Raw genomic sequence first — 230686 nt, 5'->3', positions numbered from 1 at the left:
CCTTGCCGACCTCCGGGCAGGGAGCCTGTCAGGCGCTGGAAGATGCATGGCACCTGACTTGTTTACTGAAGGAGACAGATGATTTGGAAATGGCTCTGCAAGGCTTTTACCAACAGAGACATATCAAAACCTCAGCAGCGCAGTGGGTTGGAAGACAATTCGCTAAAAAAATTTTTTCTGAGCAGCCTGAACCACTGCTACCTGCATCCACTATTTCCGCAGCAGAACTCAGTCGGTTCTGGATGCAGGGTTTAAAGCATGTAGCCTTCTGAAACCAGGTGATAAGAATGCGGTATGACTGTCTGTCAGATGAATACTGACTGGTGCGATGTTATTACCTGATAACGTCCGCTTCTGACACACCGCTGAAGTTAATGTCAGGTATTAATGAGAATAACATTTGTACCTGACTGGATGCCGCAGCAAGGCTGAAGAGGGACAAGCTTCTCATCAGATAAGAAAGTTAAACACTCTCAACCACTAATCGGGGTGCCTATTGTCCCTGAAAACGTTATAATTACTGAGTTTGTTCTCTCCGTATTATCGCGGCTGCTAACCCCGATCATTCTTTGAGAGAGAAATTATGCAAACGATCCGTACCCGAGGCTGGCGCAAGTCGCAAAAGCAACGCAATAAGTCTCGAGATATTCACAATGCTTTATTAACTTTTCGTGGCGAAAAAAACTGGAAGATGCTTTATACGCGGTCAGATAAATTGCTGCGTGCCGCACAACTGGGGCTTGAGTATCCACGTATTACTAACCAACAGCTTGCCTCACGAGGTCTGGAAGAGTACCAGGTTTCTGATGAATATACTTTTTATATGCAGTCGTAATCAATGGCGCAGCCCCACGGCGGAACAGGTGTTCCGCCGTCATCCAACCCTTTCCGTGCGTTCTGCGGGCACAAGCCGGAATGCTAAAAAAAAGGTGTCTGCTGATCTGCTTCAGTGGGCCGATATTATCTGCGTTATGGAAGAGAAGCATAAAAATCGTCTGGTGGCAGAATATGGCCGAATCATTGCTTTTAAGCCACTGCACATCCTGGATATCCCCGACGATTACCTCTTTATGGATCCCAGGCTGGTAGCCATACTGAAAGAGACCGTGCCGGCAATGCTGAAACTCACCGTTCAGGGAACGGATAGCCATTAACCCTTTGTTCAGCCTACCATTAACGTCCCCTGATGGTCTGTTTTCGCGCCAGCCATAGGGTGATCAATCTCCCTACTGGCACTCGGGAGCTACTCGGAAACAGCATAGCGAAGAAAGACCGGGTGTCTATCAGGACGCTCCGCCAGTTCTGACAGATTTCATGTTTCCAGGGCGAAATGTCACTATTATTTTAAAAAAAATCAACAGGATAGCGACGATGAGAACAGTCGAGTTTTTGCTGTATACCCTAAAACCCGGCACCGGGAAAGACTTCCACAGGATAATGACGGAGCAGAGCGCTCCGCTTCACCGTTTAGCGGGTATGGATATTATTTCTTTTGGTATATCAGCCCACGACGACGACGCTTACTATCTGATCAGGGCTTATGACAGCCTCTCCCAGCTGAAATCATCTCAGGAATCTTTCTATAATAGTGAAGAGTGGCGTCTTGGCCCCCGGCAGGCCATTATCGATAGAATAAGGGTCAGCGTTAAATCAGTGCTCATGCTTAGCAATAATGCGATTGATAATTTACGATCCAGCTGAATCACTTTTAAGAATAAGTGATGTCTGAGGAAGCAGGCGGCGTACGCATGCCAGCCTTGCTTCATTAAGTTCCATTATGGCACAGGGTAGCCAGGGGAATACGATTGTGGGGGACCATCAGGTAAGGTTACCTGCTCAATATCAGCATCAATCGTGTTCAAAGATTTTTACCGAGGATATGAACCTTTACATCAGATGTGGAGGTTTTATGGAAAAAATCCTGAATGAACACCATCCCCTGTTTTTCATAGAATTGACGCGCACGTTTGTTATGTTCGTGAACTTCTAACCAGAGATAATCATTGCCGCGCTCTCTCGCTTTTTCAGCGATGTCATCAAGGATCTGCCTGCCATAGTTTTTCCCCGTTTCATCCGGCGAGAGGTAAAGTTTGTTCAGCAGCGTTCCCTCCTGACGGGTTCCGGGGATATGACATCGCCATGTGACTTTTAAGAAGCCGACCGGTTTTGAAGACTCCACAATATACCAACTGACGGCGGGATCGTTGAGGCTATGCTGAATCGTATGTAACGAATACTCCTGCTGAAGGTATTCATTCATTTCTTCTTTTGAATCCCAGTAATGTTGCAAATGGTGCGTATATAAACGGATGCCTAACTGATTGAGAAGGGCGGCTTCGGATTGTTTCGCATCTCGCAGAATAAACGTCATAGCGTGTTTGCCATTGTCAGTCGATATCAGAGGGGGAAAGTAATCTGCCACAGTAAACGAAAAAATTCAGGGTGCAAACAAATCCGCTCCCCATGCGGTCAGTCAGGAGATCTAAACGCTAACCCGGTCGGCACAAAGCAGGGAACAGTGCGCACCGACCGGAACCGCTGGCAGGATCAGACGTGCATCTGTTTTTTCCCCGTTCCGGTTAAATCCGCCTCCGTGGCGCGTCCGGCAAAATCCACCTCAAAATCATCGGCGGCGAAGTCCGGGGGTGAACGGCCGTCGACAAATGCCGGCCACTGGCGCTGCAGATAGGCGGCGTTCTTCTCACACCAGGGCGCTGCCGCAATGTACATCACATTGCTGTCAAATTCGCCGTGATGCTCATTTTCCACGGCATGGACCACGTCGCAGTGCCAGAACACCGTGTCGCCAGGCTCCATATCCGGAATAGAGGAAAAACCTTCAAGTAAAAGAGGATGGAATTTTTCACTGACCGACAGCGCCCGGCCCGGAGCCGCGCCGCACAGGTCATCTTCTGCTACGTCATCCTGCAGGGCACGCAGTAATATCCACGCCATGGCGTTAGCCACCGGTAGCAGTTTCAGGGTGCCGCCGTGCCGGCGCTGCGGCGTCAGGGCGGTCCAGCCCTGAAACGTGCGGAACATTGAGCAGACGGCGGGTGAGGCGAACTCGCGCACTTCCGTCCGGCCTTCGGCATCGAACGGATTATAATGCTGCCAGTCGCCGCTGAAGACGTGGCGGTATACGTGGCGGAAGTTTTCATCCAGCCAGCGTTCCAGCGATCCGCCGTCAACGTGCGGCGACAGGCCCAGTGAACCGGAATGTGGCGGGCGGCGGCGAATGCGGTCGGCATAGCTGACGATGCGGGTGGGATCAAAGTGCTGTCTGCCCTGGCTTTCGGTCTGCCAGAGCGAATTCAGAAAGACCTGAACCGCCTGCATGCGTGCATCCTGCCGCGCCTGAACCTGGGGCTGTGACCAGTACACGCCGTAGATCTGCGGTTTTCCCTGCTTCAGGTCACCGAAATAGTTATCTTCGGCGGCATTTTTGAGTTTCTCAACGAACTGATTATCGTCAAGATAGTGGCTCATCTCTTCGTTCCACGCGCGGGCCTGCGGAACGGGGAAAACCCCGCGAACCGTGCAGCAGCCGCGCTGGCGGATCTGGTTTTTTTGGCTCTCGGTGATGCGGTGGTGAAAAATATCGTCGGCATCCAGCTGCGGCACCGGATGCTCCCCGCGTTGCTGCTCCGCGTGAAGCACATCAATCTGGCGGCGCATCTCCTTGTCGAGTTCGGCAAATACCTGGCGGTAGTGCGGAAGCTGTTGGCGGAGCTGCATTTTAACGTGGCGAATGGCGTCAGGAATATTGTCAATTTTGAGGTCAGTCATGTCGTTCTCCTGTGACAAATTCATTATCATGGTGTGAAGCTGCGGATCATTACACGGCGAAAAAGCGGCAGAGAAAAGAGATGTGTTTTTTGTGGTTTTTCCCCTTTTAGCGAGACGATGTATGCAACTCACGACTGAGCGACTGATTCTGACCCGATTACAGCCTGAAGACTGGCAGCTTTTCCTCAAGATCCACAGCGATGAAACCTGCATGAAATTTATCAGCGCGGTGCCGCAGCTTGCCGATATTCGTCAGCGTTTTCAGGACCGTCTGGCCCCCTGGCAGGTCACCAGCTTTCACATGCTGTGCCTGGTGGTGCGGCTGAAAGAGAGTGGGCGCGTGGTCGGGCTGATGGGTGCCAATCCCGAGTGGGCCCCGCACCGGCAGGCTGAAGTAGGGTATTCGCTGTTCAGCGACTGTTTCGGTCAGGGCTATGGCAGCGAGGCGTTGGGTGCGCTGTGTGATTTTTTATTCCACGAGTGTGAGTTCCATAAACTCAAAGCTCAGGTCGTGGAGGGTAATCATGCCTCGCGACGGGTGCTGGAAAAAAACGGCTTTTTGCTGGAAGGGACGCTGCGGGATAATTACCTGTTACGCGGCCAGTGGGTGAATGACTGGCTGTTTGGCCGCCTCAATCCCGCCGGATAAAAAATTTTATCCTGCCTCTCGACAGGTTACAGAATTGTAAGATATGTTGATTCAACGACCACCACAGTGGTCAGCGTCGCTCGGATGGTCCGGGCGCTTACGTGAATCCAAGGATGCTATGCTATGGCTGACAACAGTTCCCCTCGCCGTTTTTCCCGTATTGAACGTCTTCCTCCGTATGTATTTAACATCACTTCCGAACTGAAGATGGCTGCCCGCCGTCGCGGTGAAGATATTATCGACTTCAGTATGGGAAACCCCGACGGCCCGACGCCGCCGCATATCGTTGAAAAACTCTGTACCGTGGCCCGGCGTGAAGACACGCACGGTTACTCCACCTCGCGCGGGATCCCCCGCCTGCGCCGTGCCATTTCACGCTGGTATGCCGACCGCTACCAGGTGGATATTGACCCGGAATCAGAAGCCATTGTCACCATCGGCTCGAAAGAGGGGCTGGCCCATCTGATGCTGGCAACGCTCGATCATGGTGATACCGTACTGGTGCCCAATCCCAGCTATCCCATTCATATCTATGGGGCGGTGATCGCCGGCGCACAGGTGCGCTCCGTGCCGCTGGTGGCCGGCGTGGACTTCTTTAATGAACTGGAACGCGCCATTCGTGAAAGCTACCCCAAGCCGAAAATGATGATCCTCGGCTTTCCGTCGAACCCGACCGCGCAGTGCGTGGAGCTGGACTTTTTTGAGCGGGTGATTGCCCTGGCGAAACAGTACAACGTGCTGGTGATCCACGACCTGGCCTATGCCGACATTGTCTACGACGGCTGGAAGGCCCCGTCGATTATGGAGGTACCAGGCGCACGTGACGTGGCGGTAGAGTTCTTTACGCTGTCAAAAAGTTACAATATGGCGGGCTGGCGCATCGGCTTTATGGTGGGTAACAAAGAGCTGGTTTCAGCGCTGGCGCGTATTAAAAGCTATCACGATTACGGCACCTTTACGCCGCTGCAGGTAGCGGCGATTGCCGCGCTGGAAGGGGATCAGCAGTGCGTACGGGATATTGCCGAACAGTATAAACGCCGTCGTGATGTGCTGGTAAAAGGCCTGCACGAGGCGGGCTGGATGGTGGATAACCCGAAAGCCTCGATGTACGTCTGGGCGAAAATTCCCGATCACTATGCGCACCTCGGGTCGCTGGAGTTTGCCAAACTGCTGCTGCAGGAAGCAAAAGTCTGTGTCTCACCGGGTATCGGCTTTGGTGACTATGGTGATACGCACGTGCGCTTTGCGCTGATAGAAAACAGCGATCGCATCCGCCAGGCGGTAAGAGGGATTAAAGCGATGTTCCGTGCAGAGGGTATCCTGGCGAGCGCCAGCAAAAACAGCGAAGACGACGTTTAAAACAGTCAGGGTCAGGTTGTCCTGACCCTTCACTTTTATCCTTACAGCATCAGATAGAAGGTGCCAAGCCAGAGCAACAGGATAAAAGAGATCCCCATCAAAGCATATTTCACGAAAAAGTCCTCTGAGCACCCAATATGGGCCGGATCCGGGCTAATTTACCCGTATTACTCAGCAAAATAAAGACCATTGTTATGAGACCTTTCTCACATTATTGCCTTTCCAGTTCCGGCACGACGGACATGCCCACGCGCAGCCGATCCAGAGCCGACTGACCCGGTTCCAGCACAATTTTCACCGGCAGGCGCTGCACGACTTTGGTGTAGTTCCCGGTCGCGTTGTCCGCGGTAATGGCGGCAAAGGTGGAACCCGTTGCCGGGGCAATACTGTCAACGTGACCGCGCAGCGTCACGCCGGGAAGTGCATCAACCGTCAAAGAAACCGGTTGCCCTGCGGTGACATTGGCCAGTTGGGTTTCCAGAAAATTAGCCACCACATAGCTCTGTTTAAGCGGCACGACAGCAAGCAGACGCGTTCCCGCTGAAACCCATGCTCCCTGCCGCACCGCACGCTGGCCGACACTGCCGGAAATAGGGGCGGTGATGCGTGTATAGGAGAGGTTGAGCAGTGCCTGATCGACACTGGCCTGCATGGCGCTGCTGTCTGCCTGTGCCTGTTTCAGGCTGGCCTGCAGTACCGCGACCTCTTTATGCGCGGCCAGTACAGCGGCCTGACTCTGCTTCACTTCAGCAGCGGCGCTCAACATGGTGGCGCTGGATTTTTGCTGTTCATCGGCGGTCGCCGTACCGCTTTTCAGCAGGCGGCGGTAACGATCCGCATTCTGCCCGGCGTAATTCAGCGTGGCCTGGCTGGCGCTGACGGCGGCGTCAGCCTGAGCGATAGTCGCTTTCTGCTGCTCCAGCTGGGCCTGAATGCTGGCCTGTTTCGCCTCGCTGACCTGCAGATTAGCTCTGGCGGTTTCCAGCGCAACGCGGTAGTCACGATCGTCGATGGTCGCCAGTACCTCCCCGGCGGTGACCTGCTGGTTATCAGCGACGTTAACCGTGCGGATATAGCCGGAGACTTTGGGTGCCACCAGCGTGTAGTCAGCGGTGACCACCGCATCATCGGTGCGCAACTGATGGCGGTTGATGGCGGACCAGATAAAGAAAGCAATGGTCAGCAGTATCAGCAACAGGGCTGCCAGCAAAGCGGTACGTTTAGCAGGTGTGAAGCTCATGATCGTTATCTCGATGTTGGCGGAACGGACGTGAATAAGGTTTGTGGCGGCCATACCCGTTTGGGCAGCCAGGCGGTCAGCAGGATCAGGATCAGCGCAAAGCCCGTAATCAGCAGGTAGGCGTCACTGATGCTGAGGATCACCGCCTGGTGCCTGAGCAGCGTGCTGAAATGGCTGAGGTTTTCAACAGAACTGACTGAACCGTCCGGCAGCAGCGGCGTCAGGCTGCTGGCAGTGTCACTCTGCGCGGCAGTCATCAGCCATGGCCGGTTACCCAACTGATCGACCAGAGTATGGGAGTGGAACTTCTCGCGGTGGGTGAGGAAATTCTCTACCAGCACGCCGGCGGCCACGCTGGAAAAGCCGCGCACGGTATTGAACATCGCCGAGGCAAAGGGCCCCTCGGGCGGCATCACCACGCTGGTGGCACTCATCAGTACCGGCAGGATCATCATCGGCTGGCCAAACGCCTGTAAAACCTGAATAGCCCAGAAATTCTGCCGCGCCCACTCGCTGGTGATCTGCATTCCCATCAGGCAGGAAAGGATCAGCATGCCGGCACCGGCGGTCAGCATCCAGCGGCAGTCAATCCAGCGCAGATTAAGCAACGCAGCCAGCAGCGGCGCAATCAGCAGCTGAGGCAGACCAATGGTCAGCGCCATGGGGGCAAACTGTGCGGTGCGAAAGCCGTCAATCTGAGCAAAATAGGCCGAGGGCAGGGCCGAACCCGACAGCCCCACCATCAGTACGCCCGCCAGAACCAGCAGACCGTGGGTCAGATTTCTGCGCTGCAGCATTTGCAGCCGGAACAGCGGCAGCGGGTGATACCACTCGTTGATCAGGAACACCAGCAGCAACGCTGCGGCGCTCAGTAACATGCCGCTAATCAGCGGGGACTGGAACCAGTCAAGTCGTTCTCCCTGGGTCAGCGCCAGTATCAGCAGGGCGATGCCGCTACAGCCGGTGAGCATTCCCGGCGCATCAATCTGGCGAAACCGCTCCAGCCGTAGCGGATCCTGCGGCAGCCCCCAGCCAATCAGCAGGGCGGCGATCAGACAGGGTGGGATCACCTGCCAGAAGGTAAACTGCCAGCCAACAGAATCGGTCCAGAAGGCGGCAAGCGAGGCCGCCATATTGGGGCCGAAGGTCGCCGTCATGGCATACGCCGCCAGGCCGTAAAGTTTAATGCCGGGCGGCAGGAAGCGCAGGGCAACCGTCATCAGCATGGGGGGGAGGGCGCCGCCAAAGATCCCCTGGATCACCCGGAGCGCGATAAAGCCTGACGTATTTATCACCAGCGGCTGGATCGCCGCCATCAGGCAGAAACCCAGCGTGGCAGCCAGCGTAAAACGACGCAGGGAAAAAGTGACCGCAAACCAGGGGGCCACCATCATGGCAGCCACTTCCGCTGCCTGATAGGCGGAGGTGATCCAACTGCCCGTATCAAAATCGATGCCCAGCGCGGCACGGATATCGGCCAGGGCGAGGTCCGTCACCCGATCGTTGAGGCCGGAGCTGAGTGCGGCAATCAACACACCCACCAGACCCAGCGCCAGGCGCAGGGTGAAAGGGTGCGGAGGCGGCATTGCCGCAGGCTGGCCATTCATTGCAGGGACTCCAACGCTATTTTTATTATCGATGCACTGTATTGCATCGTGATACATTGTGCGGAATATTACAGGGTGATGCGATGTATTGCAATGCGGTACACTGTATCCAGTGAGACATTCAGTGCTACAGTAATGGCCGGTAACAAGGAAAAGAATCCCTATGTTTGAGTCTTCAGGCTGCCGCGATGACGAGCGTTCCGGCGGTATTCAGGTGATCACCCGCGCGGCGAAAATTCTTGACGCGCTGGGGGCGAAACCGGACGGGATGAGCCTGGGCGAAATTGCCCAGGCGGTCGATCTGCCGCGTTCCACCGTACAGCGAATTGTCGCTGCGCTTGACTCGGTTCAACTGGTACGCAGCCACGGTGCGGCGGCAGGCGTGCGCCTCGGGCCGGCTCTGCTGCGACTGATCGCCAATGTTCATACTGACGTGGTGGCGATCGCCCAGCCCTGGCTTCAGGCACTGTGCGACCAGACGGGAGAAACAGTTTCCCTAGCGCGCGCCAGCGGCCTGCAGCTGGCCATTGTTCACTATGTGGTGGCAGACCGGGAACTGCGGGTTGTGCCGCGCATCGGCATGAACCTGCCGCTTTACAGCACGTCCGGTGGCCGCGCGCTGCTGGCGCTGGACAGCGATGAGACAGCCAGAGAGCGGGTCGGGGAGGCATTTCAGGCCATCACTGAACTGACCGTGCGCGACTTCCCTGCGCTGCTGGCGCACCTGACTGAAATTCGCCGTACCGGTCTGGCTTATGACCGGGGAGAAACACTGGAAGGGATCTCCACCATGGCGGTGGCGATCGACACTATTCTGGGACGCTTTTCCATCAGTCTGTTAATTCCTGGCGCCCGCTTTCAGCGGCATGAGGCGCGTAACCGGGAGGCGATCCTCCGGTGTAAAGAGGCATTAATCGATGAAATTGGTAAAGCTGCCTTACGGGACTGACAGGAGAAGACGATGAAAACACTTTTAGTGGCTGTAGATAATTCAGTCATCGCCCGCAAAGTTGTTTCACTGGCGAGCGAACAGGCGCTGGCCTTACAGGCTGAAGTCGTGGTGGTGTGCTGTGTGGATGCCAGCTACGCAGACTCGGGCCCGTTTGATATTGAGGCGGGTGAAGACCCTGGTGATTTTGGCCTGGCGCTGGACGAGCAAAACACTGCCGAAGCGGTGGTACGCCAGGCGCTGGCGGAACTGCACCGGGCCGGCGTGGTGGCGCGGGGCAGAGTGGTCGCCGGGGAATCGGCAGAAACCATCGTGGCCGAATCAAACCGCCTTCAGGCGGCGATGATTATCATGGGGCGTCGCCATCTCTCCTCTTTTAACCGCCTGCTGAAAGGTTCGTGCAGTGCGGCAGTGATTGAACGTGCCAGCTGTCCGGTGTTAGTGGACGTGCGCGCTGACTAACATCTTTTCACAGGCCGGTGACCTGGCCTGATCATCTCAGGATCCTGCTTTGACTTCTCACGCTATTCTTGCCTCGCTGTTCTCCGCTCTGGTCTGGCTGGTTATTATCGGTGGCCTGCGCCAGCGTCAAAAACTCAGACCCGTGGCGGCGATACTGCTGTTTGTACTTCCGCTGCTGGCGGGCAATGTTTACTATTTCGGCTGGGTGAACCCGGAACAACAGAAACAGGCCGCGATTGATGCCTCGGCGGCCCGCCTGGCCACACTGCCGGTCTGGCGCACGGTAAAAGTCCAGCAGCCTGCACTCTACCAGCAGGCCTATGATGAACTGATAACGCATCTCCGTGCCGGAATGCCACCGCAGCAGGCGATTGACAGCCTGCGCCCTCTGGTGGCTGACCTGCTTAATCAACGCATTAATGCGGCCCGTGATGAAGATCTGGTCGACTATATGCAGGCCTCGCTTGAGCAAATGAAGCAGATCCGCCAGCACAGTACCGGACAGTGCTTCCGCTTCCTGTTTCCCCAGGTGAAAGGGGGCGTTAACGTTAGTGAGCTGTTGCCTAAAGCCGTCACCGACAGAGAACTGCAGTCGATGGACGTCCTGCTGCAACACAGCCGGGGGGCAGAACAGTCTGTGGATTTAAAACAGGGGCGGGTGCATCTACAAAGTGTGGTGCGCGGGCTCTATGACCGCTGGGGCAGTGACCTGCAAACGCTGAATACACCGGCTGAACCTGGGGTAGATGAAGGCAAACTCTGTGATATGACGATAGATCTTTATCAATCCGTTCTGGCACTTCCGGGTAAAGATTCAGCTAACGTTTTACGTATAATTATTAGTGGAACAGGTAATTAGTTCCAAAAAAAAGCCCGCTCGCCGCGGGCATAAAAAACGTTCTAATTATAGTTAATAAGTACCTGGTGTTGCGCAGACATCTTCTAATGTCTGGGGCCATATTGGCACCGATATCGCCTGAAGGCCATTCACTCTCCTGAATCGATTCAATCGGCAAAACATTGCATAACCTAAGTAAAATTTTGCAAATGCGCCTGAGTCTGATAGCCGCAGGGGGGGAGATTGCTATGATGCGGCACTCGTAGAGGGGAGTCATAATGAAAAAGAAACTATCCGGCGTCTTTGCGCTGTTACTGCTGGCAGGCTGTACTTCCGGCAAACCTGGGGCCTTTGAAAAGGTGGATGAAGATCCGGCAGTGAATACCGTTCAGTATCGTTTTAACCCCGTTAACGTCGACAAAACGGCGATGGAAAAAGATGTTGAACGATATTGTACTGAGCGTGGCTTTGATAAAGTGGAAGCGTTAAGCCCACAGGAAAGTCATGTTCCCGGCCTGATGAAAGCCTGGTATCAGTGTAACTACAGTATTAAAAGTTAAATAAAAAGAAGGGCGGGGAAATCCCCGCCCAATTTTTTTACTACTTAATGGTTCTTTTTATATTGCTGTGTGCAGGCTTTGCCCGCCCAGCCCCGAATCCTGTTGCGTGATGACGCCAGTAAAGAGGTGTCAACCCGACGACAGGATTCCAGGCCTATCGGTGAATATTCACCGAATACGTTACCAGCCGCGCCGTGGCCCACCGCCATGATGATAGCCGCCATAATAACCGTCACGGCCGCCGTGATATCCGCCGTCACCGCCATGATGATGGGGAGGCGCAATAATACAACCGCTCAACATAACAATCAGTGCCATGACAGAGATCGCTTTCATTATTGTTTTCATCTTTCTCTCCTGCCCTTTTCTATGACTACAACGTTACGCAAGAAAAGTGGAGGAATGATGCCGTGAATGTAGAGTTATTAGAAAAAATATTTCAAAATAATTCCGTTTGCAAATATTCAAACCCTGCAGATTTTAATTAAATAAGATAATGATGAAAAACTAACATCGTTGATGAGAATCATCTTAAATCAGAAGTGGGGGCTCATAAAGTGGTTTTCAAGGCCAGAGAATATCTTGCAGATGCGGTGGCCATTTAAGGTGTGAAGTGACTCTGTGGGGGATGAGGTGTGAGCCAATCCCCCGCAGGATCCGCGTCCTGCGGGGGGATGCGTTGTGCCGTATTATCAGGCGTGCTGCAACGCTTTTTTCACTTCTTCGGCTCTGTGCGGCATACGGATGGTGGCTGACATCAGCAGAGAGATAACCAGCAGGGCCATAATCAGGCTAAAGGTCACGGTGAAGCCGCCGAACAGGGAAGCAATCAGCGACCCCATCACGCTGCCGATACCGAATCCAAGATAAATCACTCCGTAGTTTTTCGTCAGGTTATTGAGGCCAAAGAAGTCACTGACCAGCGACGGATAAACGGTGATGGTGCCGCCGAAGCTGAAGGCCACGCAGGCGATGGCAATAAAGAAGCTGCCTTCATTCATATAGCTGAACAGCAGAATGCTCATTCCGGCCAGGGAGACAATCTGCGCCAGGGTAATCACCCGGATACGGGCGACTTTGTCAGACAGCACGCCCAGAATCAGACGACCGCTCAGGTTAGCAATGGCAATAATGGTCACCGCATTGGCTGCGGTCTGTGCGCTCAGGTGAACCATATTCTCACCGATGTCTTTTGCTACGCCAATCACGTAGAGACCGCTCATACACGCCGTCAGGAACATCAGCGCCAGCATCCAGTACTGCGGCAGGCGCATAGATTCCGCCAGCGAGTAATCGCCACTCTTCTGGCTGCTTTGACTGCTGGTTCCCTGCTGCGCCGGCGCATCTTTCATCAGCAGTGCGCCGAAGATAATCATGCTCATCGCCAGTCCCCCCCAGATCATAAAGGTGGTTTCCAGGCTGTAGACGCTTAACAGGTAGCTACAGATAAACTTAAAGCCCAGGCTGCCAAGGCCATAGGCACCAATCGCACAGGCGGAAATCATCCCTTTGCGCTCGGGGAACCATTTTACACAGTTGGATAAGGTCATCAGGTAACCCGCCCCATCAGCCAGCCCGACCAGTACGCCAGCGCTCAGATAAAGCATAAACAGGTTATCCGCCTGGGAGGTCATCATCAGGCCCACCGCCATCAACAGTCCGGCGGCGATGGTGACGTTGCGTACACCAAAACGTTCCTGCAGTTTCCCAGCCACGGATGAAGCAACCGCCAGGCCAAGACTCAGCAATCCGAATGAAAAAGCGACCTGGCTGATGGTGGTATCCAGCTTGTCAGAAAGCTGCCCGTTAAACAGGCTCCAGGTATAGACCGAACCCAGCGCAAACTGCGTGATGATTGTACCGATCAGGGTTAACCAGCGGGTGCGGTTAACGCTGTGACCTGCGGTTGATGCGTTCATGGAAATCTCCCGGTGGAAATACTAAGGATCTTGAATTAGGCCAATAGTAGAGCCGGGCTTCATTACTGCGGGGAAAAAGGGCATGAACTGCCCTGACCAGGGAATGAAATGCCTCTGGGGCGACATGAATGACCGCTGGCAGACGCGAAGAGGATCGTAGAGTGTGAGTTTATTTATTGATATATATCAATTTATTAAGCGGGGTTGACGTTTTGAACGACCCTTGCGGCGGCGGTATAAGGCGGCGGATGTCTGCGGGAAGGCGCGGTTAAAAACCAGCTGAAAGTGGAGGCGGGAGCAGGGCGATGGCTGAACTAACGCTGGCCGTTTCACAGATGGAGCGTAGCATTCAGCAAAACCTGGCGCTGGTACATCAGACGGCGGAAATACCCACGCCCTGCATGCTGAAGCGTCACAGCTGGCGAAAGCTATCTCGGTCTTCAACGTCGTGTAACCGCTGGTGCCACCCGGAAATCTCAGGCGGGTGGCATCATTCTGGGGCTAGCGAATATAACCGCGGATCACATCTGCAATGGCTTTGTTTGCTTCGCGCCCGTCGCGATGCTCCACCTCTTCCGCAATTTTCTCCAGGTACTTATTCAGTTTGCCGCCCGTCGGCACATTGCCGTAAGCGATCAGCATCTGCACAATATTTCTCAGGGCAAGAACCTCAAGGGAGAGGCGTTCAACAACGGCGTCTTTATCTGGCATGGGATGCTCCGGTACAGCAGTCAACAATAATACTGCCAGATTACCCGCCTGCGCGCGGAATCAATCCGTTGAATATCGCTGTTTTTCGCGGCGATTAGGCGCCTGGACATATCGCCTTCGGGACACATCGGCAAGAGACTGTTACCAGTAAGGCTTGAACCTGCCTTCGCCACAGGGCATGATCGCGCCTCGCTTTAAAAAGGAGGCTTTATGCCGCAGTTGACCGCGATTCTGAAGCAATATGGAATAAATCCTGATCACACCACCTCGCTGATTATCATTTTTGGCATTATCTTTCTCACAGCATTAATCGTTCACTTTATTCTGCACCGCATCGTCCTGCGCGCTTTTGAACGGCGGGCCAACAGCAGCAGCCATCTGTGGCTGCACATCATTACCGGCAACAAGCTTTTCCACCGCCTCGCCTTCACCGTGCAGGGGATGATCGTTAATATTCAGGCGCTGCTGTGGCTGCAAAAAGACAGTGATGCACTACTGATCGTCACCACCTGCGCGCAGCTGTGGGTCATGCTCTATGCCCTGATGTCATTCTTCTCGCTGCTGGATGTGATTTCTGGCCTGTCCCACCGCTTTGCCTTTGCCGCACAGTTCCCGCTGAAAGGGATCTTCCAGGGCGTGAAGCTGCTGAGTGCCATCGTGATTGGCATCATGATGATCTCCCTGCTGATTGGTAAATCACCGGCGATCCTGATTAGCGGGCTGGGGGCCATGGCTGCCGTGCTGATGCTGGTGTTTAAAGACCCGATCTTAGGGCTGGTGGCCGGCATCCAGCTCTCAGCCAACAGTATGCTGAAGCTCGGGGACTGGCTGGAGATGCCTAAATACGGTGCCGACGGCGCGGTGACCGATATCGGCCTGACCACGGTTAAGGTGCGCAACTGGGATAACACCATTACCACCATTCCGACCTACGCCCTGGTGTCGGATGCGTTTAAAAACTGGAGCGGCATGTCGGCCTCCGGTGGGCGTCGCATTAAGCGCTGCATTAACATCGACAGCACCAGCATTCGTTTTCTCTCGACGGATGAGGTGAATAACCTGATGCAGGCGCGGCTGCTGAAGCCCTATATGGCGTCACGTCAGGAAGAGATTGCCAGCTGGAACGGGAAAGAGGGGGCGGAGGCGTCAGTGCTCAATCAGCGCAGAATGACCAACGTCGGCACTTTCCGCGCCTATCTGACCGAGTATCTGCGCCAGCATCCGTCGATTCGCCAGGATATGACGCTGATGGTGCGTCAGCTTGCGCCGGGCCCCGAAGGCTTACCGGTAGAGATCTATTGTTTTACCAATACGGTGGTCTGGCTGGAATATGAGAGCATTCAGGCGGATATTTTTGACCACATCTTTGCGGTAATCGGCGAGTTCGGTCTGCGTATTCATCAGGCACCGACCGGCAGTGACGTGCGGGCGATTGCCGGAACGGTGAGCTCTGAATAAAAAAACCGGTGCGCCCTGCGGCGACACCGGATGGTTTATTCACGGTCAGTCGGTTTAATGGGTGGCCTGCGCGGTGCGGAATACGGCAACCAGCTCCCGCAGCTGAATGGCTCGCGCGGCCAGTTCATCCGCTGACGAGGCGGACTGCTCTACCAGCACTGCATTCTGCTGGGTCACCTGGTCCATCTGGTTGACCGCAATGTTGATTTGCGAAATACCCGCGCTCTGTTCCTGAGACGAGGCGGAGATTTCGTTCACCAGCTGCGCGGTCTGCTCAATGGCCCCTACGCTTTGCTTCACTTTATCCCCTGCATCCTGCGCCATGGCGATCCCCTGACGGGCATTATCCACCGACACCCCGATTAACTGCTTAATCTCTTTAGCCGCGGTTGCGGAACGCTGGGCCAGCGCTCTGACCTCGGCGGCTACAACGGCGAATCCTTTGCCGTGTTCTCCGGCTCTGGCCGCCTCAACGGCAGCATTCAGCGCCAGGATATTGGTCTGGAAGGCGATGCTGTCAATAACGCTGATGATCTCTTCAATCTGCCCGGCGCTGGCGCTGATTTTCTGCATCGACTGCAGGACAGACTCCATCGCTTCCCCCCCCAGCAGAGCGGCATCTGTAGCGGAGCTTGCCATACCGGCGGCATAGCGTGTGTTATCCGCATTTTGCAGAATGATGGAAGAGAGTTCCTCCATGCTGGCGGCGGTCTGTGCCAGCGAAGCCGCCTGCTCTTCCGTCCGCGCAGACAGGTCGCCATTACCCTGGGCAATCTCTTCCGAAGAAGTGGCAATCGTCGTGGCGTTGTCTTTAATGTCTGCCACCAGCAGTGAAAGGCGCTCACGCATCTGCATCAGCGATCCAATCAGTCCGGCCATTTCGTTGTTGCCCGTGACGGCCAGGCGGGAGGTTAAATCGCCGGAGGCCACATCCCGGGCAACCTTCGCGGCATCGCTGACGGGGCCGGTGATGGAGCGGATGATATACACGCCGAGGATCACCACAAACAGAGCCAGCACGGCCAGTACGCCGAGTAACTCGACCTGCGCGAGGCGATGCGTGCGGATTTGCTCTGACAACATCCGGCTGATTTCGTCACTCGCTTCAAGACCAAAGGTGTTGTACTGATTGATTGCCTGGGTGAAGAGGGCGACAAACTCCGCTGGCTTGAGATCGGTTTTGGTCCGGTTTACAAATACATCTTCAGCAATTTTTAAGGCTTCGCTGGCCTGCTTCAGCGCCGCTTCCCCTTTACCACCGAATTTCGCGCGGACCTCTTCATCTGTCTCTAATGACTTCATCAGATTCGCATTATACAACCGCAGGGCATTTCGCCCGTTGCGGATCTGAAACTCCATACGAGCGTAATCGCTGTCCTCGATCCCGTCTTTTTTTGCCAGAAGCGACGTACCACGGGCACGGATCTGACCCAGCGTTTCCGTTAAGTCAGGCAGGCGGCTGAAGGAGCTGATAATGAACTGATAGGTATTTAAATCGGCATCCAGCGACAGGCTGTAAAAATCGAGCACGTCAACATTCAGATCCAGCGCCGAGCGGATCACCTCTGCGTGACGATTCAGGCTGGTAGCCAGCGTCAGATTGCGGCTGTCAATATCGCGCTGCAGCTGCTCCCACTCGGCGGTCAGCGCGTTGAAACGTTGCAGCAGCGCATCATTATGACTGGTGGCACTTAGTGTGGTGAGAAGGGCGGCATTGAGCTGGTCAATCCGGGCTTTCAGTGCCAGACGATTCGGCGTGGCGGGATCATTGGTCGCGATAGCAATGGCCGCTTCTGCCCGGTGGCGCTGCATCAGATTAAGCAGGCTCAGCATCTCCTTTTCAACGGGAATACCCTGTAACTCTAATTCCTTCACGTTGATCTGCTGATTCCCTTCATGAATAAATAGCCAGGAAGGAACAGCAAATAACATCAATGCAAAAAGTGCAAGAAGCAGAAATTTAGCAGGCAAGTTAATGTTGTTAAGGAGTCTTTTCATTTTTAAATTTCACTTATGTTCAATATGATTTTCAGTCAAACCACGGGTGATGGAATTAAAGTTATCTTGGGGTTTTACAACTAAAAAAATCATTGTTTCCATGTGTCAGTTATATAACTCATTTCTGCGAATGAGTTTCACTATCGGCCTATAAGTAAAGCTTCTTGATAGTGCGTTGAATTATAGTTTCAGATGGATGATTGTCTACGATCAAAATAGATGATATTTATTAATAGAAGCACAACATGCTGTTTATTTTAAATTGTTGTTATTTAAGGTTTTTATTTGAGTGTTTCTTCAGGGCTTTCGACAGTTAAAAGTTAAATTATGTATTATTTTTAACATTGAAAAAACAAACTAAAGTTTGAATTAAAGATGCCGATAAAGGGTGTTTTTGAGACATTTGTCTTATTTCTCCCCGAAAGGAACTTCATGAAGTGAACATAACCTTCGACTGCCATCGGCCCTTCTTAAATAAGAAGGATTGCTGATGGGGTAATATATCCTGTTACATTTAACCAGCCTGCCTTTACAAAGCCCGTGTCAAAAACGCCATTATGTTTGCCAGTCGACCAGCGGAATGGACTGACTGGCCGGGGGGTTTTTCGATGACGTATAACTAGCCCATACCCGGTCACTGGCGGGTTAGCCGATGTTATTAGTCATACAGACTGATAGCGGAAGGCTCTGTCGACAGGATGTCGTATCACGGTGTTTACACCATAACGCAATGCGTATAAGGGCTTTTTATGACATATCCAACAAGTAAGCTGAATGGTCTCGTCGGTTTTGCCAAAGCGGCCAATGTGACGGGCGGCTGGAACGGGTCCGTAGTGGAAATTAACTCTCTGGCCCAGCTTATCCAGTATGCGGGCGACAGCACGGCGCGCGTGCTGGTGATTAACAGTAATATCACCGCTGCCACGCTGACAAAAGTCAGCCTGGGGGCGAATAAAACCATCGTGGGTTCCTTCCAGAACCGGACGCTGAACAACATCCATTTCCGGGCCACGACTGCGTCGCAGAACATTATTTTACAGAACCTGATTTTCCAGCACTCGGTGAATATCAAAGACAATGATGATATCCAGCTTTACCTTAATTACGGCAGTAAATACTGGATCGATCACTGCTCGTTTGTCGGCCATAGCTGGTCCGACGGCGACGGCAGCCTGGATAAGCTGGTGTATGTCGGAGATAAAGCCGACTACGTAACCATCAGTCACTGCTACTTTGGCAACCATAAATATGGCCTGATCCTTGGCCATCCTGCAGATGATAACAACGCGGCCTATAACGGCTTCCCACATCTGACCATCTGCCACAGTTACTTCGAAAATATGCAGGTTCGGGCTCCCGGCCTGATGCGCTATGGCTATTTCCACGTTTACAGTAACTACATTAACAAGTTTCAGCTGGGCTTCACCCTGGCGCAAAATGCCAATATCCTCTCGGAGAATAACTATTTCGGTGAGGGGAGTGCGAACAAAGGGATGCTGGATGATAAAGGGACAGGCACCTTTACAGATACGGGCAGCATACCCGCTATTACCAACCAGAAGTCACCCAAAGCGCAGTGGACGGCGTCGTCCAACTACGCTTACAGCGCGAAGTCTGCCAGTGAGGCGAAAACCTTCGCGGCGGCTAATGCCGGAGCGAAGTCAACAACGCTGGTGTTTGGCGGCTGAATACCTTTACCCGGGCCCGCGCAAGCGGGCTTTTCTGTCTGTTAATGCGAGAGTCAGTGACGTGAGAGCGGGAGAGGATGTCTCAATTATCAGGGCTACTGGCTCGGTGAAGGGCGGCGGACGACTTTTGAGAATACCGCGATCTCCCTCTTCAGAGCATCAGGGCAGGCAACATCAGTGTGTGAAAATCAATTCGCCGCTGAAGGCCTCATGGTTTGCTCATGGAACCGGGGCAGTCATCGCCTGGGCGCTGCTGATGCTAGGATTTCGCACTCTCCGTCCTTTGAAAGCGGTGCCTGGAGCCGGAACACCGCCAAAATGGAGTTATCTGGGAGGATCCCCGGCGCGCTTACGATTCTGCTGGCCGCGATCGCCGTAAACAGTCCGCTGGAGTTGGCCGGCACGCTGGGACTGATGCTGACAGGGCAGATCGTTTTCGGTTTGATAGCCGATCTCAGGGGATGGTTGGCGTCATTAAATGCCGCTTTACTCTGCTGGATTTTTGTTCAGTCGCATTAATTCTATGCGGCAGTGCACGACTTATAAAATACAGGTAATCTCATGATAACCTATATTATTAATTCCTTACTGAATGGTGTTTGCATCAGCCTGAGTCGCTCACTGAATGGTCGCCTGAGCATGGAGCGTAATGCCTTTTATGCTTCCTTATGGAATCATATTGTCGGCTTTATTTTTCTGAGTTTAATTTTGTTTGTTCAGCGCGATGATATGACATCATTCCATTTTAATGCACCCTGGTATGCGTATAGTGGTGGTGCCATGGGTGCGCTATTTGTCGCAGTTAATAGCTATATTTTACCGCGACTGGGATCCACTCAGCGGCGATGTTGATCATCAGCGGGCAAATGATCTCGGGGGTGATTACAGACAATCTGAGTCACCCTGATGCTATGTTATGGATTCAGCTCCTCTCCGTCGTGATTATTGTATCAGGCATCTGGCTTTCAAAAGTTCCGCTGCAAGAAAAACACAAGCAACCGCGACTGAAAAAGGCTTTAAAGTAAAAGCACACCGATAACCTTTTTTATTAATTAACAGGACGGCTGCGAAGCCTCAGGCAGGGTAAGCTAAAAACTACCTTATGGATAACTCTGCCTGAAAAAGGCAAGAATATGACCGCGAGCCATTTCGACAATCTGTCACGTTACAGGCTGACCACTTTCCGTTGCTGAAAGAGAGAGGCATCGGCGAACGTCTTAATGCTTTGACACACGCAATAGCCGCCGCGAGCTGATTTACAGGGCCCCTGACGTTGAGGGGCCTTTCTCCTTAAGCGTCGGCATCGACGCCTGCATCCCTTCTCATATTACCGTTCACCCTACAGCCATAACTTCGACATAAAAGTGTTTCTTTTAGTGGCCAAATATTGATTTTCATCAATTCAAAATCGATTTATTAACATGTTCCCGTGTTCTTTAACTATCCCGATATAAATGTTTGTTTGTTGTATTGCCAATAGTTTAATTCGCTGGTGTGTTAGGGGGTGATGATTAACGTTTAGTGTAAAATTCTTAAGAATTTTCTTGTTTCTGGTGAGAGCTCGGTAAATTTGATTTTATGTCGATCATTATTCTATTATCGCATGTGAACACCCTGAGTCTAAAAAGTATCCATAGCGATACATTGAGGCGGGTGAGATGGCTGATAGTTTCCAGAATGAAGTGCCAATGGCCGGTGTTAATCTAAAACGCGATGTGCATACGGGGGGCAAGCAAGAAGACTGAACTCACCCTGAAATTACTGGTGGCGGGAGATTTCAGTCATGGCCAGGGAACTGCACCATTATCTGAGTGCAAAAGGTGAATAGGAATAAAAATAACTTTGATCCTGTGCTTTCCGAATATTCCCAAAAGAAAATCTGACCGTTAAAAACACGCTTACCGGTAACGGTAGTGAAGAAAACATCAGTTTGATATTCCAGAACAAGAAAGATTTTTCTCCAGAGCAAGTCTCCCGGCGACTCCCCAGCGGAAGGCCATGCTCGTAACATAAGGCAGGAAGCCGATGAAAACGGAACAACCGTTATGGGGCAGGGGCGTGATGATCGCTCCCCAGCATTTCCAGCAGCAGGTCGCGTATGGAGCCTGGTCTGCTGAAGGTATCGCCCGGATGGGGTTATTACAGCCCTGGGGCGTGATCAATGTCGCTTTCGAACCGGAAACACTAAAGCTGGGCCGTCTGCAGGCCCGTCATCTGCACATCCGTTTTCAGGACGGGACGCTGATTGATACAGACAATACAGATACTCTGCCACCGGTGCTGTCACTTGAAAGCATTACGCATGAGGTGGTGGTCCTTCTGGCGCTTCCACTGCTGCGGGCGAATGGTGGCAACTGCCTGAAACCCGATGAGGTGGCCGAGCGGCCTGTTCGCTATCGCCAGCGCTGGCGTGATGTCCGCAATACTTTCGGCGACGATACCCGCCAGATCGCGGTGATGCAGCCAGAGCTGACGCTGCGGTTTGCTCATCAGAGCAACAGTGATTACCTGTGCTGTCCGGTCGCCCGACTACAGCAGGATTCGCAGGGTTCCTGGCAATGTGATGAGACGTTTCTCCCCCCGCTCCTGACCCTCCAGGGCAGCCGCTGGCTGACGACCCAACTGGAGCAACTGATGACCCAGTTGCGCGCTCGGCTGAGCCGTCTGATGGCGATGCGCCGTGAAAGCAATGAGCGTATGGCCGATTTTGCCGTGGCTGACGTCTCCCTGTTCTGGCTGCTCAATGCCCTGAACAGCGCAGAGCCTGTACTGGGGCAGTTTCAGCGCCATCCGCAAAGCCCGCCTGAGCGTCTTTACCCTGAACTGGCAAGACTCGCAGGCAGCCTGCTGACCTTCTCGCTGGCGCATCAGGTGAGCGCGATACCGGTCTGGCAGCACGAGCAGCTGAATGACGTCTTCCCGCCGTTGTTCGATTTACTGGGCGACCTGCTGGAAGCCAGCCTGCCGTCGCGGGTGGTGGCGATTGAGCTTGAGCATGATGCCCGGCTTCACTTCTGGCAGGCTCGTCTGCATGACCCACGCCTGCGCGAAGGCGCTGATTACTATCTCTCCGTGCGTTCACCAATGCCGGTGGCACAACTGCAGGAACAGTTCCCGCGCCAGTGCAAGGCGGGTAGCCCCGATCATGTCAGGAGTATCGTTAATTCATCGCGGGTGGGGGTGCCTCTGGTGCCGCTGCGTCATGTGCCGGCTGCCATTCCACTGCGTCTGGAAAACCAGTATTTCAGCCTTGATGTCTCTCATCCACTGGCCATTGAAATGCTCCAGGGCGGGACCTGTATGTTTTATGTTCCGGGAATGCTGGGCGAGCCTGAACTTGAACTCTTTGCGGTATTAAGAACATGAGTGAGCGTAAATGCGGCGCTGCCGCATCCATTGATATTGATTCCCTGCTTCAGGACACCTGGCTTCAGGTTATCAGCCTGCGCCACGGCCCGCAGTTTCAGGACGGTGAAGGCCGGATGCTGTGGGAGCGCTGCATCGCTGATGTGGAGCGCGTGCAGCGTGAGCTGAAAGCGAGCGAACTCGATGAAGCCAGCTGTCAGCATATTCTCACCGCGCAGTGTGCGCTGCTTGATGAGGCGGTCAAAGGTCGGGGCGTAGAGGATGACGCCTGTGTGCAGTGGTATGACATTCCCCTGCAGGGACACTTCCTCGGCACCATGGACGCCGGTGACACGCTGTGCGATCGGATGCGCGATGTGCTGCGCGAACCGGTGCCTGACCACGCCGTCGTGACCTGCTTCCAGCGGGTTATGATGCTGGGGTTCCTCGGCAACTTCCGCTCTCTGAACGACCCGGAGCGCCAGAAACTCGTCAACGCCCTCAGTGAACAGGTTACGCCGTTCAGCTATCCACACACTCATCCGGTACTGGCGGAAAGTCCTGCCGGCCGGGGAATGGGCGTCTGGCTGGCGTCATTGCCCGTGCGTATTGGCCTGAGCGTATTGGTGGTGGCTGCACTCTGGTGGGGGCTGGATCGCTGGCTGGATCAGACACTGCTGACCCTGTTGCCGGGAGCCATGAAATGAGTCCTGCACAACAGCGCGGGCTTGCGCTGTGGGCTGCCCTGCTGAGTGCAGTGGTCTGCCTGGGTTTCCTGCCGGTCACCCGACTGGTTTCTGTGCTCCTTCTGCTGGCAATGCTGGGGCTTATCATGGCGTTCTGGGCTGTCGCCCGTCGTCGTGCGGATCACGATGTCAGCCTGCGTCTGGATGACCTTCCGGACGCCACTTACCGGCAGCCCGTGGTGCTGGTCTGCGGCGATCTGCCGCTGGCATGTATGCAGCAGTCACCGGTGCTCACTGTCACGCAGGGGTGCTGGATCCGCGTGGAAGATCATCAGGATCCGGAGCAGGTCGCCCGCCAGGTACTGTGGCTGCGCCCAGACTGGGGACGCCAGCTGTCGGTGATGGTCAGTGTCTGCCCGCAGAAACACGCTGACAGCGATCGCCTTACCAGTCGCCTGCTGGCCCTGCGCTGGCAAATCAGCCAGCTGCGTAAAGAAACCGGTCATTCTGTGCCGCTGATTCTGAATGGTCAGATCGGCAGTGCGATGACAAATGACATGCTGTGGCAGGCCGCTATTCCGGAGGAAGGGGTAAGGGTCTGGCGGGCGTGTTCAGCGCCGGGCTCAATTGCTGCATGGGTCACTACCGGCGGGACGCCTGCGATGCAGCAGCAGGTGCTGATGAACAGCCTGATGAGCTGGTTCCATCAGCACGTCAAGGCCGTCTTTATGGATGAGAACCCCGATGTTCCGATCATCGCCCCTGCTGCCGTGCTGTGGGGAATGGGACCGATCCTTGCCGGAAGTCTGGCCACATCAGCCTGGACGGCGTGGCTTTCCCGGCACACCGCGATGCAGCAGGTGACGGGCTGGCAGCCGGTAGGAACTGACAGCACGGTGATTTCCCCCTTCCCGGATTTTATCCTGCCGCTACTGCCGAAAGGGCAAGGCCTGACGCCGCGCGGACGAACCTGCCGTTGTGCGCTCGGGATCTTCACGCTGGCGGCCATTGCCGCGCTGCTCTGCAGTGGCTGGAACAATCGCCAGCTGCTGCAACGGGTGGGTTTTGATATTGCCCGCTACAACAGTATCCCCATGCATGATTTCGCACCAAAAGCCGACGCCGTTTCCGTCCTGCGTGACGATGCGGCACAGCTTAATGACCTGGCGCGTAATGGCGTACCGGCCCGGATGAGCCTGGGTCTGTATCGGGGGGAGCGCCTGCGAATGCCGGTGCTGGAGGCGATCCGCTCGTATGTGCCTCCTCCGGCGCCGTCTGAACTGCCGTCTGAACCGCAGCCGAAAGCCAAACCGGCCCCGACAATTGTGCGGCTCGACAGCATGTCGCTGTTCGATTCCGGCAAGTTCGTGCTGAAAGCGGGATCCACCAAAATGCTGGTGAATTCACTGGTCGGTATCAAAGCGAAGCCGGGCTGGCTGATTGTGGTGAGTGGTCATACCGATAACACCGGCAATGCGGGACTGAACCAGGCGCTGTCCCTGAAACGTGCCGAAGCGGTGCGTAACTGGATGCGGGATACCGGCGATGTGCCGGAAAGCTGTTTTGCGGTGCAGGGTTACGGTGCAAGCCGTCCTGTCGCAACCAATGATACCCCGGAAGGCCGGGCGCGGAACCGTCGTGTCGAAATCAGCCTGCTACCCCAGGCCGATGCCTGCCAGCTCCCGGGCAAACCTTCAGCATCAGTGCAGGATGATGACGTTTCACAACACTTTCGAGAGTAGTCCAGGGACAGCGTCCTGACGGGCAGTCTCTTCTGCCCGTTCTTTGCTCAACGCCTGCCCGCGCGGGTTGAGTAAGGAAGCCCTCAAACAGCCAGCCCGACCGTATGCGCTTTGGTCCCCTTAAGAGGAAACAGCGATGGGCGGTAGCGTGTCCGGGAACCGACAAAGAAAAGGATTTATGGGACATCCAGCCATTCTGTTGCGACGTCTGACCCCTACTGTGCCCGTGCGGTGGAAGGCGCGGCTTCGCTCTGCCAGACCCGTGCCCATGCGGAAATTCACGCCGGGCTGACGCGAGGAAAAGGGTATCGGGCTGACGTTTGATCTTACACAAGGAGTGTACATATGAGCAGTAATCCCACCATCATATTCAGCCACAGCCACCACCTGCTGGCGGTAAAAGGGTGTGAGTCAGCCCTCGACGTACTGGCCTTTGAGGGCGATGAAGCCCTGAGCACGCCGTTCAGCTACCGGATTGAATTTACCAGCGGTGACCATGCCATCAGCAAAGAGATGATGCTGATGAAAGCGGCCTCCCTGACGCTGCAGGCCCCGGTTGACCAGGGTTTCGGCATCAAAATGCAGCAGGTGGTGCGCACCCTTCAGGGCGTGGTGAGCGGTTTTGAACGCCTCAGCACCTCCAGGGATGAGACCCGTTACGCCCTGACGCTCCGGCCCCGCCTGGCGCTGCTCGACCGTTCGCACCAGAACGCCATTTATCAGGACATGTCGGTCCCGCAAATCGTCGAGAAAATCCTGCGCGAGCGCCACAGCATGCGCGGTCAGGATTTTCTGTTTTCGCTTGCAAAAGAGTACCCGCGCCGCGAGCAGGTGATGCAGTACGGTGAGGACGACCTGCACTTTATCACCCGCCTGCTGGGTGAGGCCGGCATCTGGTTCCGCTTTACCACCGACATGCGTCTGAACATCGACGTGGTGGAGTTTTACGACGGCCAGCAGGGTTATGAAAAAGGCCTGACCCTGCCGTCGGTGCCGCCGTCAGGACAACATTCAGAAGGTGTGGACTCGGTGTGGGGGATGGAGAGCCATCATAACGTGGTGCAGAAGCAGGTCAGCACCCGTGATTACAACTACCGCCAGGCCACGGACGACATGAACACCCGGGTGGATGCCACCGGCGGAGATGCGACCACTTACGGCGATGCGTATCACTATGCCGACAACTACCTGACGCCGGGAAGCCACTATGACCGCAACCCGGCCCCGGAGTCGGGGGCGTTCTTTGCCCGCATCCGCCATGAGCGCTACCTGAACGGACAGACGCAGACGCGGGCCGTCACCAGCTGCCCGACGCTGGCCCCCGGCCAGGTGCTGAGGGTCACCGGCGGCATTGAGGTGGCGGAGGTCTTTGCTCATGGGGTGGTCGTTACGGCGATGCACAGTCATGCGCGTCGTGACGAGGACTTCGGCGTCAGGTTTGACGGCATCCCGGACAGCACTGATTTTAGTTTCCGTCCTGAACCTGGGTCACGCCCCGTGATGGCTGGCACCCTGCCTGCCCGTGTCACGAGTACCACCGAGAACGATACCTACGGCCACATCGATAAAGACGGCCGCTACCGCGTCAGCATGCTGTTTGACCGGGATAAGTGGGATGCGGGGTTCGAGAGCCTGTGGGTGCGCCAGTCCCGCCCGTACGCCGGGGATACCTACGGCCTGCACCTGCCGCTGCTGGCGGGCACCGAGGTGGCGATAGGCTTTGAGGACGGCAACCCGGACCGGCCGTACATCGCCGGCGTGCTGCACGACTCTGCGCACGGCGACCACGTCACCATCCGCAACTACAAACGTAACGTGCTGCGCACGCCCGCCAACAACAAAATCCGCCTCGACGACGAGCGCGGTAAAGAGCACATCAAGGTCAGCACCGAGTACGGCGGCAAAAGCCAGCTGAATCTCGGCCATCTGGTCGACGGCGAAAAACAGCAGCGCGGCGAGGGCTTTGAGCTCAGAACCGACAGTTGGGGAGCCATCCGCGCGCAGAAAGGGATATTTATCAGCGCGGACGGGCAGGCTAAGGCGCAGGGCCAGGTGCTGGCGATGGAGCCAGCACTTGCGCGGCTGTCAGCGGCATTAGTGGAGATGGAATCACTGGCAGCAAGTGCACAACAAGCCCAAGCACTGGCTGCCGATGTCAGCCGTCAGCAAAAACTCCTCAAGCAGAAAATCGAACAGCTGCATGAAGAGGTCATCTTGGGCAGTGCGCCGAAAGGGATGGTGCTGGTGAGTGGTGAAGATATGCAGCTATCGGCCAGTGAGAATCTGATGCTGACAGCGGGTAAGCAACTGGATATCGGGGCCCAGAAGGATTTCACTCTGGCTGCTGGTAAACAACTCAGTCTATACAGCCGTGAGGGTGCAAAACTATTCAGCTCGAACAACGATATTGATATTCAGGCACAGGGCGGGAATATCACCACCTGGTCCACGCATGACACGCATATTTCGAGTGGCAAGAAACTGGTTGTTACGGCACAGGATGAGCTGACGATGATATGCGGTGGTGGTTATATCAAAATAACAGGTGGAAACGTTGAGATTGGCGGACCAGGCAAATTATTCATTAAGAACTCGGGTATTAAGAAAGCGGGTTCAGGGAGTCTGCAGGGGGTGATGAAGTCGTTTGAGCCCTCTACGTTTGATGAAAAGTTTGTTATCAGAAATGCGCTAACAAAAGAACCTGTACCAGGTAAAGCGTACAAAATAACTATGCCAGATGGTTCTGTTGTTTCAGGTGTGACGGATGCTTCGGGAGCAACGTCACTGAATTCATCTGATGTTATTGACAATATGCTCATTACTCTGATTAAGGCGCAATAATATGAAATGGAATCAGTCAGACAGAAAAGTTATTACCATTATAGTAATTACAGGTATTGTGCTTTACGCCATTTACAAAGGCTTGCAGTTCCTGGCAGGCGTCAGTATGGGGGCCAGTTTTGGTGTTGGGCTGGGTGGGATGAGTGGAACTCAAAAGGTAGAAGAGTCACGAAAATTTGAAACCGATGCCCCATCTCAAATTATTTATCGTATAGATAAAAATCGATACCTGACACTGGAGAACTACATCGCTTGTGATAAGGGTGGGCAGGTTTATTACAATGACTCTCAGCGGGGAATAAAAACCCAGTTGGGATGGGATACGGATTTTTATGATTTCTCATATCGGCGGGGTAATAATATTTCGGCTTATCAGGGGACCATTATTAATGGCGCAGACAATGGTTACCTGGCATTTCCAGGCGCTTCTACCAGACAATATTGTGGCAGTGGTCGTTCAGAAACAGGTTGCCCTGTGTTTTTCTTCTTTTCAGCGGATTATGGGAAAACCTTTATATATAAAATTGTGGCTAAGGAATACAGCACCCCTGCACGTTTTAGTCAGCTTAAAGTTGTAGTGGCGAATGATGGGGTTTATTTAAGGGATGAGTCAAAGGATGAGCCTTTATATGATAACTACAGACGATCTTACGATGATATTTCAAGGGTTGTTCACTATAGCTATGATTCCGGAGCGTTAATTAATGATTATGATGTTTGGAATAAGAAGATTAGTGATTTAGTGAAAAAAGAGCTTTTGAGAAAAAAAGTTCCTTATGCTGAGTTGTATAGCTCACGGTTTGACATTTATTCATATGCTCGTGCACTTAAACCGGCCCTATCGGATGACGATGTTAATAATATGGTCGATGAACTTAGCGATATCATATCTGATGTGGAGAAAAGCTTTTATAAGAACAAGATCACATTTCCTTCATTGTTGGATTTTAGTGTTAATGATCAGTATCAATGTAATGTAAGTAATAAAGCAACATATGCTACCTATGTTTCTAATAATGGCAAGAAAGAGGTGATTAAAGTTGACTAGTAAGATTGAGCCTGTTCGGGAGCTTGAGTGTCAGTTTGATGACAATGGACATCCTTCATGGTCTTCTTTTCCCTCACATAAAAACTGCCAGATTAGAGGCGGGTGTGATCTACCACCACACTTGCCCGGGATTATTATTTTAGTGCATGGTGTAAACTCTACGGGAGAATGGTTCAAAAATTCTGAAGATAATTTATGTTCCGGATTAAATAAACGTTTAGGACTTAGTGACTCATGTTATGCCATTAAACCAAAGAGTTACGATAGTGATGAAAAAATAGCGTATGAACCGCTAGTCGAACGGACCATTCCACTGACACGAAAAGAAGAGAGAGACTCTCCTGTTATTCGATTTTATTGGGGATACTCATCAGTTAAAGGTGAAGAGGATAAGTATATTATTCCTTTGGCGAATAGACAGGGTGTTGATTATCACCAACTAAAAAGAGATGGGATGCCTCACGACATTATTTTGAAGCAAGGGCCATTTTTTTGGGGCGGTGGACCATTCCAAAACGGTACAAATAATCTGCACTCTTTATGGAGTGAAAAAGGGTTTAAAGAGAGAGTCGCAGGTTTCAAAGTTCAGTGGTTTAATGAAGACAAAGATCGCCTTTTAACCAATGCCCCACCGCGAAAATATTACTCGCATGCGGCAAAACGTCTTGCGGATCTTGTCGACAGTATTCGTGACAAATATCCCAAAGATACGGTTACCATTATTTCTCACAGTCAGGGAACGATGGTAGCAATGGCTGCGGTCGCGATTGCTGGGCAAGCACCTGATGCACTGTTTGTGCTTAATTCCCCTTATGCACTGGATCACAACGATCTCAATGGCGCCTCGCTTCCTGCTGAAGAATGTATTTCTCCTGAAGGGCGGCAGAGCACATTATCTGCGATCGTTGACAAGGTTGCTTCCAGAAAAAATCACCTGTCATCACTCGGCTATGAGGGGCTTTGCGTAGGTCAGACAGCAGATAAAAAAAACTGGCGACCTGATGTTTCTATTACTGGTGAAAATAGCGCCAGTCTTGCCGAACGAGATAACCATGGGCGCACATATATCTACTTTTGTCCTCATGACCGTGTTATGGGGTCACGCCCGCTACGTTCAATCGGCTGGCAAGGATTACCCAATGATTCTCAGGGGCAACCCCATCCTTTACTGAAAAAACATCAGGGAAATTTATTTCAGCGCATGCTTGCACGCAGTACACCCTGTGGCGATGCACCTAATCCCGAAACACCATTCACAAAATTGCCGGATGGAAAACCGTTCTGGGATGATAAAGGTGACAAGTATCAAAGCAGCAGTTTCACCTATCCGGACCCTCCTGAATGGCAAACGGTTTTTATTAATGCTGAAAAAGTCCCTGAACCTATATATGCGGAAAAATTAGCTGATTTTGATGTATCACGAGTGGGAATGGAACATGACGCCAGGCAAATAGATGGCTGGGGAGAGGTCAACCCGGATAAAAAAATTAAAAACGACAATACCTATGACAATTACATCAATTTATACCCCAATCAGGATATTGTGATTGGCTTTAAAAACGTGGGTACGGAAGCGGAACCCCGAATGGTTCCCATAACCCGTAAAGAAACTTTTGAAGAAAAAGATCTTCGCCTGCGAACGTATGTTTCTCAGCCAACGGATCATAGCACTCTGCCAATGCATGCAGAGTTCATGTCGCAGGTGGTTGCATATGATTTACCTATTGGGTATTGCGATGCTACCTGGGATAAGGCATTTATGGCCGATTTACGACGAAAAGCGGACTGGGTGCAGGGTGAGGATCCTTATCTCTTCAGTGGAATGCCCGACAAAGTGCCTGAACCTGACTTAATTAGCCGAGATACGGTCACTGATGAATTTAATAAAGCGCAAAGTAATCTTCCTGCTTACAGAGCTGTAAATAAGGCATAAATATATTTTACTGATTTGGCGTGCTTTATAAAGTTAAATGAAATATTTAATTATAAAGAAGGGAATGGAAAGTGGGGAAAAACGTTGTTGTTTTAGGAGATGCCACTACACATGGCGGTAAAGTCACATCAGCCTCATCCAGTTTCGATATTTCAGGGAAGAATGCTGCTCTTTTAAACGATACAGTATCTTGCCCTGAGCACGGCACAAATAAAATTATTGAGTGCGATATTTCTGCGTATGAAGAAAATGGCCGAGGGATCGTTTTGCATAACTGTAAAACACAGTGCGGGGCGAGCCTTATCGCAAGCATGCAGGATATGGAGGTTGGCTGATGGGATGGTCTCTGCCGGAGGTGACTGAAAAAGAACAGGCACCGGTCTGGTCGCCGTGGGTTTGTCTGCTGATTATTATCCTGGGTCTTTTCATTGGGTTGCTTGTAGCAGTGTTGAAATCACCATCAACAGGGTTACCTTCGTTGAGCAGCGGGTACTGGTTACCACTGACGGCTAGGACATTTGCAGGCATTTTTGCAGCTATTGCTATCTACAGCTTCTGGTGGGAAACGCTGGCAATTGGTGTCTGGAACTGGAATGAATGGTGCCGTAACACACGTCTGAAGTGGCGCTTACGTGCGCACCAACATCACGTCATTCTTAGCCATGTTTTTATCGCTGCCGATACGGGCTTGTTGTCTCGCCTTGCACATACACAGGGAGGAGATAGCGCGGACACGCCGCCTTTAACGTTGTTGCCGGATGCCGCCATCACGCCCGGCATTTCACGTTTTGAGCAGCTACTTCGTCATCTTATTGCTCAGATAACACCTTCGATTCGGCGGCGATATCCTTCTGGCCTGCTCCAGATTATTGTTCTGACCAATGGCAGCGACAAAGATCGTGAATCTCAGTCTTTCCATCGTATCTGGACAGCAGGATCCCACCCCTGGAAAGTCGAGATTCATTTTCAGGACGCAGACTCATCCTTTGATGAATGGAATAAATTTGTCGGGTCCTCAAAGAGAGCAATACTAGTTCTAGCGATGCACTACCGCCAGCCCGACGATGTTCTGCAGGAATTTGCCACTGCGTTATTTTTGATTCCCCCGTCAATGCTGAATCCTGGTGAACAAAAAAGTACCTTACGGTTATTCCGGGCAATGCCGCTGAATACCAGTGCGCTCACAGCTGAACTCTGTGAGTTGCGCGATATGGCTGACCTTCCTGCAGGTAAAAAACATCTTGTCTGGTACAGCGGGTTGTCAGATGCACCGCGGCAGTCAATGAACAGAGTACTAAACGACCTTTCGATCTCACTTTATGACGGTATTGGCACTGGTGGCGTCATTGATTATGACACTGCATGCGCCCGCTATGGCTGTCTTGCCAGTTGGGCCATGGTGGGGGCTGCCGCTGAAATGGCCGAATATGGACCCGCCTGCCAGTGGTTGTTGCTGGAAGACGAACATGATGCATGGGCTGTTACGCTTGGAAATGCCGCTCCCGTGGTTGGGCAAGATCATTTCGTTATCCCGCCCCCCTTTCCCGGGGGCTCTATTCTGATGGCATTGCTGCTTAATATCGGACTGTACAGCCAGATAAGTCGCTATTTCCCTTCAATGGCATTTTCTTGGTCGGGGATCACTCTCTTGTTGTTGTCACTGGTTGTAACATTACCCGGGATCGCCTTTTTGCTGCGACGTGTTACAGCCCGTCTCCAGCGCCCCTTATTTATTAGGGCTGCACGACAGTCCGGAAAGGAATAACCGGCATGAAAAAGTCCTCAAATCTCCTAGGGGTGGGACTCCTGATCCTGCTCGTTCTGCTTCTGGTGCTCTTTGCTCTGGCACAGACAACGCAGTCACCATCCGGAGGCGATGAAAATATGTTCTGGTACGTGGTGGCATTCTTTGTAGCCCTGACTGCGCTGTTGTGCACCCTTATCTTCTTTACGTTGTCCCGACAAAAAAATCCGTCTCCTATCACGCATGACGACGAGATCAACAAAAATGAAGAGCAAACGACGGATCCATATGATTTTTCAGCGCTTAATAAATATCTCAGAAGACGTTACTCTCTGTTCTGGCGCCGCAAGGTCCGTCTGCTGCTGATCACCGGCGACGAAGCCGCCATCGAACAGCTGATCCCTGGCCTGCAGGAAAGTCAGTGGCTTGAAGGCAACCGTACCGTGCTGATTTACGGCGGCAGCCTGGCAGCAGAGCCCGATCGCGAAAAATATACTGCGCTGCGCAAACTGCGCCGGGGTCGTCCACTGGACGGAATTGTCCGCGTATTACCGGAGTCGCTTAACCTGACACCACAAATCAGCGACAACGATTTACGCGGTCTGGAAAAAATCAGCGAGCTGCTGCGTTATTCCGCCCCTGTCTGGCTGTGGCAGCTGTGCGGCAGCGCCTGGTCACAGGCGACGCGCCCGGAGCAGGGTGTGGGGGCAGGCTTTCCGCTACGGGCCACAGCCGGTGATATTACCCGCCAGCTTGAGCTGATGCTGCCGGCCCTGCGGGCGCAGGGGGTGAGTCAGGTCGCAGAGAACAACCGCCACGACTTCCTGCTGCGTCTGGGTCAGCACCTCAAAGATGGCGGGATCGCCCGCTGGACGCAGCAACTGGTACCATGGCTGTCTGTCTCACAGCAACGCGTTCCGCTGCGAGGCCTGATGTTCAGCCTGCCGGAGAATCAACCCGCCGCTATCGCAGGAGAAACAGCCGGTGCTGCACCTGCCGACGCTGAGAAATATATCCCCGAACCACACCGCCATGCGCTGCCCCTGCCCGCCACCTGGCAGGGTATCGTTGACGACTGCACCCGGCTACGAGGCCGCCGTGTCGGTATGGCGTGGGAGCAGACGCTGGCCTGGGCTCTGATGGCCATTATCGGGGTCTGGGGGGCGGGAACGCTGCTGTCGTTTGCGCTGAACTACGGACAGATTTCTTCTGTGGCTGCAAAAGCACGAAACCTGGTGGAGCATCCCGCTGTTTCCGATAGTCAGCTCACGGCCCTGCACATCCTGCGTAATGATGCCGGTCGGCTGCAGCACCGTATTCAGGATGGGGCCCCCTGGTATCAGCGCTTCGGTCTGGATCATAACCGGCAGCTGCTCGCTGCGGTGCTGCCCTGGTATGGCGTGGTGAATAACCGCCTGATCCGCGACCCGGCCAGTGCGGCCCTGACGCAGAAGCTCAGCGCGCTGGCAGGCTCTGCACCCAACAGTGACCGGCGGGCACAGCTGGCGAAGCCGGGCTATAACCAGCTGAAAGCCTGGCTGATGATGGCCCGTCCGGATAAGGCCGACGGCGCGTTTTACGCGCAGACCATGAAAAGCGTGCAGCCAGCGCGCACGGGTATCTCAACCGGCCTGTGGCAAAGTCTTGCGCCGGATTTATGGGCGTTTTATATCTCACAGCTGCCGCACCAGCCGCAGTGGAAAATTACACCGGATGTCTCGCTGGTCAGCCAGAGCCGCCAGGTGCTGCTGCAGCAGATTGGCCGCCGTAACGCGGAAAGCACCCTGTATGAAAATATGCTCAAATCCGTGCGTCGTAACTTTGCCGACGTGTCTCTGGAAGACATGACCGGCGGCACCGATGCCCGCCGTCTTTTTACCTCCGGGGCTGTGGTACCGGGCATGTTCACCCGCCAGGCCTGGGAAGGCGGCATTCAGCAGGCGATCGAAAAAGCGGCGAACTCCCGCCGGGACGAAATTGACTGGGTGCTGAGCAACAGCCGAAAAGCCGTCTCCTCAGACCTGTCGTCGGAAGCGCTGAAAGCACGTCTGACGCAGCGTTACTTCACCGACTTTGCCGGCAGCTGGCTGAGCTTCCTCAACAGTCTGCGGCTTAACCCGGCAAAGAATATTGCAGACGTCACCGACCAGCTGACGCTGATGAGTGATGTCCGCCAGTCGCCGCTGATTGCCCTGCTGAATACTCTCGCCTGGCAGGGGCAGACCGGCCAGCAGAGCGAAGGCCTTTCGGACTCCATCATCAAATCGGCTAAAGACCTGGTCGGTGGAAAAGACAGACCGGCGATTGACCCGTCCGCGTCAGGCCCGCAGGGGCCACTGGATGAAACCTTTGGCCCCCTGCTGCAGCTTCTGGGCAAAAATAAGGGGCGTAACGTCATGTCGGCGGATAACTCTCTGAGCCTGCAGACCTATCTGACCCGCATCACCCGCGTGCGCCTGCGCCTGCAGCAGGTGGCGGGCGGCTCCGATCCGCAGGCGATGATGCAGACCCTGGCCCAGACGGTATTCCAGGGCAAAAGCGTGGATCTGACCGATACCCAGCAGTACGGCAGCCTGATGTCGGCAAGCCTTGGCGAAGAGTGGAGTGGCTTTGGCAACACGATGTTTGTGCAGCCGCTGACTCAGGCCTGGGAGACCGTGCTTCAGCCATCGGCAGCCAGTCTGAATGACAAATGGAGCCGCTCGGTCACGACGAACTGGCACACGGCCTTTGACGGACGCTTCCCGTTTGCTGCGGGTAAGAGCGATGCGTCCCTGCCGATGCTGGCCGAGTTTATCCGTAAGGACAGCGGGCGTATTGAACGCTTCCTGACCACGGAACTCAGCGGGGTGCTGCACAAGGAGGGCAGCCAGTGGGTGCCGGATAAGGTCAACAGCCAGGGGCTGAGCTTTAACCCGGCGTTTCTGCGGGCCATCAATCAGCTGAGCCAGCTGTCGGACATTCTGTTTACCGACGGCAGCCAGGGCATCAGCTTTGAACTGCAGGCGCGTCCGGTAGCGCAGGTGGTCGAGACTCAGCTGACCATTGACGGACAAAAGCTGCACTACTTTAACCAGATGGCCGACTGGCAGTCCTTCCGCTGGCCGGGAGACACGTTTAAGCCGGGGACGCTGCTCACCTGGACGTCAACCAGCGCAGGCGCACGCCTGTTCGGGGACTACAGCGGCACCTGGGGCTTTATACGCTGGCTGGATCAGGGCAGGCGCCAGCAGCTTGACCGCAGCCAGTGGATGATGAGCTTTAGCGCCCCGGATGGTCGCACCCTGCAGTGGGTGCTGCGCTCACAGCTGGGAAAAGGCCCGCTGGCGCTGCTGGATCTGCGCGGATTCACGCTGCCGGATCAGATATTCAGCGTCGACAGCGAGGCGGCGGCGCAGGCGCTGATGGCCAACGCCGCAAACCGTGATACAGACGGGATGGAATAACGGGGAGTTTGCATCACCCACCCTCATCACTGTCAGGCTGCTGTGCATGAAAGCCGTACGCAGCGAAACCGATACCTCACGGCTTCAGCCTGAGATGGATTTGCTGCTGTCCGGTCTGATTGCGCCCGACCCGGCAAGCCGTTCGGTGCTTCGCGGGAAGTGACACGTGGCATACCTTTAAAACACAATTACTCAGGTTCTTATGGATGATTTAACCTTACGTTATTATGACGCTGAAATGCGCTACCTGCTGGAAGCCGGCGAAGAGTTTGCCCGCGCTCATCCCGAGCAGGCGGCAATGCTCAATCTCGATAAAGCGGGCGCGCGCGACCCGTTCGTGGAGCGCCTGTTCGAAGGCTTTGCCTTCATGATGGGGCGGCTGCGCGAGAAGCTTGACGATGATTTGCCGGAGCTCACCGAAGGGCTGGTCAGCCTGTTGTTGCCGCATTACCTGCGCACCATTCCATCGATGTCGGTGGTGGAGTTCACCCCTGACTGGCGCGAAATGAAAGAGCATATGCGTATTGTTAAAGGTTTTGAGGTGCTCTCGCGGCCGATCGGTGAGAAGGGGACGCGCTGCCGCTACACCACCACCAAAGAGATAACCCTTCAGCCGCTGTCGCTGGAGTACGCCCGCCTGTCGACCGATCCTGACGGACGTTCGGTCATTAGCCTGCGCATCAGCTGCAGCCCTCTTGCCGACTGGAGCCGTGTCGATCTCAGTCAGATTCCGTTCTATTTCAACGCCGATGCCCCACTGGCCTGCGCCATGCACGAAGCCTTCACCATGAACACGGCCCGCCTCTGGCTGCGGATGCCGGGTGACGTGGACAGAAGACCGCTGGACGGGTATTTCACCGCACTGGGATTGGGCGATGACGACGGCCTGTGGCCGAAAGGGGACAGCAGCTTCAGCGGTTATCAGCTGCTGCTGGAGTACTTCACCTTCCGCGAGAAATTTATGTTTACGGGCCTGCGCGGGCTGGAAACGGTGATGTTTCCGGCTGAGCTCCCCTGGTTCGACATCGACGTGGTGCTGGCAGAGCGCTGGGAGCATGACTTCAGCTTTACTGAAAAGCATCTGCGCCTGAACTGCGTGCCGGTGATTAACCTGTTCCCGCTGGAATCTGACCCGCTGACGCTCAATTCTCTGCAGACCGAATACATGCTGCGCCCGATGCGCGTGCAGGATGGCCATACCGAGATTTACGCGGTGGATTCGGTGCAGTCATCGAGCCAGCATACCTACGTGCCATTCTCAAGCTTCCGCCACAAGGGGGGGATGATGCGCCATGAAGCACCGGAATATTACTACCACACCCGCGTGCGTCGCGGCCCGTCCGGGCTGCATAACACCTGGCTTATCCTCGGTGGTGAAGCGTTTGACAACCACACGGTGCCGCAGGACGAAAGCCTGTCCCTGACGCTCACGGGTACCAACGGCCAGCTGCCACGCCGTGCGCTGCAGAGCACCGTACTCGATACGGTAATGAAAACGACCTCGGCCAGTATCGCCGTGCGTAACCTGTGTGCGCCAACGCTGCCCTGTTATCCTCCGGCGCAGGACCGTTTCCACTGGCGCGTGCTGAGCCACCTCGGCAGCGGATTCCTGTCCATGATGGACAACGCTGACGTGCTGCGCGGAACCCTGGCGCTGTACGAGTGGACCGACAGTGAGATGAACCGCCGACGCCTGGAAGCCATTATCGACGTGAAGCACGGTGAAACCGAGCGCTTTGAGCAGGGCTACCTGGTGCGCGGCGTGCAGATTGAAGTGACGCTGGACAGTCACGGTTTTGCCGGGCGCGGGGACATCTGTCTGTTTGGCGAGATGCTGAGTCGCTTCTTCGCGCTGTACACCGACATCTATCTGTTTAACCGCCTGATTATCATCCTGCAACCGACCGGAGAGCGCCTGGAATGGGAAGAGAAGCACAACCGCCGCATCCCCGGCTGACCCCGCGGCTGGAAGCCGATCTGCACCGCATTAACTTTTACCGTTTATGCCAGCTGCTGGAGAAGCGGGATCCGGGCAGGCCACTGATGGGGTCGACCAGTCATCCCGCCGACGACCCGGTGCGGTTTGCCCCGCATCCGGGGATGGGGTTTCCGGCCAGTGAACTGAAGGCCGTCGAGTACGATGAGGACGATGACAGTAAACCACCGGTCATCCGCGCCACGTTTATGGGGATGTACGGCGTGGATTCGCCGCTGCCGACCGCCTATCTTGATGACATCACCCGGCGCCGGGAGGGGCACGAAGCCCTGCAGGACTTTCTGGATATCTTCAGCCACCGCATCCTGACGCAGTTCTATCGCATCTGGCGGAAATACTCGTATCCGGCCACGTTTGAGCCGGGCGGTAGCGATACTATCTCGCAGTCACTGCTGGGCCTGGTGGGGCTGGGCATTCCCGGTACGGCAGAACATATCGCCACGCCGGTGTCGCGCTTTCTGGCGCTGCTTGGCGTACTGCGCCAGCCGGGCAAAACCCAGGAGGGGATGCAGGCACTGGTGAGCCTGCTGGCACCCGATACCAGAGTACAGGTGAGTCCTTACTGCCTGCGGCCTGTAGAGATTGCTCAGCCCCTGGGCTTCTGCGGCGATGATGACTTTCTGCTGGACGGCAATACGCCGCTGGGCGACGAGGCGATGGATGCCAACAGCCAGCTGCTGGTTGCGCTGTCCAGCGATAACGAACAGGAGTCGCAGGGCTGGAAACCTGACGGCCTGCTGTATCAGGACTTTCTGGTGATGCTGCGGGTCTGGCTCGGCTGGCGCTTTAAGGCAAAAATCACCCTGACCACCCGGACCCGCCTGCTGGCCGCTCCGCCGCTCGGCGAGGGCCCATTCTGGCTTGGGATGAACGGCGTGCTGGGCGCGGAAGACGAAGACCTCCCGGACGATTTCCCGCAGACCTTTACAACGGAACTGGGCTATTACACCGGCCTGCAGCCCGCAACACCACAACAAGGAAACCGACGTGTTACGTACAAGCTTGACTAAATCCACGCGCTGGCTGTTACCCGTGCTGGCCATCGCACTTACCGGTTGCGGACTGACGCAAAGCGTCAGCGATGGCACCCAGTCGGCCTTTCGCGCGGTGTTTTATAAAAAGATTAAGGTGCTTCATCTGGATTTCACCGCACGCGAGGCCCTCAATACCGACGCGCGCGAGAACCACTCCTTGTCTGAGTCGGTGGTGGTACGAATTTATCAGCTCAAAGACATTAAAACCTTTAACAGAAGCGTCTATCAGCAATTGTTGCATGAGGGAGAAACGACGCCTGGCGCGGATTTACTGGCCACTCGCGATGTCGTGGTGAAGCCGGGGGGCGATGTGTCGCTGGATATGCCCATGGAAAGCGATGCGAAATATGTGGCGGTTGTGGGGCTGTTCCGTCATCCGGATACGCTGAAAAACAGCTGGAAGCTGACGATTGACCGTGAAGCGCTCGATGCTGACAAGGCGCGGGTGATTGAAGCCAGGGATAACCAGCTGCTGTTGTTACCGCTTAAGGATCAATAAAGCCTCATCCCCCTAACGCACCCCCGCGGTATGAAATGCTTTACGGCAACTACAGCGGCGGACTGGGTTTGCATCACGTCCGCGCCTCAACAGGCCATGACAGACTCTCGCCATTGTTAAGCTGATGAGGGTTTTCATGTGTTTTAGCGTCTTTAACGGGAATGTCAGATGTGAGTGATTTATCTGGTTATCAGGGATTTTTAGACTTTCTGGAACGTGCCGGGAAGGGTAAATGGTGTCCCCTGCAGGAATCGAACCTGCAACTAGCCCTTAGGAGGGGCTCGTTATATCCATTTAACTAAGGGGACAGCGGCGCGCAGTATAGCGCAATTCATGCCGCAGATTAACCACTTACCGCGCTGACTGCGCGATTAACCATCAATTGTCCTGTTCTGCGGCCTCTTTTTTCTGCTGGCGCTTCGCTTCGGCTTCCGCTTTGGCTTTGTTGCTCATATCGTTGCGAATCTGCGCATGGCTGATCAGCGCGAAGATAAAGGTACCGCCAATAATATTGCCTGCCAGCGTCGGCAGGGCAAACGGCCAGATAAACTCCTGCCACGGAATATCGCCGTTAAACACCAGATAGAAGATCTCGACCGAGCCCACCACGATATGCGCCAGGTCGCCCAGCGCCACCAGCCAGGTCATCAGGATAATGATCCAGATTTTTGCCGCACCCGCTGAGGGGAACATCCACACCATGGTGGCAATGATCCAGCCGGACACCACCGCGTTGGCAAACATTTCGCCGGGAGTATTCTCCATCACTTTCTGACTGATGGTGACAAAGGCACCGCGAACGGCGTCGTCGAAAATCGGCATATGGTTAAAGGCCAGCGCGGCCAGCGCCGTGCCGATCAGGTTACCGAGCAGCACCAGGCCCCACAGGCGCATCAGCAGCAGCACGTTACTGCCGCTGGGTTTGTGCATCACCGGCAGAACGGCGGTCACGGTGTTTTCGGTAAACAGCTGCTGGCGCGCCATAATGACGATGATAAAGCCAAAGGTGTAGCCCAGGTTCTCCAGCAAAAAGCCGCCGGGGACATCATGCAGATTCACCTGGAAGATCCCTTTCGCCATCAGCGAGGCTCCCATCGACAGCCCGGCGGCGATGGCGGAAAACAGCAGCGCCAGTCCGTCACGCTCCAGCTCCTTCTCCCCCTCCTGACGTATCTGCTCGTGAACGGCGGCAGCGCGGGAGGGAAGGGCATCTTCATCCACCTCAATCTCCTCACCCTGTTCGCTTTCCTCACTTTCTACCTGGTTTTCATTATCGTTTTGTGTGGTTTTCATCATCGTTCCCGAAAAAATAGTTATCCCCTAAGCGTAGCGGGTATTTGCTGATGTGATGTCAGGTCACCCTGTTTAAGATTAAGAGTAACAAAGCTTTAACCACAGGCTACAATCGTTTAAAAAGCCGCCATTTCAGGGGGTTTTAAGGGGGTAGACGGCCACAGACCGGGCCTGGTCAGCTTAGGCAGACACACTCTTTGTGGTACTATCCCGCCATTAAATTTAACACTATGCGATTTTCCTCTCATGCTGGCAGCCCAAAATCTGACATGTGTTCGCGATGAGCGAACGCTCTTTAGCGATCTCAGTTTTACCGTTAAAGCCGGCGATATGGTGCAGGTGGAAGGGGAAAACGGCGCGGGCAAAAGCTCCCTGTTACGCATTCTGACCGGTCTCAGCCAGCCCGAGCAGGGGGCCGTGCTCTGGCAACAGCGCAACATCCGCCAGCAGCGCGACGCGTTTTACGCCAGCCTGCTCTACATTGGCCATCTGCCGGGGGTAAAAGCCGTACTGACCCCGCTTGAAAACCTCCGTTTCTGGTATCCGCACGCGTCGCAGGACGAACTCTGGCAGGCGCTGGAGCAGGTCGACCTCACCGGCTATGAAGACGTAGCCGTTGCCCGGCTGTCGGCCGGTCAGCAGCGGCGCGTGGCGCTGGCCCGGCTGTGGCTGTCCCGTGCTCCCCTGTGGATCCTCGACGAGCCGTTAACCGCTATCGATCAATCCGGTGTGGAAACGCTGATGTCACTGTTTATACAGCATGCCGGGCAGGGCGGGGCGGTGATCCTGACCACGCATCAGGCGCTTCCTGCGGCGGCGGTCAGCCTCAGCCGCATTCGCCTGACGTCAGGCGGGGCCGTCTGATGCTGTGGCCGGTCATGAAGCGGGAGCTGCGCATCGCGTTTCGCAGCGGGGCGGAAATCGTTAACCCTCTGTGGTTCTTTCTGATTGTCATCACCCTGTTTCCTTTAGGGATCGGGCCGGAGCCTGAGCTGCTGGCGCGGATTGCGCCCGGCATTATCTGGGTGGCGGCGCTGCTTTCGTCCCTGCTGGCGCTGGAGCGTCTGTTCCGTGACGATTTTCTCGACGGATCGCTGGAACAGCTGCTGCTGCTGCCCACGCCGCTGCCGCTGACGGTGCTCGGTAAGGTTGCCGCCCACTGGATGGTCACCGGCCTGCCGTTGCTGATCCTCTCGCCGCTGGTGGCGCTGCTGCTGTCGCTGGATTTTACCACCTGGCGTGCGGTGGCGCTGACGCTGCTGCTGGGGACGCCCACGCTCAGTCTGCTGGGGGCGATTGGCGTCGGGTTGACCGTCGGGCTGCGTCGGGGCGGAGTATTACTGAGTTTACTGGTGCTGCCGCTGGCCGTGCCGGTTGTCATTTTTGCCAGTGGGGCGATTGAAGCGGCCAGCCAGGGGCTGCCGGTTGATGGTTATCTGGCCCTGCTGGGCGCCCTGCTGGCCGGCAGTGCGACGCTGGCACCTTTTGCCACGGCGGCGGCACTACGAGTAAGCGTACACTAACCGGCTGATAAGACAGAATAACAGGCTGACGTACGTACGATTGACGAACAACACCAGAACGATGACTTTTTGACTGTGAGCAAAATAATAATGTGGAAATGGATACATCAGCTGGGCAAGCCGGAGCGGCTGTACCAGTTATGCGGTCGCTTTGTACCGTGGTTTGCGATCCCGGGCGTGGCCGTGCTGTTGCTGGGCTGGGTGTGGGGCTTTGGCTTCGCCCCGCCAGCCTCTGAGCAGGGTGACGGTTTTCGTATCATCTATATCCACGTGCCGATGGCCATGTGGTCGATGGGGATCTATGGCTCCATGGCCGTCGCCGCTTTTATCGGGCTGGTCTGGCAGTGGAAAACCGCCGATCTTGCCGCGATGGCCATGGCACCCATTGGCGCGGTGTATACCTTTATTGCGCTGGTGACCGGGGCCGCCTGGGGCAAACCGATGTGGGGGGCGTGGTGGAAGTGGGACGCGCGTCTGACCTCTGAGCTGGTGCTGCTGTTCCTCTATATCGGTGCTATCGCGCTGTATCACGCCTTTGAGGATCGCCGGGCGGCCGGACGTGCCTCGGGCATTATGATCCTCGTGGGGGTCATTAACCTGCCGATTATTCACTACTCCGTTAACTGGTGGAACACCCTGCATCAGGGCTCCTCCGGGGTGCTGTTACAGGCCGTCGATCCGAGTATGCGTCCGCCGCTGCTGTGGGCGGTGCTTGGCGTCTGGCTGGTGTTTATCACCCTGACGCTGCTGCGCCTGCGCAATCTGCTGCTCCACAGCGAGCGCCACCGTCCTTGGGTGGCGGCGATCGCGGCAAAAGGAGGGCGCAGCGTATGACCCCTGCCTTTGCATCCTGGCATGATTTTTTTGCCATGGGCCACTATGCCTTCTACGTCTGGCTGGCCGTTGCCAGCACGCTGATCCCGCTGGCTCTGCTGGTGCTGCACACGCTGTGGCAGCGTCGTCGCCTGCTGGCCGGGATCCGCCAGCGCCAGGCACGTGAACAACGCATTCGTGCGGTAAAAATGAAAAAGGCCGCCCCCGCCGCGGCAGGAGAAAAATCGTGAATCCCCGTCGTAAAAACCGCCTGATTCTGGTGACGCTGGTGCTGGTCGGGTTGGGGCTCGCTACCGCGCTGGTGATGTACGCGCTGCGATCGAACATCGACCTGTTCTATACGCCGGGTGAAGTGATCAACGGCAAGGGGGACCAGCAGGTGAAACCGGAGCCGGGCCAGCGTCTGCGCGTGGGCGGGATGGTGCTGCCGGGCAGCGTGAAGCGCGATCCGCATACGCTGAAAGTGTCGTTCAAGCTCTATGACGCGGTGGGAGTGATCAGCGTCAGCTACGAAGGGATCCTGCCGGATCTGTTCCGTGAAGGGCAGGGCGTAGTGGCGCAGGGCGTCCTGCAGGACGGCACTCACGTGACGGCCTCCGAGGTGCTGGCAAAGCATGATGAAAAATACACCCCGCCGGAAATTGAAGACGCAATGAAGAAAAATCACCGTTCCCCGGCGGCCACCGCCGCCAGCGCCGCAGCGGGAGGCCAGCCATGATGCCGGAAGTGGGCAGTTTCCTGCTGTGCCTGGCGCTGGCACTCTCCCTGCTGCTGAGTGTTTATCCCCTGTGGGGGGCCGCACGCCAGGACCGGCGTCTGATGGGGCTGGCGCGTCCGCTGACCTACGGGCTGTTTGCGTGCATCGCCGGGGCCTTTGCCATCCTCGTCCATGCGTTTGTGGTGAATGATTTCAGCGTTGCCTATGTGGCCACCAACTCAAATACCCTGCTGCCGGTCTATTACCGTATTGCCGCTACCTGGGGCGCGCATGAGGGATCGCTGCTGCTGTGGGTGCTGCTGCTCAGCGTCTGGACGCTGGCGGTGGCGCTGCTCAGTCGTTCCATGCCGGAGGATGCCATCGCGCGCGTACTGGCGGTAATGGGGATGATCAACCTCGGCTTCCTGCTGTTTATCACCCTGACGTCCAATCCGTTCACCCGCACGCTGCCAGACTTCCCGATCGACGGCAGCGACCTGAACCCGATGCTGCAGGATATCGGCCTGATCTTCCATCCGCCGCTGCTGTATATGGGTTACGTCGGTTTCTCCGTGGCCTTTGCTTTTGCCATTGCTTCACTGATGGCCGGGCGGCTGGATACGGCCTGGGCGCGCTGGTCGCGACCCTGGACCACGGCAGCCTGGGTGTTTCTCACCATCGGCATTGTGCTGGGGTCGGCCTGGGCCTATTACGAGCTCGGCTGGGGTGGTTGGTGGTTCTGGGATCCGGTAGAAAATGCTTCCTTTATGCCGTGGCTGGCCGGCACCGCACTGATTCACTCGCTGGCGGTGACGGAAAAACGCGGCACCTTCAAAGCCTGGACGGTGCTGCTGGCGATCACTGCTTTCTCCCTCAGCCTGCTGGGCACCTTCCTGGTGCGCTCCGGGGTGCTGGTATCGGTTCACTCCTTTGCCTCTGATCCGGCGCGCGGCATGTTTATCCTTGCCTTCCTGATTATTGTGATTGGCGGTTCGCTGCTTCTCTACGCCATTAAAGGCGGCAAGGTGCGCAGCCGGGTGCAGAATGAGGCCTGGTCGCGCGAATCGTTCCTGCTGGGCAACAACGTGCTGCTGATCGCCGCGATGCTGGTGGTCCTGCTCGGCACGCTGCTGCCGCTGGTGCATAAGCAGCTGGGGCTGGGCACCATCTCTATCGGCGAACCCTTCTTCAATACCTTATTTACCTGGCTGATGGCACCGATGGCGCTGCTGATGGGCATCGGCCCGCTGGTGCGCTGGCGGCGGGATCAGCCACAGAAACTGTGGAAACGGCTCGGGCTGGCGCTGCTGGTCACGCTGCTACTGTCCGTCCTGCTGCCGTGGCTGATGCAGGATCGTATTGAGGCGATGACGGTGGTGGGCCTGCTGATGGCGGTCTGGGTGATTATCCTGACCTTGATGGAACTGCACGAGCGCGCTACTCACCGGCACGGCTTCTTCAGCGGACTGCGGCACCTGTCGCGCAGCCACTGGGGGATGGTGCTCGGCCACCTGGGTGTTGCGGTGACGGTGATCGGTATTGCCTTCAGTCAGAATTACAGCGTGGAACGCGATGTGCGTATGAAAGAGGGCGACGGCGTGGACGTGGCCGGTTACCACTTCACGCTGCGCGGCGTGGATCGCCTGGTGGGCCCGAACTATTCCGGTACGTCGGGGGTAATAGACGTCACCCGCGATGGAAAGCATGAGGCGACGCTGTCGGCGGAAAAACGCTTCTACAGCGCGGCGCGAACCATGATGACGGAAGCGGCCATCGACGGTGGATTCACCCGCGACCTTTACGCGGCGCTGGGCGAAGAGCTGGACGACAAATCCTGGGCGGTGCGTCTGTACTATAAACCCTTCGTGCGCTGGATCTGGTTTGGTGGCGTGTTTATGGCGATCGGTGGGGTGCTGTGCCTGCTGGATCCCCGCTACCGGTCGCGTAAAAAAGCCCTTAAGGAGGCGGTATGAATAAGAAAGTGCTGTATATCCCGCTGATCCTGTTTTTACTGCTGGCCGCGGCGCTGCTCTGGCAGCTCAGTCGCAATGCCAATGGGGACGACCCCACCCGGCTGGAGTCCGCGCTGGTCGGTAAGCCGGTGCCGGTTTTTAAGCTGGAGTCGCTGGAGCAGCCGGGCAAAACCTATGACCAGTCGGTGCTTAACGACGGCAAACCGATCCTGCTGAACGTCTGGGCCACCTGGTGCCCGACCTGCCGGGCCGAGCATCAGTATCTGAATACCCTGGCCGCGCAGGGCGTGCGCGTGGTGGGGCTGAACTATAAAGACAACCGGCAGAAAGCGGTCGACTGGCTGAACAGCCTGGGTAATCCGTATGCCCTGAGTCTGTATGACGGGGACGGAATGCTCGGGCTGGATCTGGGCGTGTACGGCGCACCGGAAACGTTTTTGATCGACGGTCACGGCATTATCCGCTATCGCCACGCCGGGGATATGAACGAACGGGTCTGGCATGATGAGGTGAAACCACTGTGGCAGAAATACAGCCAGGGGGTCGGATCGTGAGAGCGTACGGGATCCTGCTGGCGCTGGTGCTGTTCAGCGCGGGCGTACAGGCTGACAACATTGATACTTATTCCTTCGCGACAGTGGCCCAGGAGCAGCAGTACCGCCAGCTCACGGCGTCACTGCGCTGTCCGAAGTGTCAGAACAACAGTATTGCTGACTCAAACGCCATGATAGCGGGCGATATGCGCCTGAAGGTGTATCAGCTGTTACAGGCCGGACAGACGCCTGAACAGGTGAAGGCTTATATGGTGGCGCGCTACGGTAATTTTGTTTCTTACCAGCCGCCGGTCACCCCGTCGACGCTGATCCTCTGGGCCGGGCCGGCTCTGTTTGTCATTATCGGCGCGCTGGTGATCATCCTGCGCAGCCGTAAACGGGCCGTACGCGTCGAGCTGGATGCCGAACAGCAGCAGCGGCTGGATGCACTGTTAAAGAATGACGGGAAGCAATCATGAGTGCGCTTTGGTTAACGATCCTGATCCTGCTGGTGGCCGCCTGTGGGCTGCTTTTATTCGGCGCCGGGCGTCGCAGAAGCGATAGCACAACCGATCGCGACCAGTTGAATCAGGTCTTTTATCATCAGCGTCTGCAGGAGCTGGAAGAGGATGAGGGGCAGGGCGTCGTAGCCGATCGCCCCGAGATGGTGCGGGAGCTGCAGGAAACGCTGCTGCTGGATATTCCGCAGCAGACCTCGCCGCCGCAGGCACGTCAGATCAGCCGCTGGGTGCTGCTGCCCGGGGCGGTGATCCTCATACTGATCAGCCTTGGCGTCTATTTTAAGACGGGAGGCCTGCAGCAGGTGATGGTCTGGCAGCAGGTGAAAAATGAGCTGCCTGCACTGCGGGCGCAGGTGATGGACCCTCAGGCGCGACCGCTCAGTATGGAACAACTGGCGCGTCTGGCGCTGGGCATCCGTTCCGGGCTGCAAACCGATCCCGGTAATCTTGATGACTGGAAAATGCTGGGCCGCCTTGGCATGGTGCTGAATAACGCCGCGATGGCCACCCAGGCCTTCCGTCATGCGCTACAGCTGGCCCCTGGCGACCTGGATGTCCGGCTCAGCTATGCCGATGTGCTGACGCGGTCTGCCGATCCGCAGGATAACCGCGAAGCCCTGATGATGCTGGAGCCGATGGCGGTGCAGTATCCCGACAGTGTGCAGGTGCAGGGGCTGTTAGCATTCAATGCCTACAGCCAGCAAGATTATGCGCAGGCGATTGCATCATGGAATAAGATGTTGTCACTGCTGCCTGAGGGTGACGGACGTGCGGTCATGATCCAGCGCAGCATTCAGCAGGCGAAAAGTGCGTCAGGTAAAGAGAACAGCCGCCTGGCATTAACGATCAGTCTGTCCCCGGCGGCAGAAAAAATGTTACCGAAGGACGGAGTGTTGTATATTTCTGTGTCTGACGGTATTTCGCAGGTTCCCGTAGCCGTGAAAAAAGTGCCGTTGAGTCATTTTCCTTTATCGATCACGCTGGATGACAGTAATGCCATGATGCCCGATCGGTTACTATCCGCGCAGCATCAGGTGCAGGTTCGCGTACGCATCTCACGCGACGGCAGCGTAAATCGTTCACCCGGCGACTGGTTCGGGTTGAGCGAGATACTGCCATTTTCAGGTCAACAGCAGCTTGCCGTTGAAATTAACCGGCAATAGCGGGCGATAATCTAAAAAGTACAGGGAGAAAACTATGAGCTATCGCCTGACGGGTTTAGCGCTGGCGAGCGTACTGATGGTCGGCTGTGCCAGTTCTAAGACAGGGGATCAACCTCAGGGACATGCCGATCCTCTGGAAGGTTTCAACCGGTCCATGTTCAACTTTAACTACAACGTGCTGGATCCGTATGTCCTGCGCCCGGTTGCCGTGGCGTGGCGTGATTATGTGCCGCAGCCTGCGCGTAACGGGCTGGGTAACTTCTTCACCAACCTTAACGAACCGTCGACGATGGTGAACTACTTTATCGAAGGCAATCCGTATAAGGCGATGGTGCACTTTAACCGTTTCTTCCTGAACACGCTGCTGGGCATGGGGGGGCTGATTGACGTTGCGTCGATGGCGAACCCGAAGCTGGCAAAAGAAGAGCCGCGCGCCTTTGGCAGTACGCTGGGTCACTACGGTGTGGGCTACGGTACCTACGTGGAAGTGCCGGCATACGGGGGGTTTACCCCGCGTGAAGATATCGGTGGCCTGGTGGATGATGTCTATCCGCCGCTGCTGTGGCTGACCTGGTGGATGTCGGCAGGGAAATGGGCGCTGGAAGGGATTGAAACCCGCGCGCAGCTGCTGGATTCCGACGCGATTCTGAAGAATTCAAACGATCCTTACGCCTTTATGCGTGCGGCTTATTTCCAGCATCATGATTTCCTGGCGAGTGACGGTAAGCTGATCCCGCAGGAGAACCCGAATGCGGCAGCGATTAAGAATGACCTGGGCGATATTGATGCCGAATAACGCCTGCGTTCAGGCTGAATGCTTAAGTCCGGGCATCAGTTTGTTCCGCTAATAAAAAACCCCACTGGCGTGGGGTTTTTTTTTGCTTTAACTCTGAAGGGGCGTCTCAGAATTTATAGTTGAAACTGGCGCCATACAGCCAGGCTTTACCGCTGGAGCTGAAGGTATAAGGCGTCGCCTGTCCATTCTGGGCGGTGGCAATCGGATCATTGCCTTCTTTAACGGTGACTTTTTTACCGTGCATATAGGAAACGCCTAAATCCACGGATGCGTCTTTATTAAAGGCATATGACGTACCGGCACTCAGCCATAAACGATCCTGATCGGGAATGGAAATAGAACGTTTATCTGACGGCACCGGGCTGTCATCAAAGGCAATACCGGTACGGAAGGTCCAGTTATCGTCGTAATAATAGCTGGTACCCAATGCGATACGATAAGCATCGTGGAAGCTTTCGTCTTTATAGAACAGATCCTGGCCGTTGCTGCCGGTCGCTTTCAATTCCTGGAACTGGCTCCAACTGGTGTATGCCATGCTGTAGTGAACGGCCCACTGCGGTGCGACTTTATGATAGCCGGAGATTTCCCACATTTCAGGCAGGTTCAGCGACAGCGAGCCCGGAATGGTGCTGCCGCTGGTGCCGGTAGGCAACCCGAACTGGCTGCCGATAGGGTTAAAGGCGACCGGAATATCACTGCGGTAGTCACCGTCAAAGTCAATTTTCACTTCCGAGCGGTAGGTCAGACCGAAGCGGTTATTATCATCTACTTCATACAGCACACCGGCGTTCCAGCCGTAGCCCCATTCATCGCCTTTCAGGTGGGCAATCTGGGTATCGGCGGGCGCTGCAGGTAAACCGGCTGCGGGCAGGAAGGAACCCAGTTCGCCAATGGTTCGTTCGATTTTTGCCCGGGCGTAGACTGCATCAAAACCCACACCAAAGCTGAAATGCTGGTTAAGGCGGTAGGCCGTGCTGAGGTTCAGGTTCATCGTCAGCAGGTCGGTTTTACCGGCAAACGGACCGCCGGCATAGCCGTCATTAAACTCTGTTGCCAGACCGTAATTGCTGGTGGCTGAGGCACCGATCCACCACTGGTCATTCAGCGGTTGTACATAATGAATATTCGGCACCCACTGAGTCGGTGCAATATTATCGGCATTCAGACTGTTGCCTGCGCCAGACTGCCCCTGAATATTCACATCAGGATCAATAAATACCGCGCCAATAGAAAACATCGGACGGTCCATTAATGCCATGGTTGCCGGGTTACGGCTGGCCGATGCGGCAGAATCGCCCATCGCCCCTTCGCCTGCATAAGCACGACCCAGACCAATGGTAGAGAATTCGTTCAGTTGAAAGCCAGCTGAGAAAGCATTAGAAGAAACAAGCGCCACTGCTGCTGCGAGTGCAGACTTAGCAAACAGGTTTTTATGGTTCATAACCACAACCTCATTATCTGATTTTATAATTAAGCTCTGTTACTACACGTAACAAGGGATCGCGGATTCTAGTGACTGACAGACAACGAACAAATCAGACCAGTGGCGCAAGTATAGGTCTGACCTGTGTATGTGTTGCAATAATGTTTTTCAAATATTTCTAAATTGTTCACGGAAAAGAGATCTGGCTAACAAAAACCTTACATTCCTTTTTTGCCTCATTCCGTGTGAGTTGTTTCGGATCAATTAATAGTGTGATTTTCATCACTCAACGCGCTGTTTTCAGGGGATGACTGGAGCTGAAATAGTGTCGGGCGTAAACTGACGACAGTCTCAATTAATCTGCCGCCAGACAGACAGCGGCAAGCCGGAGGATGTATGACTGACGCGATTAACCGCTGTAATGCCAGCGAAACCGCAGCCTGTTGCTGTGTTGACGTGGGCACCGTGCTGGACAATACCGACTGTACTGCCAGCTACAGCCACACCTTTAACAGCCGTGATGAGGCGGAAGCGGTGCTGCGCTCACTCAGTGAAAAAGCCGCTGCCGTGGCCTCAGAGCCCTGTCAGATCGACAGCCGCTTCAGTGAGACCCCGCAGGGGGTTCAGCTTGACTGTGACTTCCTCTTCAGCTGCCAGGCAGAAACCATGATTTTCCAGCTCGGCCTGCGCTAATCTCCGGGTGGAGGGTGTGCCCCTCCACCAGAATCGTGTTTCCTCTCGCATTTTTATCTTCCTGCCGTAGCGCCCACCGTTATTCTGGTTAACACTGATCAGGTCAGACCTCTTGGCAGTGATGCCGTCGATCTAAAGACAGGCCTTCATTCACCCCATTGCCGCCAGTGCAGCTGTGATGTGATGTGATGCGGGCAGAAAGGTGAGAATAATGAGTAAAGCATTCCCATTGCTGACACGTCAGGGGGATCGCATCGCGATCACCCACGGACTGCGTACGCCCTTTGCCCGCCAGGCCACCGCCTTTCACGGCATCCCCGCTCTGGAGCTGGGCCGGATGGTGGTCAGCGAACTGCTGGCCCGCAGCGAGCTCCCCGCAGAGGTGATTGAACAGCTGGTGTTTGGTCAGGTAGTACAGATGCCGGAAGCGCCTAATATCGCGCGGGAAATTGTGCTGGCCAGCGGCCTGAGTGTGCATACCGATGCCTACAGCGTCAGCCGCGCCTGTGCCACCAGCTTTCAGGCAGTGGCTAACGTCACCGAAAGCCTGCTGGCGGGGACGATTAGCGCCGGGATGGCCGGCGGGGCTGACTCCTCTTCCGTGCTGCCGATTGGCGTCAGCAAAACGCTGGCGCGGATGCTGGTCGACCTGAACAAGGCCAGGACCCTGTCGCAGAAACTCAAACTCTTCAGCCAGCTGCGGCCACGTGACCTGCTGCCGGTGCCTCCGGCCGTGGCGGAGTATTCCACCGGGCTGCGTATGGGCGATACCGCCGAACAGATGGCGAAAGATCATGGTATCACCCGTGAGCAGCAGGATGCACTGGCACACCGCTCCCACCAGCGTGCGGCCAGTGCCTGGCAGCAGGGCCTGCTGCAGGACGAGGTGATGACGGCGTATGTCCCGCCGTGGAAGCAGCCTTTCCTGCAGGATAACAGCGTGCGGACCGAATCACAGCCTGATGACTATGCCCGCCTGCGCCCGGCGTTTGACCGGCAGCACGGCAGCGTCACCGCCGCCAACAGCACCCCGCTGACCGATGGCGCTGCGGCAGTGGTGCTGATGACGGAATCCCGCGCGCGTGAACTGGGCCTGGTGCCGCTGGGTTATCTGCGCAGTTACGCCTTTAGCGCTATCGATGTTCACCGGGATATGCTGCTGGGCCCGGCTTATGCCTCGCCGCTGGCGCTCGAGCGCGCCGGTGTCACGCTGGCTGACCTTTCCCTGATCGACATGCATGAGGCCTTTGCGGCACAAACGCTGGCGAACCTGAAGATGTTTGCCGACGAGCGCTTTGCCCGTGAGGTGCTCAACCGGCCCCACGCGCTGGGTGAGGTCAATCAGGAGATCTTTAACGTATTGGGCGGCTCTATCGCCTACGGACACCCGTTTGCCGCCACCGGAGCGCGGATGATCACGCAGACGCTGAATGAGCTGCGGCGTCGCGGTGGTGGACTGGGGCTGGTCACGGCCTGTGCGGCCGGTGGCCTGGGTGCGGCAATGGTTCTGGAGGCAGAATAATGGATTTACCCACTGCATTTACACTGACGATGCGTCTGGATAACGTCGGGGTGATCACCATTGACGTTCCGGATGAAAAGATGAATACGCTGAAAGCGGCGTTCGCCGGGCAACTCCGGGCCGTGCTTCAGCAGGCGCGGGCCAACCCGCACCTCGCCGGGCTGGTGATTATCTCGGGCAAGCCGGATTCCTTCATTGCCGGAGCCGATATCAGCATGATAGCGGCCTGTACCTCGGCTCAGCAGGCTGGCGAGCTGGCGGAAGCCGGTCAGGCGGTGATGGCCGAGATCGCCGCACTGCCGGTCACGGTGGTGGCGGCGATACACGGGGCCTGTCTGGGCGGCGGACTGGAGCTGGCGCTTGCCTGTCATCGCCGGGTCTGTACCCTGGATGATAAAACCCGTCTGGGGCTGCCCGAGGTCCAGCTGGGGCTGCTACCCGGCTCCGGGGGCACGCAGCGTCTGCCGCGCCTGATCGGGGCATCCACCGCGCTGGATATGATCCTGACCGGAAAAACCCTGCGCGCGCGCGCGGCGCGGCGTTGCGGGCTGGTGGACGACGCCGTTCCGCACAGTATTCTGCTGGAAACCGCTGCCCGCCTGGCGCTGAAGCCGCGCAGCGCGACAAAAGCCCTCCCGCTGCGGGAACGTCTGTTAAACGGTCCGGCGGGCAGGGCGATCCTGTTTGCGCTCGCCAGACGCCAGATGCAGGCCAAAACGCACGGTAACTATCCGGCGACGGAAAAAATCCTCAGCGTGGTGCGCTGCGGGCTGGAGCAGGGCAGCGGCAGCGGTTATGCCGCTGAAGCAAAGGCCTTTGGTGAACTGGCTATGACGCCGCAGTCAGCGGCCCTGCGCAGCCTGTTTTTTGCTACCACGGCGCTGAAAAAAGATCCTGGTGCCAGCGCGACGCCGCGCGTGCTGAAACGGGTCGGCGTGCTGGGCGGCGGGCTGATGGGGGGCGGTATTGCCTGCGTCACTGCCACCCGTGCCGGGCTGCCGGTCAGAATCAAGGATATCAGCCCGGACGGCATTAACGCTGCGCTGAAAGCCAGCTGGCAGGTATTGACCCGGCAGGTGAAGCGGCGGCGTCTGAGCGCCGCAGAGCGTCAGCAGCAGATGGCGCTGATCAGCGGCGGCACGGATTATCAGGGTTTCCGCCAGCGCGATATGGTGATTGAAGCGGTATTTGAAGATCTGGCACTGAAGCAGAAGATGGTGGCAGAAATCGAAGCGCACTGCTCGCCGGACACGCTGTTTGCGTCAAACACCTCCTCACTGCCGATTGCCGCGATTGCGGCTGAGGCGCAGCGGCCGGAGAATATTATCGGCCTGCACTACTTCAGCCCGCCGGAGAAAATGCCGCTGGTGGAGGTCATCCCCCATGCCGGCACCGCGCCTGAGACGATCGCTACTGCCGTTTCTCTGGCGAAAAAACAGGGAAAAACGCCGATTGTGGTGGCTGATCGGGCAGGTTTTTATGTCAACCGCATCCTGGCCCCGTATATGATTGAAGCCATGCACTGTCTGCTGGAAGGGGAGCCCATCGACTCCATCGATCGGGCGCTGGTGGAGTTTGGTTTCCCGGTGGGGCCGGTACAGTTGCTGGATGAGGTCGGCATTGATGTGGGGTCTCATATTATGCCGGTGTTGCAACAGGCCTGGGGCGAACGCTTTGCCCTGCCTGCCGCGCTGGATGCTGTCCTGAAAGATGACCGCAAGGGACGTAAAAACGGCCGGGGTTTTTACCTCTATCCGCAGAAAGGACGCAGAAAGCAGGTGGATAATTCGGTGTACCGACTGCTAAAACTCAGTGAGAAACACCACCTCAGCGCACAGAATATTGCTCAGCGCTGTGTGATGATGCTGCTGAATGAGGCGGCGCGTACGCTGGATGAACAGGTGATTTCCTGCGCACGTGACGGGGATGTCGGGGCGGTATTTGGCATCGGCTTTCCCCCCTTCCTGGGGGGGCCGTTCCGCTATATGGATCAACTGGGCCTTCGCGAGGTGGTGAAAAATCTGGAGCTACTGACGCAGCGTCACGGGCCACGTTTTACACCCTGTGAGCGGTTGATAAAAATGGCGGAAGCGGATGAAACCTTCTATAAACCGGAGGTCAAGCTGAATAGTCACACTGTTTCAGAGGGTTAGTCGGGTGGGGGAGTGAATGCTGTTTTGCGGGTCATTCTGCGGGGCGCTCACTAAGTAAACAATCGGTTGACTATACTCAAGGCATTGGGGTACAACACACCGTTCATTCTCTGGATGAAGAGTCGGATGGCGTTGTCCCCCGGCGTTTTTGTTTAACAACAGCGGTGCTATATGCAAGTTTTCATTATGCGTCACGGCGATGCAGCATTAGATGCAGCCAGTGATTCTGTCAGACCTCTGACCCACTGCGGCTGTGATGAGACTCGCCAGATGGCGAACTGGCTTAACGGCCAGTCTGTGGATATTGAGCGGGTTCTGGTCAGTCCCTATCTGCGTGCGCGGCAAACGCTAAACACGGTACGTGAAGTGTTGCCCCTGCCCGAAGGCGAAGATGTCCTGCCGGAGCTGACGCCGGGAGGCGATCCAGGTCTGGTGGCCTGCTATCTGCAGGTTCTGGCTAACGAAGGGGCCACGTCGGCGCTGGTGATCTCTCACCTGCCGCTGGTGGGCTATCTGGTGGCCGAACTCTGCCCGCAGGAAGCGCCGCCGATGTTTGCGACCTCCGCGATTGCGTGCATTGAGTTCGATGCGGAGAATGCCACCGGCAAGCTGGCGTGGCAGGTCTCTCCTGCCAAACTCGCCAAAGCGATCTGACTGACTCCGGCGGGCCGAATCAACAGGCCCGCCCCTACGGCAACATCAGTTCTGGCGGAAGCCACTCTTCGATTTCAATCAGCACCAGCAGTGCTGCATCCCCACCGAATAATTTTGGCGCCTGATGAAAGGCCATCACCATGGGGTGCTGGGCCAGCCACAGTGGCGTCTGCTGTTTGAGCACATGCTTGCCGTGGCCATGCATGACGCTGGCGCAGAAGATGTGCTCACGGCGACAGGCAGCAATCAGCGCGCCCAGCTCCTCTTTGGCCTGTTTCTGTGTCAGTCCATGCAGGTCGAGAAAAATCTCCGGGCTGTAATCTCCACGACGCAGCTTTTTCAACTCGTAGTGGTCAACATCCGCACGCACATAACGTACGGCACCCTCACTGGCCAGCAGCGGCTGAAATTCATCTGAAAAATAGTGGCTGTTGTCCATCTGCTCTGACAGCAGGCGTTTCTGTGGCACCTGGCCGATCTTTTTACGTTGTGGCTTGTGGACGATGGTGTCCTGAGCCAGCTTACGCGTGCCGGCCATCAGCCCGCGAAACAGCGCCTGGTCTTCTGCGTTCAGGTTCTCTTTTTTACTCATTCTCTGCGATCGCTTTGCGTTAGGTGAGGGCGAGGGCGCCGGTTAAAGCGCCATAACGTCCATTATCTGCGGTCAGTCTACCTTTTCCATGCCTGTGGCTGAAACAAATCTCAGCTTTTTCACCCCCTCGCGCTGAATTATCTCAAGCTTCGTGGCAAACTAGCGCCCGGGTTTAACAGAACGGCCTGCGGAGGGCACTTTGGACAAAATTTTCGTCGATGAAGCAGTCAATGAGCTGCACACTATTCAGGATATGTTGCGCTGGTCGGTCAGCCGCTTTTCTGCCGCTGATATCTGGTATGGCCACGGCACCGACAATCCCTGGGACGAAGCCGTTCAACTGGTGCTCCCCACGCTCTATCTCCCGCTCGATATCCCGGAGGATATGCGTAACGCGCGCCTGACCTCCAGCGAGCGTCACCGCATTGTTGAGCGCGTGATCCGCCGTATTAACGAACGCATTCCGGTGGCCTACCTGACCAATAAAGCCTGGTTCTGCGGGCACGAATTTTATGTGGATGAGCGGGTGCTGGTGCCGCGTTCACCGATTGGTGAGCTGATTAACAGCCACTTTGACGGCATCATCAGTCAGGATCCACAGCACATCCTCGATATGTGTACCGGCAGCGGCTGTATCGCCATTGCCTGTGCGTATGCCTTCCCGGATGCGGAAGTGGATGCCGTTGACATCTCTACCGATGCGCTGGCGGTGACCGAGCAGAACATTGGCGCACACGGTCTTGACCATCACGTGACGCCGATCCGCGCTGACCTGTTCCGCGAGCTGCCAAAGACGCAGTACGACCTGATCGTGACGAATCCACCGTATGTCGATGCGGATGATATGGACGACCTGCCTAATGAATATCGCCACGAGCCGGAACTGGGCCTGGCCGCTGGCCGTGATGGCCTGAAGCTGGTACGCCGTATTCTGGCCTGTGCGCCGGACTATCTCAGCGATCGGGGCGTGCTGATTTGTGAAGTGGGTAACAGCATGGTGCATATGATCGACCAGTACCCGGATGTGCCTTTCACCTGGCTGGAGTTTGATAACGGCGGGGATGGCGTATTTATGCTAACTAAACAACAGATTATCGACGCACAGCATCATTTTAAAATGTATAAAGACTGATGATCACTTTTAGCGAGGAAGTAAGTCATGGCGGGTAATACCATTGGACAAGTATTTCGGGTCACAACGTTCGGCGAATCGCATGGCATCGCTCTGGGCTGCATCGTCGATGGCGTGCCGCCGGGCATCCCGCTGACCGAAGCTGATTTGCAGCACGATCTCGATCGCCGCCGTCCTGGCACTTCACGCTATACCACCCAGCGCCGCGAGCCGGACCAGGTGAAAATTCTGTCCGGGGTCTTCGAAGGGAAAACCACCGGTACCAGTATCGGCCTGCTGATTGAAAATACCGATCAGCGCTCGCAGGATTACGGCACGATCAAAGATCTCTACCGTCCGGGCCATGCCGATTACACCTACGATCAGAAATACGGCTTCCGCGACTATCGCGGTGGCGGGCGATCTTCTGCGCGTGAAACGGCAATGCGCGTGGCGGCCGGGGCGATTGCCAAAAAGTACCTGGAGATGAAGCACGGCATTATCGTGCGCGGCTATCTGGCCCAGATTGGCGACGTTGCCTGCGAACTGAAAGACTGGGATCAGGTTGAACTGAACCCGTTCTTCTGCCCGGACCCGGACAAAATTGAAGCGCTGGACGAACTGATGCGCGCCCTGAAAAAAGAGGGGGATTCCATCGGGGCCAAAGTGACCGTGATGGCGGAAAATGTCCCGGCGGGCCTCGGAGAGCCCGTCTTTGATCGTCTGGATGCCGATCTCGCGCACGCGCTGATGAGTATCAATGCGGTCAAAGGCATTGAAATTGGCGACGGCTTTGCCGTGGTCGGCCAGCGCGGCAGTGAACACCGGGATGAAATCCGTGCCAGCGGTTTCCAGAGCAACCACGCTGGCGGTATTCTGGGCGGTATCAGCAGCGGTCAGTGCATTATCGCTAACCTGGCGATGAAACCGACTTCCAGCATCACCGTACCGGGGAAAACGCTGACCCGCAGCGGTGAAGAAGTCGAGATGATCACTAAAGGCCGTCACGATCCGTGCGTGGGCATCCGTGCGGTGCCGATTGCCGAAGCGATGATGGCGATTGTGCTGATGGATCACCTGCTGCGCCACCGCGCGCAGAATGCTGATGTAGAAACCTCTTATCCGCGCTGGTAAATGATGAAAAAAACGCTGATGGCGCTGTGTGCGCTGATGATCTCGACGACCGGTCAGGCCGCCACGCCGTGGCAGACCATTCAACAGCCGGTAGCCGGCGTGCCACAGTCCATCGGAGCCTTTTCTAACGGCTGCATTATCGGCGCGCAGCCGCTGCCGCTGGAAGCCTCCGGTTACCAGGTGATGCGTACCGATCAGCGTCGCTACTATGGTCACCCTGATCTGATCGCCTTTATTCAGCGTCTCAGTACCCGCACCCGTCAGCTGGGGCTGGGGGAGGTGCTGGTCGGTGATATGGGCATGGCGGCAGGTGGACGCTTCAGCAGCGGTCACGCCAGCCATCAGTCCGGGCTGGATGTTGATATCTGGCTTCAGCTACCGAAGCAGCGCTGGACACAGCAGATGCTGCTGAAGCCTCAGCCGCTCGATCTGGTGGCCGCCGACGGTAAAAATGTGGTGGCCCGCCACTGGCAGCCGGAAATCGACAGCCTGATCAAGCTGGCGGCGAAAGATGATGATGTGACGCGCATCTTCGTTAACCCGGCGATCAAAAAGCAGCTGTGTGCCGATGCCGGAGCCGACCGTGACTGGTTACGCAAAGTACGGCCGTGGTTCCAGCACCGTGCGCACATGCACGTGCGTCTGCGCTGCCCGGCGGGCAGCCTGGAGTGTCAGGATCAGCCCATCCCGCCGCCGGGCGACGGCTGCGGTGCCGAGCTGCAAAGCTGGTTCGCCCCGCCTAAACCGGGCAGTACACCGCCGGTGAAGCGCGAGCCACCGCCGTTACCGCCATCCTGCCAGGCTCTGCTGGATAACCATCGACTGTAAGGCGCTGAGAAAAAATGGAATGGGTCAACGTAGCTCCGTGGTTGCTCGGCGTACTGTTTCTGGTGGCCTTACTGGCGGGATTTATTGATGCCATCGCAGGTGGTGGCGGGTTACTGACCGTGCCTGCGCTGCTGGCGGCCGGGCTTTCTCCGGCGCAGGCGCTGGCGACCAATAAGCTGCAGTCGGTGGGGGGCTCGTTTTCGGCCAGCCTGTACTTTATCCGCCGTAAGGCGGTGGATTTGCGTGAACAGAAGCTGAACATCGCATTAACGTTTTTAGGTTCGATCAGTGGCGCGCTGCTGGTTCAGCACGTCAAGGGCGATATTCTGCGGCAGCTGCTGCCGCTGCTGGTGATCGCAATTGGCCTCTATTTCCTGCTGATGCCAAAGATTGGTGAAGAGGATCGCCAGCGTCGTCTGCACGGGCTGCCGTTTGCACTGGTAGCCGGGGGCTGCGTCGGCTTCTATGACGGATTCTTCGGTCCCGGTGCCGGCTCATTTTACGCGCTGGCGTTTGTCACCCTGTGCGGCTATAACCTGGCCAAGTCCACCGCCCACGCCAAAGTCCTGAACTTCACCTCCAACCTCGGGGGCCTGCTGCTGTTTATGCTGGGCGGGAAAGTGGTGTGGCTGGTGGGGCTGGTGATGCTGGCCGGGCAGGTATGCGGCGCCCGCCTGGGGGCGCGAATGGTGCTGACCCGCGGGCAGACGCTGATCCGCCCGATGATCGTCATTGTCTCGGCGGTGATGAGCGCCAAACTGCTGTACGACAGCCACGGCGCGGAGATCGCCGCATGGTTGCATCAGCTATCGTAAGGGGCGACTCTTTTCTCCTGTCGCCCCGTGTTGATGGTTTGCACCCGTTGTCATCACCCCCTTGTTTTCCGTGTGGCCGGAACGGGGGGTTAACCTCTTCCCACCGCGATCCAGCGGCGCTGATCCATCGAATCCTCAATCGCCTGCAGGATGCGCTGATTCTCCCAGCCAAAGCTGAAGTTGGGATAACAGTCGTCGTCCCGGCAGATGCCCTGCACCAGGTCATGTATCTCCAGCACTTTGACATCGAAATAACCCAGGCCACCGCCGCCAAAATCAAAGCCGAAAAACGCCGAGTAGGAGGGAACCTGACTGCCGGCATACAGGGTTTTGAAACCGCGATCGCGCTTATCGTCGTTAAAACGAAACACCTGCAGCTCATTAAAGCGCTCGCCGTCCATATACAGCGTGCCTTCCGTACCGGTGACTTCCCAGTAGACGCCAAAAATTCGTCCGGCAGCAATGCGGGATGATTCAATCACCCCGGCGGCACCGCTGGTAAAGTTCACCAGACACTGCATCTGATCGTCGTTTTCCACCTCACGGCGTTCGGCATTGGCATCCACCTTACTGGCGTAGCCGCTGTCCACGCCGGGCACTGGCCGGGTTTTCAGATACGTCTGCCCGCTGGCGCAGACCTCAGACACGCCGCCCATCAGATACTGCGCCACCGACAGGGTATGCGCCCCCAAATCACCCAGCGAGCCGGAACCTGCCAGCGCTTTTGAGCAGCGCCATGACCACGGCAGTTCCGGGTCGTTGTAAAAGCCCTGGTCGAACGTGCCGCGAAAGCGCACCGGCGTGCCGATTTCGCCGCGCTCAATCAACTGTTTTGCCAGTTGGGCGGCCGGGGTTTTGATGTTGTTAAAGGCCACCATGGTTTTGACGCCGGCCCGCTGCGCCGCTTCTGCCATTTCGCGTGCCTGAGGCTCAGTCACCGCCAGCGGTTTCTCGCAGTACACATGTTTCCCGGCGGCGATCGCGGCCAGCGCCATCGGGTGATGAAGATGGTTGGGAGAGGTGATGTCAATCACGTCAATATTCGGGTCCTGTAACATTTCGCGCCAGTCGCCGTAAGCGTGCAGGGCACCGAAGCGCGTTGCCGCCTGGTCTGCCAGTGCCTGATTCTGGTCGGCGATAGCGTAGAGTACCGGCGTTTTCGGCAGGGCCGGGTAGAGCAGGGCGGCACGACGGATGGCGTCAGCATGGGCCTGGCCCATAAAGCCGGAGCCGATCAGGCCAATATTCAGAGTGTCAGACATAGCGTTCCCCTACAGCGAAAAAAGACGGTTAATATGGTGAAAAGCGCGGGTGACGGTGGGCACCGGCGGCGCTTTCAGTGGGTCCTGCTCGGCTTCAACGATCAGCCAGCCGCGATAGCCGCCATGGCTGACAAAGTCCACTACCGGCTGATAGTCGATGCCGCCGTCGCCGGGGACAGTGAACATGCCTCCGCGCACTCCCTGATTAAAACTCTCATCCTGCTCAAACACCTGATCCAGCCGCGCCCGGCGAATATCTTTCAGATGGATATGGCAGATGCGGCTGCCGAACTGGTGTATCAGTGCGCGGAGATCGCAGCCTGCGGCCACGGCGTGGCCGGTATCCAGCAACATACCGACGTCATCTGTCGTGGCGGTAAAGAAGCGCTCAATCTCATCCTGATGCTCAACCAGCATCATCAGATGATGATGGTAGGCCAGCGTCAGGCCATATTCTTCCTGCAGCGCGAAGGCGAACTGACTCATACGCCGCGCGTAGGCGTCGACGTCAATCCCGCTGAGTCTGGGGGAGTGAGAGAGTCCAGTATCGAGCGGCGTTTCACCGGGCATGCCGCCACATTCGCCATAGACCATCACCGAACAGCCCAGCGTCTGCAGCAGGCGGGCGTGGGCGGCAACATTATGCAGTTCCTGTTGGACGCTGATGTCTGCCAGGGTGCCGGAGAACCAGCCGGAGGCCAGCGACAGGCCGGTTTCCTGTAGCAGAGGCGCAAGTTGCGACGCTTCGCGGGGAAATTTACGGCCCAGCTCAATCCCCTGATAACCTGCAGCGGCCGCCTCCTGCATACACTGTAATGCGCTGACATCATCCCCCAGATCGTTCAACACGTCGTTGGTCCAGGCGAGCGGACTGACGCCCAGGCGCACGTTGGCATTGGCCATAATTTTCTCCTGTCTGAAATCAAAGTTTGAAGTGCGTCGCATAATCGCGCTCTGCGAGCAGTCCGGTGTTGCAATGGCCGCTATCCGGCTGAAGAGTGGAGAAAAGATAGCCTGTGTGGGGGCGGGGGGTACATGACCAGAGTGCTGAAAAAAATGTCTGATATCACACTGACGGTGCCCGTCATTGAGGGGTACTTCGGTCTGTCGCGCTATGCTGCGGGGGATATTTACGGACCGCGCATTCAGCGTGGGATTCAGTTTATTGCCCTGCTGAGTGGCAGCGTCACCATTGAGACGGCGCAGCGCTCCCTGATGCTCCTGCCCGGTACCCTGGCGCTGCTGCTACCGGGACAGCGTGAGCTGTTTCGCTTCGATCCGCTTATCCCCAGCGAACATATCTGGTGCCAATTGGATTTTGCCGCACTGCCGGGGGATTTTAATCGTGAACTGGCGCACCTGCCGCCCACTATCGCCTTCGATCATCAGGTCGAGCAGCTGATGGAGCTGGGTATCAGTCTGACCTCACAGCCGGGAGGGGCCCCGCGTGCACTGATCTCGCTGGCCGAAACCCTGCTCTATTACTACGCCTCCCGCGGCATTCCGCCGCGCGATGAGGGGCGGCAGACCATGCCCAAAGGGGTGCGGGAAGCCTGCCGCTATATTGCGATGCGTTACCCGCACCCGCTGGCGCTGGAGGATATTGCCGCGCGCGCCCACTGCTCTGTGAACCATCTGATCGCCCTGTTCCGGCGGCACCTGCGTCAGACGCCCGCGCGTTACCTGCGTGACGTGCGCCTGCGCCATGCGGAACGTCTGCTGACGCGCAGTGCGCTGCCGGTGGCGCTGATCGCCGAGCAGTGCGGGTTTGTCTCGCCGTTTCATTTTTCACGCCTGTTCAAAGAGCATTACGGCCTGGCACCTCTGGCATTTCGCCAGCAGGCGCTGGCGTCAGCCCCGCCAGAATGCTGATTCCTTCAGCCGCTCAATGGCCACCGGCTTGCCAATCAAATAGCCCTGCAGACTGTCACACTGCAGCAGGGTTAACTGCTCCAGCTGAGTCTGCGTTTCCACGCCTTCAGCGGTGACATCCAGCGAATAGGCCTTGCCAAGACCCACCATGTTTTCCACAATCTGACGTGCACCCACGGAGTCTTCCATTGGGAAAATAAAGGATTTATCGAGTTTGATGCCGTCAAAAGGGAACGTTCGCAGATAGCTCAGGGAGGAGAAGCCCGTGCCGAAATCATCGATCAGGAACTTCACCCCCAGCGCTTTAATTTTCAGCATAATCTGCTGGGTTTTAAGCGGATCCTGTAGCGTCACGTTTTCGGTCACTTCGATCTCCAGTCGTGAACTTTCCAGTCCTGTTTTTTCCAGTGCCTCTTTGATTCTGTTGTACAGCCCTTTGTCCTGAAACTCCCCGGCGGACAGGTTGACCGACACGGATAATCCCGGCAGATGGCAGCGGGTTTCAGCGCAGGCCGTTTCCAGTACCCAGTCGCTAAGCGCGTAGATCAGCCCGGTTTCTTCTGCCAGCGGAATAAACTGATCGGGCATCAGCAGGCCGTGATGCGGGTGCTGCCACCTGACCAGCGCCTCCACCCCGGTAATGCGGCAGGATTTGGTGCTGTAACGCGGCTGGTAAACCAGGCGCAGCTGGCCGCTGCGGATACCTTCGCGCAGCTCCTGCTCCATCTCACGACGCTGAACAATCTTTTCGCCCATATCGCGCTGGAAAAAAGCCCACTGATTGCGGCCCTCATTTTTAGCTTTATACAGCGCAATATCGGCATAGCGCAGCAGGTCTCCTGCCGTGCGTGCATCCTGGGGAGCAAGCGCAATGCCCAGACTGGCCCCGATAAAAATTTCACTGCTGCCCACCAGGAAGGGCGCGTTAATGTCCTGAATGATCCGACGGCATAACTGTTCGATATCGTCGTGGTGCGTTACCTCCGGCAGAATAATAATAAATTCATCCCCACCGTGACGGGTCACCATGCCGGACGCTTGCAGACAGCGACGCAGGCGGGCGGAAACCTCATGCAGCACCGTATCGCCTGCGCTGTGCCCGTAGACATCGTTGACGGGTTTAAACCTGTCCAGGTCGACCATGATGATGGCGAGCTGACAGTCGCCGGTGGGTTCAGAATTGAGTTTTCCCTCAAGGAACTCCTTCATCTGCACGCGGTTGGGCAGGCCGGTGAGGTCGTCAAAATGCGACAGATAGCGCACGCGCTCCTGTGCCTTCACTTCCTGAGTGACGTCCGTTGCGGTACCACGGAAACCCGTTTTCCCGTCCGGCAGTAACACGCGCTTGACGATCATATTGCAGTAGCGCTGATGCTGTTGTGCGGAAAGATAGTGGCTGTTTGGCAGACTGATACGTCCACCGGACTGGCAAAGATCGGTCAGTTGCGCCACGGCATTGCTGTCGTTCAGTAAAAACTCGCTTGCCGGGCGACCCAGCCAGTCTGAGATGTGGTAACCGGTAATGGCCGGAAAACGTTCGGAAATCCAGGTGAACCGCAGATTTTCATCGGCCTCCCAAATCCAGTCCGTGGTGGTTTCTGCCACATCTCTGAAACGGCATTCGCTGCTGTGCAGCGCCTGCTGGCTCTGCTCCAGCAGGAAACGCGCTTCATCACTCATCCGTGCTTTGCGCAGTGCATTCTTCATCAGCACAAAGGCAGTGAACAGAGTGGCCAGCATCAGTAACACCAGCGCGGGGAGCAGGCCCGTCAACAGGGCTTCACCAGGATTATCGCTCTGCCACTCAACAATAACCGGGCCGCCTGATGCGGGCAGGATCAGCCGGTTGCTGGCGGCCGGGCCGGGGGGGGCCTGTGGGCTGAGGATATGCGCCCCGTGAATGCCGTACTCAAGGGCCATTTTGTTCAGTTTTTCAGGCGTGAGGCGGTCGGCAAAAATCATTAACGATCGGGGGCCATTATCGGTGATGACGCTGCTGTCCCCGCCGGGGGAAATCCAGGCGGCACTCAACAGAGTGACCTGCCCCTCGGACACCATCAGGGTAGAGACGGCTTTCCCTACGGCGGTGCCAAGCAGTTGTTTAAGACGCGGAACCGGGTCCTTCCCCAGCCAGCTCTCAACCAGCTGCAAATTCAGCTTTCCGTTAATGACGCTGTACCGGGTTTGTCCATCCGGGGAAATAACAAAGATCCCCTCGTAATGAAAGGTCTGATAGAGCGATGCGCCAAGGTTCTGATTGTCCCACGCCCATTCGGTATTGATAGTCAGATGCAGGTTTTCATAGGCCTCGCCCCAGTCCGCGTTATCGATGGTGTGCGAATGCATAATTTCCTGGCGGTTTTCAATGGCCTTGCCCATCAGTAAATGAAAATGCTCATCTTCGTGGGCATTCTGTCTGCCGGCGATATAAAACAGTGCAGTAATGGCGAGGATGAATAATATGCCAAGCAAAAAAAGCATGGCGATCATTGGCTGTTTAACCAGCCCGCTCGCCTCCCGGTGGTGAATTATTCTTTTTATTGTCGATTTATGCTTCATGGACATTCGCCTGAAAAGGGCAATCGGGGATTAACACGGCTTTCGTGTCAGTTGTGGCGTCTGATGAACATATCTAACCCGATCTTACGAAGAAATAATGTACGGTGACGCATGGCGAATGAACTGATTTTTATCACCATTTATCTAGAAAAATGTGAAATCGGGCACCAGGGGTAATAATGAATTATCGGCCGGTAGAGTAAAAACTTGATGCTTTCAGCGATGCCGCTAAAAGGGGGGAATAGCCTGTTACGTGCACAACCTGCCGGTTTACCTCAGATACCTGAGCTGACTGACCTGCGGCTTTCTGGCGCGAAAACAGCAATAGTGCTCGAATCCTGTCTGACAAAATGTCAAAATTGCGCGTTTTTTACTTTGACGACAACCTGCTATGAGCCAGCAACACCACTATCAGGATCTGATCGATATCTTCGATCGCTGTTTTATGAATGATTTTCAGACCCGCCTGATTAAAGGCGATGATGAACCGATCTATCTTCCCGCTGATGATTCATCACCGTGGAACCGGGTCGTGTTTGCTCACGGGTTCTACGCCAGCGGAATGCATGAAATCTCACACTGGTGTATTGCCGGGGCTGAACGACGCAAACTCGTGGATTTTGGCTACTGGTATTGCCCGGACGGGCGCGATGCGGAAACGCAGAGTCAGTTTGAGTCCGTCGAGGTGAAGCCGCAGGCGCTGGAGTGGATGTTCAGCGTGGCGGCGGGCTTTCCGTTCAATGTCAGTTGTGACAATCTGGAAGGCGATTGTGAACCCGATCGCATTGCGTTTCAGCGCAAGGTGCATGCCCAGGTGATGGCGTATCTTGAAAAAGGCATTCCTGACCGTCCGGCACGTCTGATTGCTGAACTGCGCGCGTTTTACTCCACTCCACCGCTGACGTCAGCACAGTTTCCCTGGCCGGAAGACCTGAGCTGAACGGGGAGCGAATAGTTTACAGAGGTTTTTATGATCGATGAATTTGAAGCGCGTATTCTGGGCCTGATTGATGACATGGTCGAACATGCCAGTGACGACGAACTTTTTGCCGGCGGCTACCTGCGCGGTCACCTGACTCTGGCCGTGGCCCAGATCGAACTGTCCGGTGAGCATACGCCAGAAGCCTTGCAGATTCAGGTACAGAAAAGCCTGGAAAAAGCGATTCAGGCGGGGGAACTCTCTCCGCGTGACCAGGTGCTGGTCACCAGCATGTGGGACAAACTCTTTCTGCAGGCGCAGTAAGCGCGGTCTGAGCGAGGGCAGCAGCGTCTCTGCCCGCACTCAAACGCCATTTTTTACCCGCACGATATCCGCCATAATGGCCAGCGCAATCTCTGGCGGGGTTTTGCTGCCGATAGCCATCCCCACCGGGGCGCTGATCCGTGCCAGCTGTTGTTCCGATAATTCGCCCATGTCTGCCAGACGTCCCCGCCGGCGCTCACTGTTACGCTGTGAACCGAGCGCACCGATATAAAAGGCCGGGGTCTGACAGGCTTCCGCCAGCGTCAGATCGTCTATCCGTGCGTCATGCGTCAGACTGAGCACTGCCGTTTGTGCCGTGCAGCCGTTCAGCTCCAGGTGGCGCGCAGGAAAGCGACGAACAAGCGTCACCCCGGAATGCAGGTCAGGACGTCCGGCAAAGTCTGCCAGATAGGATCCGCGGTGCTCGCATACCACCACAGGAAAACCCAGCATACGCGCATAATGGATGCAGTACTCTGCCACTGGCGACAGCCCGGCAATCAGCAGAGAGGTGGCTGCGGCCAGTGTCAGGCTGACACCGGCTGCGGCAGGGAGCGCCGACGTTCCCGCAGGCCTCAGGCGGGCAGGTTGCCCGTTGATCACCTGCTTTTCCAGCGTCAGTTCACCGCGCAGCGCCCGTAGCATCTGTGTCAGGTATTCGGCCGAATCTGGCGAAGGCGGCAGGTATTCTATCAATACCGCCAGGCTACCGCCGCAGGGCAGGGCGACATCCGGCGTCAGGCCATCTGCACCATAGCGTACCTGCTGGCTGGGCTGACTGTATTCACCCGCTGCCACCCGCCGCAAAAAATCCTGCTCAATGCAGCCCCCGGAAAGCGAACCACACACTGTTCCGTCCTCACTGACGGCCAGTAGCGCCCCGGGCGCACGCGGAGCTGACCCCCACGTCTGCAGTACGGTACACAGCCATAAACCCTGCTGTTTACCTGGCCAGAGGCGTGCGTTTTCCAGCACGGTGATATCCAGTGAACCGACCATCATTCTGCCTGCATCCAGTCGCCCGGAACATCGACGTCGCGAACGCAACCGGGATCGTTCACTTTTAACAGCAGGGGGGGCGCACCCCGGAGAATACTGCGTGCGCCATCCTCGCCTTTCAGGGCGAGCAGGGCCTCATAGACATCCGCGCTGAAGCCAACCGGGTGACCCGGCTGCTGCTGCCACTGGGGGCGGACAATATCGGCAAAGGCCAGCGCCTGGCAGATCCGTCTGACTGTACTCAGCTGCAGCCAGGGCATATCGGCCAGCATGACCAGCCACCCGGACCAGTGGGGCTGTGCCGCCACACCGGCGGCAATCGAGTCCCCCAGGCAGCGGCTGTCCACCAGGGTCATTCCGCAGCGGTAGCGTTGCACGATGTCAATCAACGGGCCATCTTCTGGACGCAGCATTACATTTACCCGCTTGCCGCACGCCGCCGTTGCTAACTGCAGACTGTGCGCCAGCAGCGGCAGATTGCTACATGCCGGATGCCTGACCAGCAACTTATGCTGTCCGTTCAGTTCCCGGTAGCGGCGGCTGTGACCCGCCGCCATCACTAACACGCCGATGCCCATTTATCCTTCCTCGTGCTGCTGGCGGATCTCAGCCACCTTACGTTCGAGCTCCTTCCACGGTGCCTGCCCGGCGAGGTCTGTCCGCAGCCAGTTCAGCAGTGTGGCAATCTGCTGGTCACTCAACTGGTGCCGGAAGCCGGGCATGGTACCCAGGCCCGCCGTGGCCGGATGGTCGATGCCGTCCAGCACGATGTGGATCAGATTTTCAGGCGAGTCGGTATACAGGTTGCTGTTCAGCACCAGCTGTGGACGTACGCCGTACAGATGCGGGCCTTTCTGCTGCGCGTGACAGGCCATACAGGAACCAGCGTACTGACGCGCCCCGGCAGAATCCTGCCGCTGTCCCCGCCGCGCGGCGAGCGCAACTAACGTTGCCGCCTGACCGGAGGCGGGCGACTTGAAGCTCATCAGCCAGTGTGCCAGCGCCCGGATATCCTTCTCCGACTGATGCACCAGTCCGGCACTGATTACCGGCCCCATCGGACCCGCAGCGATGCCGTGCTCAGGGGAAAACCCGGTTCGTAAATAGTGTTGAAACTGACTTTCGTCCCAGGCCACCGGCGCGGGTGAACGTGCATTCAGAGCAGGCGCGACCCATCCTTCGGCAACGCCGCCGCTCAGGGCGGCGTCTCCCTGTTTTTCAGCAGCGGCCAGGTTGCGAGGTGAATGGCAGGCGCTGCAGTGACCAAGCCCTTCAGCCAGATAGGCTCCCCGGTTCCATACGGCGCTATGTTCTGGATCGGGTGTGCGTTCACCCGGGTGCAGAAACAGCCAGTTCCATGCCGCCATACCCTGGCGGATATTAAACGGAAAGCTCAGGCGGGTTTCCGGTACCCGGTAGCTGACGGCGGGCTGGCTCATCAGGAAGGCATAGAGATCCTGCAGGTCTTCATTACTGGTATGAGTAAAAGCGGTGTAAGGGAAGGCCGGGTAGAGATAATGACCCCGACGGTCTATACCGTAGCGCATGGCACGCAAAAACGCCGGATAAGACCAGCGGCCAATTCCGTTATCCGCATCCGGGGTAATGTTGCTGGTATAGATAGTACCGAAGGGGGTGTCCATCGCCAGCCCTCCGCTGTTGGGCTCGCCGCCCGCGCGTGTATGGCAGGCGCTGCAATCACCCAGTGCCGCCAGCGTTTTACCCCGGGCAATGCTGGCGGCTGAAAACTGTATAGTTTCCGGCGGGTCGATGGGGGTGATCTCCGGCTGCAGGCTGAACAGGGCAGCGATGACTACGGCAGCCAGCACAACGGTTCCTGAAATTCCCAGCCACTTATTTCTGCGGGTCATGCTTTACCTCCCTGTAAAGCGCGTAGTACGCGATCCGGTGTAAACGGCGGTGCACGAAAGCGGATGCCAGTCGCATCAAACAGTGCATTGGCAATGGCCGCTGCTCCCGGAACGGAGGCCGATTCCCCGGCCCCCATAGCGGGCTCTTCCGGGTAGTCGAGCAGGGCAATGTCGACGTCGGGCAGTTCATCAAAACGCAGCAGTGGATAACTGCCCCACTCAAGTGATGTGGTGCCGCTGGCGTCGAAGGTAACATACTCTTTCAGCACCCGGCTGGCACACTGAATGACGTTACCGTGCACCTGATGGCGAACCCCGGCCGGATTGACCATTTCTCCGCAGTCGTGGCAGACATAAATTTTATCCAGCCGGATCTCTCCGGTCAGGGTGTTAACGCTTAAATCACACACCCAGGCCGCCCAGGCGGCACCGAAGCCGGGAAACGTGCTGTGGATGTAACGAGCCCACGCAAAACCGCGCCCGCGCAGCCAGTCGCCCTCTTTTTGCGTTCGGTGATGTGGGGGGCCATTCTTCCATTCAGCCATTTTTTTCAGATGGTTAATCATGGTTATCGCCCGGGAATCGTCCAGATAATCCAGACGCAGATCAATCGGATCACGTCCGGCGTGCCACGCGACCTCATCCACCCAGCTCTCGTGAGCAAAGACATTGGGCAGCGCAGAGACACCCCGCATCCAGGAGGCGCGCACCAGCGGTGCAGCATCTTCACAAATCATGCGCATGTGAGGGAAACGGTATAGCGGAATGGCGGTACGATCCCCCATGGACTGCACCACAGGCTCATTGGTCACTTTCCCCGTCAGGATCAACGGCAGAGTGGGAGCGTTGTTAGAGGGGTAGCAGGTACGAAGCTCATAACAGGAGATGTTCATCATACGATCCAGCCCCCCGCTGACACGGATTAACTGAGCGGCACCTTTTGGCTCCCAGGCCGCCTCCTGTTCACGCATCAGTTGGACGCGGACGGGCTGGCCCGTGGCTCTGGACAGTAGCGCCGCGTCGGCAGCGACATCATCCGCACAGTTACGTCCGTAGCAACCGGAGGCCTCCATACGCTTTACCTCAACGGCCGGGATATCCATGTCCAGCAGCAGCGCAATATCCTTGCGCAGATCGTGCGGGTTCTGCGTACCTGACCAGATCTTTGCTCTGCCATCGCGAATATCAGCCACGGCGCAGGAAGGGCCGATCGAGGCGTGCAGCTGATAAGGCCAGACATAGTCGGCATCTATTGAGATATGACGGTTTTTTAGCGCGACATCTGTGCCCTGATCGTCACGCAGCACGCGCGGCTGTTTTTCGCAGTCAGCCAGTGTGTCATGCAGCTGATTCAGGCCGAGTCCGGGCAGACCGGCCCAGGGTTTCCAGCTGACTTTCAGGGCGTACATGGCGGCTATGGCCTGCTCTTCACGCCGGGCGACAATACCGACAAAGTCTTTAATCACCACCACACGGACGATACCCTCCAGGTGAGCAATGGAGCTTTCGTCAACGGCAATCAGACTGTGGCCCAGCGGGGCGCTGCTGTCGGCGCCGCCATAGGGCGGGCGCACAACCCGCCCGTGCAGCATACCGGGCACCCGCAGATCGTGAACCCAGGTCAGCTTACCGCTCACCTTGGCAGGAATATCCACGCGGGCGACCGGGGTGCCGACGTAGCGTCGCGCAGAGTACAGCGGAACCGTTGTATCCAGAGGAAGATGAGTGTCTTTTTCGTGGGTCAGCTGGCCATAGGCCAGACGACGAGCGGGCCGCTGACTGTCGATCACCCAGCCTGCCTCGGTGCGCAGTTGTTTAACGGGAACATTCATGACGCTGGCGGCGAGCCGCATCAGCTGCAGACGCAACTGGCTGGCCGCCTGACGCAGGGGCAGTGCTGTCACCTGAAGCGTCGCACTGGCAATGGTTGGGCCCTGATCCGGCGTCAGTGTCGTATCACCAAGTATCATTGTTACGGCGCTGAAGGGGACATCAAGCGCATCGGCAACATACTGCGCCAGTGAGGTTCTTACCCCGGTGCCCAGGTCGACATGCCCGTTAAAGGCGCTCACCTTGCCGTCCGCAGAGAGCGCAATAAAGCTCCCCACCCCGTTGCCAGAGCGGTCGGCAGACGGCGGGGATCCTGCCCTTGCGCTGCCCGGCAGCAGGATACTGACGCCGATAAAGCCTCCGGCCTGCAGCAGGCGTCGGCGGGTGAGCTGAAACATATTCATGACCGCACCTCGCTGGCGATAAGCTCACGGGCTTTCTGTGCCGCACGTAAAATCTCCAGGTGAGTTCCGCAGCGGCACAGATTAAACGCCAGTTCATCCTTTATCTGCTGTTCGGAGGCCAGAGGGACCCGACGGAACAGAGAGACCAGCGTCATGATCATCCCGTTGGTACAGTAGCCGCACTGAGCGGCTTGCTCGTCGATAAACCCCTGCTGCACCGGATGCAGCTTCTCCCCGTCCGCCAGCCCTTCGAGGGTGGTGACGTGTTTTCCTGCCACCGTATGAGCAGGCACGCTGCAGGCGCGGGCAGCGATGCCGTCGATGTGTATGGTGCAGGCGCCGCATTCACCGATGCCGCAGCCATATTTGGGGCCGTTTAACTGAAAGTCATTACGTAAAATATAGAGAATGGGGGTGTCTGAATGCGCATCATCAAGGATGACGCGCTGGCCGTTAAGCGTGAATTCCATAGTAAATCATCCATTGATGGCCCGTCCTTTCCGTGTCGAGTCTGCGGGGCCAGAGACAAAAATGCCCCTGACGTGTTCAGGGGCAAGGATGAAATATTATGCTATTTAGTGCGATTTAGTAACGTTATTTAGTGGTATAAGCATTTTTCAACAAAGATAATTCTTACTTCAGCGATTTCCCCTTCAGCAGCTTACGTATCCAGAACCGGTTGGGACTGGTGGCGGCCAGTGTTGCGTTATCGAGTGGGATCGGTTCGCCACAGAGCTGGGCGGCCAGCACTTCTGCAGCCAGCGGGCCGCTGCATAATCCGCGCGAGCCGAGCGCTCCCAGCACAAACAGCCCGGTATGAACCGGTGCCGGTGCTGCCTGCGCCTGCTGTGCCAGAGTGGCGTACTGTTGCAGGGTGGCCTCGTAATCCGGCAGGGCCCCCATCATGGGCAGATGGTCGCGCGTGGCGGCCCGTACGCCGCAGCGTGCTTCACCGTCACTGACGTTAATATCCTCTGGCCAGGCGGCATCGGGAAGACAGCGGAGCAGCCGCGCCCGGTTTTCCTGTTGATCATCATCACGGTAGTCAGTAGCGGTGTCGCCCCGATGGTAGCTGGCGCCGATGCAGTGCTGTTGGAACTGCGGGCTGACCGGAGTGAGGTAGCCGTCGTAGCACAGAACCTGTTTCAGGGATGACAGGGCCGGGGTGGTCGGTACGTGGCTGACCTGGCCGCTCACCGCATAAACCGGTAGCTTTTCACTTTGTATGAAATCCGTCAGACGGTGACCGGTGGCCAGTACCACATTGCGGTGCGTGACGTCAGGCTGGTGGGTAAAGCTTAACTGCCAGCCCGACGGATGCGGCAGCATCTGTACGATCGCCTGCTGCCAGTGAAGCGTGGCTCCCTGCTGCTCTGCCCGTTGCCACAGTGCAGCGGTGAGCTCCGCCGGAGAGAGCCAGCCGCCCAGTGGATAGGCAATCCCGCCGCAGCCGGTGGTGACACCGCACAGTGCCTCCGCTTCTTCAACGGTCAGCGCGGATGCCAGCGCAGCCGGCAATGCCATCTGTAACATCTTGCTGATTTTATCTGCGCTTTTTTCATCAAAGGCCAGTTGGGTAACGCCGCACCAGTCGTGTTCAAAGGGCAGAGCGAGATGGTCGTAAACGCGGCGTGCGAAGGTGAACGCGGTGGGAAAGAACTGTGTCAGCGCCGGATCATGCGGGTTCAGCAGCGGATACACCGCCCCCTGGCGGTTACCGGACGCGCCCTGCGCCGGGCGGTCATCGGCGCAGTAAAGCGTGACTTTCTTGCCGCGCCGCAACAGGGCCAGCGCCAGCAGTGCGCTGGCAATACCGCCACCCGCGAGGGCAATATCCTCACCCTCCGCCGACGGACGGGCATACCAGGGGGTTCGTGCAGAGGAAGGTACCGCTGCTGGCAGGCGGCCGGTCAGCATTTCACGCTTCTCGCCAAAGCCTTTGCGCTTGCTGACCTCGAACCCGGCCTCAATCAGCCCGCGCCTGACGAATCCGGCAGCGGTAAAGGTCGCCAGCGTTGCCCCGGGACGAGCCAGGCGGGCCATGCACTCAAACAGCGCCGGCGTCCACATATCCGGGTTTTTCGCCGGCGCAAAGCCGTCCAGAAACCAGGCATCCACCTGCTGATTGAGCGTGTCATCAAAAGTATGGATAAGCTGGTTAATATCGCCAAACCACAGATCGAGCGTGATGCGCCCGCCATCCAGCAGCAGACGATGGCAGCCCGGCAGCGCCAGGGGCCACTGCGCCCGCAGCTGGTGCGCGATATCGGCTAACTGTGGCCAGCTGGCGTGTGCGGCCTCAAGATCGCTGACCGTTAACGGGAATTTCTCACAGCTGATAAAATGTAAGCGCTGGAGTCTGGCGTCTGGCTGGCTGGCGCTGAAGGTATCAAAGGCCTGCCACAACGTCAGAAAGTTCAGACCCGTTCCGAAACCGGTTTCGGCTACGATAAACAGATCGCGCGGATGAGTGGCAAAACGTTCCGGCAACTGGTTGCCGTCAAGAAAAACGTAGCCGGTCTCTTTCAGACCATTCTGGTTAGAGAAATAGACATCATCAAATTCTCGGGATACAGGTGTACCCTGATCGTTCCAGCGTAGCTCTGCGTACTCTATTGGTGCGGTTTTCACGGCAAAGGCTCATTGCTCAGGCAGTGGCGGGATTTTAACGAGGTGCTTGACCCTACGCAAATTTACACAAGGAAAATGCTGATCGGACTTGTTCGGCGTACAACTGTACGCTAGAGTGCCTCTCGAATCCTAATTAGAAGTGAAAGAGGTATTGAATGAAACGTGCTGTGATTACTGGCCTAGGGATCGTTTCCAGTATTGGTAATAACCAAGAGGAAGTTCTGGCATCATTACGCGAAGGACGCTCTGGTATTACCTTCTCGCAGGAACTGAAAGATTCCGGTATGCGTAGTCACGTCTGGGGTAACGTTAAGTTAACGAAAGACGATATTTCAGCCCGTATCGACCGCAAAATGCTGCGTTTTATGAGCGATGCGTCCATTTATGCTTTCCTTTCCATGCAGGATGCGGTGAAAGATGCTGGCTTGTCCGATGAGCAGTACCAGAATAATCCTCGCGTGGGTCTGGTTGCCGGTTCAGGCGGTGGTTCACCGTTCTATCAGGCCGCCAGCGTTGACGGCATGCGCGCTAAAGGTCTGCGCGGCGTAGGTCCCTATATGGTGACCAAAGCCATGGCATCCGGCGTTTCTGCCTGCCTCGCTACGCCGTTTAAAATTCATGGCGTCAACTATTCTATCAGTTCTGCCTGCGCCACTTCTGCACACTGCATCGGTAACGCGGTAGAGCAGATCCAGCTGGGCAAACAGGATATTGTGTTTGCTGGCGGCGGCGAAGAGCTGTGCTGGGAAATGTCCTGTGAGTTCGATGCCATGGGCGCGCTGTCGACCAAATATAACGAAACCCCGGAAAAAGCCTCCCGTACCTACGATACCAGCCGTGACGGCTTTGTTATCGCCGGCGGTGGCGGTATGGTCGTGGTGGAAGAGCTGGAACACGCGCTGGCGCGCGGTGCTCACATCTATGCTGAGATCGTGGGTTACGGCGCTACCTCTGATGGTGCTGACATGGTAGCGCCGTCAGGCGAAGGCGCAATGCGCTGCATGCGTATGGCGATGGAAGGTGTGGATACCCCTATCGACTACCTGAACACCCACGGTACCTCTACGCCGGTAGGCGATGTGAAGGAACTGGGCGCTATCCGTGCTGTCTTCCCGGACAAAACGCCGGCAATGTCGGCTACCAAAGCGATGACCGGCCACTCGCTGGGTGCCGCAGGCGTGCAGGAAGCCATCTACTCCCTGCTGATGCTGGAACACGGCTTTATTGCGCCAAGCATCAATATCGACGAGCTGGACCCCGCGGCAGAAGGCCTGGATATCGTGACTCAGCCGACTGAACGTAAGCTGAACACCGTGATGTCTAACAGCTTCGGCTTCGGCGGAACCAACGCCACGCTGGTGATGCGCAAGCTGGCATAATTTGCCATCCTGCCGTGCTGACAAAGGGGCGACTAAGGTCGCCCCTTTGTTTTGTCGGCTACTTTTCCCGCAGCGCCAGCGGGCGCAGCCGTTTTGGCATGCCGGCAACCACCCGATCGTACGACTCCTGCACCAACTGCCTGACTAATCCTTCCGTAATCTTTTCACCGGCATAAATCGAAATCCAGTGGCGTTTGTTCATATGGTAGCCCACATGGATGCTGTCGTAGATGGCCCGGTGCAGTTCACCCTCTTCAGGGCGGCACTTGAGGTTGACTATACGTTCACCCCGTACCTGTGACATCAGGACAAATATCTTGCCGCGTACCTTAAATACCTCATACTCCGGGCCAAACGGATAACAGAGCTCCGCCTCCGGCTGCTCACCCGCGACCTGTCTGGCAATGTTCTGTATCTGCTCTCCATCCATTGTCGCTCTCCTTCGGAATAATGTTCTTCCCGCAGGCTAGCACAAAGGGCGCGCTTACTTCACTGGCGCTGACGATTTCTTTGTCTTAGCGGGAGTTTCCGGGGTGTGGTAGTAGTGCCAGGTATCATAAGGCAGCATCAGCGTGTCCCCGACAATCGACACGGGCAGATCCAGCCAGCACCAGAAGCAGTCGTGCAGCGTGTGGTAGTCGAGCTGCGTACCCGCATAAAACGAATTTTTCGGGTTATTACCGACGGTATGGCTGGTGATGGTGGCACAGCCGCAGAGCAGCAGCATGGCGCAGATGAGGCCGATTTTTCTGAGCATAATTCACGTCCCTGTTTTAATACCGTTAACAGGGTAGGGGAAAGGCCCGGCAGAAGGAGGATCAAACGTGCGGGATGCGGCGTTGATTGCCTGTAAGGCCTTCTGGGTTAGCGAGTAATTTCAGAGGACGTTGCAGGGAAGTTGAATATTCTCTTAAGCCAATCTTCATTTTTAAAGATAATTCCCCGGTACAGAGATACCCATCATATCTTATTGCATCTCCTTCCGGGATTATCCCATCAGGAATAATCCCAGTTAAAGCTCACCAGTCCGCAATGGCGACAGACAAACTTATAAACACCCTGATCGCCACCTGGCTGGTAGCCTGCCATCATCTGTGACCAGCTGTCTTCATCCATTTCGTAATCGCTCATCCACTTCTGGCGAGTTTCTGCACTGGCTTCGGCAACGTCTTTCGCACTGGCATCGCCGTGATAAACGCAGGCATCGTTGCAGTGAGTTACCCAACTCTGATCCTGCCAGGAACTGTAACCCGGCGTGCGTTCGCAAACTTCCGCCGCGATGGCATCATCAAGTGCTTCATCATAAAGATCGTTAAAACTGCAGGCGTACTTAGCGGCTGCGCTGCCATCATGGATGCACCACGGGCACAGGGTGATATCGCTGTCACCGACCCTGTATATGGTGCCGTTATAGTGGTGTTCAGTGTCTTTACCACAGCAGTGGCACGTGGCGGATTGTTGAATAAACACATTGCGAGTGAAGTCATCGCTGAGGTAGGTAAACTGCGGTAACGACCTGTTCATATGAGGGCTTCCATAAAGGTATTAACGGATAATATCGCATCGTTATCCGTGAGAACACCTTATCAATGAACCTGTAGAGTAAATTCATAGGGTCACACCACCGACAGTATGAACTTTGATGATCCTGAGGCAGAAGAGTTGATGAATGATGTCTTTGAGACTTCAATATTGAAACATATTGCCCCGATGCTCCTTGTTTGTGAGCCTGTTGAAACCAGCCCGGGTCGACCGGAAAAAGGTCCACCCCTACAGGAAAACGGAGTGCGGTGTGGGTTTAAAACCTACAGCGAACACGGTCTTGCGGGGATGGGGCCAGTTTGAGGTAAGCCGGACGTCACGCGGCAGGGACGCCGCGTGACGAGGCCCGCATGGATGTGAACGTTGCCGATCCGGCGTGCTCAAACTGGCACCAGACCTGAAGCTGAACGATTAGCGACTAAAAATGTGTGGAGATCCCTCAGGGTCACTCCTCCCGCAACACCTTCCCCACATTCCCCCCGGGATGCACGGTCAGCAGCGTCTCCTTGCTGTAGCCACTCTGCGACATCAGCACTGCGATCATTGCGTCAAACACCGCCAGCACACTGATAATGGACGTGGTAGCCAGCATATTCAGCGGATCGATCTCCTGCGATTTTGGCATCAGCAGCAGCCGGTCGGCGGCCAGAGCGATGGCTGAGTGCGCATTCTCCGTGACGCTAATCAGCGTGCAGCCTTTGGTTTTTACCGTCGGCAGCAACCGGGTGAGTTCATCGGAGTTGCCGCCGCGTGACAGCATAATCACAATATCGTCGTGGCGCAGAAAACCGATATCACCGTGGGCGGCATCGGCGGCGCTTAACCAGATCGCCGGGTGTTCAATGCACGACAGCATGTGGGCGATTTTACGTGCCGCAATGCCGGAGGTACCGATCCCGGTCACAGCAATTTTGCCGCGACAGGTGGCGAGGGCGTCCAGTACCGCCAGCCACTGCTGACGATCCAGCTGGGTTTCCAGGGCATCCAGCGCCTGACGGTAGGTTTTCCAGCCTGCGCAGGCCTGTTGCCAGCTCTGCCCGGGAGTCATCTCTCCTCCTGCATCATTTGCTGATATTTCATATGGTCGTGATACAGCTCGCGGAAAACGCGGTATTTACGGTCGTAATAGCGTTTGATCTCATTGGTCTGCGGCGTCACGGTTTTGCCGATGCGGCTCATGGCGTTCATCGCTTCCGGCAGGGTGTCATAGACGCCTGCCGCTACGGTGCCCATCATTGCGCTGCCCAGCAGCATCGATTCGCTCTCCTCCGCCAGCAGCATGGTACAGCCAGAGGCGTTAGCGTGCTCCTGCACAAAGAGAGGGTTTTTGGTGCCGCCGCCGCTGGCCATAATGGTGTCAATGCTGTAACCGGTCTGGTTCATGGTTTCGATAATATGTCGGGTGCCAAGGGCAATGGCCTGAATGGTTGCCAGGTAGTGCAGGGCCATATCTTCCGGGGTGCGCGACAGCGTCAGCCCGGTCAGGATGCCGGTCAGGTTCGGGTTGGCGCGGGGCGAACGGTTGCCGTGGAAGTAGGGCAGCATATGGATATCCCGGGTCAGAAAAGCGATTTTATCCGCGTCACCGGCCATCTCGCGCAGCAGGGCATTGAGAACCTCATAAATGGTCTTGCCCTGCGTCTGCCCCTGCTCACGTAGCTGGGTATAGCAGGGGTGTGACTGGATCACATGGTCAATCAGCGCCCCGGTGGCGGACTGTCCGCCTTCGTTCAGCCAGAAGTCAGGCAGCACCGCTGAGAGGTAAGGCCCCCACACCCCTTTAATAAAGCGCGGCTCGCGGGAGATGGCCATATGCCCGGTGGATGTCCCGCCAATCAGCGCAATGCGGCGGTCAAAGTCTGCCAGCTCACCAGAGGGCCCGGCAGCGCCCAGCGTTCCCAGGCTCCCGGCATGGGCGTCGATAATAGAGGCACTGACCGGCGTGCCGGGCAGCAGGCCTAACTCGCTGGCCGCTCGCTGCGTCAGGCCACGCCCGAGCGGTTCGCCCATGCTTTTGACATCGCTACCCATTTTCGCGGCATCGTGCTCCAGCAGGTCTTCCAGCCCAATCTGTCTGAAGTAGCTGGCATCCCAACCGTCCTGATGCGCCAGCCACGTCCATTTACAGACCAGCGAACAGACCGAGCGGGTGGTATCACCGGTGGCACGCCAGGTCAGGAAGTCGGGCAGGTCAAACAGGTGGCCGACGTTTTGCCAGCTGGCGGGCATATGCTGCTTCAGCCACAGCAGTTTTGGCGTCTGCATCTCCGGTGAAATCACCCCGCCGACATAATCCAGTACCGGGTGTTTTAATGCATTGATACGTTCCGCCTGAACAATGGCGCGGTGATCCATCCACACGATAATATTCTGCTCGCTGCGCCCGGACGGGCTGACCGTTAGCGGCTGGCCCTCTTTATCCAGCACCACCAGCGAACAGGTGGCATCAAAACCCAGCCCTTTAATCTGCACCGGATTGATATTGGTCTGATTAATCGCGTCGCGCACGGACTGGCAAACCGCCTGCCAGATATTGTCAGAAGACTGTTCAACAAAGTTGGCCTGCGGACGATACAGCGCGATCTCACGGCTCGCCTGGCCCATCATGCGCCCGGTAACATCAAAAATGCCCGCACGGGCGCTGCCGGTTCCCACATCCACACCAATATAATAGCTCGACATTTTTATCCTCAGTCTCAGGTTCTGCGATGTTGCAACGCAATAAACAGGATCAGTACACCACCCCAAAGGGCCATAGTGAGGTAGCTGCTCACCCCCAGTAGGTTCAGTCCGCTTTCCAGCATCTGGAGCACGATCAGCGCCAGGATCAGGCCGGGAATGCGCCCGAACCCGCCGTCAGGATTGATGCCACCCAGCACGGAGGCAAGGATGGTCACCAGCAGCCAGGACTCGCCGTAGCCGGCTTTCGCGGAGTTAAACATCGACATCATCAGCAGCGCCGCTCCCCAGCTCATCAGCGCCGACAGGATATACACCACAATCGTCACGCGGGTGGTGTTGACCCCGCTAAAGCGCGTGGCCTTTTCGTTACTGCCCAGCAGCAAAATGGCGCGTCCCAGCGTGGTGCGTTCCAGCAGCAGCCACATCAGGGCGGCCACGGCGAGGAACAGCAGCAGTGACAGCGGCACGCCGGCAATATCGCCATTGCCGAGCATCTGGATCAGCGGCGGGAAGCCGGAGATCACTGCCCCGTCAGACAGCAGGATATTCAGCCCGGCAATCAGTGTCATGGTGCCCAGCGTCGCCAGAATCGGCGACACACCAATCACCGCAATCAGTACGCCGTTCACCACGCCAATGGCCACCGCGAGTGCCAGTCCGGCCAGCAGCGCCAGGGCTATCCACTGCGGTTGATCAGGGTGGGCGACAATCAGTGCGGCCATCAGCAGCGAACAGGCGTTAGCGCTGGCGATGATCGACAGGTTTATGCCGCCCGTCAGCATGGTGACGCCCATACCCAGTGCCAGCAGCCCCAGCACCGGCAGCTGGCTGGCGATTGACTGGAAGTTACCGACGCTAAAGAAGCGTCCGCCCAGCGTCAGTGAGAACAGCACCAGTACCGCCACCAGCATCAGGACCTGCAGGCGGATAATGCGGTCGCCCGGTAGTTTATTCAGTAACGTTTGCATCTCAGTTCCCCTTTGCGCGCTGGTGTTTTTCATTCCAGGCCGTAGCGCTGACGCTGACCAGAATAATGATGCCGCTAAACACCATATGCCAGTAGGACGACACCGCCAGCAGCGTCAGGCCGTTTTGCAGAAAAGCCAGCAGCAGCACGCCCAGCAGGGTACCGGTCAGCGTACCGCGTCCACCGCTCATGCTGGTCCCGCCGAGCACCACCGCCGCCAGCACCGTCAGCTCGTAGCCCACCAGTGAGTTGGGGGCAACGGACTGCGTGGTCTGCGCCTGAACAACGGCCGCCACCCCGGCCAGCACGCCCATATAGCCATATACCGCCAGATGCAGGCTGCGCAGGTTGATACCAAGACGTGACGCCGACTCGCGGCTGCCGCCTATGGCGTAGATCTGCCGCCCGACGCGGGTAAAGTTCATCAGCACCCCGGTCAGGATGAAAACCGCCAGAAGGCAGAGTAACGGCAGCGTCAGGCCATATTCGTAGCCGTCGGCGGCGGTGAAGGAGAACCAGTTAATGCCGTTCATAAACCAGTCGGGGAAGCCGTAAAGCCAGGTGCCGTTCGTTGTCCAGACCAGCAGTCCGTAAAACAGGTTCAGCGTGGCGATGGTGATAATGATCGCCGGGACCCGCAGCAGAAAGACCAGCAGACCGTTGAGCATTCCCAACAGCAGGCCACAGGCGATGGCCACCGCGAAGGCGCTGAACAGGTTGCCACCGTGCGCCAACATGGTGCTGGCCATCACGTACTGTGCAATGGCGGTCATGGCCGGGAACGAGATATCAATCCCTCCGGCGATCAGCACCACAAACAGACCGCAGGCCAGAATGCCGAGGATGGCGTAGCTGGTGGCAACGTCGGTCAGGTTGCCGAGCGTCAGAAACTCGCTGGTACGCAGGCTGAGGCCCAGCGCCAGCAGCACAATCAGCATCCCCAGCCAGAACTCGTGCTGGCTGGCCAGATGTCGTAATTTGTTATTCATTGACCACCCCGGCAATCTCCTCTTCGCGGCACTGATGCGGGGCGAAGCTGGCGACCAGCTCACCTTTGCGCATCACCAGCACGCGGTGGCTGTTGTAGTAAGCTTCCGGGATCTCATCGCAAATCATCAGCACCGCCATACCGGACTCGGCCAGCTCACGGGCAATGCGATAGATCCCCTCTTTATTCGCGATATCGACGCCGACGGTAGGAGAGTCAAGGATCAGCACCTTCGGCCGGGTGGCGACCCATTTACCGATCGCCACGCGCTGCGCATTACCGCCGGACAGGGTCTGAACCGCGAGCTGACTGTCGGAGACTTTGATATTCAGCTCGCGGATCAGTGTTGATGCCCGCTGGCGAGCCTCATCACGGTCCATCAGCCCCAGGCGGTTGCGCAGGTGCGGGAAGATCGGCACCAGCAGGTTATCGAAGATCGACTGCGTCATGATCAGCCCTTCGGTCTGCCGGTCTTCCGAGACGTAAGCAATGCCGTGGCGGATGGCATCGCGATTGCTGCGCAGTTTCACCGGCTTACCGTCAAGGATGATTTCGCCGCTGTCGGGCCGGGTAATGCCAAACAGTGACAGGCACAGTTCAGTGCGTCCGGCGCCCAGCAGGCCGACGATGGCCGTGATTTCGCCCCTTCTTAACTGTAAATTGATCTGCTGATACTGGTTGCGGCGTGAGAGGTTGCGCACTTCCAGCAGCGGAGTGTCACTGCGGTCGGCGCGCTCCGGCAGGTGGCTGAAGCTGAAGCGCTGTCCGGTCATCAGCCAGGCCAGTTCATCGCTGTCCAGCTTGCTGGCGGCATAGGTGCCGACCAGTTTGCCGTCGCGGATGACGCTGATGCGGTCAGAGACCTCCATCACTTCATCCAGCTTATGGCTGACGAACACCACGCAGATCCCGGCGGCTTTCAGTTCACTGACCACCCGCAGCAGGCCGTTAACCTCATGGCGGGTCAGAGAAGCGGTAGGTTCGTCCATGATCACCAGGCTGGCATCGGCAGCCAGCGCGCGGCAGATAGCCACCAGCTGGCGGTCGGCTATCGACAGTTTTTCAACCTTGCGCGACGGGTCAAGCTGTACGCCAATGCGCGCCATGGTCTCCTGCGCCAGCTGGCGCATTGCCCGGCGGTTGACCCAGAAATTACCGCCCGGCAGATAGCGATGGGCGGCGATATTTTCCATCACCGACAGATTCGGGAACAAAGAGAGATCCTGATAGATCACCTGGATGCCGTAGTAGGCAGAAAGGGCCGGTGTTAAGTGGGTCAGCAGCTTACCGTCAATGCTGATATGCGATCCTTTGTCCGGCTGGTAGACCCCGGAGATCACCTTGATCAGCGTGCTTTTTCCGCAGCCGTTTTGCCCGGCCAGACAGTGTACTTCACCCCGGTTAAGCGTCAGCGTAACCGCATCCAGGGCGCGTACACCCGGGAAGGATTTGCTGATATTTTCCAGTGAGATAAACGGTGTTTGCGTGGACATAATTCAGTACCCTGGTGTGGAACAGGGCCAGCAGAGACTGGCCCGATACGATCAGAAGCCGAGGGATTTCGCGTTATCTTTGGTCACTTCAAGGATGCGGTTAAAGCGGATCACATGGTGCTCCATATCCACATCCGCTTTACCCAGCCCGTCAATGGTCAGATCCGGCGTGACCTGCTTGCCGTCCAGCAGCTGGTCCGCCAGGCTGACCAGCGCAAACCCGGCATCTTTCGGATCCCACAGCAGGGCTTTTTTGATATCGCCGCTGGCCAGGTAGGGGGCCGCCTGGGCTGGCATCGCAATGCCGACGACGGCAATTTTATTTTTCGCCCGTTTGCTCTTCACCGCCTGTCCGGCACCAATCGGGCCGAGTGAACCGAAGCCGATTATGCCTTTCAGATCCGGGTAGGTGCGCATCAGGTCGAGTGTGGTGGCGTAAGATTTATCAATGCTTTCCGCCACTGGCAGGCGCGAGGTGACTTCGTGCATATCAGGGTATTTTTCTTTCTGATATTTGATAGCCGCATCCGCCCAGGCGTTGTGCAGCGGCACGGTCAGGGAACCGACATAGATGGCATAGCCGCCTTTACCGCCCATGCTGCTGGCCAGTTCATCCATGTTCTTTTCAGCATATTTGACGCTGTCGATGGTCTCGACATCCCACTGGCCAATCGGCTGGTCCGGGGATTCATGGGTCAGGACCACGATGCCCTGAGCGCGTGCTTTTTTCAGTACCGGCTCAAGCACTTTGGCATCGTTCGGTACCACGATAATCGCATCGACTTTTTTGGCGATAAGGTCTTCAATCACCTTGACCTGCTGCGCCGGGTCAGCGGTGGATCCGCCGACCTGGTAAGCGTTAACATCCAGTTTTTTCGCGGCTTCATCCACTCCGACAGCCATACGGGTGAACCAGGGAATACCGGTCACCTTGGCTACCACGGCGATATCATGTTTTTCTGCGGCCAGCAGAGGAGTCGCGAACAACATGCAGGCAGAGACGACACAGGCGTTGAGTAACGAGAGGTTAAATTTCATAGCAGTACCTTGTTATCCGGTTCGTTGTTTTTGTCAGGTAAGAGGTGGTATTGACCACCGGAACAAGATAGCAAGAAGATTTTGGTGAAGAGTTGAGCAGAAGGCAGAAGTGTGATCGCTAACTTTTAATGTTAAAAATAGTGTTAAATATGGTTAAATTTTTGTTTAAATGGATGTCATTGTTGTTTTTTTACGACGTTAAAATGTTATTTATTTGTTTCTTTTTATTTTTGTTAACTTTTATTTAACAAGGTGGCTGGTTGGTCGGGGCGTTCTTCTTCGTAGAGCGGCAACCAGGACGAGATTCAGGCTGTGATGTGCGCATAATGCGAGAGTCCTCGCGATTTCCCCCTCATTTTTTACCGAGGTGAACGAAAAAAAAGAAGGGGAGAAACGTAATTTAATTACAGAAGGTCAGTCCAGGTTCGTTATCTTCCTCACGGTGCAATGGACTGCCGGCTATTTCGTCTTTTCTGCCAGGCGATACACGCTATCGAAGCGCACGTTCATCCCACCGCAGTTACTGTTGTCGCGCACGATAAGGTTACCGTTAACCAACAGCATTTCGCCGCCGCACTCATACGTCGTTGAGTCCGGCACGCCAAAGGTCAGACGGTTTCCCTTCACCGTGGCGTCATCGTCAATTTCGCCCACATGCACCACCTGTTCACCGTAGCTGTTGATACCCCCGTGCCAGTCTGCGTTACCGCTGACGTGCAGGCGGCCACCACGGCGGGAGAGGGTAATCACATTATTACCTTCGACGGGCAGCCAGCGTCCCAGCCAGTCCGCTTCCTGCACGGTGCGGGTCGGGATTGGGCTCAGGCTGGCAGAGGGGATCCAGCTGGTAAAATCGCGTTTTTTGGCAAAATACCAGACGCAGCTCCAGCCGGGTTTGGTTTGCGCGACCAGCACCTTGTTGCCCGGCACCAGCCAGGCCTTCCGTGCACAGCTTTTGCCTTTTTCCGGGCAGCCGTTCATATCATCATAGAAATGCACCTGACCGGCCCCGGCGCGAATTTCCGCCTGGTGATACTCGCCCTGGTAGCCGGGGAAAAAGCCGTTACGACAGCTCTCCTCTTCGGCAGAAAAGGCAGAGGTACTGGCCAGCAGTGCGGAAAGCGTGAATGCGATAGCTCCTGTTTTCAATTTCTTATTCCCGAATAACCCATGTTGCCGTGATAATAAACGACACCGGGCTGACTCACGAAGGGCATTTTGCCCTATTGAGGGGGATAAAACCTTTTCGCTGCTGTTTAGCCACGGTGTATTCCTTTGAAAATAAAATTTCATCCAGACCGGATCGGCGGCACAGGCTGTGCCGCAGGTGTTACCAGGAGACGTTCACCATGTCCACCCTTTCAGATGTCAGCCCAAAGCAGGGGACACGTGCGCTGGCGCGTATTGCCTTTGCTGTTTTTCTTACTTACCTCACGGCGGGCCTTGCCCTGCCGGTAATCCCTCTGTATGTGCACCGTGAACTGGGGCTGAGTAATGTGATGGTGGGACTGGCGGTGGGTGTACAGTTCTTTGCCACACTGCTGACGCGTGGCTATGCCGGGCGGCTGGCCGACCAGCGCGGGGCGAAGCGGTCGACCCTGCAGGGGATGCTGGCGCTGGCGCTGGTAGGCGTTGCCTATCTTCTTGCGGCGCTGCTGCCGTTACCGGTGATGGGGAAGTTTGGCCTGCTGGTGGCCGGCCGTCTGCTGCTGGGCTTTGGTGAAAGCCAGTTACTGACCGGAAACCTGACTTGGGGGATGGGCCTGGTGGGGCCTAAGCGCGGGGGACAGGTAATGTCGTGGAACGGCATGGCCATTTATGGTGCGCTGGCCGCCGGTGCTCCGCTGGGGCTGTGGCTGCACAGCCTGTGGGGCTTTGAGGCGCTGGGTGTGGCCACGCTGCTGCTGCCGCTGGTGGCGCTGCTGTTCAATGTCGGTATCCGCGGCGTGCCCGTCCATGGCGGGCAGCGCCCTTCGCTGTGGAAGGTGGTGGGCCTGATTACCCGGCCGGGTCTGGCGCTGGCCTTACAGGGGGTCGGTTTCGCAGTGATCGGTACCTTTACGTCGCTCTATTTTGCTGACCAGCAGTGGGGCAATGCCGGTTTTGCCCTCACCGCTTTTGGGCTGGCCTTTGTGCTGGTTCGCGTGCTGTTTGGCGGACTGCCGGATCGTCTCGGAGGTATTCGCGTTGCGCTGATCTCTCTGGCGGTTGAGGCCTGCGGCCTGCTGCTACTGGCAGGGGCGACCAGTGGCGGTATGGCGCTGGCGGGCGCGGCACTGACCGGCTGCGGCTGTTCACTGGTCTTCCCGGCGCTGGGCGTGGAGGTGCTGAGGCGCGTGGCTCCGCAGGTACGCGGTACCGCGCTGGGCGGATTTTCGGCATTTCAGGATATCGCCTACGGCGTCAGCGGGCCGCTAACGGGCGTGCTGGCCACGACGATGGGCTACGGAGCGGTATTTGCTGCCGGTACGGTCTGTGCGCTGGCGGGCATAGCGATCACCTTCAGTTTCTCGCGCACGACCGTCAGTAGCGCAGACGGCTGAGTTTACCTGCTGCCTGCACGATTTCGGCAGGCTGTAGAGCCGAAAACCCCAGTAGCCAGCCTTCCTGCGCGCGCTGCTGCTGATACAGCGGCGACAGTCGCGGCAGCAGCAGCCCGTTTTGCGCGGCCTCCTGCGTCAGCCGTTTTTCTCCCCCTGTTTTCAGACCGACCGTCAGTTGTAGCCCGCCCTGATGCGGGAACAGGACCAGGCGATCCGCCAGCTTATTATTGAGTTGATCAATCAGCAGATGACGGCGGCTGGCGTACAGTTGGCACATCAGCCGCAGGTGGGCGGCAAAGTGTCCGTGCTGGATAAAGTCAGCCGTCACCGCCTGCATCAGCTGGGCGCTGTGGCCGTCCATCACGCTGCGCAGTCGGCGCAGCGGATCAATCAGTGCGTCGGGCACTACCAGATACGCCAGCCGCAGCGACGGAAACAGTACTTTGGAAAACGTACCCATATAGAGAACCCGAGCCCTCTCTTCCAGCCCCTGAAGAGCGGGCAGCGGACGTCCATCGTAATGAAACTCGCTGTCGTAGTCGTCCTCCACCAGCCAGCGCTGATGCTGATGTGCCCACGCCAGCCATGCCTGACGCCGCTGCATGCTCATCGTCACGCCGGTGGGGTACTGATGTGCCGGGGTCAGATAAACCAGGCGAGGCAAAGGGGCTTCAATGATAACCGCGCCCTCATCATCGGTGGGAATGCCGGTCACCTGCGCGCCTGCGCTGGAAAAAGCATGCCATGCCCCCCGGTAGCCCGGATCTTCCATCCATATCCGATCGCCCGCATCGCACAGCAGCAGGGCAATCATCTGTAGCGCCTGCTGCGAGCTGGTCAGGATCACCACCTGGTCAGCGTTACAGCGCACGCCGCGTGACTGACCCAGATAGTGAGCCACCGCCTGGCGCAGGTCGGGCAACCCCAGTGGATCGCCATAACGCATCAGTGCTTCACCCGACCGCAGACGGTGCTGCGTCAGACGGCGCCATAGCATTTGGGGGAAAGCACGTAAATCGGGTGAACCTGATGCAAAAGCCCGGGGGTAAAGGGGATCTTCGCAGCCACCACTACTGACGATCTGCTTTCCGCGCAGCGACAGGGAGAGCGCCGGAGAAGGAGGCTGCGGCCCACGCACAACCGGGGAAGGCGCGATGGCGACAAACGTGCCCCGTCCGCTATGTCGCGACAGATATCCCTCGCTCTCCAGCTGGCTATAGGCGGCTTCAATCGTGACACGGGACAGGGCGAGATCGCTGGCCAGTACGCGTGACGAGGGCAGGCGCGCGCCAGCGGGCAGCACGGCGCTGGCAATGGCCTGACGCAGCATGGTGCACACTTTTTCTCGAAGCGTGGCGGCCCTCTGCCGGGAAAACAGGGCAGGGAAGGGGACAGAAGTGGCGGTCATCGTGGTCTTATCATCTCAAGGAAATGGGTCTTATGATTAAGACCCATTCACTTTATGATGGCAACCTTAATGATCCCGAGGAGTTTTCCATGAGTCAGCTTTCCGCCGTTTTACAATTTCCCCCGCCGTCTCCCCAGCAGAGTGCGTCATGGCTGCACGATAAGCTGGCGCACTATGCCGATGCCTGGGATGTCGCTCAGGATCTCTCCCGGGGGATCGCCGGAATTGTGGTGATCGATACCCGCTCTGAGCAGCAGTATCATGCCGGGCATATCTGCGGTGCCTTAAGCTTTCCCCATCGGCTGATGAATGCCGACACGCTGGCCGGGTGGGATCGCGAGACAGTTTATATCACTTACTGCGATGGCATTGGTTGTAATGGCTCGACCAAAGGTGCCTGGAAGCTGGCGTCTGCGGGACTGAAAGTGAAGGAACTGATTGGCGGGCTGGATTTCTGGCGTCGCGACAGCCATCCGGTCACCGAAGGCAATGAACCCGGTCACTGGCCGGAAGAGCCGGGCCTGCACGACTGCGGCTGTTAGTTTCCTGATAAATTGGCGAAAACTGTGACGGAGTCTACACTTTTAGCCCGACTCACCGTGTAAGCGATTTCACAAGCCGTGTGAGCGTCACAGGCCTTTCTTTTTATTCAGGGATTATATGAACACAACATCTGCTGACTCATCGGGTGATGAGACTGAGCGCGCAGTCACCGTCAGACAACGCATTTTCTTTGTGGTGCTGGTGGCCACGATGGGCGCGCTGGCCTTTGGCTACGACACCGGCATTATTTCGGGGGCGTTGCCCTATATGTCTGCGCCTGCCGCACAGGGCGGGCTGGGGTTAACTTCCTTTACCGAAGGGCTGGTAGCGTCATCGCTGGTGTTCGGCGCTGCACTGGGGTCTTTCCTTAGCGGCTTTTTTTCGGACAAATTTGGCCGTCGGCTCACCTTGCGCAGCCTGGCCGTGCTGTTTGTTCTGGGTTCCCTTGGCACGGCCCTCGCCCCTTCCGTCCCTGTGATGGTGGCCATGCGTTTCCTGCTGGGGATTGCCGTCGGCGGCGGTTCGGCCACCGTTCCGGTCTTTATTGCTGAAATCGCCGGGCCTAAATTAAGGGCACCGCTGGTCAGCCGCAATGAACTGATGATCGTCACCGGGCAACTGGTGGCTTATGTGGCCAGTACCTTACTCAGCTACCTGCTTCACGATGAACATCTGTGGCGCTATATGCTGGCGATTGCCATGATCCCCGGTCTGCTGCTGTTTATTGGCACCTTTTTTGTTCCTGCCTCGCCTCACTGGCTGGTGGCAGAAGGGCGGCTGAAGGAAGCGAAGAACATCCTGAAATACCTGCGCGAAACGCCGCGTGAGGTACGTAAGGAAATGAATGAAATGAAAAAACAGGCGCGGAAAGCGGAGCGCGGGCCAGACGTGCGCACCCTGATCCGGGAGAAATGGGTATTACGTCTGCTGTTAACCGGCACAGGGCTGGGTTTTGTGATCCAGTTTACCGGCGTTAATGGGTTTATGTATTACACGCCGATCATTCTTAAATCCACCGGCCTCGGTACCAGTGCCGCCATTGCGGCAACCATCGGTAATGGTGTGGTCTCGGTGCTGGCAACCTGTGTCGGGATCTGGGCCGTCAGCCGCTTCCCGCGCCGGAAGATGCTGATGACCGGGCTGTTTTTTGTGATTGCTGCTCAGGTGTTGCTGGGGCTGGTCATGACGCTGGTTCCGGTCGGATTAACTCAAAGCTATCTGGCGCTGGGGCTGATCCTGCTGTTTCTGTTCTTTATGCAGATGTGCATCTCGCCAGTGTACTGGCTGCTGATGTCAGAACTGTTCCCTATGCAGCTTCGCGGCGCACTCACCGGCACTGCGGTGTCCATGCAGTGGATCTTCAATGCAGTGGTGGCCTTCGGCTTCCCGCCGCTGATGGCTTTTGCCGGCAGTAAGGTCTTCTTTATTTTCGCCATTATTAATATCGGCTCGCTGGCCTTCGTGGCCTTTATGCTGCCAGAAACACGCGGGAAAAGTCTGGAGGAGATTGAGCAGCATATGCGTGACAAATTTGGCGAAAACAAGGTCAGCGAAGCGACGGCGTAGAACAGGCCGGCTCAGAGCGGGAACCTCCGGGCCGGCAAAACCGTCTGAATTAAAACAGCATCCAGAGGAACAGCACCAGCAGCAGCAGCACGGCGAACGCGGTAAATACCGGACGGTTGGCCAGCGGCTGCAGAACGGGCGGCAGTGCACCCCACAGCGGGACGGTGACCGGGCGCGGATTCAGTTCGCTGTCGGCCAGCGGCTGTTCCTGCAGGCGTTCTGCGCGGCGGCTGAACAGCTGGTTGAGCAGATCCTGGGTCTGAGTGGGGGTCAACAGGGTCTGCGGCGTGGCGTTAAAGCGCTGCTGGCTGTAGTCTTCCAGCATTCGCTGTTCTCCCGCATCCGGCGGCTGTTTCAGCGTGGTTGTCAGCAGATGGAGCGTCGGTGCGGCGTGCTGGCTCAGGGTCTGGCTGGTCTGTAAATACTGGTTCATCAGCGGAAAAAAGCGCGAGGGGATCGGGTCGCCGCTGTGCAGGTTGACCACTTTTAGCAGCGAGGCCCACAGTTTGACCGGCTGTTCCCCGGTGGCTGCCGCCAGGCGTGAAATTTGCTGGTTCAGCGTCTGATGTTCCGCAGGCAGCAGGGAGCGGTCGGTGACGCGGTTCTGTTGCGGCTGGGGGATGGCCATCTGACCATTCTGCAGCATCGTCAGTACCTGACGCATCTGGTCAGGATTGAGGGAGCTGAGTACAGTGTGGCCAAACTGCTGACGAATAAAATCGCTCACCGCCTGGCGGTTATTGCCGGTCGGCAGCAGGTCGGTCAGCTGTTGCAGCAGTTGACGCGTGGCGTGCGTGTTCTGCACCTGCGACAGGCGGGTATTCAGAAACTGTTCCGCAGGCGGGAAATGACGCGCCTGTAAACCGGCATCATTTTTCACTCCCACTTCATGGCGCAGACCCGCCCACAATTCGGGCGACTTCAGCGAACTGAGCGACATAATTTTGACGATCAGGCGTTCCAGCGTGGTGCGCTGGGCAGGCGTTAAAGGCTGTTCGCCCGCGGCGGTGGTGCCCGCAGGGCTACCCGGGCGTACACTGCCGGGAGGGGCATCGATCGTCGGGCGATCGCCGGGTAACGGCGCGCCGGGGCCGCTTATAGGTTGCATGGCGAAGTCCTTCAGTCAAAGTCAACGTCCGGGGAGCGCCGGAGCAGAGTAGTCATCCACTATGATAACAACCCCGCCCCATGATAGGTAGAGCCGACGGCGCAATCGCGCCCCTTTATACGATATTTATTGCCGTGAGAGGGGAATACGCAGTCGCTGGGCAAGGATCACTCCTGCCAGCGTGATCCCTCCGCCAATAAAGTGGTAGCTGTGCAGCGATTCATGCAGAAAGGTGACGGCAATGATCGCGGTGAAAATGGGTACCAGGTTCATAAAAATACTGGCGGTGCTGGCCCCCATCCTCATGACGCCCTGGATCCACAGGAAGGGAGCGATCACCGACGCCGGGATGGCAGCAAACAGGACTAACGGAATATTCTGCGCATTCAGTGACACGTCCGGTGCCATCAGAAAATTGGGTGTCAGTAACAGCACCCCGAAGAAGATCTGCACCCACAGGCTCTGCCAGTTGGGTAGCGGAATGGCCCAGCGCTTGGTCAGTACGCCGTACAGGGCATAAGAAGCCGAAGCGGCAAACATCATCATCTCCCCTTTGCCCAGACCGTGCGACAATAGCTGCGCAGGTTGACCGGCGCTGACCAGCCAGACCGGGCCGCAGAACGAAAGCAGGCTGCCCAGCAGGATGCCCACCGTCGGGGCCAGCCGCATGACGACCACACTTAACAACACCGTCAGCAACGGGATCAGCGCGTTCAGAATGCCCATAAACAGGGCGCTGACGCTGTGCGCCGCATAGTAGGCCAGGCTCTGGTACAGCACCATGCCGAGCAGGCCCAGCACCAGCAGTTTCCACCACGACCGGGCGATCTGCTGGCGGTGACGCCAGACGCCAGGCAGGGCAAATGGAGTCAGCACCAGCAGCGCCAGCAGCCAGCGGTAAAAGGAGATCGCCGCCGGATCGATCGCGGCAGCCGACATTTTGCTGACAATGGCGTTAACCGACCAGATCAGCACCGCCAGCAGGGGAAACATAAAACTCATCACTCTTCTCTTCATCTGTACGACAGCGGAGCAGTGTAAGCTTGTCGCATTTAATACAGATAACGATAATAAGACAAAAGTACCATGGAACCGGACAAGATGATCCAGCAACTCACTTATAGCGCCCCGGCGGATGCAGAACAGCTCAGGCTTTTCTTTCGCTACGAGCAGGCCAATGCCCGCACGGAGTACCTTCCTCACCAGCACCGCTGGGGGCAGGTGATCTTTGTCAAATGTAATGTGCTGGAGATGCAGGTGGAAGGAGAACGTCTGCTGACCCCACCGAATCTGCCTATCTGGGTGCCGCCGGGCCAGCAGCACGCCAGCTACAACCATAAACAGGCACACTTTCGCACGCTGAATATTGCGGCAGAAGCCTGTGACGGATTACCTGACCGCGCCTGCCTGCTGCGCGTCAGCCCGGTGGTTCATGCGATTATCGAAGAGTGTGCCCGGCGGGAGCTGGGAGTACCGAAGACAGAGCAGGATCAGCGTCTGTGTGAGGTGCTGCTCGACCAGTTACGCACGGCGGAAAGCCAGCAAAGCTATCTGCCCTCCACGCCGGATAAGATGCTGTCGCCGGTGCTGCTGGCGCTGGAACAGAACCCGGGGGATAACACCACGCTGGCGCAGTGGGCAAAACGCGTCTATACCACCGAGCGTACGCTGTCCCGGCGCTGTCAGTCGCAGCTGGGGATGTCGTTCAGCGAGTGGCGGCAGCGTCTGCGGTTTCTGCATGCCATTTCTCTGCTGGAGCAGGGAAAAAGCGTACAGGAGGTGGCGCTGGATCTGGGCTACAGTTCGGCTTCAGCGCTGATTGTGATGTTTCAGCAGCAGTCGGGCACCACGCCGGAGCGCTACCGTCACCGCAGCGCGGGATGACCAGAAAAAAGGGCGGCCCCTGAAGGGCCGCCCTGTGCGGTTTCACCCGGTTATGAAAGATCGCTGCGCGCCTGCAGGCGCTGACGCCGCCAGCGTTTCCAGATGGGTGGCACGACCAGAACGCCGACGGCCAGTACCAGCAGCAGCTTACAGATCAGGCTTTCCCAGAGGATCGGCAGATTGCCATTACTGATGGACAGCGCCCGACGGAGGTTCTGCTCCAGCATCCCCCCGAGCACGAAACCCAGGATCAGCGGCGACATCGGGAAATCCATCTTACGCAGGATATAGCCGAATATCCCCAGTCCCACCATCAGCAGCAGATCAAAGGTGGTGCTGTGGACGGCATACACGCCCACCGCCGAGATCGCGGCAATGGCCGGGACCAGGAACCACAGCGGGATGGTCAGCATGCGGGCAAAGATATTGATCATCGGGATGTTCATAATCAGCAGCATCACGTTGCCGATCAGCAGTGCGGCAATCAGCCCCCAGACGATATCCGGTTGTTCGGTAAACATGGCCGGGCCGGGGGTAATGTTATACAGCGTCAGCGCGCCGACCATAACCGCCGTGGTGCCCGACCCCGGAATACCGAGCGTCAGCATCGGAATAAAGGAGCCGCAGGCCGACGCGTTATTCGCGGCTTCCGGCGCGGCCACGCCGCGAATATCGCCTTTACCGAAGGTCTCCCCGCCAGCGATCTTTTTCTCACTCATATAGGCGATGGCGCTGGCGATGGTTGCACCGGCACCCGGCAGTACACCCACAAAGAAGCCGATCAGCGAAGAGCGCAGGGTGGCGCCTGTACACTGTGCGGCTTCTTTCATATTGAACAGCATCCGGCCGCTGGCACGCACCACTTTCTGCCCACCGCTGGTCGACTCCAGCATCAGCAGGATTTCACTGACCGAGAACAGGCCAATGACCACCACCACGAACTGAATGCCGTCAGAGAGATGTACGCTGTCAAAGGTGAAACGGTACACCCCGGTATTGGCATCAACACCGACCGTGGCCATGCTCAGGCCAATCAGCGCAGAGAGGAAGGATTTCAGAGGGTTCTGGCTCATCATGCTGCCAAGGCAGGCTATGGCGAACACCATCAGCGCAAAGTACTCCGCCGGACCAAAGGCCAGCGACCAGTTGGCGAGGATCGGCGCGAACAGAATGATCCCGACAATGGCAATGGTTGAACCGATAAAAGAGCTGACCGCCGAGATGGACAGGGCCACGCCGGCCCGTCCCTGCTGCGCCATCGGATACCCGTCTAACGCTGTCATGATGGCTCCGGCATCCCCCGGTACGTTGAGCAGGATTGAGGAGATGCGTCCGCCGTACTCGCAGCCAATGTAAACGGTCGCCAGCAGGATCAGCGCAGATTCCGCCGGCAGGTGCAGGGCAAAGGCCAGCGGCATCAGAATGGCCACGCCGTTGATCGGGCCCAGCCCGGGCAGCAGGCCGACGATGGTACCGATAAAGCAGCCGATTAAGGCGATCAGCAGGTTTTCCGGCGTCATGGCGACGGCAAATCCCTGCATCAGAAAGGACCAGGTATCCATATTATTCTCCGTTAGCTCAACCAGATGCCGAGCGGTAAGGTCACTTCAAGCAGGCGATCGAAGGCGTAGAACAGCGTGATACCCATCACCACGCCCGATAACGCGGCTGCCCACCAGCTGGCACCAAACAGCAGCCCGATGGCAAAGGTCAGTAACGTCGTTGACAGCGGGAATCCGAGGCTTTCAAACAGCGCCCCATACAGTCCGAGGCTGACCATCAGCAGCAGCAGGCGCTGCAGGGTTCCCCGGGCAGGCCAGTGGATGGCGTCGGGTTTACGCAGAAGAAGACAAAAAGCACACAGTGCCATCAGCCCGAGAATAATCATCGGGAAAGGGCGCGGCCCCACGGGCTCATAGCTGTATTCGCTCTGGATGCCCCAGGCGATCACCAGGCCGCCAATACACAGCAGCAGCCAGACGCTGGCAAAAATTCGATCGCTCATGGTCGCCTCCTTTATTTCGCCAGGCCGAAGGATTTGGCCTTCTCGCGATAGTCAGCCACCTGCTGCTTCACGTAACTGTCCAGCTCTTTACCGAACAGATTGAATTCAAACAGGCCCCGCAGGTCGCGCTGATGTTTAAATTCGTCGGTCTGGGACATTTTTCTGAAGGCGTCTTCCCACCACTGATATTCGGCATCGGTCACTTTCGGCCCGAGATAGAAGCCGCGAATGATCGGCCAGACCACATCCACTCCCTGCTCTTTGGCGGTGGGCACGTCGGCCAGCACGCCCGGCAGGCGTTTATCGGACATCACCGCCAGCACGCGCAGTTTACCCGCCTGCAAATGGGGCACCATTTCACTGATATCCCCTGAGACCACCTGGATATGGTTGCCTAACAGTGCGGTGACCGGTTCGCCGCCACCTTCAAAGGCGACATAGCGCATCTTACGTGGATCAATACCGGCATCGCGGGCCAGCAGGGCGGTTTTCATCCAGTCCTGGCTACCGATAGACGCTCCGGCACCGATCACCACTTTATTCGGATCGTCCTTCATGGCTTTCAGCAGATCCCCAAGGTTTTTGTACGGTGAATCACTGCGTACCGCCACCATGCCGTAGTCCGTGCCTACTGCCGCGAGCCACTTCACGTCGTCCACGGAATAACGGCCAAATTTCCCCTGGGACAGATTCAGCAGCGAGCCACCGGAGAACGCTACCACCGTGCCGGGTTCGGCCGGACGCTGCGCGACAATGGCGTTATAGGCCACAGCACCGACGCCGCCGGGCATGTAGGTGACGCGCATCGGCGTCTTAATCTGCTGGGTTTCCTGCAGTGTGACCTGCAACAGTTTGCAGGTCAGATCGAAACCGCCGCCGGGTTTGGCCGGGGCAATGCACTCCGTGCGGGAAGGGGCCTCAGCGGCAAAGACGGTCGGGGTGGTCAGCAGCAGCAGGGCGCTGGCTAAAGTGGTGCGGATCATTATTTTCATCACTGCTCCCTTCTTATCATTCAGTTTGTGAGCCTTCCCAAAAAATGGGGTTGTAAAATTGTTAACTTAGTAACCTTTCATTTACCTTTCAGCCAACGGAAAAAGATAACAGGGTGTGATATGCGTCTCTTACTGGTGGAAGATACGGCGGAACTGGCGTGCTGGCTGCAGAAGGCACTGACCCAGGCAGGCTTTGCGGTTGACTGGATGGCGGATGGTGTCGCCGCCGATCATCTGCTGCAAACCGAGCACTATGAACTGGTGCTGTTAGATATTTCGCTGCCACGGCTGAACGGACTGGAGCTGCTGGGCCGCCTGCGCAAGCGTGGGCAGACCATGCCCGTCCTGCTGCTGACGGCGCGCAATGAGCTGACGGATCGGGTACGCGGGCTGAATCAGGGGGCGGATGATTATCTGAGTAAACCGTTTGAACTGGAGGAGCTGGAGGCGCGCATCCGCGCGCTGCTGCGCCGTAGCCAGGGGCAGGTCAGGGAGGCACAGACCTTCGGGGAACTGGTGTTCCACAATGAAGGGTATTTTGAACTGCAGCACCGGCCGCTGGCGCTGACGCCGCGTGAAAGCAGCGTACTGATCACGCTGATGCAGCGACGCGGCAGGCCGGTATCGCGCCAGCAGCTTTACGAGCAGACCTTTACCCTGGCGGATGAGGCCAGCCTGGAGAGTATTGAGCTTTACGTTCACCGCGTGCGGAAAAAGCTGTCGGGCAGTAATGTCTCGATTGTGACGCTGCGCGGGCTGGGATACAGCCTTGAGCATCATCTATGAAACTGGCCTCCCTGCGCGCACATCTGCTGCTCTGGCTGGGCCTGCCTCTGCTCACCCTCTGGGCACTGTCGGTTTATACTCATTACGCCAGCGCATTACAGGCGGCCAATCAGGCTTATGATCGCTCGCTGCTGGCATCGGCCCGCACTGTGGCCGAGCGTATCCGCGTGCATCAGGGGCATCTTGAAGTGGATGTGCCCTGGGTGGTGCTCGACAGTTTTGAGCGCAATATGAACGACCAGCTGTACTATCAGGTGATCTCACCCGAAGGCAAAACCCTGTCCGGCTATGACGATCTGCCCCCCTTGCCAAAAAATACCCCGTTGTCACGTCATTACCCGGCGCTGGTTCATTTTTATTACGCCGATTATAACGGGCTGCCTATCCGGGTCGCTGCCCTGTGGCAGCCGGTGAATGAAGAGAATGTGCAGGGAATGGCGCAGGTGCTGGTGGCGGAAACACTGACGTCGCGTCGGGACTTCGCCGGCGGACTGCTGTATAACGCCATTTTAAGTCAGGGGGCGCTGGTGCTTATCACGCTGCTACTGGCGAGTTGGGTACTGCATAAGGTTCTTCGCCCGCTGCGTCGTCTTTCCGGAGTCATGCTGCTCCGCGATCCGGGCGATCTGACGCCCCTGCCGGCGGTGCTGCCCTGGTCGGAGATCCAGCCGCTGATGGTGGCGGTCAACCGCTATATCGAGCGACTGCGGGCGATGGTGGCGCGACAACAGCGTTTCAGCGCCGACGCCTCGCACCAGTTAAGAACGCCGCTGACGATCCTGAAAACCCAGGTCAGCGTTGCGCTGAACAGCCAGAACCCCGCCCTCTGGCAGGAAAGTTTACAGGGGATGCGCGACACCCTGGACGATACGATTATGCTCACCGACCGGTTACTGCAGCTGTCGCGCATCAAAGCGATGCAGCAGCATCAGCCGATGACAACCCTCGACCTGGCGGAGCTGGTGCGCGAAGCCTGCCTGCTGCGCTATCCGCAGGCGCGCAGCAGGCAGATTGATCTTGGCTACGAAGGCGATGAGCACTGCCTGGTACGCGGGGATGTGCTGTTACTGACGGAGCTCTGCGCTAACCTGCTGGATAACGCCATTAAATATACGCCGGAAGGCGGCATAATCACCGCCAGCGTTATTCAGGGCGTGCTGTATGTTGAGGACAGCGGGCCGGGGATTGCGGAGTCGGAGCGCCAGCAGGTGCTGCAACCCTTTTACCGGCTGGAGCACGGCAGCCAGGTGGCGGGGACCGGGCTGGGGCTGGCCCTGGTGAAAGATATTGCCCGCTGGCACGGCAGCCAGGCCCGGCTGTCACAGAGTCCCACCCTCGGCGGTCTGCAGGTCGGGATTGCCTTCACACCGGTTCCTTCCGTGCGCTAAGGATGCCCCTGTCCGTCGCTTTGTGGCAGAATACTCCCCCTCACCGAACCGACTGGAAACCGACTGTGAAAATCCTCGTTGATGAAAATATGCCCTACGCCCGTGAACTGTTCAGCCGCACCGGCGACGTCGTGGCCGTGCCGGGGCGTCCGATCCCCCAGGCTGCCCTGGACGATGCTGACGGACTGATGGTGCGCTCGGTCACCAAAGTGAATGCGGAGCTGCTTAACGGCAAGCCGGTGAAATTTGTCGGTACCGCCACGGCAGGGACGGATCATATTGACGAGACCTGGCTGAACCAGCAGGGTATCGCCTTTTCGGCGGCCCCCGGCTGTAATGCCATTGCCGTTGTCGAGTATGTGTTCTCCTCGCTGCTGCTGCTGGCCGAACGTGATGGTTTCCAGTTAACCGATCGTACGGTCGGCATTGTCGGCGTCGGCAACGTCGGCAGCCGCCTGCAGGCGCGGCTGGAGGCTCTTGGGATCCGCACGCTGCTCTGCGATCCGCCGCGTGCCGACCGTGGTGATGCGGGGGCTTTCCTGCCGCTGGCGGAGCTGGTCGCAGAAGCGGATATTCTCACTTTCCACACCCCGCTGTTTAAACAGGGGCCTTATCAGACGTGGCATATGGCCGATGAGGCGCTGCTGCGGGGCCTCAAACCGGGCACCATTCTGATCAACGCCTGCCGTGGTGCGGTAGTTGATAATGCCGCACTGCTGGCGGTGCTGGGTCAGCGTAACGATCTCAGCGTGGTGCTGGACGTCTGGGAGCCGGAGCCGGACCTGTCGCTGCCGCTGCTGGAGAAGGTCGATATCGCCACCGCCCACATCGCCGGCTACACCCTGGAAGGAAAAGCACGCGGCACCACGCAGGTGTTTGAAGCCTGGACACAGTTCATCGGTCAGCCACAGCAGGTGGCGCTGGAGACGCTGCTGCCCGCCCCGGAATTCGGCCGTATCACGCTGCGCGGTGAACTGGATCAGGCAACGCTGAAACGTCTGGTGCATCTGGTGTATGATGTGCGCCGCGATGATGCGCCGCTGCGCCATGTGGCGGCAATCCCGGGTGAGTTTGACCGGCTGCGCAAGCATTATCAGGAGCGGCGCGAATGGTCTTCGCTGCGGGTTGAGTGTGATAATGCCGACACCGCCGCGCTGCTGAACAGGCTGGGTTTTAACGCCACCGGCCTTTAAGTATTTTCCTAATTTTCAGGCGGTTATGCGACCGCCTTCTATTTTTGTGTCATTGTCTGGAGTAAACCAACATGTCTGACGGCTGGAATATCGCAATCTTAGGTGCGACAGGCGCAGTAGGGGGAGCTTTACTGGAATTGCTGGCGGAACGCCAGTTCCCGGTTGGTGAGCTGTATGCGCTGTCAAGCGAACGCAGTGCAGGCGAAGTCCTGCGCTATGAAGGTAAGTCGGTTCGCGTGACCGATGCCAGCGAATTTGACTGGTCACAGGTTCAGCTGGCGTTCTTTGTCGCGGGCCGCGAAGCCTCGGCGCGCTATGCGGATGAGGCGGCCAACTCAGGCTGTCTGGTCATTGACAGTAGCGATCTGTTCGCGCTGGAGCCGGATGTGCCGCTGGTGGTACCGGAGGTGAACCCGCAGGTGCTGGCGGATTACCGCAACCGCAACATTATCAGCGTGGCCGATGCCCTGACCAGCCAGCTGCTGTGCGCGATCAAACCGTTGATCGACCAGGCGGGTCTGGGACGTTTGCAGGTCACCAACCTGCTGGCGGCTTCCTCCCATGGGAAAGCGGCGGTGGATTCGCTGGCGGGTGAGAGTGCCCGACTGCTGAACGGCCTGCCCGCTGAAGAAGGCTACTTTGGCCGTCAGCTGGCTTTCAACGTCCTGCCGCTGCTGGCAGATAAAGAGGGCAGCGTGGCGCAGGAGCGCCTGCTGGTAGAGCAGGTCCGTAAAGTACTGCAGGACGAAGGGTTGCCGATTGCGGTCAGCACCATTCAGGCCCCGGTGTTCTACGGTAATGCGCAGATTGTTTATATTGAAAACCTGCGCCCGCTCTCCGCTGAAGAAGCGCGTGATGCGCTGGGTCAGGTGGATGACATCAACCTGACGGCAGAAGATGACTTCCCGACGCAGGTAGGGGATGCCTCCGGCAGTTCGCATCTCAGCATCGGTAGCGTGCGCAACGATTACGGCATTCCTGAGCTGTTACAGTTCTGGTCAGTGGCCGATAACGTTCGCTTTGGTGGCGCACTGATGGCGGTCAAAACCGCTGAGAAGCTGGTGCAGGAGTATTTCTACTGATGTCCGACATCGCCGTGCCACAGCCGACCATGAAACTGGCGCTGGGCATTGAATATGACGGGAGCCGTTATTACGGCTGGCAGCGGCAGCAGGAAGTCCGCAGCGTGCAGGAAAAGCTGGAAAGGGCGCTGACGAAAGTGGCTAACCATCCGGTAGAAGTGCTCTGCGCCGGGCGGACTGATGCCGGCGTTCACGGTACGGGGCAGGTGGTGCATTTTGAAACCACTTCGCAGCGTAAGGACGCCGCCTGGACGATGGGTGTCAATACCAACCTGCCCGGCGACATCGCCGTGCGCTGGGTGAAAGCGGTGCCGGATGATTTCCACGCCCGCTTCAGCGCGACGGCACGCCGCTATCGTTATGTGATTTATAACCAGCGGCTGCGCCCGGCGATCCTGGCCGGTGGCGTCACCCATTTTTATCATCCGCTGGATGTGGACAGAATGCAGCGTGCCGCACAGTGCCTGCTGGGTGAGAACGATTTTACTTCGTTTCGCGCCGTGCAGTGTCAGTCGCGGACGCCGATGCGCAACGTGATGCATGTTAATGTCACCCGCCACGGTGCTTACGTGGTGGTGGACATTAAAGCGAACGCATTTGTTCATCATATGGTGCGCAATATCGTTGGCAGTCTGATGGAAGTGGGCTGTGGGAATCAGCCGGAAGGCTGGATCGCAGAGCTGCTGGCGGCAAAAGACCGCAAGCTGGCGGCGGCAACCGGGCGTGCAGAAGGTCTTTATCTGGTGGCCGTCGACTATCCCGCTCGTTATGAGTTACCTCGTCCACCGATGGGACCGCTGTTCCTCGGGGATTAACCCTGGCCTGGAGTATCATAGGAAGCCCGTATGGAATTGATTCGTTTTGTTGTCGACTTCATTTTGCATATCGACGTCCACCTCGCGGAGCTGGTGGCCCAGTACGGTATCTGGGTCTATGCCATTCTGTTTTTGATCCTGTTCTGCGAAACCGGTCTGGTGGTGACACCGTTCCTGCCGGGGGATTCTCTGCTGTTTGTGGCGGGTGCGCTGGCGGCACTGCCGGGGAACGATCTGAACGTGCACACCATGGTGGCTCTGATGGTGGTGGCGGCCATCCTAGGCGATGCGGTGAACTATACGATCGGGCGGCTGTTTGGTGATAAGCTGTTCAGCAACCCCGATTCGAAAATTTTCCGTCGCAGCTATCTGGATAAAACCCATGCGTTTTACGCGCGGCACGGTGGCAAAACGATTATTCTGGCGCGTTTCGTGCCGATTGTGCGGACGTTCGCGCCGTTTGTGGCGGGAATGGGTAAGATGTCCTATCGTCATTTTGCCTTTTACAATGTCACAGGCGGTGTGCTGTGGGTGCTGCTGTTCACCTATGCCGGCTACCTGTTTGGGAATTTCCCGGTGGTACAGGAAAACCTTAAGCTATTGATTGTCGCGATTATCCTGCTCTCTGTGATGCCAGGGGTGATTGAAGTGGTGCGACATCGCCGTGCGGCGCGCCAGCAGAAACAGTAAATAAATAAATCCTCAGCCCGGCCCCCTCCGACCAGATTTTTATCCACAGTGACGGGCGGTTATGGTTTAATGAGCGATAAATTATGGTTTGCGCTACTGCATCAGGCGGCAGCGTAGAAAAGAAAAACTGGCCCCCCCAGCTGGGGCGCCAGGTTCAAACAGAAAGGTCATCAATGAGCTGGATTGAACGAATTCTCAATAAGAGCACGATTACCCCCTCGCGCAAAGCAAGCATTCCTGAAGGGGTCTGGACGAAATGTGATAGCTGCGGGCAGGTTCTCTACCGCGCCGAGCTGGAACGTAATCTGGAAGTCTGCCCGAAGTGCGACCACCATATGCGTATGCACGGTCGCGACCGTCTGCACAGCGTGCTGGACGAAGGCTCACTGGTTGAGCTGGGCAGCGAACTGGAACCAAAAGATGTGCTCAAGTTCCGGGATTCAAAAAAATATAAAGATCGTCTGGTCGCGGCTCAGAAAGAGACCAACGAAACCGACGCGCTGATCGTGATGAAAGGCACCCTGCACGGGATGCCGGTGGTGGCTGCCGCGTTTGAGTTCTCCTTTATGGGTGGCTCAATGGGTTCCGTGGTAGGCGCGCGCTTTGTGCGTGCGGTAGAACAGGCGCTGGAAGATAACTGTCCGATGATCTGTTTCTCAGCCTCTGGCGGTGCCCGTATGCAGGAAGCGCTGATGTCGCTGATGCAGATGGCAAAAACCAGTGCGGCCCTGGCGAAGATGCAGGCCCGCGGTCTGCCGTACATCTCCGTCCTGACTGATCCGACCATGGGCGGGGTGTCTGCCAGCTTTGCGATGCTGGGCGATCTGAACATTGCTGAACCTAAAGCGCTGATCGGTTTTGCCGGCCCTCGCGTCATTGAGCAGACCGTACGCGAGAAACTGCCGCCGGGCTTCCAGCGCAGTGAGTTCCTGATTGAAAAAGGGGCGATCGATATGATCGTTCGCCGCCCGGTGATGCGCTTCAAGTTGGCCAGCGTGCTGGCGAAAATGATGAATCTGCCTGCCCCGCAGGAAGATGAAGTCAAAGACGTAGCGGATGACGCCGCGCCTCAGAGCCACGAAGCCTGACCGATGATGAGAAAGGGGCCCCGTGCCCCTTTTACCAATGAACCGTAACGCTGTGAACGGGACACATGGATAATCTTCCTCACGCCACGTCGCCTCTTGCCACGTGGCTTTATTATCTTGAGCATTTGCACACTCAGGCTATCGAACTCGGGCTGGATCGCATCCGCCACGTTGCCACATCTCTCGACCTGCTGAAACCCGCCCCCGTGGTGTTCACCGTAGCCGGAACTAACGGTAAAGGCACGACCTGCCGAACCCTTGAAACCGTGCTGATGGCGGCCGGTTATCGCGTGGGCGTTTACAGTTCACCGCATCTGGTTCGCTACACCGAACGGGTGCGTATCCAGGGTGAAGAACTGGCAGAATCAGCGCATACGGCCTCCTTTGCCGCCATTGAAGCCGGGCGCGGTGCGACCTCGCTGACTTACTTCGAATACGGCACGCTGTCAGCGCTGTGGCTGTTCAGGCAGGCGGCGCTTGACGTGGTGATCCTGGAAGTGGGGCTCGGCGGGCGTCTGGATGCCACCAATATAGTGGATGCCGATGTCGCCGTCGTGACCAGTATCGCGCTGGATCACACCGACTGGCTCGGGCCGGATCGCGACAGCATCGGCCGTGAAAAAGCCGGGATTTTCCGTGCGAATAAACCTGCCGTGGTGGGCGAGCCGGATATGCCGCTGACGATTTCAGCAGTTGCTGCAGAGAAAGGCGCACGGCTGCTACAGCGCGATCGCCACTGGTTCTGTAGCATCACCGCTGAAAGCTGGTCTTTCCGCGATGCTCAAGGCTGCATAGAGGGACTGCCGCTGCCGCAGGTGCCGTTACCTAATGCCGCGACGGCACTGGCTGCCCTGCGCGCCTCACCGCTGAACGTAGAGGAGGCGGTGATCCGTCGTTCACTGCATCAGGCGATGCTGCCCGGTCGCTTCCAGACGGTGGCTGAATCACCGCGCGTGATCCTTGATGTGGCGCATAATCCCCATGCGGCAGGCTACCTGGCCGGTCGCCTGGCAGAAGTGCCGCGCAGCGGCAAGGTGCATGCCGTCGTGGGTATGCTGCATGATAAGGATATTGCCGGTACGCTGGCCTGCCTCAGTCCGCAGGTGGATTACTGGTACTGCGCGCCGCTGGACGGCCCGCGCGGCGCGACAGCGGCGCAGCTGATGGCGCATCTGAACGGTGCGCAGGCGTTCGACTCGGTTGAGCACGCCTGGCAACAGGCGCGGCAACAGGCGTCAGAGCAGGATATCGTGCTGGTGTGTGGATCCTTCCACACCGTAGCGCAGGTTATGGAAACGATGGAAACGGAGAACGGCAGTGGCCAGTAAGTTTCAAAACCGTTTAGTCGGAACCATCATCATTGTGGCGCTGGGCGTAATTGTGCTGCCCGGCTTGCTCGATGGTAAGAAGAAACATTATAAAGAGGAGTTCGCTGCCATTCCGCTGGTGCCGAAACCGGAAGACCAGCAGGAAACCGATCTGGTGCCGCCGGTTACGCAGTCGCTGCCGGGGCAGCCACCGGAAGGGGCAGGGGCCGCGATCAGCGCAGGCAGCGGCTCTGCGGAAAACACGTCCCAGGCCGACAGTGGATCCACTGCGCCGCAGTCGCATAATCAGCCTACGGTTGTGACGCCACCGCCGGTGAAAACGGTGCAGCCGCCGCCGAAAGTGGTGGAAAAACCAAAGCCGCAGCCGAAGCCCGTGGAGAAACCGGTCGAGAAACCGAAGCCGGTGGAAAAACCGAAAGCGGTTGAAACGCCTGCGCCAAAAGTGGAAACCCCGGCGCAGACTAAGCCGGCCGCCACGGAGACCGCGCCGACAGGGCAGGCCTGGGTCGTGCAGCTTGGTGCGCTGAAGAACGCCGCGAAAGTGAATGAGATTGTCGCGCAGCTTCGACTGTCAGGCTATCGTGCCTTTACCGTTCCGGCCACGCCGGTTCAGGGGCAGATCACCCGCATCTATGTCGGGCCGGATGCATCAAAAGCGAAGATGCAGGCTGCTGTTGGCACGTTGCAGGGCATTTCGGGACTGGGCGGCGTAGTGAAACCTTACTCCGTTCGTTAACGGGTTTGGGCCCGCCGTTTTCTCAGGCGCCGGGTGCTTATTGAGACAGTCCACCCCCCACGCGCCCGGAGCCGACACTGTGCTGTTCCGGGCGTTGTGCGTGAGGGGACTGGCAAATCAAGGTATTGCGTCAGGGGATTTCGCAGCGGCAATCCGCCCCTGCGTAGGTTTTTTTTAACCTCGTTGTTAATTTAAACCGTACCAGGAAAACCCTACGCAAACGTTTTCTTTTTCTGTTAGAATTCGCCCCGAACTGAGGCAGCATCTCCCTGACACTGTGCAACAGGGGGATACAGGCTGTGACAGGGGCTTGGTCACTGGAAGCGTTCATGATCTGGATAGATTACGTCATTATTGCGGTTATTGGTTTTTCGGCTCTTGTCAGCCTGATCCGAGGATTTGTCCGGGAAGCTCTTTCTCTCGTCACCTGGGGTTGCGCATTTTTTGTCGCCAGTCATTACTACTCTTTCCTTGCCGTCTGGTTCACCGGATTTGAAGATGAACTGGTTCGAAATGGAATAGCCGTTGCGGTGTTATTCATTGCCACCCTGATTGTCGGGGCCATTGTTAACTATGTGATCGGCTCGCTGGTTGAAAAAACCGGTCTGTCGGGAACCGACAGAGTCCTTGGCGTCTGTTTTGGGGCATTACGCGGCGTGCTGATTGTGGCAGCCATGCTGTTTTTCCTCGACACATTCACCGGCTTTTCCAAAAGCCCGGACTGGCAGCAGTCCCAGCTAATCCCTCAGTTCAGTAGCATCATCAGGTGGTTTTTTGATTACCTGAAAAGCACGTCGAGTTTTTTGCCCCGGTAATCGCACCGGGGTCGCGGCTTATGAGGAAATGTCATTATGTGCGGTATTGTCGGGATCGCCGGTTTTGCACCGGTCAACCAGTCGATTTATGACGCGTTAACGGTGCTTCAGCACCGTGGGCAGGATGCCGCAGGCATCGTTACCATTGATGCATTGAATTGCTTCCGTCTGCGTAAAGCAAATGGCCTGGTCAGCGATGTATTTGAAGCCCGCCACATGCAGCGTATGCAGGGCAACATGGGTATCGGCCACGTGCGTTACCCAACGGCAGGAAGCTCCAGCGCTTCTGAAGCCCAGCCTTTCTACGTGAACTCCCCCTACGGTATTACTCTTGCCCATAACGGCAACCTGACCAACGCCCACGAACTGCGCAAAGAGCTGTTCGAAACCGGACGTCGTCATGTTAATACCACTTCGGATTCCGAAATTCTGCTGAATATCTTTGCGCAGGAAATCGATCGCTTCCAGCACGACCCGCTGGAAGCTGAAAACATCTTCTCTGCGGTGGCCGCCGTGCATCAGCGCGTGCGCGGTGCTTACGCCTGCGTCGCGATGATCATCGGCCACGGCCTGGTGGCCTTCCGCGATCCTAACGGTATTCGCCCGCTGGTCATTGGCAAACGTGCCATGGCCGACGGCCGCATCGAGTATATGGTGGCCTCCGAAAGTGTGGCGCTGGATACACTCGGTTTTGAATTCCTGCGCGATGTGGCACCGGGCGAAGCCGTGTACGTGACTGAGAAGGGCCAGCTCTCTACCCGCCAGTGTGCGGAGAATCCAAAATGGAACCCGTGCCTGTTTGAGTATGTGTACTTTGCGCGTCCGGATTCCTTCCTCGACAAGATTTCGGTGTACAGCGCCCGCGTGCGCATGGGCACCAAGCTCGGTGCCAAAATCGCCCGCGAGTGGGAAGATCTGGATATCGATGTGGTGATCCCGATCCCGGAAACGTCCTGTGATATCGCTCTGGAGATGGCGCGCATTCTTGATAAGCCTTACCGTCAGGGCTTTGTGAAGAACCGCTACGTGGGCCGTACCTTTATTATGCCGGGCCAGCACCTGCGCCGCAGCGCGGTCCGCCGTAAGCTTAACGCCAACCGTGCTGAGTTCCGGGGTAAAAACGTCCTGCTGGTGGATGACTCCATCGTGCGCGGCACCACCTCTGAGCAGATTATCGAAATGGCGCGCGAAGCCGGCGCGAAGAAGGTTTACCTTGCCTCTGCGGCACCGGAAATTCGCTTCCCGAACGTTTATGGCATTGATATGCCAAGCGCCACTGAGCTGATCGCTCACGGCCGCGAAGTGGAAGAGATCCGCCAGCTGATTGGTGCCGATGCGCTGATCTTCCAGGATCTGAGCGACCTGATTGAAGCGGTGCGGGAAGAGAACCCGGATATTGCCCAGTTTGAATGCTCGGTGTTCGATGGTATCTACGTAACGAAAGACGTAGACCAGCAGTACCTTGAATATCTGCAGTCACTGCGTAATGACGATGCGAAAGCGATGCAGCGTCAGAACGAGACTGAAAATCTGGAAATGCATAACGAAGGCTAATGCCCGTCATACTTCGAAGGCGCCTGGCGTTGGCTGCGTCTGTTCATCCCCGTCACTGCGTGATTTGTATTGCCGGGGATCCGCAGTTCAGCTGACGTTATCTGACTCGAACTGTTCAGGGTATTTAGGCTAAGATGGGCCGGAAGCGATTCCGGCCCATTTTTTTTAAGGATTATCTATGAAGCGACTCATTATTGGCATCTCTGGCGCCAGCGGGGTGATTTACGGCATCCGCACGCTGCAAATCTTGCAGCAGGTGAGCGGTGTAGAGACGCACCTGATAATGAGCCAGGCCGCGCGTCAGACGCTGGCGCTGGAGAGTGACTATTCCCTGCGTCAGGTGCAGGCGCTGGCCGATGTGGTTCATGATGCGCGCGATATTGCGGCCAGCATCTCGTCGGGTTCCTATAAAACCGACGGCATGGCCATTCTTCCCTGTTCGATGAAGACCCTGTCCGGCATTGTTCACAGCTACAGCGATGGTCTGCTGACGCGCGCCGCCGATGTGGTGCTTAAAGAGCGCCGCCGTCTGGTGCTGTGCGTGCGCGAAACGCCACTCCATCTGGGGCATTTACGCATGATGACCACTGCTGCTGAACTGGGTGCCATCATTATGCCGCCGGTACCGGCTTTTTATCACCGTCCGCAAAACGTAATGGATATTGTTGACCAGACAGTAAATCGCGTACTGGATCAGTTCGATATTGAGCTGGATGAGGATCTTTTCACGCGCTGGCAAGGTGCATAGCACGCTGAAAGGCGCACTACTAAAGTGCAAATGTTGGTGCTGAATCGCTTTTCGTGCAAGTTGTGCACCAACATGAAACATTGTTCCCCCCGCCTGCTAACAAATCTGCTATAAATTTCCCTGCAAACTGCGTCATCACGGTGTCAGGGGCATCCTGCGATATAAACAGCCCTTTGCCACAAAATGTGGCACGGAACCTGCTAATTGTATTGTGCAAGTCACTGTGCAGAAACATCACGAACATAAAAAATAATATTCGAAACTGAGGATAGTTTATGAAAAAGCAGGTCCTGGCTCTCTCCCTGTTAATGTCCATCACAGCTGCAGGCAGCGCATTTGCTGCGGGTCCAAAAACGCTGCGTATTGGTACCGATCCGACCTACGCCCCGTTCGAAATGAAAAATGCACAGGGTCAACTGGTCGGTTTTGATATCGATCTGGCGACCGAAATCTGTAAACGCATGGAGACCAAGTGTACATTTGTGGAAAGCGATTTTGATGCGCTGATCCCATCGCTGAAAGCGAAGAAGATTGATGCCATCATTTCTTCCCTGTCGATCACTGAAAAACGTCAGCAGGAGATCGCCTTTTCTGAAAAACTGTATGCAGCAAACTCCCGTCTGATTGCGCCGAAAGGCTCTAAGATCCAGCCAACCCTCGACTCCCTGAAAGGCAAAACCATTGGTCTGCTGCAGGGCACCACCCAGGAAACCTATGCTAACGAAAACTGGCGTCCAAAAGGCGTAACGGTCACCCCTTATGCCAACCAGGACCTGGTGTATCAGGATCTGACCGCAGGCCGTATTGATGCCGCCTTCCAGGATGAAGTGGCTGCCAGCGAAGGCTTCCTTAAGCAGCCCGCCGGTAAAGAGTATGCTTTCGCCGGCCCGGCAGTAAAAGATGAGAAAATTTTCGGTGTGGGCACCGGTATGGGCATGAGCAAGGATAATCCTGAACTGAAAGCCGCTATCGATAAAGCGTTCGATGAAATGCGTAAAGATGGCACCTACGATAAATTAGCCAAAAAATATTTCGATTTTGACGTGTACGGCGGTTAAGTAAAAACCTGTCTGCTGGCCCCATCGTCAACGGCGGTGGGGCTGCTGTTCGTAAGATTAAGATAGAAAGACAGGATGTGCTTATGCTGTATGGCTACTCTGAAGTCATTTTTAAAGGCGCGATGGTGACCCTGGAGCTGGCCCTCAGCTCGGTGGTGTTCGCCGTGGTGCTCGGATTGATTGGCGCCGGGGCCAAACTCTCCAACAGTCGTGTGCTGGTGATTATTTTTGAAGGCTACACTACGCTGATCCGTGGGGTACCCGATCTGGTTCTGATGCTGCTGATCTTCTACGGTCTGCAAATTGCGCTGAATCAGGTAACGGATTTCTTCGGCCTGTCGCAGTTCGATATCGATCCGATGGTCGCCGGGATTATCACTCTGGGCTTTATCTACGGAGCCTATTTCACCGAAACCTTTCGCGGAGCCTATATGGCGGTGCCGAAAGGGCAAATCGAGGCCGCCACGGCCTTCGGCTTTACCCGTTCCCAGACCTTTCGTCGCGTGCTGTTCCCCGGCATGATGCGCTTTGCGTTACCGGGCATCGGCAACAACTGGCAGGTGATCCTTAAAGCGACGGCGCTGGTATCGCTTCTGGGCCTGGAAGACGTGGTTAAAGCCACGCAGCTGGCCGGCAAGTCGACGTGGGAACCGTTCTATTTCGCGATTGTCGCGGGTGTTATCTACCTGATTTTTACCACGCTTTCCAACGGGGTGCTGTGGTGGCTGGAACGGCGTTATACGGTGGGTGTGAAAAGGGCTGATCTATGATTGAGATTATTCAGGAGTACTGGAAAGCCCTGCTGTGGACCGACGGTTACCGCTTCTCTGGCGTGGCCATCACGCTCTGGCTGTTGGTCGTGTCCGTGGTACTGGGCGGCTGTATGGCGGTGCTGATGTCGATTGCCCGCGTGTCTCCCATCAGAGCCATCCGTTTTCCGGTGTGGCTGTTTACCTATATTTTTCGCGGTACGCCGCTGTATGTTCAACTGCTGGTGTTCTACTCCGGGATGTACACCCTGGAAGTCGTGAAAGGCACTGAGATGCTGAATGCTTTCTTCCGCAGCGGGCTGAACTGTACGCTGCTGGCGCTGACGCTCAACACCTGTGCTTACACCACGGAAATTTTTGCCGGTGCTATTCGTTCCGTCCCGCACGGCGAGATTGAGGCCGCCCGCGCGTATGGTTTTTCTACGTTTAAACTCTATCGCTGCATTATTATGCCTTCGGCGCTGCGCTCCGCACTGCCGGCCTACAGTAATGAAGTTATTCTGATGCTGCACTCCACGGCGCTGGCATTTACTGCCACCGTGCCCGACCTGCTGAAGGTGGCCCGCGACATCAACTCTGCCACCTATCAGCCGTTTATTGCCTTCGGCATCGCGGCCGTGCTGTATCTGATTATTTCTTATGTGTTGATTAGTCTGTTCCGTAAAGCGGAAAAACGCTGGCTGGCGCACGTTAAACCTTCATCTTCGCATTGAGTAAAACACCATGGCTGATAATAAATTAAGCGTCACCGAGCTGCATAAACGTTACGGTGAGCACGAAGTGCTGAAGGGGGTTTCGCTGCAGGCAAACGCCGGAGATGTGATCAGTATTATTGGTTCATCCGGCTCCGGCAAGAGTACCTTCCTGCGCTGTATTAACTTCCTCGAAAAACCGAGCGAAGGCACCATCGCGGTGAACAACCAGAATATCAATCTGGTTCGTGATACCGATGGCCAGCTGAAAGTCTCCAATAAAGAACAGCTGCGTATGCTGCGGACGCGCCTGACCATGGTATTCCAGCATTTCAACCTCTGGAGCCATATGACGGTGCTGGAGAACGTCATGGAGGCTCCGGTGCAGGTGCTGGGCTTAAGTAAGGCCGAAGCCCGCGACCGCGCCATTCGCTATCTCGACAAAGTTGGGATTGATGAGCGTGCGCGCGGTAAGTATCCGGTTCACCTGTCGGGCGGTCAGCAGCAGCGCGTCTCTATCGCCCGTGCGCTGGCGATGGAGCCGGAAGTGCTGCTGTTTGATGAACCGACCTCTGCACTTGACCCGGAGCTGGTGGGGGAGGTGCTGCGCATTATGCAGAAGCTGGCAGAAGAGGGAAAAACCATGGTGGTGGTCACGCATGAGATGGAGTTTGCGCGCCATGTCTCCAGCCATGTCATTTTCCTGCACCAGGGGAAAATTGAAGAGGAGGGGCCGCCTGAAGAGGTATTTAACCAGCCGAAGAGTACGCGACTGCAGCAGTTTCTGTCAGGGGCGTTGAAATAATTAAAGCCGTTCAGGGCGGATCGGCTGTTTCGGTCCGCCCTGAAAACGCGCCCCTCTCTTTTGGGCCGTTCGGAAAAAGGAGGGGCGCGTTCTACGGGATCACATCCGCCAGTGCCTTGTCTAATTCATACCAGCGAAAACGAAACCCCGACGCCTCCAGCCGCTGCGGAACGACATGCTGCCCGCCCAGCACCAGCACAGATGATTCCCCCATCATCAGCCGGATAGCGGCGGCGGGCGTACGTACAAACGCCGGCCGGTGCATCGCTTTACCCAGCGCGGCGGCAAACTGCTCGTTGCGTACCGCATAGGGGGCAACCAGATTAAAGGGGCCATTCAGTTCAGGATGATCCAGCAGCCAGATAATACCGTTGACCGCATCCTCCAGATGCACCCAGGGTAAATACTGCTTGCCGTCACCCAGCGGCCCGCCAATTCCGAGCTTAAAGGGCAGCTTCATCTGCTCCAGAGCGCCTCCTTTCTCAGACAACACTACCCCTGTCCGTAAAAGACAGACGCGGGTATGCTCACTTTGCGCCTGCAGGGCCAGCTGTTCCCAACGGGCACACAGCTCATGGGTAAACTCGGCATGTCCGGGATCGTCCTCTGTCACGACCGGGTCGCCGCTGTTGCCATAGAAGCCTGTGGCGGAGCCCGAAATCAGCACCGCAGGCGGCGTGCTGCTGGCCACAATCAGTTCGGCCAGTCGCTGGGTGATCTGCCAGCGACTGTCGCACAGCCGTCGTTTCTGCGGCTCGCTCCAGCGCTTTGCGGCAATAGGCTCTCCGGCCAGATTGATCACGGCATCAATGCCGTTCAAATCCCGCTGCTGATCCAGCCCCGACCACAGGCTGACCTGGTCGCTCAGGCTGTGGCGTGCGGCAGCGACATCACGCGTCACCACGTTGATCTGGTGGCCGGCCTGGAGCAGTCGGGCGATGAGTGGGCGTCCAATCAGCCCCGTACCGCCGGTAATCAGAATATTCATGCGGTTTATCCTCCAAGGTGGCAGCAAGTTATCCTGCATTCAGCATAGGATAAGATGGCGGGATTGCGCATGGGCCTGCATTGGTATAGGGAAAAATGTCACATGTTCTCAAAGAGAAAACATAACCCGCGTGGAGATTGCCTTCGGCAGAAAAAATCGGTAAACAAGATGTTCCTTTCCGTGAACACCAGAGGACGTCCTGATGAGCTATCCCCCGATTCTGCTGTGGTCTGATTCCCAGTTTTATAGCCCCTATGTGATGTCTGTGTATGTTGCACTGAGGGAAAAAGGCCTGCCCTTTACCCTGAAGCCTGTGGATCTGGGCAGTCAGGAGCAGCAGCAGCAGGCGTACAGTGAGATATCACTAACGCGGCGCGTGCCAACGTTACAGGTAGATAGCTTCGTGCTGTCAGAGTCCTCTGCCATTACGGAGTATCTGGAAGACCGATTTTCGCCGCCAGACTATGAGCGACTCTATCCGCGTGATAGTGAAAAACGGGCGAAAGCGCGTGAAATTCAGGCATGGCTACGCAGTGATTTTCTGCCTGTTCGCCAGCAGCGCCCAACGGAGGTGCTTTTTGCCGGTAAACGTTTTGCGCCACTGGATGCTGCTGCACAGCAGGCGGTGCAAAAGCTGGTTGACGCCATTGAGCGCCTCCTGCCAGAGGGCCAGCACAACCTGTTTGGCGAGTGGTCAATTGCAGATACTGACCTGGCAGTGATGCTGAATCGCCTGGCACTTCACGGCGACCCGCTGCCATCGCGTCTGGCAGATTATGCGCATTTTCAGTGGCAGCGAGCGTCGGTACAGCTGTGGCTGGCAGAGTCAGTGAAGGGGACCCGCAGATGAGCACAAATTGATGATTGCGTCGCAACGCGTTACACATTAATTTAGGGCGGATCGCACAATCGTGCGCGAAAACGTTTGATTCAACTGTGCGCCAGGCGCCAGAACAAAAAGGGTTACGGATGGTGGAGCAAGATCAGGGCACGGAGTGGGTGGATATCGTTAGTGAAGATAACGAGGTCATTGCACAGTCCAGCCGTGTGCAGATGCGTGCGCAGTGTTTGCGCCATCGCGCAACCTACATCGTGGTTCACGATGGTATGGGCAAAATTCTGGTGCAGCGTCGGACCGAGACCAAGGATTTTATGCCGGGAATGCTCGATGCCACCGCCGGGGGCGTGGTGCAGGCGGGCGAAGAGATGCTGGGGTCCGCGCGGCGTGAAGCGGAAGAAGAACTGGGCATCGCCGACGTGCCGTTTGCCGAACACGGGCAGTTCTATTACGAAGATGAACACTGCCGCGTGTGGGGCGGATTATTCAGCTGTGTGTCACATGGCCCGTTTGCCATGCAGGAAGAGGAGGTGGATGAGATCTTCTGGATGACACCAGAGGAGATCACCGCCCGCTGCGACGAGTTCACCAATGACTCGCTGAAGGCGCTGTCGCTATGGCTGACGCGTAATAACGAGTCAGGCCGCCACGACTGATCCCCTCCGTGGCGCAGACCCCCTGCGCCACGTTGATCCCTTTCTCACTGCAGCCCTCCGGTCTGCCTCACCGATATCAGCGCCGCAATAAATCCGAAAGAACGTTGAGGGCGGTTTTAAACTGCGCATCGGGAATGGTCAGTGGATAAAGGAAACGGATCACATTGCCGTAGACGCCGCAGGTCAGCAGGATCAATCTCTGCTCCAGCGCACGTTGCTGAATGTCGCGTGCGATGGCGGGGGAGGGGGCGCCGGTCAGCGGATCGTTAAACTCAGCGGCCACCATTGAACCACGGGCACGGACTTCAGCCAGCGCGGGATGTCCGCTGGCGTTCAGCGTTTCCTCCAGCCAGGCCCCCAGGCGCAGGGCACGGTCGCACAGCTGCTCTTCCTCAATCACTTCCAGCACTGCCAGCGAGGCCGCGATGGCCAGAGGGTTGCCGGCATAGGTACCGCCCAGGCCACCGGGCTCCGGGGCATCCATCAGTTCAGCGCGGCCGGATACCGCCGATATGGGCAGCCCACCTCCCAGGCTTTTTGCCATGGTCATCAGGTCAGGTCTGGCTTCCGGGTAGTAGTCGCTGGCAAACAGTTTGCCGCAGCGGGCAAAGCCGCTCTGGATCTCGTCAGCAATCATCACAATGCCGTGCCGGTCGCACAGCGTACGCAGGGCGCTGACAAACTCCACGGGTGCAATATTGAAGCCGCCTTCCCCCTGAACAGGTTCATAGATAATCGCCGCCACCTGCTGCGGGCTGATGTCACATTTAAACAGGTTCTCCAGGCTGGCCATGGCATCGTCCACGCTGACGCCGTGCAGGGCGTTCGGATAGCGGGCGTGGAACACCGATCCGGGAAAGGGGCCAAAGCCGGTTTTATACGGCGACACCTTGCCGGTCAGTCCCATGGTCATCAGTGTGCGGCCGTGGAAAGCACCGCTGAAAGCAATCACACCCGGACGCCCGGTAGCGGCGCGGGCGATTTTTACCGCGTTTTCCACGGCTTCAGCGCCGCTGGTAAAGAAGGTAGTTTTACACGGGCCGTCGATCGGCACTCGTGCATTCAGCGCTTCCGCCAGGGCGATGTAGTTCTCGTACGGGATCACCTGGAAGGCGGTATGGGTGAAGCTCGCCAGCTGATCTCTGACGGCCGCCATCACCTTCGGATGGCGGTGCCCGGTATTCAGTACGGCAATGCCGGCGGTAAAGTCGATATATTCCCGGCCCTGATGATCCCATAGCGTGGCATTTTCCGCTTTAACCGCATAGAAATCGCACATCACGCCGACGCCGCGCGGCGTGGCGTTCAGACGGCGCTGCTCTGTTTCACTGTTGCTCATGGTGTCACCTCATCCGGTATTTCGCGTTTTCTCAACGTCTCTGTCGCCGCCCTGGGGCGCGTTCCAGACGCATGTTTATTCTGTCCTGCCTGTTTAGCAATACGGCACGCCCGCCCGCGACGTCATCAGGGGGCAGGCATAGCCGACGTAACGGATAGTGTATGTCATAGGCAAAAAAAAGGGCGAACCTGTGAAGGTCCGCCCTGTTGCCTGCGGGTTACCCCGCGCGTTTAGCCTTCAGCCTGTTTCGACTGAATGGCGGTCAGGGCGATGGTGTAAACGATATCGTCTACCAGGGCACCGCGTGACAGGTCATTCACCGGCTTGCGCATCCCCTGCAGCATTGGCCCGATGGAGATCAGGTCAGCAGAGCGCTGTACGGCTTTGTAGGTGGTATTACCGGTGTTCAGGTCCGGGAAGATGAACACCGTGGCACGACCGGCTACCGGTGAGTTGGGAGCCTTAGATTTGGCCACATCGGCCATGATCGCGGCGTCGTACTGCAGCGGCCCGTCGATCACCAGGTCAGGACGTTTTTCCTGAGCAATACGGGTCGCTTCGCGAACCTTCTCAACATCGCTACCGGCACCGGAGGTTCCGGTGGAGTAGGAGATCATGGCCACGCGGGGTTCGATGCCGAACGCCAGTGCAGAGTCGGCAGACTGGATAGCAATTTCTGCCAGCTGCTCCGGGTTCGGATCCGGGTTGATTGCGCAGTCACCGTATACCAGCACCTGTTCCGGTAGCAGCATAAAGAACACGGAAGAAACCAGTGAACTGTTCGGGGCTGTTTTGATCAGCTGTAACGGTGGACGAATGGTGTTGGCCGTGGTGTGAACAGCACCGGAAACCAGGCCGTCAACTTCTCCGCGCTCCAGCATCATGGTGCCGAGCATCACGTTATCTTCCAGCTGCTCCTGCGCGACCACTTCGGTCATGCCCTTGCTCTTACGCAGCTCAACCAGGCGGGCCACGTAGTTTTCACGCGCCACGGCCGGGTCGACAATCTCGATGCCTTTGCCCAGTTCAACGCCCTGTGCGGCGGCAACGCGCTGGATCTCTTCCGGGTTACCCAGCAGGATACAGGTGGCAATACCACGTTCAGCACAGATAGCTGCCGCTTTTACGGTACGCGGTTCGTCGCCTTCCGGCAGCACGATGCGTTTGCCCGCTTTACGTGCCAGCTCGGTCAGCTGGTAGCGGAAGGCCGGCGGTGACAGGCGTCGGCTGCGCTCAGATTCAGCGGTCAGCGATTCAATCCAGTCCGCATTGATGTGGCTGGCGACATATTCCTGTACGCGCTCAATACGCTGGGTATCGTCGCTTGGTACTTCCAGGTTGAAGCTCTGCAGGCTGAGAGAGGTCTGCCAGGTGTTGGTGTCGACCATAAAGACCGGCAGGCCGGTCTGGAAGGCACGTTCGCACAGCTTCTGGATCGGGGCATCAATGGCGTAGCCACCGGTCAGCAGAATGGCACCAATTTCAATGCCGTTCATGGCCGCCAGGCAGGCGGCGACCAGCACGTCCGGGCGGTCAGCCGAGGTGACCAGCAGGGAGCCTGGACGGAAATGTTCCAGCATGTGTGGCAGGCTGCGGGCACAGAAAGTCACGGACTTCACGCGGCGCGTCGCGATATCGCCTTCGTTGATGACGCGTGCATTCAGGTGACGACACATATCGATGGCGCGGGTGGCGATCAGCTCGAAGCTCCACGGCACACAGCCCAGCACGGGCAGCGGGCTGTTAGCGAACAGCTGCTTAGGATCGATATTGGCAACGCTGGCTTTGTTGGAATCGTCGAAGATTTCTGACAGATCCGGGCGGGTGCGCCCCTGATCGTCAACCGGAGCATTCAGTTTGTTAATAATGACGCCGGTAATGCTTTTATTTTTGCTACCGCCAAAGCTGCTCTGCGTCAGTTCAATACGCTCTTTCAGCTGCGCCGCTGAGTCATTGCCCAGTGCCATCACGAAGACGATTTCTGCATTCAGTGTCTTGGCAATTTCATAGTTCAGCGCATTGGCGAACTGATGTTTACGCGTGGGCACCAGGCCTTCTACCAGCACCACTTCGGCATCTTTGGTGTTTTCATGGTAGCGGGCGATAATCTCTTCCATCAGCACGTCCTGCTGGTTGGAACCGAGCAGCGACTCCACGCGGCTCATCGGCAGCGGTTCAGCAGCCGGGATGCTGGAGTTTTTACGAATGATGGTGGTGGTCTGGTCAGGGCTGTCACCGCCGGCACGAGGCTGGGCGATGGGTTTGAAGACGCTGAGACGCACGCCTTTACGTTCCATCGCACGGATAACGCCCAGGCTGACACTGGTCAGGCCGACGCTGGTGCCGGTAGGAATAAGCATGATAGTTCGGGACACGTTGTACCTCCGATAACGCCATATTTCTCGCTACAGGTGCGCTGAACCGCCTTCCTGTACCCCATCAGGCCCCCTGGGGGGACGTGAAATAGTGAGCTATATAAAATGGTGTCTGAAACCACTCCGCCAGCCTGAGCTGACGGAGCGTAACGGTTCTTATGCGGTCAGGCGGCTGGCGTCCTGCGCGATAACCAACTCTTCATTGGTCGGGATAACGATCGCCGGGCGGGTGCCTTCTTTATTGATAAAGCCTGATTTGCCGAAGCGTGCGGCCAGGTTGCGCTCATGGTCAACTTCGAAGCCCAGCAGCGCCAGTTTAGCCAGTGAGAGTTCGCGCACCATCGCGGCGTTTTCACCGATACCACCGGTGAAGATTACGGCGTCAAGGCGGCCATCCATCAGCGCGGTGTAAGAACCGATGTATTTCGCCAGGCGGTGGCAGAACACGTCCATCGCGCGCTTCGCGTCAGCTTTGGTGGCGTAGTTATCTTCAACGTAACGGCAGTCGCTGGTGACTTCGGTCAGGCCCAGCAGGCCGGACTCTTTGGTCAGCAGTTTGTTGATAGCATCCACGCTCATGCCCAGGGTGTCGTGCAGGAAGAAGATGATCGCCGGGTCGATATCGCCGCTGCGCGTGCCCATGACCAGGCCTTCCAGCGGGGTCAGGCCCATAGACGTATCCACGCACTCGCCGTTACGGATTGCAGAGACTGAGCCACCATTGCCGAGATGGCAGGTGATGATATTCAGTTCTGACACCGGTTTGTTCAGGACTTTCGCTGCTTCCTGAGTCACATAGAAATGGCTGGTGCCGTGCGCGCCATAGCGGCGGACGCCATGCTCTTTATACAGTTTGTACGGCAGGGCGTAGAGATAAGATTCTTCCGGCATTGTCTGATGGAAAGCGGTGTCGAAAACAGCGACATTTTTATCTGACAGGTGGGGGAAGTTTTTCAGCGCTTCATCGATACCGATCAGGTGCGCCGGATTATGCAGTGGTGCAAAGGAGGAGGCATCTTTGATGCCCTGGATTACCGATTCGTCAATCACCACTGACTGCGTTAACTTTTCGCCACCGTGTACGATGCGATGACCGATTGCAACGATTTGTGCCGACAGTTCTGGTTTTTGTGCCAGAATAGTTTTAACCATGAAGTTCAGTGCTTCGCTGTGCGCTGCGCCAGCACCCAGAGCCGCTTCTTGTTTAGCGCCGTCCAGTTTCCACTTGATGCGGGCTTCCGGCAGGTGGAAGCATTCAGCTAAACCTGACAGATACTCGTCTCCATTTGCCGGGTCGATAATGGCAAATTTCAGGGAAGAGCTACCGCAGTTCAGAACCAGTACTAACTTACTCGACATGGAAAGTCCTATTTATTAAAAGTGGCGAAATAAAAGTCAAACAGACTATCAGCGTAGCGCATGAAAGCTGGTACATTAATGATGAACGTCAGGCTTCCGATAAGTTTTGTTCGAAAGCAAAAAAATTTGAAATACTACAATGTTTTTTTAAATGTCGTCTGCTTCATCATGACTTGTCTGATTGTTGACCCAGTGTTGCTCGCAGTCCAGGGTGTTTACCCAATATGACGGGTACAAAACGCGCACAGGATAAACCAGTGTCACTCGTAAAGACAAAATATTTTGAATCATGTTAGGTAAAGTTGGTGAGTTACAGGTTTATTTTAAAATTTATCTCTGAAGTTGAGGTCAGACATGGCAAATGACTCCGGCAGTGTCGGTTGGTTTAAGCTGTTCCAGCACGGTCAGCACTATATGAAAACGTGGCCTGTCGATAAACGCCTTGCACCCATGTTTCCTGAAAACAGAGTAACGCGTGCCACGCGTTTTGCTATCCGTATTATGCCACCGGTCGCTATTTTTACCCTCACCTGGCAAATTGCGCTGGGTGGCCAGTTGGGGCCGGCGGTGACCACGGCACTGTTTGCCTGCAGCCTGCCCATGCAGGGGCTGTGGTGGCTGGGCAGGCGTTCAGTGACACCTTTGCCGCCGTCACTGCTTGGCTGGTTCCATGACGTCCGCGGTAAGCTGCAGGAGGCCGGGCAGGCGATAGCGCCGGTCGAAGGCAAACCGACCTATCAGTCGCTGGCTGATGTGCTGAAACGGGCTTTCAAGCAGCTGGATAAAACCTTCCTCGACGATCTTTGATGTTGTCGCGGGTTTCCTCTGCGCAAACCGGAGGAAACCCGCTTTACGTCAAAGAAGCCTTTCCCTGCGCTGTGCGATCCTTTTGTGACTTTCAGACTGCCCCCGTGGCCGAGGAGCCCCAAATGGATATGTCCCATGCCCAACGTTTAATTCTTTCTAATCAGTATCAGCTCATGGCCATGCTTGACCCGGAAAATGCCGCGCGCCATCGTCGCTATCAGACTATTGTTGAGCGCGGTTACGGACTTCAGCTGCGTGAGCTGGATAATGAATTCAGCCAGTTGCCTGAAGCGGAGTGTCGCACGCTGGTGGCCATGATGGAGATGTATCATGCGCTTCATGTGTCCTGGACTAATCTGAAAGAGCCTCAAACCGTGGACGCACGCCGTCTGGTTTTCCTCGGCTTTGATGCGGCGACAGAAGGGCGATACCTTGGCTACGTGCGCTTCCTGGTGAATGTGGAAGGGCGATACGGGCATTTTTCAGCCGGCAGCCACGATTTTAATGCTCAGGTACCGATGTGGGAAAAGTACCAACGTATGCTGACTGTGTGGCACAATTGTCCCCGACAGTACCATCTGAGTGCGAATGAGATCGCGCAAGTTATCAACGCCTGAGAAGGAAAATGCAGTGAAGTGTAAAGGTTTTCTGTTTGATCTGGATGGCACGTTAGTCGACTCTCTTGCAGTGGTCGAACGTGCCTGGAAAAACTGGGGTCAGCGCCACGGGATTGCTCCTGACGAGGTGCTGGGCTTTATCCACGGTAAGCAGGCTATTACCTCACTGCGCCATTTTATGGCAGGTGCCTCCGCCGAGGCGATCCAGCAGGAGTTTACTGCGCTGGAAAAGCTGGAAGCTGAAGACACCGACGGCATCGTTGCTCTGCCAGGGGCGTTAGCCCTGCTGGCCCGACTTGATGAACTGGCGATCCCCTGGGCCATCGTCACCTCCGGTTCTGTGCCGGTCGCCAGCGCCCGTCATGCGGCAGCAGGATTACCCGCACCGGCGGCGTTTGTCACGGCAGAGCGCGTGGAGCGTGGTAAGCCGGAGCCGGATGCTTATTTGCTGGGAGCCCAGTTGCTCGACCTGGAGCCGGAGGAGTGCGTGGTGGTGGAAGACGCCGCAGCGGGTATTCTTTCTGGTCTTGCCGCCGGCTGTCATGTCATTGCCGCAAACGTGCCTGCCGATGCGCCGCGTCTGGAGGATGTCGATATGGTACTCACCTCGCTGGATGAGCTGATTATTCATAAAAATCCCGATGGCAGCGTGGATGTTCACCGCAGACACTGAGTTATTCAGCCCCGCCACCGCGGGGTTTTTTTTGCTGGCCGATTTTTCTCGCCACGGCGAGGGCGTGATCACTGTTGCGCTGACAACCCGGAATACACTTACAGCGAGTCCTGGCTAATCTCATCCAGCGACAGGCTGAAGCTGGGTACAAACACCTCCACGAAATAGTCCATCTCCGGGCTGTGGCGCTGCGCCAGCGTTTTTTCCAGCCGTGCCTTTGCCAGCAGAAACTCGTTGTTCCCCGCTGACAGCTCTTCCAGACATTTCAGGTAGGCACAGAGTGCATCAGCCTGCTTGACGATGGCCGTTTCGGCCTCGCTATGCTGATGTTCATCGATCAGCGGGGCATAAGCCGAACGCAGCTCTTCCGGCAGCATTTCAATCAGCTTTTGCTGCGCAATTTTCTCAATTTTCTTGTACTCGTGGGCGATCTGCGCGTTGTAATACTTCACTGGCGTGGGCAGATCGCCGGTCAGCACTTCGCTGGCATCATGATAAATTGCCATCATCGCGATGCGTTCAGCATTGAGATTGCCGTTAAATTTCTTGTTCTTAATCAATGCCAGTGCATGCGCGACCATGGCGACCTGCAGGCTGTGCTCAGAAACGTTTTCCGTGCGCACGTTGCGCATCAGCGGCCAGCGATTAATCAGTTTCAGACGGGAGAGGTGAGCAAAGAAGTGGCTCTGGTTCATGGTCTTTTTCCCTTACGTCACAATGCAAAGAGCGGCCTGAGCCGCCCTTCGGGGAGAAGATTACAGCTGGCGGTATCCGCCGAGGAAACGGCCAAATTTATTGATAGCCATCTCCAGTTCATCTACGCGGGGCAGGGTGACGATACGTACGTGGTCCGGCCATGGCCAGTTAAAGGCCGTACCCTGCACCAGCAGCACTTTTTCCTGCAGCAGGAAATCGAGGACCATTTTCTGATCGTCATGGATGTTAAATTTTTTCGCGTCGATTTTCGGGAACATATACAGCGCTCCCTGCGGCTTCACGCAACTGACACCCGGGATCTCGTTTATCAGTTCCCATGCACGGTTACGCTGTTCATACAGGCGGCCGCCGGGCTGAATAAACTCACTGATGCTCTGATAACCCCCCAGCGCCGTCTGAATCGCGTGCTGGGCGGGGACGTTTGCGCACAGGCGCATTGAGGCCAGCATCTCCAGCCCTTCAATATAACCTTTAGCGTGCTTCTTCGGCCCGTTAAGCACCATCCAGCCCTGACGGAAACCCGCCACGCGATAGGTTTTAGACAACCCGTTAAAGGTGATGGTCAGCAGGTCGGGCGCCAGGGCCGCAATGGAGTGGTGCTGGGCAACATCGTAAAGGATCTTGTCGTAGATCTCATCGGCAAAAATAATCAGGTTGTGCTGACGGGCCAGTTCAACCACCTCCATCAACAGCTCTTTGCTGTAGACGGCACCCGTCGGGTTATTCGGGTTGATGATCACGATACCGCGCGTACGCGGGGTGATTTTGCTGCGAATATCGTCGAGGTCCGGGAACCAGCCTGCGGACTCATCACACAGGTAGTGCACGGCTTTCCCACCGGACAGTGAAACAGCGGCGGTCCAGAGTGGGTAATCCGGGGCCGGGACCAGCATTTCGTCGCCGCTGTTCAGTAGCGCCTGCATCGACTGTACGATCAGCTCTGAAACACCGTTACCAATATAGATGTCTTCTACCGTGATATCGCGCATACCGCGCGCCTGGTAGTGCTGCATGATCGCTTTACGGGCGGAATAGAGGCCTTTCGAATCACAGTAACCCTGCGCGCCTGGCAGATTGCGGATGACATCGACGAGGATTTCGTCGGGGGCTTCAAAACCGAAGGGGGCAGGGTTGCCGATATTCAGTTTAAGAACTTTATTGCCTTCTTCTTCGAGGCGTTTTGCTTCTTTTAGCACCGGGCCGCGAATGTCGTAACACACGTTATCCAGTTTGCTGGATTTATCAATTGGGGTCATCTCTGTCGCCTTGACTGGCAGAAGCGGTTTCCTGCCGTGGAAAACTAAACATTGCACAATGTACTCCTCTACCGGTTTTTTTTGAAGGGCAGCAGCAGGCTTTGGTGTGTTAAAGGAGGATTTTTTCATTCTGATGGCAGTGGGTCGCGCTAACAGGTTCTGGAGGGATATTTCATGCTACATATTGAGCCTATTCCGATGCTAACGTCTGGAAGGTCGTTTTAACATAACAAGATGACGAGACGGCTTTTACTGTTTCCCGACGTAATGATTAAATTATTTAGTAAAAAAACGTGCACTAATGATGGCAGAAACAGTCAAATAACCCTTACATGACTGTTTATTTTTTAAGCAATGCGTCGTTTGCATCAACATGGGGCAGGGAGGGGATACCCGGTCCGATGCCCGGGGCGTGATTCTCGCAAAAGGTGTATTGAGACAGATAATGCAGTGAAAAAGCCTGTCATGTAGGCCCTTGCCGATAAAATCTTACTTTAGTGATAAGAATATTGGGTTTTAGGCTTAAAAAGTAAACGACAGTATGTCAGGATAACCTTCAGGAGGCTTTGCACCGTGCGTGCAGGTCGCCCGGGAAATAAAAAAAACATTTTTATTACCTTGAACAGTAAGTACTGCTTAACATTTTTCGCTGCTATCACAGCGTGTTGGTAACTTAATTTTCAATGGTTGTTTTAGACTAACGACACCGCAACTCGTCTCTGATTGAGTTTTGTCGGCGTTAATAAACTATAACGACGCGGCTTCCTGCAACTTATGGGTTAGTGCAGCGTGCATTAGCGATGTATCAGACGTGAGAATCTTTATCTTCCTTTCAGCTCTTTTAAGCTGGAAGGAATTAACAGAGTAGAAACGGCGTGATCGTCTGCTAATGAGAGTAATGCATAAGGTAATACTTTATTACTTAACACTGTAGCCATTACGCAATTGTTATCGTTTTATCCCTTTGATAAAGCAGGTAATAACACCAGGGTAGCTGTTTGTAAAAAACTTATAAAGTGAAGAAAAACATGACTAGTGCAAATCGTCCAGTACTCAATCTCGACCTCGATCTGCTGAGAACCTTCGTTGCTGTTGCCGATCTGAACACTTTTGCTGCGGCCGCAGCGGCGGTGTGCAGAACGCAGTCAGCGGTGAGTCAGCAAATGCAGCGTCTGGAACAATTGGTAGGCAAAGAGCTGTTTGCCAGGCATGGACGCAACAAGTTATTGACGGAACATGGTATTCAACTGCTGGGTTACGCCAGGAAGATACTGCGCTTCAACGATGAAGCCTGTACTTCTCTGATGTACAGCAACATTCAGGGGGTTCTGACTATCGGCGCATCCGATGATACCTCTGACACTATTTTGCCGTTCCTGCTTAACCGCGTGACTTCGGTCTACCCAAAACTGGCTATTGATGTCCGGGTGAAGCGCAACCCGTTTATGATGGAAATGCTGAACCAGGGCGAAGTTGATTTGGTGGTAACGACCTCCAGTCCGATGAACTTCACCTGGCAGGTCTTACGTACCTCACCAACGCTCTGGTACTGTGCGGCAGACTATATCTTCCAGCGCGGGGAAGCGATCCCACTGGTCCTGCTGGATGAGCCAAGTCCTTATCGTGATATGGCCATTGACCATCTGAACGAAGCCGGTATTCCGTGGCGCATTTCTTATGTGGCCTCGACGTTGGCTGCTGTTCGCGCAGCCGTTAAAGCAGGGCTGGGAGTGACTGCCCGCCCAGTTGAGATGATGAGCCCTGAACTGCGTGTGATGGGGGCTGCTGAGGGATTGCCAATGTTGCCTGATACGGAATATTTACTTTGCCGTAATCCTGATAGCGACAACGAGCTGGCCCTGGCTATCTTCAATGCGATGGAATCACGTAACGATCCCTACAATCTGACCGTTACGGCTCAGGATGACGCAGCATTTGCAGATGAAGAAGAGTAATGAGTAAACGCTAACGATTATTTTTATCATTAAAAATGATTTTTTTTAGTTTTACTGCATAAAACAGGCCTTTCAGATGAATACATCACTGGAAGGCCTTTTTTTTGCGATTATGTCGAGTGATATCAGGATTTTCTTGCCTTCATTACGTTGTTGAGTGTCAAAAATTGCGCGATGTTGTTTTTACTGAATATTCCGGTGCTTTTTTCTGCCCTGGTCCGATCAGTGAATTGATTCTGCACAAATAAAACTGCCCATTTTTCTGCCAAAAAACACCAAAGTGTGTCCTGGATCAAAAAAATAACCCCATTAAGGGGCAGGAAAACCCGCTCTTTCCTGCCAAAATAGACCTTGTTAAATACAGGATCCAAACAGGTTTTTTACCGCTACACTTTGATCACATGATGCCACTGACACGACTTAGCCCACTTTTTAAGCATCATGTGTTAAAAAAATGTTGTCTGTGTAAATTAATGTGCGGATAGTTTTGTCAAAGTTGACAAAAGGTCAGTTAAAGGAGTAAAAAACCACATAAAATTACTGCCTAATCATGAAAGTCAGTATAATTTATCCGGTTTTTCATTCTTCCCTTGAATCGATGTGGTGTGTTAACTGCCAAATATGAGAGCAGAACGCAAAACGCCACTTTTGGTGAGTAAGCAAGAGTATGTCAACAACCACAGAAGTCGTCGCCCATCATTGGGCATTTGCTGTTTTCCTGATCGTCTCGATTGGTCTCTGCTGCCTGATGTTGGCCGGGGCATGGTTTTTGGGCGGAAAAGCCCGTGGAAGGCATACAAATACCCCTTTCGAATCCGGTATAGCCTCCGTTGGCACGGCAAAACTGCGCCTGTCTGCCAAGTTTTATCTGGTTGCCATGTTCTTCGTCATCTTCGACGTTGAAGCCCTCTATCTTTACGCATGGTCGACGGCGATTCGCGAAAGCGGATGGGTCGGCTTTGTCGAAGCCGCCATTTTCATTTTGGTTCTGCTTGCTGGTCTGTTTTATCTGGTTCGCATAGGCGCACTGGATTGGGCACCTGCCCGTCGTCAGTTTGACGTCAAACCTACCACCATCTCGCACGCCAACCGTCACAAGCAGTAACAGCGAGGCAAAAACACATGGACTATACGCTCACCCGCATAGACCCGAACGGTGAGAATGACCGTTACCCACTGCAAAAGCAGGAGATCGTCACCGATCCCCTGGAAAAGCACGTTCATCAAAACGTCTACATGGGCAAGTTAGAACATGCCCTGCACGATATGGTGAACTGGGGTCGTAAGAATTCCCTCTGGCCGTTCAACTTCGGTCTTTCTTGTTGCTACGTCGAGATGACAACGTCGTTTACTTCGGTACACGACGTGGCGCGATTTGGTTCTGAAGTTATCCGTGCTTCACCACGTCAGGCAGACTTTATGGTGGTAGCAGGAACCTGTTTTACCAAGATGGCCCCGGTTGTGCAGCGCCTCTATGATCAGATGCTGGAACCTAAATGGGTGATTTCGATGGGCGCCTGTGCTAACTCCGGCGGCATGTACGATATCTACTCTGTGGTGCAGGGTGTGGACAAATTCCTGCCGGTTGATGTGTATATTCCTGGCTGTCCGCCTCGTCCGGAAGCCTATATGCAGGCGCTGCTGCTGCTGCAGGAGTCGATCGGCAAAGAACGTCGCCCGCTGTCGTGGGTCGTCAGCGATCAGGGTGTTTATCGCGCGAATATGCAGTCTGAGCGCGACAGGAAAAACGCCGAGCGTATTGCAGTAACCAATCTGCGTACCCCTGACGAAATTTAAGACAGCAGTTTATGGATGTGGTCATTAAAAGCGCAATAAAAACACAACGTCATCTGCGCTGACCCACCTGACGCCAACACTGAGTGCCTGTCAGACAGGCCAGCATGGTGAACAACTTATGACAGATTTAACCACGCAAGATCTCGCCCAGCCGTTATGGCAAACCCGAGATCACCAGGATGACCCGGTGATCGGCGAGCTGCGTAATCGTTTTGGGCCTGATGCCTTTACAGTACAAGCGACCCGTACCGGTGTGCCGGTGGTCTGGGTAAAACGTGAGCAGTTGCTTGAGATTATTGAGTTCCTGCGCAAGCTGCCTAAACCCTATGTGATGCTGTATGACCTGCATGGCATGGATGAGCGCCTGCGTACTCACCGTGCCGGTTTACCGGCGGCGGATTTTTCCGTTTTCTATCACTTCATCTCCATTGAACGTAACCGCGACATCATGCTCAAGGTGGCGTTGTCTGAAAACGATTTGAATGTGCCCACCATCACCAAAATTTTCCCGAATGCCAACTGGTATGAGCGTGAAACCTGGGAGATGTTTGGTATCAATGTTGAAGGCCACCCGCACCTGACGCGCATTATGATGCCGCAGAGCTGGGAAGGGCATCCGCTGCGCAAAGATTACCCTGCGCGTGCGACCGAGTTCGATCCGTTTGAACTGACCAAGCAGAAAGAAGATCTGGAGATGGAATCTCTGACCTTCAAGCCTGAAGACTGGGGTATGAAGCGTTCGACCAACAATGAGGACTTCATGTTCCTCAACCTGGGCCCGAACCACCCTTCTGCGCACGGCGCGTTCCGTATCATCCTGCAACTGGACGGTGAAGAGATCGTCGACTGCGTGCCGGATATCGGATACCACCATCGTGGTGCCGAAAAAATGGGTGAACGCCAGTCCTGGCACAGCTACATTCCGTATACCGACCGTATTGAGTATCTCGGCGGCTGCGTAAACGAAATGCCGTACGTGCTGGCGGTAGAAAAGCTGGCTGGTATCAAAGTCCCTGAGCGCGTGGAAGTCATTCGCGTGATGCTATCAGAGCTGTTCCGTATAAACAGCCACCTGCTGTACATCTCTACGTTTATCCAGGACGTCGGTGCTATGTCCCCGGTGTTCTTTGCCTTTACTGACCGCCAGAAAATTTACGACGTGGTAGAAGCCATTACCGGCTTCCGTATGCATCCGGCCTGGTTCCGCATTGGTGGCGTGGCGCATGATCTGCCTAAAGGCTGGGAGCGCCTGCTGCGTGAGTTCCTGGACTGGATGCCTAAGCGTCTGAAAGCCTATGAGCAGACCGCACTGAAAAACTCCGTGCTTATTGCCCGTTCCAAAGGGGTTTCTGCCTATAACATGGAAGAAGCACTGGCCTGGGGCACGACGGGGGCTGGCCTGCGTGGTACCGGTCTGGACTTTGATGTGCGTAAATGGCGTCCCTATTCCGGTTATGAAAACTTCGATTTCGAAGTGCCAATCGGAGATGGCGTAAGCTGTGCTTACACCCGTGTCATGCTGAAGATGGAAGAGATGCGCCAGAGTATGCGCATCCTGGAACAGTGCCTGAAGAACATGCCAGCAGGCCCGTTCAAGGCTGACCATCCGCTGACCACGCCGCCGCCGAAAGAGCGCACGCTGCAGCATATCGAAACCCTGATCACTCACTTCCTGCAGGTTTCGTGGGGCCCGGTAATGCCGGCAAACGAATCCTTCCAGATGATTGAAGCGACCAAAGGGATCAACAGTTACTACCTGACCAGTGATGGCAGCACGATGAGCTACCGCACCCGCGTGCGTACGCCGAGCTTCCCGCACTTGCAACAGATCCCATCGGTGATCAACGGCAGCCTGGTATCCGATCTGATCGTATACCTCGGTAGTATCGATTTTGTTATGTCAGACGTGGACCGCTAATTATGCACGATCAGAGAATTGCGATCGAAACGATCGACGAAACCGGAGCTTTTGTGCTGAGTGCGGCAGAGCGCGATGCCATCGAGCATGAAAAGCACCACTATGAAGATGCCCGCGCGGCATCTATCGAAGCGCTGAAAATCGTTCAGAAACACCGAGGCTGGGTACCGGACGGTGCCATCCATGCGATCGCTGAAGTGTTGGGCATCCCGGCCAGCGATGTTGAAGGGGTGGCCACGTTTTACAGCCAGATCTTCCGTACGCCGGTGGGGCGTCATGTGATCCGCTATTGCGACAGCGTGGTGTGTCACATCACCGGTTTCCAGGGGATTCAGTCGGCACTGGAAAGCAACCTGAATATTAAACCGGGACAGACCACGGCAGACGGGCGTTTCACGCTGCTGCCAACCTGCTGCCTCGGTAACTGCGACAAAGGGCCGGTGATGATGGTGGATGAAGATACCCATGTTCATCTCACGCCGGAAGGTATCGCCAACTTACTGGAGCAGTATCAATGAGACAGATCGTGCGTACTGCCGAAATGCATCCGCTGACCTGGCGGATGCGTGAAGACAAGCAGCCGGTATTCCTCGAAGAGTACCGCAGTAAGAATGGTTATGCCGGTGCTGAAAAAGCGCTGAAATCCCTGTCGCCGGAAGAGATTGTTAACCAGGTGAAAGACTCCGGTCTGAAAGGGCGCGGTGGTGCAGGCTTCTCTACGGGTCTGAAGTGGAGCCTGATGCCAAAAGACGAATCCATGAACATCCGTTACCTGTTATGTAATGCTGATGAAATGGAACCGGGCACTTATAAAGACCGCCTGCTGATGGAGCAGATGCCCCATCAACTGGTGGAAGGTATGTTGATTGCTGCCTTCGCGCTGAAAACCTATCGCGGCTACATCTTCCTGCGCGGTGAGTATATCGAGGCCGCCGTTAACCTGCGCCGGGCGATTGCTGAAGCGACTGAAGCGGGCTTACTTGGCAAGAACATTCTCGGTACGGGCTTTGACTTTGAGCTGATTGTCCATACCGGTGCGGGACGTTATATCTGCGGTGAAGAAACCGCCCTGATTAACTCGCTGGAAGGGCGTCGTGCAAACCCTCGCTCCAAACCGCCGTTCCCGGCATCTGCGGGTGCCTGGGGCAAGCCAACCTGCGTAAACAACGTAGAGACGCTCTCCAACGTTCCGGCGATCATCGCTAACGGTGTTGACTGGTACAAAGGCATCTCCACCAGCGATGATACCGGTACCAAAATGATGGGCTTTTCCGGTCGCGTGAAGAATCCTGGCGTGTGGGAGTTGCCCTTTGGTACCACCGCTCGTGAAATCCTCGAAGAGTATGCCGGTGGCATGCGTGATGGCCTGAAGTTTAAAGCCTGGCAGCCGGGCGGGGCAGGGACAGACTTCCTGACCGAGGCACACCTTGACCTGCCAATGGAATTTGCCAGTATCGGCAAAGCCGGGAGCCGTCTGGGGACTGCACTGGCAATGGCTGTCGACCACGAGATCAATATGGTGTCGCTGGTGCGTAACCTGGAAGAGTTCTTCGCTCGCGAGTCCTGTGGCTGGTGTACCCCCTGCCGCGATGGTTTGCCGTGGAGCGTAAAAATCCTGCGCGCGCTGGAAAATAAGCAGGGCCAGCCTGGGGATATTGAAACCCTGCTGCAGCTCTGTCGCCAGCTTGGCCCGGGTAAGACCTTCTGTGCGCATGCGCCTGGTGCAGTAGAGCCACTGCAAAGTGCCATTAAATACTTCCGTGAAGAGTTTGAAGCGGGTATGGCACCTCAGGTATTCAGCAACGCACACGCGATTAGCGGCATCCAGCCCAACCTGTTAAAGGCGCGCTGGTAAGCAAAGTTTAACGCCCGTGTTCGCACGGGCCTTACGGAAGCATGTTCACTATGGCTACAATTCATGTAGACGGTAAAGAATATGATGTTGATGGCGCAGACAACCTGTTACAGGCGTGTCTCTCCCTCGGCTTAGATATTCCTTATTTCTGCTGGCACCCGGCGCTCGGTAGCGTCGGTGCCTGCCGCCAGTGCGCGGTGAAGCAATTTCAGAATGCCGAAGATACCCGTGGTCGCCTGGTTATGTCCTGCATGACACCGGCGTCTGACGGTACCTTCATCTCTATTGATGACGGTGAAGCAAAAGAGTTCCGCGAAAGTGTGGTGGAGTGGTTAATGACCAACCATCCGCACGATTGTCCGGTCTGTGAAGAGGGCGGTAACTGTCACCTGCAGGATATGACAGTGATGACCGGCCACAGTTTCCGCCGCTATCGCTTCACTAAACGTACCCACCGTAATCAGGATCTTGGCCCGTTCATTTCGCATGAGATGAACCGCTGTATTGCCTGCTATCGCTGCGTGCGTTACTACAAAGATTACGCAGACGGGACTGACCTCGGTGTTTACGGTGCGCATGACAATGTCTACTTCGGCCGCCCTGAAGATGGTGTGCTGGAAAGCGAGTTCTCCGGCAACCTGGTTGAAATCTGCCCAACCGGCGTATTTACCGATAAAACCCACTCCGAGCGTTACAACCGTAAGTGGGATATGCAGTTTGCGCCCAGCATCTGCCAGCAGTGCAGCATCGGCTGTAACACCAGCCCGGGTGAGCGCTACGGTGAACTGCGCCGTATTGAAAACCGCTATAACGGCACGGTAAACCATTACTTCCTGTGCGATCGCGGCCGCTTCGGTTATGGCTACGTGAATCTGAAAGATCGTCCGCGTCAGCCTATGCAGCGTCGCGGCGATGACTGGATTTCACTGAATGCCGATCAGGCTATGCAGGGCGCGGCAGATGTACTGCGCCAGGCGAAGAAAGTGATTGGTATTGGTTCCCCACGTGCCAGCGTAGAGAGCAACTTTGCCCTGCGTGAGCTGGTGGGTGCTGACAACTTCTCTACCGGTATTCCGGCAGGGGAGCAGGGGCGTCTGGATCTGATGCTGAAAGTGCTGCGTGATGGCGGGATCCATACGCCGGCGCTGCGTGAAATTGAAAGCTATGATGCGGTGCTGGTGCTGGGCGAAGATTTGACCCAGACCGGCGCACGGGTGGCGCTGTCCGTGCGGCAGGCCGTCAAAGGGAAATCCCGTGAGATGGCAGCTGCGCAAAAAGTGGCAGACTGGCAGATCGCGGCGATCCTCAACATCGGACAGAACGCTAAACATCCGCTGTTCGTGACTAACGTCGACCAGACGCGTCTGGATGACATCGCAGCATGGAGCTATCGCGCACCGGTAGAAGACCAGGCGCGACTTGGTTTCGCCATCGCTCACGAACTGGATGCCAGCGCACCAGCCGTTGCTGACCTTGATAAATCACTGGCCGGAAAAATTGACGTTATTGTTCAGGCCTTAGCCGGAGCGAAAAAACCGCTGATTATCTCCGGGACCAACTCCGGTAGCGAAGCGATGATTCAGGCGGCCGCCAACGTGGCGAAAGCGCTGAAAGGGCGCGGTGCCGACGTGGGCATTACGCTATTGGCCACGGCGGCGAACAGTGTCGGGCTGGGTATGATCGGCGGTAAATCCCTCGATTCCGCCTTATCCGAGCTGGAAAGCGGTGCGGCTGATGCCGTGATCATTCTGGAAAATGACCTTTATCGCCATCTGCCAAAAGCGAAAGTAGATGCGGCCCTGGCCAATACGCCGAATGTCATCGTTCTGGATCATCAGCGTACGGCGACCACCGAGAAAGCCGGTCTGATCCTCTCCAGTGCCAGCTTTGCAGAAAGCGATGGCACGGTAGTGAATCAGGAAGGCCGCGCGCAGCGCTTCTTCCAGGTATATGACCCGGCTTATTACGATGAAAAAGTGCAGATGCTGGAAAGCTGGCGCTGGCTGCACTCGCTGCAGAGCACCATCAACAGCCGCGAAGTGGACTGGAGCCAGCTCGATCATGTGATCGATGCCTGTGTCGTTGCATTGCCTCAGCTGGCCGGAATTAAAGATGCGGCCCCGGATGCTAGCTTCCGTATCCGCGGTCAGAAACTGGCGCGTTCACCGCACCGCTCCAGCGGGCGTACCGCGATGCGCGCCAATATCAGTGTGCATGAGCCGCGTCAGCCGCAGGACAAAGACAGTATGTTTGCCTTCTCTATGGAAGGGAATAACCAGCCGGGTGCTGCCCGTTCGCAGATACCCTTTGCCTGGGCACCTGGCTGGAACTCACCGCAGGCATGGAACAAATTCCAGGTTGAAGTGGGTGGTAAACTGCGTAACGGCGACCCAGGTGTGCGTCTGATCGAAGCCGGTGTGGCTCAGTTGGGCTGGTTCGAAAATGTGCCTGCTGCTTTCGCTGGCAGCCATGAAGGCTGGCGTGTAGCACCATACTTCCACCTGTTCGGCAGCGATGAAATGACCCAGCGCGCACCGGTTATCCAGCAGCGTATGCCAGAAGCCTATGTGATGGTGAACCCTGAGGATGCCGCGAAGCTGGGCGTGAATGCCGGTACAGCGGTTGAATTTACCTGTCAGGGTGAAACACTGCGCCTGCCGGTCCGCTTCTCCAGCACGTTGCAGGCGGGGCAGGTCGGTCTGCCGCTCGGTTTACCGGGTATTCCACCGTTCCTGGCGGGTAGCGACATCGACAATCTGCGGGAGGCAGTACAATGAGCTGGCTGACACCGGAAGTTATCGACGTGCTGATTGCCGTCGTTAAAGCACTGATCATTCTGTTTGTGGTGGTGGGCTGCGGCGCCTTTATGAGCTTTGGTGAGCGTCGCCTGCTCGGTCTGTTCCAGAACCGCTACGGGCCTAACCGTGTCGGCTGGGGGGGCTCACTGCAGCTGGTGGCGGACATGATCAAAATGTTCTTTAAAGAGGACTGGATCCCGCCATTTACCGACCGCGTGATCTTCACCCTTGCGCCAATGATTGCCTTTACCTCGCTGCTGCTGGCGATGGCAATTGTGCCTGTGACGCCAACCTGGATGGGCGCAGATCTGAACATTGGTCTGTTGTTCTTCCTGATGATGGCAGGGCTGGCGGTCTATGCCGTGCTGTTTGCGGGCTGGTCGAGTAATAACAAATACTCACTGCTGGGGGCGATGCGTGCATCGGCTCAGACCCTGAGCTACGAAGTGTTCCTCGGCCTGTCGCTGATGGGTGTAGTGGCACAGGCAGGTTCGTTTAACATGGTCGACATCGTGAACAGCCAGCAGCATCTGTGGAACGTTATCCCGCAATTCCTCGGCTTCCTCACTTTCTGTATCGCCGGTGTGGCAGTGTGTCACCGCCATCCATTTGACCAGCCAGAAGCGGAGCAGGAACTGGCCGACGGTTACCACATTGAATATGCCGGGATGAAATTCGGCCTGTTCTTCGTCGGTGAATACGTCGGTATTGTTACCGTTTCATCACTGATCGTTACGCTGTTCTTCGGCGGCTGGAACGGTCCGTGGCTGCCACCGATTTTCTGGTTCGCGATTAAAACGGCATTCTTCATGATGATGTTTATTCTGATTCGTGCTGCGTTACCGCGTCCGCGCTATGACCAGGTGATGTCGTTCGGCTGGAAAGTCTGTCTGCCGTTGACGCTGTTGAATCTGCTGGCAACTGCCGCAGTCATTCTGTACACGGCGCAGTAAGGGGTTAAGAAGATGACATTAAAAGACCTTGTTGTTGGTTTCGGGACAACCGTACGCAGTATCTGGCTGATAGGGATGAACGCCTTCGCCAAACGCGAAACCATGATGTATCCGGAAGAGCCGGTTTATCTGCCACCCCGTTATCGTGGTCGTATTGTACTGACGCGTGACCCCGATGGTCAGGAGCGCTGTGTTGCCTGCAACCTGTGCGCCGTGGCCTGTCCGGTTGGCTGTATCTCGCTGCAGAAAGCAGAGATGGCCGACGGGCGTTGGTATCCGGAGTTTTTCCGTATTAACTTCTCGCGCTGCATCTTCTGTGGCCTGTGTGAAGAGGCCTGCCCGACCACTGCGATTCAGCTTACCCCCGATTTCGAACTGGGTGAGTTCAAGCGTCAGGATCTGGTGTATGAAAAAGAGCACCTGCTGATTTCCGGCCCGGGTAAATACCCGGAATATAATTTTTACCGGATGGCGGGTATGGCGATCGATGGCAAAGACAAAGGCGACGCAGAAAACGAAGCCAAACCCATCGATGTCAAGGGCTTGTTACCTTAAGGAGCCAGGCATGGAATTTGCTTTTTACGTTTGTGGTCTGGTGTCTGTGCTGGCGACGTTACGTGTCATCACGCATACCAACCCGGTACATGCGCTGCTGTACCTGATTATTTCTCTACTGGCGGTTGCCGGGGTGTTTTTCTCGCTCGGTGCTTATTTTGCCGGGGCGCTGGAAATTATCGTTTATGCCGGTGCCATTATGGTGCTGTTCGTTTTCGTGGTGATGATGCTGAATCTTGGCGGCCAGGAAGTCGAGCAAGAGCGTCAGTGGCTGAAGCCCTCCATGTGGATGGGCCCGGCCGTACTCTCTCTGGTATTACTGGTGGTACTGGTTTACGCCATCAGCGGCATCAACGACCAGGGTATTGACGGTAAGATGATCGATGCGAAAGCCGTCGGTATCAGCCTGTTCGGTCCTTACGTTCTGGCCGTTGAGCTGGCATCAATGCTGCTTCTGGCAGGTCTGGTGGTGGCATTCCACATCGGCCGCGAACAGCGTCCGGGTGAGGTTCTGAGCAACCGCCCGTCTGATGCGGCGAAAAGTAACAAGGAGGAGCGGGTATGATCCCTCTGCAGCATGGACTAATTCTGGCGGCCATTCTGTTTGTCCTCGGACTGACAGGCGTGGTGATCCGCCGCAATCTGCTGTTTATGTTGATTGGTCTCGAAATCATGATTAACGCCGCAGCACTGGCGTTTGTGGTGGCGGGAAGCTACTGGGGACAGGCCGACGGTCAGGTAATGTATATCCTGGCAATCAGCCTGGCCGCGGCTGAGGCCAGCATTGGCCTGGCGCTGCTGTTGCAGCTCCATCGCCGCAGCCAGACCCTCAACATTGATAAAGTGAGCGAGATGCGCGGATGAACCTTCTCTATTTAACAATCCTGTTTCCGCTGATTGGCTTCCTGTTACTGGCCTTCTCCCGTGGCCGCTGGTCAGAAAATCTGTCAGCGACCGTGGGCATGGGGTCTGTCGGTCTTGCGGCGCTGGTCACGGCTTATGCGGGCTTCGACTTCTTTAATCACGGCCAGCAGGTGTTTAACCAGGCGCTGTGGACCTGGATGCAGGTCGGAAACTTTAAAATTGACGTTAACCTGACGCTGGATGGCCTCTCGCTGACCATGCTGTCGGTCGTGACCGGCGTTGGCTTCCTGATCCACATGTTTGCCTCCTGGTACATGCGTGGGGAAGAGGGCTACTCGCGGTTCTTCGCCTATACCAACCTGTTTATCGCCAGCATGGTCGTTCTGGTGCTGGCCGATAACCTGATGCTGATGTATCTCGGCTGGGAAGGCGTCGGCCTCTGCTCTTACCTGCTGATTGGCTTCTACTACACCAACCCGAAAAACGGCGCGGCGGCGATGAAAGCCTTCATCATCACTCGTGTGGGGGATGTGTTCCTGGCATTTGCGTTGTTCATTCTTTACAACGAGCTGGGCACGCTGAACTTCCGCGAAATGATGGAGCTGGCACCGGCGCACTTTGCGGCGGACAACCATATGCTGCAGTGGGCAACCCTGATGCTGTTAGGTGGTGCGGTCGGTAAATCGGCACAGCTGCCCCTGCAGACCTGGCTGGCTGATGCGATGGCCGGTCCGACGCCTGTTTCCGCATTGATCCATGCCGCGACGATGGTGACCGCCGGGGTTTACCTGATTGCCCGTACTCACGGCCTGTTCCTGATGACGCCTGAAGTGCTGCATCTGGTTGGGATTATTGGTGCGGTCACGCTGGTGCTGGCCGGTTTTGCCGCGCTGGTGCAGACCGATATCAAGCGCGTGCTGGCTTACTCTACGATGAGTCAGATTGGCTACATGTTCCTGGCGCTGGGTGTTCAGGCCTGGGATGCAGCGATTTTCCATCTGATGACCCATGCGTTCTTTAAAGCGCTGTTGTTCCTCTCTTCCGGTTCGGTGATCCTTGCCTGCCACCACGAGCAGAACATCTTCAAGATGGGCGGCCTGCGTAAAAGTATTCCCCTGGTGTATGTCTGCTTCCTGGTGGGCGGGGCTGCACTGTCTGCGCTGCCGCTGATCACCGCAGGCTTCTTCAGTAAGGATGAGATTCTGGCGGGTGCGCTGGCTAACGGTCATCTTAATCTGATGATTGCGGGTCTGGCCGGGGCGTTTATGACCTCGCTCTACACCTTCCGCATGATCTTTATTGCTTTCCACGGGGAAGAAAAAATTCACGCACATGCGGGCAAAGGTATCACTCACCATCTGCCGCTGGTTGTGTTGTTAATTCTCTCTACCTTTATTGGCGCGATGATCGTTCCGCCGCTGAGAGGCGTTCTGCCAGAAACCAGCGAGCTGGCACACAGCAGCGTCCTGACGCTGGAGATTGCTTCCGGTGTTGTGGCCATTGTGGGCATCCTGCTGGCGGCCGCACTGTGGCTGGGTAAACGCACGCTGGTGACCGCGATAGCGAACAGTGCCGTGGGGCGTTTCTTTACCACCTGGTGGTTTGCCGCCTGGGGCTTCGACTGGCTGTATGACAAAGTCTTTGTTAAGCCTTACCTCGGTGTGGCCTGGCTGCTGTCGCGGGATCCGCTGAACGCCCTGATGAATATTCCGGCTTTACTGGCGCGCGGCGCAAATAAAGGTCTGGTCGTCAGTGAAAACGGCTACCTGCGCTGGTATCTCGCTTCCATGAGCATCGGTGCCGTTGTGGTGCTGGCGCTGCTGCTGGTGATCTAAAGGTTAGTGAGTGGGGTGGGGCTGAGCCACACCCTATAAAGAATAAAAATCGCAATAAAGGGAAAACCGCCATGTTATTACCTTGGCTAATATTCATCCCGTTTGTCGGTGGATTACTGTGCTGGCAGCTGGAGCGCTTCGGGCCTAAGCTGCCACGCTGGATTGCACTGATCGCAATGGGGCTGACCTTTGTACTCTCGCTGCAACTGTGGCTGCAGGGAGATTACTCACTGACTCAGGCTGCGGGTATTCCGCAGTGGCAAGCTGAGTTCTCCGTGCCGTGGATCCCACGTTTCGGCATTGAGTTCCATCTTGCGCTGGATGGACTTTCGCTGTTGATGGTCGTGCTGACCGGCCTGCTGGGCCTGATGGCTATCCTCTGTTCGTGGAACGAAATCGAGAAGTGGCAGGGCTTCTTCCACCTTAACCTGCTGTGGATCCTCGGTGGCGTTATCGGTGTGTTCCTGGCAATGGACATGTTCCTGTTCTTCTTCTTCTGGGAGATGATGCTGGTACCGATGTACTTCCTGATCGCGCTCTGGGGCCATAAAGCCTCCGACGGGAAGACGCGTATTTCAGCGGCGACCAAATTCTTCATCTATACCCAGGCGAGTGGTCTGGTGATGCTGATTGCCATTCTGGCGCTGGTGTTTGTGCATTACAACGCGACGGGAATATGGACGTTTAGCTACGAAGAGCTGCTGAAAACGCCGATGACGCACGGCGTAGAATACCTGCTGATGCTGGGCTTCTTTATCGCTTTCGCCGTGAAAATGCCGGTCGTTCCGCTACACGGCTGGTTGCCGGACGCTCACAGTCAGGCACCGACGGCGGGTTCCGTTGACCTGGCAGGTATCCTGCTGAAAACGGCGGCTTATGGTCTGCTGCGTTTTGCTCTGCCGCTGTTCCCGAATGCGTCTGCCGAATTTGCACCGATTGCCATGTGGTTGGGGATTATCGGTATCTTCTACGGCGCGTGGATGGCGTTCTCGCAGTATGATATTAAGCGTCTGATTGCTTACACCTCGATTTCCCATATGGGCTTCGTGCTGATTGCTATCTACACCGGCAGCCAGCTGGCGTTCCAGGGCGCGGTGATTCAGATGATTGCTCACGGCCTGTCGGCATCTGCACTGTTTATTCTCTGCGGTCAGCTGTATGAGCGCCTGCACACCCGCGACATGCGTCAGATGGGTGGCCTGTGGTCGCGCATCAAATGGCTGCCGGGTCTGTCGCTGTTCTTTGCTGTGGCTAACCTGGGGATGCCGGGTACCGGTAACTTTGTCGGTGAATTTATGATCCTGACGGGCAGCTTCCAGACGGTACCGGTGATTATTGTTATCGCTACCTTTGGCCTGGTGTTCGCCTCGGTATACTCGCTGATTATGATGCAACGCGCTTACTACGGTGCGCCTAAGTCAGAAACACCGCTGCGCGGCATGTCTGCGCGTGAGTTCCTGATGATTATGGTGCTGGTGGTACTGCTGGTGTTGCTGGGTGTTTATCCGCAGCCGATTCTGGATACCTCGCACGCTGCGATGAGCAACATTCAGCAGTGGTTTACTGCTTCAATTTCAACTACAAGGCCGTAATTCGCCATGACAATAACTCCTCAACAATTGATCGCGCTTCTGCCGCTGCTGATCGTCGGATTGACGGTGGTAGTTGTGATGCTGTCCATTGCGTGGCGACGCAACCACTTCGTGAATGCGACGCTGGCCGTGGTCGGTCTGAACCTGGCGCTGTTTTCTCTGTACTTTGTCGGCCAGGCAGGGCCAATGGACGTTACCCCGCTGATGCGGGTGGACGGTTATTCAATGCTGTATACCGGGCTGGTGATCCTGGCCAGCCTGGCCACCTGTACCTTCGCCTATCCGTGGCTGGCAACCTATCCGGATAATCGCGAAGAGTTCTATCTGCTGGTGCTGATTGCTGCCCTGGGTGGTGTGGTTCTGGCCAGTGCGAACCATCTTGCTTCGCTGTTTATTGGCATCGAGCTGATCTCACTGCCGCTGTTTGGCCTGGTGGGGTACGCTTTCCAGCAAAAACGCTCGCTGGAAGCCGCCATTAAATACACCATTCTGTCGGCGGCCGCCTCGTCTTTCCTGCTGTTCGGTATGGCGCTGGTCTATGCCGATTCGGGTAGCCTGAGCTTTGCCTCACTGGGCAAAAGTCTGAACGACGGTGTTATCAATGAACCGCTTTTGCTGGCCGGTCTGGGTATGATGATCGTCGGCTTTGGCTTTAAACTGTCGCTGGTGCCATTCCACCTGTGGACGCCGGATGTTTACCAGGGCGCGCCAGCTCCGGTATCGACCTTCCTGGCGACTGCCAGCAAGATCGCCATCTTTGGCGTGCTGATGCGTCTGTTTATGTATGCGCCAATGGCCGACAACGAGGGGGTGCGCATCGTTCTCAGTCTGATTGCGGTCGCCTCGATGTTGTTCGGTAACCTGATGGCCATCTCGCAGAGTAACATTAAGCGTCTGCTGGGTTACTCCTCGATCGCTCACCTGGGCTACCTGCTGGTGGCACTGATCGCCGTGCAGACTCATCAGCTGTCAATGGAAACGGTGGGCGTTTACCTGGCCGGTTATCTGTTCAGCAGCCTGGGTGCTTTCGGTGTGGTCAGCCTGATGTCCAGCCCGTACCGTGGCCCGGATGCGGATTCCATGTACTCTTACCGTGGTCTGTTCTGGCACCGTCCGATCCTCGCGTCAGTCATGACCGTGATGATGCTGTCGCTGGCGGGTATCCCGATGACGCTGGGCTTTATCGGTAAGTTCTATGTGATTGCCGTGGGCGTCAGTGCGCAGCTGTGGTGGCTGACCGGTGCGGTGGTACTGGGCAGTGCCATTGGTCTGTACTACTACCTGCGTATGACCGTCAGCCTGTATCTGTCTCCGCCTGAGTTATCTCAGCGTGACGCGCCGGCCAACTGGGCATTTACCGCCGGTGGAGTGGTAGTGCTGATCTCTGCGATTCTGGTGTTGATACTGGGTATCTTCCCGCAGCCGCTGATTTCGCTGGTGAAACTGGCGCAACCACTGATGTAATCTGATGCATTACAGGTAATAATCGGGCCCACAGTGGCCCGATTTTTTTTGCTTCAGCGGAGGAGCTAAGTTAATGGATATTATCTGGCAGGACCTGCACCACAGCGAACTTGATGTCGCCCAGCTCTACCGGCTGCTGGCATTGCGTAACGCGGTATTTATCGTTGAGCAGCAGTGCCCTTATCTCGATATTGATGGTGCGGATTTGATGGGTGAAAATCGCCATCTGCTGGGGATGCTGAAGGATAAACTGGTGGCGTATCTGCGCATTCTGGGCCCGGACTGCGTCGGTAAGCCGGTGAAGATTGGTCGGGTGATTGTATCCGGCGATATACGCGGACTGAATCTGGGCAGCCGGCTGATGGCGCAGGCGATAAATAGCTGCGAACAGCACTGGCCCGGGCAGCCAATTTTTCTTTCAGCACAGGCGCATTTGCAGGGGTTTTATGGTCGTCAGGGATTTGTGGCGGTCAGTGAAGTGTATCTGGAAGACGGTATTCCGCATATTGATATGCAGCGTACGCAGGGCATGTAATCCTGCGTACGCCACAGGAGGGCGACTTTTCGGTCGCCCCACATCATTTGCTTTACGCGCTCTTAACCGGCGGTCATGACCCGGTCATCCACGTATTTACGCTTATCCGGCGGCGGTGGGACATACTGATACAGCCAGGTTTCACTCAGCGTCTCATCTTTGGTCCGCAGGAACAGACGCATATTCACCGGATCGGTGGCGTCGCTGTCAGGGTACCAGTCGAAGAGAATACGATAACCGTTGATCGGTTCAACGTAGAGGATTTCAACCTGCTTCAGCGTGCCGGAAGAGATGTTAATCACCGGCTCAATACCTTTCGGCGCAGCGGCTTTCAGATCCCCCCCTACAAAATCGACGGCAAAACGGCGAGCCCAGACGTTCGGGTAGTGTTCACCCGGTGCCCAGCCTTCCGGGAAGCCGCCCATACCGGTGCGGGTGGCATTCACGCGTGCCAGCCCGCTGCGTACCGGCGGCAGACCGCTCCAGTAAAGCTTGTAGGAGAAGCTGTGCTCGCTCCCGGCTTTAATGGCGTCAGCTGGCTGCCAGAAGCAGACGATATTATCCAGTGTCTCCCCGGTGGTCGGGATCTCCATCAGGTTAATCGCCCCTTTGCCCCATTTGCCGACCGGCTCTACCCACAGGCTTGGGCGCTTGTTATACCAGCCAATTACATCCTGATAGCTGTCAAAGTCATGGTTCAACTGCAACATACCAAAACCGCGCGGATTTTCATCCTGATAGGCATTGAACGTCAGACGCTGGGGGTTGTTCAACGGGCGACAGATCCACTCACCTGAACCGGTCCACATCGCCAGGCGATCGGAGTCGTGGATCTGCGGGTGGATAGTGTCGCACATGCGGCGTTCGTTATTGCCGCAGCTGAACATGGTGGTCATCGGCGAGATACCCAGCTGCTGGATATCCTTGCGCGCGTAAATGTGGTTTTCCACTTCCATCACCACGCGTTTGTCTTCACAGTGAATGGTAAATTTAAACGCGCCGGTGCAGCTTGGCCCATCCAGCAGGGTATAGACCACAAAGGTGGTGTCATCGGCTTTTGGCGTTTCAAACCAGAAGGCGGTGAAGTCCGGGAACTCTTCCTTACCGTTGCTGAAGGTATCGATCGCCACGCCGCGGGCGGACAGGCCGTACTGGAAGGTCTCATCGACCGCGCGGAAGTAGCTGGCCCCGAGGAAGGAAACGATATCCCGTTTTGCCAGCTCTGGTTTTTTAAACGCGCGAAAACCGGCGAAGCCGAGATCGGTTTTACCTTCCAGCTGTTTGGTGTCAACGTGTGCATCGTTGTAATTGAACAGCTCAGGGCGGAAGTGGATTTCACGGGCCTCACGACTCGCACCATCAACCGAGAACATGCGGATACGGCGTTTAAAGCCCATCCCCACGTGGAAGAACTGAACATCAAGCTGGCGATTGTCGATGCCGTTCCACAGCGAGTGGTTAGCATCATACTGGATTTCGTTATAGGCCTGCGGAGTCAGCGTTGCCAGCGTTTCGGGCAACGGTGCCGGAGCGCCACCATAGGCCTGTTTTGCCATATCGGCGGCCATTTTTTTAAGCACATCAAAATCAAATCGCTTGGCGGAACCATCGGCAATCCCGTCTTCAGCCCAGGCAGCCTGGGAGAACAACGTGGATAAACCCGACATCCCACTGAGGGTTGCGAATGCCATTGACGCTTTCATAAACATTCTTCGATTCATGCCGGAAATAATTTCCTCAGGTGAACGGAGTTTGTAGTGACTGTCGTGCGTTTGCACGCATTCGCTCGGCCGGATTGTGTCCGGCTACAGGGAGTTACGACAGCCTGCCAGGGTAATGATTCAGTTCACGCAAAATTTATCAGATAAATCTAAATACCGCAGTGCTTTCGCATGTGAATTAACGTAAATATCGGAATTTACAGCACTGTCCGCACACCGCCCGCAACAGGCCGTTCGCTATTCTCAGTTAATTCCTGGTAGTTTTCGTCAAACAAAGCGGTGGAAACTGTCTATAGTTATCTGACGACGTTTACTCGCCCAAGGAGAATGGAAATGACTACTACGACTGAACCACATGAAACTCGCCTCGATGATGATCTGGCGCTGCTCACTGAAACACTGGAAGAAGTGCTGAAGTCGTCGGGCGATCCGGCCGATCAGAAATATGTAGAGCTGAAAGCCAAAGCAGAAAAATCGCTGCATCAGGTGAAATCCCGCATCAGTAACGCGTCGGATACCTACTACGTTCGTGCCCGTCAGGCAGTGACGCGCGCAGACGACTATGTCCATGATAAACCGTGGCAGGGTATTGGCGTCGGTGCGACCGTCGGCCTGGTGATCGGCCTGCTGCTGGCACGTCGCTAATAGATACGTTTGCTAACAGACGCCTCCTGGCGTCTGTTTCATTGACCTCTCCGCTGTTCCCCCTTGTCCGGATCAATATTTCCTGTTTTCTCTGCCGCTACGATAGACCTCCCTTTGTTTTATCGCTGAGGTCAGCATGCAACTTGCCCGGGCTATAGACCAGCTTATTCACCAGCTCCTGCAGGTCAGGGTTTCTGCACCCGGTCAGCAGCAGCTTTGCGTCCCGTTGTCACCTGATACTGATGCCCTGAACTGGCTGGATGCCCAGACCTGCTGGCCACAGTTTTACTGGCAGGATCGTAGCGGTGAGGCATTTATGGCCGCCTGCGGGGCGCTGGAGGAGTTTGACTCCACCCTGTCTGCGACGCGGCGCCTTGCGTCACTCCCGGCGGGCTGGCGACTGCCGGGAGCAAACCGTTTTGACGGTAGCAGCTTCTTCTTCCTGCCCGCGCTGCTCTGGCAGCAGGATGCTACCGGCCAGCGGTTAATGCTCAATCTGGTCAGTGACGGTTCCCTGCAGCAGGAAGCCCAGCGGATGGCATGCTGGCTCAGGGCCCTGCGTCCGGCCAGCCCTGCGCTGCCGTTACCTCATGCCGTAGCAGTACATCAGTGGCCGGATAAACCCGGTTGGCTGCGGCGGGTCAGCCTGGCCCTGGCGGCGATTACGGCAGGAGAGCTGGATAAAGTCGTGCTGGCGCGTGCCAGCGATGTCACCCTCTCCGGCCCGCTGTCAGCTGCTGAGCTGCTGGCCGCCAGCCGGCGAATTAACCCCCGCTGCTACCACTTTATGCTGGCGACCGGCGCAGGGCAGGCGCTGATCGGGTCGAGCCCTGAGCGGTTGTATGCGCGGCAGGGGAGTCAGCTGGAGAGTGAAGCGCTGGCCGGAACCGCCAGACTGGAACAGGCGGGACTGCTGGAGGACAAAAAAAATCAGTGGGAAAACGGCCTGGTGGTCGATGATATTCGCCAGCGCCTGGCGGGCGCTGTCACCGGGCTGGAGGTGATGCCGGCAGAGCTGCTTCCCCTCCGGCACCTGCAGCATTTGCGGCGACGTATCCGCGCCCGGCTGTTGCAGCCTGATGATGCCGACTGTGTGGCGCGTCTGCAGCCGACGGCAGCGGTGGCAGGACTGCCGCGCGCGGAGGCACTGGCCTTTATCCGCCAGCATGAACCTTTCGCACGCGGCTGGTACAGCGGATCGATCGGCTATCTGTCGCAGTCACAGAGCGAGTTCTCCGTCGTTCTGCGCTGTGCCCTGGTGGCGGAAAGTCGGGTGCGTCTCTATGCCGGGGCGGGGATCGTCAGCGGCTCCGATCCGGAGCAGGAATGGCACGAGGTCGAGAGTAAAGCCGCGACCCTCGGCGCGTTACTGGCGGTGGGAAAGCGGGGGTAAAGCTGGCCCAAATCAAAAAGACGACGAAAGCGGCTGATTATAATAGCGCGAGGATTTTTGATCGGGAGTGGCTATGCAGCAAGACCTGTCGCACGCAACGTTCAATCGCCGCTGGGCTACCGTACTGCTGGAAACGCTGACGCGCCACGGTGTGCGTCACATCTGCATTGCCCCGGGCTCCCGATCGGCTCCGCTGGCGCTGGCAGCCGCGGCCTGTGAAAACGTGTTATGTCATACGCATTTTGACGAACGGGGCCTGGGTTTTCTGGCCCTGGGGCTGGCAAAAGCCACCGGACAGCCTGTCGCGATGATCGTCACCTCCGGGACGGCCGTGGCGAATCTGCATCCGGCGCTGGTAGAGGCGCAGCTCACCGGTGAAAAGCTGGTGGCCATCAGTGCCGATCGCCCCCCTGAACTGATCCACTGCGGTGCGAATCAGGCGATTGACCAGATCGGCATCTTTGCACCTCACGTTAGCGCATCCCTCAATCTTCCCCGTCCGACGCCTTCCGTTCCGGCGCGCTGGCTGGTATCGGCGGTGGACACTCTGCTGGCACAGCAGCAACACGGCGGCGTGCATATTAACTGCCCGTTTGCAGAACCCCTGTATGGCCCCGACAGCGACGACTTCCACGCGTGGCAGGATGAACTCGGGAGCTGGTGGCACAGCCGGGAGCCCTGGCTACATTACCCGCAACAGCATGCCACTCCCGTCGAAAATGACTGGCCACAGTGGCGGAATAAACGCGGGGTAGTGATTGCCGGACGCATCAGCGCACAGGAGGGCAGTCTGCTGGCCGCGTGGGCCAGTGAGCTGGGCTGGCCACTGCTGGGTGACGTGGTGTCGCAGACCGGGCAGCCTCTGCCCTGTGCCGCCCTGTGGCTGGCGCATCCGGCGGCACGGCAGGCGCTGGCGGGGGCGGAAATCGTGGTGCAGTTTGGCGGCAGTCTGACCAGCAAAAATCTGCTGGATTACCAGAACAGCTGCCGCCCGGATACCTACTGGCTGGTCGATCCCCTGCCAGGTCAGCGCCACCCTGGCAGCGTGCGTGGCCGGCGAATCCAGGCAGAGATGACTGACTGGCTGCAACGCCATCCTGCCGCCGCGCATCGTCCCTGGTGCCCGGAACTGGCCCGGCTGGCCGGACGTACCGTGCAGTACCTGGCACAGCATCTGCAGTCGTTTGGCGAGGCGCAACTGGCCCACCGTCTGAGCGGGCTGCTGCCCGAAAACGGGGCGCTGTTCATCGGCAACAGCCTTTCGGTTCGTCTGGCCGATGCTTTTGCTCAGCTTCCTGCGGGTTATCCGCTCTACTGTAATCGCGGTGCCAGCGGCATTGACGGTCTGCTGGCGACGGCCGCGGGTGTCCAGCGGGGCACGGCACGGCCGCTGCTGATCCTGCTGGGCGATCTGTCCGCGCTGTACGATCTCAACAGTCTGGCGCTGCTGCAACAGGCTTCTGCCCCGGTCGTGGTGATTGTCATCAATAATCAGGGCGGTCAGATCTTTTCCATGCTGCCCACGCCTTCCGCTGAACGGGAACGTTTCTTCACCTTACCCCCCAGGGTCGACTTCTGCCACGCAGCGGCGCTGTTTGGCTTGCAGTTTGCCCGCCCCACCCGTTGGGAGGCGCTCCGGCAGTCGGTCGCGCAGGGCTTTCAGGGCGGCGTGACGCTGATCGAAGTTGTGACCCACGGGGACGAAGGTGCCCAAACCCTGGCGCGCTGTGCCAGTGAGGTAATCCATTTATGATGCTTCATGCACACTGGCAGGGGCACCACCACAGTACGCGTCCGGTGCTGGTCTGGCTGCACGGCTTTCTCGGCAGCGCGGCGGACTGGCAGCCGGTACAGCGCTATTTCAGCCACTGGCCGCTGCTGAGTGTTGACCTGCCCGGCCACGGTGGATCCCAGGCGCAGACCGTCACGGATTTCGACGATCTGTCACAGCGGCTTAACGCCACGCTGCACTTCCATCAGGTCGATCGCTACTGGCTTATAGGCTACTCGCTGGGCGGCCGGCTGGCGTTGTATCACGCCTGTCGTCATGCCGGAAGCGGCCTGGCGGGGCTGCTGGTGGAGGCGGGGCATTTTGGCCTCAGTAACCCCGTCGAACGCCGCCACCGCCGCGATCACGATCTTAGTTGGGCAGCGCGGTTCCGCCAGCAGCCGCTCGGCCAGGTACTGGATTTGTGGTATCAGCAGCCGGTTTTTGCCGAACTGACGGCTGTCGAGCGACAGCGTCTGGTGGCCCGGCGGCTGAATAATCGTGGCGAAGACCTGGCGGCGATGCTCCAGGCTACCTCACTGTCGGCGCAGCCGGATCTGTTGCCCGAACTGCGGGAGAAAAATTTTCCGTTTCGCTATCTGTGCGGTGAGTGGGATCAGAAATTTTTACAGCTGGCCCGACAGGCGGCGCTTCCCCCAGCGGTCATTCCTGCTGCGGGTCATAACACACACCTGGCGAACCCCCTGGCGTTTGCCCATCAGCTTGCCCGTGTGCTCAACCATAATTAAGGAGCCCTGATGTTGTATCCCGATGAAAAACAGCTTTATGCCCCGGTGCAGTGGCAGGATTGCGGTGCTGACTACGGCGATATTCGCTATCACAAAACTGCCGATGGTATTGCGAAAATCACCCTCAACCGCCCGCAGGTGCGCAATGCTTTTCGCCCGCAGACCATCGTGGAAATCCAGCAGGCACTGGATAACGCCCGGCGGGATCCGGCAGTGGGGGTCATCGTGCTGACCGGAGAAGGCGATCTGGCCTTTTGCTCCGGCGGGGATCAGAAAGTGCGTGGCGATTACGGCGGCTATCAGGATGACGCTGGTGTTCATCATCTGAATGTCCTCGATCTGCAGCGGCAGATCCGCACCTGCCCGAAGCCAGTGGTGGCGATGGTGGCGGGTTACGCCGTGGGCGGCGGGCACGTACTGCATATGATGTGTGACCTGACAATTGCTGCTGATAACGCGCAGTTTGGTCAGACGGGGCCGAAAGTCGGCTCGTTTGACGGCGGCTGGGGGGCGGCCTATATGGCGCGCATCGTCGGTCAGAAAAAGGCGCGCGAGATATGGTTCCTCTGCCGGATGTACGATGCCCGGCAGGCGCTGGATATGGGGCTGGTGAATACGGTGGTTCCGCTGGCTGAACTGGAAAAAGAGACGGTACGCTGGTGCCGCGAGATGCTGCAAAACAGCCCGATGGCGCTGCGCTGTCTGAAGGCGGCCCTCAATGCCGACTGCGACGGGCAGGCCGGGCTGCAGGAGCTGGCCGGTAATGCCACCATGCTGTTCTATATGACCGAAGAGGGGCAGGAAGGGCGCAATGCCTTTAACCAGAAACGGCAGCCTGACTTCAGTCCGTTCCGGCGTAATCCCTGATGCGTCGCGCCGCGCTGTACGGATATCAAATCGCGCTGGAGGCCGGGGTGGTACTGCGCCATCAGCGGTTAAAAGTGCGACAGGGGATGCTGGTGAGGCTGTGGGACGGGCAGGCGGAGGGCTGGGGCGAGATTGCGCCACTGCCGGAGTTCAGCCATGAAACGCCGGAACAGGCACGGGAGCAGGCCACCGGCTGGCTGTCACAGTGGTGTGATGGCGTGGTGCCCGCGGAAAGTCATCTCCCTTCTGTCGCGTTTGGCATCAGCTGTGCGCTGGCCGGGTTGGGCAATACGCTGCCCGTAGAGGGAGAGTACCGTCTGGCGCAGCTGTGCAGCGGTGACCCCGATGCGCTGTTTCAGCGTCTGTGTCAGCAGCCGCAGCCGCTGGCGAAAATGAAGGTGGGCTTGTACGAGGCGGTACGTGACGGGATGCAGGCCAGCCTGCTGCTTGAAGCACTGCCGCAACTGACCCTGCGGCTGGATGCTAACCGCAGCTGGACGCTGGAAAAAGCGCTGAGTTTCGCCCGCCATGTCCCACCCGCGCTGCGTTCACGCATCGCGTTTATCGAGGAGCCGTGCAGGGATCGGCAGCAAAGCCTGGCCTTCGCCGCCGCGACCGGCATTAATATTGCCTGGGACGAAACCCTGCGTGAGGAGCCAGACGCCCTGAGCGCAGCGCCCGGCGTAGTCGCGGTAGTGATCAAACCCACGCTGACCGGCAGCATTGAGCGGGTGCAGCACCAGGTGAGACAGGCGCAGGCGCATGGGCTGACCCCGGTGATCAGCAGTGCGCTGGAGTCCAGCTTTGGACTGACTCTGCTGGCGAGGCTGGCACACTGGCTGACGCCGGGAGTGCTGCCGGGGCTGGACACGCTGCAGCTGATGCAGCAGCAGGTGCTCAGGGCGTGGCCGGGCAGTGCGCTCCCCGTTCAGGGCAGCGAAGCGTTGTCATGTCTCTGGCAGCGATAACCGACTGGCCGTGGCGCGGCTGGCAGCTCCGTTGCCCGGATGCACTGGCCATTGATACCGGCCAGCAGCGTCTGAGCTGGCAGCAGCTGGGGCAGGCCATCAGCGAACAGGCCGCCGGTTTTCGCCAGCAGGGGGTCAATGCGGGAGACCTGGTAACCCTGCGCAGCGGTAACAGTCTTGATGCCCTGCTGGCCTGGCTCGGGCTGCTGACCTGCGGCGCGCGGGTGCTGGGGCTCAACCCCGGGTTGCCTGGCGACCAGCTGGATGCGCTGCTGCCGGGGCTGTCAGCCGATTTTATGCTGAACCTGGCGGAGACTGTGGCAGTGCCGCTTCCGGCGCTGACGCTGCCCCGGGGGAGGGGGGAGAGCAGCCTCCCGTGGCAGCCGGAGCGGATCGCCACACTGACGCTGACATCCGGCTCCACCGGGCTTCCCAAAGCCGCCGCACACACTTTTGCTGCTCATCTTTACAGCGCGGCAGCGGTAGCCAAACTGATGGACGCTAAGAGGCATGACCGCTGGCTGCTGTCCCTGCCCCTGTTTCACGTCTCCGGTCAGGGGATCCTCTGGCGCTGGCTACGGGTGGGGGCGACCCTGGTGATCCCTGATGCCCAGGGTTTTCATGCCGCCCTGGCACGGAGTACGCTGGCCTCCCTGGTTCCAACCCAACTCTGGCGTCTGCTGCAACAGCCTGCACTGCCCGGCAGCCTGCGTGCGGTGCTGCTCGGTGGCGCACAGATCCCGGGGGCGCTGACCCGTAAGGCTGAAGAGGCCGGGCTGCGCTGCTACTGCGGCTATGGTATGACTGAAACTGCCTCGACCGTTTGCGCCCGGCGGGCAGATCACCGTTCCGGCGTCGGGGCGCCTTTACCCGGCTATCAGGTTCGTCTGGTGGAGGGCGAAGTGTGGGTTCGTTCGCCGGCGCTGGCATCGGGGTACTGGTCGGCGGGTGCGCTACGGCCGCTGGCTGACGCTGACGGCTGGTTACACACCGGCGACCGTGGCCGCTGGCTGCAGGATGAGCTGGTGATTGACGGGCGACGCGATAATCTCTTTTTCTCCGGTGGCGAAGGCGTGCAGCCCGAACAGATCGAAAAAATCGTGCAGGCACATCCAGCGGTCACGCAGGTGTTTATCGTGCCGCAGGCGAGTGCCGAGTACGGTCAGCGGCCGGTGGCGCTGGTCGAAGGCGGGATCGCTCTGGACCACCTTGCAGCCTGGGCCGCCCCGCGGCTCGCCGGCTATCAGCGCCCGGTGGCATGGTATCCGCTGCCGGCGGCAGAGGGGGGATCCCTTAAACGTTCCCGCCAGCAGCTGAAGGCGTGGGTCGCGCAGCAGCAGAAATAACCGGGTGTTGTCGAAAAGGACATTGTGTTTCCCCGAAGGGCTTCCTACAGTGTCATGACATAAGTACACCGGAGAACAACATGATAAGAGTGGAAATGCTCGCGACGGGCGACGAAGTCCTGCACGGACAGATCGTCGACACCAATGCGGCCTGGCTGGCTGGCGTACTGTTTGAACACGGCTTGCCGATGACCAGCCGTCAGACGGTGGGTGACAGCCTGCAGGAGCTGGTCACCGTACTGACTGAACGCAGCAAGGTGGCCGATGTGCTGATCGTCAACGGCGGGCTGGGCCCGACCAGTGATGACTTAAGCGCGCTGGCAGCGGCCACTGCCGCCGGGGTCGGGCTGGAGCTCCACCCTGAGTGGCTGGTGAAAATGGAAGCCTTCTTTGCCAGCCGCGGTAAGGCAATGGCCCCCAGCAACCGCAAGCAGGCGGAGATCCCACAGGGTGCTGAGATGATCGATAATCCGGTGGGGACGGCCTGCGGTTTTGCCATGCAGCTCAACCGTTGCTGGATTTTCTTCACGCCCGGCGTGCCCTCCGAATACAAAGTGATGGTGATGGATCAAATCCTGCCGCGCCTCAAGGCGCGCTTCCAACTGCCGGAGCCGCCGTTATGCCTGCGCATGACGACCTTTGGCCGCGGGGAAAGCGATCTGGCGTCCGATATTGAACCCCTGACGCTGCCGGAAGGTGTGGTGATGGGCTATCGTGCCTCCATGCCGATCATTGAACTGAAGCTGAACGGTCCGGCGTCAAAAAGAGCAGAGATGGAGCTGTTCTGGCAGCAGGTACGTGAAATTGCCGGGGACAGCGTGATCTTCGAAGGGTTTGAAACTCTGCCTGAACAACTGGCGCGTCGCCTGAAGGAACACAAACTGTCGCTGAGCATCAGCGAACAGTTCAGCGCCGGGCTGTTGCAGTGGCAGCTGATCTCTGCGGGGGCCTCGCTGGCCGCGGGTAACGTGTTACCTAATCAGAGTGAGTCGCTGGGGGTGCTGGCGGCGCGCAGTCAGCAGCTGGCCAGGCAGAATCACGCCAGGCTGGCGCTGGTGGTGGGCGGGCTGGAGGACGACCGTCTGGGCTTCGCGCTGCATACCCCGGACGGTACCTTTGCCCAAAAGGTGAAATTTAACGTCAGCCGTCACGGCCTGAAAGCCCGGCAGGATATGGTCGCCATGCTGGCAATGAATATGCTGCGCCGCTGGCTGAACGGGCAGAAAGTCACCACCGGCCATGGCTGGATTGACCTCGTGGAAACGTTATAAGCATTAAAAAGGGCTGCCCCTAAAGAAGGTCAGCCCTGGGGGATGAGTTGCCGTGCGTGGAGGGGGCCTTTTTTCCGATCGCTCCGTGCCGGTGACGGGCACCGCCGTCTACAACTCGATCTCTATATCCCCGTCGGCCTTGCAGCAGCAGGGCAGAATTTCACCCTGATTGACAAAGGCCAGCGGCGTCGCGCTGTAGCTGACTTCTCCCTTCAGCAAACGGGTACGGCATGAGCCGCAGTAGCCTTCACGGCACTGATACTCCACACATACCCGGTGCGACTCCAGCGCGGCCAGCAGGGAAGGGTGCTCATCATCACATTCAAGCTGCGTACCGGTGGTACGCAGTGTAATGCTCGCCATCTTACAGCTCGAAGTCGCTGAGGTCGTCAGCGTTCACTTCAGAGTCAATCTGGCCGACCAGGTAAGAGCTGACTTCCACTTCCTGCGGTGCCACCTGAACGTTATCGGACACCAGCCAGGAGTTGATCCACGGAATTGGGTTTGAGCGGGTTTTAAACGGCAGATCCAGGCCGACGGCGTTCATGCGGATGTTGGTGATGTACTCAATGTACTGCCAGAGAATGTCTTTGTTCAGGCCGATCATCGAACCGCCGCTGAACAGATACTCCGCCCACTCTTTCTCCTGCTCGGCTGCCAGCACAAACAGGTCGTAGCACTCCTGACGACACTCTTTAGCAATCTCCGCCATTTCCGGGTCGTCTTCGCCGCTGCGCAGCAGGTTCAGCATATGCTGCGTGCCGGTCAGGTGCAGCGCTTCATCACGGGCAATCAGCTTGATGATTTTAGCGTTGCCTTCCATCAGTTCACGTTCGGCGAACGCGAAGGAACAGGCAAAGCTGACGTAAAAGCGAATAGCTTCCAGCGCGTTAACGCTCATCAGGCAGATATACAGCTGTTTTTTCAGCGCGCGCAGGCTGACGGTAACGGATTTACCGTTGACCTCGTGCGTGCCTTCGCCCAGCAGATGCCAGTAGCTGGTCATCTCGATCAGATCGTCGTAGTAGCCAGAGATGTCTTTAGCACGTGACAGGATCTGCTCGTTGGTAACAATATCGTCGAATACCAGCGCCGGATCGTTGACGATATTACGAATGATATGGGTGTATGAGCGCGAGTGGATTGTCTCTGAGAACGCCCAGGTTTCAATCCAGGTTTCCAGCTCAGGAATCGAGATCAGCGGCAGCAGCGCGACGTTCGGGCTGCGTCCCTGAATGGAGTCCAGCAGGGTCTGATATTTCAGGTTGCTGATAAAAATGTGCTTCTCGTGATCCGGCAGCGCCTGGTAGTCGATGCGATCGCGGGAGACGTCAACTTCCTCCGGACGCCAGAAGAAAGAGAGCTGCTTTTCGATCAGTTTTTCAAAGATATCGTATTTCTGCTGGTCGAAGCGCGCCACGTTCACCGGCTGACCGAAGAACATCGGTTCCAACAGCTGGTTGTTTTTATTCTGCGAAAACGTTGTGTAAGCCATGATTCAATCCAAATGAGTCAGGGCCAGCATGCTGGCCCCGTAGGGAAATCGTAAAAGGGGCGGCGCTGACCGCCCCTGCCGGTTAGATTTTGCAGGCACCGCTTTCGCAGCCGTCATCCTGAATGGAGGGCACCAGGTCTTCCTGCGTATCTTCCGCACCGTCGCGGGTGTTCTGGTAGTACAGCGTTTTCACGCCGAACTTGTAGGCGGTCAGCAGATCTTTCAGCAGCTGCTTCATCGGTACTTTACCGTTGGCGAAGCGCGTCGGGTCGTAGTTGGTGTTCGATGAAATCGCCTGGTCGATAAATTTCTGCATCAGGCCGACCAGCTGCAGATAGCCGTCGTTATTCGGCATATCCCACAGCAGTTCATAGTTATCCTTCAGGCGCTCATACTCTGGCACCACCTGACGCAGGATACCGTCTTTCGACGCTTTAATGCTGATATGGCCGCGCGGCGGTTCAATACCGTTGGTGGCGTTAGAAATCTGCGAAGAGGTTTCTGACGGCATCAGCGCAGACAGGGTGGAGTTACGCAGGCCGTGTTTTTTCACCGACTCGCGCAGCGCATCCCAGTCCAGCAGCAGCGGGGTATTACAGATCGCATCCAGGTCTTTCTTGTAGGTGTCGATCGGCATAATGCCCTGGGAATAGGTGGTTTCGTTAAACCACGGGCAGGCACCCTGCTCAATCGCCAGATCGTTAGAGGCTTTCAGCAGCCAGTACTGAATAGCTTCGAAGGTCTGGTGCGTCAGTTCGTTTGCACTGCCGTCAGAGTAACGAACGCCGTTCTTCGCCAGGTAGTAAGCATAGTTAATGACGCCAATACCCAGCGTACGGCGGCCCATCGCGCCACGTTTTGCGGCCGGGATAGGATAGTCCTGGTAGTCCAGCAGGGCATCCAGCGCACGCACAGCCAGCGTTGCCAGCTCCTGCAGGTCGTCCAGGCTCTCAATCGCCCCCAGGTTAAACGCCGACAGCGTACAAAGGGCAATTTCGCCATTTTCGTCGTTGACGTCCATCATCGGCTTGGTTGGCAGAGCAATTTCCAGGCACAGGTTAGACTGGCGCACCGGAGCAATAGCCGGGTCAAACGGGCTGTGGGTGTTGCAGTGGTCAACGTTCTGAATGTAGATACGGCCGGTAGAGGCGCGCTCCTGCATCATCAGTGAGAACAGATCCACGGCTTTAATACGTTGCTTGCGGATGCTGCTGTCCTGCTCATATTTGGTGTACAGACGCTCAAACTCTTCCTGATTCGCGAAGAAGGCATCGTACAGGCCAGGCACGTCAGACGGGCTGAACAGGGTGATATCTTCGCCTTTCAGCAGGCGCTGATACATCAGCTTGTTGATCTGAACGCCGTAGTCCATGTGGCGCACGCGGTTACCTTCCACGCCACGGTTGTTTTTCAGTACCAGCAGGCTTTCGACTTCCAGGTGCCACATTGGGTAGAACAACGTTGCGGCACCACCGCGCACGCCGCCCTGAGAGCAGGACTTCACTGCGGTCTGGAAATGTTTGTAGAAGGGAATACAGCCGGTATGGAACGCTTCACCGCCGCGGATCGGGCTGCCCAGCGCGCGGATACGTCCGGCATTGATGCCGATACCGGCACGCTGAGACACGTACTTCACGATGGCGCTGGAGGTGGCGTTGATAGAGTCCAGACTGTCACCACACTCGATCAGCACACAGGAGCTGAACTGGCGGGTAGGGGTACGGACGCCCGACATAATCGGCGTCGGCAGCGAGATCTTAAAGGTGGAGATCGCATCATAGAAACGCTTCACGTAGTCCAGACGGGTCTCACGCGGGTAGCCGGAGAACAGGCACGCCGCCACCAGAATGTAGAGGAACTGGGCGCTTTCATAGATATCACCGCTGACGCGGTTCTGCACCAGATACTTGCCTTCCAGCTGCTTGACGGCAGCGTAGGAGAAGTTCATATCGCGCCAGTGGTCGATAAAGCCGTCCATCAGCTCAAACTCTTCCGCGCTGTAGTCTTCCAGCAGGTGATGGTCATATTTACCCATCTCAACCATGCGTTTCACCTGGTCGATCAGTTTCGGTGGCTCAAACTGGCCGTACGCTTTTTTACGCAGGTGGAAGATAGCCAGACGGGCAGCCATGTACTGATAGTCAGGGGCATCGCGGGAGATCAGGTCAGCTGCGGACTTGATGACGGTTTCATGGATATCAGAAGTGCGGATACCTTCGTAGAACTGGATGTGGGATCGCAGCTCAACCTGGGAGACGGAGACGTTTTGCAGTCCTTCGGCAGCCCAGTCGAGAACACGGTGGATTTTATCGAGATCGATACGCTCGGTGCGGCCATCGCGTTTGGTTACAAGCAGACTCTGATTCATGTCGCGTTTTACCTGTCCTTAACAAATAATCCCCACGCTTATACACAGATTTCTCATTGTGAGTAACTCTGTGGATAAACACTATATATAGGGGTTGAGGGAAATCTTGATAACAATATGGTGAGTATTCTAGTAATTTCCGCGTGCTTAACAAGGCTTGATTTTCAGGGAAAACTACGGTTGTGGGGGGCGCATTTTTCCTAAGTCCACGTTTCTCAAGGCCCTGGGTCATTGTCAATGGGTTGAGAAATTTTTTAGAATTTTGATCGAGCGCGGGTTTCTTGTTCAGCCTGAAAATTTCCAGCATTTTGTTGCTGCAAAAGTACACATGATAGCGCGCCTCACAGCCAAACTGGCATGATGGTCACAGCGTACTCTGATCCCAAAGCGAGAGGTAAGACGAAAACGATCTTATCCCTGTCCGGCAATGAAAGGCAAAACCCTGCGGTATGGGCGGAATGTTCTCCGCCCGTAAGTTCGTCTTTACGTGTCGGGCGCGCGATGTGCGTGCACCATATAGTTAACATCGACACCCGGGGCCAGCTTAAAGTGATTGGTCACGGGATTGTAGTGCAGGCCAATGATATGACGTTCACGTAGGGGCGTTTCATCCACCCAGTTCAGCAGTTCCGCCGGGCGAATAAACTTTTTAATATCGTGCGTGCCGCGTGGCACCATACGCAGGACGTATTCCGCACCGATAATCGCCATCAGCCAGGATTTGCTGTTGCGGTTAAGAGTGGAGAAAAAGACTTCCCCCCCCGGCTTCACCAGACGCGCGCAGGCGTGAACCACGGAACGCGGGTCCGGCACGTGCTCCAGCATCTCCATGCAGGTCACCACGTCGTACTGACCGGCGAACTGCTCCGCGTGTTCTTCCACGGTCTGCTGGACGTAATCAATGGTGACACCGCTCTCCAGCGCATGCAGGCGTGCCACTTCCAGCGGTTCCGCCCCCATATCCAGGCCGGTGACGTTTGCGCCTTCGCGTGCCATGCTTTCAGCGAGAATACCGCCGCCGCAGCCGACATCCAGCACCTTTTTGCCAAACAGGCCATCCGCGTGTTGAGCAATCCAGCCAAGGCGCAGCGGATTGATGCGGTGCAGGGGTTTGAACTCCCCTTCCAGGTCCCACCAGCGTGATGCGACGGCTTCGAATTTGGCGATCTCACCGTGGTCAACGTTCTGTGTGCCTGTGTTTTGTTCTGCATTCATTGGGTTAATACTCCAGCCAAAGTTTGACGCAGTATATACCCCTCATCGTTCAAGTTGCATCTTTGTAGGGGGCGCATGTTGACGGGGGGCTGTCAGGGTAGCGGATCCACAAAGAGACAGAATGCAATAAAGCGGCCAAAGCGATGCTTTCCATTCAACACCTGGACGCAATGTGATATACTTTCGCACCTTTGAATCCGGGAATAACAGTAAGGAAAGCGCGTCCATGAGCGACCTCGCCCGCGAAATTACACCGGTCAATATCGAAGAAGAGTTAAAGAACTCCTATCTGGATTACGCAATGTCGGTCATCGTTGGCCGTGCGCTGCCAGATGTCCGTGATGGCTTAAAGCCGGTTCACCGCCGCGTGCTTTACGCTATGAACGTGCTCGGTAATGACTGGAACAAAGCTTATAAAAAATCCGCCCGTGTCGTCGGCGACGTTATCGGTAAATATCACCCTCATGGCGACACCGCCGTGTATGACACCATCGTGCGTATGGCACAGCCGTTCTCGCTGCGTTATATGCTGGTTGATGGCCAGGGTAACTTCGGTTCCGTGGACGGCGACTCCGCTGCGGCAATGCGTTATACCGAAGTCCGTATGTCCAAAATCGCTCACGAATTGTTAGCGGATCTGGAAAAAGACACCGTCGACTTTGTGCCAAACTATGATGGCACTGAGCAGATCCCGGAAGTGATGCCAACGCGGGTACCCAACCTGCTGATTAACGGCTCCTCAGGGATTGCAGTCGGTATGGCGACCAATATTCCACCGCACAACCTGATTGAAGTGATTAACGGCTGTCTGGCGTATATCGAAGACGAGAATATTACCGTTGAAGGCCTGATGGAGCACATCCCTGGCCCGGACTTCCCGACAGCCGCGATCATCAACGGTCGCCGTGGAATCGAAGAAGCCTATCGCACCGGCCGGGGTAAAATTTACATCCGCGCCCGTGGCGAAGTGGAAGTCGACGCAAAAACCGGTCGCGAAACCATTATCGTGCATGAAATCCCTTATCAGGTGAACAAAGCGCGCCTGATTGAGAAGATTGCTGAACTGGTTAAAGAGAAACGTCTTGAAGGCATCAGCGCGCTGCGCGATGAGTCTGATAAAGACGGTATGCGTATCGTGATCGAAGTGAAACGCGATGCGGTAGGCGAAGTGGTGCTGAATAACCTTTATTCGCTGACCCAGCTTCAGACGTCCTTTGGCATCAACATGGTGGCACTGCATCAGGGCCAGCCTAAGATTATGCCGCTGAAGGATATTCTGGAAGCCTTCGTGCGTCACCGTCGTGAAGTGATCACCCGCCGTACCATCTTTGAACTGCGCAAAGCGCGCGATCGTGCCCATATCCTCGAAGCCCTTGCCGTGGCACTGGCCAATATTGACCCGATTATCGAGTTAATCCGCCGTGCAGCATCCCCGTCGGAAGCGAAAGCGGGTCTGATTGCACAGCCATGGGCGCTGGGAAATGTCTCGGCGATGCTGGAACGTGCCGGTGACGATGCTGCCCGCCCTGAGTGGCTGGAAGATGAGTTCGGTATTCGCGATGGCCAGTACTATCTGACCGAGCAGCAGGCTCAGGCGATCCTGGATTTACGCCTGCAGAAACTGACGGGTCTTGAGCATGAAAAACTGCTCGACGAATATAAAGAGCTGCTGGAGCAGATTGCCGAACTGCTGCGTATTCTGGGCAGCTCCGAGCGCCTGATGGAAGTGATCCGCGAAGAGCTGGAGCTGATCCGCGATCAGTTCGGCGACAAGCGTCGCACCGAAATTACCGCCAACAGTGCCGACATCAACATCGAAGACCTGATTAACCAGGAAGATGTTGTTGTGACCCTGTCGCACCAGGGCTACGTCAAGTATCAGCCTCTGACGGATTACGAAGCGCAGCGCCGCGGTGGTAAAGGCAAGTCAGCCGCACGTATCAAAGAAGAAGACTTTATTGACCGCCTGCTGGTGGCCAACACCCATGACACCATTCTCTGCTTCTCAAGCCGGGGCCGTCTGTACTGGATGAAGGTTTATCAGCTGCCGGAAGCCAGCCGTGGTGCGCGTGGACGTCCTATCGTCAACCTGCTGCCGCTGGAAGCCAACGAACGTATTACGGCGATCCTGCCGGTACGCGAGTATGCTGAAGGCTTCAATATCTTTATGGCTACCGCCAGCGGTACCGTGAAGAAAACCGCGCTGAAAGAGTTCAGCCGTCCGCGCAGCGCCGGTATTATTGCCGTCAACCTGCGTGATGATGATGAGCTGATCGGCGTGGCACTGACCAACGGCAGCGATGAAGCGATGCTGTTCTCCGCCGCTGGTAAAGTGGTTCGCTTCGCAGAAAGTGCAGTGCGTGCTATGGGCCGTACGGCTTCCGGCGTGCGCGGTATCAAGCTGGCGGAAGGCGACCGTGTTGTGTCACTGATTGTACCGCGTGATGATGGTGCGATCATGACCGTCACGCAGAACGGCTACGGCAAGCGTACTGCTAACAGCGAGTATCCGACCAAGTCGCGTGCAACCCAGGGCGTCATCTCCATCAAAGTGACTGAGCGTAACGGGCCGGTCATCGGGGCAGTACAGGTTGTTGACAGCGATCAGATCATGATGATCACCGATGCTGGCACGCTGGTACGTACCCGTGTTTCTGAAGTGAGTGTGGTAGGGCGTAACACCCAGGGTGTTATCCTGATCCGTACCGCAGAAGATGAGAACGTGGTTGGCCTGCAGCGCGTGGCTGAACCGGTAGCAGAAGATGAACTGGATGCTATCGATGGCAGCATTGCGGAAGGGGATGATGATATCGCCCCGGAAGTGGAAAACGACGACGATGCCCCGGAGGCTGATGAGGAGTAATCCTTAGCCCCTGGAGAAAGCCGGTTCACTGCGAACCGGCTTTTTTTTGCCTGCGATTCAGGCTAGCGTGGTACGTTGAGAAAGCCGTTATGCTGCATAAACTGGCTGATGGCTGCCAGCGTCTGCTGATGGATCGCCTCCCTCTGTGCGCGAGGCGTTTCGCAGAGGAAAGCCTCGCCTTCCTCCGCCAGAATCGCCGTTGCTGACGGCTGACATACCGGCAGGAAGTCGAAATGCCCCGCGTCCTGCAGCTTCACCTGCGGCAGCGACAGACCATCGACGCCCAGCGTCAGACTGCCGGTGGCGCGAATATAATACCCGGCGGCTATCGCCAGCACCGGCACGTTGATGGTGCGGAGGCTGTCCGGGATCAGGACGTAGCTCATCGCCGGGTCAAGAGCGACGACAAACCGGAAGCGGCGGTCGCGATAGCTGGCCGCCAGTCGGGTATCATCGGTTTTTTCCAGCCGGACACCGTCACGGTAGTAAAACTGGCAGTCTGGCATCTGCGGCATTGTCTGGCAGTAGTGGTTCAGCCGCTGACGGTTTATCCGGCCACCGGCCAGTGCCAGCACGCTGTAACCCCCTTTTGAGTGTCCTACTGCACCGATTTTTTGCCGGTCTATGGCCTGCTGCCAGACCGGACTCGCCAGGTAGTGAGTCAGCAGAGCGGAGAGATCGGCTGTTTGCAGGGTCAGGTCGGTAGCAGGCCGCGAGTCACCCGTGGTGCTGCCGGGATGGCTGGCGGCAATCACCACAATCCCCCGCGCCGCCAGCGGCACGGCCAGCCAGGCGAGGCTGGTATTATTACCGCCGCTACCGTGGCTGAGAATAATCAGTGGAAAACGTCCTGCCGCCAGCGGTGCGTGAGGGATGGCCGTGAAGCCGGAGAAGACGCCGCTTTCTGCCTGCAGCTCCGCCTGCTGCTGAGTGTGGCTGGGGTAGAAGAGACGAACACTGAGGCTGCGCTGAGTGTGGGGATCCACGACGATATCCTGCTGAGTGCCAACGGAAAAGCTCCATACGGGGTAACTGAGAACCAGCAGTATGGCGGAAATAATAGTGCGCATCATATTCACTCCTGAGCTAGAAAAGGCGTATTATCAGAACTTTACAGGCGCGTGGCGTCCTCGATCGCGATAGAGTCCTATGCTGATACCGGTTAATTTTCTGCTCAGTCTGATCTGCATTCTGCTGTTGTTGCAGCGCCGCGATCGCGGGCATCTTTTCCAGCTGCTGCTTGGTCTGTGTCTGGTACACAGCCTGATTGCCGGGCTGGCCGTGCTGCTACCGCAGGAGTTTTTCTGGCGCAGGCTGCAGCCGGTGACCGCTGCGGCTCTGCCTTTGCTGTGTCATCTGGCACTGCTGCAGGCGACAGGGGGGCCGCTGAGGACTGGCTACAGCGCGCTGGTTCTGGCGATGATGGTCGCCTGCGTGCTGTTCTTCCCCCAGGGTATTGACGTTCTGATGACCATAGTCTGGCTGGGCTGTGCCGGCCTGATGTTTTGGCGGCTCCGGCGGGGCAGTGTGGTGCCGGGCAATGACGGTGCGCTGACGTTGCGCGGCTGGCAGGCGCTGGCGCTGCTGCTGATCGCCGTGGCGTGGCTGGATGTCATTATTTCAGGCTCTGTGGTCTTTGCCGCCGGAAAGGGAAGCGATGGCTCAAGGTTGGTAGGCAATCTGTTGATGGTGGGCGTGATGTCGCTGCTGCTGCTGCTCGCCCGGCAAAGCTCCCCGCAGGTCACCCCCCGGATCGCCAGACTGGCCAGTCCTGAGGACGGGGCGGTGATGACGCGGATTGAGGCCCTGATGCAGGACGGACTGTACCGGGAACCCCAGCTGAGCCTGACGCGGCTGGCACGCAAGGCCGGCATCCCGTCGCGGCAGGTGTCGGCGGCGATAAACGCCCTGCATCAGCAGAGCGTGTCACACTACATCAATGGCTGGCGCATTCGTGAAGCGGGCGATCGGCTGAAGGGCAGTGGTGAGACCGTTATTGAGGTAATGGAACACGTCGGTTTTCAGACTAAATCCAACTTTAATCGTGAGTTTCGACGCATCACCGGAAAAACACCGACGCAGTGGCGAAAAGAGGCCTGGGAACAGGCTGAAAATCACTGAAATAGCGTGCGGCGTCGGCGGGGATAACTGGCTTTTTTACCATGCTGACGCTACTGTATCGGCAATCATTTTCTTTTGTCCGTTATGGCTGCCAGTGGGTTACGCTTGAAATATCTTGTCTCTTTCCGAACGACGTTAAAGATCTCCCGCTATCTGTTCCGCGCCCTGGCGCTGATGCTGTGGACGCTGGGCGCACTACTGACGACGTTCTATATTATTAATGTCGTTCACGAAAGAGAATCCCAGGTCCGCCAGGAGTTTAATACCAGCTACGATCAGGCCCAGTGGTACATACGCCATTCCGCAGACGTGGCGCGCGAACTGAAGTTTATTGCTGAAAACCGCCTGAACAACGCCGCTAACGGGGCGGATGCGATGAACGGTTCGTTGTCGATTAAAGCGACGCCGCCTCAGTTCTATCCGCTTTATGCGGATTCAGACTGTAGCGCCATGAGTCATACCTGGAATAACTCCCTGCAACCGCTCAGCTACTTCCTGAATTACTGGAAAGAAAACTTTGCTTCCTCCTATGAGCTGAACCGGGTCTTTTTTATCGGTAATGACAGCACCTGTCTGGCTGATTTTGGCCCCGCCACCGAGCCTGCGGAACGGGAACGCGTGTTGAAGTCTCTGCGCGAGCGCATTCTGAAATATCGCAGTGGGGATGCCGAGGAGCGCAAAAGCAGTCTGTTCTGGGTGTATCCCGGTTCGCAGCCTGGGGTTGGCTATTACTACATGATCACGCCGGTCTATGTGGCAAATAAAGTAGCCGCTTTACTGGGCATAGAGCAGAGCATCCGCATGGATGATCTTATTATGCCGGGCAGTATGCCGGTCACGGCCACGCTGGTGGATGAGAATAACCAGCGGCTGCTCTCTTCGGCCCGCAATGGCCCGGAATTCTCTGCGGATGACCTGCCTGACGAGGCCGGATGGTTCGGCTACGTGTCCGACTATGACCAGTTAATTATGAAGAAGAGTCTGCTGCCGTCATCGCTCAGTATTGTCTACTCTGTGCCGACCAATGTGATGATCGAACGGCTCAAAATTCTGATTATTAATGCCCTGTTGCTGAATCTGGTCAGTGCGATCGTTCTGTTTACCCTGGCCTGGTTGTTTGAACGCAGAATGTTTCTCCCGGCCGAAGATAATGCCCACCGGCTGGAGGAGCACGAGCAGTTTAACCGTAAGATTGTCGCCTCAGCGCCGGTCGGGATCTGCATCCTGCGCACCAGCGACGGAACCAATATTCTCAGTAATGAACTGGCGCACAACTACCTGACGATGCTGACGCAGGAAGATCGGCTGCGCTTAACCGAGATCATCTGCGGGCAGCAGGTTAACTTTGTCGATGTGCTGACCGGCAGTAATACCAACCTGCAAATCAGTTTTGTGCACTCACGCTATCGCAATGAAAATGTAGCGATTTGTGTACTGGTGGACGTCAGCGCGCGCGTGAAAATGGAAGAGTCACTGCAGGAGATGGCTCAGGCCGCCGAGCAGGCCAGTCAGTCCAAGTCGATGTTCCTGGCCACCGTCAGCCACGAGCTGCGCACGCCGTTATACGGGATTATCGGCAATCTTGATCTGCTGCAAACCAAGTCACTGCCGCCAGGCGTTGAGTCGCTGGTAACGGCGATGAACAACTCCTCCAGCCTGCTGCTGAAAATCATCAGTGATATTCTCGACTTCTCCAAAATCGAATCGGAGCAGCTGAAGATTGAACCTGCGGAATTCTCCCCGCGTGAAGTGGTGGCGCATATCACCTCCAACTATCTGGCGATGGTGGTCAAAAAGCGCCTGACGCTGTGGTGCTTTATTGAAAGCGATGTTCCGGCCACCCTTGACGGTGACCCGATGCGCCTGCAGCAGGTTATCTCTAACCTGCTGAATAATGCCATTAAATTTACCCATACCGGCGGCATTAATCTGCATGTCTACGTCAAAGATGGCTACCTGGCCTTCCGCGTGCGGGACACGGGTGTCGGGATCCCGGCGAAGGAGCTGACACGGTTGTTTGATCCGTTCTTCCAGGTCGGCAGCGGCGTGCAGCGTAATTTCCAGGGAACCGGGTTGGGGCTGGCGATTTGCGAAAAGCTGATCAACATGATGGATGGCGACATCGAGGTAGACTCTGAGCCTGGCATGGGCAGCCAGTTTATTATTCGAATTCCGCTCTACAACAGCCGGGTAGTGGTACCCGAGTTGAACAGCAGCCTGAACGAGAAGCAGTGCTGGCTGGCGCTGCGTAACGAACAGCTGGAAAAATTCCTGATGCGGTTACTGGGCAATCACGGCATTCAGGTAAAACATTACGCTGGCCAGGCCGCAGCGGATGATGTGATTATCACCGACTACGATTTACAGCCGGAGCAGGGGGTTCGGGCGACCATCCGGTTTGATAATCGCCATAATGATGCTCCGCAACAAACGGTGTCCGGTCACTGGGTCTGCGCGACCACGACGCCACACGAACTGCCTTCCCTGCTGGCCCGTATCTACCGGGTAGAGACGGGGTTACCGGAAGGTCTGCCTGCGGCTCTCGCAAGAGAGGAACAGCACGCCAGCCACGATGATATTCTTATCCTGGTGGTAGACGATCATCCTATTAACCGTATGCTGCTCTCTGACCAGCTCGGATCGCTGGGCTACCGGGTGAAAACCGCGCGGGATGGCCTTGACGCACTGAATGTTATTGCTCGTAACGAGATTGATATCGTACTGACCGACGTCAATATGCCGAACCTGGATGGCTACGGCCTGACGCGGCGTCTGCGTGAACTGGGGAAAACCTTCCCGGTGGTAGGGGTGACGGCAAATGCGTTAGCGGAAGAAAAGCAGCGCTGTCTTGATGCGGGGATGGACAACTGTCTGTCAAAACCGGTGACTATGGATACGTTACAGCAGGCGTTAACGTTATATGCAGAACAGGCGCGGAAAGGCAGAAAAGAGGGGGGCTGACCGGAGAGTAAAATTAAAGATAAGGGCTGACCAGAGAGAGAAGGCCAGCCCCTACGTTCCGCAGGAACTTAATCTTTAACCGGCGACATGCTCACCGATGACAGATAGTTGAGTAGCGCAATATCGTTATCCACGCCCAGCTTCATCATTGCTGATTTCTTCTGGCTACTGATGGTTTTAATACTACGGTTTAGCTTCTTGGCAATTTCAGTCACCAGGAAGCCTTCTGCGAACAGACGCAGAACTTCGCTTTCCTTCGGTGACAGACGTTTATCGCCGTAACCACCCGCGCTGATTTTCTCCAGCAGTTTTGCCACGCTGTCCGGCGTATATTTCTTGCCTTTCTGCAGGGCAGCCAGTGCTTTTGGCAGGTCGGTTGGTGCGCCCTGTTTCAGCACGATCCCTTCAATATCCAGATCCAGCACGGCGCTGAGGATAGCCGGGTTATTGTTCATGGTCAGAACAATGATCGACAGATCCGGGTAATGACGCTTGATGTATTTAATCAGCGTAATACCATCGCCATATTTTTCGCCAGGCATCGACAGGTCGGTGACCAGTACGTTGGCATCAAGCTTGGACAGGCTGTTAATTAAGGCTGTGGAATCTTCGAACTCACCGACAACATTGACCCACTCAATTTGTTCCAGTGACTTACGAATACCGAACAGAACAATAGGATGATCGTCGGCAATAATGACATTCAGGTTATTCATATTATTGGTTACCTTGCTGCAGCAGTTCGTTGACGTAATTGTCAACTTCACTGGTGGTATTTTTAATGTTTGAATCGTCACACTGTTGAATGTGATGTTCTAACGTTTCACAAAGCTGCTTGCCGGGTAGCAAATTTAACATGGCAAACACGCCTTTCAGCCGATGCGCAGTCTGAGCAAGCGCATTAAAGTCCCTGTTTGCGGCCTCATTATACAGTCTCTTTACATCATCGGGTACTGTATCGACGAAAAGCTGAAAGTAGCCACTGGCGAACAGTTGAGCGGTGTCCGGCTGTTCAGCATTTTCGTCGTCCTGCCCGTCCTGGGCCAGCTGTTGTTCAATCAATGTCAGCAGCGCATCCTGCATCGCGCTACTGATGTTGAAGTTTACCCGGTACTGGTGGGGGGAAATCTGGCAGAAGCCCGGTTCATCATCCGTCAGCAGTAATGCCCACGGGGTTAAGTGTTCGGGGTCATCTGTGATCAGCACATCGTGCTCCTGACCGGAGAAGCGCTCATCAGGAGTGATACAGTTGGCCCCCCAGTCTTCCAACTGGTGAACCACGATTTTCCGCACGTCATCCACGGTAATATCAATCAGGACATTAACGTCCTCCAGCAGTTTTTCTTCCTGAAGCAGCTGCGGTTCCAGTGGAACCTGCAGCTGAATATTGTAGCGCGTACCGATATCCGGACTGGCGCTGATCTCCAGGTGCCCCCCCAGGTGTTTACACAGCTGTTTGCACAGGAAGAAGGCCATGCCGGACGCCTGACCGTAGCGATCCTCATGGGTTTCGCCCAGATAAGGGAAGTCGGTGTTCGACATTTCGTCCGCGGTGAGACCGGCTCCGGTATCCACGATCTCTATAATCAGGCGATCCTGACGCTCCGCCTGCGCGCTGACGGTGACACTGACCCGGCCCCAGGTTGTGGTGGTCACGGCATAGTGCAGCAGCGTGGAGAGAATTTTACGGATAGCCCGGCGATCGCCTAAGCGCGTCTCATCGCTGCTGCGCTGATTGGCGATCATGAGCGTCAGCCCTTTGCGACGCATCACCGGCAGGAGCTCGCTGACCAGGTCATCCAGTAGCGATTGCAGATTGAAACTGCCTGCATCCGGTGCCCAGTCGAGGGTTTCCAACTGATTGAGCAGGACAATATCATCGACCAGACGGCTCAGGGCCTGCGAAGCTTCCAGCGAAACTTCGACCTGTTCTGTTGGCTCGGTGTCGGCCAGTGCCTCTAAGCGCGTAATCACGTCGGTCAGCGGGCGCTGCAGGGCATGGCCAAGATTTTGTAACAGCTGCTGGCGCGACTGATGGTTTTTATCCAGCACCTGCTGGGCTTTTTGCAGTTTCTTGTTCACCAGCAGCTCACGATCCTGATCGCGCATCATGAACATCTGGGTGTGCGGAGAGATCATGCTGCGGGCATGGCGAATCTCATACACCTCGTTGTTCACCGTAGCCTGTAAAACGCCCTGATGCTGATCGGACATATTGATAATTTTTTGCAGGTTAAGATGTGGCAACAGATGCTCGGCAATTTTATTGCTGATGATGGTTCGGTTATTGGCAAAATCGTACACCAGCAGCCCCACTGGAAGCGTACCGACAATCTCTTCATTGAGAAGCCGCAAGGATTCAAGTTCGGCACTCTGATTTTCGCTCGGACGCAGCGACTGCTGGCGCAGCATCAACAGCCCGGCGAGCGACATCAGCAGCAGAGCCAGGTTTGCCAGCAATGGCCAAAGCAGGTTACGCAGCGTGTCAACGATCAGCCCGGTAACGGGCACCCGGTAGACCAGCTGTAACGGTGTGCTGGCCAGTGAACTGGTGATTTCAATATTGGGATTGACCCAATTGATGCGGGTACTGCCGCCGCTGTCCTGGTTATCGTCCCCTTCAGCGACTGGCGTGGTGTCCTGTTTTAACTGGAAATTCTCCAGTGGCATATTCACCGGAATAATGTCGTTGACCGGCAGGTCAAAGGCGACCACTGTCGCCAGGTGCCCCGGCTGATTAAAGGTGGTACGAACGGTGAAGTAGTGGTCATTCTGCCAGGTAAAACGGCGCAACGGGGAGAAGCTTTCCCGTTCATCCAGCGCATTCGCCTGCTGCAACATCTCTGCCCGGCGAGCCTCAACGATATTACTGATGGCACTCTCTTTATAACGCGATGCCATGTCTTTCAACGGCAGGGTAGAGACCAGTATCAGGCTGTTGTCCTGGCCGTTGAGGAAATACATTGACCAGGTGCTGTTTTCTGCGCCCCACAGCGTATCAAGGTAATTAGACATACGCAGTGTCATGTCCAGCGTGCCGCTGTCATGCGAACCAAAAATCAGTGCTTCGGTTTTCCGCCGGGTTTTTTCCAGATAATACACATCCTGACGCAGGCGGGTTTCCTGCAGACTGTTACTGGCGGTGCCGGTGGCGCTGGCGGCCAGATTTTCATAAATTTGCCAGGTGGCGAAACGATAGGTATCGACACGCTTTTGCATGGCGTGCGTAATATCGGCCATGGCGTAGCGTTTTTCCGTCAGCCAGGCGTTAACTGCGTTGTGGATCATAAATCCTGATGCCAGCAGCAAGACCAGGATAAATAACACAAAAAAGCGCGTAACATTGCCGGAAGTGAGTGGGAATTTATATGGCAACATGCAGTGAAACCCCGGTTAGCGAGTAATCTGTCGGGCGCTGGCCGCGACGACCAGCAGTAGCGCAGCGATACCGCTGAACGCCACGGACAGGCTGGACCATTGTGCGATAAACCCGACCAGGGCAGGGCCAGCCAGAATCCCGGCATAGCCAATGGTGGTCATGGCGGCGATGGCCAGATTCGCTGGCATCACCTGTTGTTTTCCCGCTGCGCTGAACATAATAGGCACCGCATTGGATGCGCCGAAACCCACCAGCAAGAACCCCGTCAGCGTCCAGAAGGCATCCGGCACGGCTACCGCCAGTACTAAGCCTGCTGCGGCGCAGAGTGTTCCGCAGAACAGCGTCGCTGTGCGCCCAAAAATCTGCACAACGCGGTCACCGAACAGACGGCCAATGGTCATGGCGACGGAAAAGACGGCATATCCCAACCCGGCCTGTGATGCCGCCAGGTCGCGGGTATGAGTCAGAAACAGCGCGCCCCAGTCAAGAATAGCGCCTTCGGTTAAAAACAGGATAAAGCACAGCACGCCAAGAAATAGCACCCAACCGCGCGGCATGACAAACAGCGGCGTGTCGGGCTGATGCAGACGCTGATTGAAAATATGACGCTGGCAGTAAATCCACAGCAGTATCAGCAGGAGATTGATCATCAGTATCGACATCAGCGGTGAGGCACCCAGCGCCAGCGCCACACTGACCAGACCCGCGCCGATAATCCCGCCCGCGCTGAAGAAACCGTGAAAACCCGACATCATGGCTTTACTGGCGCTTTTCTCGACCTCAACGGCCTGAATGTTCATCGCCACGTCGATGAGGCCGATGGCAGCCCCGAAAACCATTAACGTCAGCGCCAGCGCCAGGGGCGTGGCGAGCGTCGCCAGCAAGGGTAAGACGCACAGCAGCAGCAGGCTACCGGCAGCAATGACCCGTTTGCAGCCCACCCGGCCTACCAGCATCCCGGACAGAGGCATGGCTATCAGCGATCCCAGCCCAAGAAAAAGCAGCAGCGTGCCGAGAGAAGCGTCGCTTAGCAGCGCGCGCTCTTTGGCATAAGGAACCAGAGGAGCCCAGGCCGCCATACCGATGCCGGCGATCAAAAATACCGCACGCGTGGCACGCTGGGTAGCCAGCGCGTTCTTCTGTGTGGCAGGGTCTTCCTGAATCGTCATTTTATCCATTTTGCCTGTCGGGTAATCAACCTCATTTTTTACCATATTTAGTGCCAGTTATGAAGCTAAAACCCGGGCGGTGCGGTGACTTTTCACCTCATGATTCAGTTCACTTATGCGGTAAAGGCAACGTTAATAACCTGAAAAAATACGATGGTTAATCAGAATTATCCCTTAAAGCCAAATTTTAAGACAACTCCTGGCTTTTAGCCTGGAGTCGCGAGCTTAAATCAAATTATTGGTGAAAAAGATAAAAATCCATTTTTAAACCTCATCCTGCGCTGTGCCCCATGATGTTTTTTTAAGCGGGCGAGCTGTGCGGGTCATCACGATTCAACATGAAATTTTCGCGTCATTAACCCTACGTTATTACCAAGTTATTGATGTTTTTTGGCAAGAAATTACAAAACGTAACGTTAAGTAAAATTTTTTTCTGCGAGTTAAATCAAATCATTAATTCAGAATCCCTTTGTTTATGAGCATTTTCTGACAACGCTTCGGATTTTGTACTAAGCGCTCTTATTAATATTTTTTATCTTATCGATAAATTTTAATCAGATAAAACATTCAGTTTATTAATTATATCTGTGTGAGGTAATAAACAAAAAAAATGCAGTTTAAGCCATTTTTAGTTTTTTTTATCGGGGAGAGGCCCTCTCTGACTGTACATCAGGTGAAAAGTAGCGTCGGTCACGGCGTGAACAAAATTTATTCGGCGCCAGGAAAAGTGAAATTTTTTTTCACTTTCATCGCGTTGAATTTTAATCCTGTTATCTGGTGTACATGAGGTTACTAAAATGGCACAGCTCAATGATGGCCGCGTAAGCATTCTCTCACGCGACGACGGAACACTCCTTTCCCAGGCCAGTGCGGGCTCGTCTAAATCCGTTCTTCTCAGCCAACCCAGCATCGTTAAAATTAATGGCACACGTGACATGGTGGCCGAATTCGAACGCCAGGGTAATGACCTCATTCTGCACATGAAAGATGGCACCACCGTGCGCTATCAGCAGTTCTTCTTCGATGATGTCGATGGTGATCACAGTGAGCTGGTTTTTGATGACGGGGTAAACCCGCCTGAACATGCGTTGTTCCCGCTCACCAGTGAGGCGGCCGACGCCCAGACTGCAATGGTTCTTACTCCTCAGTACGAATCACTGGGCAGCATTGAACCCCTGCTGCTGGCGGATACGGGTGCCGGTAACGGCGTCATCACCGCCGCCGGTCTCGGTGCGCTCGGGCTGGTGGGCTTAGGCGCGGCTGCATTAGGGGGTGGCGGAGGTGGTGGTGGCGGTGATGATGGTAACAATGGAGGCGTGACGCCTCCTCCGGCGACCACGCCGACCCTGACCATCGCGACCTTTGCCGGAAATAACGTATTAAGCGCCGGCGAAAAAGACAGCAACCAACTGTTGAGTGGTACCACGACCAACGTGCAGGCCGGGCAGATCGTGACCGTCGTGCTGAACGGCGTCACCTACACCGCCACCGTGCAGGCGAACGGCAGCTGGAGCGTGTCTGTGCCGTCCAGCGCTCTGCTGGCGCTGGCGAATGGCACCACCACTATCACGGCCAGCGTCGCCAACAGTGCCGGACAGACAGCCACGGACAGCCAGGCCATCACCGTTGAACCCACCCAGACCGCGAACGAGCCGCAGATTGTGATTGGCACCTTTGCCGGCGATAACGTTCTGAGCGCCGGCGAAAAAGACAGCAGCCAGCCGCTGAGCGGCACCACCACCAACGTGCAGACCGGGCAGATCGTGACTGTTGTGCTGAACGGCGTCACCTACACCGCCACCGTGCAGGCGAACGGCAGCTGGAGCGTGTCTGTGCCGTCCAGCGCCCTGCTGGCACTGGCGAACGGTGCTACGACCATTACCGCCAGCGTCGCCAACAGCGCCGGGCAGACCGCCACCGACAGCCAGACCATCACCGTTGAACCCACCCAGACTCCGAACGAGCCGCAGATCGCCATTAGCGCCTTTGCCGGCAATGACGTGCTCGATGGCGCGGAAAAACTGGTGACGCAGAGCGTGAGCGGTACCACCCTCAACGTTCAGCAGGGGCAGACGGTCACCGTCACCCTGAACGGGAAAACCTACACCACGGTCGTCGGCGCGGATGGCACATGGAGCGTACCGGTGCCTGCTGCCGATCTCGCAGCACTGGCCACCGGGAATGCCTCGCTTTCAGCCAGCGTCAGTAATACCAGCGGCGTCTCCACCAGCGCCAGCCATGATTTCAGCGTGCAGGCCAGTACCACACCTGCCGTCAGCATCATTTCACCGGTCAGTGGTGATGGCTATCTCAATGCTGGCGAAGCTCAGACCACGCTGACCCTGACCGGGACTGCCAGCGGCGTCGCCCCGGGAACCCTGATATCCGTCACGCTTGGCGGACAAAGCTACACCGCGACCACTCAGGCAAACGGCAGCTGGTCGGTGCAGGTTCCTTCTGCCGATCTGCTGCAGCTCCCTCAGGGATCGAATCTGATTGTCGCCACCCTGACCCTGCCAGATGGCAGCACGCTGACCAACAGCACCACCGTCACCGTTGACGTGATCACCACGCTGCCCAGCCCGGTCATTGATCTGCCATTTGGCGATGGCGTCTTAGGCGGTCAGGAAGCGGCCCAGCCGCAGACGATCACCGGGAATACCGGCGTCATCGGGGCGGGGCAGACCGTTTCTGTGGTGTTCAACGGCAACACGTACACCGGTACGGTCAGTAACAACGGCACCTGGAGCGTGACGCTGCCGGCGGGCGCCGTCGCTGGCCAGCTTGATGCCACGCTGCCAATGGTGGTGAACGTCACCGACCCGGCGGGGAATACCGGCAGCACAACCCTGCAGGTCAGGGTGGACAGCACGCCGCCGCTGGTAAGCAATATTCTCTTTGATACCACGCTGAATGCGGCCGACATCAGTCAGCCACTGACGGTGACGGGGATCAGTGCGGGGGGGCAGTCGGTGACGATTACCCTGGAGGGGAAAACCTATACCACTACGGTGAATCCCGACGGCAGCTGGATCGTCAATATTCCCGCCTCGGCATTACAGCAGTTGGGTGAGGGTGGGCATAACCTGGTGGTCACCTCCACCGATCAGTATGGCAACGTCTCGACCGGCATCGGCAATAATCTGAACGTGGATACGCAGCCTCCGGCCGTCACGCTGGACGCCGTTACCGGGGATAACTATGTCTCGGTCAATGAGTCAGGCACCCTGAGCGTCAGCGGGACAGCCGAATCGGGCAGCATTATCCGCGTCTTTATTGGCGATCGCGAACTGAGTCTGACGGCCACTGCCAATGGCAGTAACGCCTGGAGCATCGTGTTGTCAGATGCGGATAAAGCCGCACTGGCCGACGGCAGCTATCCCATCCGAGTAGTGGCGACAGATGCGGCAGGCAATGAGGGAACGGCATTTGGTAATGTCGTTCTGGCCGTTGAGCCTGGCAGCCAGCCTGCGATCAGCGTCAATCCGTTTGCGGGTGATAATATTCTGCAAGACGGGGAGCTGCTGGTCGCTCAGGAGCTGAGTGGTACGGTGCTGAACATTGCCCCGGGGCAGGTCGTCACTGTCGTCTTTAATGGTAAAACCTACGATAATATCGTGGTTCAGCCCGGTGGGATCTGGCATGTCAGCATTCCGGCCAGTGAGTTTACAAACCTGGTGAACGGGGCAACAATTCCTTACAGCGCTTCGGTGACGGATCCCCGCGGCGGCACCATCACTCAGCCAGGTAACGTCAGCGTGGTTCGCGATCCGCTGGTTCCGGCACTGGGTATTGCTCCGGTCAGCGATGATAACTGGATCAATGCGGCGGAAGCGAAACTGCCGGTCGCCCTCAGCGGCAGCAGCCAGAATCTGGCTGCGGGCACTGAGTTAACCGTCACCTTTAACAACAAAACCTACAGCGCCACGGTGGATGCCAACGGTAACTGGAGCACGACCATCCCGCCGGCCGATCTGCTGGGCGTGGCCAACGGCACCTATGCCATCGTGGTCACCGACCCGGGGAATACCAGCGTGACCGCCACGCTGAATATCGGTGTTCAGGCCAACTTCCCGGATAAAGTTACCGTGAATGCCGCCTTTGGTGGCGACAACGTGCTGAATCTGACCGAGTCGGATACGCCGCAAACCCTCAGCGGCAATACCGGACTGACGCTGCCGGATCAGGTGGTGACCGTCCAGCTTAATGGCAAAACCTATACGGCGACGGTGAATACCGCCACCGGGGCGTGGAGCGTCAGCCTGTCGCCAGAGGATCTGAGCAACCTGCCGCAGGGAGGCAATAATCTGGTGGTGGTGGTGCGCGATGCCGCCGGTAACCAGGTGACCCACACCGCCAGCGTCAGCGTGGACACCGAGAGTCCTGAGCTGTCCGTTGGCCAGGTGGCCGGTGATGGCATCGTCAGCCGCGCGGAGCAGGGCCAGCCGCTGCCTGTTACCGGTACGGCAGAGGCCAACAGCACCATTTCCGTGGTGCTGAACGGCGTGACTTACCAGACCACCGCAAACGGTAACGGCAGCTGGAGCCTGAATATTGCGCCTTCAGCACTGCAAACGCTGGCCGACGGCCAGTACGATATCCGCGTGACCGCCCGCGACAGCAGCGGCAACGAAACCACCACGCTGATACCGGTGACCATCGATACAGCCTCCCCGTCTGTGACGGTCGCACCGATATCTGGCGACGGTTATCTCAATGCGTTGGAACATGGCCAGGCACTGGCGATTGACGGCACCACCGAGCCGGGGGCGGGCGTGATCGTTCGCGTGAATAACGTCAACTACACCGCGACGGTGGATCCTCAGGGTAACTGGACGGTCACGCTGCCTGCCAATGTGGTCTCTGGCCTGGCGGACGGCACTTATACCGTCAGCGTGACGGCCACCGATACCATTGGTAACACCGGCAGCAGCAGCCAGCCGCTAACGGTGATTGCCGGCAGTGGTTCCCTGCCGCAGATCGCCGTCGGCGCGTTTGCCGGTGACGATATTCTCGACGGGGCGGAAAAGGGCCTGTCCCAGCTGATGACCGGGACGACCAGCAATGTGCAGGCCGGGCAGGTGGTCACCGTCACGCTGAACGGCAGTCAGTACACCGGTCTGGTTCAGGGCGATGGCAGCTGGAGCGTTCTGGTTCCGGCGGCGGCACTGGTTAACCTCGCCAACGGCACTGATAATTACACCGTCAGCGTCAACGATGTTGCCGGAAACCCGGCCAGCAGTAACGGCAGCTTTACCGTGGATAACAGCTTCAGCGCCATCGCCATTGGGGTGATCAGCGATGACAATACCCTGAACGCCTCAGAGGCGCTGTTGCCGCTGTCGATCCACGGCTTCAGCCGTTTTGTCACCTTTGGCAGTACGGTGACGGTCTCTTTCCGCGGCAAATCTTACGTGACCACCACCAACAGCGATGGCAGTTGGGCAGTGAATGTCCCGGCAGCCGATTTAGTGGGACTGCTGAACGGCAATCAGCCGGTGACGGCCAGTACTGTGGATGTCAATGGCAACACCATCACCGTGGTACAGGCGCTGAACAGCGAGGTCAACCCAGGCTTCCAGCCAGTGATCGATCCGCTGTTTGGTGATGATTCTCTCAACGCGATCGAAGCAAACAGCACACAGACCATCAGCGGTTCTTCGGGCGTTGACGGTGCAGGCCAGACGGTCAAAGTCGTGGTCGGTGGGATTACGTATACGGGCATCGTGGATGCGCAGGGTAACTGGAGCGTATCCCTGCCATCTTCTGCACTACAAAGCCTGCCTCAGGGGGACAACGACCTGTCGGTGACGCTGGGAGACAATGCGGGCAATAGCGTCAAAATCGATACCACGTTTGTGGTGGATACCGTTGCCCCTGAGGTGTCACTGGACGCCGTCGCCACGGATAACCGTATCAACCTGGCTGAACAGAATGAGGTACAGATTATCGGTGGCTCCGGTGACGTGGGCGACCGCATCACCGTGACGCTCAATGGTCAAACCTATCTAACCATGGTGGACGGTACGGGTAACTGGCAGATTGAACTGCCGGTCAGTGCGCTGAAAGCACTGCCTGCCGGCAGCAGCAATATTCAGGTTACCAGCACCGATAAGGCGGGTAACACCAGCACCGTCATCCGTACCCTCGAGGTGGACATAACGCCGCCGCCGGTCAGCGTTAACCCGGTATCGGGGGGGTATATCAATGCCGCCGAAGCGGGGCAGCCACTGACCATCACCGGTAGCGGTGAAGCGGGTGACCTGGTCCGGGTTGAGCTCGGCAATATCAGCGTCACCGTTGTGGTCGGCAGCAATGGCCAGTGGTCAGCGCTGATCCCGGGCACGGCGCTGTCCGGTGTGGCCGACGGCAGCTACAGCCTGACGGTCACCGCCACCGATCCGGCAGGGAACACCACCACCACCAGCACCCCGCTGGCGATAGATACCGGCGTACCGTCGATTTTCGTCAACAACGTCACGGCAAATAATGTGCTGGATGGGGCTGAACAGCAGGTCGATCAGCTGATCAGCGGCACGGCGTCCAACGTGGAGGCCGGACAGACGCTGACGCTGGTTCTGACCGGTAACGGGAGCAGCTTCAGCACCACCACGACCATCCAGTCTGGCGGTGCCTGGCAGACCAGCCTGCCTGCCAGCGTGCTGGAAGGGCTGGCGAACGGCACCTATACGCTGACCGCCACCGTGACGGATAAAGCGGGGAATACCGGGACGACGGACAAGGTGTTCAGCGTTAATGATGCGGAGGTGGCCATTGCGGTCAGTCCGATCAGTGAAGATGGCTACCTCAACTTTACCGAATCGCAGGCGGCAGGTGGGCTGGATGTTACGCTTACCACCTCGAACGTGCCGGCAGGTAGCCGGGTCACCTTTGAGCTGAACAACAATATCTATAATGGCGTGCAGCAGCCTGACGGTTCCTGGACTGTCAATATTCCGCGCAGCGATGTGATCCAACTGGTTAATGGCACGCTGACCGGCACCGCGACGGTGCTTGATGCCGATGATGCCGTCCTCGCCACCAGCGAGGCTCCGCTGATCGTTCGCGTCTCCGACCTGCCGCAGCCGATCCTGGATACACCGGTCTTTGGTGACGGCACGCTGGACAACGCAGAAGCGGCGGCTTCGCAGATCCTGCAAGGCGTCACCGGGGTGTCCGGTAACGGCCAGATTGTAGAAGTGAACATTGGCGGTACTATTTTTAATGCCACCGTTAACAGCTCCGGCGCGTGGAGCCTGACGTTAACCTCCGCCGATCTTCAGGCGCTGCCTCCGGGCACGCAACCCATCATCGTGACGGCGACGGACGCGGCGGGCAATAGCGCATCGACAGCGCCAGCCCCGGTGAATATCGCCACGGTTCTGCCTGAGCTGACGCTGGAAACCATCGCTGCGGACGGCATCATTAACGCCACCGAACAGACTCAGCCGCTGGATATCAACGGCACCACGACGGCGGGGAATACCGTGGTGGTCACGCTGGACGGTAAAACCTATAACGCTGTGGTTGACGCCAACGGCAACTGGACCGCCACCATCCCGGCAGGGGATCTGGCCCTGCTGGATGACGGAGGCTATGACGTCACCGTTACGGTTACCGACCCTGTGGGCAACAAAACGGTCGATACGGCGCTGGTTCAGGTTAACACTGCGGCACCGGCTTATACCCTGGATCCGCTTGCGGGTGACGGCATTATTGACAGCGCCGAAGTCGCGCAGCCGCTGAAAATCAGCGGGACAGGGACAGTGGGCGATACCGTCAGTGTGATCCTGGGCGGAGAGACGCTGACCACAACGGTAGGCAACGACGGCAAGTGGTCGGTCACCGCGCCAGTCAGCACCCTCAATAATCTCGATGAGGGAACCAATCCGGTCACCGTCGTGGTCACCAGCCCGGCAGGTAACAGCGTGACGCAAAACGCGACGGTTGAGCTGGATACCACGATCGTCAATCCACTGCTGGTGAACCCGGTGACGGGTGACGATGTGGTCAATGCGCTTGAAGCAGGCGCAGGGATCACCGTGACGGGCAGCGTACCTGAAGGAACCACGACGGTTGTGGTCACCTTTAACAATCAGTCTTACACCGCAACGGTCGGCAGCGATGGTCAGTGGAGTGCCGCTATTCCGGCGGGCGCGTTTACCGGCCTGGCTGATAACGGCTATACCCTGACGGTGGTGGCCACGCCTCAGGGGGGAGACAGTGTGACGGTCAACCGGCCTGTCGTGCTGGATACCACGCCGTCACAGCCAACCATTAACACCCCGTTTGGCGATGGTTACCTTAATCTGGCCGAAGCCAGTGCCGCCGGTGGACAGACTCTGAGCGGGACGACCGGGGCAACCGGAGCCGGGCAGATCGTCACCGTCACGGTTGGCGGGCAGGATTACGCTATCACCGCTGACAGCAACGGTAACTGGACGCTGCCGCTCAGCAGCGCGACGCTACTCAATCTGGGTCAGGGCGAACTGCAAATCGAGGTGAAGGTCACGGACGCCAGTGGCAATGTGGGTACGGTGACGTCCACGGCAGAAGTGGATCGCACCCCGCCAGCGCTGGAACTGAACCCGGTGGCCACCGACAACGTCATTAATGCAACAGAAATTCTGCAGACGGTCACGGTGAGTGGCAGCACCACGCCGGATCAGGCGGGTCAGCAGGTCAGTATTACCTTTAACGGCAATCAGCCTGCTTATCTGGCCACGGTGCAGGAAGACGGCACCTGGCGCTTTGACCTGCCGGGTAACGCCACGCAGAACCTGGCGGACGGCAGTTATGTCGTGACCGCCACGCTGACTGACAAGGCAGGAAACACGTCACAGCCGCTGACGGAAACCGTTGAGGTACGGGCCGCTGCTGGCGACCTGCCGACGATTACCATCGCTACCGTATCGGGTGATGATTATCTTAATGCCAGCGAACTGGGCCAGCCGCTCAATCTGAGTGGCACCACCACCAATGTCGCCAATGGCCAGGTTGTGACGATTACCCTAAACGGACAGACCTATGAGGCCGTGGTACAGAACGGGACGTGGAGTTACGCCGTACCGGCTCAGGCGGTGAGTGATATTGCCGATGGCGCGCAGCAGGTCAGCGTGACAGTGAAAGACCGCTATGACAACGTGGCCGACGACAGTCGTGATTTTACCGTTATTGCACGGGGTGCCGATCTGCCCACCATCACCATCAATCCGGTCACCAGTGATGACATGATTGATTACAACGAGTCGCGTAATCCAGACGGGGTGACGATCACCGGCAGCAGTCAGAATATCCCTGCCGGTGGGACGATTACCGTCACGGTTAATAATACGCCTTACACCGCCACCGTTGACGCGAATGGAAACTGGACGGCAACTATTCCACAGAGCGATGCGCAGGCATTGCCGCAGAACAACAATACCGTCACTGCGACCGGCAATGATGTGGCAGGAAACGTAGCGACAGCCAGTGATAACTTCACGGTTCACACGCAGCCACCGCTACTGGTCGTTGATGCCAATCTGGCGACGGACGGTATTCTCAGTCTGGCGGATGCCCTGACCGGCCTGCTGTTGGGGGGAACCACCGGGCCGAATCTTAACGTTGAGATCACTATTGGTAGCAAAGTCTACAGCGTGCTGGCCGATGGCCTGGGTAACTGGAGTACCACCATTCCCAGCGCCGATCTGCTGGCGCTGGCTAACGGTGAGCTGGATATCGGTGTCTCTGTTAAGGATGCCTACGGCAATACCACCAGCGAGGTTATTGAGGCGGCGGTCGATGTTCAGGCTACCGTACTGACGCTGGATACGCCGTTTGCTGACGGCCTGCTGAACGGCGCGGAAGCGACGGTGGCACAGGTGATTAGCGGGACGGTAGCGAACCTTCCGGCTGGCGCCAGCCTGGTGGTCAGCGTCGGTACGCTGACCAATATTCCGGCGGAGCTGGATGGTCAGGGGGGCTGGACGGTGACGCTCCCGGCGGGGGTGCTGGTGGGACAGGACAACGGTACCATCCAGGTCAGCGTCTCCACCGTGGATGCGGTGAACCCGGCCAGCGTCTCGGTCGATGCCGAGCTGGTGCTGACTACGACGCTCAATCCGGTCATTGACCAGCCGTTTGGCGATGGCCTGCTTAACGTGGCCGAAGCTGCGCTGACGCAGACACTGACCGGCACGACAGGCGTGACGGGCGCAGGACAGACGATTGTGCTGACCATTAACGGGACGCCTTATGACGCCACCGTCGATGCTAACGGGGTCTGGACGGCCACATTAACGCCGCAGCAGTTGCTTGACCTTGGCAACAGTGCCAACCACGAAATTGTGATTGTGGTCCGGGATGCGGCGGGTAACGAGGCAGATGCCTCACTGGAGTTTGGTGCAATTGTCACCGGCCTGCCGACGGTGACCCTCGGTGGATTGCCGCTGGCGGGTGACGGCATTCTGACGCTGAATGAAGTGGCTGGTGGCATTACGCTGGGGGGCAGTGTGACTTACAGCGGTGATGTGGCAGGTACCCGGGTGTTTGTTAACGTCAACGGCACACCGATTGAAGCCATCATTACCGGCAATACCTGGAGCCTGGCGTTGCCCGCAGGCACACTGACCACGCTGCCGGATGGAAACTGGCCGGTGTCCGTCACGGTGACCGATGGTGCCGGTAACGTCGGGGTGCCGGCAACGACCTCGCTCACGGTGGCGATTAACGATGTGCCGGCGCCTGTCATTAATACTCCGTTTATTGACGGCTTGCTGAGCCTTGCTGAGGCCACGGCGGGCCAGGTGCTGCGCGGGTCAACCGGTATTAGCGGTGCCGGGCAGAAAGTGACGGTCAGTATTGACGGCGGCACGCCGGTGAATGCGACGGTCAATGCAGACGGAAGCTGGTCACTGAATCTTGACCCGGCGACGCTGACCGGGCTGGCGAATACCACCCATACGATCAGCGTCGTTGCAACGGATAGCTACGGTAACAGTGTACCGGTCAGCGAGAACTTCGATGCCATACTGAACCTGCCGGATCCGACCATTGTGAACCCGTTTGGCCCGGGCCTCGGCATCAGCGAAGCGGCGGGAGCGGTGATCATCACCGGTACCACCGGTATTCCGGTCGTAGCCGGTCAGGATCAGACCGTCACGCTGAAGGTGGATATCAACGGGGTGGTCTATGACGGCGTGGTGGATGCCAGCGGAACATGGACGGTCACGCTGCCGCAGGGCGCGTTAAGTGGTCTGAGCAATGGGGCACACCAGATTACCGTGACGGTGATTGATGCCGCCGGCAACCCGGCGACGGAAACGCTGGACTTCAATGCCTACCTGACGCTGCCGCAGCCCACGCTGGCCGTGCCGTTTGACAATGGCTATCTCAATGAAGACACGCTGGCGGGAGCCGTGCTGACCGGTACAACGGGGGCGGTTGGCGCAGGACAGAGTGTCAGCGTCTCCTTTGGCGGTCTGGCGGGGCTGCCTGCCGTGGTGAATGACGACGGCACCTGGTCGCTAACGTTAACCGCCGGTGAGATGGGTGATATTCGTGGGCTGGGAGAAAGTCAGCAGAATGTGGTGATCACCGTCACCGACCCGGGGGGGAACACCAATACCCTGACGGAAGGCTTCATTATCGATACGCTGCCACCGGCGATCACTGCACTCTCCTTTGCCGGCGACAACATCCTGGATTACGTGGAAAGTCTGAATACGCAGACGCTGATCGGGACATCAGGTGTAAATGACGCGGGTGCCACGGTCACGCTGACCATCGGCACGCGCACCCTGACCGGCGTGGTGGGCGCGGATGGCAAGTGGACAATCAACGTGGGGGCTGAGGCGCTGACCGAGCTGATCGCCGTTAACGGAAACTACAGCGTGGCCATCACCGACGCGGCGGGTAACACCACCACCCTGAACGAAACGGTGACCTTGAATATCAATCCAACCCAGGATGCCTTTATCACCCTGGTGCCGGTTAACGGGGACAATATCGTCAATGCCCTCGACCCGGTCACCACCACGCTGTCCGGTGCACTGAATAACGTGCCTCTGACGGTGTCTGGTGTGATCACCATTACGGTGGGGGGCGTAGAGGTCGCCACCATCCCGGTTGATGCGCTGCGTGCGAACAATAACTTCAGCAGCGAGCCGCTGGCAAACGCGCTGCTTGGAACGGGTTCGCAAACCGTGGTCGTCACCTTTACCCCGGATGGTGGGGCCAGCGTTTCCGCCACCAGCACCCTGCTGATCGATGTCGTGTCGCCGACGGTAGCGATTACGCAGTTTGCCGGGGATAACACCCTGACCGCCGCAGAAGCGGCGGTGTCGCAGACCATCACCGGTACGGCATCGGATATCGGCAGCACGGTTTCCGTTACGCTGGGCAGCAAAACTTACACCGCTGTGGTGCAGGTGGGCGGCACCTGGACGGTGAACGTACCTTCGGCTGACCTGCAGGCGCTGAGCCAGGGGGGAGGCACCATTACGGCCAGCGTGAAAGACGCGGCAGGTAACACAGGCGAGGCAACACGGCTGGTCGTCATTGACACGGTCGCACCGCTGCTGGATGTGGATGCCCTGCTGGGCAATAACGTTCTCAACTCGGTACAGGCGGTACTAACGCAGACGCTGACCGGGAAGGTGGAGGGGGCCGACGGACAGACAATTTCTGTCTATCTGGGCAACAGCGGCACGCCGCTGGCGCAGGGAACCGTCCTGAACGGTGCCTTCAGCCTTGACCTGACGCCGACGGCACTGGCCGATCTGCTGCAGGGTGGTAACCTGCTGACGGTGAGAGTCCAGGACGAAAACGGTAACCAGACCAGCGCCTCGATCACCGTCAACAAGGTGTTCAACAGCCTGCTGGCTCTGAACGTGGATACGGTGTTTGGGGAAACCGGCCTGTCCGGTTATCTGGGTGCTGCCGAAGCGGGGCTCGACCAGCTGATCACCGGGACCGCCGTGTCGGCTATCGGCGGCTTAGTGTCACTGACGCTGGGTAACGGTGAGATCGTCACCGCCACGGTTGGCCAGGGCGGTCGCTGGACGCTGGTGGTACCGACCGATGCGCTGGCGGCATTAGGGGACGGGACGGTACCGCTGGACCTGGTACTGACGGATGTGGTGGGTAACGTGACCACAGCAACGGCGTCGGTCACCAACATCATCAATAACCTTCCGGTTGTCGGTACGCTGACCAATCTGTTCGGCACGGATAACCTGATTAACGTGCTGGAAGCTCAGGCCGGGCAGACCATCGGCGGGACGCTGAATGCAGTGGCAGGATCGACCGTTACCGTGACGCTGGGAGCGAAAGCCTACACCACAACCGTTCAGGCGGGGGGCGCATGGAGCGTGAATCTCTCGCCTCTCGATCTGCTGGCGCTGGGCACCGGTAATCTCTCGCTGGGGGTCAAAGTGGTGGATCCGGCGGGGAATACCGCCAGCAATGCTGTCACTGTCGGTGTGTTTAACAAGCAGCCTGAAATCACCCTGAACACCATCTTCGGTGATGGCGTGCTGAATCTTGCTGATATCACCAATTTTGCCAGCCAGCTGATTACCGGTACGGTGAAAAACGTCGCGGCAGGATCCCTCGTGACGGTGAATCTGGGCGGGCTGGTGGATGTTCAGGCCACGGTCGATGCCAGCGGTAAGTTCAGTACCAGCCTGTCGCTGGGACAGCTGCAGCTGCTGACAGGCAATGCGCTGACCGTTTCTGCACAGGTGACGGATATTGCCGGCAACACGGCGACAGCCACAGGCGGGTTGCAGTTAAGCCTGACGCCGCCATCGCTGACCATTAACCAGACGCAGCTGTTTGGTGATGGACTGCTGAATGCGGCCGATGCGCTGACCACTCAGCTGATCAGCGGGGTGACGAGCGGAGGGGCCCGCGTGGTGGTCACGGTGGGGAACAGTACCACACCGCTGGTCGCGGCCACGGCGGACGCGAACGGCGTCTTCAGCCTGGGGCTGACGCCGTCCATGCTGGCCAGCCTGGGGGACGGTAGTCTGGCACTGAAGGTCACCGTCACTGATACGGCGGGGAATACCACCACCAGCAATCCACTGAGTGCCATTGTCGGCATCCACTCGCTGCCATCAGTGACGATCAATCCGCTGTTTGGTGACGGTATTTTGAGTGTTTCAGAAGCGCTCTCCTCACTGGGGCAACTGCTCAGTGGTCGCGTGAATAACGTGGCGGCGGGTACGCGGGTCGATATCAAGCTTGGCGCACTCTCGCTGGAAGCGGTAACTGATGCCAGCGGTAACTTCAGCGTACCGCTCAGTTCCCTGCAACTGCTGTCACTGGCAACGGGTAACCTGACGGTATCTGCCACGGTCACTGATGTGGTCGGTAATACGGCGAACAGCAGCCTGGGGGTGACCATTGGGGTGACCACGCAGCCAACGCTCACCGTGAACACGCTGTTCGGTGACGGCATACTGAGCGCATCTGAGCTGGCGGTAGCGCAGACCATCAGCGGGACCACCACCAATGCCGTGGCGGGGTCGACGGTCACCTTCAGCATCAACGGTAAATCCTACAGCACCACCGTCGGCAGCAGTGGCAGCTGGAGCGTCAGCGTTCCGAAAGCCGATCTCAGTGCGTTGCCAAACGGTCCGCTGACTGTGAATGCCACGCTGGCGGATCCGTACGGCAACACCGCCACGGGCAGCAGCACCGCGTCGGTCATTGCGCAGACACCGCCATCGATCAGTATCGGTACCCTGTTTGGTGATGGTGGTCTGAATGCGGTAGAAGCCCTGACCGCCCAGACCATTTCCGGCACGGCCACCAATGCGGAAGGGTCGACCATCTCGGTGCACGTGGGGGCAGCCACCTTAACGGCTATCGTGGCGGCCAACGGTACCTGGAGCGTATCGGTACCGTCTTCGGCTCTGCTGGCGCTGGCAGATGCCACGCAGTCCATCACGGCGGAACTGACTAACGGCGCGGGCAAGTCGGCCAGCGGATCGGCATCGGTGATTGTTGGCACGCACAGTACGCCTACCGTCACTCTGGGCAGCACCGCTGGCTTCAGCGATGGCTACCTCAACCTGGCGGAATCGGGTACGGCGCAGACCCTTACCGGTACCGCCACCAATGCCGCTGGCGGTACGGTCAGGGTGGTGATTGAAGGCAATGTCTACAGCGCCACCGTCGCCAGCAACGGGAGCTGGAGTGTGACGGTACCGCCTGCCGGGCTGTCCGGCCTGAGCGACGGCGTTCATTCGGCGGCCATTTCGGTTACCGACCGGGCGGGTAACGTTGCCAATACCAGCGCCAGCTTTACCAGCGTCACGCAGAACCTGCCGGTTATCGGGGTCGACCCGGTTGCCAGCCTGTTGAGTGTGTTGCTGACCGGCCTGACGATTTCTGGCGGTACCCTGCGGCTGGCCACCGGAACAACGGTGAATATCACGCTGTCTCAGAGCGGGCAGTCGCAGTCGATGACGGCGACGGTGGGCGCTAACGGTCGCTACAGTGCCAAGTTCGTCGGTGGGCTGCTGAGTTCGCTGAACCTGAGTTCGGTGGTCACCGTCACGGCGGTGGACACCGCAGGTAACCCGGCCTCGACGGTGACCACGCTGCTGCTGGGCTCCCTGATCCCGCTGGCCAGCACCTCGTCAGTCATGATGGCCGCGGCATCTGACGATTCCCTGGCCGTGGTGTCAAACCATACGTCTTCAACAACGACAGAGGAGAGCAGTACGGCCACGACCGTGCATACGGCGGCGAAAGTGGCGTCAACGCTGGTAACTGACAGTGATACCAGCAGTACCGACAGTGCCACTACCAGCGCAGTCGCCAGTACGGCGGCGGTGGCGGACACGGCGGCGCTGGATGACGGCAGCTACACCATCGGCGGGGTGACCATTCTGCTGGCCGACGGTCAGACAGTGCACGGTGAAGCCGTCACCGGTAGTGAAGGCAGCGACACGATCAGTGCGACCACGCTGGACTTCACGCATATCGACGGCGGGGCCGGTATCGATACGCTGGTATTGAACGGCGAGCATATGTCGCTGGATCTCACCGCGCTCGGACTGAAAATCGAGAACGTGGAGATTATTGACCTGGGCCTCTCGGGCAGTAACAGCATCAAGCTGGATCTGAACGAAGCGCTGAACATCACCGATAAACCGACCGATGATCTGTTCATCAAAGGGACACTGGGTGATCAGGTGACGCTGGCCAATACCGAGGGCGGCGTCTGGGCCACCACCGGACAACGCACGGTCGAAGGGCAGACCTTTGACGTTTACCACAACTCGGCGCTGTCATCGGACAACACCCTTGGTGATGTTCTGATCCAGCAGAATCTGCAGGTCCATGTCGTATAAAGAAAAAATAACGCCCGGGCGGGTCGCATTCCCGCTCAGGGTGTCTAAAGTTAAGAAGAAGTGATAGATTGTTAACGAGACAATCCAGCAGCGGCTTCGGCCGCTGTTGTTCGTTGTGTGATTGAAAAAATAAAAGAAAAGCAGTTTTCCATCCTTTTTCCTTGTTATGGATTACGTTGTGATCCGTTGTTCACCGGGTAAAGCTCGGCGCTATTTTTGTGGCGCTGGCTAATGTTTTGCGTGGAAAAATAGCCCTCAGCGGTTATTCCCCGCAGACGTTGACTGATTGACCGGTGCACAAGGGGATACACCATGACTCAGCGTTATCTGGCCTGTTATTGCGGCCTGAACACCATCGTTGCTGGCGTCTGCCGGCAGCGCTACCGCAGCGCATCTGCGCGTGACGGTGCCTTATCCTTCAGAAAATTTCCGCGTCTCCACCTCCTGGCCCCTGAAAAAAGTCCGCATCGGGACATGCTTGCCCGGCTTCATCTATTGAAACAAAACGCGTAATGGTGGGGCAGAAGCGTCGGATGATTTCCGGCTCTGGCCCGGAATGTCAGGATCACAGGTGTCCAAAATGAAAAATAGGGTGATATTACTTTGCGTTACAACCTGCCTGTTCACCTCCGCCTTGCAGGCGGCGAAACAGGAGCCGGTGGCCGAATTTAACTGGCGCGCGGCACCCACGGAAGAACAGATTGGCAGTCTGACGCTGCGGGATGCCATCCTGCGCGCCTTTGCCCGCAATCCCAAAATTTCTGAAGCCGCGGCCCAGATCCGCGTGGGGGAAGCCGATCTGGATGCCGCAAAAAGTGCGTGGTACCCACAGGTGTCACTGGTGGCGAGTGGCGGGCGTTCTCAGCAGACCGACTCTGCGGGCAGCCTGAATAACAGCGGCTCCGGCGGGATCACCCTCAGCCAGCTGCTGTACGACTTCGGGCGCACCGGGGGGGCTATCGACGAGCAGCATAAACTGTCCGATGCCTATCGCTACGCGCTGTATGACACCATGACCGTTGTGGCACAGGATACGCTACAGGCCTATCTGTCCGTAAAACGCTATCAGGCGCTGGTGGACGCCGCCCGGCTGAACATTGCCTCATTACAGCGGGTCAGGGACATGGCCAGACTGCGGGCCGATGCCGGATTAAGCTCACAGTCTGACGTGTTGCAGGCGCAGACCCGAATCGCCGGCATGAATGCCAGCATGGAGCAGTATCGTGCGCAGGCGCGGTCGGCCCGGGCGCAGTTGACGGTGCTGACGGGGGTGGTGTCCGAAAATCTGCCGGAACTGCCGCAGGCGTTGCTTAACCAGCAGGTCACGCTGGATAAAATTGCGTATGAAAAAAGCGCCGCCGTTCGCAGTGCGCAGGCCAGACAGGAGGCCGCGCTGGAGCGGGTACGCCAGGCCCAGTCGAATCACTGGCCGACCATAAAAGTGCAGGCGGGGCGCACCCGCTATGAGAACGAAAGCCGTTCCTACTGGGACGACGAACTGCAATTACAGGTAGAAGCACCGCTCTATCAGGGCGGGCTGGTCAATGCCAGAACCCGGGCCGCCGAGGGCGACCGCGCCGCCGCAGAAGCCGCCATTCAGCAGTCAAAACTGCAAATTAACCAGAATGCCTCCACCGCCTATGCCGACATGATCGGGGCGCAGCAGCGTAAAGAGGCGGGGGAGGAGCAGCTACGCAGTGCCGACCATACGCGGGATGTGTACGCCGATGAATACAAACTGAATAAGCGCAGCCTTAATGACCTGCTGAGTGTTGAGCAGGACGTCTTTCAGGCTGACAGCAGCCGCCTGACGGCGCTGTACGACGGCTGGGATGCCACGGTTCGCTACGCCGCAGCCGTGGATAATCTGCTGGATATTTTAGGCGTGGACCGGGAAGCAAACAGCGGACAGACGCTGCCCTCCCTGTGATGACGCTGTGCGAATGACAACCCGATAAGGCTGTTTTTATGACGAACAAAACCGCAACGACGGAAAACTGGATCGATGCCATGCTGCGCGTGGCGGCCCGCTTCGGTAAACCGGCGGATGGTAAAACCCTGCGCCAGCAGATGCGCTGGTTCGAACATCTGACGCCGCCGCAGCAGCTGGAGCGTCTGGCAGGGCTGCTCGGTCTGCACCTCACCATGTCCCCGCGTGACAAAATACGCTGGCGGCAGGAGGTAACGCCAGTGGTGCTGATTATGGACAGCGGTAGCGTGGTGGTGATTGAAGCCATCGACGGGGAGGGGAATGCCCGCTACTGGCTCAGCGACGGCGGTGATGTGGTGCGTGAAAGCGAACTGGCGTCGCTGCTGGAGCAGAGCCAGCCGGAGGTCGGCATCATCGGGGTTGCTGCTCGCGGTCGAGATGCGCGCATCGATGAGTTTGTTCAGCCCTATAAGAAACACTGGTTCTGGCAAAACTTTAAAGGCATGGGGCACAAGATTGGTGAAATCTCGCTGGCGTCGATTGTCGGTAACGTGCTGGCGCTGGCGGGCATCCTGTTCTCGATGCAGATTTATGACCGGGTGATCCCGGCGCAGTCAGAGGCCACACTTTGGGTGCTGTTCGGCGGCGTGCTGATCGCCGCGGTGGTGGAATACCTGATCCGCCTGATGCGTACCCAGGTCTCGGATATGATGGGAAAACGCATCGACCTGAAAGTCTCCTCCATGCTGTTTGCGCGGGCGATGAATATCCGCAACGAGGCGCGACCGAAATCAACCGGTTCGTTTATATCCCAGCTGCGTGAAATCGATCAGGTGCGTGAGCTGCTGACCTCCACCACCGTCGGGGCAGCGGCCGATATGCCGTTTGTTATCCTGTTCCTGTTTATTATGGCGTTTATTGGCGGGCCGCTGGTGATCGTGCCGCTGCTGGCGATCCCGCTGATCGTGATCCCCGGCCTGCTGATCCAGATCCCGATGGCGAAGCTCGCGAAAGAGGGGCTGCGCGAAGGGGCGCTGCGTAACGCTATTCTGGTGGAAACCATTGAAGGTATTGAAGATATCAAATCTCTGCAGGCCGAACCCTATTTTCAGCGCCAGTGGGAACAGACCCATGAAGTGAGTGCGGCGATTGGGATGAAGCAGCGCCTGTGGGGCGCGCGTCTGACCGGCTGGGCCTCCAGCGTTCAGCAACTGACCTATGCCAGTATGCTGGTCTTCGGGGTCTATCTGGTGCTTGACGGGCAGATCACCACCGGGACGCTGGTGGCCAGCAGTATGCTCTCTTCGCGCACCATTGCCCCGCTGATGCAGCTGACCATGGTCTTCTCACGCTGGCAGCACGCCAAAAGCGCGATGACCGGGCTGGATGAACTGCTGAAGAAACCACTCGACCAGCCGGAAGAGGGCGAAATGGCCCACTGCCCGACGCTGACCGGGCACTATGACCTGCGTGGCGTGCAGTACAGCTACGATGAGGAAAATGTCAAAAACGTTATTGCTATCAACCAGCTGCAAATTAAACCCGGTGAGCGTATCGCGATACTGGGCCGGGTCGGGGCCGGGAAATCCACGCTGCTGAAACTGCTGGCCGGACAGGCGCTGGCCTCTCAGGGAAAAGTGATTGTCGACGGCGTCGACCTGCGGCGCATTGACCCGGTGGATCTGCGGCGTCAGCTTGGCTGGCTGTCGCAGGACTCCCGTCTGTTCTTTGGCACGCTGCGTCAGAACCTGATGCTGGGGAATCCCCATGCCAGCGAGCAGGATATGCTGAATGCGCTGCGTATCAGCGGGGCGCTGGGCCTGGTTCAGCAGGATGCCGCCAGCCTTGACCGCATCATTAATGAGGGCGGGCGCGGTCTGTCCGGCGGGCAGCGGCAGATGGTGATGCTCAGCCGTATGATCCTGCGCCAGCCGCAGGTGGTGCTGATGGATGAACCGACCGCGTCGATGGATGAGCAGCTGGAGGAGCACGTCATCCGCCAGATGCAGGGCTGGCTGAGTGGCCGTACCCTGGTGCTGGTCACGCACCGCCCGGCGCTGCTGAAAATGGTCGACCGCATTATCGTTATGGATAACGGGCGGGTGATCGCTGATGGCCCGAAAGATGACATTCTGAAACGGGCTGCCTCCCAGACCGCCCAGGCGGCGGCCAGTGCGAAAGGAGATGCAGCATGAGCCTTGTACTGATGGATCGCAGCATGAAACAGAATGAGCGGCGCACCTCTGCCATCATCTGGGTTTGTACTGCGGCGCTGGTGCTGTTCTGCATCTGGGCACATTTCGCCATCCTGGATGAGGTGACCGTCGGAACGGGCAAAGTCACGCCGCTCAGCCGTGCGCAGGTGATAGAGAGCCTGGACGGCGGCATCGTCGATGAACTCAACGTGCATGAAGGTAATATTGTGGAAAAGGGTCAGATACTGGCCAAACTTGATCCGACCCGCTTCCAGTCAAACTTTGGTGAAGCGGCGGCACGGGCACGCACGCTGCGGGCATCGGCGGAGCGACTGCGGGCCGAACTGACCGGCGCGCCGTTAAAATTCAGTGCGGAAACCCTGAAAGAACCTGATCTGGTGGCACGTGAAACGCAGCTGTTCCAGTCCCGCCGGCGTAACCTGCAGGAGACGGTCAGTAACCTGGAGCAGTCGAAGAAACTGGTACAGGATGAGCTGCGGATGACGCAGCCGCTGGTGGCTAAAGGGGCGGCAGGGGAGGTGGAAGTGATCCGCCTGCGCCGTCAGGTGGCCGAGCTGCAGGGGAAAATTGATGAAGCGCGCAACGACTATGCCGTGCGGGCGCGCGAAGAGCAGGTCAAAAACAATGCGGATCTGGACGCGCAGCTTCAGGTGATGACCGGGAAAGAGGATCAGCTGACCCGCGCCACGATTTATTCGCCGGTGCGCGGGATTGTGAAGGATATCCAGGTAACGACCGTCGGCGGCGTGCTGCAACCGGGGGGCAAGCTGATGGAGATTGTCCCTCTTGAGGATCAGCTGCTGATTGAAACGCGCATTAACCCGCGTGATATTGCCTATATCCGTCCGGGGCTGGCGGCCACGGTTAAAGTCACCGCTTATGACTCGTCGATTTATGGCGATCTGCGGGGAGAGGTGGAAACCGTCTCCCCCGATACCCTGCAGGATGAGGTTAAACGGGACCAGTACTATTACCGGGTCTACGTGCGCACCGACAGGGCGGAGCTGACCAATAAGGCCGGGCGCAAATTTCCCATCGTGCCGGGCATGGTGGCCAACGTGGAAATCAAAACCGGTCAGAAATCCGTGATGGACTACCTGATCAAACCGCTGAATAAGGTTAAAGAGTCGATGCGCGAGCGGTAATCCCCTTGCCGGAGAGGGCGTGAAGTCGCACCGTGCTGCGGGGCCGTATCCCCGCAGAGCAGGTTAAAAGGGGCGCAATCACGCGGATAATATTCCAGTCTCACAGAGGTCTATTCTGCCGGGCCCGCGCAGGCGGGTGCACCTGAAATTGTCAGAAAAAAAGCAAAAAAATGCCAGGCACAAGGCCTGGCAACAATAATATTAGATGGTACAGCTCATTCGGGGTGAATGAAGATAATAATTCAATAAATGATGATAGCGGGATAATAATAGCCGTTCGTCACGGGAAGTTTTTATCATTCAGTGCCTAATATTACAGATTGCTGTAATGCGATGAATAACAAGAATTATCTTATTTCTTGTCTTTAGGTGCGCTATTTATTATCTGTTTGTGCTGTTGAAAAGTTCCCCGATATTTACATTTAGAGATATGTTTGAATCTCAATGAAACATTTTCGGAAGTTTAGTATCATTTTCTTGATAGATATTTACCCTACCCGCCTTAAGATGACACGAAGTGCTTAAAATGATTGATCGGCACGCAGTGGCAAAATAAATCTTATAATCGAGAGGGTATTAAAATGAAACTTCGCGTTCTTTCCCTGATGGTTCCAGCACTGCTGGTTGCCGGTACAGCAGGTGCAGCAGAAATCTACAACAAAGACGGTAACAAGCTGGATCTTTTCGGTAAAGTTGACGGTCTGCACTACTTCTCTGACGACGCCGGTTCAGATGGCGACCAGTCTTATGTGCGCTTTGGCTTCAAAGGCGAAACCCAGATTTCCGATCAGCTGACCGGTTACGGTCAGTGGGAATATCAGGCCGCGCTGAACAACGCCGAAAGCCAGGGAACCGCTGATAGCTATACCCGCGTGGGTTTCGCCGGTCTGAAATTCGGTGATGCCGGCTCTCTCGATTACGGTCGTAACTACGGCGTGCTGTATGACATCGGCGCATGGACCGACGTCCTGCCTGAGTTCGGTGGGGATACCTACGGTGCGGATAACTTTATGTTCCAGCGTGCCACGGGCGTCGCGACCTACCGTAACAATAACTTCTTTGGCCTGGTGGACGGTCTTAACTTCGCCATCCAGTATCAGGGTAAAAATGACAGCAATGCTGAAGTGGCGGGTAACCGCAGCGCGACTGCCCAGAACGGCGACGGCTATGGTCTTTCTGCGACCTATGAGTTCGCTCCTGGTTTGAGCGCCGGTGCTGCCATGTTCTCTTCCGACCGGACCGATACCCAGAACAGCAACGCGCTACTGGGTAACGGAGATAAAGCCGAGGCTTACTCCGGTGGTCTGAAATATGACGCCAATAACGTCTACCTGGCCGCGATGTACACCCGTTCGTATAACGCCACTCGCTTCGGCAGCACTGACAACCGTGCGGCTTACGGTTTTGCGGATAAAGCCGATAACTGGGAGCTGGTGGCCCAGTACCAGTTCGACTTCGGCCTGCGTCCGTCTCTGGCTTACGTGACCTCGCGCGCGACCGACATTCAGAACTGGGGCACCCAGAATCTGAAACAGTACATCGACGTGGGCGCGACTTACTTCTTTAACAAGAACATGTCGACCTATGTTGATTACCAGATCAACCTGCTGGACGACAACAACTTCACTCAGGCCGCCGGTATCAACACCGACAACGTGGTGGGGTTAGGCCTCGTTTACCAGTTCTGATCCCGCACGGGTTAACACCCGGAACCGATCGCTAAAGCCGGTCAGTTCTGCGGCAGGGGCCGATCGTCTTAGGCGATCGGCCCTTTTTATTGGCCAGTTTACAGTCTCACGTCCGGCTTCTTTCCGCCCGTCTCTTCATTAGTCTGCAGATAACGGCCTTCCAGCCCGATCCCACCCAGCGTAAACAGTGAAAAGCGCAGCAGGCGTTGCCTGGCCTGGTTCTCTTTGACCGCGTGTTTTTGACGCATTTATTATCCCCCACAGTGAACGTCCTCTTCACGCTGCAGAAAACGTGCCAGTTCACTTCAACGCTGTTGTCTGGCGGTTCAGGGGGAATAAGGCAGGATAAACGGTGCAATCAGGCGCAGGCTGCACCATATCAGTGCCGGTGATCTCACCCCGGTGGAGCCGGGGGAGGTCACCGAAGCCTTAACGATGACGTGGGCGATGAAGCTGTCGGGTATGGGTGTGCTTGTAATGCTTAAAGCCTGCAAAGATAATCAAAGCAATTGAAACCATGAGAAGCGCGTAATAGATCATTATGGCTCTCCTTATCATAGTGAATGAAGGGCGCCGGAGTGCCCTGGACAGCCCCCATCCTGGTGACCTATGACGGTAAGATCAAGGTGTCGAATCTGAGTTTTCTCTGCGGCAATGTCCGGTTCGGGCCAGTTTTTAATTAAGATTACAGGCGGATATGAAGAGTAATTGGCGGTATTTTTTAGGTTTAATGGTGGTTTGCTTGCTGGCAGGCTGTGACAACGCTAAGCCTTCAGCGGGATCTGAAGGAATGGTGCTGGAAGGGCGAACAATGGGAACATTCTGGAGGGTAAGTCTGGCGGGTGTGGCACCTGAACGTCGGGAAGCGCTGCAAAATGCCATCCAGCAGCAGCTTGACCAGGACGATCGCGAACTCTCCACCTGGAAAAGTGACTCGGTGCTGTCACGTTTTAACCAGTATCGGGGCAGTGCGCCGCAGCCGGTGAGTCATGATATGGCCGATATCGTCACGCTGTCGCTGCGCATTGGCCAGCAGACGGCAGGGGCGATGGACATCACCATCGGGCCGCTGGTCAATTTGTGGGGTTTTGGCCCCGATAAACAGCCGGTAAAAACGCCCACGCAGCAGGAGATTGATGCCGCCCGGGCGCAGACCGGGCTGGCACATTTGCAGGTGATTAACGCTGCCGGGCAGTCCTGGCTGAAGAAAGATCTGCCCGAACTCTACGTTGATCTGTCTACCGTCGGAGAAGGGTTTGCCACCGACCATCTTGCCCGCCTGATGGAGCAGGAGGGGATTAACCAGTATCTGGTCTCTGTGGGCGGTGCCGTGCTGACACGCGGTAAAAATGCCCAGGGCAATGCCTGGCAGGTGGCGATCCAGAAACCCACCGACCAGGAAAATGCGGTGCAGGCGATAGTCGATCTGCAGGGGCACGGCATCAGTACCTCCGGCAGCTATCGTAACTATTATGAACTGGACGGAAAGCGTATTTCGCACGTCATTGATCCGGCCACCGGCCGGCCAATCCAGCACCGGCTGGTGTCTGCTACGGTGATCGCCACTACCGCGCTGGAAGCGGATGGCTGGGATACCGGGCTGATGGTGCTCGGCACGGAAAAAGCCAAAGCGCTGGCGCTGCGTGAAAAGCTGGCGGTCTATCTGATTTTTAAACAGGGTGATCATTTCACCAGCTGGATGTCGCCGCAGTTTGCCGCCTTTATTCAGCCGTCACCCGCACACTGACAGCCTGAGGAGTTCTGATGTTCGATCTGTTTGCTGACGATGCCCCGTGGCAGGAACCGCTCACCGAAGGCGCCGTGATCCTGCGCCGTCGCGCTCGGGAGAGCGCCGGGGAACTGATGGCGCAGGTGGAGGCGATCGCCGCGTGCAATCCTTTTGAACACCGTATTACGCCAGGCGGGCACCGGATGTCGGTCGCCATGACCAACTGCGGCGATCTCGGCTGGTCCACCGATTCCCGCGGGTATCAGTACAGCGCGCAGGATGAGGCCAGCGGCCAGCGCTGGCCAGCCATGCCGCCGGCCTTCCGCGAACTGGCCGTCGCCTGCGCCGCCGAAGCCGGTTTTAGCGCTTTCAACCCGGACGCCTGTCTGATTAATCGCTATGAGCCCGGTGCAAAGCTGACGCTGCATCAGGATAAAGATGAACGCGATCTGCGCCAGCCGATTGTCTCGGTGTCGCTGGGGCTTCCGGCGGTGTTTTTATTTGGCGGGTTCGATCGTGCGGATGCCTGCCAGCGGGTATTGCTGGAGCAAGGCGACGTGGTGGTGTGGGGAGGGCCCTCACGCCTGCGCTACCACGGCATCCTGCCGCTAAAACCGGGTATTCATCCGCTGACCGGCCCTTTTCGTTATAACCTGACTTTCCGCCGCGCACGCTAGCGCGCGGCCTGAATACGCCCGAATGAGAATTGTTATTGATCTCGTCTTGCTTCTCATTAAACTGCAAGCTGCTTTTTACCTGCCAGGACGTTTTCATGGAGTTGCTTCACGTTGTTTATAAGCAGTATCGCTGGCCGTTTATTCTGGTTATTGCCCTCAGTCTTCTCAGCGCTGCACTGGGAATTGGTCTGATTGCGTTTATTAACCGCGAACTGATCGTGACGCTAAACTCTTCGGTGATGGTGTTACCGCAGTTTCTCGGATTGCTGCTGCTGCTGATGGCGGTGACCCTGGGCTCACAGCTGGCGCTGACCCTGCTCGGCCATCATTTTGTCTATCGCCTGCGCGGCGAGTTTATCAAACGGATCCTCGACACCCGGGTGGAACGCATTGAGCAGATTGGTAATGCCCAGCTGCTGGCCAGCCTTACCAGCGACGTGCGTAATATCACCATTGCCTTTGTACGCCTGCCGGAACTGATTCAGGGTATCATTCTGACGCTGGGGTCGGCCGCCTATCTGGCCTGGCTGTCGCCGAAAATGCTGGTCGTCACCTCTGTCTGGGTAGCGGTCACCATTATTGGTGGCTGGCTGCTGGTCGCGCGGGTGTATCAGCACATGGCGGTGCTGCGTGAGACGGAAGACCGTCTCTACCACGACTTTCAGATCATTATCGAGGGACGCAAAGAGCTGGCGCTGAACCGCCAGCGAGCACAGCAGATCTTTGAAAACGTCTACGGTGAAGATGCCCGGACCTATCGCCACCATATTGTGCGGGCCGATACTTACCATCTCAGCGCCGTGAACTGGTCGAATATTATGATGCTGGGGGCCATTGGCCTCGCGTTCTGGCTGGCCAACAGCCTGGGCTGGGCAGATACGGCCGTCGCCGCGACCTATTCCCTGACCCTGCTGTTCCTGCGTACGCCCATGCTGTCGGCAGTGGGTGCACTGCCCACGCTGCTGACGGCGCAGGTGGCATTTAACAAGCTGAATACCTTCAATCTGGCACCTTATGAGGCCGACTTTCCGCAGCTTCCGGCGGCACAAAACTGGCAGACGCTGGAGCTGCGCAACCTGGTGTTCCACTATGGCGACAAGGGTTTTCACGTTGGCCCGGTGAATATGACCCTGAAGCGCGGCGAACTGGTATTCCTGATCGGCGGCAACGGCAGCGGTAAATCCACGCTGGCGATGCTGCTGACCGGGCTGTATCAGCCGGTATCCGGTGAAATCCTGCTGGACGGGCAAAGGGTGGCCCCTGAATCAATGGAGAGCTATCGCCGTCTGTTCTCGGCGGTATTTACCGACGTGCATCTGTTTGATCGTCTGATTGACGATCGCGGGCAGGCCGTTGATCCGGCGCTGGTACAAAGCTGGCTGGAACGGCTGAAAATGCAGGATAAGATCAAACTGGAAGGCAATCGGGTACTGAACCTGCAGCTGTCGAAAGGGCAGACCAAGCGCCTGGCGCTGCTGCTGGCAACCGCCGAGCAGCGCGACATTCTGCTGCTCGATGAGTGGGCCGCCGATCAGGATCCGCATTTCCGTCGTATCTTCTACCGCGAGCTGCTGCCGTGGCTGCAGTCACTGGGGAAAACGGTGTTTGCCATCAGTCATGACGATCACTATTTCCTGCACGCTGACCGTCTGCTGGAAATGCGCGACGGCACGCTGACCGAGCTGACGGGCACCGAGCGCGATGCCGCTACCCTCGATGCCGTCAGGCGCACCGAGACGCTGGGCTGATTTCAGATAACGTCCGTGTTGCTGGCCGACCGGGGCAGAGGGGCGGCCACGCCGGCAGTCACTATTGCCCGGCACGGGACGACCCTTTCCCCGGTCATCCCGTGCTGATGTCGGGAATTGTGGCTCAGGCTGGCCTCACAATACCTTCGCCAGAAAACGCCGCGTCCTTGGATGCTGCGGCTGGTTCAGTACCTGCCAGGCGCTGCCCTGTTCGACGATCTTTCCTTCGACCATAAACACCACGTTATCCGCAACTTCACGGGCAAAACCGATCTCATGGGTCACCACGACCAGCGTCCTCCCGGAGCGAGCCAGCTGCTTAATGGTGTCCAGCACCTCTCCGACCAGCTCCGGATCAAGAGCCGATGTCGGTTCATCAAACAGGATGACCTTCGGATTTAACGCCAGCGCCCGGGCAATCGCCACGCGCTGTTGCTGACCGCCGGAAAGATGGCGCGGCCATGCCCCGGCTTTATGCCGCAGGCCAACGGTGTCGAGCAGCTGTAACGCCCGTTCTTCTGCTGCCGCCCGCGTTAATTGCTTATGGGCCAGCGGCGCTTCGATAATATTTTCCAGCACCGTAAGATGAGGGAACAAATTGAAATTCTGAAACACATAGCCTACCCCGATACGCTGCCGGAGGATCGCCTTCTCCTTCAGCTCATACAGCTTATTCCCTTTGCGCTGGTAACCAATGTAGTCACCATCAATACGGATCAGCCCCTCATCCACCCGCTCGAGATGGTTGATGGCGCGCAGCAGCGTGGACTTCCCTGAACCTGACGGGCCGAGGATCACCGTCACTGAACCCGGGAGCAATTCCAGCGATACCTCGTCCAGCGCCTTAAAACGGCCATAGCTTTTACTGACCCCGGCAATGGAAATATGACCCAGCGTGGCGTCGCTGTGCAGATCGATAGCTTCAGACATTATGAGCTCCTGACGGGGGTGATGGCGGCATGCAGCCGGGTTGATGAGAGACGGCTGACCGGCTCACGGGTCGCCCCGCGTGCCAGCCAGCGTTCAACGTAGTATTGCAAAACCGACAGCACGGTAGTGATCAGCAGATACCAGACCGCCGCCACCATCAGCAGCGGGATCACCTGTTGCGTGCGGTTATAAACCATCTGGATGGTGTAAAACAGCTCCGGCATCGCCAGTACGTATACCATCGCGGTCCCTTTGGCGAGGCTGATAATTTCGTTAAAGCCGGTTGGAATAATGGATCGCAGCGCCTGCGGCAGAATAATGCGCAGCGTGCGGCGCGAAGAGGGCAGACCCAGCGCGGCGGCGGCTTCAAACTGCCCCTGATCCACGCCGGTAATGCCGCCACGAATGATTTCGGCAGTATAGGCCGCCTGCACCAGCGTCAGCCCGATCACCGCCGTACTGAACTGCCCCAGGACATCAATGGTTTTGTACTCCACCAGTGTTAACGGGGTAAAGGGAACGCCCAGCGATAAGGTGTCGTAAAGGTAGGAGAAGTTATAGAGAATAATCAGCACCACGATCAGCGGCAGCGAACGGAACAGCCAGATATAGCCGAACGCCAGACCGGAGAGTAACCAGGACGAGGAGAGGCGGGCCAGCGCCAGCCCCACGCCCAGCAGAATACTCAGCAGGCTGGCGATCAGCGTCAGCAGCAGCGTCTGCCCGAGGCCGCTGAGGATGGCGGGTGCAAAGAACCAGTGGGCGAATACCGACCACTCCCAGCGTGGATTAAACGCGATCGACTGGATCACTACGGCCAGAATAAACAGGGCAACGACCGCCCCAACCAGCCGCAGCGGATAGCGGGCAGGCACCACGCGCAGGGTTTCATTCGGTTTCATGGGCGGCTCCTGACTCGGCGTGATGGTGAAGTGCTTTGGTGAAACGCAGGCGGCCATCGTAAGGCGGCAGGCTGTACTCTTCCGGGTCACGCTGCGTGTCGAACTGTGGTTGATAGCCATGTGATAAATAGAGGCGTACCGCTTCCGGCTGACGAAAGCCGGTGGTCAGATAAACCTGTCGGTAACCCGCCAGTCGGGCGCGTCGCTCCAGCTCAACCAGTACTTTCAGCGCCAGTCCCTGACGGCGCAGATCGCTGCGCGTCCAGATGCGCTTTAATTCGGCCGTCTCTACGTCGAAAGCCTTATAAGCCCCCATCGCAATAATGACCCCGTCGCGCTCCAGTACCACAAACATCCCCTGCGGGGGCAGATACCATTCGGTCAGTTCGACTTCGGCATCCCGGGCAAAAAAGTCACCATAGCGGGCGCTGTATTCTCCGAAGAGTCCGTCAATAATTGATGTCAGCTCCGGTGCCTCCGGTGACAGCTGGCGAAATTGTTCATGGCTCATACTGACCTCCGTTAGTCACCCAGCCCCGGCGGGTTGATTTCAGAACGATCGAGGCGCTCAATGCTTTCGCCCCAGCGGTTGAGGACCTTGTCGTACTCGCCGCCTTTGATCACGCCATTCAGCGCAGCGTTAACGGCGGCCACCAGCCCGTTGCCTTTCTTCAGCGTCACCGCGATATGGGCCGCTTTCGGCCAGCCGCCATCCACGGTGCCCACCCGTTTTGTTTTACCGGTCAGTGCGGCTTTCCAGGCACCAATGACGTTCGGCCCGAAATAGGCATCGGCACGACCGGACTGTAATGCCAGCGTCTGGGCCGCATCATCTTTCACGTAGTTAGGCGTAAACGGCTTCAGCCCTTTTTTCTGATTCTCTTCATCCCAGGCCAGCAGGATCGCTTCCTGATTGGTACCGGAACCGACAATAATGCGCAGTCCGGCAATATCTTCGGCTTTGGTCAGTGAAGTAATTTTGCTGTCCGATTTCACGTAGAAACCGAGGGAATCTTTACGGTAGGTCGCGAAATCGAATTTTTCTTTGCGCGCTTTGGTGACGGTGACATTGGTGATGGCGGCATCATATTTGCCGGAGCTGACGCCCAGCGGCCAGTCTTCCCAGGAGGTCGGCACCACGTTCAGCTCCAGCCCGAGGCTGTCGGCGACCAGGCGGGCGATATCCACTTCACTGCCCTGCAGGGTTTTGTTGTCATCAGAAAAGAGCGTCAGCGGTGGGGAATTCAGCGCGGCAACCGCCACGGTAAACTTGCCCGGCACGGCCAGTTTCAGATCCTTTGGCAGCAGAGCAACGGCCTCGGGTTTCACCGGCGCATGCACGGGGGCCGCATTCGCCTCGACGCTGATGCCGGTGCCATTAATGTTGACGGTTTCTGCCTTTGCCGTGGTGCCAAGCCACAGGGAGGCACTGAGCAGGCCCAGTAATACGGATGTTTTTTTCATAGTGACTGACTCTTATTATGATGAAACTGCAGATGAAAAGGGCCGGTTCCTGCCCGTTAAGCGATCTCGTTCAGGGCCGCTTCCGCCAGCTGGCTGAAGTATTCTGCGGCGGGGTACAGCAGGGCTTCATCCGGATTAAAACCTGGATGGTGCAGACCAAATTCACTGTCGCTGCCGATGCTGACGAAGGTGCCCGGCGTGTTATGCAGATAGAAGGCAAAATCTTCGCCCCCCATCTGCAGCTCGGCCTCCTGCACGTCGTAACCCTGGCGGGCAGCCACCTGTTTACTGAACTCAGCCCAGTGCCCGGTATTAATTAATGCAGGCGGGCCAGGATGCCAGTTCAGTTCTGCCCGGCCACCCAACCCCGCGGCAATACCGGCTATCAGCTGACGCAGCCGCTGCGGCAGTTCACTGCGGATGTCATCGTTATGGGTGCGCACCGTGCCTTCCAGCACCACCTGCTGCGGTAAGACGTTCCAGGTGTTGCCGCCTTCAATGCGAGTGACGCTGACCACCACTGATTCCAGCGGGCTGTAACTGCGGCTGACCAGGGTCTGTAAGGCACTGACGATCTGGCTGGCGATCACAATCGCATCCACGCCTTCCTGCGGGCGGGCCGCATGGGCACCTTTGCCGTACACATCGATATCAAAACGGTCGACATTGGCATAAAACGGGCCGCCGCGCGTGGCAAAGGTGCCCACTGGCAGCTCCGGCGCGTTGTGCATACCGAAGATCGCTGCAACATCCTGTAATGCCCCCGCTTTTATCAACGTCCTTGCGCCGCCGAAACGCTCCTCTGCCGGCTGGAACAGCAGGCGTACACGGCCAGGGAGATCTGTTTCGCGCGCTTTCAGCAGTCTGGCCGCCCCCAGTATCACTGAGGTGTGCACATCATGCCCGCAGGCGTGCATCACACCCGCGTGTTGCGAACGGAACGGCACCGGGACGATCTCGTCAATCGGCAGGGCATCAATGTCGGCACGCAGGGCAATCAGGGGGGCGCCCTGGCCGATCTCCGCCACTACGCCGGTGTCCAGTCCGTAGGGCAGTAGCCGGATATCGGCATCTTTCAGCCAGCCGGTGATGCGTTCCGTGGTGGCAAACTCCTCGTTCGACAACTCAGGATACTGATGCAGTTCCCGACGCCAGGCGACGAGCTGTTGTGCAAGAGATGGGCTCATGGTCCGGTTCCTTATGCGGCAACCAGCTGGTGGGTGGCCAGCAGTTGCAGGGATTTCAGGCGTGGAGCACCGGCAGTGATCGGGGTATCAATAATGAATTCTTCCACTCCGAAACGCTGATGCAAAGCGTCCAGCTGGGCGTGAACCTGTGCGGCAGTGCCCTTCAGTACGGCGGATTCACGGGGTTCAATCCGGTGCTGCTTTGCACCTGACTGACGAATAAAGGCTTCGGCCTGGGCAAGATTGCCCACGGTGACGCTTTGGCCGTTATCCACATGCACGCGGAATTGTTGTAAATCAGCTGCCAGCAGATCGGCTTCGGCTTCGTTATCGGCAACAATGGCCTGTACGGCCAGCAGCGGGGATTGTCCTTTGCTGTGCGTGCGGTAAGTGGTCAGGGCGCGGTCCAGTTCCTGCCTGTCGCCATTCAGGTGGGCAGCAAACACAAACTGCCAGTTCAGCTCTGCGGCCAGTTGAGCACTGGCTTCGCTGGCACCCAGCAGAAAGCGGGTCGCCGGGCGGGGTGGCAGCGGCGTCGCCAGCAACGGATCTTCACCTTCAGTGGCAGGGGAAGACGTCAGCCACTGATCCAGCGCGCGCAGCTGGCTGATAAAGTCGCCTTTTGCCTCAGGGTTTATGCCCTGCTGTAAGGCTTTTGTGGAAAGCGGGAGCCCGCCAGGGGCTTTACCGACACCCAGATCGACGCGGCCAGGGGCCAGCGAGGCCAGCAGATTAAAATTCTCCGCGACTTTGTACGGGCTGTAGTGCTGCAACATCACGCCGCCGGAGCCCACACGGATGTGGCGGGTGTGCGCCAGAACCCAGGCGATCAGTATCTCGGGTGACGGGCTGGCCAGCGCCGGCGTATTGTGATGCTCTGCCAGCCAGAATCGGTGGTATCCCAGCGCTTCTGCGCGCTGTGCCAGCGTCAGGGTGCGTGCCAGTGCCGTGGTTGCGGTTTCGCCTTCGGCCAGCGGGCTCTTATCCAGTAAGCTCAGTCGGTAAGCCATAATGCATCCTTGAACGGTATCAGTTGCCGGCAATTATTGAAGCGGTGACCGCCGCTGTAAAACAACAATTCTGGCTAATATCAGTCCTGAAATGGGATAGGGGGCTTATGCCGGGAACTGGCAAAGGCTGTGCAAAATGGGTATTTTGCCAGGCAGAAAGCGTCAGGTTAAATAAAGGTTCACTTGAAAGAGGAACAGACGATGAATGGTATCTGGCTGCACTTCACACGATTTTTTCAGGCACCCTCGGGGATGGCAACACTGGACAGCTGTCGGGTGATCGAAGCAATGATGCCGATGGGCGAACTGTATGGCGTTCATCTGTACGATCTTCCTCCGCTGCAGCAGCGACCGGACGAATCGCGTTAATTTTCCGTCGACGACGAGGCGGTAACCCAGGTCATTACGCGATCGGCGTGCAGCAGGGCTCTGCCTTCGAAGATGCGCCCGACGGTCATTATCGGGGAAAATGTTTGTGTCAGGCGCAGACGGAGTGATTGCAGATCTGCACTGCAGGCGACGATCTCCGCTGCGCTGAAATCCATAAACTGCTTTATCTGCGGATAGAGCGCCTTGTACAGACTCTCTTTGACAGAGAATGCCACCGTCAGCGCGGTGGCGAAGGGCACCTCAGACTGTGCCAGCCGCTGTTTTTCCCCGACACCGATCAGCATTTTCCATGTCTCGCTGGCCATCTCTTCCGACATGATCGTTTCACAATCGACGCCCGGTATCACATCCTGACGCTGCGTCAGCAAAGCACATATTTGCTGATGGGTGTGAGACAGAGAGCCGTTAATACCCTCTGGCCATAGTGGGGCGCGATCCGGCCCGTTACTCAGGACAAAATCCGTAATACCCCAGTTGGCCAGCGCCTGTTGCAGGCAGTAACGGCTGGCGAGGTATTCCGCACGACGCTTTTTAACCGCCCGCTGCAGGTGAACAGGTGTCGGAATATTCAGCCGGTTAAACAGAGATTCACTAAAATGAGCGACGTCATAACGCACGTCCAGCAGGCTGATATCAGGGGCGTCAGGCAGCGGTTGCAGCGAACAGTCAGTAATAAAGGGTGAAGAAGGCGAAATATTCAGTGCAGACATAGCCACTAACCTGTTAAAAAAACGATAGATTATTTAAACAGGTTAGTGGCTGGATATCAAAAAACGTGAGGCATTATTGATTCGGTGGGATCGCAAAGCTTTTCAGCGAAACGACAAAATGGTCATGCCCTTTGGAGATTTTGGCACCGCGATCGCACCACTGGCTGGCAAGCCGGAAAAAATCGTCACTGTCGATATCATAAGCCAGCTCCACCTTACTGATACCTGAGTGAAGCAGCTCTTCCGCATCTTTGAAGCTCTTAGCTTTAATCATTGCCATTTGAGTTATCTCTGTCTACACAATGCCATAAAAGTGTAACGACAGCGTATGATATTATTGTGACAGTATTGTTGCAGAGACGGAGATTGAGAGTTTCGCCACGTTTTACGGCGGGGATTTACTACCCGGTGACGAATAATCGCCTGTAAAAACAGCAGGGAAGCTCTCCGGTGGCGAAACGCTGACGGTAAAACAGTCAGTCAAGGGTGATTAACCGTTGCCCGATCTTTGCTGCGGGCATCATCTGTTGCAGGCCGTCAACCAGTTCATCGCCGGCGCGGTGCAGTGCCTCCAGCGGCATCTCCGGCAGACTTTCCAGAATAAACCACATTTGCCGGGCGCTGGCATCTAACCGCGTGCGAACGCCCTGGCGCCAGTTCCAGCGGCGGCAGGTCACGCCGACGTCATCACACCAGATCACTTCCCCGGCTTCTGCCGTTTCATACACCGGCTCACCGTCTTTTAGGGTGTCAAACTGCTCTGTCCCTTCCGCCACGATCAGTCTGGGCTGGCCGACATAGGCGGCACTGTTTTCCCCGCCCACCGGCAGCGCATATTTAATGCTGATCGCATTATACAGATCCACGACCGGGTCGATGGCGGGTAGGGTGCCGTCTTTCAGAACGCGCTTGCGTAATGCTTCAGCAGAACAGGGCGTCCGTTTCGGTTTAGCACCGAAGGCTTTAAAGACCTCCGACCAGGCGCTGAGGTGAGCCTCAGCCCAGGGGGCATCGACCAGCACGCCCTGACAGGCGGCGGCCAGGGCCTGCTGGCCGATGGCCGCATTCACCAGCGGGGCGGCCTCAACCACAATACTCAGCGCTCTGAAGTGGGGGGCGATGATGGCAATGTCGGGATGGATTGACGGGTGGACGTTATGCATCAGATAATCCTGTAATGACTATTTTATTCCATGGTAATGACTAATGACGGAAAAAGTCAATATATCGACTGATTTGGGTGCTGATGTGAACTCGGTAAGCCACGCGCTGGCCGCCAGAATAAAAGATTTCCGTAAGCAGCAAAAATTCACCCTTGATGAATTATCACGCCGGGCAGGCGTCAGCAAAGGGATGCTGGTTGAAATAGAAAAGGGCACGGCCAATCCCAGTATTGCGATCTTATGCAAAATCTCTGCTGCGATGGGGGTATCGGTGGCGGATATTGTCGATGTCGCGGGTAAACCCGCCGCTCATCTGGTCGGGGAGGCCGACATTCCCGTTCTGTGGCGAGGGGAGCAGGGCGGAACGGCCCGTTTGCTGGCAGGCACCAGTGGGCCAGATATGGTCGAACTCTGGCGCTGGGAGATGGCCCCGGGCGAACGTTTCTCTTCTGCCAGTCATCCGGCGGGTACCTGTGAACTGTTTCATACCGACGAGGGAGTGTTAAGCCTGCAGGTGGATGGCTGCGTGCTGACCGTGCCGAAAGGGTGTTCGGCGGTGGCGAGAACCGATGTGCCACATCATTATGCCAATGAGGGAACAGGCTGGCTGATCTTTACCATGACGGTGGCAGAGCGCCATTAATGCAGTACTAGTGACTTTAATATGGCTTGGCTTTGTTGAGTCAATCGAACTTTTGACTGTCATCAGGATCAGGCCACTCCCTTCCCGATCCTGTAAGAGTGTCACGTGGCAAAACAAACCATGGGCAACGGGGGGTAATATATGACTTGTCACGTCATATCTCAGTGACTCTATAACTTTTGCGTAAAATTTAAAATTTTTTGCAATTTTGATTCCTACCTAAAACAGTTACTTCCCTAAACTCTCCAATATTCGTTGATCTAAATCAATTTCAGTTTGTTTGGTAAGTGTATAAATACGTCAACTTAATTTGCTTTGGAAATTAACAAATGAAAATGAAATTGATTGTAATTCTCATGTCTTCTGCTTGTTCTTTCTCAATTTTTGCTGCCGATATCCATCAGGGAGAACAGGCACTCTCACATGCAAGCCGTATGAGTTCTGCGGCTGAAAGCCGTGTAAATGCCGCCGCTTCTTCATATGGAAGTGGTTCTCCTTCTTCATGGGCTGATGCTTCTGAAAGTGCAGCAAGAGAACAGACTAATGCTAATGCACAAATGAGAGGTGCAATCAGCACACTGGCTAATGCTACAGCAACTCAGCGTGGCCCAATTGCTTCACCGCAGGTACAGCATCCACAGGCCACACCTACAATTAACGCACCTCAAGCAGTACCACATAAAACACCTTCTTACAGCGTGCCTACTAAGGCTGCACAGTTAACACCACAACGAACACCATCCATCCAGCGTACGCCGTCTTATAGTGTACCCACTGTGCAGAGGAAACAGTTAACACCACAAATGACACCATCCATCCAGCGTACGCCATCATATAGTGTACCCACTGTACAGAGGAAACAGTTAACGCCTCAGATTGCACCAACCAAACAGTTAACACCGTCTTACAGCGTGCCTGCTGTTAAGAAGAACCAGCTCACCCCCACTAAGCAGCCTCAAATTACTGGTGCTACTTACCGTTCCTATGTTACTCAATTACAGGTGGCTACAATTAACGTTTCAGCTAGCAGCCTGAAGCCAAACACACCTGTTAATGTCACAGTGAACGGTGTGACTAATACGGTACCTGCTTCTACTCTCGCACCTTCTACCCAGGTATCTGTTCCTCATGTACCGGCTTTCGTTAATGTGACTAACAGTAATACACATGATAAAGCCTCTCAGCATTCTGGAAATAACAATGATAATCGCGGCAGTGATAACGCTCACAGTCATGCTTTTGGTGGGCATGGTTACGGCGCAGATAACAGCCGTTCAGAGGGGTTCGGTGGGCATTCACATTTCCACTGATTAAGGTGCTTTCTACGGATAAAAAGGGTTTGATTCGGACGGGGCGGGTAAACAGACAAGGGTTTGGGATCAGTCGCCGGACGGGATATGACGCTGAATGAACCCTGTCACGGTAGTGGCTTGTGCCACGATGCGAACCCGGGTCGGGGAAGAAGTGAAACAGGGACGTTGCTGTGGGGAAAGTAAAAATTGGTCGGCACGGAGAGATTTGAACTCTCGACCCTCGCCACCCCATGACGATGCGCTACCAGGCTGCGCTACGCGCCGACGTTGAGACTATATTACTGAACTTCTTCCTGAATGCAAGATGCTAACGTCTTGACTGCTTTAGATTTATACAGTTAGTCGGCAATAAAGCGTTTTTCATCCGTCAAAACCTGCAACAGCAAGGCCAGCTGAGGTTTGTGGTTTTTCAGCTTCTGCCCCTGCAGATCCCACGCGGCATAGTTTCCGTTGTTATCCAGCACCAGCGTCTCCTGAGGGGTCGTTATCAGCAGTTGATGGTTGGTGCTGCTGGCCACCCAGTTGTGGCGGCGCTGAGCGGCAAACAAATCTTCGCCCTGTGAATAGTCTTGAGCTGGCGTGCTCACGTGCAGCAGGCGTTGCATCAGGGTGGTCATAATATCCTGATGGTCGGTCAGCTTATTGATGGTCTGCGCCGGCGTCTGTGGCCAGTGAACGACCAGGGGCACCTGCAGCATTTCCCGGTTTCCCTGACCCGATTCACCATTCAGCACAACGCCGTGCTGGGCAGTGATCACCACCACGGTATTGGCCAGTAATCCCTTCTGCTCCAGGGTGGTCAGCACGTTCTGGATCTGCTGGTCGACGTTGGCTGCTGCGCGGTTATAACGTCGTGCACTAAACTTCTCCGTCGCATCGCTGCTGTCAGAAGTCGACAGAGACAGGTAGGAAAACCACGGCATATCTTCGCTTTTATGGCCTTCCAGCCAGCGCTGCCACTGACGGGTTGTTTCTGCATTCGACTGGCTTTGCGTCGCCGGTAATGAGAAGTCAGTGAGCAAAGCCTGACGATAAAGCGGCGAGTTAAAGCCGTCGCTGGCAAACAGGCCGAACTGATAACCCTGCTGCCCCAGCGCATTAATCAGCGTGGAAGGGATACGCGACGACAGTACGCCATCCATATAGCTCGGCGAAATACCGTAAAACAGACCAAACAACCCGGTATCTTCATGGGTGCCCGAGCTGAAATGCTGGCTGAAGCGCACGTTACTTTCGGCAAAACGTGTCAGATTAGGCAGCGACTTCGCCATGGAGGCTTCATTCAGCCCATCAACGGTTATCACCAGCAGGTTATTGCGCGTGCCCCTGTCCCGGAAAGTAATATCATTGAGCGGATAGGCAACGGAAACCGCTTCAGGATTCCCCTGTTGCACCAACCGGCGCTGATACTCCTGTGCATCCAGCAGGCCGTGTTTTTCCAGAAACCGCCGGGCGGTCATCGGATAGGAGAGGGGCAGGTTAGAGCGCTGCATGGTCACAGGGCGATAGAAATTGGCATCAGCCCAGATGTACATCAGATGACTGGCAAAAAAGGCGCTGATAAACAGCCCTGCCAGCGGTTTACCAAAGCTGCGGCGGTTCAGACTGCGCAGCTTTTGCCAGCTCCAGGTGGCAAACAACATCTCCACCAGAAAAATGGCCGGCACGCTAATAAACATCAGCTGCCAGTCGCGCGCCATCTCACTTTGATCAGGATTCACCACCAGTTCCCAGACTACCGGGTTAAGGTGCAGGTGGAAGCGCGCGAACACAGCGCTGTCGACCAGGATCAATGTCATTCCGGCGGTGGCAATAATCGCCGAGAGAAAACGCAGCAACCGCTGGGACATCACCACAAAGGTGAGCGGGAACACAATCAGCAGGTAGGCGGCAAAGACGATAAAACTGAAATGGCCGATCCAACTGCTAAACGCGTAAATACGGCCGGCCAGCGAGGCTGGCCAGTCGGAGACAAGCAGGTAACGGCTGCCAAGAATGAAGGCAAAAATGATGTTAAACAGGGCGAACCAATGCCCCCAGCTAATCATCTGGGAGACTTTTTCACGGTAGCGCTGCCGATTTGTTACCATATTGGGGTCAGGATCGTCTCATTAATGGGCTTTTTCATCGCGTACCGAAGCCTGCAGGGCCTCGGCAAACGAACGTGCCATCGCCTGGCGCTGTGCCGGTGCCACGCTGGTATTCAGTAAGTTGGTCACCATATTTCCCAAAACCATCAGGGAAAGATCGGTTGGGGTCTGGTTAGTTTCCAGTACCTGGACCATTTCTGCGAGGATCTTCTCCACGCGCTCGTTGCTGTAGCGGGATGATTGTGCCATAACGTCTATTTTATTACTGAGGTTTAAAAAGCGCTATCTTACCGTAAGGACGCGCTTTTTTCTGCTTTTTTATCGCAAAGAAACGCGAATGAACTGTGCATGATTCTGGCAGTTGATCGAAAGGGCGCACAGTGATTGAATACGCGCCTGTGTCTAAAGGAGAGTTTACCATGAGTCTGGATATCGCCCAGATTGCCCTTCACCAGATGATCAAGCGTGACGAACAGACGCTGGAACTGGTTCTGCGTGATTCACTGTTACCGTCCACTGCGACGGTGACGGCAATGATGGAAGAGCTGCATCGGGTTTACAGCGCCAAGAGCAAAGCCTATGGCCTGTTCAATGAAGAGAGCGAACTGGCCGATGCGTTGCGCAACTGCCGCAAAGGGGAAAATGATTTTCTTGCTTTCAGCCGTGCCGCCAGTGCGCGCCTGCGCGACGAGTTAAGTAAATATCCGTTTGCAGAAGGGGGCGTGGTGCTGTTTGGCCACTATCGCTATCTGGCGGTGGAGTACCTGCTGATTGCCGTACTGAGCAGCCAGAACAGCATGCGTGTTAACGAAGAGCTGGATATCAGCAGCACCCATTATCTGGATATTAACCATGCCGATATTGTGGCACGCATCGATCTGACCGAGTGGGAAACCAACCCGGAGTCAACGCGCTATCTGACCTTCCTGCGCGGACGGGTAGGACGCAAGGTCGCCGACTTCTTTATGGACTTTCTCGGTGCCAGCGTCGGGCTGGATACGAAAGCGCAAAACCGTGGCCTGCTCCAGGCCGTTGATGACTATTGCGCCGAGGCCAGCCTGGATAAAAACGAGCGGCAGAATTATCGTCAGCAGGTGTCGGCCTACTGCAACGAGCAGCTTAAATCCGGTGAGGAGATCGCGCTGCAAGGGGTGTCTGACGAGCTGCCCCCATGGGGAGAGAAAACCTTCCAGGCCTTTACTCAGGAGCAGGGCTATGAACTGGAAGAGAGCTTTCCGGCCGACCGCAGTACACTGCGTCAGTTGACCAAATTTGCCGGTAGCGGTGGCGGGCTGACGATCAATTTTGATGCGATGCTGCTGGGTGAGCGTATCTTCTGGGATCCGGCGACGGATACCCTGACTATCAAAGGCACGCCGCCAAATCTGCGTGACCAGTTACAGCGCCGTACCAGCGGCAAATAACGCTCTCATTTTCCCGGTGGCGAACCTTCTTTTGCCGTTCGCTACCCATGCGACTGGCCAGACGGGGCATCCGGGAAAAAGGGCATTCCCGACAGCGGTGGATGACAAGTCGGGCTGCCGGATTCAGACGAAAAAAAACGCCGCATTAAGCGGCGTTTTTTCACATCAAACGGACGGGCGATTAAGCGCGAACGAAGTCGATGTGGTGCAGTTTTGGCTTGAACGGGTGACGCTGTACAGCCTGCACTTTTACTTTAGTTTCTTTGCCATCGACAACCAGAGTCAGAACTTCGTCGTAGAAACCAGGCTTTGCCTGCATGTTCAGTACGGAGTCATGGTCCAGTTCGATAGCAACAGCTGCTTCATTTCCGCCATAGATGATGGCCGGGAATTTGTTAGCTAAACGCAGGCGGCGGCTCGCACCCTTGCCCTGCTCTTTACGAGCTTCAACATTAATAGTGAACATTTTTAAGTCTCTTCAAGTTTTATTCCTGCTACAGGCGACCCAGCAACAGGTGGAGTGTTCAGCTTTTACCCGACAGAGCCAGGCAAAAGCGGGCGGAATTATACCCGGCTTTGCCCGTACAGGCAATGTAATAAGTCGTGGGGCAGGGCGCACCGTACCGGAGGCCCGTTTTAGCGCAGTTCGTTCGCCCGGCGAAAACGGCCTTCATAATCGAATATTTTCTCCCGAATCTGCCAGAAATGGCGCTGCTTACGGGCGACGACAAAATCGGGATGGCGCAGCAGCGGCTGCAGGGCAAGAATATCAGCGGCGTTCTTCCAACCCAGCGGGACGCCGGGGGCGCGTTGATGAGGGCGCAGGAACAGCTGCTCGAAGGCGGTTCGCTGGGCCGGGGTTTTCAGCCGGAAACGTTCGCTGACTTCCGTGGCGTCTTCATCAAAGTAGCGCGCTTTTAGCCATTCTCCCTGCTCATCGCTGCCGCTTTCCAGCACCATCGCGGCGCAGCGCAGCACCAGAGCGTCCTTCAGCTTTAGCGCGGCTTTCAGCATATCATCCGGGTCGACCAGAATGGCATCACACTCCCGGCAGCGCCGTGCGGCAATATCATTTTCAGCGTGACAGTGCGGACAGTTTTTAAAGCGAAAACGGTAGTCACACTGTTCACGCTGCCCGTCATCGTCTTCCAGCACTCCCTGACAGCGACGGCCAAAATGTTCGATAATCGTGCCATCTTCCGTCGCCTTTCCCCAGAAGGTGTTGGCAAAGCCACAGCCCGGACAGAAAACCTGTACCGGCTGGTTGTCGCTTTTTCCCTTCGGTGCGCCCACTTCAGGCGTAAAAAGATCGTGAGGGTTACCGGCATAATCGAGGATCAGACAGTCGGTCTTACCCGGGCTCAGGCGCAGCCCCCGCCCGACAATTTGCTGATACAGGCTGACCGATTCGGTCGGACGCAGAATCGCGATCAGATCGACATGCGGGGCATCAAATCCGGTGGTCAGCACGGCAACGTTCACCATGTAGCGCAGTTCGCGGGCTTTAAATGCGGTAATCATGGCATCACGCTCTGCGGCAGGCGTACCGGCGCTGATCAGTGCTTTGCTGCCGGGCAGCAGGCCGAGCACTTCGCGGGCATGTTCGACCGTTGCGGCGAAAATCATTACCCCTTCGCGCTGTTGGGCGAATTCCACAATCTGCTTGATGATATGGGGGGTGATACGCTGTTGCTGCCTGAGCTCTCGATTCAGGTCAGCCTCACTGAACAGGCCATTTTCCTGCGCCTGCAAACGGCTGAAATCGTACTGTACCACCGGCATATCCAGCCGCTCGGGCGGAACCAGGAAGCCGTGCTTAATCATATAGCGCAGCGGCAGCTCATAAATGCAGTCACGGAAGAAAGCGCGTTCGTTGCCTCTGACCATACCGTGGTAATGAAACTGATAAATCCAGCCTTTACCCAGTCGGTAAGGGGTGGCGGTCAGTCCCAGCAGCCGCAGTTGCGGGTTATGCTGACGCAGCTGATTGATGATTTGCTGATACTGGCTGTCCTCCGCATCGCTGATACGATGGCACTCATCGATGATCAGCAGAGAGAACTCTGCGCTAAACTGCGCCAGATTTCGGGCGACGGATTGCACGCTGCCAAAGACCACTTTGGCCTGGCTCTCTTTACGCTGTAAACCAGCGGCAAAGATATCGGCCTCCAGCCCGTAAGCCTGATATTTCGCATGGTTCTGAGCAACCAGCTCTTTGACATGAGCCAGCACCAGGACGCGTCCGCGCGCCACGCGCGCCAGCTCTGCAATTACCAGGCTTTTGCCCGCCCCGGTCGGCAGGACGATCGCCGCAGGCTGAGAGGAGTGACGGAAGTAGCTGATGGTGGCATCAACGGCTTCCTGCTGGTAGGGGCGTAAGGTAAACGACATGAAGACCTGTAAAGCAGCAACAAAGGGACATTATGCCATGAAAGCGCCATAAGAATACGATACCCTCTGTGCCTCAGTGGCTTCTGCCGCTATACTTGTGGCTTATCTGTTGACGTCTCCATTCCCGATGAGCGCCCTGCGCCACATCATAAGACGATTTTCGTCCGTTTCCATTCCAAACCAATTACAGGCAGTGCAGAGTTAATGCGACTTGATAAATTTATATCCCAGCAACTGGAAGTCAGCCGTGCCATCGCCGCGCGTGAGCTGCGTGCAAAGAAAGTCACCGTCGACGGTGAAGTGGTACGCGACGGCTCATTTAAACTGAGCCCTGAAAGCGAGGTTGAATATGATGGCAATCCGCTGCAGCAGCAGCTCGGTCCGCGCTATTTTATGCTGAACAAGCCGGTGGGTTATGTCTGCTCAACGGAAGATCCGGATCATCCTACAGTGCTGTTCTTCCTTGAGGAGCCCTCGGCCTACAAGCTTCATGCCGCCGGACGCCTGGATATCGACACCACCGGCCTGGTCCTGATGACCGATGACGGTCAGTGGTCACACCGCATCACCTCCCCGCGCCACCATTGTGAGAAAACCTATCTGGTGACGCTGGAATCGCCGCTCAGTGATGATACCGCGCAGCAATTTGCTGACGGGGTCCAACTGCATAATGAAAAAACGCTGACTAAACCCGCGACGCTGGAGGTGATCGACCCGCACCAGGTTCGTCTGACGATCAGTGAAGGGCGCTATCACCAGGTCAAACGGATGTTTGCTGCGGTCGGCAATCACGTTGTCGGACTGCATCGTGAGCGTATCGGTGCCATTCAGCTCGATGCTGATATGGCGCCCGGTGACTACCGGCCGCTGACGGAAGAAGAAATTGCCAGCGTCGGACTGACGCGTTAGTTAAATTGGGTCGATCAAAGGGGCAGTGTGTGGCAAAAGATAAAAACTCGTCCATCGGGTTAGTGGTGATCCTCGGCCTGCTGGCCATGCTGATGCCGCTGTCGATCGATATGTATCTTCCTGCCTTACCGCAGATTGCACGTGAGTTCTCGGTATCGGCGGGCAGCGTACAGATGACGCTGAATGCCTATATCCTTGGCTTTGCGCTGGGCCAGTTAATTTACGGGCCGCTGGCGGACAGTTTTGGCCGCAAGCCGGTGATCGCGGCGGGAACGCTGATCTTTGCCATTGCGGCGGCTGCCTGTGCGCTGGCACAAACCATTGACCAACTGATCACGCTGCGTTTCCTGCACGGCCTGTCGGCCGCTGCGGGCAGTGTGGTGATCAGCGCCCTGATGCGTGACAGCTACTCGAGAGAGGAGTTTTCGCGGATGATGTCCTTTGTCATGCTGGTGACGACCATTGCGCCGCTGCTGGCGCCGATCGTTGGCGGCTGGATGCTGCTGATCTGGAGCTGGCACGCCATTTTCTGGACGATCTCAGCCGCCGCAGTGGTCACCACGCTGCTGGTCGTGACCCAGATAAAAGAGACGCTGCCAAAAGAGAAGCGGCAGCCCTTCAGCCTGCGAACCACGCTGCGCAACTTCCTGTCACTTTTCCGCCATAAACGGGTATTCAGCTATATGCTGGCAAGCGGATTTTCATTCGCCGGGCTGTTTTCATTCCTGAATGTCGGGCCATTTGTCTACATTGAGCTGAACCATATCTCGCCGCAGGATTTTGGCTATTATTTTGCGCTGAACGTGGTCTTCCTGTTCCTGATGACGCTGCTGAACAGCCGCTGCGTACGCCGTTTTGGCCCGCTGGTGATGTTCCGTTTTGGCCTGCTGATCCAGTTCTCAATGGGGGTCTGGCTGGTAGTGGTCAGCGCGCTTAACCTTGGCTTTTTACCGCTGGTGTTTGGCGTGGCGATGTTTATCGGCTGCGTGGCGATGGTCTCCTCCAACGCGATGGCGGTGATACTGGAAGAGTTTCCTCATATGGCCGGAACGGCATCCTCGCTGGCAGGGACGTTACGCTTTGGCGTCGGGGCGCTGGCAGGCGCGCTGTTGTCGACCTTTACTTTCACCAGCGCCTGGCCAATGGTGGGGGCGATCTTTATCTGCGCCACGGTTTCTATCCTGCTGTTTATCTACGCCTCACGCCCACGCCATACCCCGACCGCAGGTTGATTTCGTATCGGGACGATAGCGTATTATCGTCCCGCATCCGACAGTACGACTTGTCCTGCACCGCCCTCTCATGTTGCCTTTTTGTAAAAACCTTCCCTGAAAAAAGTAACAACATCGGTTTAAAAACGATTGTTATCAGATGATGAACGCGGTAAAAGTATCGAATAAATGGGATCTTGCTCCCAAAAAAAGGCCGGAGACGTGTTTTATTTCGTCACCCGGTAACTGTGTTCAGGGTAAATAGTGCCAGTTATTAATAGCTTGAACGGCTGGCAAGAAATGATGATTTACCTTGTGAATTATTTGTGAAAATATTGTTTAAAAATCGCTCTGGGGAACCCTGTTGAATACGCTACAACATTCGGTGGTACATCGTTTGCCGCAACGCTATCGCTGGTGCGCCAGTCCACGTGGGCAGGTGATCGAAGCGCAGGCGCTGAACGGACTACATAATGAAGATGATCTGATCGGGCTTCGGCTGCTGAGTCACGATGGTGCCTGTGCCTGGGAGATCATGCAAAAAATTGAAGCTGCGCTGGCTGAAATTCAACTGGCCTGTACCGTCGTGGAATGGGAAGGGGAACCCTGCCTGTTTGTGCATCGCGACGATGAGTCCGCCACCACCTGCCGCCTGAAAAGCTTCGGGGTGGGGATTGCCGAACCTTTTCTCATTGACCGCCGTGCCTGAACCACTGACGATCAGGCCAGGGCCAGCAGCTGCTGTGTATAACTCTGCTGCGGGGCGCTGAAGACGGCTTCACACCCACCCTGTTCCACCACCTCTCCCTGACGCAGCACCACTACCTGATGGCACAGCGAACGTACCACGCGCAGATCGTGGCTGATAAAAATGTAGGCCAGACGGTGCTGCTGCTGAAGTTTTTTCAGCAGGGCGAGGATCTGCTTCTGCACCGATCGGTCAAGGGAAGAGGTCGGCTCATCAAGAATGATCAGCTGCGGCTGCAGGATCAGCGCACGGGCAATCGCGATGCGCTGGCGCTGTCCGCCGGAGAACTCTGACGGATAACGCTGACGCGTATCAGGATCCAGACCCACCTCCTGCATGGCGGTGATCACCCGTGCTTCGCGTTCGGCTGCGTTCAGCTCAGGGTGATGTACCTGCAGGCCTTCGGCGATGATCTGTAATACGTTCAGCCGGGGATTCAGGGACGAGTTGGGATCCTGAAATACGACCTGGATCTGACGGCGCACCGGCAGCATTTCCCGGCGATTCCAACGGTGCAGCGGCTGCTGGTTAAACCAGATTTCCCCCTCCGAGTGCAGCAGGCGCAGCAGGGCCAGCCCGGTCGTACTTTTACCGGAGCCTGACTCGCCCACCAGGCCGAGGCTTTCGCCCGGACGCAGGGTAAAACTGAGGGATTTGAGCGCGTGATGATAGCCTACCGTGCGTCTCATCAACCCCTGTTTAATCGGGAACGCAACGGCCAGGTTTTCCACGCGCAATAGCGGCTCTGCGTGTGCATCGGCCGGGTCAGGCTGGCCTTCGGGTTCGGCATTCAATAACTGCTGTGTATAGGCGTGCTGCGGGGTGCTGAACAGCTGGCGTGTGCTGTTGTGTTCAACCGCCTGACCCTGACGCATTACGGTGACGTTATCCGCCAGGCGCTGGACAATATTCAGGTTGTGCGTAATAAACAGCAGCCCCATATTGAGCTCCTGCTTCAGCTCTTTCAGCAGCGTGAGGATTTGCGCCTGTACGGTGACATCCAGCGCGGTGGTGGGTTCATCTGCGATCAGCAGTTCGGGCTGGGTCAGCAGCGCCATCGCAATCATCACGCGCTGGCGTTCACCGCCGGAAAGCTGATGTGGGAAATCGTTCAGGCGGCTGGCTGGCTGGCGGATGCCGACGCGGTCAAGACAGGTCAGCATTTCGGCCCGCGCCGCCTCACGGCGCATTCCGCGATGCAGCGACAGCACCTCGTACAGCTGTTTTTCAATGTTATGCAGCGGGTTAAGCGATACCATCGGCTCCTGGAAGATCATCGCGATGCGATTCCCCCGCAGTCCGCGCAGCGTGCGCTCATCGGCACGCAGCACGCTTTGTCCGTCAAAGAGAATATCACCCTGCGGATAGACCACCGGCGGGGTGGGCAGCAGGCGCATGACTGACAGCGCGGTGACGCTTTTCCCTGAGCCGGACTCACCCACCAACGCCAGCGTCTCGCCGGCGTCGACGGAGAGTGACAGCCCGTCAACCACCTGCCGTTCTTCACCGCCCTGGCGAAAAGCGATACTGAGATCCTGAATGGTTAGCAGTGCCATATCAATACACCTTGCTCGGGTCAAAGGCGTCGCGTACCGCTTCACCGATAAAGATTAACAGCGACAGCAGGATCGCCAGTGAGAAAAAGGCGGTGAGGCCAAGCCACGGCGCCTGCAGGTTATTTTTGCCCTGTAACAGCAGTTCGCCCAGCGAAGGCGAGCCCAGCGGCAGGCCAAAGCCGAGAAAATCCAGTGAGGTCAGGGTCGTGATCGATCCGCAGAGAATAAAGGGCAGATAAGTGAGAGTCGCCACCATAGCGTTTGGCAGCATATGCCGTGACATGATGCGCCAGTCGCTGACACCCATCGCCTGCGCAGCACGGATATAGTCAAAGTTACGGGTGCGCAGGAACTCTGCACGCACCACGCCCACCAGTCCCATCCAGCCAAAGAGCACGGTAATGCCCAGCAGCCACCAGAACCCCGGCTGTATCACGCTGGAGAGCAGGATAATCAGAAACAGGGTGGGCATCCCGGACCAGACTTCAATAAAACGCTGCCCCCACAGATCGACCCGGCCACCGAAGTAGCCCTGCACGGCACCGGCAAAAATGCCTATCACGCTGGAAGCTACCGTCAGCATCAGCCCAAACAGCAGAGAAATACGCGTGCCATACAGAATGCGTGACAGCACGTCGCCGCCGTTAGCATCCGTTCCTAACCAGTTTTGCGCTGACGGTGGCGAAGGGAAGGGCACCGTGCTGGCAAAATTAATCGTATCATCACCAAAGCGGATCGGGGCCCAGAGTGCCCAGCCACTTTGGGCCAGGCGGGATTTAAGCCACGGGTCCTGGTAGTCGGCCGGGGTCGCCAGCGGGCCACCGAAATCGCTCTCCTGATAATTTACCAGCAGCGGGAAGTAGGTGCGGTCCTGGTAATGCACGATGAGCGGCTTATCATTGGCCAGCAGCTCCGCGCCCAGGCAGAGAATAAACAGCACAGCGAAGATCCACAGTGACCAGTAGCCCCGGCGGTTATGGCGAAAGCGCGCCCAGCGTGCCTGATTAATGGGGTTTAAACGGCTCATGAGCGCCCCTCAAAATCAATGCGCGGATCAACCAGCGTATAGGTAATATCGCTGAGAATATTCAGCAACAGCCCAATCAGCGTAAAAATATACAGCGTGCCGAACATGACCGGGTAGTCACGCTGAATAGTGGCATCGTAGCCCAGTAAGCCCAGGCCGTTGAGGGAGAACATCACTTCGATCAACAGTGAACCGGTGAAGAACATACTGATAAAGGTCGCCGGGAACCCGGCAATGACTAACAGCATGGCATTTCGGAAAACATGGCGGTAGAGGATTTTCTTCTCGTCCAGCCCCTTGGCACGGGCGGTCACTACGTACTGTTTGCGGATCTCATCCATAAAGGAGTTCTTTGTCAGCATGGTGAGGGTGGCGAAGCCGCCGATGACCGTCGCCAGCACCGGCAGGCAGATGTGCCAGAGATAATCGGTCACTTTGCCATACCACGGCAGGGTATCAAACTGTGGGGAAACCAGTCCGCGCAGCGGGAACCAGTCGAAGTAGCTGCCTCCGGCAAAGACCACAATCAATATAATACCGAACAGGAAGGACGGGATGGCATAGCCGATGATGATCAGCGTGCTGCTCCAGATATCAAAGGCGCTGCCGTTGCGTACTGCTTTTTTAATCCCTAGCGGGATCGACACCAGGTAGATAATGAGTGTGCTCCATAACCCGAGCGTCACCGAGACCGGCAGGCTCTCTTTGATCAGCTGGATCACCGAACTGCTGCGGAACAGACTGTCGCCAAAATCAAAGCGCACGTAGTTCCACAGCATGGTGAAATAACGCTCATGCAGCGGTTTGTCAAAGCCGTAACGACGGGTGATTTCTGCGATCACTTCCGGGTCAAGGCCGCGTGAACCACGATACTCTCCCTCCCCCGGGGATGCATTGAGGGCGCTGCGGCCGTGGGCCGATCCTTCCCCGGCAGCACCCGGCATGCCGGTGGTCTGGCCGAATTCAATATTGGCAATCGCCTGATCCACCGGGCCGCCCGGCGCAATCTGCACGATAAAAAAATTGATGGTGATAATCGCCCACAGCGTGGGGACGATCAGCAGTAAACGACGAAGTAAATAAGCACCCACAGTCTGACTCCTTAGCGACGTTGCGCCGGCAACTGTGCGGCTTTGTTAACATCGTACCACCAGTTATCGAAACCCTGCGCATAGGTTGGACGCGTCGTTGGCATCGAAAACTTATTCCAGTAGGCATAACGGTCGTTGGCGGTGTACCACATCGGTATCATGTAATAGTTCCACAGCAGGACGCGATCCAGTACCCGACCCAGCGTCAGCAGCGCCGGGGCATCGCCCTGATGCTGGTTAATGCGGGCGATCAGATCGTCAATCAGCGGGCTGCTGACGCCTGGCGTGTTATAGCTGGAATCCATATAGGCGGTCGCCCAGTAAAACTGCAGGCCGGTATCCGGGGTCGGGAAAGCGGAGTAAACGGTTGGCAGCATATCAAAGTCACGCTTGCGCAGGCGTGCCAGATACTGCGAACTGTCCACCTGGCGTACCTTCATGGTGATCCCGACGCGGGAAAGGTTATGCTGGAAAGGCAGCACCCACTGGTCATTACCGCCGCTGCGCAGCAGCAGTTCAAACGCAAAAGGCCTGCCGGTTTTGACGTTCACCAGTTGCTGGTTTTTCAGCTCCCAGCCCGCCTGCTTCAGCAGTGACAGTGCCTGGAGTAATTTGGGCCGGTCGTAGCCGGAACCGTCAGAGGTTGGTGGCTGATAGATCTGATCGATCACCTCTGGTGGATACTGCCCCTTCAGCGGACCGAGTATCTCCAGTTCTTTGGCATCCGGGTAGTGACGTGCCGCGTAATCTGTATTCTGGAAATAGCTGTCCACGCGCTTGTAGGCATTATAAAACAGCGCTTTGTTCATCCATTCAAAATCAAACAGCAGCGAGAGGGCTTCCCGTACCCGCCGGTCGGCAAACTGAGGTTTCTGCGTATTAAACGCCAGCCACTGGGTATTGGTTGCTACGGTGTTGGGCACCTCTTCTTTGCGGATATAACCCCGATCGAAGTTAGTGCCGTTGTACTGCGTGGCCCACTTTTTCGCCGCCCCTTCGGTGCGGAAATCAAACGCACCGGCTTTGAATGCCTCAAATGCCACATTATCGTCCAGATAATAGTCGTAGCGGATGGTATCGAAGTTATAGCGGCCTTTATTGACCGGCAGATCTGCCGCCCAGTAGTTTTTTACCCGGGAATAGGTGATCGACTGGCCCACTTTATAGGCGCTGATCCGATAGGGGCCGCTGGATAACGGTGGCGCGGGCAGCGGTTCTCCGAGTTTATGATCCTTCCAGTATTTTTCCGGAAATACCGGAGAGGCGAGCAGAGACAGCATCTTATCGCGGTCGCTTTTCGGCAGATCAAAGCGGACAGTAAAGCGTGACAGGGCTTTTGCCGTCACGCCTTTATAAAACACGCGATACTGCGGTACGCCCTGGGTCATAAACAGGTTGAATGTAAAGGCAGCATCCGCAGCGGTAATGGGTGAACCATCCTGAAAACGCGCCCGCGGATTGATGGTCACTTCCACCCAGCGGTAATCATCGGGATAGCGGGCAAACTCCGCAATCAGTGGATACAGGCTGCCCACTTCATCATCGGAAGAGGTAAACAGGCGGTCATAGAGTGATTCTGTTCCCACCCCTGGGCTGCCGCGCATCGCAAAGCGATTAAAATTATCAAAGGTGCCTATTGCCGACAGTGTCACACTGCCGCCTTTCGGTGCGGCAGGATTGGCATAATCAAAATGGGTAAACCCACCGGCATACTTCGCCACACCAAGCTGGGCGAAGCTGTCACTTTGATTGATTTTCTCAGCCTGGACGCAGGCCGTATACAGGCTGAAGATGACTAAGGCAATACCACGCATAATCATGGTTCAACAGACTCCCACCGGAAACACATTGGTTAATTTCGCCAGCCTGGCAGTAAAACCACGATGACACAATGATATTAAAAGGTTTTCCCCCGTTCAAACCCGTATGTTGCTCAGGGCCGGCGCGTGTTGCTGCCGATAGTAGCCGATAAGCTGTGGGACGGTACAGGGGGGGCTGAACAGGTAGCCCTGCAGATGCGTCACGCCACGGTTAATTAACCACAATGCCTGCTCTGCGGTTTCGACGCCCTCTGCCACCGTCTTCAGGTTGAGTTTTTTCGCCAGCGCCAGCACGGCATCCAGTACGGGGGTGTTGACCGTTTCCATGCCGATACTCTGCACAAAGCCGCGGTCAATTTTAAGGTAATCAAACTGGAATTTCTCAAGGTAGATTAACGCGCTGTGGCCGGTGCCAAAGTCATCAATGGCGATGCGGATATTCTGCTGACGGATCCAGTCAAATATTTTATCAGCGTTATTATCATTGACCATCGCACTTTCTGTGATTTCAAAAACATATTCAAAATGCCCGGTTGGCATCTTGGCTATCCAGTCCAGCACATCCTGGCAGAAACTGGGGTGTGCAAGATGATGAGAGGACAAATTGACGCCCATCCGCGTCCCGACGGGGGCGACTTTGCACAAACGATGGGCATCCTGAGCCACCAGTGTAAACAGATGCCGGGTCAGGGGCACAATCAGATTCTGGCCTTCGGCGTAGCGGATAAATGAATCCGGTGGAATACGCCCTTCCGTCGGGTGTGTCCAGCGTAAAAGCGCCTCCAGACCGTAAGGTTTTCCACTGGCTGTTTCGATGACAGGCTGATATTCCACATGAAACTCCCCGCGCTTAATGCCCAGCATAATCTCTTTGCCCGCTCTCAGCCGCAGCGTAAACATCAGGAAACATCCGCAGGTAATCAACATTCCCATCAACAGCCCCGACAAAAGAATGAGATGGATATCACGCTGCGGCAGGGCTTCTCCGTAGAGATTCAGCGTCAGGGGATATCCCGGGATCGCGATGGTACGCAAGGCATGTCCAGGCAGTGCGCTGCGTTTGATCACGCGCTCATTCCAGGTGGTCATCGCACTCTCTCCGGCCACTATCGCTATGCCGCTAATTTGCTGATCGCGGGAGGCCAGTAAAAGATAAGGCGTGAGGTTGATATTGAGGGTAGTGAAAACGCCGCTGCCCGGATAAGCAGGATTTTTCAGCCATAAAACGATGGCGGGTTTGCCACGCATCATTGGCGTCCCGGGGATCAGCCGGATATCTGTAGTGTTGCTGACCTCGGTGAGGGGGGATATCTGTTGGACATCCATTTGCATAGGGCCGGTGGCAGATGAGCAAAAAGCACGGCGGTTATTGACTAACAATATCGCCCGCACGTTGGGCGCAAAGGCTGAACGCTGCGTGAGATCGTTGCGCACCTGTTCACAGGAGGAGTGGATGTTTGCCTGAAGGGGTTGCAGGGTCGTGCGCAGATCTGAGAAGACGCTGGCCACATAACGCTGCGTATAGCTGGCGAGGCGGTCATGCTCTGCAGAGCGGCGGTTCCAGGTCAGCGTCAGCATAATGATGAGAAACAGCAGAAAAAAAATAAAACCGATGGTCGCACTGAGAATTACTATCTTACGCGGCTGAGTCACCTGCCGCCTGACGGGGGTAGATAGTGGCATTCGGTTATTTCTCCCGTATTCGCCGATTTTATTATTGTTGATAACGAGCAAATTTCTTCTGGCGTCAGCCAGTGAGAATATAACGGGGGAGGGGAGTCTGTCTCTATCTTATTGTTGATAATCAATCCCTCAACTGGGCAGGTGAGAGGTGGGGAATAAAAGGCAAAAAAAACGCTGCCATAAGCAGCGTTTTTTATCTCGTGTTCGCAGACTTCAAGGGAATGAGGTCAGCTCTGCGTTCGGCTCAGTACCCGACGAGCGTCGCGATAACGGTTTTTCCAGTAAGATTCATTCAGGTTCGAAATCATCACACCGCTGCTCGTAGAGGCATGAACGAAGTTGTCATTACCGATATAAATACCGACATGACGACCCGTGGAACCTGCACGGAACAACACCAGATCACCGGGGCGCAGTTTCGCGCGCTGGATACTTTTTCCGGTATCTTCCTGCTCGTAGGTTGAGCGCGGAAGATCCATACCAAACTGTTCACGGAATGTGGTCTGGACAAACGCAGAGCAATCGATGCCACGTTTACTGGTACCGCCAAGGCGGTAACGTACCCCTTTCCAGTCCGCATACTGGTCCATCAGGCGGGATTTAATATCCACATTCTGAACCATCTGTTCGAATTCATCCTGAGACGCTTGAAGTAAAAAACCATTCTGGTTTTTAACTGCATGAGTATCAGTTTGTACATTGTGTCCGCTGTTCGAACTACAGGCTGACAACAGTGTCGCGAGCGCGACAGCGGGAAGAACCCGCAAGATATATCTCAGTATAGGTTGAGACTTGACCATTATTTTTGTGATCCCTTGAAGTCCTTAACGACGAAGTCGTTAGCAGAATTGCGAAACGAGACGAGATTAATTAGTGCCGGAGGGTAAGACAATTCGGAAAACGTTAAAATGTGTTATTGAGCACAATTTAAAATGTAACTTACCGAAATACTTTAGCCATTTCGCCTAATCGAAGACGAGGTTACCCCATTACATAGCCCATGGCGAGGGGTTTTAAGCACTTTTTTGTCGGTTTTTGTGATATGAAATCATTAAGTAACGAATTGATTACATTATCGTCAATTATCAGCTGATCCGTTTGTGCTTAAGGGCAACTTTGCTGCGACATGCCGTGGGTCAAGTAACAATCAGAATAATCTCACTGGACAGGCGTGGGTTTCAGGGGTTTGCGCTGAGGGAAACGGGGGAGGTGGCAGAACGAATCTCCCTGTTTTGCCGCCAGAAGTCTTCTCTGACGGCAGGGTGACGGTCGCCCTATTCTTTTCCGCGTGCATGGAGAAATACGGATTTATTTAACCGGTTTGTATTTTCCCGGAAGATTACGATACAGCCAGTTCACCAGATAATCACTGGCGGGTGTCAGTAACCACCAGCTCATACCTACCAGCACAATGGAAAGGGAACCCACCGCAATATCGGTAAACCAGTGTGCCCCAATCATTACGCGCGGCAGGGCAAAGACCAGCACAATTATGACTGCCAGGGTAAAGGCGCGACGGGTGAAATAACGCAGCATAAAGCAGGCGAATATCATCAGCATCATACCGTGATCACCGGGGAAACTGTCCGCGGAAGAGTCCTTAGTCGGAATGCCGGTGAGCTGTGTCACATGATTGACATCCGGGAAGAACTTTGTCGGACTGGCGTGAGATACCGGGATCTGATGACCAAGCTGATTCAGACACACTGCGGTAATTAACATGGTGATGCCAATGGCAAACATGCGGCGACGGCCCTGAGGTGTCTCCTGACGCCAGAAGTGCAGATACAGGGCGCCCATCGCCAGGAGGGATACGGCATCAAACGCGCGGAAGTTGGTGATCGCCACCAGCCACAGCAATGCCTGGTTCGTTACCAGACGCTGGTTGAACCAGTAAAAAATAGTTTTATCCAGCGTGAACCACTGCCCGTGATCCACTGGCAGGTACCAGGAGAAAAACAGCGCCAGGCCGAGAGCATTCAGCAACAGAATAAGCAGCAATCGTTTAATATTCATATCAGAATTAAGGTTTTTTTAAGAAAGTTCGCGCGTAGAGTATGCCTGATATTATAAACGAAGATTCAACAGAGCCGTTTGTAAAATATTCCAGTTTGCCTGCTCATCGTGGATCAGCTCAATCCGGCTGTCAGGCGGTGCTGATGGCCGCGTTTCAATATGAAAATCTGCCCCCTGGCGATTAATGCTCACCAGCCCTTCGGCAATACGCAGTACGCCTTTCACCCGTGACACCGGAGCCTGCCTCGCCCACTCCAGCAGACCAATGGTATCAAAGACGGTATCACTGTCGAAAATCCAGCCGCAGGCGTAGTAGCCCTGACCCTGATTGAGTGCCCGTCGCCAGCGTGCACTGTCGTTCAGCTTCAGGGCTGCCAGGCCATGCTGAGACGGCGAGTGATGGTGCGAAGGTGCAGGCAGCACCGCCTGATGGGTCCGTGGCAGGTCAAGCAGCGCCGGATCAATCTGACCGTGAGTGGTGACGATCAGCTGGCGCGACGGCGATGATTGCTGATGCCAGCTCTGCAGGGCTTCCCGGTCAGCCTCTGCCCAGCGGTCCTGCTTATTGGCAATAATAATGTCGGCAGCGGCCAGCTGGTCGCGAAAGTTTTCATTCCGGATGACCCGTTCATCCGCCAGCTGTCGTGGATCCAGCAGGCACAGCGTGGCGCGGAGGTCTATCCAGGGTTGATAAACTGCAGCAGACAGCATATCGAGGATCTGTTTAGGATGCCCGAGCCCGGTAGGTTCAATCAGCAGGCGGTCTGGTTTAGCCTGCTTCAGCAAGGTATTCAGCCCGACCTGCATCGGCAGACCATTTACGCAGCACATGCAGCCGCCGGGGATCTCCTTCAGTACCGCGCCCGTCTCTGCCAGCAGGGCGCCGTCTATGCCAATTTCACCAAACTCGTTGACCAGTATGGCCCACCGTTCGCCTGCAGGTTTAGTCGCCAGCAGATGGCGCAGGGTCGTGGTTTTGCCGCTCCCGAGGAAGCCGGTGATCAGATTGACGCGGGTCATGTGCACTCCTGAGTAAAACTTTAATGATATTTACTGTTCTTCAGCGCTATTTGTTTTCATCACGAGATGGCGCGTTGTTGACTAAGGTAAGGGGGAGTAATAACACAACAGAGTACGAGGTAAAAAATGCACAGCATTCTTGCGGCCGCTGCCGTGATGCTTTTTGCCTCATGGACGAGCAATGCATTGGCAGGGAATAGTCAGGAAGCAGCAAATTCGGGCACTATTCTTTTTACGGGCAGCATTGTTGAATCCCCCTGTCAATCTGAAATCAATCAGAGATCTGTTCAGGTCGCCTGCCTGCGCGATGGGCAGACACAGGCGATAACACTGGCGCTAAACACCCGCGCTTCACAGCCTATGCCTTATAATATCGGCCATAGCCAACTTCAGTGGCTGGATGCTGAACACCGGCTGGGCATACTCACGATGGAGTATCGTTAATTGTTATAATATAACATTAAGGGCGGTCAGCTGACAGCCCCTTTTTGCAAGTTTCTAGTCGGCGCGGCTCATGTAGCGACGCTCAGGGATATGAATGCGGATTTTATCGCCATTACTGAGGTACTCAGGCACCTGAACAATCAGACCTGTCGCCATTTTTGCCGGTTTGGTTCGTGCACTGGCTGAAGCGCCTTTAATGCCCGGCGTTGTTTCAACAATTTCCATATCCACCGTCTGCGGCAGCTCCAGCGCCAGGATCTGGCCATCCATTGTCAGTACCTGAATGCCAGGAATACCGCCTTCCGGCAGGAACAGCAGCTCATCTTCAATCTGCTCCTGCTTGAAGTTATAAGGCGTATAGTCTTCGTCATCCATAAACACATATTCATCCCCGTCAATATAGGAGAAGGTGACCTGACGGCGACTGAGAGAAATGGTGTCGATGATGTCATCGCCTTTAAAGCGCTCTTCCACTTTCATTCCGCTGCGGATATCGGTGAAACGCATTTTATACAGTGTGGAGGCCCCGCGTGCGCTCGGGCTTTGAACATCAATATCTTTCACTAACAGCAGCTTGCCGTTAAAACTCACGGCCATGCCTTTTTTGATTTCGTTAGCTCTTGGCATAAAACAGATCTCGTATGAATAAGGAGGGGAAAATTATCGCGACACGTTACTCGCGCCTGCGTCACCAGGCAAGATGGCCCGGAGAAAATATCTGCCTGGCGGAATGCGCAGCAGACGTTGGCCGCAAGGGCGCCGTCATAAAACAAGCATAGTATTCGTACCGGCAGGCTGCTATTGTCGCGCTTTCCCTTCGGAGGTCAGTCATGGAGTGTCGCGCCGCCTGTGGTGCCTGCTGTACGGCCCCTTCCATTTCATCGCCGATTCCCGGGCATCCGAATGGAAAACCAGCGAATACGCCCTGCGTGCAACTCGACGCGCAGATGCGCTGCAAAATCTTCGGTTCGCCGCTGCGACCCGCAGTCTGTGCAAGTTTACAGCCTGAGGCCGAAATGTGCGGACACAGTCGCGCCCAGTCGCTGGTCTATTTACTGAATCTGGAAGCGCAGACTGCGCCCTGATTCAGGCGGCAGTAGCCGTTTCTGCCACCTCCGGCTCCGGCACCCGTAACAGACAGAGCAGGGACGCCGCCATCATCACCACGGCAAACCAGAAAACGGCATGGAAACTCCATACCTCTGCCACCATCCCGGCCAGCGAACCGCCAACAATCCACCCCATACGGGTTGAGTTGGTGAACAGCGTGGTAGCAGCGCCGGCCTGACCTGGCATCATATCCTGGAAATAGATCATGCCGATGGCCGCCACTACCCCGATAAACATCGCATTCAGACCCTGAAGCAGCAGCATTGCCGTTTGTCCATTGAACAGCAGCGTGCCGCTGTAAAACAGGAATCCGCAGAAAGCCGCGCCGCACATTAACCGCCGCTTACCGCAGCGCCTGGCAAAATAACCGGCCAGCAGCATCACCGGGATCTCCAGTCCGGCGGCTAACCCCATCATCAGGCCCGCCAGTTTTTCCGGCAGATGCAGTTCATTCACCACATACAGCGGCATCGTGATCAGATACAGGCCGTTGCTTGACCACATCAGAGTACAGGCAATAAACAGCATCAGCGTGGCACGTCGGTGACGGCGCGGCGCCTGTAAAGGCTGGCTCAGGATCACCGTGGTTTTACGCATCGAAGGCAGCAGATAACGCACGATAACGGCACAGAGCACAAAGGCGATAGCGGCGCAAAGGTACATGGTGCGAAAGCCGTAGCCCAGCGCGAGGGCAAAGGCCAGCGGTGGGCCGACCATCCACGCCAGCGAGATCTGGGCGCGCATTATCGAGCTGAACATCACATTCTCCCGCCCGGTCTTATCGGAGTGCTCACGCGCCAGCGCAAACATCTGCGATGTGGCGCTACTGCCAAAGCTGGAGAGCAGAACGCCGACGAACAGCAGGATAAAATAGTTGCGGTTCCAGGCAAAAAGCAGAGAGGCCATGGCACCCAGCAGGCAGCAGTAGAGGATCAGCGTTTTACGGTCACCACGGCGATCGGAGTAGCGCGCCAGCAGCTGGCTGACGACGATGCCAATCACGGCGCTGAGGGTGAAGAACAGGCCGACCATAAACGGGCGCACCTGCACTTCCGTACTCAGGAACAGGCTGAGCGTCGGGGTTTGCAGCGCCCCCGCCAGCCCGGAAATAAACGCCACGATGAGAAAGGCCAGTGACTGGCTGTCGGGCAGGGTGCGTGCGGGCGCAGCGGGAAGTGACATGTTTTCATTGGCCTGAAGAAGGAAAAAACGGCGAGATCTTACGCCGTATTGCAAAAAGCGGAAATGCTTTTTCAAAGGGAGACGAAGCAAATCTTAGATTGCGCACTTTTTGCACCCTTTACACCGCACAGCGTCGGTCAGCACCCCGTCAGCTTTTCCTCTTTCCACCACGCTTTTTTCTGAAAAGAAAGGATGAAATGTGCGGGACGTCAAAAATCTGCTACGCCGTTCACAGTAAAACTTGCAACAAATCTACGAAAGGCACCACACTCATTGAAACGTTTCAGCGTTGTCTCGTCAGCTTGTTAGTCCCGGGATGGCGCTTTTTTTCTCAAATTAGCTGAAACGATTCAAATTCAGCAGCGAGGAGAACCATGTTCCAGTTAGAACTCAATGCCATCAAGCCTGGAGCCCAGGCTGGCGACAAACACGATGCAATTCGTCAGGTGGCCGCCGCGCTCACCGCCGCCGGTAACGTTGGCGAAGGCTATGTCGACGGGATGCTCGCGCGTGAGCAGCAGACCTCCACCTACCTTGGCAATGGCATTGCCATTCCACACGGCACTACCGATACCCGCGATCTGGTGTTAAAAACCGGCGTGCAGGTCTTCCAGTTCCCGCAGGGCATTGCCTGGGGTGAAGATCAGACCGCGTATGTGGTGATCGGCATCGCAGCAAAGTCAGACGAGCATCTGGCGCTGTTGCGTCAGCTGACGCACGTGTTGAGCGATGACAGCGTGGCCGCGCAGTTGCGTACCACCGACTCTGCTGAAACCCTGCGCAGCATCCTGATGGGAGAAAAGCTGGCAGCAGAATTCAAATTTGATACCTCGCTGATCAGCACCGACGTCGCCGCCAGCGACCTGATGACGCTACAGGCCCTGAACGCCGGACGTCTGCAGCAGGCGGGTGCGGTAGACGCGTCATTTGTCAGCGATGTGATTGCCGGAAAACCCCTGAACCTCGGGCAGGGTATCTGGCTCAGTGACAGCACGAACGGCAACCTTGCCAGCGCGGTGGCCATCAGCCGTGCGGCGGCACCATTCAGTGTTAACGGTGAAACGGCGTCCATGCTGATCACCGTGTCTGTTACCGACGATCAGCCGCTGCACGTGCTGAACTATTTAAGCGATCTGCTGATTAAGCAGAAAGCCGACCGCCTGCTGAGTGCGGATGCAGCCGGTATCCTGGCGCTGCTGACCAGTGAAGTTTCCGAGCAGGCTGATGTCCTGACCGAAGAGTTTACTATCCGCAATGAACATGGCTTACATGCCCGTCCGGGTACGGCGCTGGTCAGCGTGATTAAACAGTTTAACTGTGATGTGACCGTCACCAACCTTGATGGCAGCGGAAAACCGGCAAACGGTCGCAGCCTGATGAAAGTGGTCGCTCTGGGCGTGAAAAAAGGCCATCGTCTGCGCTTCACCGCCAGCGGTGAAGATGCCCGTGCGGCGCTGGATGCCGTTGGAGAAGCGATCGCTGCCGGTCTGGGCGAGGGTGCGTCATGAGCAGACGTGTCGCCACCATTACCCTGAATCCGGCTTACGACCTGGTGGGGTATACCCCGGA

General features: G+C 56.7%; 194 protein-coding genes, 2 tRNA genes and 3 pseudogenes (2 of these 199 running past the window's edge). 121 read left to right on the top strand and 78 right to left on the bottom strand.

Features of this window, described 5'->3' with window-relative positions; genetic code table 11:
• The 4 genes from EPE01S_RS02955 to EPE01S_RS02945 form a co-directional block, all read left to right on the top strand.
• Positions 1-272 carry the end of an FAD-dependent monooxygenase gene (locus tag EPE01S_RS02955; RefSeq protein ID WP_245006720.1) on the top strand. It extends 856 nt beyond the left edge of the window, so the window shows 272 of its 1128 coding nt (coding positions 857-1128); the start codon falls outside the window, past its left edge; it ends in the stop codon at positions 270-272.
• A gap of 311 nt (positions 273-583) precedes the next feature.
• Complete coding sequence (locus EPE01S_RS22725; RefSeq protein ID WP_072277383.1) at positions 584-835, top strand: hypothetical protein; 252 nt, start codon at positions 584-586, stop codon at positions 833-835.
• Positions 807-1154 (top strand): low molecular weight protein tyrosine phosphatase family protein, encoded by a 348-nt coding sequence (locus tag EPE01S_RS02950; protein WP_062743064.1) that lies wholly within the window; start codon positions 807-809, stop codon positions 1152-1154. The genes EPE01S_RS22725 and EPE01S_RS02950 overlap by 29 nt, the downstream gene beginning before the upstream one ends.
• Positions 1155-1371: 217 nt before the next feature.
• The gene (locus EPE01S_RS02945; RefSeq protein WP_062743063.1) at positions 1372-1701 is read left to right on the top strand and encodes an NIPSNAP family protein; all 330 of its coding nucleotides are present in this window, start codon (positions 1372-1374) and stop codon (positions 1699-1701) included.
• A 157-nt stretch (positions 1702-1858) separates the two neighbouring features.
• Here EPE01S_RS02945 and EPE01S_RS02940 read toward each other — a convergent pair whose 3' ends face one another.
• Together EPE01S_RS02940 and EPE01S_RS02935 are read right to left on the bottom strand one after the other, a co-directional pair.
• The gene (locus tag EPE01S_RS02940) at positions 1859-2371 is read right to left on the bottom strand and encodes a GNAT family N-acetyltransferase (protein WP_062743062.1); all 513 of its coding nucleotides are present in this window, start codon (positions 2369-2371) and stop codon (positions 1859-1861) included.
• Between the two features lie 176 nt (positions 2372-2547).
• Positions 2548-3789 carry a DUF1479 domain-containing protein gene (locus EPE01S_RS02935; RefSeq protein WP_062743061.1) on the bottom strand — a complete coding sequence of 414 codons (1242 nt, stop codon included), beginning with the start codon at positions 3787-3789 and terminating at the stop codon, positions 2548-2550.
• A gap of 121 nt (positions 3790-3910) precedes the next feature.
• Here EPE01S_RS02935 and EPE01S_RS02930 point away from each other — a divergent pair, with 121 nt between their 5' ends.
• Together EPE01S_RS02930 and alaC are read left to right on the top strand one after the other, a co-directional pair.
• Positions 3911-4438, top strand: a complete 528-nt coding sequence (locus EPE01S_RS02930) for a GNAT family N-acetyltransferase (RefSeq protein WP_062743060.1) — start codon at positions 3911-3913, stop codon at positions 4436-4438.
• 123 nt (positions 4439-4561) lie between these two features.
• Positions 4562-5797, top strand: a complete 1236-nt coding sequence (alaC, locus tag EPE01S_RS02925; protein ID WP_062743059.1) for an alanine transaminase — start codon at positions 4562-4564, stop codon at positions 5795-5797.
• A gap of 41 nt (positions 5798-5838) precedes the next feature.
• On the opposite strand, the gene ypdK is transcribed toward alaC, so the two are convergent.
• The 3 genes from ypdK to EPE01S_RS02915 all read right to left on the bottom strand — a co-directional run bounded on the left by ypdK (position 5839) and on the right by EPE01S_RS02915 (position 8644).
• Positions 5839-5910, bottom strand: coding sequence for a membrane protein YpdK (gene ypdK, locus EPE01S_RS23335; RefSeq protein WP_118665666.1), 72 nt, complete (start codon positions 5908-5910; stop codon positions 5839-5841).
• 98 nt (positions 5911-6008) lie between these two features.
• Positions 6009-7037 carry an HlyD family secretion protein gene (locus EPE01S_RS02920; protein WP_062743058.1) on the bottom strand — a complete coding sequence of 343 codons (1029 nt, stop codon included), beginning with the start codon at positions 7035-7037 and terminating at the stop codon, positions 6009-6011.
• A gap of 5 nt (positions 7038-7042) precedes the next feature.
• Positions 7043-8644 (bottom strand): MFS transporter, encoded by a 1602-nt coding sequence (locus EPE01S_RS02915; RefSeq protein WP_062743057.1) that lies wholly within the window; start codon positions 8642-8644, stop codon positions 7043-7045.
• Positions 8645-8807: 163 nt separating this feature from the next.
• Between EPE01S_RS02915 and EPE01S_RS02910 the strand changes: the two genes are divergently transcribed.
• The 4 genes from EPE01S_RS02910 to EPE01S_RS02895 all read left to right on the top strand — a co-directional run bounded on the left by EPE01S_RS02910 (position 8808) and on the right by EPE01S_RS02895 (position 11453).
• Entirely contained in the window at positions 8808-9593 is a 786-nt protein-coding gene (locus EPE01S_RS02910; RefSeq protein WP_062743056.1) for an IclR family transcriptional regulator, read from the top strand.
• A gap of 12 nt (positions 9594-9605) precedes the next feature.
• Complete coding sequence (locus EPE01S_RS02905) at positions 9606-10055, top strand: universal stress protein (protein WP_062743055.1); 450 nt, start codon at positions 9606-9608, stop codon at positions 10053-10055.
• Positions 10056-10104: 49 nt separating this feature from the next.
• Positions 10105-10914 (top strand): hypothetical protein, encoded by an 810-nt coding sequence (locus EPE01S_RS02900; RefSeq protein ID WP_062743054.1) that lies wholly within the window; start codon positions 10105-10107, stop codon positions 10912-10914.
• 257 nt (positions 10915-11171) lie between these two features.
• Positions 11172-11453, top strand: coding sequence for a putative periplasmic lipoprotein (locus EPE01S_RS02895; protein ID WP_062743053.1), 282 nt, complete (start codon positions 11172-11174; stop codon positions 11451-11453).
• A gap of 180 nt (positions 11454-11633) precedes the next feature.
• On the opposite strand, the gene EPE01S_RS23575 is transcribed toward EPE01S_RS02895, so the two are convergent.
• The 3 genes from EPE01S_RS23575 to EPE01S_RS02885 all read right to left on the bottom strand — a co-directional run bounded on the left by EPE01S_RS23575 (position 11634) and on the right by EPE01S_RS02885 (position 14083).
• Complete coding sequence (locus tag EPE01S_RS23575) at positions 11634-11801, bottom strand: hypothetical protein (protein WP_167550576.1); 168 nt, start codon at positions 11799-11801, stop codon at positions 11634-11636.
• Positions 11802-12145: 344 nt separating this feature from the next.
• Positions 12146-13372, bottom strand: coding sequence for an L-lactate MFS transporter (locus EPE01S_RS02890; protein WP_062743052.1), 1227 nt, complete (start codon positions 13370-13372; stop codon positions 12146-12148).
• 501 nt (positions 13373-13873) lie between these two features.
• Complete coding sequence (locus EPE01S_RS02885) at positions 13874-14083, bottom strand: hypothetical protein (protein WP_062743051.1); 210 nt, start codon at positions 14081-14083, stop codon at positions 13874-13876.
• A gap of 210 nt (positions 14084-14293) precedes the next feature.
• Between EPE01S_RS02885 and EPE01S_RS02880 the strand changes: the two genes are divergently transcribed.
• Positions 14294-15541, top strand: a complete 1248-nt coding sequence (locus EPE01S_RS02880) for a mechanosensitive ion channel family protein (RefSeq protein WP_062743050.1) — start codon at positions 14294-14296, stop codon at positions 15539-15541.
• A 54-nt stretch (positions 15542-15595) separates the two neighbouring features.
• On the opposite strand, the gene EPE01S_RS02875 is transcribed toward EPE01S_RS02880, so the two are convergent.
• Positions 15596-17539, bottom strand: a complete 1944-nt coding sequence (locus EPE01S_RS02875; RefSeq protein ID WP_062743049.1) for a methyl-accepting chemotaxis protein — start codon at positions 17537-17539, stop codon at positions 15596-15598.
• Between the two features lie 749 nt (positions 17540-18288).
• Between EPE01S_RS02875 and EPE01S_RS02870 the strand changes: the two genes are divergently transcribed.
• The 17 genes and pseudogenes from EPE01S_RS02870 (at position 18289) to tssJ (ending at position 39541) form a co-directional block, all read left to right on the top strand.
• A complete protein-coding gene (locus EPE01S_RS02870) occupies positions 18289-19227 on the top strand; it encodes a pectate lyase family protein (RefSeq protein WP_062743048.1) in 939 nt (312 codons plus the stop codon).
• A gap of 177 nt (positions 19228-19404) precedes the next feature.
• Positions 19405-19746, top strand: a complete 342-nt coding sequence (locus EPE01S_RS23865) for a DMT family transporter (RefSeq protein ID WP_255210127.1) — start codon at positions 19405-19407, stop codon at positions 19744-19746.
• 42 nt (positions 19747-19788) lie between these two features.
• Positions 19789-20079, top strand: coding sequence for a DMT family transporter (locus EPE01S_RS23860; RefSeq protein ID WP_240043872.1), 291 nt, complete (start codon positions 19789-19791; stop codon positions 20077-20079).
• A gap of 806 nt (positions 20080-20885) precedes the next feature.
• A pseudogene (locus EPE01S_RS22720) lies at positions 20886-21223 on the top strand (type VI secretion system contractile sheath small subunit); the annotation flags it as partial.
• Positions 21224-21252: 29 nt separating this feature from the next.
• Positions 21253-22593, top strand: a complete 1341-nt coding sequence (gene tssK / locus EPE01S_RS02855) for a type VI secretion system baseplate subunit TssK (RefSeq protein WP_062743046.1) — start codon at positions 21253-21255, stop codon at positions 22591-22593.
• Positions 22590-23279 (top strand): type VI secretion system protein TssL, short form, encoded by a 690-nt coding sequence (gene tssL, locus EPE01S_RS02850; RefSeq protein WP_062743045.1) that lies wholly within the window; start codon positions 22590-22592, stop codon positions 23277-23279. The genes tssK and tssL overlap by 4 nt, the downstream gene beginning before the upstream one ends.
• Complete coding sequence (locus tag EPE01S_RS02845; protein ID WP_062743044.1) at positions 23276-25000, top strand: OmpA family protein; 1725 nt, start codon at positions 23276-23278, stop codon at positions 24998-25000. Before tssL ends, EPE01S_RS02845 begins: the two co-directional genes overlap by 4 nt.
• Positions 25001-25178: 178 nt before the next feature.
• Positions 25179-25279: pseudogene (locus tag EPE01S_RS24155) on the top strand (Clp protease N-terminal domain-containing protein); the annotation flags it as partial.
• Between the two features lie 66 nt (positions 25280-25345).
• Positions 25346-27841 (top strand): type VI secretion system Vgr family protein, encoded by a 2496-nt coding sequence (locus EPE01S_RS02840; protein ID WP_062743043.1) that lies wholly within the window; start codon positions 25346-25348, stop codon positions 27839-27841.
• Between the two features lies 1 nt (position 27842).
• Complete coding sequence (locus EPE01S_RS02835; protein ID WP_062743042.1) at positions 27843-28889, top strand: T6SS immunity protein Tli3 family protein; 1047 nt, start codon at positions 27843-27845, stop codon at positions 28887-28889.
• Positions 28882-30822: a T6SS effector phospholipase Tle3 domain-containing protein gene (locus tag EPE01S_RS02830; RefSeq protein ID WP_062743041.1), complete on the top strand. Its 1941-nt coding sequence runs from the start codon at positions 28882-28884 to the stop codon at positions 30820-30822. The genes EPE01S_RS02835 and EPE01S_RS02830 overlap by 8 nt, the downstream gene beginning before the upstream one ends.
• A gap of 71 nt (positions 30823-30893) precedes the next feature.
• The gene (locus EPE01S_RS22715) at positions 30894-31157 is read left to right on the top strand and encodes a PAAR domain-containing protein (protein WP_072277382.1); all 264 of its coding nucleotides are present in this window, start codon (positions 30894-30896) and stop codon (positions 31155-31157) included.
• Positions 31157-32587: a KPHS_23130 family T6SS system protein gene (locus EPE01S_RS02825; RefSeq protein WP_062743040.1), complete on the top strand. Its 1431-nt coding sequence runs from the start codon at positions 31157-31159 to the stop codon at positions 32585-32587. Before EPE01S_RS22715 ends, EPE01S_RS02825 begins: the two co-directional genes overlap by 1 nt.
• 5 nt (positions 32588-32592) lie before the next feature.
• Complete coding sequence (locus EPE01S_RS02820) at positions 32593-36012, top strand: ImcF-related family protein (protein WP_062743039.1); 3420 nt, start codon at positions 32593-32595, stop codon at positions 36010-36012.
• A gap of 202 nt (positions 36013-36214) precedes the next feature.
• Positions 36215-37969, top strand: a complete 1755-nt coding sequence (tssF, locus tag EPE01S_RS02815) for a type VI secretion system baseplate subunit TssF (RefSeq protein WP_062743038.1) — start codon at positions 36215-36217, stop codon at positions 37967-37969.
• Positions 37933-39018, top strand: coding sequence for a type VI secretion system baseplate subunit TssG (gene tssG, locus EPE01S_RS02810; protein ID WP_062743037.1), 1086 nt, complete (start codon positions 37933-37935; stop codon positions 39016-39018). The genes tssF and tssG overlap by 37 nt, the downstream gene beginning before the upstream one ends.
• The gene (gene tssJ / locus EPE01S_RS02805) at positions 38996-39541 is read left to right on the top strand and encodes a type VI secretion system lipoprotein TssJ (protein WP_062743036.1); all 546 of its coding nucleotides are present in this window, start codon (positions 38996-38998) and stop codon (positions 39539-39541) included. The genes tssG and tssJ overlap by 23 nt, the downstream gene beginning before the upstream one ends.
• A gap of 233 nt (positions 39542-39774) precedes the next feature.
• Here tssJ and EPE01S_RS02800 read toward each other — a convergent pair.
• Both EPE01S_RS02800 and EPE01S_RS02795 read right to left on the bottom strand, forming a co-directional pair.
• Positions 39775-39849, bottom strand: a tRNA-Arg gene (locus EPE01S_RS02800).
• Between the two features lie 70 nt (positions 39850-39919).
• Positions 39920-40834 (bottom strand): formate/nitrite transporter family protein, encoded by a 915-nt coding sequence (locus EPE01S_RS02795; RefSeq protein ID WP_062743035.1) that lies wholly within the window; start codon positions 40832-40834, stop codon positions 39920-39922.
• A 246-nt stretch (positions 40835-41080) separates the two neighbouring features.
• On the opposite strand from EPE01S_RS02795, the gene ccmA reads away from it, so the two are divergent.
• The 10 genes from ccmA (at position 41081) to mlaA (ending at position 48874) form a co-directional block, all read left to right on the top strand.
• Positions 41081-41698, top strand: coding sequence for a cytochrome c biogenesis heme-transporting ATPase CcmA (gene ccmA / locus EPE01S_RS02790; protein WP_062743034.1), 618 nt, complete (start codon positions 41081-41083; stop codon positions 41696-41698).
• Positions 41698-42357, top strand: a complete 660-nt coding sequence (ccmB, locus tag EPE01S_RS02785) for a heme exporter protein CcmB (RefSeq protein ID WP_062743033.1) — start codon at positions 41698-41700, stop codon at positions 42355-42357. The genes ccmA and ccmB overlap by 1 nt, the downstream gene beginning before the upstream one ends.
• A 90-nt stretch (positions 42358-42447) precedes the next feature.
• Complete coding sequence (locus EPE01S_RS02780; protein ID WP_062743032.1) at positions 42448-43191, top strand: heme ABC transporter permease; 744 nt, start codon at positions 42448-42450, stop codon at positions 43189-43191.
• A complete protein-coding gene (ccmD, locus tag EPE01S_RS02775; protein ID WP_062743031.1) occupies positions 43188-43421 on the top strand; it encodes a heme exporter protein CcmD in 234 nt (77 codons plus the stop codon). Before EPE01S_RS02780 ends, ccmD begins: the two co-directional genes overlap by 4 nt.
• Positions 43418-43909 carry a cytochrome c maturation protein CcmE gene (ccmE, locus tag EPE01S_RS02770; protein ID WP_062743030.1) on the top strand — a complete coding sequence of 164 codons (492 nt, stop codon included), beginning with the start codon at positions 43418-43420 and terminating at the stop codon, positions 43907-43909. Before ccmD ends, ccmE begins: the two co-directional genes overlap by 4 nt.
• Positions 43906-45861: a heme lyase CcmF/NrfE family subunit gene (locus tag EPE01S_RS02765; RefSeq protein WP_062743029.1), complete on the top strand. Its 1956-nt coding sequence runs from the start codon at positions 43906-43908 to the stop codon at positions 45859-45861. Before ccmE ends, EPE01S_RS02765 begins: the two co-directional genes overlap by 4 nt.
• Positions 45858-46415, top strand: coding sequence for a DsbE family thiol:disulfide interchange protein (locus EPE01S_RS02760; protein ID WP_062743028.1), 558 nt, complete (start codon positions 45858-45860; stop codon positions 46413-46415). The genes EPE01S_RS02765 and EPE01S_RS02760 overlap by 4 nt, the downstream gene beginning before the upstream one ends.
• Entirely contained in the window at positions 46412-46873 is a 462-nt protein-coding gene (locus tag EPE01S_RS02755) for a cytochrome c-type biogenesis protein (RefSeq protein ID WP_062743027.1), read from the top strand. The genes EPE01S_RS02760 and EPE01S_RS02755 overlap by 4 nt, the downstream gene beginning before the upstream one ends.
• Entirely contained in the window at positions 46870-48078 is a 1209-nt protein-coding gene (gene ccmI / locus EPE01S_RS02750) for a c-type cytochrome biogenesis protein CcmI (protein WP_062743026.1), read from the top strand. Before EPE01S_RS02755 ends, ccmI begins: the two co-directional genes overlap by 4 nt.
• A 34-nt stretch (positions 48079-48112) precedes the next feature.
• Positions 48113-48874, top strand: a complete 762-nt coding sequence (gene mlaA, locus EPE01S_RS02745) for a phospholipid-binding lipoprotein MlaA (RefSeq protein WP_062743025.1) — start codon at positions 48113-48115, stop codon at positions 48872-48874.
• A gap of 106 nt (positions 48875-48980) precedes the next feature.
• On the opposite strand, the gene fadL is transcribed toward mlaA, so the two are convergent.
• Positions 48981-50315 (bottom strand): long-chain fatty acid transporter FadL, encoded by a 1335-nt coding sequence (gene fadL, locus EPE01S_RS02740; RefSeq protein ID WP_062743024.1) that lies wholly within the window; start codon positions 50313-50315, stop codon positions 48981-48983.
• Positions 50316-50693: 378 nt separating this feature from the next.
• On the opposite strand from fadL, the gene EPE01S_RS02735 reads away from it, so the two are divergent.
• The 4 genes from EPE01S_RS02735 (at position 50694) to sixA (ending at position 55319) form a co-directional block, all read left to right on the top strand.
• Entirely contained in the window at positions 50694-50990 is a 297-nt protein-coding gene (locus EPE01S_RS02735) for a YfcZ/YiiS family protein (RefSeq protein WP_072277380.1), read from the top strand.
• Between the two features lie 211 nt (positions 50991-51201).
• A complete protein-coding gene (gene fadI, locus EPE01S_RS02730) occupies positions 51202-52512 on the top strand; it encodes an acetyl-CoA C-acyltransferase FadI (RefSeq protein ID WP_062743023.1) in 1311 nt (436 codons plus the stop codon).
• Positions 52512-54665, top strand: a complete 2154-nt coding sequence (fadJ, locus tag EPE01S_RS02725; protein WP_062743022.1) for a fatty acid oxidation complex subunit alpha FadJ — start codon at positions 52512-52514, stop codon at positions 54663-54665. Before fadI ends, fadJ begins: the two co-directional genes overlap by 1 nt.
• Before the next feature lie 171 nt (positions 54666-54836).
• Entirely contained in the window at positions 54837-55319 is a 483-nt protein-coding gene (sixA, locus tag EPE01S_RS02720; protein ID WP_062743021.1) for a phosphohistidine phosphatase SixA, read from the top strand.
• A gap of 34 nt (positions 55320-55353) precedes the next feature.
• Here the strand turns inward: sixA and smrB are convergent, their stop codons facing one another.
• The gene (gene smrB, locus EPE01S_RS02715) at positions 55354-55911 is read right to left on the bottom strand and encodes an endonuclease SmrB (RefSeq protein ID WP_062743020.1); all 558 of its coding nucleotides are present in this window, start codon (positions 55909-55911) and stop codon (positions 55354-55356) included.
• 199 nt (positions 55912-56110) lie between these two features.
• Here smrB and prmB point away from each other — a divergent pair, with 199 nt between their 5' ends.
• The 4 genes from prmB to EPE01S_RS02695 are packed head-to-tail and all read left to right on the top strand — an operon-like array spanning position 56111 to position 59799.
• A complete protein-coding gene (prmB, locus tag EPE01S_RS02710; RefSeq protein WP_062743019.1) occupies positions 56111-57043 on the top strand; it encodes a 50S ribosomal protein L3 N(5)-glutamine methyltransferase in 933 nt (310 codons plus the stop codon).
• 27 nt (positions 57044-57070) lie between these two features.
• Positions 57071-58156 carry a chorismate synthase gene (aroC, locus tag EPE01S_RS02705; protein WP_062743018.1) on the top strand — a complete coding sequence of 362 codons (1086 nt, stop codon included), beginning with the start codon at positions 57071-57073 and terminating at the stop codon, positions 58154-58156.
• A gap of 3 nt (positions 58157-58159) precedes the next feature.
• Positions 58160-58984 carry a penicillin-insensitive murein endopeptidase gene (gene mepA, locus EPE01S_RS02700; RefSeq protein ID WP_062743107.1) on the top strand — a complete coding sequence of 275 codons (825 nt, stop codon included), beginning with the start codon at positions 58160-58162 and terminating at the stop codon, positions 58982-58984.
• Positions 58985-58998: 14 nt separating this feature from the next.
• Positions 58999-59799, top strand: a complete 801-nt coding sequence (locus tag EPE01S_RS02695; RefSeq protein ID WP_062743017.1) for a sulfite exporter TauE/SafE family protein — start codon at positions 58999-59001, stop codon at positions 59797-59799.
• Positions 59800-59888: 89 nt separating this feature from the next.
• Here the strand turns inward: EPE01S_RS02695 and EPE01S_RS02690 are convergent, their stop codons facing one another.
• Complete coding sequence (locus EPE01S_RS02690) at positions 59889-61061, bottom strand: Gfo/Idh/MocA family protein (RefSeq protein WP_062743016.1); 1173 nt, start codon at positions 61059-61061, stop codon at positions 59889-59891.
• Positions 61062-61070: 9 nt separating this feature from the next.
• Positions 61071-61964 (bottom strand): myo-inosose-2 dehydratase, encoded by an 894-nt coding sequence (iolE, locus tag EPE01S_RS02685; protein ID WP_062743015.1) that lies wholly within the window; start codon positions 61962-61964, stop codon positions 61071-61073.
• A 153-nt stretch (positions 61965-62117) separates the two neighbouring features.
• Here iolE and EPE01S_RS02680 point away from each other — a divergent pair, with 153 nt between their 5' ends.
• Entirely contained in the window at positions 62118-62933 is an 816-nt protein-coding gene (locus EPE01S_RS02680; protein ID WP_162900952.1) for a helix-turn-helix domain-containing protein, read from the top strand.
• Here EPE01S_RS02680 and EPE01S_RS02675 read toward each other — a convergent pair.
• Complete coding sequence (locus EPE01S_RS02675; RefSeq protein WP_062743013.1) at positions 62913-65492, bottom strand: bifunctional diguanylate cyclase/phosphodiesterase; 2580 nt, start codon at positions 65490-65492, stop codon at positions 62913-62915. The two genes, EPE01S_RS02680 and EPE01S_RS02675, sit on opposite strands and share 21 nt — an antisense overlap.
• A 391-nt stretch (positions 65493-65883) precedes the next feature.
• Between EPE01S_RS02675 and EPE01S_RS02670 the strand changes: the two genes are divergently transcribed.
• Positions 65884-66432, top strand: coding sequence for an elongation factor P hydroxylase (locus tag EPE01S_RS02670; protein ID WP_062743012.1), 549 nt, complete (start codon positions 65884-65886; stop codon positions 66430-66432).
• 30 nt (positions 66433-66462) lie between these two features.
• Positions 66463-66735: a YfcL family protein gene (locus EPE01S_RS02665; protein ID WP_062743011.1), complete on the top strand. Its 273-nt coding sequence runs from the start codon at positions 66463-66465 to the stop codon at positions 66733-66735.
• A 39-nt stretch (positions 66736-66774) separates the two neighbouring features.
• Here the strand turns inward: EPE01S_RS02665 and EPE01S_RS02660 are convergent, their stop codons facing one another.
• The 6 genes from EPE01S_RS02660 to mnmC form a co-directional block, all read right to left on the bottom strand.
• Positions 66775-67737, bottom strand: a complete 963-nt coding sequence (locus EPE01S_RS02660; RefSeq protein ID WP_240043864.1) for an XdhC family protein — start codon at positions 67735-67737, stop codon at positions 66775-66777.
• Positions 67734-68312 carry a nucleotidyltransferase family protein gene (locus EPE01S_RS02655; RefSeq protein ID WP_062743009.1) on the bottom strand — a complete coding sequence of 193 codons (579 nt, stop codon included), beginning with the start codon at positions 68310-68312 and terminating at the stop codon, positions 67734-67736. The genes EPE01S_RS02660 and EPE01S_RS02655 overlap by 4 nt, the downstream gene beginning before the upstream one ends.
• Complete coding sequence (locus EPE01S_RS02650) at positions 68313-69605, bottom strand: cytochrome c (protein WP_062743008.1); 1293 nt, start codon at positions 69603-69605, stop codon at positions 68313-68315.
• Positions 69602-71839, bottom strand: a complete 2238-nt coding sequence (locus EPE01S_RS02645; RefSeq protein WP_062743007.1) for a xanthine dehydrogenase family protein molybdopterin-binding subunit — start codon at positions 71837-71839, stop codon at positions 69602-69604. The genes EPE01S_RS02650 and EPE01S_RS02645 overlap by 4 nt, the downstream gene beginning before the upstream one ends.
• Positions 71836-72309: a (2Fe-2S)-binding protein gene (locus tag EPE01S_RS02640; protein ID WP_062743006.1), complete on the bottom strand. Its 474-nt coding sequence runs from the start codon at positions 72307-72309 to the stop codon at positions 71836-71838. Before EPE01S_RS02640 ends, EPE01S_RS02645 begins: the two co-directional genes overlap by 4 nt.
• Before the next feature lie 163 nt (positions 72310-72472).
• On the bottom strand, positions 72473-74470 hold the full coding sequence (mnmC, locus tag EPE01S_RS02635; protein ID WP_062743005.1) for a bifunctional tRNA (5-methylaminomethyl-2-thiouridine)(34)-methyltransferase MnmC2/FAD-dependent 5-carboxymethylaminomethyl-2-thiouridine(34) oxidoreductase MnmC1: 1998 nt from the start codon (positions 74468-74470) through the stop codon (positions 72473-72475).
• Between the two features lie 155 nt (positions 74471-74625).
• Here mnmC and fabB point away from each other — a divergent pair, with 155 nt between their 5' ends.
• Positions 74626-75849: a beta-ketoacyl-ACP synthase I gene (gene fabB / locus EPE01S_RS02630; protein ID WP_062743004.1), complete on the top strand. Its 1224-nt coding sequence runs from the start codon at positions 74626-74628 to the stop codon at positions 75847-75849.
• A gap of 58 nt (positions 75850-75907) precedes the next feature.
• On the opposite strand, the gene EPE01S_RS02625 is transcribed toward fabB, so the two are convergent.
• The 10 genes from EPE01S_RS02625 to EPE01S_RS02580 form a co-directional block, all read right to left on the bottom strand.
• The gene (locus EPE01S_RS02625; RefSeq protein ID WP_062743003.1) at positions 75908-76279 is read right to left on the bottom strand and encodes an MmcQ/YjbR family DNA-binding protein; all 372 of its coding nucleotides are present in this window, start codon (positions 76277-76279) and stop codon (positions 75908-75910) included.
• A 54-nt stretch (positions 76280-76333) separates the two neighbouring features.
• Positions 76334-76606, bottom strand: a complete 273-nt coding sequence (locus EPE01S_RS02620) for a YceK/YidQ family lipoprotein (RefSeq protein ID WP_062743002.1) — start codon at positions 76604-76606, stop codon at positions 76334-76336.
• A 239-nt stretch (positions 76607-76845) separates the two neighbouring features.
• The gene (locus EPE01S_RS02615) at positions 76846-77373 is read right to left on the bottom strand and encodes a CbrC family protein (RefSeq protein ID WP_062743001.1); all 528 of its coding nucleotides are present in this window, start codon (positions 77371-77373) and stop codon (positions 76846-76848) included.
• Positions 77374-77836: 463 nt separating this feature from the next.
• Positions 77837-78439 carry a KpsF/GutQ family sugar-phosphate isomerase gene (locus tag EPE01S_RS02610; RefSeq protein WP_062743000.1) on the bottom strand — a complete coding sequence of 201 codons (603 nt, stop codon included), beginning with the start codon at positions 78437-78439 and terminating at the stop codon, positions 77837-77839.
• The gene (locus tag EPE01S_RS02605) at positions 78436-80073 is read right to left on the bottom strand and encodes an FGGY-family carbohydrate kinase (protein ID WP_062742999.1); all 1638 of its coding nucleotides are present in this window, start codon (positions 80071-80073) and stop codon (positions 78436-78438) included. The genes EPE01S_RS02610 and EPE01S_RS02605 overlap by 4 nt, the downstream gene beginning before the upstream one ends.
• A 14-nt stretch (positions 80074-80087) precedes the next feature.
• Positions 80088-81041 (bottom strand): ABC transporter permease, encoded by a 954-nt coding sequence (locus EPE01S_RS02600; RefSeq protein WP_062742998.1) that lies wholly within the window; start codon positions 81039-81041, stop codon positions 80088-80090.
• Between the two features lies 1 nt (position 81042).
• A complete protein-coding gene (locus EPE01S_RS02595) occupies positions 81043-82029 on the bottom strand; it encodes an ABC transporter permease (RefSeq protein ID WP_062742997.1) in 987 nt (328 codons plus the stop codon).
• Positions 82022-83521: a sugar ABC transporter ATP-binding protein gene (locus EPE01S_RS02590; RefSeq protein WP_062742996.1), complete on the bottom strand. Its 1500-nt coding sequence runs from the start codon at positions 83519-83521 to the stop codon at positions 82022-82024. Before EPE01S_RS02590 ends, EPE01S_RS02595 begins: the two co-directional genes overlap by 8 nt.
• A gap of 51 nt (positions 83522-83572) precedes the next feature.
• Positions 83573-84559: an autoinducer 2 ABC transporter substrate-binding protein gene (locus EPE01S_RS02585; RefSeq protein WP_062742995.1), complete on the bottom strand. Its 987-nt coding sequence runs from the start codon at positions 84557-84559 to the stop codon at positions 83573-83575.
• Positions 84560-85018: 459 nt separating this feature from the next.
• A complete protein-coding gene (locus EPE01S_RS02580; RefSeq protein ID WP_062742994.1) occupies positions 85019-85708 on the bottom strand; it encodes a hypothetical protein in 690 nt (229 codons plus the stop codon).
• A 200-nt stretch (positions 85709-85908) separates the two neighbouring features.
• Between EPE01S_RS02580 and EPE01S_RS02575 the strand changes: the two genes are divergently transcribed.
• Complete coding sequence (locus EPE01S_RS02575; RefSeq protein WP_062742993.1) at positions 85909-87102, top strand: MFS transporter; 1194 nt, start codon at positions 85909-85911, stop codon at positions 87100-87102.
• Here EPE01S_RS02575 and pdxR read toward each other — a convergent pair.
• Positions 87083-88510 carry a MocR-like pyridoxine biosynthesis transcription factor PdxR gene (gene pdxR, locus EPE01S_RS02570; RefSeq protein ID WP_062742992.1) on the bottom strand — a complete coding sequence of 476 codons (1428 nt, stop codon included), beginning with the start codon at positions 88508-88510 and terminating at the stop codon, positions 87083-87085. The two genes, EPE01S_RS02575 and pdxR, sit on opposite strands and share 20 nt — an antisense overlap.
• Before the next feature lie 89 nt (positions 88511-88599).
• On the opposite strand from pdxR, the gene EPE01S_RS02565 reads away from it, so the two are divergent.
• Positions 88600-89052: a rhodanese-like domain-containing protein gene (locus EPE01S_RS02565; protein ID WP_062743106.1), complete on the top strand. Its 453-nt coding sequence runs from the start codon at positions 88600-88602 to the stop codon at positions 89050-89052.
• 118 nt (positions 89053-89170) lie between these two features.
• Positions 89171-90619, top strand: a complete 1449-nt coding sequence (locus tag EPE01S_RS02560; RefSeq protein ID WP_062742991.1) for a sugar porter family MFS transporter — start codon at positions 89171-89173, stop codon at positions 90617-90619.
• Between the two features lie 49 nt (positions 90620-90668).
• Here EPE01S_RS02560 and flk read toward each other — a convergent pair whose 3' ends face one another.
• Positions 90669-91727, bottom strand: a complete 1059-nt coding sequence (gene flk, locus EPE01S_RS02555) for a flagella biosynthesis regulator Flk (RefSeq protein WP_062742990.1) — start codon at positions 91725-91727, stop codon at positions 90669-90671.
• A gap of 126 nt (positions 91728-91853) precedes the next feature.
• The gene (locus EPE01S_RS02550) at positions 91854-92729 is read right to left on the bottom strand and encodes a DMT family transporter (protein WP_062742989.1); all 876 of its coding nucleotides are present in this window, start codon (positions 92727-92729) and stop codon (positions 91854-91856) included.
• A gap of 99 nt (positions 92730-92828) precedes the next feature.
• Here EPE01S_RS02550 and EPE01S_RS02545 point away from each other — a divergent pair, with 99 nt between their 5' ends.
• Entirely contained in the window at positions 92829-93611 is a 783-nt protein-coding gene (locus EPE01S_RS02545) for an AraC family transcriptional regulator (RefSeq protein ID WP_062742988.1), read from the top strand.
• Between the two features lie 50 nt (positions 93612-93661).
• Here EPE01S_RS02545 and EPE01S_RS02540 read toward each other — a convergent pair whose 3' ends face one another.
• The 3 genes from EPE01S_RS02540 to EPE01S_RS02530 are packed head-to-tail and all read right to left on the bottom strand — an operon-like array spanning position 93662 to position 96608.
• Entirely contained in the window at positions 93662-95173 is a 1512-nt protein-coding gene (locus tag EPE01S_RS02540) for a tripartite tricarboxylate transporter permease (protein ID WP_062742987.1), read from the bottom strand.
• Positions 95174-95184: 11 nt separating this feature from the next.
• Entirely contained in the window at positions 95185-95616 is a 432-nt protein-coding gene (locus EPE01S_RS02535) for a tripartite tricarboxylate transporter TctB family protein (RefSeq protein WP_062742986.1), read from the bottom strand.
• Positions 95617-95627: 11 nt separating this feature from the next.
• Positions 95628-96608, bottom strand: a complete 981-nt coding sequence (locus EPE01S_RS02530; protein WP_062742985.1) for a Bug family tripartite tricarboxylate transporter substrate binding protein — start codon at positions 96606-96608, stop codon at positions 95628-95630.
• Between the two features lie 120 nt (positions 96609-96728).
• Here EPE01S_RS02530 and tctD point away from each other — a divergent pair, with 120 nt between their 5' ends.
• The 16 genes from tctD to hisP all read left to right on the top strand — a co-directional run bounded on the left by tctD (position 96729) and on the right by hisP (position 112156).
• Positions 96729-97394 carry a transcriptional regulator TctD gene (tctD, locus tag EPE01S_RS02525; RefSeq protein WP_062742984.1) on the top strand — a complete coding sequence of 222 codons (666 nt, stop codon included), beginning with the start codon at positions 96729-96731 and terminating at the stop codon, positions 97392-97394.
• Positions 97391-98782: a sensor histidine kinase gene (locus EPE01S_RS02520; RefSeq protein ID WP_062742983.1), complete on the top strand. Its 1392-nt coding sequence runs from the start codon at positions 97391-97393 to the stop codon at positions 98780-98782. The genes tctD and EPE01S_RS02520 overlap by 4 nt, the downstream gene beginning before the upstream one ends.
• 65 nt (positions 98783-98847) lie before the next feature.
• Positions 98848-99975 carry a 4-phosphoerythronate dehydrogenase PdxB gene (pdxB, locus tag EPE01S_RS02515; RefSeq protein WP_062742982.1) on the top strand — a complete coding sequence of 376 codons (1128 nt, stop codon included), beginning with the start codon at positions 98848-98850 and terminating at the stop codon, positions 99973-99975.
• Between the two features lie 71 nt (positions 99976-100046).
• Positions 100047-101057, top strand: coding sequence for an aspartate-semialdehyde dehydrogenase (locus tag EPE01S_RS02510; RefSeq protein ID WP_062742981.1), 1011 nt, complete (start codon positions 100047-100049; stop codon positions 101055-101057).
• Positions 101057-101872 (top strand): tRNA pseudouridine(38-40) synthase TruA, encoded by an 816-nt coding sequence (gene truA / locus EPE01S_RS02505; RefSeq protein ID WP_062742980.1) that lies wholly within the window; start codon positions 101057-101059, stop codon positions 101870-101872. Before EPE01S_RS02510 ends, truA begins: the two co-directional genes overlap by 1 nt.
• 30 nt (positions 101873-101902) lie before the next feature.
• On the top strand, positions 101903-102562 hold the full coding sequence (locus tag EPE01S_RS02500) for a DedA family protein (protein WP_062742979.1): 660 nt from the start codon (positions 101903-101905) through the stop codon (positions 102560-102562).
• Positions 102563-102735: 173 nt separating this feature from the next.
• Positions 102736-103650: an acetyl-CoA carboxylase, carboxyltransferase subunit beta gene (gene accD / locus EPE01S_RS02495; RefSeq protein WP_062742978.1), complete on the top strand. Its 915-nt coding sequence runs from the start codon at positions 102736-102738 to the stop codon at positions 103648-103650.
• A 65-nt stretch (positions 103651-103715) separates the two neighbouring features.
• Positions 103716-104978: a bifunctional tetrahydrofolate synthase/dihydrofolate synthase gene (folC, locus tag EPE01S_RS02490; RefSeq protein ID WP_062742977.1), complete on the top strand. Its 1263-nt coding sequence runs from the start codon at positions 103716-103718 to the stop codon at positions 104976-104978.
• Complete coding sequence (gene dedD / locus EPE01S_RS02485; protein ID WP_062742976.1) at positions 104968-105714, top strand: cell division protein DedD; 747 nt, start codon at positions 104968-104970, stop codon at positions 105712-105714. The genes folC and dedD overlap by 11 nt, the downstream gene beginning before the upstream one ends.
• 329 nt (positions 105715-106043) lie before the next feature.
• The gene (gene cvpA / locus EPE01S_RS02480) at positions 106044-106529 is read left to right on the top strand and encodes a colicin V production protein (protein WP_062742975.1); all 486 of its coding nucleotides are present in this window, start codon (positions 106044-106046) and stop codon (positions 106527-106529) included.
• Positions 106530-106565: 36 nt separating this feature from the next.
• Positions 106566-108083 (top strand): amidophosphoribosyltransferase, encoded by a 1518-nt coding sequence (gene purF / locus EPE01S_RS02475; protein WP_062742974.1) that lies wholly within the window; start codon positions 106566-106568, stop codon positions 108081-108083.
• A gap of 178 nt (positions 108084-108261) precedes the next feature.
• Complete coding sequence (locus EPE01S_RS02470) at positions 108262-108831, top strand: UbiX family flavin prenyltransferase (RefSeq protein ID WP_062742973.1); 570 nt, start codon at positions 108262-108264, stop codon at positions 108829-108831.
• A gap of 275 nt (positions 108832-109106) precedes the next feature.
• Positions 109107-109889, top strand: coding sequence for a lysine/arginine/ornithine ABC transporter substrate-binding protein ArgT (gene argT, locus EPE01S_RS02465; protein ID WP_062742972.1), 783 nt, complete (start codon positions 109107-109109; stop codon positions 109887-109889).
• Between the two features lie 83 nt (positions 109890-109972).
• On the top strand, positions 109973-110659 hold the full coding sequence (locus EPE01S_RS02460) for a histidine ABC transporter permease HisQ (RefSeq protein ID WP_062742971.1): 687 nt from the start codon (positions 109973-109975) through the stop codon (positions 110657-110659).
• The gene (locus EPE01S_RS02455; RefSeq protein ID WP_062742970.1) at positions 110656-111372 is read left to right on the top strand and encodes an ABC transporter permease; all 717 of its coding nucleotides are present in this window, start codon (positions 110656-110658) and stop codon (positions 111370-111372) included. The genes EPE01S_RS02460 and EPE01S_RS02455 overlap by 4 nt, the downstream gene beginning before the upstream one ends.
• Positions 111373-111382: 10 nt before the next feature.
• On the top strand, positions 111383-112156 hold the full coding sequence (gene hisP, locus EPE01S_RS02450) for a histidine ABC transporter ATP-binding protein HisP (RefSeq protein ID WP_062742969.1): 774 nt from the start codon (positions 111383-111385) through the stop codon (positions 112154-112156).
• Positions 112157-112247: 91 nt separating this feature from the next.
• On the opposite strand, the gene EPE01S_RS02445 is transcribed toward hisP, so the two are convergent.
• Positions 112248-113144 (bottom strand): TIGR01777 family oxidoreductase, encoded by an 897-nt coding sequence (locus EPE01S_RS02445; protein WP_062742968.1) that lies wholly within the window; start codon positions 113142-113144, stop codon positions 112248-112250.
• Positions 113145-113346: 202 nt separating this feature from the next.
• Between EPE01S_RS02445 and yfcF the strand changes: the two genes are divergently transcribed.
• Positions 113347-113994, top strand: a complete 648-nt coding sequence (yfcF, locus tag EPE01S_RS02440) for a glutathione transferase (RefSeq protein WP_062742967.1) — start codon at positions 113347-113349, stop codon at positions 113992-113994.
• A gap of 119 nt (positions 113995-114113) precedes the next feature.
• Positions 114114-114638 (top strand): NUDIX hydrolase YfcD, encoded by a 525-nt coding sequence (gene yfcD, locus EPE01S_RS02435; RefSeq protein ID WP_062742966.1) that lies wholly within the window; start codon positions 114114-114116, stop codon positions 114636-114638.
• Positions 114639-114714: 76 nt separating this feature from the next.
• Here yfcD and EPE01S_RS02430 read toward each other — a convergent pair whose 3' ends face one another.
• From EPE01S_RS02430 to ackA, 3 genes are all read right to left on the bottom strand, one after another.
• Positions 114715-115977: a 4-aminobutyrate--2-oxoglutarate transaminase gene (locus tag EPE01S_RS02430; protein WP_062742965.1), complete on the bottom strand. Its 1263-nt coding sequence runs from the start codon at positions 115975-115977 to the stop codon at positions 114715-114717.
• A gap of 230 nt (positions 115978-116207) precedes the next feature.
• The gene (gene pta / locus EPE01S_RS02425; protein ID WP_118663694.1) at positions 116208-118352 is read right to left on the bottom strand and encodes a phosphate acetyltransferase; all 2145 of its coding nucleotides are present in this window, start codon (positions 118350-118352) and stop codon (positions 116208-116210) included.
• 156 nt (positions 118353-118508) lie between these two features.
• On the bottom strand, positions 118509-119711 hold the full coding sequence (gene ackA / locus EPE01S_RS02420; protein WP_062742963.1) for an acetate kinase: 1203 nt from the start codon (positions 119709-119711) through the stop codon (positions 118509-118511).
• A 354-nt stretch (positions 119712-120065) separates the two neighbouring features.
• Between ackA and yfbV the strand changes: the two genes are divergently transcribed.
• The 3 genes from yfbV to EPE01S_RS02405 all read left to right on the top strand — a co-directional run bounded on the left by yfbV (position 120066) and on the right by EPE01S_RS02405 (position 121808).
• Positions 120066-120518: a terminus macrodomain insulation protein YfbV gene (gene yfbV / locus EPE01S_RS02415; protein ID WP_062742962.1), complete on the top strand. Its 453-nt coding sequence runs from the start codon at positions 120066-120068 to the stop codon at positions 120516-120518.
• 122 nt (positions 120519-120640) lie between these two features.
• A complete protein-coding gene (locus tag EPE01S_RS02410) occupies positions 120641-121135 on the top strand; it encodes a YfbU family protein (RefSeq protein WP_062742961.1) in 495 nt (164 codons plus the stop codon).
• A gap of 13 nt (positions 121136-121148) precedes the next feature.
• On the top strand, positions 121149-121808 hold the full coding sequence (locus tag EPE01S_RS02405; protein ID WP_062742960.1) for a sugar phosphatase: 660 nt from the start codon (positions 121149-121151) through the stop codon (positions 121806-121808).
• A gap of 98 nt (positions 121809-121906) precedes the next feature.
• Here EPE01S_RS02405 and yfbR read toward each other — a convergent pair whose 3' ends face one another.
• Positions 121907-122503, bottom strand: a complete 597-nt coding sequence (gene yfbR, locus EPE01S_RS02400) for a 5'-deoxynucleotidase (protein ID WP_062742959.1) — start codon at positions 122501-122503, stop codon at positions 121907-121909.
• A 60-nt stretch (positions 122504-122563) separates the two neighbouring features.
• Positions 122564-123781, bottom strand: coding sequence for a pyridoxal phosphate-dependent aminotransferase (locus EPE01S_RS02395; RefSeq protein ID WP_062742958.1), 1218 nt, complete (start codon positions 123779-123781; stop codon positions 122564-122566).
• 1028 nt (positions 123782-124809) lie between these two features.
• Here EPE01S_RS02395 and lrhA point away from each other — a divergent pair.
• The 15 genes and pseudogenes from lrhA to EPE01S_RS02315 all read left to right on the top strand — a co-directional run bounded on the left by lrhA (position 124810) and on the right by EPE01S_RS02315 (position 141902).
• Entirely contained in the window at positions 124810-125736 is a 927-nt protein-coding gene (gene lrhA / locus EPE01S_RS02390; RefSeq protein WP_062742957.1) for a transcriptional regulator LrhA, read from the top strand.
• Positions 125737-126403: 667 nt separating this feature from the next.
• On the top strand, positions 126404-126841 hold the full coding sequence (nuoA, locus tag EPE01S_RS02380) for an NADH-quinone oxidoreductase subunit NuoA (protein ID WP_004158614.1): 438 nt from the start codon (positions 126404-126406) through the stop codon (positions 126839-126841).
• Positions 126842-126858: 17 nt separating this feature from the next.
• Complete coding sequence (locus EPE01S_RS02375; RefSeq protein ID WP_062742955.1) at positions 126859-127533, top strand: NuoB/complex I 20 kDa subunit family protein; 675 nt, start codon at positions 126859-126861, stop codon at positions 127531-127533.
• A gap of 104 nt (positions 127534-127637) precedes the next feature.
• Positions 127638-129451, top strand: a pseudogene (gene nuoC / locus EPE01S_RS02370) (NADH-quinone oxidoreductase subunit C/D).
• Positions 129452-129453: 2 nt separating this feature from the next.
• Positions 129454-129969, top strand: coding sequence for an NADH-quinone oxidoreductase subunit NuoE (nuoE, locus tag EPE01S_RS02365; protein ID WP_062742953.1), 516 nt, complete (start codon positions 129454-129456; stop codon positions 129967-129969).
• On the top strand, positions 129966-131306 hold the full coding sequence (gene nuoF / locus EPE01S_RS02360) for an NADH-quinone oxidoreductase subunit NuoF (protein WP_062742952.1): 1341 nt from the start codon (positions 129966-129968) through the stop codon (positions 131304-131306). Before nuoE ends, nuoF begins: the two co-directional genes overlap by 4 nt.
• A 50-nt stretch (positions 131307-131356) precedes the next feature.
• Complete coding sequence (gene nuoG, locus EPE01S_RS02355) at positions 131357-134083, top strand: NADH-quinone oxidoreductase subunit NuoG (protein WP_062742951.1); 2727 nt, start codon at positions 131357-131359, stop codon at positions 134081-134083.
• Positions 134080-135057: an NADH-quinone oxidoreductase subunit NuoH gene (gene nuoH, locus EPE01S_RS02350; RefSeq protein WP_062742950.1), complete on the top strand. Its 978-nt coding sequence runs from the start codon at positions 134080-134082 to the stop codon at positions 135055-135057. The genes nuoG and nuoH overlap by 4 nt, the downstream gene beginning before the upstream one ends.
• A 12-nt stretch (positions 135058-135069) precedes the next feature.
• On the top strand, positions 135070-135612 hold the full coding sequence (gene nuoI / locus EPE01S_RS02345; protein WP_048915455.1) for an NADH-quinone oxidoreductase subunit NuoI: 543 nt from the start codon (positions 135070-135072) through the stop codon (positions 135610-135612).
• A 10-nt stretch (positions 135613-135622) separates the two neighbouring features.
• Complete coding sequence (gene nuoJ / locus EPE01S_RS02340) at positions 135623-136177, top strand: NADH-quinone oxidoreductase subunit J (RefSeq protein ID WP_062742949.1); 555 nt, start codon at positions 135623-135625, stop codon at positions 136175-136177.
• Complete coding sequence (gene nuoK, locus EPE01S_RS02335; protein WP_048915457.1) at positions 136174-136476, top strand: NADH-quinone oxidoreductase subunit NuoK; 303 nt, start codon at positions 136174-136176, stop codon at positions 136474-136476. Before nuoJ ends, nuoK begins: the two co-directional genes overlap by 4 nt.
• Positions 136473-138311 carry an NADH-quinone oxidoreductase subunit L gene (gene nuoL, locus EPE01S_RS02330; RefSeq protein ID WP_062742948.1) on the top strand — a complete coding sequence of 613 codons (1839 nt, stop codon included), beginning with the start codon at positions 136473-136475 and terminating at the stop codon, positions 138309-138311. The genes nuoK and nuoL overlap by 4 nt, the downstream gene beginning before the upstream one ends.
• 71 nt (positions 138312-138382) lie before the next feature.
• Positions 138383-139903, top strand: a complete 1521-nt coding sequence (gene nuoM / locus EPE01S_RS02325; protein ID WP_062742947.1) for an NADH-quinone oxidoreductase subunit M — start codon at positions 138383-138385, stop codon at positions 139901-139903.
• A 6-nt stretch (positions 139904-139909) separates the two neighbouring features.
• Positions 139910-141367: an NADH-quinone oxidoreductase subunit NuoN gene (gene nuoN / locus EPE01S_RS02320; RefSeq protein WP_062742946.1), complete on the top strand. Its 1458-nt coding sequence runs from the start codon at positions 139910-139912 to the stop codon at positions 141365-141367.
• Positions 141368-141440: 73 nt separating this feature from the next.
• Entirely contained in the window at positions 141441-141902 is a 462-nt protein-coding gene (locus EPE01S_RS02315; protein ID WP_062742945.1) for a GNAT family N-acetyltransferase, read from the top strand.
• 62 nt (positions 141903-141964) lie between these two features.
• On the opposite strand, the gene EPE01S_RS02310 is transcribed toward EPE01S_RS02315, so the two are convergent.
• On the bottom strand, positions 141965-143623 hold the full coding sequence (locus EPE01S_RS02310; RefSeq protein WP_062742944.1) for a glucan biosynthesis protein D: 1659 nt from the start codon (positions 143621-143623) through the stop codon (positions 141965-141967).
• A 333-nt stretch (positions 143624-143956) separates the two neighbouring features.
• Here EPE01S_RS02310 and elaB point away from each other — a divergent pair, with 333 nt between their 5' ends.
• The 8 genes from elaB (at position 143957) to EPE01S_RS02270 (ending at position 152630) form a co-directional block, all read left to right on the top strand.
• The gene (elaB, locus tag EPE01S_RS02305; protein ID WP_062742943.1) at positions 143957-144268 is read left to right on the top strand and encodes a stress response protein ElaB; all 312 of its coding nucleotides are present in this window, start codon (positions 143957-143959) and stop codon (positions 144266-144268) included.
• Positions 144269-144404: 136 nt separating this feature from the next.
• Positions 144405-145661, top strand: coding sequence for an isochorismate synthase (locus EPE01S_RS02300; protein ID WP_062742942.1), 1257 nt, complete (start codon positions 144405-144407; stop codon positions 145659-145661).
• Between the two features lie 85 nt (positions 145662-145746).
• Positions 145747-147414: a 2-succinyl-5-enolpyruvyl-6-hydroxy-3-cyclohexene-1-carboxylic-acid synthase gene (menD, locus tag EPE01S_RS02295; RefSeq protein WP_062743105.1), complete on the top strand. Its 1668-nt coding sequence runs from the start codon at positions 145747-145749 to the stop codon at positions 147412-147414.
• Entirely contained in the window at positions 147411-148178 is a 768-nt protein-coding gene (gene menH / locus EPE01S_RS02290; RefSeq protein WP_084344126.1) for a 2-succinyl-6-hydroxy-2,4-cyclohexadiene-1-carboxylate synthase, read from the top strand. Before menD ends, menH begins: the two co-directional genes overlap by 4 nt.
• 9 nt (positions 148179-148187) lie before the next feature.
• The gene (gene menB / locus EPE01S_RS02285) at positions 148188-149045 is read left to right on the top strand and encodes a 1,4-dihydroxy-2-naphthoyl-CoA synthase (protein ID WP_062742941.1); all 858 of its coding nucleotides are present in this window, start codon (positions 148188-148190) and stop codon (positions 149043-149045) included.
• Positions 149045-150013 carry an o-succinylbenzoate synthase gene (gene menC, locus EPE01S_RS02280; RefSeq protein WP_062742940.1) on the top strand — a complete coding sequence of 323 codons (969 nt, stop codon included), beginning with the start codon at positions 149045-149047 and terminating at the stop codon, positions 150011-150013. Before menB ends, menC begins: the two co-directional genes overlap by 1 nt.
• Positions 150001-151359 carry an o-succinylbenzoate--CoA ligase gene (menE, locus tag EPE01S_RS02275; RefSeq protein ID WP_174522404.1) on the top strand — a complete coding sequence of 453 codons (1359 nt, stop codon included), beginning with the start codon at positions 150001-150003 and terminating at the stop codon, positions 151357-151359. The genes menC and menE overlap by 13 nt, the downstream gene beginning before the upstream one ends.
• An 80-nt stretch (positions 151360-151439) precedes the next feature.
• Positions 151440-152630, top strand: a complete 1191-nt coding sequence (locus tag EPE01S_RS02270) for a nicotinamide mononucleotide deamidase-related protein YfaY (protein WP_062742938.1) — start codon at positions 151440-151442, stop codon at positions 152628-152630.
• A gap of 108 nt (positions 152631-152738) precedes the next feature.
• On the opposite strand, the gene yfaE is transcribed toward EPE01S_RS02270, so the two are convergent.
• The 4 genes from yfaE to ubiG form a co-directional block, all read right to left on the bottom strand.
• Positions 152739-152993, bottom strand: coding sequence for a class I ribonucleotide reductase maintenance protein YfaE (gene yfaE / locus EPE01S_RS02265; RefSeq protein ID WP_062742937.1), 255 nt, complete (start codon positions 152991-152993; stop codon positions 152739-152741).
• A gap of 1 nt (position 152994) precedes the next feature.
• On the bottom strand, positions 152995-154125 hold the full coding sequence (gene nrdB / locus EPE01S_RS02260; RefSeq protein WP_062742936.1) for a class Ia ribonucleoside-diphosphate reductase subunit beta: 1131 nt from the start codon (positions 154123-154125) through the stop codon (positions 152995-152997).
• Positions 154126-154207: 82 nt separating this feature from the next.
• The gene (gene nrdA, locus EPE01S_RS02255) at positions 154208-156493 is read right to left on the bottom strand and encodes a class 1a ribonucleoside-diphosphate reductase subunit alpha (protein WP_062742935.1); all 2286 of its coding nucleotides are present in this window, start codon (positions 156491-156493) and stop codon (positions 154208-154210) included.
• A gap of 483 nt (positions 156494-156976) precedes the next feature.
• Positions 156977-157708 carry a bifunctional 2-polyprenyl-6-hydroxyphenol methylase/3-demethylubiquinol 3-O-methyltransferase UbiG gene (gene ubiG, locus EPE01S_RS02250; RefSeq protein ID WP_062742934.1) on the bottom strand — a complete coding sequence of 244 codons (732 nt, stop codon included), beginning with the start codon at positions 157706-157708 and terminating at the stop codon, positions 156977-156979.
• 226 nt (positions 157709-157934) lie between these two features.
• Here ubiG and gyrA point away from each other — a divergent pair, with 226 nt between their 5' ends.
• Positions 157935-160571, top strand: coding sequence for a DNA topoisomerase (ATP-hydrolyzing) subunit A (gyrA, locus tag EPE01S_RS02245; RefSeq protein WP_062742933.1), 2637 nt, complete (start codon positions 157935-157937; stop codon positions 160569-160571).
• A gap of 62 nt (positions 160572-160633) precedes the next feature.
• Here the strand turns inward: gyrA and EPE01S_RS02240 are convergent, their stop codons facing one another.
• A complete protein-coding gene (locus EPE01S_RS02240; protein WP_062742932.1) occupies positions 160634-161644 on the bottom strand; it encodes an alpha/beta hydrolase family protein in 1011 nt (336 codons plus the stop codon).
• A gap of 76 nt (positions 161645-161720) precedes the next feature.
• On the opposite strand from EPE01S_RS02240, the gene EPE01S_RS02235 reads away from it, so the two are divergent.
• Together EPE01S_RS02235 and rcsC are read left to right on the top strand one after the other, a co-directional pair.
• Positions 161721-162692 (top strand): helix-turn-helix domain-containing protein, encoded by a 972-nt coding sequence (locus EPE01S_RS02235; protein WP_062742931.1) that lies wholly within the window; start codon positions 161721-161723, stop codon positions 162690-162692.
• Positions 162693-162797: 105 nt separating this feature from the next.
• Positions 162798-165653: a two-component system sensor histidine kinase RcsC gene (gene rcsC / locus EPE01S_RS02230; RefSeq protein WP_062743103.1), complete on the top strand. Its 2856-nt coding sequence runs from the start codon at positions 162798-162800 to the stop codon at positions 165651-165653.
• A gap of 68 nt (positions 165654-165721) precedes the next feature.
• On the opposite strand, the gene rcsB is transcribed toward rcsC, so the two are convergent.
• Genes rcsB through EPE01S_RS02215 form a run of 3 tightly spaced genes read right to left on the bottom strand, consistent with a single transcriptional unit; the run spans position 165722 to position 170201 of the window.
• Positions 165722-166369 carry a response regulator transcription factor RcsB gene (rcsB, locus tag EPE01S_RS02225; protein WP_062742930.1) on the bottom strand — a complete coding sequence of 216 codons (648 nt, stop codon included), beginning with the start codon at positions 166367-166369 and terminating at the stop codon, positions 165722-165724.
• 1 nt (position 166370) lies between these two features.
• Entirely contained in the window at positions 166371-169031 is a 2661-nt protein-coding gene (gene rcsD, locus EPE01S_RS02220; protein WP_062742929.1) for a phosphotransferase RcsD, read from the bottom strand.
• A gap of 15 nt (positions 169032-169046) precedes the next feature.
• A complete protein-coding gene (locus EPE01S_RS02215) occupies positions 169047-170201 on the bottom strand; it encodes an MFS transporter (RefSeq protein ID WP_062743102.1) in 1155 nt (384 codons plus the stop codon).
• A gap of 797 nt (positions 170202-170998) precedes the next feature.
• Here EPE01S_RS02215 and EPE01S_RS02210 point away from each other — a divergent pair.
• The 6 genes from EPE01S_RS02210 to ompC all read left to right on the top strand — a co-directional run bounded on the left by EPE01S_RS02210 (position 170999) and on the right by ompC (position 193529).
• A complete protein-coding gene (locus EPE01S_RS02210; protein ID WP_062742928.1) occupies positions 170999-186550 on the top strand; it encodes an Ig-like domain-containing protein in 15552 nt (5183 codons plus the stop codon).
• Between the two features lie 312 nt (positions 186551-186862).
• Positions 186863-187063, top strand: a complete 201-nt coding sequence (locus tag EPE01S_RS02205) for a hypothetical protein (RefSeq protein ID WP_062742927.1) — start codon at positions 186863-186865, stop codon at positions 187061-187063.
• A 67-nt stretch (positions 187064-187130) separates the two neighbouring features.
• Positions 187131-188480, top strand: coding sequence for a TolC family outer membrane protein (locus EPE01S_RS02200; RefSeq protein ID WP_084344125.1), 1350 nt, complete (start codon positions 187131-187133; stop codon positions 188478-188480).
• 38 nt (positions 188481-188518) lie between these two features.
• On the top strand, positions 188519-190675 hold the full coding sequence (locus EPE01S_RS02195) for a type I secretion system permease/ATPase (RefSeq protein WP_062742926.1): 2157 nt from the start codon (positions 188519-188521) through the stop codon (positions 190673-190675).
• Entirely contained in the window at positions 190672-191841 is a 1170-nt protein-coding gene (locus tag EPE01S_RS02190) for a beta-barrel domain-containing protein (protein ID WP_062742925.1), read from the top strand. The genes EPE01S_RS02195 and EPE01S_RS02190 overlap by 4 nt, the downstream gene beginning before the upstream one ends.
• 581 nt (positions 191842-192422) lie before the next feature.
• Positions 192423-193529 carry a porin OmpC gene (gene ompC, locus EPE01S_RS02185; protein ID WP_062742924.1) on the top strand — a complete coding sequence of 369 codons (1107 nt, stop codon included), beginning with the start codon at positions 192423-192425 and terminating at the stop codon, positions 193527-193529.
• 98 nt (positions 193530-193627) lie between these two features.
• Here ompC and EPE01S_RS23570 read toward each other — a convergent pair whose 3' ends face one another.
• A complete protein-coding gene (locus EPE01S_RS23570) occupies positions 193628-193777 on the bottom strand; it encodes a hypothetical protein (RefSeq protein ID WP_167550575.1) in 150 nt (49 codons plus the stop codon).
• A 449-nt stretch (positions 193778-194226) separates the two neighbouring features.
• Between EPE01S_RS23570 and apbE the strand changes: the two genes are divergently transcribed.
• From apbE to EPE01S_RS02170, 3 genes are all read left to right on the top strand, one after another.
• Positions 194227-195276, top strand: a complete 1050-nt coding sequence (apbE, locus tag EPE01S_RS02180; protein WP_062742923.1) for an FAD:protein FMN transferase ApbE — start codon at positions 194227-194229, stop codon at positions 195274-195276.
• Between the two features lie 17 nt (positions 195277-195293).
• Positions 195294-195935: a DNA oxidative demethylase AlkB gene (alkB, locus tag EPE01S_RS02175; protein WP_062742922.1), complete on the top strand. Its 642-nt coding sequence runs from the start codon at positions 195294-195296 to the stop codon at positions 195933-195935.
• Between the two features lie 95 nt (positions 195936-196030).
• Positions 196031-197683, top strand: coding sequence for a multidrug ABC transporter permease/ATP-binding protein (locus EPE01S_RS02170; RefSeq protein WP_062742921.1), 1653 nt, complete (start codon positions 196031-196033; stop codon positions 197681-197683).
• Between the two features lie 135 nt (positions 197684-197818).
• Here EPE01S_RS02170 and EPE01S_RS02165 read toward each other — a convergent pair whose 3' ends face one another.
• The 6 genes from EPE01S_RS02165 to EPE01S_RS02140 are packed head-to-tail and all read right to left on the bottom strand — an operon-like array spanning position 197819 to position 203176.
• Positions 197819-198613 (bottom strand): amino acid ABC transporter ATP-binding protein, encoded by a 795-nt coding sequence (locus EPE01S_RS02165; RefSeq protein ID WP_062742920.1) that lies wholly within the window; start codon positions 198611-198613, stop codon positions 197819-197821.
• Positions 198613-199515 (bottom strand): amino acid ABC transporter permease, encoded by a 903-nt coding sequence (locus tag EPE01S_RS02160; RefSeq protein ID WP_062742919.1) that lies wholly within the window; start codon positions 199513-199515, stop codon positions 198613-198615. The genes EPE01S_RS02165 and EPE01S_RS02160 overlap by 1 nt, the downstream gene beginning before the upstream one ends.
• Positions 199502-200026, bottom strand: a complete 525-nt coding sequence (locus EPE01S_RS02155; RefSeq protein WP_062742918.1) for a GNAT family N-acetyltransferase — start codon at positions 200024-200026, stop codon at positions 199502-199504. Before EPE01S_RS02155 ends, EPE01S_RS02160 begins: the two co-directional genes overlap by 14 nt.
• Positions 200027-200037: 11 nt before the next feature.
• Positions 200038-200979 carry an ABC transporter substrate-binding protein gene (locus EPE01S_RS02150; protein ID WP_062742917.1) on the bottom strand — a complete coding sequence of 314 codons (942 nt, stop codon included), beginning with the start codon at positions 200977-200979 and terminating at the stop codon, positions 200038-200040.
• A gap of 56 nt (positions 200980-201035) precedes the next feature.
• Positions 201036-202166 (bottom strand): M20 peptidase aminoacylase family protein, encoded by a 1131-nt coding sequence (locus EPE01S_RS02145; RefSeq protein ID WP_062742916.1) that lies wholly within the window; start codon positions 202164-202166, stop codon positions 201036-201038.
• An 11-nt stretch (positions 202167-202177) separates the two neighbouring features.
• Positions 202178-203176: an LLM class flavin-dependent oxidoreductase gene (locus EPE01S_RS02140; protein ID WP_062742915.1), complete on the bottom strand. Its 999-nt coding sequence runs from the start codon at positions 203174-203176 to the stop codon at positions 202178-202180.
• Positions 203177-203377: 201 nt separating this feature from the next.
• Between EPE01S_RS02140 and EPE01S_RS23565 the strand changes: the two genes are divergently transcribed.
• Positions 203378-203545: a hypothetical protein gene (locus EPE01S_RS23565; RefSeq protein ID WP_167550574.1), complete on the top strand. Its 168-nt coding sequence runs from the start codon at positions 203378-203380 to the stop codon at positions 203543-203545.
• Here the strand turns inward: EPE01S_RS23565 and EPE01S_RS02135 are convergent.
• From EPE01S_RS02135 to EPE01S_RS02125, 3 genes are all read right to left on the bottom strand, one after another.
• Positions 203542-204276: a 4'-phosphopantetheinyl transferase family protein gene (locus EPE01S_RS02135; RefSeq protein WP_062742914.1), complete on the bottom strand. Its 735-nt coding sequence runs from the start codon at positions 204274-204276 to the stop codon at positions 203542-203544. The genes EPE01S_RS23565 and EPE01S_RS02135 overlap by 4 nt on opposite strands.
• Positions 204277-204349: 73 nt before the next feature.
• Entirely contained in the window at positions 204350-204556 is a 207-nt protein-coding gene (locus tag EPE01S_RS02130) for a hypothetical protein (protein WP_062742913.1), read from the bottom strand.
• A 196-nt stretch (positions 204557-204752) separates the two neighbouring features.
• Complete coding sequence (locus tag EPE01S_RS02125; protein WP_062742912.1) at positions 204753-205439, bottom strand: B3/B4 domain-containing protein; 687 nt, start codon at positions 205437-205439, stop codon at positions 204753-204755.
• Positions 205440-205482: 43 nt separating this feature from the next.
• Between EPE01S_RS02125 and EPE01S_RS02120 the strand changes: the two genes are divergently transcribed.
• The gene (locus EPE01S_RS02120; protein WP_062742911.1) at positions 205483-206082 is read left to right on the top strand and encodes a helix-turn-helix domain-containing protein; all 600 of its coding nucleotides are present in this window, start codon (positions 205483-205485) and stop codon (positions 206080-206082) included.
• 329 nt (positions 206083-206411) lie between these two features.
• Entirely contained in the window at positions 206412-207392 is a 981-nt protein-coding gene (locus tag EPE01S_RS23325) for a superantigen-like protein SSL4 (protein WP_157075984.1), read from the top strand.
• A gap of 190 nt (positions 207393-207582) precedes the next feature.
• On the opposite strand, the gene EPE01S_RS02115 is transcribed toward EPE01S_RS23325, so the two are convergent.
• The 3 genes from EPE01S_RS02115 to EPE01S_RS02105 form a co-directional block, all read right to left on the bottom strand.
• Positions 207583-207659, bottom strand: a tRNA-Pro gene (locus tag EPE01S_RS02115).
• A 74-nt stretch (positions 207660-207733) separates the two neighbouring features.
• Positions 207734-209485, bottom strand: a complete 1752-nt coding sequence (gene yejM, locus EPE01S_RS02110; protein WP_062742910.1) for an LPS biosynthesis-modulating metalloenzyme YejM — start codon at positions 209483-209485, stop codon at positions 207734-207736.
• 21 nt (positions 209486-209506) lie between these two features.
• Positions 209507-209734 carry a YejL family protein gene (locus tag EPE01S_RS02105; RefSeq protein ID WP_062742909.1) on the bottom strand — a complete coding sequence of 76 codons (228 nt, stop codon included), beginning with the start codon at positions 209732-209734 and terminating at the stop codon, positions 209507-209509.
• Positions 209735-209904: 170 nt separating this feature from the next.
• On the opposite strand from EPE01S_RS02105, the gene yejK reads away from it, so the two are divergent.
• Positions 209905-210909: a nucleoid-associated protein YejK gene (gene yejK / locus EPE01S_RS02100; RefSeq protein WP_062742908.1), complete on the top strand. Its 1005-nt coding sequence runs from the start codon at positions 209905-209907 to the stop codon at positions 210907-210909.
• 181 nt (positions 210910-211090) lie between these two features.
• On the opposite strand, the gene rplY is transcribed toward yejK, so the two are convergent.
• Both rplY and radD read right to left on the bottom strand, forming a co-directional pair.
• Positions 211091-211375, bottom strand: coding sequence for a 50S ribosomal protein L25 (gene rplY, locus EPE01S_RS02095; protein WP_062742907.1), 285 nt, complete (start codon positions 211373-211375; stop codon positions 211091-211093).
• A gap of 170 nt (positions 211376-211545) precedes the next feature.
• Positions 211546-213300, bottom strand: coding sequence for a DNA repair helicase RadD (radD, locus tag EPE01S_RS02090; RefSeq protein ID WP_062742906.1), 1755 nt, complete (start codon positions 213298-213300; stop codon positions 211546-211548).
• Positions 213301-213504: 204 nt separating this feature from the next.
• Here radD and rsuA point away from each other — a divergent pair, with 204 nt between their 5' ends.
• The 3 genes from rsuA to EPE01S_RS02075 all read left to right on the top strand — a co-directional run bounded on the left by rsuA (position 213505) and on the right by EPE01S_RS02075 (position 216129).
• Positions 213505-214209, top strand: coding sequence for a 16S rRNA pseudouridine(516) synthase RsuA (gene rsuA / locus EPE01S_RS02085; RefSeq protein ID WP_062742905.1), 705 nt, complete (start codon positions 213505-213507; stop codon positions 214207-214209).
• A gap of 29 nt (positions 214210-214238) precedes the next feature.
• Positions 214239-215441 (top strand): Bcr/CflA family multidrug efflux MFS transporter, encoded by a 1203-nt coding sequence (locus EPE01S_RS02080; RefSeq protein WP_062742904.1) that lies wholly within the window; start codon positions 214239-214241, stop codon positions 215439-215441.
• Between the two features lie 340 nt (positions 215442-215781).
• On the top strand, positions 215782-216129 hold the full coding sequence (locus tag EPE01S_RS02075) for a YejG family protein (protein WP_084344124.1): 348 nt from the start codon (positions 215782-215784) through the stop codon (positions 216127-216129).
• An 11-nt stretch (positions 216130-216140) separates the two neighbouring features.
• On the opposite strand, the gene yejF is transcribed toward EPE01S_RS02075, so the two are convergent.
• From yejF to EPE01S_RS02035, 8 genes are all read right to left on the bottom strand, one after another.
• Complete coding sequence (gene yejF / locus EPE01S_RS02070) at positions 216141-217724, bottom strand: microcin C ABC transporter ATP-binding protein YejF (protein ID WP_062742902.1); 1584 nt, start codon at positions 217722-217724, stop codon at positions 216141-216143.
• A gap of 1 nt (position 217725) precedes the next feature.
• Entirely contained in the window at positions 217726-218751 is a 1026-nt protein-coding gene (locus EPE01S_RS02065; RefSeq protein ID WP_062742901.1) for a microcin C ABC transporter permease, read from the bottom strand.
• Positions 218748-219842, bottom strand: coding sequence for a microcin C ABC transporter permease YejB (locus EPE01S_RS02060; protein ID WP_062742900.1), 1095 nt, complete (start codon positions 219840-219842; stop codon positions 218748-218750). Before EPE01S_RS02060 ends, EPE01S_RS02065 begins: the two co-directional genes overlap by 4 nt.
• Before the next feature lie 11 nt (positions 219843-219853).
• Positions 219854-221662: an extracellular solute-binding protein gene (locus tag EPE01S_RS02055; RefSeq protein WP_062742899.1), complete on the bottom strand. Its 1809-nt coding sequence runs from the start codon at positions 221660-221662 to the stop codon at positions 219854-219856.
• 96 nt (positions 221663-221758) lie between these two features.
• Positions 221759-223345 (bottom strand): cyclic di-GMP phosphodiesterase, encoded by a 1587-nt coding sequence (locus EPE01S_RS02050; RefSeq protein ID WP_062742898.1) that lies wholly within the window; start codon positions 223343-223345, stop codon positions 221759-221761.
• Between the two features lie 227 nt (positions 223346-223572).
• Positions 223573-224145 carry a bifunctional murein DD-endopeptidase/murein LD-carboxypeptidase gene (mepS, locus tag EPE01S_RS02045; protein WP_062742897.1) on the bottom strand — a complete coding sequence of 191 codons (573 nt, stop codon included), beginning with the start codon at positions 224143-224145 and terminating at the stop codon, positions 223573-223575.
• A gap of 508 nt (positions 224146-224653) precedes the next feature.
• Complete coding sequence (locus EPE01S_RS02040) at positions 224654-225361, bottom strand: phosphatase PAP2 family protein (RefSeq protein ID WP_062742896.1); 708 nt, start codon at positions 225359-225361, stop codon at positions 224654-224656.
• 51 nt (positions 225362-225412) lie between these two features.
• Positions 225413-226381, bottom strand: coding sequence for a CobW family GTP-binding protein (locus tag EPE01S_RS02035; protein ID WP_062742895.1), 969 nt, complete (start codon positions 226379-226381; stop codon positions 225413-225415).
• A gap of 126 nt (positions 226382-226507) precedes the next feature.
• On the opposite strand from EPE01S_RS02035, the gene EPE01S_RS02030 reads away from it, so the two are divergent.
• Positions 226508-226825, top strand: a complete 318-nt coding sequence (locus EPE01S_RS02030) for a YmdA family protein (protein WP_062742894.1) — start codon at positions 226508-226510, stop codon at positions 226823-226825.
• A 54-nt stretch (positions 226826-226879) separates the two neighbouring features.
• On the opposite strand, the gene yeiP is transcribed toward EPE01S_RS02030, so the two are convergent.
• Positions 226880-227452 carry an elongation factor P-like protein YeiP gene (gene yeiP, locus EPE01S_RS02025; protein ID WP_062742893.1) on the bottom strand — a complete coding sequence of 191 codons (573 nt, stop codon included), beginning with the start codon at positions 227450-227452 and terminating at the stop codon, positions 226880-226882.
• Positions 227453-227655: 203 nt separating this feature from the next.
• Between yeiP and EPE01S_RS23775 the strand changes: the two genes are divergently transcribed.
• Entirely contained in the window at positions 227656-227910 is a 255-nt protein-coding gene (locus EPE01S_RS23775) for a YkgJ family cysteine cluster protein (RefSeq protein ID WP_062742892.1), read from the top strand.
• Position 227911: 1 nt separating this feature from the next.
• Here the strand turns inward: EPE01S_RS23775 and EPE01S_RS02015 are convergent, their stop codons facing one another.
• Positions 227912-229117 carry a sugar efflux transporter gene (locus EPE01S_RS02015; RefSeq protein WP_062742891.1) on the bottom strand — a complete coding sequence of 402 codons (1206 nt, stop codon included), beginning with the start codon at positions 229115-229117 and terminating at the stop codon, positions 227912-227914.
• A gap of 374 nt (positions 229118-229491) precedes the next feature.
• Here EPE01S_RS02015 and fruB point away from each other — a divergent pair, with 374 nt between their 5' ends.
• Both fruB and fruK read left to right on the top strand, forming a co-directional pair.
• On the top strand, positions 229492-230625 hold the full coding sequence (fruB, locus tag EPE01S_RS02010) for a fused PTS fructose transporter subunit IIA/HPr protein (protein ID WP_062742890.1): 1134 nt from the start codon (positions 229492-229494) through the stop codon (positions 230623-230625).
• Positions 230622-230686, top strand: partial view of a 1-phosphofructokinase gene (gene fruK, locus EPE01S_RS02005; protein ID WP_062742889.1) — the beginning only. 877 nt of this gene lie beyond the right edge of the window; the window shows 65 of its 942 coding nt (coding positions 1-65); its start codon is at positions 230622-230624; the stop codon falls past the right edge of the window. Before fruB ends, fruK begins: the two co-directional genes overlap by 4 nt.

Source organism: Erwinia persicina NBRC 102418 (assembly GCF_001571305.1).
In the GTDB taxonomy this organism is placed as follows: domain Bacteria; phylum Pseudomonadota; class Gammaproteobacteria; order Enterobacterales; family Enterobacteriaceae; genus Erwinia; species Erwinia persicina.
This window is presented reverse-complemented; position numbering and strand designations above follow the sequence as displayed.

What these genes read in the sequence shown, in the direction of transcription:
- EPE01S_RS02120 (WP_062742911.1), top strand. Translation starts at nt 205,483, where the DNA reads ATGACGGAAAAAGTCAATATATCGACTGATTTGGGTGCTGATGTGAAC.
- EPE01S_RS02665 (WP_062743011.1), top strand. Translation starts at nt 66,463, where the DNA reads ATGATCGATGAATTTGAAGCGCGTATTCTGGGCCTGATTGATGACATG.
- yfbV (WP_062742962.1), top strand. Translation starts at nt 120,066, where the DNA reads ATGGCAAATGACTCCGGCAGTGTCGGTTGGTTTAAGCTGTTCCAGCAC.
- EPE01S_RS02825 (WP_062743040.1), top strand. Translation starts at nt 31,157, where the DNA reads ATGGGATGGTCTCTGCCGGAGGTGACTGAAAAAGAACAGGCACCGGTC.
- EPE01S_RS02215 (WP_062743102.1), bottom strand. Translation starts at nt 170,201, where the DNA reads ATGACGATTCAGGAAGACCCTGCCACACAGAAGAACGCGCTGGCTACC.
- yejM (WP_062742910.1), bottom strand. Translation starts at nt 209,485, where the DNA reads ATGGTAACAAATCGGCAGCGCTACCGTGAAAAAGTCTCCCAGATGATT.
- ackA (WP_062742963.1), bottom strand. Translation starts at nt 119,711, where the DNA reads ATGTCGAGTAAGTTAGTACTGGTTCTGAACTGCGGTAGCTCTTCCCTG.
- EPE01S_RS02760 (WP_062743028.1), top strand. Translation starts at nt 45,858, where the DNA reads ATGAATAAGAAAGTGCTGTATATCCCGCTGATCCTGTTTTTACTGCTG.
- EPE01S_RS02140 (WP_062742915.1), bottom strand. Translation starts at nt 203,176, where the DNA reads ATGGCTTACCGACTGAGCTTACTGGATAAGAGCCCGCTGGCCGAAGGC.
- tctD (WP_062742984.1), top strand. Translation starts at nt 96,729, where the DNA reads ATGCGTCTCTTACTGGTGGAAGATACGGCGGAACTGGCGTGCTGGCTG.
- EPE01S_RS02605 (WP_062742999.1), bottom strand. Translation starts at nt 80,073, where the DNA reads ATGTCGAGCTATTATATTGGTGTGGATGTGGGAACCGGCAGCGCCCGT.
- iolE (WP_062743015.1), bottom strand. Translation starts at nt 61,964, where the DNA reads ATGGCCAATGCCAACGTGCGCCTGGGCGTCAGTCCGCTCGCCTGGACC.
- EPE01S_RS02535 (WP_062742986.1), bottom strand. Translation starts at nt 95,616, where the DNA reads ATGAGCGATCGAATTTTTGCCAGCGTCTGGCTGCTGCTGTGTATTGGC.
- EPE01S_RS02655 (WP_062743009.1), bottom strand. Translation starts at nt 68,312, where the DNA reads ATGGGCATCGGCGTGTTAGTGATGGCGGCGGGTCACAGCCGCCGCTAC.
- EPE01S_RS02565 (WP_062743106.1), top strand. Translation starts at nt 88,600, where the DNA reads ATGAGTCAGCTTTCCGCCGTTTTACAATTTCCCCCGCCGTCTCCCCAG.
- tssL (WP_062743045.1), top strand. Translation starts at nt 22,590, where the DNA reads ATGAGTGAGCGTAAATGCGGCGCTGCCGCATCCATTGATATTGATTCC.
- EPE01S_RS02895 (WP_062743053.1), top strand. Translation starts at nt 11,172, where the DNA reads ATGAAAAAGAAACTATCCGGCGTCTTTGCGCTGTTACTGCTGGCAGGC.
- EPE01S_RS02880 (WP_062743050.1), top strand. Translation starts at nt 14,294, where the DNA reads ATGCCGCAGTTGACCGCGATTCTGAAGCAATATGGAATAAATCCTGAT.
- EPE01S_RS02040 (WP_062742896.1), bottom strand. Translation starts at nt 225,361, where the DNA reads ATGAATATTAAACGATTGCTGCTTATTCTGTTGCTGAATGCTCTCGGC.
- EPE01S_RS02545 (WP_062742988.1), top strand. Translation starts at nt 92,829, where the DNA reads ATGATCCAGCAACTCACTTATAGCGCCCCGGCGGATGCAGAACAGCTC.
- EPE01S_RS02520 (WP_062742983.1), top strand. Translation starts at nt 97,391, where the DNA reads ATGAAACTGGCCTCCCTGCGCGCACATCTGCTGCTCTGGCTGGGCCTG.
- nuoN (WP_062742946.1), top strand. Translation starts at nt 139,910, where the DNA reads ATGACAATAACTCCTCAACAATTGATCGCGCTTCTGCCGCTGCTGATC.
- EPE01S_RS02210 (WP_062742928.1), top strand. Translation starts at nt 170,999, where the DNA reads ATGGCACAGCTCAATGATGGCCGCGTAAGCATTCTCTCACGCGACGAC.
- yeiP (WP_062742893.1), bottom strand. Translation starts at nt 227,452, where the DNA reads ATGCCAAGAGCTAACGAAATCAAAAAAGGCATGGCCGTGAGTTTTAAC.
- EPE01S_RS02675 (WP_062743013.1), bottom strand. Translation starts at nt 65,492, where the DNA reads ATGAAGCATAAATCGACAATAAAAAGAATAATTCACCACCGGGAGGCG.
- rsuA (WP_062742905.1), top strand. Translation starts at nt 213,505, where the DNA reads ATGCGACTTGATAAATTTATATCCCAGCAACTGGAAGTCAGCCGTGCC.
- nrdB (WP_062742936.1), bottom strand. Translation starts at nt 154,125, where the DNA reads ATGGCTTACACAACGTTTTCGCAGAATAAAAACAACCAGCTGTTGGAA.
- gyrA (WP_062742933.1), top strand. Translation starts at nt 157,935, where the DNA reads ATGAGCGACCTCGCCCGCGAAATTACACCGGTCAATATCGAAGAAGAG.
- EPE01S_RS02645 (WP_062743007.1), bottom strand. Translation starts at nt 71,839, where the DNA reads ATGAATATGTTTCAGCTCACCCGCCGACGCCTGCTGCAGGCCGGAGGC.
- purF (WP_062742974.1), top strand. Translation starts at nt 106,566, where the DNA reads ATGTGCGGTATTGTCGGGATCGCCGGTTTTGCACCGGTCAACCAGTCG.
- EPE01S_RS02460 (WP_062742971.1), top strand. Translation starts at nt 109,973, where the DNA reads ATGCTGTATGGCTACTCTGAAGTCATTTTTAAAGGCGCGATGGTGACC.
- EPE01S_RS02670 (WP_062743012.1), top strand. Translation starts at nt 65,884, where the DNA reads ATGAGCCAGCAACACCACTATCAGGATCTGATCGATATCTTCGATCGC.
- yfcF (WP_062742967.1), top strand. Translation starts at nt 113,347, where the DNA reads ATGAGCTATCCCCCGATTCTGCTGTGGTCTGATTCCCAGTTTTATAGC.
- nuoG (WP_062742951.1), top strand. Translation starts at nt 131,357, where the DNA reads ATGGCTACAATTCATGTAGACGGTAAAGAATATGATGTTGATGGCGCA.
- mlaA (WP_062743025.1), top strand. Translation starts at nt 48,113, where the DNA reads ATGAGCTATCGCCTGACGGGTTTAGCGCTGGCGAGCGTACTGATGGTC.
- EPE01S_RS02030 (WP_062742894.1), top strand. Translation starts at nt 226,508, where the DNA reads ATGCACAGCATTCTTGCGGCCGCTGCCGTGATGCTTTTTGCCTCATGG.
- nuoK (WP_048915457.1), top strand. Translation starts at nt 136,174, where the DNA reads ATGATCCCTCTGCAGCATGGACTAATTCTGGCGGCCATTCTGTTTGTC.
- EPE01S_RS02195 (WP_062742926.1), top strand. Translation starts at nt 188,519, where the DNA reads ATGACGAACAAAACCGCAACGACGGAAAACTGGATCGATGCCATGCTG.
- accD (WP_062742978.1), top strand. Translation starts at nt 102,736, where the DNA reads ATGAGCTGGATTGAACGAATTCTCAATAAGAGCACGATTACCCCCTCG.
- EPE01S_RS02235 (WP_062742931.1), top strand. Translation starts at nt 161,721, where the DNA reads ATGCTGATACCGGTTAATTTTCTGCTCAGTCTGATCTGCATTCTGCTG.
- EPE01S_RS02055 (WP_062742899.1), bottom strand. Translation starts at nt 221,662, where the DNA reads ATGATTATGCGTGGTATTGCCTTAGTCATCTTCAGCCTGTATACGGCC.
- EPE01S_RS02650 (WP_062743008.1), bottom strand. Translation starts at nt 69,605, where the DNA reads ATGACCCGCAGAAATAAGTGGCTGGGAATTTCAGGAACCGTTGTGCTG.
- EPE01S_RS02625 (WP_062743003.1), bottom strand. Translation starts at nt 76,279, where the DNA reads ATGGATGGAGAGCAGATACAGAACATTGCCAGACAGGTCGCGGGTGAG.
- folC (WP_062742977.1), top strand. Translation starts at nt 103,716, where the DNA reads ATGGATAATCTTCCTCACGCCACGTCGCCTCTTGCCACGTGGCTTTAT.
- EPE01S_RS02695 (WP_062743017.1), top strand. Translation starts at nt 58,999, where the DNA reads ATGGAATGGGTCAACGTAGCTCCGTGGTTGCTCGGCGTACTGTTTCTG.
- EPE01S_RS02150 (WP_062742917.1), bottom strand. Translation starts at nt 200,979, where the DNA reads ATGAAAAAAACATCCGTATTACTGGGCCTGCTCAGTGCCTCCCTGTGG.
- EPE01S_RS02765 (WP_062743029.1), top strand. Translation starts at nt 43,906, where the DNA reads ATGATGCCGGAAGTGGGCAGTTTCCTGCTGTGCCTGGCGCTGGCACTC.
- EPE01S_RS02595 (WP_062742997.1), bottom strand. Translation starts at nt 82,029, where the DNA reads ATGAATAACAAATTACGACATCTGGCCAGCCAGCACGAGTTCTGGCTG.
- EPE01S_RS02170 (WP_062742921.1), top strand. Translation starts at nt 196,031, where the DNA reads ATGGAGTTGCTTCACGTTGTTTATAAGCAGTATCGCTGGCCGTTTATT.
- nuoI (WP_048915455.1), top strand. Translation starts at nt 135,070, where the DNA reads ATGACATTAAAAGACCTTGTTGTTGGTTTCGGGACAACCGTACGCAGT.
- EPE01S_RS02575 (WP_062742993.1), top strand. Translation starts at nt 85,909, where the DNA reads ATGTCCACCCTTTCAGATGTCAGCCCAAAGCAGGGGACACGTGCGCTG.
- EPE01S_RS02470 (WP_062742973.1), top strand. Translation starts at nt 108,262, where the DNA reads ATGAAGCGACTCATTATTGGCATCTCTGGCGCCAGCGGGGTGATTTAC.
- EPE01S_RS02205 (WP_062742927.1), top strand. Translation starts at nt 186,863, where the DNA reads ATGACTCAGCGTTATCTGGCCTGTTATTGCGGCCTGAACACCATCGTT.
- yejK (WP_062742908.1), top strand. Translation starts at nt 209,905, where the DNA reads ATGAGTCTGGATATCGCCCAGATTGCCCTTCACCAGATGATCAAGCGT.
- EPE01S_RS02935 (WP_062743061.1), bottom strand. Translation starts at nt 3,789, where the DNA reads ATGACTGACCTCAAAATTGACAATATTCCTGACGCCATTCGCCACGTT.
- ccmD (WP_062743031.1), top strand. Translation starts at nt 43,188, where the DNA reads ATGACCCCTGCCTTTGCATCCTGGCATGATTTTTTTGCCATGGGCCAC.
- tssK (WP_062743046.1), top strand. Translation starts at nt 21,253, where the DNA reads ATGAAAACGGAACAACCGTTATGGGGCAGGGGCGTGATGATCGCTCCC.
- EPE01S_RS02920 (WP_062743058.1), bottom strand. Translation starts at nt 7,037, where the DNA reads ATGAGCTTCACACCTGCTAAACGTACCGCTTTGCTGGCAGCCCTGTTG.
- nuoF (WP_062742952.1), top strand. Translation starts at nt 129,966, where the DNA reads ATGAGACAGATCGTGCGTACTGCCGAAATGCATCCGCTGACCTGGCGG.
- EPE01S_RS02610 (WP_062743000.1), bottom strand. Translation starts at nt 78,439, where the DNA reads ATGACTCCCGGGCAGAGCTGGCAACAGGCCTGCGCAGGCTGGAAAACC.
- alaC (WP_062743059.1), top strand. Translation starts at nt 4,562, where the DNA reads ATGGCTGACAACAGTTCCCCTCGCCGTTTTTCCCGTATTGAACGTCTT.
- EPE01S_RS02640 (WP_062743006.1), bottom strand. Translation starts at nt 72,309, where the DNA reads ATGGAATTCACGCTTAACGGCCAGCGCGTCATCCTTGATGATGCGCAT.
- EPE01S_RS02540 (WP_062742987.1), bottom strand. Translation starts at nt 95,173, where the DNA reads ATGGATACCTGGTCCTTTCTGATGCAGGGATTTGCCGTCGCCATGACG.
- EPE01S_RS02890 (WP_062743052.1), bottom strand. Translation starts at nt 13,372, where the DNA reads ATGAACGCATCAACCGCAGGTCACAGCGTTAACCGCACCCGCTGGTTA.
- ompC (WP_062742924.1), top strand. Translation starts at nt 192,423, where the DNA reads ATGAAACTTCGCGTTCTTTCCCTGATGGTTCCAGCACTGCTGGTTGCC.
- ubiG (WP_062742934.1), bottom strand. Translation starts at nt 157,708, where the DNA reads ATGAATGCAGAACAAAACACAGGCACACAGAACGTTGACCACGGTGAG.
- EPE01S_RS02145 (WP_062742916.1), bottom strand. Translation starts at nt 202,166, where the DNA reads ATGAGCCCATCTCTTGCACAACAGCTCGTCGCCTGGCGTCGGGAACTG.
- EPE01S_RS02680 (WP_162900952.1), top strand. Translation starts at nt 62,118, where the DNA reads ATGTCTGATATCACACTGACGGTGCCCGTCATTGAGGGGTACTTCGGT.
- fabB (WP_062743004.1), top strand. Translation starts at nt 74,626, where the DNA reads ATGAAACGTGCTGTGATTACTGGCCTAGGGATCGTTTCCAGTATTGGT.
- EPE01S_RS02735 (WP_072277380.1), top strand. Translation starts at nt 50,694, where the DNA reads ATGACTGACGCGATTAACCGCTGTAATGCCAGCGAAACCGCAGCCTGT.
- EPE01S_RS02300 (WP_062742942.1), top strand. Translation starts at nt 144,405, where the DNA reads ATGCAACTTGCCCGGGCTATAGACCAGCTTATTCACCAGCTCCTGCAG.
- EPE01S_RS02395 (WP_062742958.1), bottom strand. Translation starts at nt 123,781, where the DNA reads ATGACCCCAATTGATAAATCCAGCAAACTGGATAACGTGTGTTACGAC.
- apbE (WP_062742923.1), top strand. Translation starts at nt 194,227, where the DNA reads ATGAAGAGTAATTGGCGGTATTTTTTAGGTTTAATGGTGGTTTGCTTG.
- EPE01S_RS02240 (WP_062742932.1), bottom strand. Translation starts at nt 161,644, where the DNA reads ATGATGCGCACTATTATTTCCGCCATACTGCTGGTTCTCAGTTACCCC.
- ccmI (WP_062743026.1), top strand. Translation starts at nt 46,870, where the DNA reads ATGAGTGCGCTTTGGTTAACGATCCTGATCCTGCTGGTGGCCGCCTGT.
- EPE01S_RS02015 (WP_062742891.1), bottom strand. Translation starts at nt 229,117, where the DNA reads ATGTCACTTCCCGCTGCGCCCGCACGCACCCTGCCCGACAGCCAGTCA.
- menC (WP_062742940.1), top strand. Translation starts at nt 149,045, where the DNA reads ATGCGTCGCGCCGCGCTGTACGGATATCAAATCGCGCTGGAGGCCGGG.
- yfcD (WP_062742966.1), top strand. Translation starts at nt 114,114, where the DNA reads ATGGTGGAGCAAGATCAGGGCACGGAGTGGGTGGATATCGTTAGTGAA.
- tssG (WP_062743037.1), top strand. Translation starts at nt 37,933, where the DNA reads ATGGGAAGAGAAGCACAACCGCCGCATCCCCGGCTGACCCCGCGGCTG.
- EPE01S_RS02910 (WP_062743056.1), top strand. Translation starts at nt 8,808, where the DNA reads ATGTTTGAGTCTTCAGGCTGCCGCGATGACGAGCGTTCCGGCGGTATT.
- nuoA (WP_004158614.1), top strand. Translation starts at nt 126,404, where the DNA reads ATGTCAACAACCACAGAAGTCGTCGCCCATCATTGGGCATTTGCTGTT.
- argT (WP_062742972.1), top strand. Translation starts at nt 109,107, where the DNA reads ATGAAAAAGCAGGTCCTGGCTCTCTCCCTGTTAATGTCCATCACAGCT.
- EPE01S_RS02615 (WP_062743001.1), bottom strand. Translation starts at nt 77,373, where the DNA reads ATGAACAGGTCGTTACCGCAGTTTACCTACCTCAGCGATGACTTCACT.
- EPE01S_RS02930 (WP_062743060.1), top strand. Translation starts at nt 3,911, where the DNA reads ATGCAACTCACGACTGAGCGACTGATTCTGACCCGATTACAGCCTGAA.
- EPE01S_RS02455 (WP_062742970.1), top strand. Translation starts at nt 110,656, where the DNA reads ATGATTGAGATTATTCAGGAGTACTGGAAAGCCCTGCTGTGGACCGAC.
- EPE01S_RS02130 (WP_062742913.1), bottom strand. Translation starts at nt 204,556, where the DNA reads ATGGCAATGATTAAAGCTAAGAGCTTCAAAGATGCGGAAGAGCTGCTT.
- EPE01S_RS02870 (WP_062743048.1), top strand. Translation starts at nt 18,289, where the DNA reads ATGACATATCCAACAAGTAAGCTGAATGGTCTCGTCGGTTTTGCCAAA.
- flk (WP_062742990.1), bottom strand. Translation starts at nt 91,727, where the DNA reads ATGCAACCTATAAGCGGCCCCGGCGCGCCGTTACCCGGCGATCGCCCG.
- EPE01S_RS23775 (WP_062742892.1), top strand. Translation starts at nt 227,656, where the DNA reads ATGGAGTGTCGCGCCGCCTGTGGTGCCTGCTGTACGGCCCCTTCCATT.
- EPE01S_RS02375 (WP_062742955.1), top strand. Translation starts at nt 126,859, where the DNA reads ATGGACTATACGCTCACCCGCATAGACCCGAACGGTGAGAATGACCGT.
- tssF (WP_062743038.1), top strand. Translation starts at nt 36,215, where the DNA reads ATGGATGATTTAACCTTACGTTATTATGACGCTGAAATGCGCTACCTG.
- ccmB (WP_062743033.1), top strand. Translation starts at nt 41,698, where the DNA reads ATGCTGTGGCCGGTCATGAAGCGGGAGCTGCGCATCGCGTTTCGCAGC.
- elaB (WP_062742943.1), top strand. Translation starts at nt 143,957, where the DNA reads ATGACTACTACGACTGAACCACATGAAACTCGCCTCGATGATGATCTG.
- EPE01S_RS02410 (WP_062742961.1), top strand. Translation starts at nt 120,641, where the DNA reads ATGGATATGTCCCATGCCCAACGTTTAATTCTTTCTAATCAGTATCAG.
- EPE01S_RS02875 (WP_062743049.1), bottom strand. Translation starts at nt 17,539, where the DNA reads ATGAAAAGACTCCTTAACAACATTAACTTGCCTGCTAAATTTCTGCTT.
- EPE01S_RS02940 (WP_062743062.1), bottom strand. Translation starts at nt 2,371, where the DNA reads ATGACGTTTATTCTGCGAGATGCGAAACAATCCGAAGCCGCCCTTCTC.
- nuoJ (WP_062742949.1), top strand. Translation starts at nt 135,623, where the DNA reads ATGGAATTTGCTTTTTACGTTTGTGGTCTGGTGTCTGTGCTGGCGACG.
- yejF (WP_062742902.1), bottom strand. Translation starts at nt 217,724, where the DNA reads ATGGCACTGCTAACCATTCAGGATCTCAGTATCGCTTTTCGCCAGGGC.
- mepS (WP_062742897.1), bottom strand. Translation starts at nt 224,145, where the DNA reads ATGGTCAAGTCTCAACCTATACTGAGATATATCTTGCGGGTTCTTCCC.
- EPE01S_RS02585 (WP_062742995.1), bottom strand. Translation starts at nt 84,559, where the DNA reads ATGAAATTTAACCTCTCGTTACTCAACGCCTGTGTCGTCTCTGCCTGC.
- EPE01S_RS23860 (WP_240043872.1), top strand. Translation starts at nt 19,789, where the DNA reads ATGATAACCTATATTATTAATTCCTTACTGAATGGTGTTTGCATCAGC.
- EPE01S_RS02845 (WP_062743044.1), top strand. Translation starts at nt 23,276, where the DNA reads ATGAGTCCTGCACAACAGCGCGGGCTTGCGCTGTGGGCTGCCCTGCTG.
- EPE01S_RS02065 (WP_062742901.1), bottom strand. Translation starts at nt 218,751, where the DNA reads ATGAGCCGTTTAAACCCCATTAATCAGGCACGCTGGGCGCGCTTTCGC.
- EPE01S_RS02165 (WP_062742920.1), bottom strand. Translation starts at nt 198,613, where the DNA reads ATGTCTGAAGCTATCGATCTGCACAGCGACGCCACGCTGGGTCATATT.
- EPE01S_RS02885 (WP_062743051.1), bottom strand. Translation starts at nt 14,083, where the DNA reads ATGCCAGATAAAGACGCCGTTGTTGAACGCCTCTCCCTTGAGGTTCTT.
- EPE01S_RS02310 (WP_062742944.1), bottom strand. Translation starts at nt 143,623, where the DNA reads ATGAATCGAAGAATGTTTATGAAAGCGTCAATGGCATTCGCAACCCTC.
- rplY (WP_062742907.1), bottom strand. Translation starts at nt 211,375, where the DNA reads ATGTTCACTATTAATGTTGAAGCTCGTAAAGAGCAGGGCAAGGGTGCG.
- rcsB (WP_062742930.1), bottom strand. Translation starts at nt 166,369, where the DNA reads ATGAATAACCTGAATGTCATTATTGCCGACGATCATCCTATTGTTCTG.
- nrdA (WP_062742935.1), bottom strand. Translation starts at nt 156,493, where the DNA reads ATGAATCAGAGTCTGCTTGTAACCAAACGCGATGGCCGCACCGAGCGT.
- EPE01S_RS02270 (WP_062742938.1), top strand. Translation starts at nt 151,440, where the DNA reads ATGATAAGAGTGGAAATGCTCGCGACGGGCGACGAAGTCCTGCACGGA.
- aroC (WP_062743018.1), top strand. Translation starts at nt 57,071, where the DNA reads ATGGCGGGTAATACCATTGGACAAGTATTTCGGGTCACAACGTTCGGC.
- EPE01S_RS02430 (WP_062742965.1), bottom strand. Translation starts at nt 115,977, where the DNA reads ATGAGCAACAGTGAAACAGAGCAGCGCCGTCTGAACGCCACGCCGCGC.
- nuoL (WP_062742948.1), top strand. Translation starts at nt 136,473, where the DNA reads ATGAACCTTCTCTATTTAACAATCCTGTTTCCGCTGATTGGCTTCCTG.
- EPE01S_RS02660 (WP_240043864.1), bottom strand. Translation starts at nt 67,737, where the DNA reads ATGATGGTCGGTTCACTGGATATCACCGTGCTGGAAAACGCACGCCTC.
- EPE01S_RS02820 (WP_062743039.1), top strand. Translation starts at nt 32,593, where the DNA reads ATGAAAAAGTCCTCAAATCTCCTAGGGGTGGGACTCCTGATCCTGCTC.
- fadI (WP_062743023.1), top strand. Translation starts at nt 51,202, where the DNA reads ATGAGTAAAGCATTCCCATTGCTGACACGTCAGGGGGATCGCATCGCG.
- EPE01S_RS02510 (WP_062742981.1), top strand. Translation starts at nt 100,047, where the DNA reads ATGTCTGACGGCTGGAATATCGCAATCTTAGGTGCGACAGGCGCAGTA.
- EPE01S_RS02690 (WP_062743016.1), bottom strand. Translation starts at nt 61,061, where the DNA reads ATGTCTGACACTCTGAATATTGGCCTGATCGGCTCCGGCTTTATGGGC.
- EPE01S_RS22725 (WP_072277383.1), top strand. Translation starts at nt 584, where the DNA reads ATGCAAACGATCCGTACCCGAGGCTGGCGCAAGTCGCAAAAGCAACGC.
- EPE01S_RS02620 (WP_062743002.1), bottom strand. Translation starts at nt 76,606, where the DNA reads ATGCTCAGAAAAATCGGCCTCATCTGCGCCATGCTGCTGCTCTGCGGC.
- fadL (WP_062743024.1), bottom strand. Translation starts at nt 50,315, where the DNA reads ATGAACCATAAAAACCTGTTTGCTAAGTCTGCACTCGCAGCAGCAGTG.
- EPE01S_RS02835 (WP_062743042.1), top strand. Translation starts at nt 27,843, where the DNA reads ATGAAATGGAATCAGTCAGACAGAAAAGTTATTACCATTATAGTAATT.
- rcsD (WP_062742929.1), bottom strand. Translation starts at nt 169,031, where the DNA reads ATGTTGCCATATAAATTCCCACTCACTTCCGGCAATGTTACGCGCTTT.
- ccmA (WP_062743034.1), top strand. Translation starts at nt 41,081, where the DNA reads ATGCTGGCAGCCCAAAATCTGACATGTGTTCGCGATGAGCGAACGCTC.
- cvpA (WP_062742975.1), top strand. Translation starts at nt 106,044, where the DNA reads ATGATCTGGATAGATTACGTCATTATTGCGGTTATTGGTTTTTCGGCT.
- EPE01S_RS02905 (WP_062743055.1), top strand. Translation starts at nt 9,606, where the DNA reads ATGAAAACACTTTTAGTGGCTGTAGATAATTCAGTCATCGCCCGCAAA.
- EPE01S_RS02135 (WP_062742914.1), bottom strand. Translation starts at nt 204,276, where the DNA reads ATGTCTGCACTGAATATTTCGCCTTCTTCACCCTTTATTACTGACTGT.
- EPE01S_RS02125 (WP_062742912.1), bottom strand. Translation starts at nt 205,439, where the DNA reads ATGCATAACGTCCACCCGTCAATCCATCCCGACATTGCCATCATCGCC.
- EPE01S_RS02050 (WP_062742898.1), bottom strand. Translation starts at nt 223,345, where the DNA reads ATGCCACTATCTACCCCCGTCAGGCGGCAGGTGACTCAGCCGCGTAAG.
- EPE01S_RS02105 (WP_062742909.1), bottom strand. Translation starts at nt 209,734, where the DNA reads ATGGCACAATCATCCCGCTACAGCAACGAGCGCGTGGAGAAGATCCTC.
- EPE01S_RS23570 (WP_167550575.1), bottom strand. Translation starts at nt 193,777, where the DNA reads ATGCGTCAAAAACACGCGGTCAAAGAGAACCAGGCCAGGCAACGCCTG.
- mepA (WP_062743107.1), top strand. Translation starts at nt 58,160, where the DNA reads ATGAAAAAAACGCTGATGGCGCTGTGTGCGCTGATGATCTCGACGACC.
- pdxR (WP_062742992.1), bottom strand. Translation starts at nt 88,510, where the DNA reads ATGACCGCCACTTCTGTCCCCTTCCCTGCCCTGTTTTCCCGGCAGAGG.
- EPE01S_RS02315 (WP_062742945.1), top strand. Translation starts at nt 141,441, where the DNA reads ATGGATATTATCTGGCAGGACCTGCACCACAGCGAACTTGATGTCGCC.
- EPE01S_RS02780 (WP_062743032.1), top strand. Translation starts at nt 42,448, where the DNA reads ATGTGGAAATGGATACATCAGCTGGGCAAGCCGGAGCGGCTGTACCAG.
- EPE01S_RS02550 (WP_062742989.1), bottom strand. Translation starts at nt 92,729, where the DNA reads ATGAGTTTTATGTTTCCCCTGCTGGCGGTGCTGATCTGGTCGGTTAAC.
- EPE01S_RS02160 (WP_062742919.1), bottom strand. Translation starts at nt 199,515, where the DNA reads ATGAAACCGAATGAAACCCTGCGCGTGGTGCCTGCCCGCTATCCGCTG.
- alkB (WP_062742922.1), top strand. Translation starts at nt 195,294, where the DNA reads ATGTTCGATCTGTTTGCTGACGATGCCCCGTGGCAGGAACCGCTCACC.
- EPE01S_RS02445 (WP_062742968.1), bottom strand. Translation starts at nt 113,144, where the DNA reads ATGAATATTCTGATTACCGGCGGTACGGGGCTGATTGGACGCCCACTC.
- EPE01S_RS02600 (WP_062742998.1), bottom strand. Translation starts at nt 81,041, where the DNA reads ATGCAAACGTTACTGAATAAACTACCGGGCGACCGCATTATCCGCCTG.
- EPE01S_RS02950 (WP_062743064.1), top strand. Translation starts at nt 807, where the DNA reads ATGAATATACTTTTTATATGCAGTCGTAATCAATGGCGCAGCCCCACG.
- nuoE (WP_062742953.1), top strand. Translation starts at nt 129,454, where the DNA reads ATGCACGATCAGAGAATTGCGATCGAAACGATCGACGAAACCGGAGCT.
- lrhA (WP_062742957.1), top strand. Translation starts at nt 124,810, where the DNA reads ATGACTAGTGCAAATCGTCCAGTACTCAATCTCGACCTCGATCTGCTG.
- radD (WP_062742906.1), bottom strand. Translation starts at nt 213,300, where the DNA reads ATGTCGTTTACCTTACGCCCCTACCAGCAGGAAGCCGTTGATGCCACC.
- EPE01S_RS23565 (WP_167550574.1), top strand. Translation starts at nt 203,378, where the DNA reads ATGAATGGTATCTGGCTGCACTTCACACGATTTTTTCAGGCACCCTCG.
- EPE01S_RS02840 (WP_062743043.1), top strand. Translation starts at nt 25,346, where the DNA reads ATGAGCAGTAATCCCACCATCATATTCAGCCACAGCCACCACCTGCTG.
- EPE01S_RS02155 (WP_062742918.1), bottom strand. Translation starts at nt 200,026, where the DNA reads ATGAGCCATGAACAATTTCGCCAGCTGTCACCGGAGGCACCGGAGCTG.
- EPE01S_RS23325 (WP_157075984.1), top strand. Translation starts at nt 206,412, where the DNA reads ATGAAAATGAAATTGATTGTAATTCTCATGTCTTCTGCTTGTTCTTTC.
- EPE01S_RS02560 (WP_062742991.1), top strand. Translation starts at nt 89,171, where the DNA reads ATGAACACAACATCTGCTGACTCATCGGGTGATGAGACTGAGCGCGCA.
- yfaE (WP_062742937.1), bottom strand. Translation starts at nt 152,993, where the DNA reads ATGGCGAGCATTACACTGCGTACCACCGGTACGCAGCTTGAATGTGAT.
- EPE01S_RS02200 (WP_084344125.1), top strand. Translation starts at nt 187,131, where the DNA reads ATGAAAAATAGGGTGATATTACTTTGCGTTACAACCTGCCTGTTCACC.
- EPE01S_RS02500 (WP_062742979.1), top strand. Translation starts at nt 101,903, where the DNA reads ATGGAATTGATTCGTTTTGTTGTCGACTTCATTTTGCATATCGACGTC.
- EPE01S_RS02590 (WP_062742996.1), bottom strand. Translation starts at nt 83,521, where the DNA reads ATGTCCACGCAAACACCGTTTATCTCACTGGAAAATATCAGCAAATCC.
- menB (WP_062742941.1), top strand. Translation starts at nt 148,188, where the DNA reads ATGTTGTATCCCGATGAAAAACAGCTTTATGCCCCGGTGCAGTGGCAG.
- truA (WP_062742980.1), top strand. Translation starts at nt 101,057, where the DNA reads ATGTCCGACATCGCCGTGCCACAGCCGACCATGAAACTGGCGCTGGGC.
- fruB (WP_062742890.1), top strand. Translation starts at nt 229,492, where the DNA reads ATGTTCCAGTTAGAACTCAATGCCATCAAGCCTGGAGCCCAGGCTGGC.
- EPE01S_RS02190 (WP_062742925.1), top strand. Translation starts at nt 190,672, where the DNA reads ATGAGCCTTGTACTGATGGATCGCAGCATGAAACAGAATGAGCGGCGC.
- nuoH (WP_062742950.1), top strand. Translation starts at nt 134,080, where the DNA reads ATGAGCTGGCTGACACCGGAAGTTATCGACGTGCTGATTGCCGTCGTT.
- EPE01S_RS23575 (WP_167550576.1), bottom strand. Translation starts at nt 11,801, where the DNA reads ATGAAAACAATAATGAAAGCGATCTCTGTCATGGCACTGATTGTTATG.
- smrB (WP_062743020.1), bottom strand. Translation starts at nt 55,911, where the DNA reads ATGAGTAAAAAAGAGAACCTGAACGCAGAAGACCAGGCGCTGTTTCGC.
- EPE01S_RS02795 (WP_062743035.1), bottom strand. Translation starts at nt 40,834, where the DNA reads ATGAAAACCACACAAAACGATAATGAAAACCAGGTAGAAAGTGAGGAA.
- EPE01S_RS02945 (WP_062743063.1), top strand. Translation starts at nt 1,372, where the DNA reads ATGAGAACAGTCGAGTTTTTGCTGTATACCCTAAAACCCGGCACCGGG.
- fadJ (WP_062743022.1), top strand. Translation starts at nt 52,512, where the DNA reads ATGGATTTACCCACTGCATTTACACTGACGATGCGTCTGGATAACGTC.
- EPE01S_RS02915 (WP_062743057.1), bottom strand. Translation starts at nt 8,644, where the DNA reads ATGAATGGCCAGCCTGCGGCAATGCCGCCTCCGCACCCTTTCACCCTG.
- EPE01S_RS02035 (WP_062742895.1), bottom strand. Translation starts at nt 226,381, where the DNA reads ATGACCCGCGTCAATCTGATCACCGGCTTCCTCGGGAGCGGCAAAACC.
- EPE01S_RS02530 (WP_062742985.1), bottom strand. Translation starts at nt 96,608, where the DNA reads ATGAAAATAATGATCCGCACCACTTTAGCCAGCGCCCTGCTGCTGCTG.
- hisP (WP_062742969.1), top strand. Translation starts at nt 111,383, where the DNA reads ATGGCTGATAATAAATTAAGCGTCACCGAGCTGCATAAACGTTACGGT.
- sixA (WP_062743021.1), top strand. Translation starts at nt 54,837, where the DNA reads ATGCAAGTTTTCATTATGCGTCACGGCGATGCAGCATTAGATGCAGCC.
- menH (WP_084344126.1), top strand. Translation starts at nt 147,411, where the DNA reads ATGATGCTTCATGCACACTGGCAGGGGCACCACCACAGTACGCGTCCG.
- yfbR (WP_062742959.1), bottom strand. Translation starts at nt 122,503, where the DNA reads ATGAACCAGAGCCACTTCTTTGCTCACCTCTCCCGTCTGAAACTGATT.
- nuoM (WP_062742947.1), top strand. Translation starts at nt 138,383, where the DNA reads ATGTTATTACCTTGGCTAATATTCATCCCGTTTGTCGGTGGATTACTG.